The organism is Arthrobacter sp. K41 (assembly GCF_059089645.1).
Genome location: NZ_JBNHEW010000006.1, coordinates 1 through 163,762, shown reverse-complemented (window position 1 = coordinate 163,762; position 163,762 = coordinate 1). Strand labels below are relative to the sequence as shown.

Annotated in this window: 144 protein-coding genes, 4 pseudogenes and 3 riboswitches; of the genes and pseudogenes, 88 read left to right on the top strand and 60 right to left on the bottom strand. The window is 64.6% G+C overall.

The annotated features are described in order from the left end of the window. The 6 genes from AC5RTE_RS14980 to AC5RTE_RS14955 form a co-directional block, all read right to left on the bottom strand. Window positions 1–715: serine dehydratase beta chain (locus tag AC5RTE_RS14980; protein ID WP_494042168.1), on the bottom strand; the 715-nt coding region annotated here is incomplete at its 3' end. Window positions 716–754: 39 nt separating this feature from the next. Then, entirely contained in the window at window positions 755–2,068 is a 1,314-nt protein-coding gene (glyA, locus tag AC5RTE_RS14975; protein WP_494042167.1) for a serine hydroxymethyltransferase, read from the bottom strand. A gap of 11 nt (window positions 2,069–2,079) precedes the next feature. Beyond that, entirely contained in the window at window positions 2,080–2,463 is a 384-nt protein-coding gene (gene gcvH, locus AC5RTE_RS14970) for a glycine cleavage system protein GcvH (protein WP_494042166.1), read from the bottom strand. Between the two features lie 105 nt (window positions 2,464–2,568). Further along, on the bottom strand, window positions 2,569–3,717 hold the full coding sequence (gene gcvT, locus AC5RTE_RS14965; RefSeq protein ID WP_494042165.1) for a glycine cleavage system aminomethyltransferase GcvT: 1,149 nt from the start codon (window positions 3,715–3,717) through the stop codon (window positions 2,569–2,571). Window positions 3,718–3,727: 10 nt separating this feature from the next. Then, the gene (gene gcvP, locus AC5RTE_RS14960) at window positions 3,728–6,580 is read right to left on the bottom strand and encodes an aminomethyl-transferring glycine dehydrogenase (protein ID WP_494042164.1); all 2,853 of its coding nucleotides are present in this window, start codon (window positions 6,578–6,580) and stop codon (window positions 3,728–3,730) included. Between the two features lie 52 nt (window positions 6,581–6,632). After that, a riboswitch (glycine riboswitch) is annotated at window positions 6,633–6,739 on the bottom strand. Between the two features lies 1 nt (window position 6,740). Continuing rightward, a riboswitch (glycine riboswitch) is annotated at window positions 6,741–6,838 on the bottom strand. Window positions 6,839–7,009: 171 nt separating this feature from the next. Beyond that, on the bottom strand, window positions 7,010–7,573 hold the full coding sequence (locus AC5RTE_RS14955; RefSeq protein ID WP_494042163.1) for a DoxX family protein: 564 nt from the start codon (window positions 7,571–7,573) through the stop codon (window positions 7,010–7,012). A gap of 46 nt (window positions 7,574–7,619) precedes the next feature. On the opposite strand from AC5RTE_RS14955, the gene AC5RTE_RS14950 reads away from it, so the two are divergent. The 3 genes from AC5RTE_RS14950 (at window position 7,620) to AC5RTE_RS14940 (ending at window position 10,423) form a co-directional block, all read left to right on the top strand. Beyond that, window positions 7,620–7,775: a hypothetical protein gene (locus AC5RTE_RS14950; RefSeq protein WP_494042162.1), complete on the top strand. Its 156-nt coding sequence runs from the start codon at window positions 7,620–7,622 to the stop codon at window positions 7,773–7,775. 46 nt (window positions 7,776–7,821) lie between these two features. Continuing rightward, window positions 7,822–9,207, top strand: coding sequence for a dihydrolipoyl dehydrogenase family protein (locus tag AC5RTE_RS14945; RefSeq protein ID WP_494042161.1), 1,386 nt, complete (start codon window positions 7,822–7,824; stop codon window positions 9,205–9,207). A gap of 109 nt (window positions 9,208–9,316) precedes the next feature. Next, window positions 9,317–10,423, top strand: a complete 1,107-nt coding sequence (locus AC5RTE_RS14940; protein ID WP_494042160.1) for a spore photoproduct lyase family protein — start codon at window positions 9,317–9,319, stop codon at window positions 10,421–10,423. Between the two features lie 4 nt (window positions 10,424–10,427). Here AC5RTE_RS14940 and AC5RTE_RS14935 read toward each other — a convergent pair whose 3' ends face one another. Together AC5RTE_RS14935 and AC5RTE_RS14930 are read right to left on the bottom strand one after the other, a co-directional pair. After that, window positions 10,428–11,198 carry a GOLPH3/VPS74 family protein gene (locus tag AC5RTE_RS14935; RefSeq protein WP_494042159.1) on the bottom strand — a complete coding sequence of 257 codons (771 nt, stop codon included), beginning with the start codon at window positions 11,196–11,198 and terminating at the stop codon, window positions 10,428–10,430. 89 nt (window positions 11,199–11,287) lie between these two features. Next, on the bottom strand, window positions 11,288–12,931 hold the full coding sequence (locus tag AC5RTE_RS14930) for a serine hydrolase (RefSeq protein ID WP_494042158.1): 1,644 nt from the start codon (window positions 12,929–12,931) through the stop codon (window positions 11,288–11,290). A gap of 209 nt (window positions 12,932–13,140) precedes the next feature. Between AC5RTE_RS14930 and AC5RTE_RS14925 the strand changes: the two genes are divergently transcribed. From AC5RTE_RS14925 to AC5RTE_RS14910, 4 genes are all read left to right on the top strand, one after another. Continuing rightward, window positions 13,141–13,464, top strand: coding sequence for a hypothetical protein (locus tag AC5RTE_RS14925; RefSeq protein WP_494042157.1), 324 nt, complete (start codon window positions 13,141–13,143; stop codon window positions 13,462–13,464). A 342-nt stretch (window positions 13,465–13,806) separates the two neighbouring features. After that, window positions 13,807–14,133 carry a hypothetical protein gene (locus tag AC5RTE_RS14920; protein WP_494042156.1) on the top strand — a complete coding sequence of 109 codons (327 nt, stop codon included), beginning with the start codon at window positions 13,807–13,809 and terminating at the stop codon, window positions 14,131–14,133. Between the two features lie 124 nt (window positions 14,134–14,257). Continuing rightward, entirely contained in the window at window positions 14,258–14,731 is a 474-nt protein-coding gene (locus AC5RTE_RS14915; RefSeq protein ID WP_494042155.1) for a GNAT family N-acetyltransferase, read from the top strand. A 180-nt stretch (window positions 14,732–14,911) separates the two neighbouring features. After that, the gene (locus tag AC5RTE_RS14910) at window positions 14,912–16,462 is read left to right on the top strand and encodes a phospholipase D family protein (RefSeq protein ID WP_494042154.1); all 1,551 of its coding nucleotides are present in this window, start codon (window positions 14,912–14,914) and stop codon (window positions 16,460–16,462) included. Between the two features lie 43 nt (window positions 16,463–16,505). Here AC5RTE_RS14910 and AC5RTE_RS14905 read toward each other — a convergent pair whose 3' ends face one another. Continuing rightward, window positions 16,506–17,966: an HNH endonuclease signature motif containing protein gene (locus AC5RTE_RS14905; RefSeq protein ID WP_494042153.1), complete on the bottom strand. Its 1,461-nt coding sequence runs from the start codon at window positions 17,964–17,966 to the stop codon at window positions 16,506–16,508. 171 nt (window positions 17,967–18,137) lie between these two features. Between AC5RTE_RS14905 and AC5RTE_RS14900 the strand changes: the two genes are divergently transcribed. The 3 genes from AC5RTE_RS14900 (at window position 18,138) to fdhA (ending at window position 23,096) form a co-directional block, all read left to right on the top strand. Further along, window positions 18,138–18,698: a hypothetical protein gene (locus AC5RTE_RS14900; protein ID WP_494042152.1), complete on the top strand. Its 561-nt coding sequence runs from the start codon at window positions 18,138–18,140 to the stop codon at window positions 18,696–18,698. Next, a complete protein-coding gene (locus AC5RTE_RS14895; RefSeq protein ID WP_494042151.1) occupies window positions 18,695–21,595 on the top strand; it encodes an ATP-binding cassette domain-containing protein in 2,901 nt (966 codons plus the stop codon). The genes AC5RTE_RS14900 and AC5RTE_RS14895 overlap by 4 nt, the downstream gene beginning before the upstream one ends. Before the next feature lie 283 nt (window positions 21,596–21,878). Further along, window positions 21,879–23,096, top strand: coding sequence for a formaldehyde dehydrogenase, glutathione-independent (gene fdhA / locus AC5RTE_RS14890; protein ID WP_494042150.1), 1,218 nt, complete (start codon window positions 21,879–21,881; stop codon window positions 23,094–23,096). A gap of 766 nt (window positions 23,097–23,862) precedes the next feature. Here fdhA and metH read toward each other — a convergent pair. The 11 genes from metH to AC5RTE_RS14835 all read right to left on the bottom strand — a co-directional run bounded on the left by metH (window position 23,863) and on the right by AC5RTE_RS14835 (window position 41,396). Next, on the bottom strand, window positions 23,863–27,507 hold the full coding sequence (metH, locus tag AC5RTE_RS14885) for a methionine synthase (protein ID WP_494042149.1): 3,645 nt from the start codon (window positions 27,505–27,507) through the stop codon (window positions 23,863–23,865). Between the two features lie 243 nt (window positions 27,508–27,750). Beyond that, entirely contained in the window at window positions 27,751–30,879 is a 3,129-nt protein-coding gene (locus AC5RTE_RS14880; protein WP_494042148.1) for an HD domain-containing protein, read from the bottom strand. A 104-nt stretch (window positions 30,880–30,983) separates the two neighbouring features. Continuing rightward, on the bottom strand, window positions 30,984–33,002 hold the full coding sequence (locus tag AC5RTE_RS14875; protein WP_494042147.1) for an ABC transporter ATP-binding protein: 2,019 nt from the start codon (window positions 33,000–33,002) through the stop codon (window positions 30,984–30,986). Beyond that, on the bottom strand, window positions 32,999–34,732 hold the full coding sequence (locus AC5RTE_RS14870; RefSeq protein WP_494042177.1) for an ABC transporter ATP-binding protein: 1,734 nt from the start codon (window positions 34,730–34,732) through the stop codon (window positions 32,999–33,001). The genes AC5RTE_RS14875 and AC5RTE_RS14870 overlap by 4 nt, the downstream gene beginning before the upstream one ends. Before the next feature lie 196 nt (window positions 34,733–34,928). Next, on the bottom strand, window positions 34,929–35,375 hold the full coding sequence (locus tag AC5RTE_RS14865) for an HPP family protein (RefSeq protein ID WP_494042146.1): 447 nt from the start codon (window positions 35,373–35,375) through the stop codon (window positions 34,929–34,931). A 97-nt stretch (window positions 35,376–35,472) separates the two neighbouring features. Further along, the gene (locus AC5RTE_RS14860) at window positions 35,473–36,849 is read right to left on the bottom strand and encodes an NAD-dependent succinate-semialdehyde dehydrogenase (protein ID WP_494042145.1); all 1,377 of its coding nucleotides are present in this window, start codon (window positions 36,847–36,849) and stop codon (window positions 35,473–35,475) included. Window positions 36,850–36,905: 56 nt separating this feature from the next. Then, window positions 36,906–37,142 (bottom strand): hypothetical protein, encoded by a 237-nt coding sequence (locus AC5RTE_RS14855; RefSeq protein WP_494042144.1) that lies wholly within the window; start codon window positions 37,140–37,142, stop codon window positions 36,906–36,908. A gap of 41 nt (window positions 37,143–37,183) precedes the next feature. Continuing rightward, the gene (locus AC5RTE_RS14850) at window positions 37,184–38,278 is read right to left on the bottom strand and encodes a heme-dependent oxidative N-demethylase family protein (RefSeq protein ID WP_494042143.1); all 1,095 of its coding nucleotides are present in this window, start codon (window positions 38,276–38,278) and stop codon (window positions 37,184–37,186) included. Between the two features lie 9 nt (window positions 38,279–38,287). Further along, complete coding sequence (locus AC5RTE_RS14845; protein ID WP_494042142.1) at window positions 38,288–39,259, bottom strand: PDR/VanB family oxidoreductase; 972 nt, start codon at window positions 39,257–39,259, stop codon at window positions 38,288–38,290. Beyond that, window positions 39,256–39,861 carry a dimethylamine monooxygenase subunit DmmA family protein gene (locus AC5RTE_RS14840; RefSeq protein WP_494042141.1) on the bottom strand — a complete coding sequence of 202 codons (606 nt, stop codon included), beginning with the start codon at window positions 39,859–39,861 and terminating at the stop codon, window positions 39,256–39,258. Before AC5RTE_RS14840 ends, AC5RTE_RS14845 begins: the two co-directional genes overlap by 4 nt. A 23-nt stretch (window positions 39,862–39,884) precedes the next feature. Beyond that, a complete protein-coding gene (locus tag AC5RTE_RS14835) occupies window positions 39,885–41,396 on the bottom strand; it encodes an APC family permease (protein ID WP_494042140.1) in 1,512 nt (503 codons plus the stop codon). Between the two features lie 344 nt (window positions 41,397–41,740). On the opposite strand from AC5RTE_RS14835, the gene AC5RTE_RS14830 reads away from it, so the two are divergent. The 7 genes from AC5RTE_RS14830 to AC5RTE_RS14800 all read left to right on the top strand — a co-directional run bounded on the left by AC5RTE_RS14830 (window position 41,741) and on the right by AC5RTE_RS14800 (window position 49,881). Continuing rightward, on the top strand, window positions 41,741–42,502 hold the full coding sequence (locus AC5RTE_RS14830) for a FadR/GntR family transcriptional regulator (protein WP_494042139.1): 762 nt from the start codon (window positions 41,741–41,743) through the stop codon (window positions 42,500–42,502). After that, window positions 42,499–43,206, top strand: coding sequence for a cache domain-containing protein (locus tag AC5RTE_RS14825; RefSeq protein ID WP_494042138.1), 708 nt, complete (start codon window positions 42,499–42,501; stop codon window positions 43,204–43,206). The genes AC5RTE_RS14830 and AC5RTE_RS14825 overlap by 4 nt, the downstream gene beginning before the upstream one ends. A gap of 450 nt (window positions 43,207–43,656) precedes the next feature. Further along, window positions 43,657–44,508: a hypothetical protein gene (locus AC5RTE_RS14820; protein WP_494042137.1), complete on the top strand. Its 852-nt coding sequence runs from the start codon at window positions 43,657–43,659 to the stop codon at window positions 44,506–44,508. Between the two features lie 90 nt (window positions 44,509–44,598). Then, window positions 44,599–46,014, top strand: coding sequence for a hypothetical protein (locus tag AC5RTE_RS14815; protein WP_494042136.1), 1,416 nt, complete (start codon window positions 44,599–44,601; stop codon window positions 46,012–46,014). Window positions 46,015–46,196: 182 nt separating this feature from the next. After that, on the top strand, window positions 46,197–46,550 hold the full coding sequence (locus AC5RTE_RS14810; protein ID WP_494042135.1) for a SpoIIAA family protein: 354 nt from the start codon (window positions 46,197–46,199) through the stop codon (window positions 46,548–46,550). 172 nt (window positions 46,551–46,722) lie between these two features. Next, complete coding sequence (gene katG, locus AC5RTE_RS14805) at window positions 46,723–49,017, top strand: catalase/peroxidase HPI (protein ID WP_494042134.1); 2,295 nt, start codon at window positions 46,723–46,725, stop codon at window positions 49,015–49,017. A gap of 102 nt (window positions 49,018–49,119) precedes the next feature. Further along, window positions 49,120–49,881: a glycosyltransferase family 2 protein gene (locus AC5RTE_RS14800; RefSeq protein ID WP_494042133.1), complete on the top strand. Its 762-nt coding sequence runs from the start codon at window positions 49,120–49,122 to the stop codon at window positions 49,879–49,881. On the opposite strand, the gene idi is transcribed toward AC5RTE_RS14800, so the two are convergent. After that, entirely contained in the window at window positions 49,882–50,427 is a 546-nt protein-coding gene (gene idi / locus AC5RTE_RS14795; RefSeq protein WP_494042132.1) for an isopentenyl-diphosphate Delta-isomerase, read from the bottom strand. It lies immediately after the preceding gene. Window positions 50,428–50,462: 35 nt separating this feature from the next. Here idi and AC5RTE_RS14790 point away from each other — a divergent pair, with 35 nt between their 5' ends. From AC5RTE_RS14790 to AC5RTE_RS14765, 6 genes are read left to right on the top strand one after another with little or no spacing between them, the layout of a single operon-like run. Beyond that, window positions 50,463–51,533: a polyprenyl synthetase family protein gene (locus AC5RTE_RS14790; RefSeq protein WP_494042131.1), complete on the top strand. Its 1,071-nt coding sequence runs from the start codon at window positions 50,463–50,465 to the stop codon at window positions 51,531–51,533. Further along, window positions 51,530–52,444 (top strand): phytoene/squalene synthase family protein, encoded by a 915-nt coding sequence (locus AC5RTE_RS14785; RefSeq protein WP_494042130.1) that lies wholly within the window; start codon window positions 51,530–51,532, stop codon window positions 52,442–52,444. The genes AC5RTE_RS14790 and AC5RTE_RS14785 overlap by 4 nt, the downstream gene beginning before the upstream one ends. Further along, window positions 52,441–54,048 (top strand): phytoene desaturase family protein, encoded by a 1,608-nt coding sequence (crtI, locus tag AC5RTE_RS14780; RefSeq protein ID WP_494042129.1) that lies wholly within the window; start codon window positions 52,441–52,443, stop codon window positions 54,046–54,048. Before AC5RTE_RS14785 ends, crtI begins: the two co-directional genes overlap by 4 nt. Further along, window positions 54,048–54,392: a lycopene cyclase domain-containing protein gene (locus tag AC5RTE_RS14775; RefSeq protein WP_494042128.1), complete on the top strand. Its 345-nt coding sequence runs from the start codon at window positions 54,048–54,050 to the stop codon at window positions 54,390–54,392. The genes crtI and AC5RTE_RS14775 overlap by 1 nt, the downstream gene beginning before the upstream one ends. Next, the gene (locus tag AC5RTE_RS14770; RefSeq protein WP_494042127.1) at window positions 54,389–54,715 is read left to right on the top strand and encodes a lycopene cyclase domain-containing protein; all 327 of its coding nucleotides are present in this window, start codon (window positions 54,389–54,391) and stop codon (window positions 54,713–54,715) included. The genes AC5RTE_RS14775 and AC5RTE_RS14770 overlap by 4 nt, the downstream gene beginning before the upstream one ends. Beyond that, window positions 54,712–55,575 (top strand): prenyltransferase, encoded by an 864-nt coding sequence (locus AC5RTE_RS14765; RefSeq protein WP_494042126.1) that lies wholly within the window; start codon window positions 54,712–54,714, stop codon window positions 55,573–55,575. The genes AC5RTE_RS14770 and AC5RTE_RS14765 overlap by 4 nt, the downstream gene beginning before the upstream one ends. 60 nt (window positions 55,576–55,635) lie before the next feature. Here the strand turns inward: AC5RTE_RS14765 and rlmN are convergent, their stop codons facing one another. Further along, the gene (gene rlmN, locus AC5RTE_RS14760) at window positions 55,636–56,877 is read right to left on the bottom strand and encodes a dual-specificity RNA methyltransferase RlmN (RefSeq protein ID WP_494042125.1); all 1,242 of its coding nucleotides are present in this window, start codon (window positions 56,875–56,877) and stop codon (window positions 55,636–55,638) included. 110 nt (window positions 56,878–56,987) lie between these two features. Next, window positions 56,988–58,940 (bottom strand): glycosyltransferase, encoded by a 1,953-nt coding sequence (locus AC5RTE_RS14755; protein WP_494042124.1) that lies wholly within the window; start codon window positions 58,938–58,940, stop codon window positions 56,988–56,990. Window positions 58,941–59,132: 192 nt separating this feature from the next. Between AC5RTE_RS14755 and opgC the strand changes: the two genes are divergently transcribed. Continuing rightward, window positions 59,133–61,625, top strand: a complete 2,493-nt coding sequence (gene opgC / locus AC5RTE_RS14750) for an OpgC domain-containing protein (RefSeq protein ID WP_494042123.1) — start codon at window positions 59,133–59,135, stop codon at window positions 61,623–61,625. 90 nt (window positions 61,626–61,715) lie between these two features. Here opgC and AC5RTE_RS14745 read toward each other — a convergent pair whose 3' ends face one another. Together AC5RTE_RS14745 and AC5RTE_RS14740 are read right to left on the bottom strand one after the other, a co-directional pair. After that, on the bottom strand, window positions 61,716–62,564 hold the full coding sequence (locus AC5RTE_RS14745) for an aldo/keto reductase (protein WP_494042122.1): 849 nt from the start codon (window positions 62,562–62,564) through the stop codon (window positions 61,716–61,718). A 92-nt stretch (window positions 62,565–62,656) separates the two neighbouring features. Further along, window positions 62,657–63,541 (bottom strand): NAD-dependent epimerase/dehydratase family protein, encoded by an 885-nt coding sequence (locus AC5RTE_RS14740; RefSeq protein WP_494042121.1) that lies wholly within the window; start codon window positions 63,539–63,541, stop codon window positions 62,657–62,659. Between the two features lie 193 nt (window positions 63,542–63,734). On the opposite strand from AC5RTE_RS14740, the gene AC5RTE_RS14735 reads away from it, so the two are divergent. Both AC5RTE_RS14735 and AC5RTE_RS14730 read left to right on the top strand, forming a co-directional pair. Next, window positions 63,735–64,721 carry an aldo/keto reductase gene (locus AC5RTE_RS14735; RefSeq protein WP_494042120.1) on the top strand — a complete coding sequence of 329 codons (987 nt, stop codon included), beginning with the start codon at window positions 63,735–63,737 and terminating at the stop codon, window positions 64,719–64,721. Between the two features lie 113 nt (window positions 64,722–64,834). Beyond that, the gene (locus AC5RTE_RS14730; RefSeq protein WP_494042119.1) at window positions 64,835–65,011 is read left to right on the top strand and encodes a CsbD family protein; all 177 of its coding nucleotides are present in this window, start codon (window positions 64,835–64,837) and stop codon (window positions 65,009–65,011) included. Between the two features lie 590 nt (window positions 65,012–65,601). On the opposite strand, the gene AC5RTE_RS14725 is transcribed toward AC5RTE_RS14730, so the two are convergent. From AC5RTE_RS14725 to AC5RTE_RS14715, 3 genes and pseudogenes are all read right to left on the bottom strand, one after another. After that, window positions 65,602–65,787, bottom strand: coding sequence for a hypothetical protein (locus AC5RTE_RS14725; protein ID WP_494042118.1), 186 nt, complete (start codon window positions 65,785–65,787; stop codon window positions 65,602–65,604). A gap of 192 nt (window positions 65,788–65,979) precedes the next feature. Further along, a pseudogene (locus AC5RTE_RS14720) lies at window positions 65,980–66,061 on the bottom strand (YkvA family protein); the annotation flags it as partial. A 314-nt stretch (window positions 66,062–66,375) separates the two neighbouring features. After that, window positions 66,376–67,131 (bottom strand): ZIP family metal transporter, encoded by a 756-nt coding sequence (locus AC5RTE_RS14715; RefSeq protein WP_494042117.1) that lies wholly within the window; start codon window positions 67,129–67,131, stop codon window positions 66,376–66,378. Window positions 67,132–67,338: 207 nt separating this feature from the next. On the opposite strand from AC5RTE_RS14715, the gene AC5RTE_RS14710 reads away from it, so the two are divergent. After that, the gene (locus AC5RTE_RS14710) at window positions 67,339–67,809 is read left to right on the top strand and encodes a sensor histidine kinase (RefSeq protein ID WP_494042116.1); all 471 of its coding nucleotides are present in this window, start codon (window positions 67,339–67,341) and stop codon (window positions 67,807–67,809) included. A 62-nt stretch (window positions 67,810–67,871) separates the two neighbouring features. On the opposite strand, the gene AC5RTE_RS14705 is transcribed toward AC5RTE_RS14710, so the two are convergent. Next, on the bottom strand, window positions 67,872–68,483 hold the full coding sequence (locus AC5RTE_RS14705) for an NADPH-dependent FMN reductase (protein ID WP_494042115.1): 612 nt from the start codon (window positions 68,481–68,483) through the stop codon (window positions 67,872–67,874). 205 nt (window positions 68,484–68,688) lie between these two features. Here AC5RTE_RS14705 and AC5RTE_RS14700 point away from each other — a divergent pair, with 205 nt between their 5' ends. Next, complete coding sequence (locus AC5RTE_RS14700; RefSeq protein ID WP_494042114.1) at window positions 68,689–68,838, top strand: hypothetical protein; 150 nt, start codon at window positions 68,689–68,691, stop codon at window positions 68,836–68,838. Between the two features lie 266 nt (window positions 68,839–69,104). Then, complete coding sequence (locus AC5RTE_RS14695) at window positions 69,105–70,019, top strand: SRPBCC family protein (protein WP_494042113.1); 915 nt, start codon at window positions 69,105–69,107, stop codon at window positions 70,017–70,019. 211 nt (window positions 70,020–70,230) lie between these two features. Here AC5RTE_RS14695 and AC5RTE_RS14690 read toward each other — a convergent pair whose 3' ends face one another. Continuing rightward, the gene (locus tag AC5RTE_RS14690) at window positions 70,231–71,172 is read right to left on the bottom strand and encodes an SMP-30/gluconolactonase/LRE family protein (protein ID WP_494042112.1); all 942 of its coding nucleotides are present in this window, start codon (window positions 71,170–71,172) and stop codon (window positions 70,231–70,233) included. Window positions 71,173–71,372: 200 nt separating this feature from the next. On the opposite strand from AC5RTE_RS14690, the gene AC5RTE_RS14685 reads away from it, so the two are divergent. After that, window positions 71,373–71,711, top strand: coding sequence for a hypothetical protein (locus AC5RTE_RS14685; RefSeq protein WP_494042111.1), 339 nt, complete (start codon window positions 71,373–71,375; stop codon window positions 71,709–71,711). A gap of 33 nt (window positions 71,712–71,744) precedes the next feature. Here the strand turns inward: AC5RTE_RS14685 and AC5RTE_RS14680 are convergent, their stop codons facing one another. The 3 genes from AC5RTE_RS14680 to AC5RTE_RS14670 form a co-directional block, all read right to left on the bottom strand. Then, window positions 71,745–72,677: a threonine/serine dehydratase gene (locus tag AC5RTE_RS14680; RefSeq protein WP_494042110.1), complete on the bottom strand. Its 933-nt coding sequence runs from the start codon at window positions 72,675–72,677 to the stop codon at window positions 71,745–71,747. A 1-nt stretch (window position 72,678) separates the two neighbouring features. After that, a complete protein-coding gene (locus tag AC5RTE_RS14675; RefSeq protein ID WP_494042109.1) occupies window positions 72,679–72,939 on the bottom strand; it encodes a hypothetical protein in 261 nt (86 codons plus the stop codon). 99 nt (window positions 72,940–73,038) lie between these two features. Further along, window positions 73,039–73,953: a hypothetical protein gene (locus tag AC5RTE_RS14670; protein WP_494042108.1), complete on the bottom strand. Its 915-nt coding sequence runs from the start codon at window positions 73,951–73,953 to the stop codon at window positions 73,039–73,041. Window positions 73,954–74,186: 233 nt separating this feature from the next. Here AC5RTE_RS14670 and AC5RTE_RS14665 point away from each other — a divergent pair, with 233 nt between their 5' ends. The 4 genes from AC5RTE_RS14665 (at window position 74,187) to AC5RTE_RS14650 (ending at window position 76,974) form a co-directional block, all read left to right on the top strand. Then, on the top strand, window positions 74,187–75,452 hold the full coding sequence (locus tag AC5RTE_RS14665) for an N-acetylglucosamine-6-phosphate deacetylase (RefSeq protein ID WP_494042107.1): 1,266 nt from the start codon (window positions 74,187–74,189) through the stop codon (window positions 75,450–75,452). A 42-nt stretch (window positions 75,453–75,494) separates the two neighbouring features. Continuing rightward, entirely contained in the window at window positions 75,495–75,968 is a 474-nt protein-coding gene (locus AC5RTE_RS14660; protein ID WP_494042106.1) for a hypothetical protein, read from the top strand. Next, window positions 75,913–76,548 (top strand): hypothetical protein, encoded by a 636-nt coding sequence (locus AC5RTE_RS14655; RefSeq protein WP_494042105.1) that lies wholly within the window; start codon window positions 75,913–75,915, stop codon window positions 76,546–76,548. Before AC5RTE_RS14660 ends, AC5RTE_RS14655 begins: the two co-directional genes overlap by 56 nt. 105 nt (window positions 76,549–76,653) lie before the next feature. After that, window positions 76,654–76,974 carry a DUF4913 domain-containing protein gene (locus AC5RTE_RS14650; protein WP_494042176.1) on the top strand — a complete coding sequence of 107 codons (321 nt, stop codon included), beginning with the start codon at window positions 76,654–76,656 and terminating at the stop codon, window positions 76,972–76,974. A 139-nt stretch (window positions 76,975–77,113) separates the two neighbouring features. On the opposite strand, the gene AC5RTE_RS14645 is transcribed toward AC5RTE_RS14650, so the two are convergent. Further along, window positions 77,114–77,659 (bottom strand): hypothetical protein, encoded by a 546-nt coding sequence (locus AC5RTE_RS14645; protein WP_494042104.1) that lies wholly within the window; start codon window positions 77,657–77,659, stop codon window positions 77,114–77,116. A gap of 290 nt (window positions 77,660–77,949) precedes the next feature. Here AC5RTE_RS14645 and AC5RTE_RS14640 point away from each other — a divergent pair, with 290 nt between their 5' ends. From AC5RTE_RS14640 to AC5RTE_RS14620, 5 genes are all read left to right on the top strand, one after another. Next, window positions 77,950–78,927, top strand: a complete 978-nt coding sequence (locus tag AC5RTE_RS14640) for a hypothetical protein (RefSeq protein ID WP_494042103.1) — start codon at window positions 77,950–77,952, stop codon at window positions 78,925–78,927. A gap of 587 nt (window positions 78,928–79,514) precedes the next feature. Then, the gene (locus AC5RTE_RS14635) at window positions 79,515–79,733 is read left to right on the top strand and encodes a hypothetical protein (protein WP_494042102.1); all 219 of its coding nucleotides are present in this window, start codon (window positions 79,515–79,517) and stop codon (window positions 79,731–79,733) included. Further along, the gene (locus AC5RTE_RS14630; RefSeq protein WP_494042101.1) at window positions 79,730–80,392 is read left to right on the top strand and encodes a DUF3238 domain-containing protein; all 663 of its coding nucleotides are present in this window, start codon (window positions 79,730–79,732) and stop codon (window positions 80,390–80,392) included. The genes AC5RTE_RS14635 and AC5RTE_RS14630 overlap by 4 nt, the downstream gene beginning before the upstream one ends. 203 nt (window positions 80,393–80,595) lie before the next feature. Then, window positions 80,596–83,658 (top strand): hypothetical protein, encoded by a 3,063-nt coding sequence (locus tag AC5RTE_RS14625; protein WP_494042100.1) that lies wholly within the window; start codon window positions 80,596–80,598, stop codon window positions 83,656–83,658. Then, complete coding sequence (locus AC5RTE_RS14620; protein WP_494042099.1) at window positions 83,655–87,632, top strand: hypothetical protein; 3,978 nt, start codon at window positions 83,655–83,657, stop codon at window positions 87,630–87,632. Before AC5RTE_RS14625 ends, AC5RTE_RS14620 begins: the two co-directional genes overlap by 4 nt. A 462-nt stretch (window positions 87,633–88,094) precedes the next feature. On the opposite strand, the pseudogene AC5RTE_RS14615 reads toward AC5RTE_RS14620, so the two are convergent. Next, window positions 88,095–88,427, bottom strand: a pseudogene (locus AC5RTE_RS14615) (L-serine ammonia-lyase, iron-sulfur-dependent, subunit alpha). A 197-nt stretch (window positions 88,428–88,624) separates the two neighbouring features. Then, window positions 88,625–88,822 (bottom strand): annotated as a pseudogene (locus tag AC5RTE_RS14610) (L-serine ammonia-lyase, iron-sulfur-dependent, subunit alpha); the annotation flags it as partial. A gap of 566 nt (window positions 88,823–89,388) precedes the next feature. Between AC5RTE_RS14610 and AC5RTE_RS14605 the strand changes: the two are divergent. Together AC5RTE_RS14605 and AC5RTE_RS14600 are read left to right on the top strand one after the other, a co-directional pair. Beyond that, the gene (locus AC5RTE_RS14605; protein WP_494042098.1) at window positions 89,389–90,096 is read left to right on the top strand and encodes a hypothetical protein; all 708 of its coding nucleotides are present in this window, start codon (window positions 89,389–89,391) and stop codon (window positions 90,094–90,096) included. A gap of 36 nt (window positions 90,097–90,132) precedes the next feature. Further along, complete coding sequence (locus AC5RTE_RS14600; protein ID WP_494042097.1) at window positions 90,133–90,504, top strand: peptidoglycan-binding domain-containing protein; 372 nt, start codon at window positions 90,133–90,135, stop codon at window positions 90,502–90,504. Window positions 90,505–90,794: 290 nt separating this feature from the next. Here AC5RTE_RS14600 and AC5RTE_RS14595 read toward each other — a convergent pair whose 3' ends face one another. Together AC5RTE_RS14595 and AC5RTE_RS14590 are read right to left on the bottom strand one after the other, a co-directional pair. After that, window positions 90,795–92,321 carry a class I SAM-dependent methyltransferase gene (locus AC5RTE_RS14595; protein ID WP_494042175.1) on the bottom strand — a complete coding sequence of 509 codons (1,527 nt, stop codon included), beginning with the start codon at window positions 92,319–92,321 and terminating at the stop codon, window positions 90,795–90,797. Then, window positions 92,305–93,567, bottom strand: a complete 1,263-nt coding sequence (locus tag AC5RTE_RS14590; protein ID WP_494042096.1) for a radical SAM protein — start codon at window positions 93,565–93,567, stop codon at window positions 92,305–92,307. The genes AC5RTE_RS14595 and AC5RTE_RS14590 overlap by 17 nt, the downstream gene beginning before the upstream one ends. Window positions 93,568–93,581: 14 nt before the next feature. Here AC5RTE_RS14590 and AC5RTE_RS14585 point away from each other — a divergent pair, with 14 nt between their 5' ends. The 4 genes from AC5RTE_RS14585 to AC5RTE_RS14570 all read left to right on the top strand — a co-directional run bounded on the left by AC5RTE_RS14585 (window position 93,582) and on the right by AC5RTE_RS14570 (window position 98,694). Further along, window positions 93,582–94,139 (top strand): hypothetical protein, encoded by a 558-nt coding sequence (locus AC5RTE_RS14585; protein WP_494042095.1) that lies wholly within the window; start codon window positions 93,582–93,584, stop codon window positions 94,137–94,139. A 776-nt stretch (window positions 94,140–94,915) separates the two neighbouring features. Then, complete coding sequence (locus AC5RTE_RS14580; protein ID WP_494042094.1) at window positions 94,916–95,527, top strand: hypothetical protein; 612 nt, start codon at window positions 94,916–94,918, stop codon at window positions 95,525–95,527. 190 nt (window positions 95,528–95,717) lie between these two features. Continuing rightward, complete coding sequence (locus AC5RTE_RS14575; protein WP_494042093.1) at window positions 95,718–96,986, top strand: spherulation-specific family 4 protein; 1,269 nt, start codon at window positions 95,718–95,720, stop codon at window positions 96,984–96,986. 283 nt (window positions 96,987–97,269) lie between these two features. Further along, window positions 97,270–98,694 carry a spherulation-specific family 4 protein gene (locus AC5RTE_RS14570; protein WP_494042092.1) on the top strand — a complete coding sequence of 475 codons (1,425 nt, stop codon included), beginning with the start codon at window positions 97,270–97,272 and terminating at the stop codon, window positions 98,692–98,694. 167 nt (window positions 98,695–98,861) lie between these two features. Here the strand turns inward: AC5RTE_RS14570 and AC5RTE_RS14565 are convergent, their stop codons facing one another. The 4 genes and pseudogenes from AC5RTE_RS14565 to AC5RTE_RS14550 all read right to left on the bottom strand — a co-directional run bounded on the left by AC5RTE_RS14565 (window position 98,862) and on the right by AC5RTE_RS14550 (window position 100,708). Further along, window positions 98,862–99,215: a hypothetical protein gene (locus tag AC5RTE_RS14565; protein WP_494042091.1), complete on the bottom strand. Its 354-nt coding sequence runs from the start codon at window positions 99,213–99,215 to the stop codon at window positions 98,862–98,864. Between the two features lie 8 nt (window positions 99,216–99,223). Next, window positions 99,224–99,397 (bottom strand): annotated as a pseudogene (locus tag AC5RTE_RS14560) (ABC transporter ATP-binding protein); the annotation flags it as partial. A gap of 18 nt (window positions 99,398–99,415) precedes the next feature. Further along, entirely contained in the window at window positions 99,416–100,300 is an 885-nt protein-coding gene (locus AC5RTE_RS14555; protein ID WP_494042090.1) for a Rieske (2Fe-2S) protein, read from the bottom strand. Window positions 100,301–100,408: 108 nt separating this feature from the next. Beyond that, complete coding sequence (locus AC5RTE_RS14550) at window positions 100,409–100,708, bottom strand: putative quinol monooxygenase (protein ID WP_494042089.1); 300 nt, start codon at window positions 100,706–100,708, stop codon at window positions 100,409–100,411. A gap of 126 nt (window positions 100,709–100,834) precedes the next feature. Here AC5RTE_RS14550 and glgX point away from each other — a divergent pair, with 126 nt between their 5' ends. From glgX to bcp, 9 genes are all read left to right on the top strand, one after another. After that, window positions 100,835–103,048, top strand: a complete 2,214-nt coding sequence (gene glgX, locus AC5RTE_RS14545) for a glycogen debranching protein GlgX (RefSeq protein WP_494042088.1) — start codon at window positions 100,835–100,837, stop codon at window positions 103,046–103,048. Between the two features lie 600 nt (window positions 103,049–103,648). Beyond that, window positions 103,649–104,149 carry a hypothetical protein gene (locus tag AC5RTE_RS14540; protein ID WP_494042087.1) on the top strand — a complete coding sequence of 167 codons (501 nt, stop codon included), beginning with the start codon at window positions 103,649–103,651 and terminating at the stop codon, window positions 104,147–104,149. Between the two features lie 211 nt (window positions 104,150–104,360). Then, on the top strand, window positions 104,361–105,161 hold the full coding sequence (locus AC5RTE_RS14535; protein WP_494042086.1) for a hydroxypyruvate isomerase family protein: 801 nt from the start codon (window positions 104,361–104,363) through the stop codon (window positions 105,159–105,161). A gap of 120 nt (window positions 105,162–105,281) precedes the next feature. Next, window positions 105,282–106,160, top strand: coding sequence for a 2-hydroxy-3-oxopropionate reductase (locus tag AC5RTE_RS14530; RefSeq protein WP_494042085.1), 879 nt, complete (start codon window positions 105,282–105,284; stop codon window positions 106,158–106,160). Window positions 106,161–106,310: 150 nt separating this feature from the next. After that, window positions 106,311–108,101 carry a glyoxylate carboligase gene (gene gcl / locus AC5RTE_RS14525; protein WP_494042084.1) on the top strand — a complete coding sequence of 597 codons (1,791 nt, stop codon included), beginning with the start codon at window positions 106,311–106,313 and terminating at the stop codon, window positions 108,099–108,101. 13 nt (window positions 108,102–108,114) lie between these two features. Beyond that, complete coding sequence (locus tag AC5RTE_RS14520) at window positions 108,115–109,314, top strand: glycerate kinase (protein ID WP_494042083.1); 1,200 nt, start codon at window positions 108,115–108,117, stop codon at window positions 109,312–109,314. Continuing rightward, window positions 109,307–110,650 (top strand): allantoinase AllB, encoded by a 1,344-nt coding sequence (allB, locus tag AC5RTE_RS14515; protein ID WP_494042082.1) that lies wholly within the window; start codon window positions 109,307–109,309, stop codon window positions 110,648–110,650. Before AC5RTE_RS14520 ends, allB begins: the two co-directional genes overlap by 8 nt. 9 nt (window positions 110,651–110,659) lie before the next feature. Next, complete coding sequence (locus tag AC5RTE_RS14510; RefSeq protein WP_494042081.1) at window positions 110,660–111,370, top strand: winged helix-turn-helix domain-containing protein; 711 nt, start codon at window positions 110,660–110,662, stop codon at window positions 111,368–111,370. 80 nt (window positions 111,371–111,450) lie between these two features. Next, window positions 111,451–111,930, top strand: coding sequence for a thioredoxin-dependent thiol peroxidase (gene bcp, locus AC5RTE_RS14505; RefSeq protein ID WP_494042080.1), 480 nt, complete (start codon window positions 111,451–111,453; stop codon window positions 111,928–111,930). Here bcp and AC5RTE_RS14500 read toward each other — a convergent pair. Further along, entirely contained in the window at window positions 111,927–113,417 is a 1,491-nt protein-coding gene (locus tag AC5RTE_RS14500; RefSeq protein ID WP_494042079.1) for an MFS transporter, read from the bottom strand. The genes bcp and AC5RTE_RS14500 overlap by 4 nt on opposite strands. Window positions 113,418–113,568: 151 nt before the next feature. Here AC5RTE_RS14500 and AC5RTE_RS14495 point away from each other — a divergent pair, with 151 nt between their 5' ends. Then, window positions 113,569–114,063, top strand: a complete 495-nt coding sequence (locus AC5RTE_RS14495; RefSeq protein ID WP_494042078.1) for a GvpU-like protein — start codon at window positions 113,569–113,571, stop codon at window positions 114,061–114,063. A gap of 46 nt (window positions 114,064–114,109) precedes the next feature. Beyond that, window positions 114,110–114,691: a GNAT family N-acetyltransferase gene (locus AC5RTE_RS14490; protein WP_494042077.1), complete on the top strand. Its 582-nt coding sequence runs from the start codon at window positions 114,110–114,112 to the stop codon at window positions 114,689–114,691. A 69-nt stretch (window positions 114,692–114,760) separates the two neighbouring features. On the opposite strand, the gene AC5RTE_RS14485 is transcribed toward AC5RTE_RS14490, so the two are convergent. Further along, the gene (locus AC5RTE_RS14485; protein WP_494042076.1) at window positions 114,761–115,144 is read right to left on the bottom strand and encodes a hypothetical protein; all 384 of its coding nucleotides are present in this window, start codon (window positions 115,142–115,144) and stop codon (window positions 114,761–114,763) included. A 251-nt stretch (window positions 115,145–115,395) separates the two neighbouring features. On the opposite strand from AC5RTE_RS14485, the gene AC5RTE_RS14480 reads away from it, so the two are divergent. The 4 genes from AC5RTE_RS14480 to AC5RTE_RS14465 are packed head-to-tail and all read left to right on the top strand — an operon-like array spanning window position 115,396 to window position 119,209. Next, on the top strand, window positions 115,396–116,508 hold the full coding sequence (locus AC5RTE_RS14480; RefSeq protein WP_494042075.1) for a PP2C family protein-serine/threonine phosphatase: 1,113 nt from the start codon (window positions 115,396–115,398) through the stop codon (window positions 116,506–116,508). Then, the gene (locus tag AC5RTE_RS14475) at window positions 116,505–118,472 is read left to right on the top strand and encodes a glycosyltransferase family 2 protein (RefSeq protein ID WP_494042074.1); all 1,968 of its coding nucleotides are present in this window, start codon (window positions 116,505–116,507) and stop codon (window positions 118,470–118,472) included. Before AC5RTE_RS14480 ends, AC5RTE_RS14475 begins: the two co-directional genes overlap by 4 nt. Beyond that, a complete protein-coding gene (locus tag AC5RTE_RS14470) occupies window positions 118,462–118,794 on the top strand; it encodes an STAS domain-containing protein (protein ID WP_494042073.1) in 333 nt (110 codons plus the stop codon). Before AC5RTE_RS14475 ends, AC5RTE_RS14470 begins: the two co-directional genes overlap by 11 nt. Further along, window positions 118,787–119,209: an ATP-binding protein gene (locus AC5RTE_RS14465; protein ID WP_494042072.1), complete on the top strand. Its 423-nt coding sequence runs from the start codon at window positions 118,787–118,789 to the stop codon at window positions 119,207–119,209. The genes AC5RTE_RS14470 and AC5RTE_RS14465 overlap by 8 nt, the downstream gene beginning before the upstream one ends. Before the next feature lie 3 nt (window positions 119,210–119,212). Here AC5RTE_RS14465 and AC5RTE_RS14460 read toward each other — a convergent pair whose 3' ends face one another. Continuing rightward, the gene (locus AC5RTE_RS14460; protein ID WP_494042071.1) at window positions 119,213–120,487 is read right to left on the bottom strand and encodes a GAF domain-containing sensor histidine kinase; all 1,275 of its coding nucleotides are present in this window, start codon (window positions 120,485–120,487) and stop codon (window positions 119,213–119,215) included. Between the two features lie 252 nt (window positions 120,488–120,739). Between AC5RTE_RS14460 and uraD the strand changes: the two genes are divergently transcribed. The 10 genes from uraD to AC5RTE_RS14410 all read left to right on the top strand — a co-directional run bounded on the left by uraD (window position 120,740) and on the right by AC5RTE_RS14410 (window position 131,264). Then, window positions 120,740–121,237 (top strand): 2-oxo-4-hydroxy-4-carboxy-5-ureidoimidazoline decarboxylase, encoded by a 498-nt coding sequence (gene uraD / locus AC5RTE_RS14455; RefSeq protein ID WP_494042174.1) that lies wholly within the window; start codon window positions 120,740–120,742, stop codon window positions 121,235–121,237. After that, window positions 121,234–121,572, top strand: a complete 339-nt coding sequence (gene uraH / locus AC5RTE_RS14450) for a hydroxyisourate hydrolase (protein WP_494042070.1) — start codon at window positions 121,234–121,236, stop codon at window positions 121,570–121,572. Before uraD ends, uraH begins: the two co-directional genes overlap by 4 nt. A 94-nt stretch (window positions 121,573–121,666) precedes the next feature. Then, window positions 121,667–121,981 (top strand): hypothetical protein, encoded by a 315-nt coding sequence (locus AC5RTE_RS14445; RefSeq protein WP_494042069.1) that lies wholly within the window; start codon window positions 121,667–121,669, stop codon window positions 121,979–121,981. Window positions 121,982–122,039: 58 nt separating this feature from the next. After that, window positions 122,040–123,710 (top strand): amidophosphoribosyltransferase, encoded by a 1,671-nt coding sequence (purF, locus tag AC5RTE_RS14440; protein WP_494042068.1) that lies wholly within the window; start codon window positions 122,040–122,042, stop codon window positions 123,708–123,710. Beyond that, entirely contained in the window at window positions 123,707–124,867 is a 1,161-nt protein-coding gene (gene purM, locus AC5RTE_RS14435) for a phosphoribosylformylglycinamidine cyclo-ligase (protein WP_494042067.1), read from the top strand. Before purF ends, purM begins: the two co-directional genes overlap by 4 nt. A gap of 151 nt (window positions 124,868–125,018) precedes the next feature. Then, window positions 125,019–125,828 carry an ATP-binding cassette domain-containing protein gene (locus AC5RTE_RS14430; RefSeq protein ID WP_494042066.1) on the top strand — a complete coding sequence of 270 codons (810 nt, stop codon included), beginning with the start codon at window positions 125,019–125,021 and terminating at the stop codon, window positions 125,826–125,828. Next, a complete protein-coding gene (locus AC5RTE_RS14425) occupies window positions 125,825–126,628 on the top strand; it encodes an ABC transporter ATP-binding protein (protein ID WP_494042065.1) in 804 nt (267 codons plus the stop codon). Before AC5RTE_RS14430 ends, AC5RTE_RS14425 begins: the two co-directional genes overlap by 4 nt. Then, on the top strand, window positions 126,625–127,878 hold the full coding sequence (locus tag AC5RTE_RS14420) for an MFS transporter (protein ID WP_494042064.1): 1,254 nt from the start codon (window positions 126,625–126,627) through the stop codon (window positions 127,876–127,878). The genes AC5RTE_RS14425 and AC5RTE_RS14420 overlap by 4 nt, the downstream gene beginning before the upstream one ends. Window positions 127,879–127,956: 78 nt before the next feature. Continuing rightward, window positions 127,957–129,534: an ABC transporter substrate-binding protein gene (locus AC5RTE_RS14415; RefSeq protein WP_494042063.1), complete on the top strand. Its 1,578-nt coding sequence runs from the start codon at window positions 127,957–127,959 to the stop codon at window positions 129,532–129,534. Further along, complete coding sequence (locus AC5RTE_RS14410; RefSeq protein WP_494042062.1) at window positions 129,534–131,264, top strand: ABC transporter permease subunit; 1,731 nt, start codon at window positions 129,534–129,536, stop codon at window positions 131,262–131,264. The genes AC5RTE_RS14415 and AC5RTE_RS14410 overlap by 1 nt, the downstream gene beginning before the upstream one ends. Before the next feature lie 174 nt (window positions 131,265–131,438). Here AC5RTE_RS14410 and AC5RTE_RS14405 read toward each other — a convergent pair whose 3' ends face one another. Then, window positions 131,439–131,672: a DUF3073 domain-containing protein gene (locus tag AC5RTE_RS14405; protein ID WP_494042173.1), complete on the bottom strand. Its 234-nt coding sequence runs from the start codon at window positions 131,670–131,672 to the stop codon at window positions 131,439–131,441. Window positions 131,673–131,945: 273 nt separating this feature from the next. On the opposite strand from AC5RTE_RS14405, the gene AC5RTE_RS14400 reads away from it, so the two are divergent. Beyond that, window positions 131,946–132,671 carry a septum formation family protein gene (locus AC5RTE_RS14400; protein ID WP_494042061.1) on the top strand — a complete coding sequence of 242 codons (726 nt, stop codon included), beginning with the start codon at window positions 131,946–131,948 and terminating at the stop codon, window positions 132,669–132,671. A 68-nt stretch (window positions 132,672–132,739) separates the two neighbouring features. On the opposite strand, the gene clpB is transcribed toward AC5RTE_RS14400, so the two are convergent. Then, the gene (gene clpB / locus AC5RTE_RS14395) at window positions 132,740–135,397 is read right to left on the bottom strand and encodes an ATP-dependent chaperone ClpB (protein ID WP_494042060.1); all 2,658 of its coding nucleotides are present in this window, start codon (window positions 135,395–135,397) and stop codon (window positions 132,740–132,742) included. A 203-nt stretch (window positions 135,398–135,600) separates the two neighbouring features. Between clpB and AC5RTE_RS14390 the strand changes: the two genes are divergently transcribed. Next, entirely contained in the window at window positions 135,601–135,936 is a 336-nt protein-coding gene (locus AC5RTE_RS14390) for a hypothetical protein (RefSeq protein WP_494042059.1), read from the top strand. 60 nt (window positions 135,937–135,996) lie between these two features. On the opposite strand, the gene AC5RTE_RS14385 is transcribed toward AC5RTE_RS14390, so the two are convergent. The 5 genes from AC5RTE_RS14385 to AC5RTE_RS14365 all read right to left on the bottom strand — a co-directional run bounded on the left by AC5RTE_RS14385 (window position 135,997) and on the right by AC5RTE_RS14365 (window position 139,883). Further along, entirely contained in the window at window positions 135,997–136,695 is a 699-nt protein-coding gene (locus tag AC5RTE_RS14385) for a hypothetical protein (protein ID WP_494042058.1), read from the bottom strand. Window positions 136,696–136,785: 90 nt separating this feature from the next. Further along, window positions 136,786–137,850, bottom strand: a complete 1,065-nt coding sequence (locus tag AC5RTE_RS14380; RefSeq protein WP_494042057.1) for a sulfate/molybdate ABC transporter ATP-binding protein — start codon at window positions 137,848–137,850, stop codon at window positions 136,786–136,788. Then, window positions 137,847–138,695 (bottom strand): ABC transporter permease, encoded by an 849-nt coding sequence (locus AC5RTE_RS14375; RefSeq protein ID WP_494042056.1) that lies wholly within the window; start codon window positions 138,693–138,695, stop codon window positions 137,847–137,849. The genes AC5RTE_RS14380 and AC5RTE_RS14375 overlap by 4 nt, the downstream gene beginning before the upstream one ends. Before the next feature lie 10 nt (window positions 138,696–138,705). Then, complete coding sequence (gene modA, locus AC5RTE_RS14370) at window positions 138,706–139,461, bottom strand: molybdate ABC transporter substrate-binding protein (protein WP_494042172.1); 756 nt, start codon at window positions 139,459–139,461, stop codon at window positions 138,706–138,708. A gap of 14 nt (window positions 139,462–139,475) precedes the next feature. Continuing rightward, complete coding sequence (locus AC5RTE_RS14365; RefSeq protein ID WP_494042055.1) at window positions 139,476–139,883, bottom strand: TOBE domain-containing protein; 408 nt, start codon at window positions 139,881–139,883, stop codon at window positions 139,476–139,478. A gap of 116 nt (window positions 139,884–139,999) precedes the next feature. Between AC5RTE_RS14365 and AC5RTE_RS14360 the strand changes: the two genes are divergently transcribed. After that, window positions 140,000–140,869 (top strand): DUF4031 domain-containing protein, encoded by an 870-nt coding sequence (locus AC5RTE_RS14360; RefSeq protein WP_494042054.1) that lies wholly within the window; start codon window positions 140,000–140,002, stop codon window positions 140,867–140,869. Beyond that, window positions 140,866–141,675: a 2-phosphosulfolactate phosphatase gene (locus AC5RTE_RS14355; RefSeq protein ID WP_494042053.1), complete on the top strand. Its 810-nt coding sequence runs from the start codon at window positions 140,866–140,868 to the stop codon at window positions 141,673–141,675. Before AC5RTE_RS14360 ends, AC5RTE_RS14355 begins: the two co-directional genes overlap by 4 nt. Before the next feature lie 3 nt (window positions 141,676–141,678). On the opposite strand, the gene AC5RTE_RS14350 is transcribed toward AC5RTE_RS14355, so the two are convergent. Next, a complete protein-coding gene (locus AC5RTE_RS14350; protein WP_494042052.1) occupies window positions 141,679–142,080 on the bottom strand; it encodes a YccF domain-containing protein in 402 nt (133 codons plus the stop codon). A gap of 64 nt (window positions 142,081–142,144) precedes the next feature. Further along, entirely contained in the window at window positions 142,145–142,762 is a 618-nt protein-coding gene (locus AC5RTE_RS14345) for a phosphoribosylanthranilate isomerase (protein ID WP_494042051.1), read from the bottom strand. 96 nt (window positions 142,763–142,858) lie between these two features. Between AC5RTE_RS14345 and AC5RTE_RS14340 the strand changes: the two genes are divergently transcribed. From AC5RTE_RS14340 to AC5RTE_RS14310, 7 genes are all read left to right on the top strand, one after another. Beyond that, the gene (locus tag AC5RTE_RS14340) at window positions 142,859–143,449 is read left to right on the top strand and encodes a HutD/Ves family protein (RefSeq protein WP_494042050.1); all 591 of its coding nucleotides are present in this window, start codon (window positions 142,859–142,861) and stop codon (window positions 143,447–143,449) included. A gap of 71 nt (window positions 143,450–143,520) precedes the next feature. Further along, window positions 143,521–144,051 carry a ferritin gene (locus AC5RTE_RS14335; protein WP_494042049.1) on the top strand — a complete coding sequence of 177 codons (531 nt, stop codon included), beginning with the start codon at window positions 143,521–143,523 and terminating at the stop codon, window positions 144,049–144,051. Window positions 144,052–144,195: 144 nt separating this feature from the next. After that, window positions 144,196–144,261, top strand: a riboswitch (guanidine-III (ykkC-III) riboswitch). 9 nt (window positions 144,262–144,270) lie between these two features. Beyond that, window positions 144,271–144,594, top strand: a complete 324-nt coding sequence (locus AC5RTE_RS14330; protein WP_494042048.1) for a DMT family transporter — start codon at window positions 144,271–144,273, stop codon at window positions 144,592–144,594. Next, a complete protein-coding gene (locus tag AC5RTE_RS14325; RefSeq protein ID WP_494042171.1) occupies window positions 144,594–144,989 on the top strand; it encodes a DMT family transporter in 396 nt (131 codons plus the stop codon). The genes AC5RTE_RS14330 and AC5RTE_RS14325 overlap by 1 nt, the downstream gene beginning before the upstream one ends. Before the next feature lie 27 nt (window positions 144,990–145,016). Beyond that, window positions 145,017–145,643, top strand: a complete 627-nt coding sequence (locus tag AC5RTE_RS14320) for a nucleoside/nucleotide kinase family protein (RefSeq protein ID WP_494042047.1) — start codon at window positions 145,017–145,019, stop codon at window positions 145,641–145,643. 63 nt (window positions 145,644–145,706) lie between these two features. Further along, the gene (locus AC5RTE_RS14315) at window positions 145,707–146,702 is read left to right on the top strand and encodes an aldo/keto reductase (RefSeq protein ID WP_494042046.1); all 996 of its coding nucleotides are present in this window, start codon (window positions 145,707–145,709) and stop codon (window positions 146,700–146,702) included. A gap of 35 nt (window positions 146,703–146,737) precedes the next feature. After that, on the top strand, window positions 146,738–147,388 hold the full coding sequence (locus AC5RTE_RS14310; RefSeq protein ID WP_494042045.1) for an MBL fold metallo-hydrolase: 651 nt from the start codon (window positions 146,738–146,740) through the stop codon (window positions 147,386–147,388). Window positions 147,389–147,454: 66 nt separating this feature from the next. On the opposite strand, the gene AC5RTE_RS14305 is transcribed toward AC5RTE_RS14310, so the two are convergent. Then, window positions 147,455–149,356 (bottom strand): DEAD/DEAH box helicase, encoded by a 1,902-nt coding sequence (locus AC5RTE_RS14305; RefSeq protein ID WP_494042044.1) that lies wholly within the window; start codon window positions 149,354–149,356, stop codon window positions 147,455–147,457. A 310-nt stretch (window positions 149,357–149,666) separates the two neighbouring features. Here AC5RTE_RS14305 and AC5RTE_RS14300 point away from each other — a divergent pair, with 310 nt between their 5' ends. After that, a complete protein-coding gene (locus AC5RTE_RS14300) occupies window positions 149,667–150,428 on the top strand; it encodes a class I SAM-dependent methyltransferase (RefSeq protein WP_494042043.1) in 762 nt (253 codons plus the stop codon). 2 nt (window positions 150,429–150,430) lie between these two features. On the opposite strand, the gene AC5RTE_RS14295 is transcribed toward AC5RTE_RS14300, so the two are convergent. Together AC5RTE_RS14295 and AC5RTE_RS14290 are read right to left on the bottom strand one after the other, a co-directional pair. Continuing rightward, window positions 150,431–151,852, bottom strand: a complete 1,422-nt coding sequence (locus AC5RTE_RS14295; RefSeq protein WP_494042042.1) for an MFS transporter — start codon at window positions 151,850–151,852, stop codon at window positions 150,431–150,433. Between the two features lie 69 nt (window positions 151,853–151,921). Continuing rightward, a complete protein-coding gene (locus AC5RTE_RS14290) occupies window positions 151,922–153,259 on the bottom strand; it encodes an MFS transporter (protein WP_494042041.1) in 1,338 nt (445 codons plus the stop codon). A gap of 88 nt (window positions 153,260–153,347) precedes the next feature. On the opposite strand from AC5RTE_RS14290, the gene trmB reads away from it, so the two are divergent. Both trmB and AC5RTE_RS14280 read left to right on the top strand, forming a co-directional pair. Further along, window positions 153,348–154,271, top strand: coding sequence for a tRNA (guanosine(46)-N7)-methyltransferase TrmB (gene trmB / locus AC5RTE_RS14285; RefSeq protein WP_494042040.1), 924 nt, complete (start codon window positions 153,348–153,350; stop codon window positions 154,269–154,271). Window positions 154,272–154,447: 176 nt separating this feature from the next. Continuing rightward, window positions 154,448–155,266, top strand: coding sequence for a DUF1206 domain-containing protein (locus tag AC5RTE_RS14280; RefSeq protein WP_494042170.1), 819 nt, complete (start codon window positions 154,448–154,450; stop codon window positions 155,264–155,266). Window positions 155,267–155,338: 72 nt separating this feature from the next. Here the strand turns inward: AC5RTE_RS14280 and AC5RTE_RS14275 are convergent, their stop codons facing one another. Next, window positions 155,339–156,007, bottom strand: coding sequence for an anti-sigma factor family protein (locus tag AC5RTE_RS14275; protein WP_494042039.1), 669 nt, complete (start codon window positions 156,005–156,007; stop codon window positions 155,339–155,341). Then, entirely contained in the window at window positions 156,004–156,504 is a 501-nt protein-coding gene (locus tag AC5RTE_RS14270; protein WP_494042169.1) for a sigma-70 family RNA polymerase sigma factor, read from the bottom strand. The genes AC5RTE_RS14275 and AC5RTE_RS14270 overlap by 4 nt, the downstream gene beginning before the upstream one ends. A 169-nt stretch (window positions 156,505–156,673) precedes the next feature. Here AC5RTE_RS14270 and AC5RTE_RS14265 point away from each other — a divergent pair, with 169 nt between their 5' ends. Together AC5RTE_RS14265 and AC5RTE_RS14260 are read left to right on the top strand one after the other, a co-directional pair. Beyond that, the gene (locus AC5RTE_RS14265) at window positions 156,674–157,231 is read left to right on the top strand and encodes a COG4315 family predicted lipoprotein (protein ID WP_494042038.1); all 558 of its coding nucleotides are present in this window, start codon (window positions 156,674–156,676) and stop codon (window positions 157,229–157,231) included. A 292-nt stretch (window positions 157,232–157,523) separates the two neighbouring features. Further along, window positions 157,524–158,117 carry a DUF5655 domain-containing protein gene (locus tag AC5RTE_RS14260; protein ID WP_494042037.1) on the top strand — a complete coding sequence of 198 codons (594 nt, stop codon included), beginning with the start codon at window positions 157,524–157,526 and terminating at the stop codon, window positions 158,115–158,117. 14 nt (window positions 158,118–158,131) lie between these two features. Here the strand turns inward: AC5RTE_RS14260 and AC5RTE_RS14255 are convergent, their stop codons facing one another. Then, window positions 158,132–158,743: a DMP19 family protein gene (locus AC5RTE_RS14255; protein ID WP_494042036.1), complete on the bottom strand. Its 612-nt coding sequence runs from the start codon at window positions 158,741–158,743 to the stop codon at window positions 158,132–158,134. Between the two features lie 228 nt (window positions 158,744–158,971). Here AC5RTE_RS14255 and AC5RTE_RS14250 point away from each other — a divergent pair, with 228 nt between their 5' ends. Together AC5RTE_RS14250 and AC5RTE_RS14245 are read left to right on the top strand one after the other, a co-directional pair. Then, a complete protein-coding gene (locus AC5RTE_RS14250) occupies window positions 158,972–162,460 on the top strand; it encodes a DEAD/DEAH box helicase (RefSeq protein ID WP_494042035.1) in 3,489 nt (1,162 codons plus the stop codon). A 69-nt stretch (window positions 162,461–162,529) separates the two neighbouring features. After that, window positions 162,530–163,543, top strand: coding sequence for a family 43 glycosylhydrolase (locus AC5RTE_RS14245; protein ID WP_494042034.1), 1,014 nt, complete (start codon window positions 162,530–162,532; stop codon window positions 163,541–163,543). The last annotated feature ends 219 nt before the right edge of the window (window positions 163,544–163,762 follow it).

The following is a 163,762-nucleotide window of genomic DNA, read 5'->3' as shown; positions in this document are numbered from 1 at the left end:
ACCCCCCGGGCAGCACCCCCTCACGCTTCAAGGACGTCGCCACGCAGCCCTCCATCACCGAGTAAATATGCAGCAGACCCGCCCGGATCTCCTCCTCCGAACGGCTGTCCTCCTCGTTCACCCGCATCACATCACTGATACCCAGGCCGGTCTCCCGGCAATGCTCCAACAGCTCCGCAGCGGTCCGGAACGGCAACGGCAGCTCCTTCTTGGACTCCTCCAGCTCCTGCCGCGCCGCGTCCTCCTCACCCTCCCGGACAATGAACCCGCCGCCCACCGAAAAGAACGTCGCCGTATGCAGGACGTTGCCGCCGGCGTCGGACACGGTGAACGTCATCCCGTTGGTGTGCCGCGGCAGCACCGTCAACGGCCGCAGCACCATGTCCTTCACTCCATACGGCAGGGCCACCGCACCAGCCAACTGCAGCATCCCCGTCTCTGCAATGGCCGCCAGCCGCTCCTCCACCTCATCGGGCAGAATCAGCTCCGGATGGAACCCCTCCAACCCCAGCAGGATCGCCGTCATCGTCCCATGCCCATGGCCCGTCGCCGCGAGCGACCCATACAGGTCAACCCGCAACGACGCCACCTCCGCCAGCTTGCCGAGGCCCTTGAGCTCCTCCGCGAACACGGCGGCGGCCCGCATCGGCCCCACGGTATGCGAGCTGGAGGGGCCAATACCGATGGAGAAGAGATCAAAAACGCCAACAGCCATGTGCTTGGTTCCTAACTAAAAGACGCAGGTCGGTGTGGGTTAGGCGAGGTTGGTGATGCCTGGGTACAGCGGGTGGGCGGCGGCAAGGGCCTCCACACGTGCGCGCAACCCCGAAAGGTCCGTGCCGGCGTCGGCCGTCAAAGCCTCGGCGATGATGTCCGCAACCTCGCGGAAGGCAGCTTCGCCGAAGCCCCGGGTGGCAAGGGCGGGGGTGCCGATGCGGAGGCCGGAGGTGACCATGGGCGGGCGCGGGTCGAACGGGACGGCGTTGCGGTTGACGGTGATATCGATGGCCGCAAGGCGGTCCTCGGCCTGCTGGCCGTCAAGCTCGCAGTTGCGCAGGTCCACCAGGACCAGGTGCACATCAGTGCCGCCGGAAACCACGCTGATGCCCTTGGCGGTGACGTCCGGCTGGACCAGGCGCTCGGCCAGGATCCGGGCGCCGGTCAGGACGCGTTCCTGCCGTTCCTTGAACTCGTCGGACGCGGCGATCTTGAACGCTACGGCCTTGCCGGCGATGACGTGTTCCAGCGGACCGCCCTGCTGGCCCGGGAACACAGCCGAGTTGATCTTCTTGGCGATGTCGGCGTCGTTGCTCAGGATGATGCCGCCGCGTGGGCCTGCGAGGGTTTTGTGCGTGGTGGACGTGGTGACGTGCGCGTGCGGCACCGGTGAGGGGTGCAGTCCCGCGGCCACAAGCCCGGCGAAGTGGGCCATGTCCACCATCAGGTAGGCGCCTACGGAGTCGGCGATGCGGCGGAATTCGGCGAAGTCCAGCTGCCGGGCGTAGGCGGACCAGCCTGCCACGATCAGCGCGGGCCTGTGCTCCTGGGCCAGGCGCTCCACCTCGGCCATGTCAACGGTGTGGGTGTCCTCGCGGACGCCGTAGGGCACCACGTTGTAGAGCTTGCCGGAGAAGTTGATCTTCATGCCGTGCGTGAGGTGTCCGCCGTGGGCAAGGTTCAGGCCCATGATGGTGTCGCCCGGCTTGATCAGCGCGTGCATCACCGAGGCGTTGGCCTGCGCACCGGAGTGCGGCTGCACATTGGCGAACTCCGCGCCGAACAATGCCTTGATCCTGTCGATGGCGAGCTGTTCAATAACGTCCACGTGCTCGCAGCCGCCGTAGTAGCGCTTGCCTGGGTAGCCTTCGGCGTACTTATTGGTCAGCACCGAACCCTGCGCCTGCATGACGGCGACGGCGGTGTGGTTCTCCGACGCGATCATCTCCAGGCCGTCACACTGGCGGGTCAGTTCGTCGTCGATCTTCGCTGCGATCTCAGGATCCAGGGCGGACAAGTCCGCGTCCAGGGACGGGGAGACCACCTGCTCGAAAGCTGCCGTGGCCGTCATGCCCGCGCCGCTCACAGCTCGCCGCCGTTTGCTGCAGCGTACTCTTCAGCGGACAGCAGCGGACCCTCTTCGGTCACGGCTACCTTGAAGAGCCAGCCGGCGCCGTACGGATCGTTGTTGATCAGGGCGGGGTCGGAAACCACTTCGTCGTTGGTCTCCACCACCTCGCCGGTGACAGGCGCATAAAGGTCCGAGACGGACTTGGTGGATTCAACCTCGCCGCAGGTCTCCCCCGCGGTCACCGTGGAGCCCACCTCGGGCAGGTCCACGTAGACGATGTCGCCCAGCGCTTCGGCTGCGACGGCCGAAATACCAATGTTGGCAGGGCCGGATCCGTCAGCAGCAACCCACTCGTGCTCGGCGGAGTACTTCAGTTCAGCAACAACTTTTGCCATGTGTGTTTCCTTAGGTAGGTGTGTCAAGTGAGAGAGCGTCAGGCCAAAAGGCGCATCAAGTGAGTGGGCGTTGGGACAGAACGCGCATCAAGTGAGAGAGCGTCGCTACTGCTGGCGCTTGTAGAACGGGAGCGGCACTACCTCGAACGGCTCCGGCTTGCCGCGGAGGTCAATCTCCAGGGCGGTGCCGGGGTTGGAGTGTTCGACGTCGACGTAGGCCAGGGCGATGGGGTACCCCAGGGTGGGGCTTGGCTGGCCGGAGGTCACCTCGCCCACGACGTTGCCGTCCTTGAGGACCGGGTAGTGGCTGCGGCCGGCGCGGCGGCCCAAACCCTTGAGCCCCACGAGCTTGCGGCCGGACGTGGAACCGGCGCCCAGTGCCTTGAGTTCGGCCAGAACGGCCTTGCCGATGAAGTCTGATTCCTTGGCCAGCGAAACAACGGGGCCAAGGCCGGCGGCGTAGGGGTTGCCCTCGCGGGAGAGTTCGTTGCCGTACAGCGGCATGCCGGCTTCCAGGCGGAGCGAATCACGGCAGGCCAGGCCAGCGGGGATCAGGCCGTGCCCGGCGCCGACCTCCAGCAGGGCGTTCCACAGTCCGGGCGCGTCCTCGTTGGGGATATAGATTTCGAAGCCGTCCTCGCCGGTGTAGCCGGTGCGGGCCAGCAGCAGCTCCTGGACAGTACCGTTGACCGCGATGCCCACCTCAACGGCCGCGTAGTACTTCAGTTCAGTCACCAGCGGGTGCTGCTCAGCCGGAACCAGTGCCAGCAAAATGGCCGCCGCGTTCGGTCCCTGCACAGCGACCAGCGAGGTCTCCGCGCTGACGTCCTCGACGGTGACATCAAAGTTGGCAGCCCGCTCGGCCAGGGCAGCGGCCACTGCTTTGGCGTTGCCCGCGTTGGGAACCACGAGGTACTTCGCTGTTCCGTCCGCAGCCGCGGGAAGGCGGTACGTGATGAGGTCATCGATGATGCCGCCGTTTTCCTGGCAGATCAGCGTGTACTTGGCCTTGCCCACAGCCACGGCGGACAACTTGCCAACCAGGGCGTAGTCCAGGAAGGCTCCTGCGTCGGGGCCGGTGACCCAGACCTCGCCCATGTGGGAGAGATCGAACAGCCCGGCGGCATTGCGCACGGCGTGGTGTTCAGCCAGTTCGGAGCTGTACTTCAGGGGCATCTGCCAGCCGCCGAAATCGGTGAAGGAGGCCCCTGAAATCTTGTGCTGCTCGTACAGCGCGGTGTAATTCTCGGTCATCACAAATTCCTTAGTTCTCAAACTCTGAAAGTGGCGGGCAGGAGCAGACCAGGTTGCGGTCCCCTGCTGCGCCGTCGATGCGGCCCACCGGCGGGAAGTACTTGTCCTGCCGGAGCGAGGCCAGGGGGAATGCAGCCTGCTCACGCGGGTAGGTCCGGTTCCATTCGGAGGAGACGACGGCGGCTGCCGTGTGGGGTGCGTTGCGCAGCGGGGACTTCTCCACAGTGAAGTCACCGGCAGCCACCTGGTCGATTTCCCTGCGGATGGTGATCATGGCTTCAATGAACCGGTCGATCTCCGCGAGGTCCTCGGACTCGGTGGGCTCCACCATGAGGGTGCCTGCCACGGGGAAGGACAGCGTGGGGGCGTGGAAGCCGAAGTCGATGAGCCGTTTGGCCACGTCCTCGGCGGTGACGCCGGTCTTGGCCGTGAGCTCGCGCAGGTCCAGGATGCACTCGTGGGCCACCAGCCCGCTGGTACCCGTGTAGAGGACGGGGAAGTGCTCGTCCAGCCGGGCCGCCACGTAGTTGGCGGCGAGCAGCGCGGACTTGGTTGCCTCGGTGAGCCCCTGACCGCCCATCAGCTTCACGTAGGCCCAGGAGATCGGGAGCACGCCGGCGGAGCCGAAGCGCGAAGCGGAGATTGCGACGCCGTGTCCCTCCTCGTGCGCTGCCTTGTTCGCGTCACCCGGCATGAACGGCGCCAGGTGCGCCTTGGCAGCGACCGGGCCGACGCCGGGGCCGCCGCCGCCGTGCGGAATGCAGAAGGTCTTGTGCAGGTTCAGGTGGGAGACGTCGCCCCCGAACTTGCCCGGCTGTGCGAGGCCAACCAAAGCGTTCAGGTTTGCACCGTCAACGTACACCTGGCCGCCGGCGGCGTGGACGGCGTCGCAGACCTCGCGAACATCGGAATCGTATACGCCGTGGGTGGACGGGTAGGTGATCATGATGGCCGAGAGGACGTCCCTGTGGGCCTCAATCATGGCTTCCAGGTCGGCGTGGTCAATGGTGCCGTCGGCTGCGGTGGCCACCACAACCACCTTCATGCCGGCGAGGACGGCGGAAGCGGCGTTGGTGCCGTGGGCCGACGCCGGGATCAGGCAGACGTTGCGCTGGGCCTCGCCACGGGAGTGGTGGTAGCCGCGGATGGCCAGCAAGCCCGCGAGCTCACCCTGGGAGCCGGCGTTCGGCTGGATGGACACCTGGTCGTACCCGGTGATCTCCGCAAGATCCGCTTCAAGCCCGGAAATCAGCTCACGCCAGCCCTCGGTCTGGGAATCCGGAGCGAACGGGTGGATGGAGGCGAACTCCGGCCAGGAGATAGCTTCCATCTCGGCCGTGGCGTTCAGCTTCATGGTGCAGGAGCCCAGCGGGATCATGGTGCGGTCCAGCGCCAGGTCCCGGTCCGAAAGACGGCGGATGTAACGCAGCAGCTGTGTTTCAGAGCGGTGGGTGTTGAACACCGGGTGCTGCAGGTAGGTGGAGGTGCGCAGCACCGGTTCGGGCAGTTCGAACCCGGACGCCTCCACGACCGGACCGGCGCCAAAGGCGACAACAACCGCGGAGAGGACCTCCGGCGTCGTGGTTTCATCGACTGACACGCCAACTGTGTCCGCATCGATGAGGCGCAGGTTGATGCCGCGGGCTTCGGCGGCGGTGATCACCTTGGCGGCTTTGCCGGGCACGCGGACGGTGACGGTGTCGAAGAAGCTCTCGGACACCAGTTCGCGGCCGGCAATCTTCAGCGTGGTGGCCAGGGCGCGGGCGTTGTTGTGGACGGTTTCGGCGATGGCCTTCAGTCCGTCGGGGCCGTGGTAGACGGCGTAGAACGATGAAACGATAGCCAGAAGCGCCTGCGCGGTGCAGATGTTGGAGGTGGCCTTCTCGCGGCGGATGTGTTGCTCGCGGGTCTGGAGGGCCAGGCGGTAGGCGGGGACACCGGCGTCGTCCTTGGAAACGCCCACGATGCGGCCCGGAAGGGTGCGCTCCATGCCCTGGCGGACGGCCATGTAGGCGGCGTGCGGGCCGCCGAAGAACAGCGGGACGCCCAGGCGCTGGGTGGAGCCGACGGCGATGTCCGCGCCCTGCTCGCCCGGCGGGGTGATGAGGGTGAGGGCCAGGAGGTCGGCGGCGACGGTGACCAGCGCGCCGCGGTCTTTCGCCTCGGCGATGACGGCGGACTGGTCCCAGACGCGGCCGGAGACGCCGGGCTGCTGGAGGACCAGGCCGTTGATGTCGCCGTCGGGCAGGCCGTCCGCGAGATCGGCGATTTCCACTTCGAACCCGAGGGCCTCCGCGCGGCCCAGCACAATGGCGATGGTCTGCGGGAGGAGGTCGGCGTCCAGGACAGTCTTGCCGTCCTTGGCCGTCTTGGACTTGTTGGCCCTACGCATCAGGAGGACTGCTTCGGCCACGGCGGTGGCTTCGTCGAGGAGGGAGGCGTTGGCCACCGGGAGTGCGGTGAGGTCCTGGACCATGGTCTGGAAGTTCAGCAGCGCCTCGAGCCGGCCCTGGGAGATCTCGGGCTGGTACGGCGTGTAGGCGGTGTACCAGGCGGGTGCTTCGAGGATGTTGCGGCGGATCACCGGCGGGGTCACGGTGTCGTAGTAGCCCTGGCCGATCATCTGCACGGCCATCTTGTTCTTGCCCGCAAGCTTGCGGAGCTCGGCGAGGACCTGGACTTCGCTCAGGGCGCTTTCGAGGGTGAGCGGCGTGTCCTGGCGGATGGAATCGGGGACCGCACTGTCAACGAGGCCATCAACGCTGTCGTAGCCAACGGCCTTGAGCATGGTGTCGATGTCGGACTGGCGGCGCGCGCCGATATGGCGGTCTGCGAAGGTGGTAGGGGACGAATGAACCGTCATGAGAGGAACTCCATAATTCAGGTGGCGCCTAAGCTCCACGTTGATTCGGGTTCCTCCCCGCTCTGTATCGGACCTGAGAGTTTTGCGTTGCCCTGCGTTTTGCAGAGCGCCACTTGCACCGTCGGTGAGCCCGGTTGCCCGGACTGCTTTCCAGAGTTGCCTTGCCGCGGCGGTACGTGGGCCTGAGAGATTCCTGGGGAGGATTTGCTCCTACGGCGCCTGCAGAACGTACCGGCAGGACTCTCCCGCCGCAGATCATCAGCACATGCCACTGTTCGGTGACACGGCTCACACGTTACCGTGTTAGGGAGCGGGATGCAAAATTACCGTCCGATGGTTCGGGAATTCTGCCCCTTACCCGGCCGCCCATCGCAAGTGGACGACGGCGGGATGTGCCCGCCGTCGACAGTCGCGGCGCGCCGGCTTCCCTCAGCCTTCTTCCGGCGGGGTGGCTACAGCCGGCACCTGCGCGTCGGCTGCCAGGGCTTTGCGCCGGCGGTAAATCTGGATGCCCATGGCTGCGGGGATCACAGCCAGAGCGGTGGCGCGCATCCAGGGCCGGTCCAGCACGTGACCGGTTAGGGCGTCCAGGGAAAAGGGGCCGGAACCACCGATAGTGAACGCCACTGCCGCCAAACCCAGCACCGCCGGGTACTCCAGGCCGCCCTCAGTGGCAAAAAAGCCGTTCGGCGCGTGAACGCTTGCAGCCACACCCATCGTGGTTGCAGCGGCGGCGCCGGCGGCAGGGGTAGCCAGGCCCAGGGCCAAGGCAACACCTGCTCCAGCTTCACCTACACCGGCGAGGATTGCGCTGGGTTTTGCGGGACGGAAACCCATGGCGTGCATGCCCTTGCTGGTACCTTCGAGCCCTCCCCCGCCGAACCACCCAAAGAGTTTTTGGGATCCGTGAGCAATAAGAACACCTCCAAGCGCAACCCGGAAAAGGCTTTGCGCCGCGGCTGCTGCCTCAGGACTGGTTGTTACGTGGCTCATCAGACTCCTCCTTGGGTTGGCTGTGCCGGTGCTGTACCTTGCCATTTTGACGCAGAAAGCCACCACTGCACCCCTCCAATTTTCTGCGAAGAAGTTCCTGCTCCTTGGAGTGCGTTCTTCTGCCGAGCACGTGACCCGCCCAGAAGGCCAGGACAAGCAGATCGACGACGGCGAGCGCCAGGCCGATCTGCGTTCCCCCTGACGAAGTGCGTGCCGCATGGGGCAGGATGGGTGCCAAGGGAGGCGTTATGGATTTTGATGTCCTGGTAGTCGGAGCCGGACCGGCGGGCATGGCTGCCGCAACACGGGCAGCGGAGCTCGGTGCGCGTACCGCCGTTGTTGAGCGTGCCCGGCTGGGCGGCACTTGCGTGAACTCAGGTTGCGTGCCCACGCGGGTGCTGGCGAAGACTGCGCGGTTGTACAGGGAAGTGCGCACCGCCCGGGACTACGGAATTGTGGTCCACGAGCCTGCGGTGGACTGGCCGCAGCTGGTCCGGCGGGTGCGATCAACCGTGGACCGCGTACTTGACGCCAAAGCGTACAACGAGGCCATGCGGCAACTGGACATCACGTTCCTTCAAGGGGATGCAGCGTTCAGCGGGCCGCAGGAAATGTTGATCGGCGGGCGCCCGGTTACCGCTGCTTCGGTCATCCTGTGTGTGGGCGGAAGTGCCCGGAGGCTGCCCATCCCGGGCGCGGAGCACGCCGTGCTGCCTCACGAAGTCTTGGACCTTCCTGAACTTCCCAGCTCCGTCGCAATTATCGGCGGCGGCCACACCGGTGCGCAGCTGGCCACGATCTTCGATGCCCTTGGATCGCACGTTACCCTTTTGGACCTCGCACCGCGCATCCTCACCACCGAGGACGATGACGTCTCCATGGCGGTCACGGAAGGCTTCCGTTTCCGCGGTGTGCACGTGGATGTCGGCATCCGTGGCGTGGATGGCATTGAGAAATACGACGGCGGAGGCCTGGAAATCCGCTGGCAAGGCGGGGACGGCGCGCAGTCTGCTCAGGTGGGTGCAGTGATCATGGCTGCCGGCTGGCCGGCGAATATTGACGGTCTCGGCCTGGAGGCGGCAGGCGTCGCCGCTGGGAGGGGAGCTATCCCGGTGGACAACTACCTTCGCTCCAACGTCCCGCACATTTTTGTTGCCGGAGACGCAAACGGGACGTCCATGCTGGTGCAGGCCGCTGTCTTCGAGGGTGAGACTGCCGCAGAGAATGCCGTCCTGGGAGCGCACCGGACCACGCCGCACCACCTGCTGCCGGAGGGCGGGTTCACCGACCCGGACTACGCCGGAGTGGGCCTCACCGAGGCGAAGGCCCGGGAACGCGACGCGGAGTGCGCCGTCGTCGTCGTTCCCTATGCGTCGGTGGAACGTCCCATCATCGATGACCGGGAGCAGGGATTTCTGAAACTGGTCACGGACCGGCACCGGGAGCTGATACTCGGCGCACACGCGGTTGGCGAGAACGCAGTGGAGGTCATCCAGGCAGTTGCGTCCGCAATGGCCGCCGGCACAGACGTGGCCACCCTTGCACGCGTGAAGTTTGCCTACCCGACGTACAGCTCAATAATCGGTCGCGCGGCACGGCAGGTGGTGCGGGGAGCAACGAAAGAGTCCTGGTGAGCGGACTAAATTCGTCGTAGTTTTCCACGGACTCTTACCTCGCCTTTAGGGTATTCCGGGGAAAATACGTGGAACAACCGCACCATCATCATTGTTGTTAAAGGCAATGATGACTCTTCAGGAATCGGACCTGACCACACTTTCTCCCACCCGTTTATGGGTTCCCAAACACGTGCTGATCACGAGGGCCGCAGCAGACCTGCCCCACACAGCTGACATCCTTCGGCGCTGCGAGCGTGCCGGTGTTGACGATGTCCGGTTCCTGCCAGGGAACGCCTTGACAGGGCTGCGCGGTGCCAGTGAGCGCGAAACGTACGCGTCCGCGAAGAACACGCTTGCGGTGGTCGTGGCCCCGCCCAGCGTCCTCAAACCGCAGCCAATCCCGCCGAGCGCTGACTGGCGCATCGACCTCGCCAAGGGTTGCCCCGCCCACTGCCAGTACTGTTACCTGGCCGGATCCCTGCAGGGTCCTCCCGTGACCCGCGTGTACGCGAACATTGACGATGTGCTGGGCGGAATACGCACCCACGCCGGCAGAGGCTCTGTCACCCGCGGGACCTTGGACCGTGGCCACGAGGGTACGACGTTCGAGTTGTCCTGCTACACCGACCCCCTGGGCATCGAGAGCGTGACGGGGTCGCTCGCTGCCGCAATTTCCCGCGTCGGGGCGGGGGAATTCGGCGACGACGTGCAGTTGCGGTTTACGACGAAGTTCGACGACGTCGGTGAGTTGGTAACCCTCGATCATGGGCGCAGGACTCGGATCCGGTTTTCGGTTAACGCCGCAGACGTAGCGGGCCGGTTTGAAGGAGGCACTGCACGGATGCCCGCCCGGCTTGCCGCTCTCCGCGCTGTGGCAGCGGCGGGTTACCGGGTAGGCCTGACAATTGCCCCTGTTATGCCCGTACCTGGCTGGCGGGAGCAGTATGGCACGCTGCTGGACAGCGTCGCCGATGCTGTCGCCGGCATCAATGACCTCGATCTGACCGCCGAGATCATCACGCACCGCTTCACTCCGGCGAGCAAGGAAGTGCTGCTGGGCTGGTATCCGGGAACCAAGCTTGAGATGGACGAGGAATCGCGGAGCCAGAAGCGATCCAAGTTTGGCGGCGTCAAGTACGTGTACCCGAAGCAGACCATGACGGAGATGCGCGGGTGGTTCACAGAGGAGCTGGAGCGGCGGCTGCCGGCCGCCCGGCTCCTCTACTGGACATGACCCGTCACAACGTTGCTGCTTCTTCCTCGGCAAGCCTGATCAGGCGAAGTTCGTCCTCCACGGCGCGGGACGGCCAATAGTCCTTCGCCAGCTCGCTTGCCCGGATCCTGTCTGCCTCGGGGAAGAGCTTGCCGAGCAACCCGGACGCCTGAAGCAGGGCGATCAGCACGATGGTCCGGGCGTCGGGCCCCTTGGCAACGGGCTTGGCATTCGGCACTTTGGACCCTCCCTCTACCGACCCGGCGGACCCGGCCACGGCTGCCTCGGCACTCAGGGCCCCGGCCTCCGCTGCTGTGTCCGGCACCTCGAGGCTGGACGGCGGGCCGCTGAGCGCAGCCCGGATCTTCTCCAGGAGCGCCGCCTCCGGGGCATGGTCCTTCTCCGGGTACCGCGCGGCTCGGAACCTGCCCAGGTGCTTTTCACCGGCATGTTCCACGATGCCCAGTGATACCAGCCCCTCGTAGACACGCAGCACTTCGGAGCGGCTCTCCAGCACGCCCACCCACCACTTGGGAGTGTGGGGCCGGGACTTGCCGCGGATCAGTTCCAGCTCGTGCTCGAACTCGGTTGCCGGGGTGGCGCCGGTGGCCCTAACCCGCTTTCCCTGGAGCTCGATCGCGCCGAGCAGGTCCAGTTCAGCCAATATTGCCCCTGCCACCGTGGTCCTAAGCGCGAACAGCGGCACTTCAGGTCTGCCGTTTGAGTCGTTTGTGGCCAGAAGCAGGAACGCCTGGGGAAGGCTAAGTTCCACTGTTTTAGGAGTTTCAGCATCCATAGGATCATGGTGGCGCAGTTGGGCAGCCACCACAATGAGGACTTGAGCGGACGACGGCGGGACGTCCCGCCGTCGTCGGAATCCCTGGCCTACGCGGCCCGGGTGAAAGTCCCCAGTCCAGTCCTGTCGTAGAAGTCCAGGGTGACGCTTCGGGCGGGGCCGCCGTTTGCCACTGCGAAGATTGCACCGGCCAGGCCGTTGCCGTTCTCGCCGATGGATTCGAAGCTGAACGTGTCGCCGTCGAAGTGGGTGAGCGGGAAGGTTGTGGGGCTGCCGGCCGGTCCCATCCGCATGGCCAGCTTCCCGCCGTCGTCAAGGACCACCAGCGGGCCGTAGTAGGAATTGGTGTAAGTGCCTGTGTAGGCATTGTTCGCTTTGGCGGGAGCGGGGTTGGCCGGAACTTTGGCGTAGTCCACTTCAGGTTTGTCGGCTTCGTCCTGTTGCTTGAAGATACTTGCGGTGAAGGCCAGCCAGTCCACCGTAGGCGATCCGTGCTGGGCGGTATCGAGGAAACCGGCGGCGATTGCTTCAGGAATGCCCTGCGGGCGGCCGTTGGTCAGGGCCACGATGGCCAGTTGCTCGCCGGGCAGCATGGAGACGGCGGTGGCCGCGCCCAGATTGAAAGCCCCGGAGTGGCCCAGCTGGACGCGGGCCTGGTCGTCGTACGAGACGTTCCAGCCCAGCCCGTAAAAACGGGAGCGGGCGGCCGGAGCAGCCGCGGGGTTGGAGACGGCATGGGGAACACGGGTAGTTTGAAGGGCAGCGGGATCAATAATGGGCCTGCCCTCAAATTGGCCGTTGCCGACCTGCAGCCGGAGCCATTGCGCCAGGTCCCGCACCGACGAACTCGCCCCGCCGGCGGGAGCCTCGGCGTCGGCATCGCGGCGGTATCTCGCTGCCCATACCTTGTTTCCGAGCGGCACGTGAAGGATGGCCTTGTCTGTGGCCTTTTCATAGTCCGAGTGACGGTAACTGGTGGCGGACATGCCCAGCTTCCGAAACAGGATCTCGTCGGCCAGATCCTCCCAGGACATGTGCATCGCATCAGCTGCCGCCTGGCCAGCCTCGGTGAAGCCGAAGTTGCTGTAGTTGTAGCTGGACCGGAACGTATCAAGGGGCTCCTGGTTGAGGTGGCTGAGGATGTAGGCCCTGTCGAACCCGAGGTCCTCCAGCAGGTCACCCGCGCCCGTTCTCAACCCGCTGCGGTGGGACATCAGATCAGCAAAGGTGGCGTTCCGCGTGACGTAGTCATCCTTGAGCGAGAAGCCCTTGTTGTGCTGGATCACGGGGTCGGTCCAGTTGACAATCTTGCGCCCCACCGCCCCTGCCACCACTGTGGACGCCAGGGGCTTGGATACAGAAGCCAACTGGAACACCGTGTCAGGGCTGATCTTTCCGGGCTTTCCGACCTCCCGCACGCCGAAGCCTTTGGAGTACAACACCTCGTCCCGGTACACCACGGCTATTGCCATCCCCGGAAGCCCCGTGCTTTCCATGGCGACGTCGGCCTGTTCGTCGAGCTTGGCCAGCGCGTTGGTGATTGCCTTCAGGTCCAGCAGCGGTTCCACCTGTCCCGGCGGGGCCGGGAGAAGCGCCGGCGACGACGTTGACGCACGCCGTGCAGGTTGGGCGCTGCACGAGGACAAAAGGGGCATTGAGGCAACACTGGCTGCCCCAATTCCGGCCGCTTTGAGCAACGTACGCCGGTTTGGGGAAACGGCACCATTAGTCATATCGAGTCCTTGGTCCTAGGGCGGTAAGCACTTTTCAGTAGGCCCCAGCCTCCCCGACAGGCTTAATAGTGGACCCGGCACTGCGCCCGGGCAATGGATGCAGCGGAAGTTGGGTAGGCCTTAAGCGGCGTGGACAATTCAGGGCACGCGCAGGAATCAGCAGGCATAAGCTGATACCAACAGGTTCCTTCCAGCATCGGGAGGTCATCATGGACACCGAAACCGCCAGTGTAACCGGTCATGATGTCACCACAATCGTCTGCGTCTGCGGCAACACCGTCAGCCAGGACGGATTGATTCAGGCGAACTCGCAGGGCATTCCCGTTCATGCAGGGGGTGAAACCCCTGTCCCCGCAGGGCTGGAGCCCTGGCCGGCGGATGAGGATCTCTACACCCTGTGCCCCAGATGCGGCCGCGTGTACCGAGACGCCGTGATCGAAGAGACAGGGACCGCGCCGGTTGCGTTCCAAGTGGACGTTGCTGCCGGCCCGATGGCAGAAGCCATCCGCGTCCACTGGAACCTCAGCACCTGAACGCTGTCTGCGGTCGTCCTCTCTTGCTAGCGAGAGAGTGGTGGGCGTACGACGGCGGGACGCTCCTGCCGTCGGCATGTTTCCGTTCGAGGTGGGGCAAGTAGCCAGTGGCGGCATGTCAGGTACTCCACACTCGTGCGCCGGCTGCGGTCTCCTCGTAAGGTCAGGCCTAACCCGGTACCGGGTGGCTTCGGGGACCGCTGATTCTCCTTCCCCGGCAGCGCGAGGAGCATGGGAGGCGGCCAAGAATGTACAAGGTGGATTCAGCCCGCCGATGTGGCCGCCACGACGCGCACAACTCGGGCACAGAGCCGGCCCAGCAATCGTGGGGAGCTGGCTTTGGTGCAAAAGACTACTAAAGCTACGCGCACCTGGTTGGGACTGGCCTTGGTTTCCGCCGTCCTGCTGGGCGGCCTCATCCTCGCCCAGTTCGCCGCCACAACGAGAAGTTTGTATGCCGCTTGTCTGGCCGTTGGACAGGACTTTGACCGGAACTTTCGTCTTCGGCACCCACACGATGGCCTGCCGGTCTTTCCGCTGCACAACAGGTGCAACGCTGCCTATGACCTCGTCCCCGAATGGGTCAACCCTGCGTTGACTGTGCTGGCAGTGGTGGTGATCATCTCGCTGATTGGTCTGCTCTTCAGCCGTATAAAGGAACCGCTCTAGGTTCCGAGCAGTTGGACGCGGCGCAGGACCAGAAGGAGGCGAACGGCGGCAGGAGATGTGGCGTTGACCGCAGGGGGTGGCTGACGGCGTAGGCGTCACCTGGCCCCGCGGTAAGTTTGTGGCCATGATTTTCATTGACCGGGACGACCCCGCACGGGGCGACGTCCGCCAGCTCCTGAGCGAGCATCTGGCTGACATGTTCGCCACCTCGCCAGCCGAAAGCGTCCACGCCCTGGACCACTCCGCACTGACCGCGCCGTCGATCACGTTCTGGACCGCCCGTGAAGACGGCGATCTGCTGGGTTGCGGCGCGCTGAAGCTGCTGGACTCGCCGCCCGGTGCCGCGCAGCACGGCGAGATCAAGTCCATGCGCACTACAGCGACGGCGCGGGGACGGGGCGTTGCCACAAGCATGCTCAGGCACATCCTCGATGACGCCCGGAGCCGAAACTTCGAGCGGGTCTACCTGGAAACCGGCACCGAGGACTACTTTGCTCCCGCGCGGCGCCTGTATTCCCGCCACGGCTTCACCGAGTGCCCGCCCTTTGCCGGCTATGCCCTTGACCCCCACAGCGTTTTTATGGAACTGCGACTCTAGGCGGGGCCTCAGATCCGTTGCGCCGGCCCGCAGCGGCAATCGGTTCACTCGCCGTCGTAGGCTACTGAATAGGCGGGACGCCTAGTGACGGGCCTCGGGCCCCGGAAGGGACATCGAGTGGGCAGTGATCCTGGTACATGGTTCTTGAGTGGCGGTGAGAGGGGGAACTCAGCCACCCACGTGCACGCGGAAGATGCTGAATCGGCGGCCTGGTCGGAGGGCAACCTCGTGCGGCCCCTGGTTCACGGGGCCACCTACTTTGCCCGGCTGCATGAGGAGCTGACGGCTCTGAACGCGGGCGATCGCGTGTGGTTCACCGACTGGCGTGGCGACGGCGACGAGCGGCTAACGCCGGACGGCCCGACGATCGGTAACTTGCTGGCTCAGTTAGCACGGGCCGGAGTGGAAGTACGCGGCCTGATCTGGAGATCCCACGGAGAGCGCGTCTCGGCGCCGATGAGCTGGCGGTCAAACGAGCTCCTCAGCCGCCAAATCAACGACGCCGGCGGTGAGGTGCTGCTCGACCAGCGGGTGCGGCTCTTCGGCTGCCATCATCAGAAACTGTTCGTTATCCGCCGTCGCGACGACCCTTCCCGGGACGTCGCCTTCGTGGGCGGTATCGACCTCTCCCACGGCCGCAGGGACGATGCCGACCACGCGGGCGACCCCCAGGCGGTGGATATGGACTCCCGCTACGGCAAGCAGCCTCCGTGGCACGATGCTGCCCTTGAATTGCGCGGCCCGGTTGTGGCGGATGTGCTGGAGTTGTTCGCTGAACGGTGGAACGATCCTCATCCCCTGGACCGGCGAACACCGTACCGGATGCTGCTGCAACGCCTTGCTGACATGCCCCGACATCCCGAGCCCCTTCCGGAGACTGCACCGCCCCCGCCACCGGCCGGCCCTCACGCAGTGCAGCTGCTGCGCACCTACGGCGTAAAGCATCCGGCGTTCCCGTTCGCTCCCGGCGGTGAACGGAGCGTCGCCCGGGCCTACACAAAGGCTTTCGCCAAGGCCCGCTCACTGATTTACATCGAGGACCAGTACCTGTGGTCGGCAGAGGTCGCCGCGGGAATTGCAGCCGCCCTCGAGCAGAACCCCGGACTGAACGTGATCGCCGTGGTGCCCCGTTACCCGGACTCAGACGGTCCGCTTGGCGGTCCGCCCAAGAGGCTCGGGCAGTTGCGTGCCATCGAGACTATAAGCCGCGTCGCGCCCGAGAGGTTCGGCGTGTTCAATCTGGAGAACAAAGCCGGGACTCCGATCTATATCCATGCCAAAATCTGCATTATTGACGACACCTGGTTCACGTGTGGATCCGACAACTTCAACCGTCGATCCTGGACCACGGACAGCGAGCTGACCTGCGCGGTTATGGATACCTCCCCTGTCCAGGGGGAGGCGATCGGCGCGGGCGCTCGTTCTGAGGCTGCCCAACCGTTGGCCCAAAGGCTCCGGCGCCAACTGTGGGCCGAACACCTGGGCCTCGATGAGAACGACCCCCAGCTCGACGACCCTGCGGGCGCGCTGGGCCTGTGGAATGCTGCCGCTGAGGCTTTGGATCATTGGCACACAACGGGCCGCCGTTCGCCCCGCCCTTCCGGCCAAGTACGGCACCACGTCACTGAACCCGTGTCGCGCTTTCAGCGTCTCTGGGCCAATCCTGTCAACCGTTTCCTGGTGGATCCGGACGGCCGCCCCCGCAAGTTGCGTGGCACCACCCAGTTCTAGGCGAGGAGAATGCCCGAGGGCGGCTACGAGGCGGCCGAAAGCATCAAGCGGCGAGGCACGCCCCGATTGCCTGTTCCAAAGGGCTGTCAGTAGCGCGCAGAAAGTCACGCGGCAGGCCGTATCGCGGCAGGAGTGGTGGCAGGAGTGGCGGTTCCCGGTCCGGGTGTTCAGCCGGGTAGAACCGGCCTGTGGGTGAAATCCAGCCAGGCGGCTCATTTTTCGTGGCCGGCGTCGGCGCCCAGGTGGAGCGGTGTTTGAGGCGGTGGTGTTTTGGGCACGCCTGTCCAAGGTTGCTGACCCCGGTGGTGCCGCCGTGCTGCCACGCGGTGAGATGGTCAACGTCATTGTCCAGGCTGTGATTGCTGCAGCCCGGGAAGGTACATCTGCCGTCCCGCATCTTGAGCCACCGCTTGATCGCTTCCGGGAGCCGATAGTTGGTGTACACGATTTCCAGCGGCGCCCCGTCACGGGGATCGACCAAAACCCGGTAAAACGAGCCGGCACCGTCGGCAACAAGCCGGCGAGCCATCGACGGCGGGACCGGGCCAAGCCCGTCGACCTCAGCGGGTTCGTCAGTGACGCCCAGGAGGGAGAAGACCGGGACGGTAACGAGCACTTCAGCTTTAGGAGAGGGCACGTCCCCGGCTTTCTGAGTCGCGTTGCCCAGCAGCAGCCCGCCGCCGATGTCCGCGCGCAACTGTGCAAGGTTGCGTGTTTCGTGTGGGCCTTGAAGGCCGCGGGCAATGGCGGTGGTCCTGTTCCAGATGGCGCAGGCTGTGTCCCCCGGGAGGTAGAGCGAGATCCAGGCCATGCCGTCCCGGTCCGGGCTGTACTCCATCCGCCGGTCCAAGAGCTTTTCCGCATGGCGTTTTTCAAGGGACTCCGGGTGGTGGCGTTCACGCCACGCCCGGACCTTCCGCCGGAACCGGGCAGGCACCAACTCTCCCGGTGCGGCACCCCGGGCCGGTGCGTCCGGACCGAAGAAGTGCGCTTCCAAAGCAGCGGCTGCTGCGGGGGTGAGGCCGGTTGTTTCCTCCACCACGATGCGGGCGTGCTGCCAGTTGATGCTGCCGGTTTGCAGCGCCTTGAGTACCGACGGAAGCGACGTGGTCAGCGCGTGGGCTTCTCCCAGGAGGGCGGAAGCGGTGCGTCCGCCGATGGTCAGCACGCCGGCGACTTCCGCCACCAGGCTCATCTCCTGCGCCGACGTCTCATACGCGCTGGCCGGCGGGCCCTCAAGCACCGCTGTGGCCTCCGCGTAGGCGGCCACAAGCTTCACTTTCGCCGCGGCCGTCGCAGCCTCAACCCGTGCCAGTACCTCCAACCCCGCCAGGCACGCTTCGGACAACTCCTGGACCGGATCAGCATCGGGAAAACGTCCTTCCGCTGCAGCCAAAGGACAGGCAACAACACCGGCAAGCTCATCCACCAGCCCGGCCACCGACGCTACGGCAGCCGCCACCGCGGCCCTGCCTCCCGCATCGATAACCACACCTGCTTCCATACCCAAAGCATCGCAGGGGGGTCTGACAATTCGGGACCTACGACGGCAGGACCCTCCCGCCGTCGTACACCTCGATCTGAAGCTGCAAGCGACGGGCAACAGCGCGGTCCGCCAACGTCATACAACGAGACAGCCTCGGGATCAGGACAAGCAACGCCCTACCCTTGACTGGTGACTTTGACCAAGATCCGCACCGCCGCCGCGGGCTCCCTCGCCGCCGCTGGTCTCCTCTTTTCCCTTGCCGCCTGTTCCGCTCCGGCCACCCAGCCAGCGGCCTCTGAACCCGCCCCCACCACCTCAGCGAGCGCCAGGTCATCAGCCGCCAACGAGCCGTGCGACGGCGTGAAGCTCATCGTCGATTCGGGCGCCCTGGACCAGGCCGCTGCTGACAGCACCACGTGCGTGCCCGTCACCGAGCCGACAGTGGCGTCCGACCTGCTAGCCAAGGCGAACGTGAAAACGGAAGGCACCACCGAATACCCCAATGAGCTGGTGTGCCGCGTGAACGGTGTGCCCGCCGCAGACTTCGACATCAAGCACAAGGGCGGCACGTACCGGGAAGAATGCGGCAAGATGCCCGCAGCCTTCGCCTACTGGGCACTCTGGGTCAAGCCGGCCACCGGTGACTGGGCCTACGCCCAGGAAGGCCTCGCCACCTTGAAGGTGAGCCCGGGCGAGAGCCTGGAACTGCTGTTCACGGTCGACGGCGAACCGGCCGCCCCGGCAGCATGACCTTCCGATCCGCGCCGTTTCGGGCAGGGGCGGCTCTCGCCGTTATCTTCGTCGCGGCGCGGGTCATCTACCGGATCCTCTTTAACGGAACCGGCATCGGCAGCCCCGTCCTGCTCAACCTGCCGCAGGTGCCGCTGCCGGCCCCGTACGCCCATGTGGTCCTCCTCGGCCCGGTCACCGCACCCGGCCTGTGGGCGGCAGTCCTGTCCGCCCTGCCCATCGCCGGGATGATCCTCGCCTTCGGCATGCTCAACGCCTGCGTGGACGTGACCCGCGTCTTCATGCGCCTGGCACGCGGCGGGCCCGTGCAGGGCATCGCCCGGATGCTCGTGGTGGCCTGGGCGGCGCTCCCCGCGCTTTCCGACGCCGTAACCTCAGTGCGCCTGGCCTTCCGGTTGCGGGGTGAACGCTTCGGAGCCCGTGCCCTGGTGCCCGTACTCGAGCGCACCCTCGAGCACGCCGGCCGGGTTGCCGCAGCCCTCGAGCTGCGCGGCTTCGGGAGCCGGGCGTTACATAAGGCTGGGGACGACGACGGCGGCCCGCTTCTGGTGCGCACCGCCCAGTTCCGCATCGGTGACGCCCGGGTGGCCGTCGACGAATTCACACCGTCGAGCGGATCCATCAACGTCATCACCGGACCGACCGGTTCCGGCAAATCCACCATCCTCCGCGGCATGTCCGGCCTCCTCTCCCATGCTGACGGCGGCGAGATCTCCGGCACGGTACGTGTCGCCGGAACGGACCGTGCCGCCACTCCCCCGCGCGATACGGCCCGCCTGGTCGGCGTCGTCCTGCAGAATCCCCGCGCCGCCTTCGCCACCACCCGGGTCCGGGACGAGATCGCCCTGGCTCTCGAGCTGCGCGGCGTGCCGTCCGCGGCGGCTAAAGCCCGTGTGCTGGACGTGGCGGCGAGCATCGGGGTGTCGGCGCTGCTGGACCGGAATCTCGGCACTCTCTCGGCAGGCGAAGCGACGCTCGTGGCCATTGCCGCCGCGGTGGTCGAGCACCCGCCACTGCTCCTGGTGGACGAGCCCCTGGCCGACCTCGACACTTCAGCGCGCGGGCGCGTCATCGCCGTGCTTCGTGCGCTCGCCCGTGATGCAGGTGTCTGCGTCGTTGTGGCCGAGCACCGGGCGGAAGCGCTCGTACCTGTTGCCGATTCCTGGTGGACCATCGACGACGGCGCCCTGGTCCCGAGTGTTGCACCAGCCGCCTCCTCGCGGGCTGCCCAAGTCCTTCGGTCGCCAGTCGGGCCATCGCCGGACGAGCCCGTGCTGACGGCGACAAACCTCGCGGTACACCGGAAGGGCAAGCCGTTGGTGCGCGACGCGTCCCTCACCCTGCACCGCGGTGAAGTGGTGGCCCTGGTGGGGCCAAACGGTGCCGGAAAGTCATCCCTGCTTGTCGCTCTGGCCCTCGGTGAAGGCACCGGCGCAGTAACAACTGTCGACGGCGGCACGGACGACGGCGGCCGGGTTGCCCTGGTGCCGGACGCCTCGGATGACCTCTTCACCAGGGACACGGTCGCGGGAGAGCTCCGCGCAGCCGACCGGCGCCAGGCACGCGCTGAGCGCCAGGCTGAACGAAAAGGCGCGCATCGTCGTCGCCCTGGCAGCGACGAGGGATCTCCGATACCGGCGGCGTCACGCCTCGCCCGGTTGCGCGGAGACGTAACGATTCCGGTTGGGCACGAGCATCCCCGGGACCTCTCTGCCGGCGAGCGCAGGATCCTGGCCATCGCACTGCAGACCAGGGACGATCCGCAGGTGCTCCTGATCGATGAGCCCACCCGCGGCCTCGATCAGGAGGGGCGCAGAGCAGTAGCGGGTGCGCTGCGGGCCGCAGCGGACGCCGGTGCCGCAGTCCTGATCGCCACCCACGACCTCGACTTTGCACACGGTCTCGGCGCCCGGATCCTCCCGATGCGCGATGGCTTCGCGCCCTCACCGGTGCCGGCAAACGCTCCCGAACCGGTCCTTTCCACTTTCCAGCCTGCAGGCGGGGAACTGAAGACCAAGGCCATCGGGGAACATACAGGCTCCCAAACCCCACAAAGGCAGCGCCGTATCCAGATGCCAGGCGCCGTCGAACTCGCCGTTCTCGCAGCTGCAAACCTGCTGGCCCTCGCCGCCTTCTGCTGGCCCTTGCTCGCAACAGCCCTCCCCCAGGACGCCGCCGCGGCGCTCCCCTACGCGGCCCTGGCGATGGCACCGCTCGCCGTCGTCGCCATCATGGTGTCCCTCGACGGCTCGGTACGGTCCGCGCACATGGTTGCTTTGCTCGGTGTCCTGGCAGCAGTCGGTTCGGCGGTGCGCGTGGCGAGCACCGGCGTCGGGGGCGTGGAGGCGGTTTTTATCCTGCTGATCCTGGCCGGGCGGGCGTTCGGCCCCCGGTTCGGGCTGCTCCTCGGCGCCGCAACCATCGCCGTCTCCAGTGCCTTGTGGGGCGGCATCGGCCCCTGGACGCCGTTCCAGATCTTCGCCTGCGCATGGGTAGGCGCAGGGGCCGGCTTGCTCCCCCGCAGGGTGCGCGGAAAAGCGGAACTGTGGATGCTGTGCGGCTACGGCGCCGTGGCGTCCTACCTGTTCGGCTTGCTGACCAATCTGTGGTTCTGGCCTTTCGCGGTCGGTGCAGGGACCGGCATCTCCTACCAGCCCGGAGCCCCGCTCAGCACCAACCTGAGCAGCTTCCTGCTGTACTCGCTGGTGACGTCGACGGCGGGATGGGACACCCTGCGTACCGTCACCACCATCATTGGTATCGCCGTGATCGGCAGGGCTGTGTTGGCCGCGTTCCGGCGGGTGAAGCCGGTCTCCAGTCCGGGCGGAAACGCCGGCGGAGGCACTGCGCACACTGAGTCCGTGCAGGTCAGGGACCGGCAACAACTGAGGGCCTGAAAACCTGCCTTAATTAGCGGCCGGATGCCGCCAAGCCAACCATGCAGCAAATCTGCACGGTGGTTTACAAAATCTTGCGCTTTTATTGATGCTCTTGTGACCCTAGTCTCATTTGAGCTGTCCCGTGCCCGTGAAGGGTGCTTCGGTGGCCTGGACCTGGGGAGGTATCCCCATCGAAGCACCGTTCTCGGGTTATGGGGCAGCGCCTGCAATATTGCCGGACCGGTGCTAGGCCATCCGAGAGGAAGGCCTGGCACCAATACCCCTACCAACAGGAGTGCCCATGTCAGGAAACAGAGCTGTCGCCTACAAAGAACCCGGTGTTGTCGAAATCATCGACACCGACTACCCGACGTTGGAACTCAAGGACGGGCCCGGCGTTAATCCGGCCAATGTGGGCAGAAAAGTACCCCACGGCGCGATCCTGCGGACAGTGACCACCAACATCTGCGGCTCGGACCAGCACATGGTCCGGGGCCGGACCACGGCTCCCAAGGACCTGGTCCTTGGCCACGAGATCACCGGCGAAGTGGTGGAAGTCGGTCCGGACGTGGAGTTCATCAAGGTGGGAGACATCGTCTCTGTACCTTTCAACATCTCCTGCGGCCGTTGCCGGAACTGCAAGGAGCGCAAGACCGGCATCTGCCTGAACGTCAACCCGGATCGCCCAGGCAGCGCCTACGGTTACGTGGACATGGGCGGCTGGGTGGGCGGCCAGGCGGAATACGTTCTGGTTCCCTACGCTGACTGGAACCTGCTCAAGTTCCCGGACCGCGACCAGGCCCTGGAAAAGATCATGGACCTGACCATGCTTTCCGATATCTTCCCCACCGGCTTCCACGGCGCCGTCACCGCCGGTGTGGGCGTAGGATCCACCGTTTACATCGCCGGTGCCGGCCCGGTGGGCCTCGCAGCCGCCGTGGGCGCGCACCTGCTCGGTGCCGCCGTCGTGATTGTCGGCGACATGAACGAAGACCGGTTGGCGCAGGCCCGCTCCTTCGGCTGCGAAACGGTCAACGTCTCCAACGGCGATCCGAAGGACCAGATCGAGCAGATCCTGGGTGTCCCCGAGGTGGATTGCGGCGTGGACGCCGTAGGGTTCGAAGCCCGGGGGCACGGCAAGGACGCCTCACACGAAGCCCCGGCCACCGTGCTGAACTCCCTGATGGACATCACTGCGGCGGGCGGCGCCCTTGGTATTCCCGGCCTGTATGTCACGGGCGACCCCGGCGGAATCGACGACGCCGCCAAGCACGGCTCCCTGTCGCTGTCCCTGGGCACCGGATGGGCAAAGTCCCTGTCCTTTACCACCGGCCAGTGCCCTGTCATGTCGTACAACCGCCAGCTGATGATGGCCATCCTGCACGACAAGGTCCAGATCGCCAAGGCAGTAAACGCCACGGCAATCCCGCTTGAGGATGCACCGCGCGGCTACGCCGAATTCGACGCCGGCTCGGCCACCAAATTCGTGCTCAACCCGAACGGATACGTCAAGGCGTAGGACCCCACGTAAGTAGCAACCCGCCCTGGTGGCACGGGCCTTCCTGGCCCGTGCCACCAGGGCGCATCCACCCCCAGCATCACCATCAGCATCAGCAAAGGTAGTCACATGACCCATCGCAACGAGCAAGAATCAATTGTCCGCCTTAGCAGCAACGGGAAGGAGCATGGTGACATCCAGCTGGAAGCATCGAGTCCCGTGACCGTTCGGCTCCAGCTGGATGGGGGCTGCAATTGCCAACATGGTGCCCAGAAACGCCCCGGTTCGTATGTTGACACCGACTTCGGCGTCCGCTGACAGCGGCTGCACAGGCCTTTCTGCATGAGCCCCAAGGCCTGGTCCACCTTCAGATAGGCCAGCAACCTTCGCTGCACGGATGATCATGACAGGCATGCCCAGCTGCACTCCAACTGACAGTTCAACGCCCTCAAGCTTTACGGAAGATTCACTGTCAACAATTCTTCAGCGGGAATAGCCCGTCCGCTGGCCCGACGTCGTACAGCGAAAGGCCCCGCAGCATGGGGGACACCGCGGGGCCTTCCTGGTCGTTTCGCAATTTTGGGGGATATGCGAAACAACCGAGAAGCAAAACTACCGGCAGGTAACAAGTTCAGCAACTTGCATTTTTGCACGTCCGGCCTGCAGCTGTGCAGATATAAACCACCACTGCGGAGCTGGTTGGACATTACGTCAATGCCGCCCAGCGGAGCTGGCTGTGCCCGGGTGGCTCCCTCCCCCAGGCCAAACCCCGGCCAAAGACCGCAGCTCACACCTTGAAGTACTTCGCCTCCGGGTGGTGGAACACGAACGCGTCGGTGGACTGTTCGGGGTGCAGCATCAGCTCATCGCTCAAAACCACGCCCATCCGCTCGGGCTTCAGCAGCTCCGTCACCTTGCGGCGGTCCTCCATGTCCGGGCACGCGGGGTAGCCGAGCGAGAATCGCGCTCCGCGGTAGTCGAGCTTGAAGTACCCTGCCGTGTCCTTCGGCTCCTCGGCCCCGAAACCCAGCTCCTTGCGGATGCGGGCATGCCAGAACTCGGCAAGCGCCTCGGTTAGCTGCATGACCAGGCCGTTGAGCTCGTAATAGTCGCGGTACTGGTTGGCGGCGAACATCTTGGAGGTGAACTCTTCGATCTTCGAGCCGGCGGTGACCAGCTGCACCGGCAGCACGTCAATCTGCCCGGATTCGCGCGACTTCACGAAGTCCGCGAGGCACAGGTGCCGGTCGCGGCGCTGGCGCGGGAAGTCGAAACGCAGCCGGTCGGTACCGATCGGGCCGCCTGAACCACCATCCGGGGCGAGCAGACCCGCGGTGCCAAGGACGCCGTCGCGGTCCTCCCCGTGGTGCAGCACCACCACCTGTTCCCCTTCGGAGACCACCGGGAAGTAGCCGTAGGCGACGGATGCATCGAGCATTCCCTCGCCGAGGATGCGGTCCAGCCAGTACCGCAGGCGCGGCCGGCCCTCTCGTTCCACCAGCTCCTCGTAGGAGGCGCCGTCCTCGCCGCGGCCGGGCTTGAGCCCCCACTGCCCCATGAAGGTCGCGCGCTCATCGAGGAACGCCGAGTAGTCGTGGAGCGAGACGCCGCGCACGATGCGCGTGCCCCAGAACGGCGGCGCGGGCACAGGGTTGTCGGAGGCGACGTCAGACCGGCCGGGCATAGCCTCCGGCTCGGTCACCGTGAACTTGGCGCCTCCCTTGTGGATGCGCTTCTTCAGCGGCGGAAGGCCGACGTCGTCCGGCGACTCGCCGCGGGCGACGCGGACCAGCGGTTCCATGAGGGAAAGGCCCTCGAAAGCATCCTTGGCATACCGGACCACGCCGTCGAATTGCTCCGCCAGGTCCTGCTCCACATAGGCGCGGGTCAAGGCGGCGCCGCCGAGGATCACCGGCCACTTCTTCGCCAGGCCGCGCGACTGCAGCTCCGCGAGGTTTTCCTTCATCACCACGGTGGATTTCACCAGCAGCCCGGACATGCCGATCACGTCGGCGTTGTGCTCCTCCGCCGCCGCCATGATCTCGGCGATGCCCTGCTTGATGCCGATGTTGACCACTTTGTAGCCGTTGTTGGTGAGGATGATGTCCACCAGGTTCTTGCCGATGTCGTGCACGTCGCCGCGCACGGTGGCGATCACCATGGTGCCCTTGCCGGAGGAATCCGACTTCTCCATGTGCGGCTCGAGCAGGGCCACCGCATTCTTCATCACCTCGGCGGACTGCAGCACGAACGGCAGCTGCATCTCGCCGGAGCCGAAGCGCTCACCGACGACCTTCATGCCCTCGAGCAGGTGGTCGTTGATGATGCCGAGCGGGGTCATGCCCTCACTGCGGGCAAGGTCGAGGTCCGCTTCAAGGCCCTTGCCCTCGCCGTCAATGATGCGCCGTTCCAGGCGCGCGCCCGTAGGCAGCGCCGCGAGTTCGGCGGCGCGCTGGTCCTTGAGCGCAGCGGTGTCGACGCCGGCAAACATGTCCAGCATGATGGCCAGGGGGTCGTACGTGGTGTTGCCCTCGGCGTCGTATTCGCGGCGGTCCCAGACGAGGTCCAGGGCCACCTTGCGCTGTTCCTCCGGCAGTGAGGCGAGCGGCACGATCTTGGCGGCGTCGATGATCCCGCTGGTCAGGCCCGCCTGCACGGCCTCGTGCAGGAAAACGGAGTTCAGGACCACGCGCGCTGCGGGGTTCAGGCCGAAGGACACGTTGGAGACGCCGAGCGTGGTGTTGATGCCGGGGTACTTGGCAGTGATCTGGCGGATGGCCTCGATGGTTTCGATGCCGTCCCGGCGGGTTTCCTCCTGGCCGGTGGCGACGGGGAAGGTCAGGCAGTCGACGATAATGTCCTCGACGCGCATCCCCCATTCGCCCACCAGGGCGTCGACGAGGCGCGAGGCGATGGCCACCTTGCCCTCGGTGGTGCGGGCCTGGCCCTCTTCGTTGATGGTCAGGGCGATCACGGCGGTGCCGTGTTCCTTCACGAGCGGCATGATGCGCGCGAAGCGGCTGTCCGGGCCGTCACCGTCCTCATAGTTGACGGAGTTGACCACCGGGCGGCCGCCGATGTGTTCGAGCCCGGCCCGCAGTACGGCTGGTTCGGTGGAGTCCATGACCAGCGGGAGCGTGGAGGCCGACGCGAAGCGTGAGACGATCTCCTTCATGTCGGCCACGCCGTCGCGCCCCACGTAGTCAATGCAGACGTCCAGCAGGTGCGCGCCGACGCGGATCTGCTCGCGGGCGATGTCGACGCAGTCGTCCCAGCGCTCTTCGAGCATGGCCTGGCGGAATGCCTTGGAGCCGTTGGCGTTGGTGCGTTCACCGATGGCGAGGTAGGAGGCGTCCTGGTCGAAGTTCACGTGCTGGTAGAGGGAGGCCACGCCGGCTTCCCGCTCGGTGGGGACGCGGGCGGGGCTGTTATCGCTCTTGGCGACTGTTCCGCTGGTGCGGAAGGGCGCAAGACGTTCGACGACGGCGGCCATGTGCTCCGGCGTCGTACCGCAGCAGCCGCCCACCAGGCCCAGGCCGAATTCACGCACGAACTGTTCGTGCGCGGTGGCGAGTTCGGTGGGGGTGAGAGGGTAGTGCGCGCCGTTGGCGCCGAGGATGGGCAGGCCGGCGTTGGGCATGCAGGCGATGGCGACCGAGGACTGCTTGGAGAGGTGGCGCAGATGCTCGCTCATCTCGTCCGGGCCGGTGGCGCAGTTCAGGCCGATGGCGTCGACGCCGAGCGGTTCGAGCGCGGTGAGTGCGGCGCCGATTTCGGAGCCCATGAGCATGGTTCCGGTGGTTTCGACGGTGACCTCGACGAAGATGGGGAGCCGGATGCCGCGGGACACGATGGCCTGCTTGCAGCCGTTGACGGCGGCTTTGGTCTGCAGGAGGTCCTGGCTGGTTTCAATGAGGAAGGCGTCCGCTCCCCCGTCGATCAGGCCCTCGGCCTGCAGCGCGAAGGTCTGCTTGAGGTAGTCGTAGGTGGTGTGCCCGAGGCTGGGGAGCTTGGTGCCCGGTCCCATGGAGCCCAGGACCCAGCGCATCCGCCCGTCTGTTTTTTCTGCCGCTTCTGCGCGTTCGCGGGCAATCTCTGCGCCCTTGCGGGCGAGCTCTTCAATCCGGTCGTCGATGCCGTAGTCGGAGAGGTTAGACCAGTTGGCACCGAAGGTGTTGGTTTCGACCGCGTCGATGCCCACCGCGAAGTACGCGTCGTGGATGTCGGCGAGGACATCCGGACGCGTGTCATTGAGGATCTCGTTGCAGCCTTCCAGGCCCAGGAAGTCGTCCTCGAGCGACAGGTCTCGGCCCTGCAGCATGGTGCCCATGGCGCCGTCGGCAATTACGACGCGGTGGTTCACAGCATCCAGCAGCTCCTGCGAGCGGGCTGGGCGGGGGACGGACTCAATATCGAGCGCAAAACGAGGCATCTAAACAGGTTACGTGTGGCGGCTGGGTCGTTGCGCTGTGTGTCCGTGTACTACGACGGCGGGTTGGGTGGGCTTCCTAGTCGTTCGCATGTAGAAGTTGGGTGTGCAGTAACGGTGGCATCCACATGCACCGCAGAATATTAGTAGGTTTCGCGTCACCTTCTGCAAAGCGGCCGCCAAGGCGAATCCAGCAAGTGACGGCGGGAACTTCCGCCGTCACTCGCTAAAGTCTTGCCTCGGGGCCTACTCGGGCGACTGGCGCCTGTCCCACCGAAGAACATCCAGCGGATCGACGTCAACATGCGACAGCGCTTGGCGCACCGACTTCTCGTCCAAGACTTCAAACACTCCAGAACTCCGCAAGCTATCGATCACGGAATTTTGCCATTGAATGCTTCGTCCATCGATCGCGGGGACCTCGTACGCCATTCCACTCCGGGCAGAGGAACCACCTAGGAGATTCATCAACCAGCTGATGCACCATAAGCGGGCTGCTGCGGGAACAGCATCTGAAGCAGGCTCGACGGCCAGCATGGCGTGTCCAGGCAGAAGTAAGTGCCAGCCCTGGCACAAGACATACTTTTTGTCTTCAAAGCCAATAAGCTCCAAAGTCTCGGGCTTAGCTGGAAACATGGTGCGATAAATACGGTCGCTCACACGTCCGGACATTATTTCTCGCTCCATGCGAGACGCCATCGAAGATGGCAGGCTCGTGTTCTTTCCAGGTACTACCCAGATTGGGGATGCTCCCTTCTGGCGCCATGAGGCTTTCAGGGCCCGTCCATCCGCGTCGGTTTCCAGTCGAGAAACTTCCCATTCGGCGGCAAACATCTCGCTGATCAGGCCCTGTCGATTCAAACCGCAGACAAGAGGGGCTCCGGGCAGCACCTCGTCGCTTCCCATTGCTTCTATAAGATTTTTCAGGGACGGGGATGAGGCACCTCGCACCGACCTGAGGACACCCTCGAAGCTGCTAATAGTATTGCTCTCAATTGAGGCCAGTTCTTCGTGCGTTGAAAGATCTTCCAGGGAATAAGCTTTCCTCACGCCAGCCTCTTCGACAACTATGGCAGGGACCGTACGCAGCTTTCGATCGCGAATCACAGTCGACTCAGGTTCCACTCTCGCCAAGTCCTCCGCCAGATACGACGCCTCCTGTACGGCCCGGGTGAGGGAAGACGCACGGTTGACTTCGAGCTCTCGCATTTCAGTCTCAATGTGACCAACATAGGCTCCATAGATCCGATCTAGCATGAGTTCGTACTCGTCCGTCTTCTCGATGGCACTCCTAGCCACATTTGTCCGCGGCGCACCCTTCCCCGAAGCATTTGCCATGGCAGCAATTCCACCGTAAACGAAACCGGGCGGTTGCGTAGTGACTCTCACTCCGCTGATGCACACACCAAACGTTCCTTGGTTCAACGCTGCGAAGTCGCGCCTTCCATGCTCAACGCGCACGTATCCCCAGTCTTGTAGCCACTCATTCCAAGAGACGGCATAGGCGATATCTAGACCCTCAACGCTTGCCGTACGGACCTCTAAAGGAGCACCATAGACCGTTTTAAGAACCCCGTCGGAAGTGCTAACCAGGTCAGCGTCGGTTAAAGCATGCAATAAGGCGTCTTGAATAGAGCTGAAACCGACAGGGGTCTCATCTCCAGCATCGACGGTGAGGTAGACCTCGCAGCCTGGCAGCACTATCCATTGGCGGAGCACTGTCTCGACCTCGGACAACTCCGCACTAGGCCGCAACTTCATGGAAACGGATGTACCGTGCGCCCGGATCTGCTCAGGAACCTCCGTGTTCTGCTTGTCGAGCAGACGAACTAGATATTGTCCGTGAACGTCTCGGAGGCTCAGTTTCCGCGCTTCGGTTTCTGACTCATGAACAGTTACGACTGTTACATCGTCCGCGACCATGAAGGTCGAGAGTACTCCGATTCCGAACCTGCTAATAGATGCAAACTCTGGAAACTCCTTCTGAAACTCAGGCTCTTGGTAACGCGAAGAACCAACGCGCAAAAAGTTCTGTTCGATAATCGCCTGGGACATACCGACGCCATTGTCCGTAACAGTGAGAACCCGCTCAGCGGAATCCCACGAAATGTTAATTTTCGGCCTGTACCCGTCCTTCTTTCCAGACTCCAAGTGCCCCTGCAACCGCACCGCATCCAGGGAATTCTGAACCAACTCGCGGACGACGACACCAGTGTCGTTATAGAGGGTGTGACCGGTCAGCAAGTCCAATATTTTCGCGTGATCGATTTTGAAGACGAACTGTTCGGTAACAAAGCCCTTCGCTTCGATGTGCGACGAATCGATACGTCGCCACGGAAATAGAAACTCGGAGCCGCCAGTGGCTTGGTTCTCCTTGGACCATGCATATGTCTGTTGAAGCTGCTTGACCGCATACTGCAGGTACCCGGTCAGACCGAAGTAGCCTTCGGCCTCCTTAAACGTGGCATGCACCTCGATAGTGTCGGGCTGCTCGGCGACTTCGCTTCCTTCTGCGCTCTTAGCCACTGGTTTAGCACGGACCCTCCTGACTGCACCTTGCTTCGCCCACTCGACCTGGCTTTTCGGATTGCGGGGGTTGATTATCAGAGCAGCCATTGAGGGGACCCGGTCATTGGTCACGTGAAGGAGGTCGGATGTTCTCAGAAGGAGAGACGCATATTGTACGTTTGCTTCCTCAGCAGGGCTTGAACCATACGGTCGGCTCAGAGGGTACTTCCGAATATCATGCAAATCATCGGAATGATGACTTTCACAAACTAAACCGATGTCCTCGCGAAAGGTTTCCTCGAGTTCTCCAAGCAGTTTTCCCAGTCGATCTATTACCCTAGGGTCACCTCCCCACGACATGTCAGGATTGTCGCGGAGCCAAGCCCTTATACGCTCGGCATGATAATACCGTACAAATTCTTGATACATGAACTTTTCGGCTTCATCCGTGGTAAGTCGCTGTACTTGCGACCTATAGTCCTTTACGCTCGGGTCGTCGTTATCAACAATTCGACTTCGGAAGGTTTGATAAAAAGAAACGGAGTCTCTAGCATCGAATTCGTCGCGCGTTATAAGCAAACCGAAATCATGCAAGTAGGTAGAGAGTGTCGTTAATAACCAGTCTGCGGGAGTCATTAACTCCTTGGTTTCATTAGGAATCATCCATTCGTACATAGCCAACATGGCGTCAATGTGAGAGATGTCATGCTTGGTGTATTCCTCAAGCAAGCTGAAGCTGCCAAAGTGGCTCAACGCTTCAGAAATTTGACCACGAAAATGCCTTAAGCTGAGCCCAGCAAAGGCGGGGAGTTTCTGTGCTTCTTCCGCTTTCAGCTCAGCTTCAGAAATCAAGTCTAAGTCGGGCATGGTGCTCCTGTTGGTGGATATTTCCGTTTTCCGCATCTTCTCACGCTCGTTACATACAACTTGACTACCACACAAAGAGTCGCCAAAGTCGTGCGAAGGTTCCTTTATACCTCCGCCACAGGAGCCGCGAACTGCGCTTCATACAGCCGCGCGTAAGCCCCACCCGCAGCAAGCAGTGAAGCGTGCGTCCCCTGCTCCACGATCTGGCCGGCCTCCATCACTAGGATGAGGTCGGCATCGCGGATCGTGGACAGGCGGTGCGCGATCACAAAGGAGGTCCGGTCGGACCGCAGCGCACTCATCGCCTTCTGCACCAGCACCTCGGTCCGGGTGTCCACCGAAGACGTCGCCTCGTCCAGAATCAGCACCGAAGGCCGCGCTAGGAACGCCCGGGCAATCGTCAGCAGCTGCTTCTCCCCCGCGGACACGTTGGCGCCCTCGTCATCCAGAACGGTGTCGTACCCGTCAGGCAGCGACCGCACGAACCGGTCCACGTACGTCGCCCGGGCGGCCTCAAGAGTTTCGGATTCGGAAGCCGAAGGCCGCCCGTATGCGATGTTGTCCCTGATCGTCCCGCCGAACAGCCACGTATCCTGCAGCACCATCCCCAGCCGCGAGCGGAGCTCGCGCCTGGGCACCGAGGTGACGTCCACGCCGTCGAGCGATATCCGCCCGGCGTCCAGCTCGTAGAAGCGCATCATCAGGTTCACCAGCGTGGTCTTGCCGGCCCCCGTTGGCCCCACAATCGCCACCGTCTGCCCCGGCTCGGCCACCAAAGACAGGCCGGAGATCAGAGGCTTGTCCGGCGAGTACGAGAACGACACATCCTCGAACACCAGCCGCCCCCGTCCAAACACCGGACCGGCAGAAGGGGCAGGCTCAACTGACTCCTCGTCCTCGTCCAGCAACGAGAACACGCGCTCGGCCGACGCCACCCCGGACTGCAGCACATTGGCCATGGACCCCAGCTGCGCCAGCGGCATGGTGAACTGCCGCGAGTACTGGATGAACGCCTGCACGTCGCCCAGCTGCATGGCCCCGGACGCCACCTGCAGCCCGCCCACTACGGCGATCCCCACGTACACCAGGTTCCCGATGAACGTCATGGCCGGCATGATCAGTCCGGAAATGAACTGCGCGCCGAAACTGGCGTCATACAGCTCTGCGTTCTTCTGCCGGAAACGCTCCTCCACCTCGCGCTGCCGGCCGAACACCTTCACCAGCGCATGACCGGTGTACGTCTCCTCGATCTGCCCGTTCAGCTCCCCCGTGTTCTTCCACTGCGCCACGAACAGCTCCTGCGAGCGCTTGGCGATCAGCGCCGTGATCCCCAGCGTCAGTGGAATGGTCACCAGCGCGATCAGCGCCAGCGTGGGCGAGAGGATGAACATCATCACCAGCACGCCCAGCACCGTCAGCACGGACGTGACCGCCTGGCTGATGGTCTGCTGCAGGCTCTGGGAAATGTTGTCCACGTCGTTGGTCACCCGGCTGAGCAGCTCACCGCGCTGGATCGAGTCGAAGTACCGCAGCGGCAGCCGGTGGATCTTCGCCTCGATCTCCCCGCGCAGCCCGAACACCGTCCGCTGCACCACCCCGTTCAGCACATACGCCTGCACCCACATAAACGCCGAGGACAGCACATACAGCACCAGCGCCCACGTCAGCACGTTCCCCAGCGCGGCGAAGTCGATCCCCTGCCCGGGCGTCAGCGCCATGGGTGTCAGCATGTCCGCCTGCTGGTTCTCCCCCGCCGCCCGGAGCTGCGCAATCACCTGCTCCTTGCTGGTCCCGGCCGGCAGGTCCCGGGACACCACCCCGGCGAAGATCAGGTTGGTGCCCTCCCCCAGCAGCCGCGGCCCGATCACCGAGAGCGCCACCCCGGCCACCGCCGTCGCGAACACCAGCAGCAGCCACAACCGTTCCGGCCGCAGCCTGCCCAGCAGCCGCTTGGCCGACGGCCAGAAGTTCATCGCCTTCTCCGCCGGCACGTTCATCCCCGCGAACGGTCCGCCCCTCCCCGGTCCGCCGGCCGGGCGGGGAATGCGTACGACGTCGGCGCTTCCGGTTGTGGAGGCGGGTGCGGCTTTGGTGCCGGATGCGTGAGTGGGTTCCGGGTTCATACCGTCTCCTCCGCCGCCAGCTGGGAGGAGACAATCTCGCGGTACGTCTCCGAGGTTTCCAGCAGCTCACGGTGCGTTCCGCGCCCCACGATCCTGCCGTCGTCGAGCACCAGGATCTGGTCCGCGTCCACGATGCTGGAGACGCGCTGGGCGATGATCACCAGCGTGGCGCCGGCGGTGCTGCGCTTGAGGGCCTGGCGGAGCCGGGCGTCGGTGCCGGTGTCCAGCGAGGAGAACGAGTCATCGAAGATGTACAGCTCGGGCCGCTTCACCAGGGCCCGGGCGATGGCCAGCCGCTGCCGCTGCCCGCCGGAAACGTTGGTGCCGCCCTGGCTGATAGGCGCGTCCAGGCCCTCCTCCATCCGCTCCACGAAGTCCTGGGCCTGGGCGATGCGGAGCGCTTCCCAAAGCTCGTCTTCGGTGGCGTCCGGCTTGCCGTAGAGCAGGTTGCTGCGGACGGTGCCGCTGAACAGGTAGGGCCGCTGCGGGACCAGGCCGATGTGCCCCCAGAGCAGGTCCGGGTGCAGCTCGCGCACGTCCACGCCGTCCATCCGTACCGAGCCTTCTGTTGCGTCGAAGAGCCGGGGCATGAGGTTGACCAGGGTGGTCTTGCCGGCGCCGGTGCTGCCGATGATCGCCGTCGTCTGCCCCGCTTTGGCGGTGAAGCTGATGCCGGAGAGGACGGGCTGGTCGGCACCCGGGTAGGCGAATCCGACGTCGCGCATTTCCAGCTCGCCGCGGCGCACCTCACTGCTCACCGGGTTGGCAGGCGGCCGGACGCTGGACTTGGTGCGCAGCACCTCGCCGATTCGGTCGGCCGAGACGGCGGCGCGCGGGATCATCACGGCCATGAACGTGGCCATCATGACGGACATCAGGATCTGGATCAGGTAGCTCAGGAACGCGATGAGCGTGCCCACCTGCATGGAGCCGTCCTGGATGCGGAACGAGCCGAACCAGATGACGGCCACGCTGGAGACGTTCAGCACCAGCATCACCACGGGGAAGGCGAGCGCCATCAACCGGCCGGCGCGCAGGGCGGTGTCCGTGACGTCCTCGTTGGCGCGGGCGAAGCGTTCGGTCTCGATATCCTCACGGACGAAGGCGCGCACCACGCGAATGCCCGTAAGCTGCTCGCGGAGAACGCGGTTCACGGTGTCAATCCGTTTCTGCATCTTGCGGAACAGCGGCACCATCCGGACGGTGATCAGGCCGACGGCGACCAGCAGTACGGGGACGGCCACGGCGATCAGCCACGACAGCTGCACGTCCTGCTGCACGGCCATGATCACCCCGCCGATACTGAGCATGGGCGCGGTGACCAGCATGGTGGCGGACATCAGGATCAACTGCTGGACCTGCTGGACGTCGTTCGTGGACCTCGTGATCAGGCTTGGTGCGCCGAACCTGGTGACCTCCTGCTCGGAGAACTCCCCCACGCGTTTGAAAATGGCGCCGCGCAGGTCCCGGCCCACGCCCATCGCCGCCTTCGCCGCGAAGTACACGGCGATGACCGCGCACACGATCTGCAGCAGGGTGATTCCCAGCATGACCCCGCCCAGGCTGAGGATGTAGCCGATGTTCGCCTTGGCCACGCCTTCGTCGATGATGTCGGCATTCAGGGTGGGCAGGTACAGGGACGCGATGGACTGCGCCAGCTGGAAAACCACGACTGCGGCCAGCAGCTTCCGGTGCGGGCGGACGTATTCAACAAGCAGCTTCCAGAGCATGGGCGGCTCCTGGTCCTCGGCGCTGGCCCGAAGGCTCACGGGACGTGATGCGAAGGTTAGTTTACGTCCGGCGGCTGCGTAGATCAGGAGCGGCAGCAGGAGAAGTTGGGCAGGTTCTCGGACAGCGTAGCCGCTGGCCACTGGGGCCCGCTGGCTACGCTGTCCGCGGTCAGGCTCTGCGAGCCACTGTCCCTCATCAGAACCAATAAATTGGATACGTGGCTCCGCGGAGCCGGGACCCGACGATTCCAAACCCGACCAGGATGCAGGCCGCGATCCCGGAACACACCACAAAGGCGACCTGACCCGTCGTCGCCATGGTACCGATGACTGCGGTGGCAGCCGCCGGTGAATGCGGCATCCTCAGCCACAGGGTCGCTCCGATCGCCAGGCTGCCGGCAACAGCGGCGGCCCAGAACGAGTGGCTGACCAACCCCGTGCCCACACCAACCAAGGCGGAAACAACCTGTCCCCCGATCACGCTCCGGGGCTGGGAGAGTGGCAGATGGGGCGCTGCGGCCACGAGCGCCATGGACGCAGCCATCGGCGGGATGAGCAGGAGGTGGCCTGAGAGCTTGCCCAGCAGCACCAGGCAGGCGAGGGCGGCGACGCTGGTAAGGGTGGTAACAGCGAGCTTTGCCACCGAAGGCCGGTGGGGTGCTTGCGAGGACCAACGCATGCGGGGCTGAGGGGGATGGACCGGTGACCGGGCAGGACTGGTAACGGGCACGGTCATCCCTTTACTCGGCGACGAAGTACAGGCGCTTGTTGACGAATTCGCCCATGCCCAAGGGACCCATCTCGCGGCCAAAGCCTGACCGCTTCACGCCGCCGAAGGGAAGTTCTGCTGCCTCCGCGGCGATGATGTTCACGTGCGCCATCCCAACGTTCAAGCGGGACGCAATGTTCGCAGCACGTGCCTTATCGGTGGAGAAGACTGAGCCGCCCAGGCCGAAGTCGGAATCATTGGCGAGTTCGAGCGCCTCTTCATCGCTTGATACCTTGAACACGATCGCCACGGGCCCGAAAATCTCTTCCCGGAAGGAAGCCGATTCGCGGCTGATACCGGTCAGGACGGCGGGTGAGAAGTACGCACCTTCCCCCTCGGAGAGGACACCGCCCACTTCAAGAGTGGCGCCTTCGGCCACAGCCCGCTGCACCTGGGCGCTCACCTGCTCCGCAGCTGCCCTGCTGGAAAGAGGACCATAGGCACCCTCCGGCATGTTTAGGGGATCACCCGGTACGAGCCCGTCCGCCAGCTTCTTCAGCTGGGCCACAAACTCGTCATAAATATCTTCCATGACGATCATCCGCTTGTTGCCGTTGCACACCTGGCCCCCGTTGTAGACGCGGAAGTTCCAGGCGTCCGCAGCGACCGATGCGAGGTCATGGGAGTCGAGCACGATCATCGGGTCGGTTCCGCCGAGTTCGAGCACAGCCTTCTTCAGGTGCCTGCCGGCCTGCTCCCCGATGATGGAGCCGGCACGCTCGGAGCCCGTGAGGGATACGCCCTGCACCCGCGGATCGGCAATGATCGCAGCGATCTGGTCGTGTGTGGCAAAGATGTTGGTGTAGCCCCCGTCGGGAACACCGGCTTCTTCCATGATCTGCTGGATCGCCAGTGCCGAACGGGGGCAAATGTCTGCATGCTTGAGCAGGATGGTGTTGCCGAGGACCAGATTGGGCGCAGCGAAGCGGGCCACCTGGTAATACGGGAAGTTCCAGGGCATGACGCCGAGCAGTACTCCCACGGGGCAGTTCTCGATGAGCGCCTTGCCGGGAACAGTGCTGGGAATTTCCTGATCAACAGCGAGGCCGGGGCCGTGCACGCCGTAGTAGTCGAGGATCGAAGCGGCGAACTCGACCTCTTCGATGCCCTCTGACAGGGGTTTGCCCATCTCCTGGGCAATGATCCTGGCGAGCTCTTCCTTCCGCTCTTCGAACAACTCAGCGATGCGGCGGACAACGGCAGCCCGGTCCTGGATGCTTTTTTCGCGCCACTGGCCGTAGGCGTCGTCAGCACTGGCCACTGCCTGCTGTATCTGTTCGTCCGAAGCTGCTTCAAAGGTCTCTACGACCTCACCTGTTGCAGGGTTCTGCACCCGGTACCGGGACATATGTCTCCTTTTGTGTTGCTTCTCTGACGGTTTCTGGTGTCCAGGGTCTGATGTGGTTAGGGCTGATAGGTGGACCGGCTGCCCGCGGTGGGTGCTTTCTCCACGGTCAGGTGATGCCCGGTGTTGCTGCGATACATACGGCGCTCCAGCGTCGGCGAAAGTACCCACAGCGCCGAACCACTCGTGGTTTTGGCCACGACCGTCCCGTGATGCAGGAGTTGGCCGTTGCTGGAGAGTGAGACTTCGGTGCCAAGTTCAACTTGGGCCCACGCAGTACGTGTTGCAGGTTCCACTTTTAATCGGCTTTTCTTGTCGAGGTTTTTACCGGTGTCGGTCAGCGATCGCCGGGCTGTATTCCATCCGGGGCCCAGGGGTAGCCGGTGGCCAGGGGTGCGCCGTCGTCGTGGCGGGAAAGCCATTCGACCGCTGCACCGTGGTAGCGGTGGAAGCCTTTGTAATCCACGAGTTCGGAGTCCAGCGACGCGAGGGCCCGGTGGATGCGCTTGGCCCAGTCGGGAGCGAACTCCACCAGTTCGGCGAGGCTGACGAGGTAAGTACGGACGGGGAACACTATCGCGTTTGACCGGGGCAGACGGTGCAACGGCTGCAGTTCAATGCGCAGGTACACCTTCTCGCCGGCGTTTTCGCTGGTGACTGTGGTCCGGTCCGGCGCCCATTCCGGGAGCGTTTCCACTGACGTCTCGAGGCGCGGGTTGACGGTAAGCGACCAGTTGACCCTCCTTACAGGGTGGCCGGCCTTCATGCGCAGCAGGAACTTGAGGGCCCTGTCCAGGATGCCCATCTCGTGCAGCTTCGGTACCGGGCCGTGGAACTCAAAGAAGCTCATGCCGAGGTTGAACTTCAAGGAGTAGTCGGCACGCTGGGTGGTCATGCCCGCGCCGATGACGAGCGTGTTGTCCTTTTCCTCGAGGACGACGAATTCGCCCTGTGCTTGCCGGGTGGCGTACTCCATGGGGTCCATCGGCAAGGTGGCCGGGTCACCGAACGTGAACGAATCATCGATTCCGAGGAGCCGGTTCTGCCACCGCCACTCGTTTCCGTTCTTAGTGAGAGTGAAGTGTTCCGGGAAATCCCTGGCGTAAGACTCAAAGATGAGCTCGAGCAGATCCCACTGCGCTTCCAGCATGTGCGGCAGTGCAAGGTAGTGTACGTCCGGCATATCGCTGAGCATTTGGGCGCGGTGGGCGCACTCCGACACATAGTGTTCATCAATATCGAATGCGGCTCTGAGGGCACCGTTTCCGGCCGGAACGTGCGGTTCCAGGTTCATTGAATACATGTAATCGTCGTCCGGGAACGGGAACGGCAGCCGGCGAACACCCTCGGGTGAATTCCGGAACTGGTATTCGCCCTCCGGCGTGTAGGTTTCATCCGTCTTAAAGGCTGCTGGTTCAGATACGGCAGTCATGTCACTTTCCTAAGCGTTGATAACGAGTTTTGTGCAGGTGGCCCGCGAAACGCAGGGCATGATGAGCTTGCATGTTGCCCGGTCTGATTCGGACAACCAGTCGTCACGGTGATCAATGGTGCCCTCGAGTTCCAGGACCTCGGTCTCGCACTCCCCGCAGGCGCCTCCCCTGCAGAGGTAGGGCAGCTTGTGGCCTGCCTCCTCGACCGCTTCCAGCAGCGACTGCTCGGGAGAAACCTCAATCACGGCTCCCGAGCGTGCCAATGTCACGGAGAACGGGTCTCCCGTGGAACCGAGGTCCTCGAACCTCTCGAAGTGGATGTTCGCGTCCGACCAGCCAAGGGCATGGGCGGAACTGACGACGTCGTCGATCATCCGGGTGGGCCCGCAGACGTAAGCGTGCGTACCCAACGGCCGTCCTGCCAGGATGTCCATGGTGTTGAGCCTGGACTGGCCGTCGTGGCCGTAGAGCGTGACCCGATCGCCGTAGCGTTCCTTAAGTTCGTGGCCAAGCGCGGCGTGGTCCGGGCCGCGGACGGCCAGGTGGAGTTCGAAAGGGCTTCCCTTGAGGCTTAGTTCTTCGAGTTGGGCAAAAACGGGCGTTACGCCCACACCGCCCGCGATGAAGAGATGGTGCCGTGCGTGTTTCGAGACGGGGAAGAGATTCGCGGGAATACCTGCGAGGAGGACATCGCCTTCCCGCACGTTGGTGTGCATGGCCAGCGAGCCGCGCTTGCCGTCATCCACCCTGCGGACAGCTATCTGGTACTCGCTGGTGTCGTACGGCGAACTCATCAATGAGTACGCATTGCGCCTGGTGTCTCCGTCGGCCGGAATCAAGACGGTAAGGTGGCTGCCGCCCGAAAATGGAGGGAGCCAGGAGCCGTCGGCTGCGCCGAAGGTGTACCGGTTGATTTCCGGGGTCACCGCTTCGATCCGTTTAACCCGGAGCCGCAGGGCTCCATGCTGGGACTCGCTCACGTATCCAACTCCTCATTTTCCGGCATTTCGCCGGGTACTTCGCTGTCTGCTTTCACTCCCTGGAAGGCTGCGAGCCTCCCGGAGTAGTGATCGCGCACAATCAGATTTAGTTCACAGCCAGGGCATACAAAGACCCTGTGGGTGACATTTTCGGAATAGTGGCCACAGTGCGCGCACCACACGCGCCTCACAAAGGAGCCCGCATGCTCGCGCTGCACTTCGTCCCGGTTCATGCCGTACGAGGTAGCCACCTGCATCGACGTACCGATGAACCCCTCAGAGCCGGCCAGGTACAGCCGGGTGCCCATCTTTGCCATCGCGAGGGACGCATCGAGTCCGCGCACGGCTTCCGCGTTGCTGGAAAACACGGCCAGGTCCCGCACCTTGAACTGTTGGAGGTCAATCAAATAGTTCTGGCCGGTAAACGACTCTGTTGAATACAGAACGGTGGTGGCCGCCAACTGCTCGGGGGTCATCGCTCCAAGCAGGCGCACTAGGGGTTTTCCGCCGCTGCCCTGGGCGGCAGCGAGGTGGTTAAGGCCGCTCGCCATTGGCGCCAGCTCGTCGTAGACGGGTCGGCTCTTGATGCCGGTGATCAACATTGGATTTTGTTACCTTTCGTCCTTCACGCCGGCTGACGGGCAGAAAGCGCGGGAACTGCATCAGCTGCCGGGGCGTCACCCTTGAGGTGCGGTTTCTTCCATGCCATGTACACCAGGCCAACCACGACGACCGTGACGGCGGAAATCAGGACCACATGGTTGGCGAACCATCCGTCTTCCGGTGTCCGCGGCCAGGCCATGTTGACCATGCCGAGCACGCCCCACACGAGAGCTGCGATATTTACGGGAATGCCCCATACGCCCAGGCGGAAGGCGCCGTTCGGCTTCCAGCCCAGGATGCGTGCCCGGAGCGAGGCAAGGACAACCATCTGGAAGCCCATGTACATGCCCATGGCAGCAAAGGAGATGATCACTGTCAGCGCGTCGCTGGAGACCTTGGATCCAATGACGATGAGTGCCGGCACCAACCCTGCCAGGAGCAGTGCGTAAGGGGGCACATGGCGCGATTCGCTGAACGTGCTCAGGAGCTTGCTGGCCGGAAGGATTCCGTCACGGGCCATCGAGTAGGCAAGGCGGGAGGTTGCGGCCTGCAGGCTCAGCACGCAGGAAAGGAAGGAGATCAGGACGACTGCGAGAACTGCCTTGAAGCCGATGGGGCCGAACGCCGAAAGGAGAATGTTGCCGACCGGGTCCGTCTCGGTCCCTGAGATTACGGCGGCGAAATCGGGAACGGCGAGGATGAGGGACAGGCAGACGAACATGGCAGCGAAACCACCAATGTAGATAGTCATCCGCATGGCTTTGGGGATGGTGCGGCCCGGGTTGGGGACCTCCTCCGCCACATCGCCGCAAGCCTCAAAGCCGTAGTACTGGAAGATGCCTATGAGACCGGCAGCCGCAAAAGCAAAGAAGTAGTTACTGCCTTCTCCTGCACCGAATGTCTGGAACAGGACGCTGAGGTCGTGGTGCCTGGCGGTAGCAAGCAGCCAGATGCCAACGACCAGGGCACCCCCGAGCTCTGCCAGAAGACCGATCATGGCCACGGCGTTCAGCACCTTGGTGCCGCCGAGGTTCAGCACCGTAGCAAGGGCTATGACCACCAAGCCGCACAGGATCGTGGCGTCCACGCTGCTGTCCATGCCTGCCAGGGTGCTCAGGAACGGGCCTGCCCCATACGCCACACTGGCGATAGTTGTCAGGAGCGCCACCAGGTAAACCCAGCCGTTCATCCAACCCCATTTACGGCCCCAGAGCCGCCTGGACCACGGATAGACTCCGCCGGCCACAGGGTACGCCGCCACAACTTCACCGAAGACTGTTGCCACCAGGAGTTGTCCGACCCCGACGATGAGCAGGGACCAAAACATCTGCGGCCCGGCCACACTCAGGGATGCTGCGAACAGGGAATAGATCGCCACTACCGGAGACAAGTACGTGAATCCCAGCGAGACGTTTCCCCAAAACGTCATCTCCCGCTTGAATTGCCTCTCGTACGAGTAACCAAGGCTGGCGAGATGCTGAGCGTCATCATCCACCGCAGCTTCCCCAACAGATTCAGGTGCTTCTACACGCATTGGACTCCTTCTAATCGGTCACATCGCTGCCTGTGAGCGGGACCACGTCGTAAAAACCATAGTTTCATATCTTTATTCGCGCAACCCTCACCGTGGACGCCGTGAAAATCGCGATCTTCGGGGCTCTCACGGCCTAATCCGGCCCGATAAACTATGGTTTCCACGCTTTTAATCCGTCTGCAGTACACTTCATAACCAGCAGCGCCCGAAGGTGTCAGCGGGAAGAAGGAAGCATGCGGGACCTTTGAGCGGGGCCGGCTGATCGGCGCCGCATCGGCTGGGCGGGGAAGTCCGTCAGTGCCGGACTAGAGTTACTGCTGTCCCTATTCCCCATGGAGTCGTTCTTGGCATCTACCACCGCTTTCCAAGCCCAGGTGTACCGGGCATTGCCGGAAACAGAGCGCTCCGAAGCCATCGTCAACCGGATCTCCAAGGCAATTGCCCTTGGACTGCTGAAGGTCGGCGAGCGGCTTCCCCCCGAGACGGCACTGTCGGAAATGTTTGGCGTTGCGCCGTCTACCCTCCGGGAGGCATTGTCCGACCTTCGGGATCAGGGAATTGTTGCAACCCGGCGGGGCCGCAACGGCGGCACATTCGTTGTGAAGCAGCCCTTCACGTCCGCTGATGTCATAAAAAAGTGGTTCCAGGACACATCTATTGCCGAAATTCGGGACGCGGGCGACGAGCATGCTGCCATCGCCGCCGCAACTGTAAGGCTGGCCTGCGAACGGGCCGAACCCCACGAGATCAACAGACTTACAGACCTTGCGCGCGGCGTTGTCATGACTGACAAGCCTGAACTGCAGGCGCGCGCCGACAGCAGATTTCATATCGAATTGGCGGTCTTGGCGCAGTCCCCCAGGCTCACAAATGCAGAGATCAGGCTGCAGGCCGAGACAGTCCAAGCACTGTGGGCACCGGTATCCTTGACCCGCGATCCCGAACAGGTTGCCGCCGAGCACCTGGCCTTGGCACGTGCCATCGCAAACGACGCACCTGAGGACGCTCAACAACTGGTGCTGAAACACATCCGGCATGACGCACACCACTTGGTGGACGCGAAATTGTCCCTCGGATACCCGACGTATCAGCAGGAGCGCCCATGACAACCACTACCCCTGCGATCAAGGCCGCACAGGAGATAGCCGCCTGGACGGACACACTCGGCCTCGACGTCGACAAGTTCGCCTTTCAAACTGCCGCTTTGTGGACAAATCGCCAAAGCCCTTTCCCTTTCACCGTTACGCCCCGGGACGTTGGGCAGCTGGAGAACATGAGCAAGGATTTCCTTGCAACCCATAGTTTCGTTGTGGGAGCCGGGATCATCTTCTCGTCAGACGCCATCGAAAACCGGGACGGCGTTCTCGAGTGGTGGATCAGGCGGGGTGAAGGAATCGAGAAACTTGAATTCGACCTCACCCCTGGCGGGGAGCGCTTTTACGATTACCAGAACATGCCATTTTTCACTTCGGCAAGCCGCACAGGGGAACGGTCAATGTGGGGCCCCTACGTCGACTATCTGGGCGTGGACGAATACATCCTCACCTACACAGCGCCGATCCAGGTGGGTGGAGAATTCGCGGGAGTGGCGGGCTGCGACATCAGGATCCGCAAGCTCGAAGAGATATTCATGCCTGCGCTCCGGGCCATCCCGGGAGATGCTGCCCTCCTCAACGGAAGCAACCGCGTCGTCGTAGGAAACTCCGGCGCGCACCTGGTGGGCGAAAGAATCCGGCACATCCCGAAGGACAAACAATTGATCCCGATCGAGGTGGCGCACCTGGGCCTCACTCTGATGTGCAGCCGCTGACTCCTCCACAAGAGTGAGGATGTTGGGGGCTAACCCTGCTGACAAGTACGGATGGCGTCACGCCACGAGCTCAGCGGCATAGAAGCCGCCCTGCCCTGCGAGGTACACAGTGGTCCCCACTTTCCCGGCCTGGGATGAGGTGACGACGGGGCAAGCACAAGTACCGCTTCGCGTTCAGTCGCATCAGGCTATTTTCGTCATCGGAAAGGATATTTCCGGCCAACTCCCCCAACGAGTGTCAGCAAAATATGACAATTCCGTAAAAAGGTGCTTCGTACTTTACATTGGCGAGACAATAAGTAGACTTTCTTTGTGCCGTCGTCATATTCTGGGACGGTCGTCTGAAGCAGACATTACCGGGGGGTGGTGCACGTGACTGGAACCAGTTCTCTGTGGCGTACCCTTCGGCCGACCCTCTTGGCAGGGGCAGCCGCCCTTACGTGGCTCACAGTGTCGTCCACTGCTGCCAGCGCTGACACGCTTCCTGAGCCTTCGTCGCTGCTTGGCAGTGTCACATCCTCGGTGGCATCCGTTGGCGAAGTGCTGCCCGCCCTGTCGCCAAGCGTCGAAACGGGCCGTACGCCCGCATCCGTTCCGAACGGACTGCTGCAGCCCGCAGCGGCACCAGTGGCCGGCGCCGTCGACAGCCTCATTACTTCGGTACCCGTGGTCAACCATGTTGTGCCGGCAAATACTGTCTCTGCCGTTACGGCACCTGTAACGGCTGTCGCCGATAACGTGGCAGCCGGGGCCATTGGCGCGGTGGTATCACCGCTGACCGAAGCTGTTCCCGTTCCGGAACCTGTGGTTCAACCCATTACCGATCTGGTTGGCGGTATCTCACCCCTGCCTGGCGACCTCCCGGAGCTCCCGCAACTTCCGGCCGCACCGGATGCGGAACCGACTGCCGAAAATACTGGCATCAGTGACGGCACTGCGGTACCAGAATCGATCCCAAGCTCCGCTGGTCCTGTGACCGCCGAAGACCCGGAATACACCGCCGCTCCGGCGACGTCCGAACCTGCATACTTCGCGTCCTATCCCACTTCCGGCGTAAACCCGATAGCAGTGGTGGGCGTGCAGACGGTTCCCTCCGGCGGGTCGCCTTACCCTGCCCATGCTCCTGCTCCCCCTGCCTCAGGCGGCGGCAGCAGCACGGCATCGGGAACAGGTTCCGGTCCGGCAGCCTGGCTGGACGCCTTCATTCTTCAGCTCCCCCTGGCGGGCAACAGCCTGCTGGGCGAATACGCCAAGCACGCTCCTTCACCGGTGTTTTTCGACCCCGGTTCCTCTCCTGATTAGTTGAGTGCCCACTGCCGCACGTGTGGCAGAACACGGCTAACGGGTTGCTGATCCAGCGCCCGACCTCAACTACTTCAGGAGAAACGAATCATGAGTACCAACCTTCGCAGGGGGCTGATCGGCACCCTCTTTGCCGGCGGGCTGCTTGCCCTGAGCTGCACCGCAGCCAACGCTGCAGACGCCACCACCGCACCCGAAACCCCTCAGGCCGGCCTCGCAGTTGCCGCGGACGTGAACTTGGGCCTGGGCGGCATCACCGAAACTGGCGCCACCAACGGCAGCATTGCTGATGCAGCGGTAGCCGCCGACGTCGCCCTCAATCTCGGCAGCGTGACAAATACCGGAAACGCCGGCAGCCTCGTTGACGCAGCCGTTCTTGCCGACGTCAACCTCGGAAGTCTGACGGGAACCAATGGGACCCACACAGACGCTGGCGTACTCGCCGATGTCGACCTCAACCTCGGCGGCACCAACGGCACCGGCACTGCGCTCCCCGATGGCACAGTCCTCGCAGACGCAGCGGTCAATCTCGGCGATGTCACGGGCACAGGCAACACCGGCAGCCTCGACGCAGCCGTTCTTGCCGACGTTAACCTCGGTCTTGGAAACGTGACGGGCACCAATGGGACCCTCGCCGACGCTGCCGTACTCGCCGATGTCGACCTCAACCTCGGCGGCACCAACGGCACCGGCACTGCGCTCCCCGATGCCACCGCCGTCGCAGACGTAGACGCAGCGGTCAATTTAGGCGATGTCACGGGCACAGGCAACACCGGCAGCCTCGTTGACGCAGCCGTTCTTGCCGACGTTAACCTCGGCCTGGGCGGCACCAACGGCACCGGCACCACCATCCCCAACACCGACGTCCTGGCAGACATCGACCTCGACCTCGGACTCGGCGGCACCAACGGCACCGGCACCACCGTCCCCAACACCGACGTCCTCGCTGACATCAACCTCGACCTCGGACTCGGCGGCACCAACGGCACCACCGTCCCCAACACCGACGTCCTCGCTGACATCAACCTCGGCCTCGGCCTGGGCGGCAGCAACGGCACCGGCACCACTGTCCCGGGGAACACCGGAGACGTGAATGTGGACGTTGATCTGGGAGTTGGTATTGGTGGTTCCGGCAACGGGACAGAAGTTCCCGGCGGCGGAACTGGCGGCACCGGAACTGTGGACCCGGGCACGGGCGGCACGGGCACTGGCGTAGCTCCCGGAACGGGCACTGGCGGCACCGCAACAGTTGCCCCGGGAGCCGGCATCAGCGTCGTTACCCTGGTCTCCGGCACCACCAACTCTGAGGCTAAGACCAGCGCTGGTTCAATCAGCGCTGGAGGCCTCGCGGCCGGCAACGCCGTCAATGCTGCTTCAGCAGGCAATGCACAGACGCAGGGCTCCAGCGCCCTGGCCAACACGGGTGCCGACGCTTCACTGCTCCCGTTCGCCCTGGTCCTTCTGATTGCCGGCCTGCTGCTTCTTATGAAGCGCCGCTCAGCCTAGCCTGCAGCAGGAACAATAACCGACAGGCATCAGGACTGCCGGCATAAGTGCAAGCAGCCCTGCACAGGATAAAGGTCCGGTGGTGGACGCAAGTCCGCCACCGGACTTCCTGCTGGGAGCCCGGAGCCTGTCCTTGATCTTCATAACCCGTCACGATTTAGAACACCGCAAGGAACAACACTGTGCAACACCAGGAATGGTTTACGGCTTCGAAGGATAACGGCACGCTGCAGCTGCGATGGGCTCCACGGACTTTCGTCACCTACGAGATCGCCGTCCAAGCTGCCAATGCGCTTGCCGGACTTAGCAGCAACCAGCCCCTGCCGCTCCTCGTCGACATCACCGGCGTCACCGGCCTCGCCCCCGAAGCCCGGGCCGGGATGAATGCCTACAGCGGGTTCTCGACCGTTGCACTCGTTGGCGACCATCCCATGGGCACGGTAATCGCCGGTTTCGCCCGGCGGTCGACAACTCCGACACGGTTTTTCACTGACGAAACAGAGGCGCTCCGCTGGCTTTCGGGCCATACTCTTTAGCCTCCAGGCGCCTGCCGGCGTCGACGCGCCGGCTCGGAGCCGCAGAAGAAACAGGGCCCGTTTCTCTCATCGCGGACAGGGGTTCTCCCCGGCCTTCCTGTCCATGTTCAAATGGGAAGGTTGAACCGGCCGCCGAGTCCGCTCCCGGCCTCGGCCACATGGAAGGAAGCATATGACCGATCCCCAGGAACACCCCCCGGTTCCCACCCCTGGAAGCGCCCAAGGCCTGGACAGCAAGGTTGAGGGCGGATGCCCCGTTGCCCATGGCAGCGTGACCTCGCACGGCAGCGAGAGCGAGAACCCGGCGATCGACTCGCCCCAGCCCAAGGGGCACCGGCCGCGGACCGTCGCCGACTGGTGGCCCAACCAGCTGGATCTCTCGGTGCTCCACGCCAACAACCCCAAGGGCAACCCGCTTGACCCGGGCTTCAGCTACCGCGAGGAATTTCAGAAGCTCGACGTCGAGGCACTGAAGCGGGACATCACTGAAGTCCTGACCACCTCCCAGGACTGGTGGCCCGCGGACTTTGGCCACTACGGCGGCCTGATGATCCGCTTGAGCTGGCACGCCGCCGGCACCTACCGCGTCTATGACGGCCGCGGCGGCGCAGGCGACGGCAGCCAGCGGTTCGCGCCGCTGAACAGCTGGCCGGACAACGCCAACCTGGACAAGGCCCGGCGCCTGCTGTGGCCCGTGAAGCAGAAGTACGGCCAGCAGCTTTCCTGGGCAGACCTGCTGGTCCTCGCCGGCAACGTAGCCCTTGAGTCCATGGGCTTCAAGACGTTCGGCTTCGCCTTCGGCCGCGAAGACGTGTGGGAGCCCGAAGAGATCTTTTGGGGACCGGAGGACACCTGGCTGGGCGACGAACGCTACATCGGCGAGGGCCAGATGTCGGAGGAGGTCGGCTCCACGGAGATGGGCCTGATCTACGTCAACCCCGAGGGGCCGATGGGCAACCCGGATCCCAAACTGGCGGCAGCCTTCATCCGTGAGACCTTCAAGCGGATGGCGATGAACGACGAAGAGACCTTCGCGTTGATCGCGGGCGGCCACACCTTCGGCAAGACCCATGGTGCGGGCCCCGCGGATGCGCACGTGGGCCCCGAGCCGGAGGGCGCGGACCTTGAGGCGCAGGGCCTTGGCTGGCTCAGCACCTACGGCAGTGGCAAGGGCGGCGACACCATCACCTCCGGCCTCGAGGTCACCTGGACGGACAAGCCCACCGAGTGGAGCAACCGCTTCCTGGAGATCCTGTTCGAGTACGAGTGGGAGCTGGTCAAGAGCCCCGGCGGCGCCCACCAGTGGGTTGCCAAGGACGCCCCGGCCATCATCCCGGACGCGCACGACCCCAACAAGAAGCACCGTCCCACGATGCTGACCACGGACCTGTCACTGCGCGTCGACCCCGCCTACGAGGCAATCGGGCGGCGCTTCCTGGCGAACCCCGATGAGTTCCAGCTGGCCTTCGCGAAGGCCTGGTACAAGCTCCTGCACCGTGACATGGGACCGGTGGGCCCGCACATGCTGGGGCCATGGGTCCCGGAAGCGCAGCTCTGGCAGGATCCCGTTCCGGCTGTGGACCACGAGCTGATCAACGAGCAGGACATCGCCTCGCTCAAGGCATCGCTTTTGGACTCGGGACTGTCCGTCTCCCAGCTCGCGACCACCGCATGGGCCTCCGCGTCCACCTACCGCAAGACCGACAGGCGCGGCGGCGCAAACGGGGCACGGATCCGGCTGGAACCACAGCGCGGCTGGGAAATTAACGAACCTGAGCAGCTTTCGACGGCGTTGCAGGCAATTGAGCGCGTGCAGCAGCAGTTCAACTCAGCTCAGGCCAACGGCAAGAAGGTTTCTCTTGCCGACCTGATCGTCCTCGGCGGCTGCGCCGCTGTGGAGAAGGCCGCGGCCGACGCCGGGTTCCCCGTCACCGTGCCGTTCCGCCCGGGACGCACCGATGCCGCCCAGGAACAGACCGACGTCGACCAGTTCCAGTACCTGCAGCCGCGGGCAGACGGGTTCCGCAACTACGTGCGCCCCGGCGGGAAGCTCCCGCCGGAGACCCTCCTGCTGGACAAGGCGTACCTGCTGGACCTCTCCGCACCCGAAATGACGGCACTCGTCGGCGGCATGCGTGCGCTCGGAACCAACGTGGGCGGCTCGGCCCACGGCGTCCTCACCGACAAGCAGGGAGTACTGACGAACGACTTCTTCGTCAACCTGCTCTCCCCCGGCACCAAGTGGAAGGTGTCGGAGGCGGAGGAGAACGTCTACGAGATCACGGACGTGGCCACCGGCGAGCTGAAGTGGACTGCCACCCCGGTGGACCTGGTCTTCGGCTCCAACTCCCAGCTCCGGGCATTGGCCGAGGTCTACGCAAGCAATGACGGCCGCGAGAAGTTCGTCAACGACTTCGTGGCCGCCTGGGTGAAGGTCATGGAGGCTGACCGCTTCGACCTGCGCTAACCCCCGGGTTACCAACGAAGCGTCCGGTCCGGCTGCAACTGCGGCCGGTCCGGGCGCTCCCCGCAGGGGCATCGGCCGCATGCCCGCGGCTAGGATCAGGACATGCTGTCCCTGTCAGTGGTGATCCCGTGCAAAGACGACTCCATCTTCCTGTCGCGCTGCCTGCAAGCCCTGGAAGCCCAGACGGTGGCCCCGCTGGAAGTCATCGTTGTGGACAACAATTCCGCCGACGACAGCGCGAAAGTAGCCACCAGGTACGGTGCCCGGGTACTTCACGAAGCAGCGCCCGGCATCGCCGCCGCTGCTTCTGCCGGTTACGACGCCGCCCTTGGTGACGTGATTGTCCGCTGCGACGCAGACACCATTCCGCCGCCTGGCTGGCTGGAACGCATTGCTGCCCGCTTCACCCGTGAGCCAGAGCTGGCGGTCCTCACGGGGCCCGGCGACTTCTACGACGCCGGCCCCATCCGTTCCAGGCTCGCCGCACTCGCTTACATGCAGGCGTACTTCGTTCTCATGGGCTTCGCGATGGCCCATTGGCCGCCCTTCGGATCGAACTGCGCCTTCCGGCGCGAGGATTGGGAGGCTGTCCGCGGCCGGATCCACCGTGACGATGTGGGCGTGCACGACGACGTCGACCTCGGCTTTGCGCTCGGCCCCACCCAACCCACGGCCTACGACCGCCGGCTCCGGGTGGGCATTTCGGCGCGCTCCCTGGCCGGGGGCGCTGCCGGGCGCCGCCGCTTCCGGCGTGCGTTCCACACACTCGCCCTGCACTGGCGCGTGGCACCGCCGTGGGAACGTTGGAAGGTAACGCTCGGCGCCCGCCGCGAGCGCCGTCGTCGGACACCACTGCAGCGGTGATCACCGCGTAGTTGAGCTGAACCTCGCGGGATAGAGCAGCGGCAGTTGGAGGGTCAGCCACGGGCTAAAGGCCCACGGCGCCGCAGCGACAGCAGCGGTGACCTGCAGCGGATCGGCCCACTGCCACTCCATGACCTCGTCATCCCGAGGGTTCAGGGGGGACGCGGCTCGGGCCGTGTAGACGGGGCAGATTTCGTTTTCGACTACTCCTGAGGCGTCCACGGCCCTGTACCGGAAGTCCGGCAACCGGAGCTCCAGGGACTCCAGGCGAAGCCCCAGCTCATACCCGGCCCGCCGCGCCACTGCGTCTTCGGTAGTTTCCCCCGGGCCGGGGTGTCCGCAGAACGAGTTGGTCCAGACGCCGGGCCACGTGCGCTTGGACAGGGCGCGCCGGGTGATGAGGATGCGGCCGTCGTCGTCGAACACATGCGCCGAAAAGGCCAGGTGCAGTGGTGTGGAGGTGGAGTGCACTGTTTCCTTGGCCTGGGTTCCGACGGGTGTGCCGTCATCGGCAGCCAGGACAACCAGCTCCGGCGTGTGGTTCATTTCCCTCCAAAGGTCCTCGCGTGTTTACTTTACCTATGGACAAGGAGACCACGCTGTCTAGTTTCTTCGACAGCCGGCTGGTGGACGACGTCCTCACGTCCTTTTTCGCCCGGTCCAAGTCCCGCGCCGAAGCAATGCACCCGGACTACCTCGCCATGTGGGAGCACCTCGAAGCCTGCACGGTGGGCGGGAAGCGTTTCCGGCCCCGCCTGGTCATGACCGTCTACAGCCTGCTCGGTGGCCGCGATATGGCGACGGCGGCAACCGTCGCCGCGTCCTTCGAACTGTTGCACACCGCACTGATTGTGCATGACGACGTAGTGGACCGTGACTTCGCCCGCCGCGGGGTGCCCAACGTCTCAGGCACCTACCGCAACCTCGCCGCAGCAAGGGGAACCGGCCCATCCCGGGCAGAACATACGGGCCTGTCAGTCGGAGTAATTGCCGGTGACCTTGCCCTGTCCAACGCCTACCGGCTCCTGGGGGAAGTGGACGCGGACCCCGCCACCCGGCAGCAGCTGGCTGACCTTCTCGACGAGGCCATCTTCGCCTCCGCCGGCGGCGAATTGCTTGATGTGCTTGCTCCGTTGGACCCCAACCCCCAGCCCGTTGATGACGTGCTGGATATGGCGCGGCTGAAGACGGCCGTCTACTCGTTTGAGGCTCCGCTCCTGGCCGGAGCAGTCCTTGCCGGCGCTGAAGACGGACTGCTGGGCGCGCTGGGCGAGTTTGGCCGCTGCATCGGCACCGCGTATCAGGTGGCCGATGACCTGATTGGAGTCTTCGGGGACGAATCGCGGACCGGCAAAGTGGGGTGGAGCGACCTGCGGGAGGGAAAGCGCACCGCGGTGATCTCCTATGCGGCGGCGCAGCCCCAGTGGCCCCGGATCGCGGAGCTGCTGTCCGCCCCGGACCTCACCGCCCCGGGCGCGGCGGAGGTCCGAGGACTGCTGATCGACTCCGGTGCCCGTGACCGGACCATGCAGCTCGCCGCCGGTCTTACTGACCGGGCGGAACAGGCACTTGACCAACCGTGTGTGCCGCAGGCCATCCGGGACGGCCTGTCACCCATCACCGGGGCTGTCACTGAACGGATTGCCGCATGAGCCAGGACCGCGACGCGCTGGCAGAGTACACGAGTACTGCCATGAGGGCCTCCGCTGTGGTGTTGCGCTCCTACTCCACGTCCTTCGGGCTGGCTTCCCGCCTGTTCGGCGACAGCGTGCGCCGCCAGGTGGAGTCTGTGTATGCGCTGGTGCGGGTCGCAGATGAAATTGTCGACGGCGTCACCTCCGCCGCAGGCCTGGAACCTGCCGAGACCCGGCGGCAGCTCGATGAATTCGAGCGGGAAACTGAACGCGCCCTGGCCCTGGGGTACAGCGCCAACCTGGTGGTCCACGCCTTCGCAAACACCGCGCGCCGCACGGGCATCGGCACGGACCTCACCCGCCCCTTCTTTTCCTCCATGCGCGCCGACCTTGACCAGGTGGAGCACACACCGGAGTCTTTCGCCGAGTACGTTTACGGGTCCGCTGAAGTGGTGGGCCTGATGTGCCTGAAGTGCTTCCTGCACGGGCAAGCCGTGAGTGCCGGGGAAAGGGAGCGGCTGGAGCGCGGTGCCCGGCACCTTGGCGCCGCCTTTCAGAAAGTCAACTTCCTCCGGGACCTCGCCGAGGACTTCACGTCATTGGGCCGCAGCTACTTTCCCGGCGTCTCCCCCGCCAACTTTGACGAGGCGCACAAGAAGCAGCTCCTGGCTGACATCGACCGTGATCTGCAGGAATCCCGTGCCGTGCTGCGGGGACTGCCGCCGTCCAGCCGGCGTGCGGTGGCCCTTGCACAGGAACTCTTTGCAGAACTTGCCGAGCGGATCCGGGCGACGCCCGCGCCGGAGCTGATCCGCGCCCGGGTCAGCGTCCCGAATACCGTGAAGGCGCGGATCGCCGTCGCCGTCCTCACCGGCAGGCGTGGACTGGAACCGGCCTCCCCGGACACCAGCCGGGTAGGGGCACAGTGAAGGCAAGCACTCCCGCCGGAACTGCCGTCGTCGTCATCGGCGGCGGCATCAGCGGCCTGGCCACCGCCGCGCTGCTGGCCGCAGAGGGCTACCACGTCACCGTGCTCGAGAAGCAGGACGTTGTAGGCGGCCGCGCATATTCCTGGAGCGAGGACGGCTTCCGGTTCGACGCCGGTCCTTCCTGGTATCTCATGCCCGACGTGATCGACCACTACTTCCGGCTGCTGGGAACCTCTGCCGCTGAGCAGTTGGACCTGGTAAAACTGGATCCGGCATACCGGCTGGTCTCTGAAGGGTTCAGCGATCCCGTAGACGTGCCGGCCGGGCGGGGCCGGGTGGTGGAACTCTTCGAGCGGCTGGAACCCGGTGCCGGCGTCCGGCTGGAGCGGTACCTCGATTCCGCGGCCGATACCTACGCCATGGCAACCCGCCGGTTCCTCTACTCCACGTTCGAGTCCTATGCCTCCTTGCTGACGCCGGACGTGCTGGGCCGCCTGCCGCGCCTTGCCCGCCTGCTGCTGGAACCGCTGCACAGCTACGCCCGGCGCTACGTGTCGGATCCCCGTTTGCAACAGATCCTCGAGTATCCGGCAGTGTTCCTCGGAACTTCGCCGTTCACCGCGCCGAGCATGTACCACCTGATGAGCCATTTGGATCTCGACGACGGCGTGCTCTACCCCATGGGCGGGTTCGCCCAGCTTGTGGACGCTTTGGAGCGGCTGGCCAGGAGCACCGGTGTCACCATTGTGACGGGCGCTGAAGTGCTCGGGATCGACACCACTCCCACAACCTCCCGGAGACGCCCAGCGGCGGTGCGGGGCGTGCGCTACCAGGCCGGTGACGGGACCGAACAGACTCTGGCAGCGGACGTCGTCGTATCCGCTGCGGACCTGCACCACACCGAAACCGAGCTCCTCCCCCGGAACCTGCAGACCTACCCCGAGCGGTACTGGTCACGGTCCACCGCCGGGCCCAGCGCCCTCCTCCTTTACCTGGGCGTCCGCGGTGAACTGCCCCAACTGCAGCACCACACCCTGCTCTTCACCAAGGACTGGGAGGAGAACTTCCGGGCGATTTTCGGCAAGGACACCTTTGTCCCCGCGCCCGCGTCCCTGTACGTGTGCAAGCCCAGCGCCACCGATCCCGCCGTTGCCCCGGATGGACACGAGAACGTCTTCGTCCTGGTTCCCATCCCCGCAGACCCCGGCCTCGGCGGCAGCGGTGATGACCGGCTCGAACGCGTGGCGGACGCTGTGATCCAGCAGCTCAGCGACTGGGCCGGAATACCGGACCTCGCGCAGCGGATCGTGTTGCGGCGCAGCTACGGCCCCGAGGACTTCCGGCGCGACTACCACTCATGGAAGGGCACCTCGCTGGGACCGGCGCACACGCTGCAGCAAAGCGCTTTTTTCCGCGCCGGCAACGTAAGCCGCAAGGTCCAGGGGCTGTACTACGCGGGCGGTTCCACCATTCCGGGGATTGGCATTCCCATGTGCCTGATCAGCGCCGAACTGGTCATCAAGCGGCTGCGCCGTGACCTGAGCACAGGTCCCCTGCCGGTGCCGCTGCGCCCGGGCAGGGTGCGGGAGAACACGGACGCGTGATGCCTGCCGCCTACTTACTGTTCCTGCTCGTGTCGCTGGGCTGCATGGTGCTTCTTGACCAGCGCCTGCGGTTGTTCTTCTGGCGTGATGCCCGCCGGGCAGCTGCCGTGCTCATAGCCGGGCTGGTGTTCTTTTTGGCGTGGGACCTGGCGGGAATCGGGCTTGGTATTTTCTTCCGCGGACACAACGAGACGATCGGGATCGAACTCGGCCCGGAGCTGCCCCTGGAGGAACCCATCTTCCTGGTCTTCCTCACCTACCTCGTGATGAACCTCTTCCTGCTGTTCCAGCGGGGCCTCCAGGCCCGGTCGCGTCCAACCGAAAGGGTGAGGGAACGCTCATGACCTACTGGGCGCTGAACTCGGTGTTCCTTATCGTGGCTTTTGTTGTGGGCATTGCAGCGGTGACCGTGGGACTGCGGGGCCGGGGCCGCCGCATGGCACTCGGGGCAGCAGGCTGCACCACCGCCGTCGTGCTGGTCCTGACGGCCGTGTTCGACAACCTGATGATCGCCGCCGGGCTCTTCACCTACTCCCCCGACCATACTTCGGGTGTCTCCGTGGGCCTGGCACCGCTGGAAGACTTCGCCTACCCGGTGGCCGCGGTGCTTTTGTTGCCCTCTCTATGGATTCTCCTGGGCCAGGGCGCAGAGCGGCGGCGGGCATGAAGACCCTGCGCACGCTGCTGGTCTCCTCCCGCCCGCTGTCCTGGGTGAACACGGCCTTTCCATTCGGAGCGGCCTACCTGTTGACCTCTGGGCAGATCGACCTTGCTTGGGTGATCGGAACACTGTACTTCCTGATCCCCTACAACCTGGCGATGTACGGGATCAACGACGTCTTCGACTACGAATCGGACCTCCGGAACCCGCGCAAGGGAGGTGTGGAAGGCGCTGTGCTGGACCGGACCATGCACACCATCACCCTCCGCGCCGCGATTGCCACCAACCTGCCGTTCCTCGCGGCGCTCGTGCTGCTCGGCGGGCCGGCCTCGTGGCTGGTGCTGGCCGTCAGTATTTTTGCAGTGGTTGCATACAGTGCGCCCGGGCTGCGCTTCAAGGAGCGCCCGTTTTTTGATTCGGTCACGTCCAGCACGCACTTTGTGAGCCCAGCGGTTTACGGTCTGGTGCTGGCACAGGCAGAGTTCACAGGGGCGTTGTGGGCGCTGCTGGCTGCCTTTTTCCTTTGGGGCATGGCGAGCCAGGCGTTCGGTGCTGTGCAGGACATCGGCGCCGACCGCGCCGGCGGCATAGCGTCGATCGCCACCGTCACCGGCGCCCGCGCCACGGTTCGGTTCGCCATCGCCGCTTACCTGGCCGGCGGCGCACTGATGCTGTTCACCCCATGGCCGGGACCGCTGGCAGCGGTCCTGGTGCTGCCGTACGTGATCAGCATCCTGCCGTTCGCTTCCCTTGACGACGACAAAGCTGAACTTGCACACCGGGGCTGGGAGCGGTTCCTGTGGCTGAACTACGGGACCGGGTTTTTCGTCACGATGCTGCTGATCTGGTACGCGGCGGTCCGCTGACAGGTACTCCCGGGCCGTGAATCTGGTCCGGAAGTTTGGGCCGCGGCTGGGCCCGCGGTTCTAGTCGGCGGCGGCGAGCTGGCCGCAGGCGCCGTCGATCTCTTTGCCGCGGGTATCCCGGAGGGTGCAGGGCACGCCTGCGGCGCGGAGCCGCTCGATGAACTCCTGCGCCACCGGCTTGTCAGAAGCGGTCCAGATGGAGCCGGGGGTCGGGTTGAGCGGGATCGGGTTCACGTGCACCCAGCCGCGGCCGCGCTGGTTAAGCTTCTTGGCCAGCAGGTCCGCACGCCAGGGATGGTCGTTCATGTCCTTGATCAGCGCATACTCGATGCTGACCCGGCGGCCGGTCTTGCGGTAGTAGTTGTAGGCCGCGTCCAGCGCCTCGTCCACCTTCCAGCGGTTGTTCACCGGGATCAGCTCGTCACGGAGTTCGTCGTCCGGAGCGTGCAGGGACAGCGCAAAGGTGACAGGCAGGTCTTCGTCAGCGAGCTTGCGGATGGCCGGGACGAGGCCCACCGTGGAGACAGTGATGTTCCGGGCAGACATGCCCAGGCCCTCGGGTGAAGGGTCCACGAAGCGGTGGAGGGCAGCCATCACGCGCTTGTAGTTGGCCAGCGGTTCGCCCATGCCCATGAACACGATGTTGGTGACCCGCTCGCCGTCGTGCTCGTTCTCGCCCAGCTCGCCGGCGGCGATGGCGCGGTTGGCAGCGACTACCTGGTCAACAATCTCGGCGGTAGACATGTTGCGGGTCAGGCCGGCCTGGCCGGTGGCGCAGAAGGGGCAGTTCATTCCGCAGCCGGCCTGGGAGGAAACGCAGAGGGTGATGCGGCCGGGGTAGCGCATCAGCACGGACTCCACGAGCGCACCGTCAAACAGACGCCAGAGGAACTTGATGGTGTCCCCCTTATCGGTCCGCAGGCGGCGTACCTCAGTGAGCAGCGGCGGGAACATTTCGGCGACGAGTTCCTCACGTCCGGCCTTGGGCAGGTCACTCATGGCGTCCGGGTCCGTGGTCCAGTGCTGGAAGTAGTGCGTGGAAAGCTGCTTAGCCCGGAAGGCGGGCACGCCAAGCTCCTTCAGCTTCGCGGCGCGCTCGGCCAGGGTCAGGTCCGCCAGGTGCACCGGCGGCTGCTTCACGCGCGGGGAGGCGAACTGGAGGAGCGGCCGGCCCTCGGCAGTGCGTGCCTGCTCCCAGCCCTCGGCAGTGGGACGGACCTGCGGGCGGGTGCTGTCAGCAGCCTCGCCCTCCCCTGCGCGGGGGCGGACGGGAGTCTGGGAGGAAGGAGTGGGGGAAGTCATCCTATCAATGATCGCATGCTGGTTTTCATTTGGGGAATCGGGGCGCTATGATTCCGCTCTCGCTGGAGCGCGGGCCGGCTGCAGGCAACTCCGCGGGCACCGGGTGGGTCCTATCGTTCTGCCGGTGTGGCTGCTTCTTCCGGGACGTATCCGTCGTAGCGGACGGCCTTGAAGAGCACGCTGAAAACCACCAGGTCGTAGATGACCCAGGCGACGTTCACGAGCGTGCCCAGCGGTTCGTTCATGCCCAAGGCGAGGCGGACCAGGCCGATCACGCCGGCGCCGGCGAGCATTCCCATGGCGATGAGCTGTGGCCGGATGAGGTGCCAGTCGCGGCTGTTGCCTTCCTTCACCTTCGGCGTGACGGCGAACCCGAGAGGCCGGCCGAACCAGACGTTGCGGGCCGCGGTGGTGCAGGCCTTGATCCAGGTGGGGAACAGGGCCAGGGAGTACTGCTGTCCCCGCCATGTTTTCGCGCCGCGGCCTGCGTAGGCAAAGAGGATCTGGTTGGCCACCATGAAGGGGATGAACCTGATGAAGAAATCGGTGCTGAGGCTCGTGACCGGCAGGATGCCCAGGACCAGGTAAATAATTGGGGCCGCGATGTAGACGACGGCGGCGAACCCGGACAGGTAGCTCCACATGGTGGCGAAGTACATCAGCCGCTGGGCGCCGTTCATGCCTTTCTTGGTGAGGGGGTTTTCCCGGAGCAGCACCTGGATGGTGCCCTGGGCCCAGCGCAGCCGCTGGGTGAGCATGGTTTTCAGGTCCTCCGGTGCCAGGCCGAGGGCCAGGATCTCGTGGTGGTAAACGCTCTTCCAGCCGAGCGAGTGCAGGCGCATGGAGGTGGCCATGTCCTCGGTGACGGAGATGGTGGCCAGCGGCATGAGCGGCTGCGCCTCATCGCCGCGCTCCACGGAGATCGCTTCCAGAACCGCCTGCACTGATTCGAGCGCACCCAGCGGGGACCATTGCCGGGAGGACAGTTGCGCCACCGCATTGTCCACTTCCTCGGGGGACAGCTGCCCATGCCCGGCGTCCAGGTCCATAGCCCGGATCTCGGCGAGGTCTGCCTGCAGGGCGGAGAAGTCCGCGGCCACGAGCTCTGCAACGGCAGCGTCCACCGTGCGGCGCAGGTCATAGGTGATCTCGCTGTACGACCGCCCGGACTTGAGGTCCGCTGCCGCTTTTGTGGTTGCCCGTTCCACTTCGTCAAGCAGCCGGGCGACCGTGGGATTGGCGGCCTGGGTGGATTTGCGTGCATGACGGAGCGCTTTTCGGGAACCATTAAGGGCGCTGCGGATGTTCCGGTCGACCTCGGCGACGTACCCGGCAAGGCCCAGTTGCATGAGCGCCTCACGCCGCAGCAGCGCGTTTGAGCCGCAGAAAAACGCGGCATTCCACCCGTCTTTGCCCTGTTGTAGTGGCCCGTAGAACAGCGGCGCCTGGCTGCCCAGCGGATCGTCGTCGGGAACGTTGATGAACCACTGCGGGGTCTGGACCAGGGCGACCCTGCGATTGTTGAAGTATCCCAACGTTCGATCGAGGATCTCCGGTTTCGGAATCTGGTCGGCGTCCAGGATCATCATGAACTCGCCCTGGGTCATCATCAGGGCGTTGTTGAGGTTGCCGGCCTTGGCGTGGCGGGGGAGGCTGGAAGTCCAGTCAGCACTGCGGGTCAGGTACCCCACACCGTGCTGCGCAGCTGCTTCCCGCATTTCCGGCCGCGCACCATCATCCAGAATCCAGGTTTTGTGGGGATAGCGGATCCTTTGGGCAGCCAGTGCGGTGTCCATTACCATCTCGATTGGCTCGTTGTACGTGGTGATGAAGACATCCACCGTCAGTCCGGGAGGGGCTTCCGGCGGTGTTCTTTCCCTCAGCCGCCACATCGTCAACCCAAACAGGCACACGTCGATCAAACTGTACGTTTCGGCAAGCACCAACGGCACCGCAATCCACCACGCCGACCAGTTGAGGGACTCCAGCCACCGCCAGGCCACATAGTTGACTCCAAGGATTACCGTGAGCACCACCAGCAGGCGAAGCACGAAACGATGCACGCTATCCCTCCTGTATACGGCCGGGCGTGTACGCAACCGGGCAACGAGATCCGATGCGCTCCCCTCGACGTCATCAGGCGCCGGGAACCGGCGCGGTAGTCCACCAGCCTAGTCCAGGCCACCGGTTTGCAGACAGGGGCAACAGGGAAAGGGCAGGATAGTACCTACTGCCAGTGGACTCTGAGGGAGAACATGACTTTCAACCTGCGGCGGTTCCCGCCCCTGCCGATGCTCACAGCGCTCTTTGTCCTCCCGCTACTGACGGCGTTGCTTCTGACCACTGCTGCACCCGCCCGGGCTGCCAGCCCGTCGCCGACTCCGCCGCCCACACCCGGGGCATCAGGTGGGGGCCCTTACCTCGGTGCGCTGCTGGATTGGTCCACGGACTCACCGGCCGCCTACGAGGATCGGCTCGGGACCCCGGCTGCGCTTTACGGCCGGCCGGTGCAGTTGCCCATGAGCGAGCAGGAACAAGGGTTCCTGCGTTCATACTTTGGCCAAGTCGCCGCCCAAGGTGCCCAGGCGTTGCTCACAGTACGGCCCGACGTTCCATTGACGGACGTTGATGACCCCCTGGCCTCGGCACTGGCAGCGCAGGTTGCTGACGCGGCCCAGGGCTATGAAGGTACCGTGTTCATTCGTTTCGCCCCGCTAATGAATGCCACCTGGGTACCTTGGGGGCAGCAGCCCGAGGCCTACCGGGACGCCTTCCGCGTCCTCAGCGCGGCAATGGATGACGAACTCGGGGATCCGGTGATGGTCTGGTCCCCCACAGCGGCTGAGGACTACCCCTTCCGGGCTCCCTCCCCCACCTCGCCTGCGGGCGGGGCCCTTGGGGCACTGGATACTGACGGCAACGGGGAGTTCAACTTCAACGATGACGCCTACGCCCCCTACTATCCCGGTGACGACGTCGTTGACTGGGTAGGGCTGTCCGCCTACCACGACAAAACTGACGGGACACTGGAGCCCAATACTCTGCCTCAGCCCGGAGAGTTCGAGGCGCTGCTGGGCCCCGCCACCTCCGCCGGGGCCGCCGCGGAAAACTTTTACGGCGCCTATGCCTCCGCCCGGAACAAACCCTTGATGGTGGAGACAGCAGCTTTCTACAGCCCCGACGTCAGCGGCGGGCCCACCGAAACGGACATCAAAAACAATTGGTGGGACCAGGTGATGAAAGCACCTGGCAACGGATACGACCGGATAGAAGCGGTGGTGTGGAACGAAACGGCCGAGCAACGCCAGCAGGGAACAGTCGCAGTGGACTGGCGATCCACGCACACTCCCGACCTGGCCGGCGCTTTCGCCCAGCGCATCACAGCCACTGGTACGGTAACCGGGCCGGTCTTTGAGCAATCAACCCTGGACGGGGCGGCGGCGCCTGCCACGGGAACCGTCCTTAACGGATCCGCCGCGTGGGTAACAGCTGCCGCCGGCCTTGCCGGGGCCCTTGCCCTGTGCCTGCTGCCCCTCTGGGGTCCGGTGCGCCGATGGGCCTATGCGGTCGATTCCCCCCGCGACGCCAGGATCGACATGCTGCGCGGGGCAGCCATCATCTTCGTCGTCGTAAACCACGTAGGACTTACCTCATTCTTCCAACTGCTGACTCAGGAAACCATCGGAGTGGTCTCCGGAGCCGAACTGTTCGTACTCCTATCCGGAGCCGTCCTGGGCCTGGTCTACGGCCCCCGGGTCAAAGACAATTTAGGTGACGTGGTGGACCACACCAGCAAACGGGCGTGGAAACTTTACCTCACCGCACTGGCGGTCGTGCTGCTCGTCTTCGCCCTGAGCCGCCTGCCATTCCTGAACGCCACCGCCGTCACCACCTTCACCGACCAGGGCACCGGCGCAACGGGCGCCGGGGGCGTAGGGTCCACCTACAACCTGTACGCAGGGATGGAGTCGCTGTTCCAGTTTCCCGTCCCCGACTACCTCATACCGTCACTGCTGCTGCTGCAGTTGGGGCCCTGGCAATTCAACGTCATGGGCCTCTACGTGATCCTCCTGGCCATCAGCCCCCTGGTGCTCGTAGCACTCAGCCGGGGACGGGCCTGGCTGGTTCTCACCATTAGCCTGGGGCTCTACGCCGTGGGAACCATCACCCAGTTCCGGCTGCTGCCCTCACAGTTCGAGGATTCCTTCCCGCTGCTGGTCTGGCAGGTGCTGTTCGTCCTGGGCATGGTCGCCGGCTACTACCGCGGCCAGATCGTGGCCTGGTTCTCCCATCACCGGCAAAGAACGCTGCTTTGGGCATGCGTCCTCCTGACGGCCGCCCTGGCGATCTTCTCCTGGACCAGCACCTACTACTCAAACGCCTACGATGTCAGGCTGGCGCTGCTGCCCGAACAAACCTTCCGCACCATCTATGAGGGCTTCTTCGAACGCACCTACCTCGGCCCCGGCCGACTGCTCAACGTCCTGCTGATCATCATCACCGGGTACGCCCTGCTCAGCGCCTACTGGAAACCACTTGAGCGGGCCCTCGGCTGGTTCCTCATCCCCCTTGGCCAGGCAACGCTCTACGTCTTCATCCTCCACGTCTTCCTGATCCTCGCCGCAGCGAATATCCCGGCGCTCCGGCAAGATGACATCTGGCTCAACACCGCCGCCTACGTGGTGATCCTGGCCGTTCTCTGGGTCATGGTCCGGACCCGCTTCCTTTTCCGCGTAATTCCACGATAAGACCCACTTCCTGGCTATTGCACAGGTCGTTGCCCCAACGCTGTTGCAGACGGGACTACGGCGATAGCGGCTTGATTAGTTGTCCGCTGCCTACATTTGGCTGTGCGCGGCCACGGCTGGATCCGCGCCGACACGGGCGCCGGACTCCAGTCCCGTGATGCCCGCCAACTCGGTGGGGGTGAGCGTGAGACGCACGGCTTCCAGGTTTTCCCGCATACGTGTGGAATCCGCTGACTTCGGGATGACGATTGTGCCTTGTGCGAGGTGCCATCCCAGCAATATCTGTGCCGGGCTGACACCGTACTTGGCCGCAAGTGACTTGACTGCAGCTGCCGTGAGGTCTGCGCCCTGACCCAGGGGACTGTACGCCTCCACGGCGATGCCGAGGGAGCGGCTTGTCGCGGACAGTTCCTCCTGCTGGAAGGTGGGGTGGATTTCGATCTGATTGACGGCCGGAACAACATCGGACCCTGACAGGAGCGTGTCCAGGTGGTCGGCCAGGAAGTTGGAGACGCCGATTGCGCGGGCCTGGCCGTCGGCGTAGAGCTTTTCCATTTCTTTCCATGCCTCCAGGAAGAGTCCCTGAGACGGTACGGGCCAGTGGATCAGATAGAGGTCCACGTAGTCGACCCCCAGAGCCAGGGCACTGTTATGGAACGCCTCTTTTGCTTTGCCCTGCTCGCCGTTGCGCAGCTTGGTGGTTAGGAAGATCTCCTCCCGGGGGATCCCCGACGCGGTAATTGCTGCCCCAACGCCGGCCTCATTTCGATAGGCGGCAGCCGTGTCTATGTGGCGGTAACCAGCTTCCAGGGCATCCTCGACAATGCGCTGAGTCTCCTCCGGCGGAACCTGAAATACGCCGAATCCGAGCTGCGGGATCCGGACGCCGTTGTTGAGGGTTACGGTGGGGACCGTTGTTCTTTGTGTTGGAAACGTCATTGTTTTCTTCCGTTGGTTCGGTTGGATGCACTCGTATGAAATGCACTGGAGAGTTCGGCGGGAGTGCATGCTAGCACTCACTCCCGCTGAGGTCAGCGGTTGATCAACTGTCCTTCGGCGTCGAGGTAGTCACGCCAGGAACGCTTCGCCGTCCAACCGAGCATTCGTTGGGCTTTCGCGCTGGAGATGCCCGACGCATCGGAGCGGTCAAGGCCGCGCAATTCGATGCTGTCCCCGTAGTACTTGCTCAGGATCTCGGCGAAGTCGTGGCCGCCAACATTGTCAGGGGCAGCGATGTAGAAGACCTCGTGTCCGGGCAGGTCTGACTCCGTGGCCAACACGATGGCGTCGGCGAGGTCGTAGACGTCGATGTAGCTCCATAAGTTGGGGCTGAGGACCGACGCATCACGGATTTGCGGTCCGAGGTTTATCTGGTAGTTGCCCTCGAACTGGACCCAGCTGGGACGGATGGAGATGCACTGGACGTCCGAGCGGGCGATCGCCGCGTCCATGAGCTGCTCGCCGAAGTGCTTGGAGAGCGCGTAGGGGTCCTGCGGGTGGATCGGGTGCTCCTCGTCCACGGGGGCGTAGTCCGGGAGGAAATCCCGCTCGGGAAAAAAGAAGCCGGGGACAGTCTCACTGGAGATGTAAACAAAGCGCTTCACGCCAAATCGAATGGCGGCCTCGAGAACGTTGAAAGTCGCCATGAGATTGGTTTGGAATACAACGTGGGGCGGATGACCGGTGGGTTCGGGGATCGCAGCGATGTGTACCACGGCATCCACTCCACGGACGACGGCGTACGCTTCCCCTGCGTTGGTGAGGTCAGCCATCATGTACTTCGGAGTGCCTTCAGGCTTGCGCTCGAAGCCGGGACGGGTCAGATCGGTGGTTAATACTTCGTGCCCGGCGTCGATCATCGCCTGGGTAGCGGCCCGACCGACCTTTCCATGGGCACCAGTGATGAGGACCTTCATAATGTCTCCTAGATGGCGCCTAAATACATAGTTTATTGCCTGAACTATATGCGAGTAATGAATCAAGGTCAATGCCCGGCGCTTGATCCCGGCGGACTCCCCCTTACTAGGTTCTGTCGTTGACACCGCAGGGCGCCTCTCCCTAGGCTCCTGCCAGTGTGACCCCAGGATACGGAACCGAGAGGACAGTGCCATGGACCAGGACAACAGGCAGTTACGGGATCGGCTTGGGCGGTTAGGCTTCGGCGGCACCGGCGTGGGCAACCTGTACCGCTCCATTCCGGATGGGCAGGCTGCAGCAACGGTGGAGGCGGCATGGGACGCCGGCATCCGCTACTTCGACACCGCACCCCACTACGGGCTGGGCCTGTCCGAACGGCGGATAGGTGAAGTCCTTGGCAACAAGCCACGGGAAGAGTTTGTCCTCTCCACGAAAGTGGGCAGGGTCCTCGTCCCGTCACCTGCAACCAAGGACACAAAGGACCCTGACGGCTTCGACGTACCGGCCTGCATGCGGCGTGAATGGGATCCTTCGGAAGCAGGAGTGCGGCGCAGCATCGAAGATTCGCTGGAACGGCTGGGCCTTGAGTACATCGACATCGCCTACTTGCACGACCCCGACGTCTACAGCATGGAAGACGCCGTGAGCTCCGCGCTGCCCGCCCTCGAAAAGCTCCGGGCCGAGGGCCTGGTGCGGGCCATCGGCGTCGGCACCAACACCGCCGGTGCAGCACTGCAATGCGTCGAAGCGGCGGACCTTGACCTCCTCATGCTTGCCGGTCGGTTCACCATGCTGGAACAGCCCGGCTCAGACGGCCGCCCCGGCGAGGGACTGCTGGACCGCTGCCTGGAACTCGGCACCGGGATGGTGAGTGTCGGCGTCTACAACTCCGGCATCCTCGCCAAGCCGGAACTGCCCTCGGACGCGCACTACAACTACTCCCCGGCAAGCGAAGGGGTCTTGGAGCGGGCCCGGCAACTGGCCGGCGTCTGCAAGGAACACGGGGTCGAACTTCCTGCTGCCGCCATCCAGTTCCCGTTCCGGCACCCCGCCGTCGTCAACGTCACGGTTGGCGCCAGCAGGCCCGAACAGATCAGCGAAAGCGCCAAGCGTTTGTCCACCAATATTCCGGCTGAGCTGTGGCAGGACCTCCGGCAACGGGGGCTGGTCAATGTATGAGTCCAGCTCAGGGGTTTCTTTCGGAATCCAGGGATCCCGCAGGGAGCCAGCGTAGGATAAAACAGTAAGCCGTCAGCGTGATGCTGGCGGATTCCGACCGAAGGAGAAACACCATGGGTTTGGACGACAAGATCGGTAATGCAGCCGAGAAGCTGGGCGGCAAGGGCAAGGAAGCCGCTGGAGAAGCTACCGGCGATGAAAGCCTGAGGGCCGAAGGACAAGGCGATCAGGCCAAGGGGGACCTGAAGCAGGCCGGCGAGAAGATCAAGGACGCTTTCAAGAAAGACTGACTTCCCGCTGCAGGAAGGGCGCTGCTCCAACCGGAGCGGCGCCCTTTCCCTTTTCCTGCGGGTTTCCCGGGCCTCTCCCTACAGACAAGTGGACTCCTCGGTATTAACAAGTGGACTCCTCGGTATTAACGAGTACCGACTACTCGTGTACGTGCCGCCGGAGCAATTTAGTGTTTCTAGCAGCGGATCAATTACTTCCGCTGCCAAGGTCTCAGCCTCCGATTTCCCCGGCCACTTGCCAGGGATCAAGCTGGGGCCGGCGATGATGGTGTCCGTTCTGAGACCGCGGGCACCGCCCCCCAGCCATCGCCGGCCCCTCTCAATCGCCCGTCCGCCAGCCATCCGCGGGCAATGCCCGTCCTGGGCGTTGGCTGGCAGGGCAAGCACCGGCAGCACCTCGTTGTTAGAAGCCCCCACGCGAGTCTGGCTCAAGCGCGGGGGCTTCCGTTGTGCTTCCGCATCGGGGGGAACTTGGAAGCATCTAAAAATCTACCGGCTGGTAACCTTCCGGAAAGCCGGTTTGGGTCGACCGAATTGAATCTTGATTGAACCTTGAGCCGGGCCTGCAGGCGGCATCAGGCCGCCGGGCTTCAGTCCGTCTGCGGCTCTTCGGTTGCCTCGGGATCCTCTTCGGGTTCGAAGGTATTGGGCTCCGCATCGGCGCCAAGGCCCACGCCGTCCGCGCCCCCGGGAACACTGCCGTCCTTGCCCTTGCCGGGGGCCGCGCCCCCCTGCAGCTTGTCATCAGGCAGTGAATCGGGTGAGTTGATGGTCATTGCTCCTCCTTCTTTGGCCGGGCCTCCACGCTAACAGCACATGGCGCGAAAGGCGCGGACCAGGCCAAAGAATTTACGGCCGACGGCGGGCCGGCGCCGCCGCTTTCAGGATAATCTCCAGCCCGGGCCGGCTTCCCGGCCAGTGCCTTTCCAGCGCCCCGGGCCCGGCCCGCCGAAACACCGAGCGCAGCACCAATGCCACAATGACGACATCGTCCGCGTATCCGATCACGGGGATGAAGTCCGGCACCAGGTCAACGGGCGAGAGGAGGTAGGCGAGCAGCAGTGCCAGGAGCACCCGGACCCCGACGGCGACCGTCCGGTCAGCGGCCAGCCTCCTGATCAGCCGGAGCAGGTCCGGCAGCAGGCGCAGCGCATCCTTCATGGAGACGGTCTCGGGATGCCGGCGGGCGTACCACCACAGCAGGAGGAGCAGAACGGCGTACGCCAGCAAAAGGCCCGCCACGAGGCCGGCGACTGTTTCCCAGGACATCCGCACCTTTCTTGAAGCACCGACCATGGCCGGGTTCTTCAACGAGGGTACTCTGCCGAACGCTGTCGAGAAGGTGGTCCTGTCCCCGCTAAGCCCTAACCCCCGAGGTGATGAATGGTGAAGGCGGCAAGGAAGCCTACTGACGCCGTGAGCCCGGTTAGGTTGTGGTGTTCCTCGAAGGCCTCGGGGATCATCGTGTCCGCCAGCATTGCCAGGATGCCGCCGGCCGCGACTGCGGTAATGAGTGCCACTACTTCCCCGGGCGCGTTCTCCAGGGCGGCATAGCCCAGCAAAGAGGCCACCCCGCAGAGCAGCGCGATGCCGCCCCACATCCCGAACACGTAGCGGGCGCTCCTGCCGGCTTTCTTCATTCCGGCGGTTCCGGAAAGTCCCTCCGGAACGTTGGAGATGAATACCGCCGCCATCATCGCCGGACTGACCGCCCCGCCTGCCAGTATGCCAACGCCGAGGACCACCGATTCCGGCACGCCGTCAAGCAGCGCGCCCACGGCGATTGCCGTTCCGCTGCCGGGGTCTTCGGATTCCGACGGCTGCTGCCCGCCGGAGCGCTTTCGGTGCTTGGCCCCGGCCCTGGCCAGCATCATGTTGGCCCCGACGTACACCACGGCACCCGCCAGGAATCCAACCACGGTGGGCCACAGTCCGCCGCCCTGAACTGCCTCGTCAACGAGTTCGAATGCCAGGGCAGAAATGAGCACCCCTGATCCGAAGGACATGATCGAGGAAACCAGTTTGGCCGGCAAGTTCCAACGCCAGGAAAGCGCCGCGCCAATGACCAGCGCTGCTCCGGCGCCAGTCCCCCACAGCAGTGCCTGCGCCCACAACGGCATGTCCTCCAACTTTCCGGCCCCCAGCCGGGCCTTGAACCTTCGAACCGGCCAGGATCCGGAATCCCGCCGGGCTTGAAGCAGCCAGACTAATTCAGCGCCTTGCGGCACGGAGAATTGATGGGATTTTGAGGATAACCTTGCTGCCCGTTGACGCTGGAGGTCCACTCTGGAGGTATCGAACCAACAGCTTGCGGGGTGCAGGAAGTCATGGGAAACGAAACAGCTTTTGAAGACGTGAAGGTTGTGGCAGGCGTGCTGACAGATCAGCAGCCGCTCGACTTTTACACCCTGGGGCTGGCCGGCTGCATCCACCGGCTCACGGCGCCCCTCCGCCGGAACGGGATGGCGGTCGCCTGGGACACTCCGCACTGGGGCATCGAGATTCCGGCGGACTGCGCCCTTCTGCTCTACCAGTCGGCGCGCGAGGCGCTCAGTAACGCGTTCAAGTATTCGGAAGCGTCGCAGCTCAACCTGGGGCTCGCCGCCGTGGACCACGGCGTGCGCCTGGTAGTGGCCGACGACGGCAAAGGCTTCGACCGCAACCTCGCCACGTGCGGGCGCCACGGTTACGGCCTCAGGCTCATGACCGCGGCTGTCCACGAGGCCGGCGGCTCCGTGGACATCTGCTCCGCCCCGGGGCAGGGCACCACCGTGACAGTCACCCTGCCGCTTGACTAGGGACCCGGATGCCCGCCCTCCCCTTGACGGCAGGCATCCGTGATTCTGCAGTGCGAGGGTTTTTACCTGGACAGCTTGGCCGTATCAGGTTCACGGTCGCCGATGTGGCCGGGTGCGTTGGCGGTCAGGACACGTTCCACGAAGGCCTCGTACTCCTCCATGTAGTGGCGCAGGAACTTGGCTGTGCCCTCATCCTTGACCTCGCCGTCGTCGCCGAACACTTCGGGGTTGTAGTGGATGTACATTTCCGGAGCGTTCAGCTGCGGTGCGTCCAGGAAGCTGAGGACGCTGCGCATCGAGGACTGCATCACGGCAGTGCCGATACTGCCCGGGGATGCCCCGATGATTCCGGTGGGCTTGCGGGCAAAGGAGTTGCTCCCCCACGGGCGCGAGCCCCAGTCGATGGCGTTCTTCAAGGCACCGGGAATGGACCGGTTGTATTCAGGGGAGACAAACAGGATGCCGTCCGACGCCTCGATGGCCTCCTTCAGCGCACGGCCTTCGGGCGGGAAGTCCGCGTCGAAGTCGTAGTTGTAAAGCGGGAGATCCTTGATGGGGATTTCTGTGAACTCGAGGTTCTCCGGAGCGAGTTTTATCAACGCTTTGGCGAGGACCCTGTTGATGGAGCCGGCTGCCAGGCTCCCCACGAAGTAGCCGATTTTGTATTGTGCCATGAGTGTTCCTTCCGAAAGCCGGTAGATCCCGGCGGCAATATTCGTCCTGGAAAAGATGCCGCCTCCCAGGCGGTTTTGATGCCACTGCAGCATCAGTCCAGCACAGAAGGCCTGTCCCGGCCAGAGTAAGCGGCGGGTCCTTGACAGGCCGGGCCCTGGAGCGCTGAATGACTGTAGCGAAACCCCCGTGCGGTCAGGAGCAGCCATGAGCGAGAATCCAATGCAGGATGAACGGGTCCACACGGAAGCCCCCGCTGAGGGCGACCCGGATGCCGATGCCACAGAGATCAGGGTCCACTCCCAGGACCCGGCCGAGGGCGCGGATACTCCGGAAGCCGCCGGGTCCGGCAAGTAATCCGCATCAACAGCTATTGAAACGCTGGCCTTGGCGGACTCCGGCTACATCCCTCCCCGCGGCGCCCTCCGGACAGCCCTGAACAGCCCTTCCTGCCCTGACCTCGGGAAAGGCCCGACGGCGGCGCTGGACCGGCAGTCCGGCGCCTCGGGCCGCCGTCATTTTTTCTTGCTCTGGAAACCAGCCAGCCCATTAGGTATGTTGGTAAGCATGCTGATGATTTTTACCAAGCTCATCAGCTCCGGTAACAAAGCGAAGGAGACGTTATGAGCACGAAGGTCGAAAAACGCATTCTGGTGAACGTACCGGTAAGCACCGCTTACAACCAGTGGACCCAGTTCGAGGAGTTCCCGCACTTCATGGGCGGCGTCAAGAGCGTGACGCAGCTCAGCGACGACCGGCTGGAGTGGGTGGCCGAAATCGGCGGGATCCGCCGGCAGTGGGAAGCAAAGATTCTGGAGCAGATCCCGGACCGCAAGGTTGCGTGGGCAGCCACGGAAGGCGCCACGAACGCCGGTGCCATTGAATTCGAGGACATCGGCGGCGGCCAGACCTCCCTGCAGCTGACGCTCGAGTACGAGCCCGAAGGCATCATCGAGAAGGTGGGCGACAAGCTCAACGTCGTGGAGCGCCAGGCCGAGGCAGACCTGCAGCGGTTCAAGGAATTCATCGAGGCTGAGGGCTACGCCAGCGGAGCATGGCGCGGCAGCGTAAGCTCCGGCGCACCCGCAGGCACGCCTGGTGTGGAGGACGCAGCAGGATCCCGCGGCGATTCCGGCAAGGCGGGCATCTCCGGCAAGGTCGCGGCCGGCCTGGGCGTTGCTGCTGCAGCGGGCGCCGCGGCAGCCATGGCCGGGTCCAAGAAGGACACCACCGAGGGTGCCGACGTAACGGTGACCCCAGTGTCCCCCGCCGAGCCGGTAACCGTCACGCCAGTCCCCACGGATACGACCACTACCACGGGCACGACGGCGGCAGCTGGCTCCACCGGTTCAGTCGCCGACTTGGGTAATGACCGTATTGGCCACGCCTTCGACCAGACCAACGGCCTGGTGGACACCACGGGCGAGTCCGACGAAACCCTCGAGGGCGAGAACCTCAGCGCCGGCGAACGGCGTGCAGGCGACGGCCGGCCCGACGGTGGACTGCCGCCCATCGGCGGGAACCTCGGCCAGCACTAGACCGGGACCCACCCGGCACCGGAACTGACTGCGGCTGACCGCTGAGGCAGCGTCCGGCGTCGAAGTTTCCCGGACCCAACGAAAGCGCCGCCCACCTCCACTGGAGGCGGGCGGCGCTTCACTGTGCTTGATGCCTTTGTGTCGGTGCTTGCGTACTGCACCGACGGCGCGGCCGGAATCTCCATGCCCCCGGGGATGAAGCTGGGATCAGTCAGTCGCGTGCCGGAACCAGCACTACCTCGTAGACGGTTGGGGTGGGCTGCACGCCGAACTTCGCGTTGACAGCGGCAAGGGTGTTGCCGAACTTGGCAATCGTCGTCGGGACGTTGAACGCCGGGCTGGTGATGACGTCCCGGACGGTGCCGGACGAAAGGTCACCGGCAAGCTTGACGCGGACAATCTGGTTGAGCCTGTTCTGGACCGCCCACAGGTTGTTGCCCTTCACGAGGATGCCGTCTACGAACTCGACATCCAGGCCTTTGATCCTGTTGCTTTCGCCGCTCCACGGATCGACTGTGTAAAGGGCCTTGTTTTTTGTGTGGGCCACGATCAGCGCACGGTCATCCCTGCTGGACGCGATGCCGTTGAATCCAAAGTCCGCAGGTGCCAAGGCAGCTCCGGCCTCGCCCTTCACGGTCAGCGTCCTGGCGGCTTTGCCCACCTCGCCCCACCGGCTGACCTTGACCTGGTACAGCTCACCGTACTTTGAGTTGTTGAACCAGGCGCCGTCGTCGGTGAGAACCACATCGTTAATGAACGAGCCCGCCTTGGTGGTCAGCGTGAGCTCCGCCACCGTGGCCTTGGTTTCCGTGTTGTAGACATATGCCTTCCCGGTGCCCCCGCCTGCCACGAACAGCAGATCGTTCCGGACGTCCGCCTTCATCCCGACAGCCATCCGCCCATCCGGTACGTCAATAAACCGTTTGGCCTTCCCGTCACGAATATCGCCGCGGAAAATATCCCCGGTCATCAGCTCCCCGGCATAGAAAGTCTTCCCCTTGCCTGCGGCGATGCCTTCGGCGGACTTGGCACCGTCGAGAATAATGACTTCGTCCCGGGAGGGCGGCGAGGCCACCGCCGGCAGCGCAGCGGGTGAGAGCAGGGCCAGAAGAGCAATGATTCCGACGGCGGTTCGGCGTGGTACTCGGCGCATGATGCTTCCTTGGATTGGGCTGGTGCGCGGGGCCCAATCTGCGGCAGCTCCGCACGATGGTGCTGCCATTTTAGGCACTGGCCGAAGGGCCCGCCAGAGCCCGATGCCCCCTTCATAGTCGTTGGTGCGGGGATCACGGACCAGCACCGGCTTCCGGATTCTGCTTACAATCGAAGCCTCAATCAACTACTGAGGGACCCATGAAGAAACTCGCCACAGCCCTGATCGCCGCCGGACTCGTTGTCTCCGCCACGGCCTGCACCGCTTCGACCCAGCTCAGCACCGCGGAAACCTGCGAGCGCATCCAAAGCGTTGTTTCCAACCCGGCGAACAACGCCGGCAAGACGGGCATGAACCGCCTGGCCAACCAGATCCGCCCTATTCACGCGGTTGCATCCGCAGAGCTCAAGCCGGCTCTCCAGTCGATCATCGAATACACGGACGAGCAGGCCAAGGAAACCCCGGACCAGGCCAGGCTGACTGAACTCCAGGCCGGCTACGAGCAGGCCGGCAGCACCTACAGCCAGTTCTGCAGCTAAGCGCTAACCTCCGCCTGGACCCGGCTGCCCGTTCTAAAGGGTGGCCGGGTCTGTGTTTGCCCCGCAGAGAACCACTGCCACGCGCTCGCCCGGCTTCGGCACATAAGCGCCCGAGGTCAGGGCAGCGTATGCCGCGGCAGCGCCGTGTTCCACAATCACCCGGTACTCGTTCCACAGGAGCGCCCGGGTACTGACGATGTCGGCGTCGGACACCAGGACGCTTTCGACGCCGGTGCGGACCGCGACCGAGAAGCCGATGTCGCCGATGCGGCGGGCTCCCAGGGAGTCAGCAGCGATGCCGGAAACTGCTACGTCAACGGGCTCACCAGCGGCAAGGGCGCCATGGAGTGTTGGCGCGTTTTCGGGCTCGACCCCCACCACCTGCGCGTGGCCTTCCACTGCTGCGGCGACTCCGGCCATCAGCCCGCCCCCGCCCACCGCAACCAGCACCGTATCCACCCCGGTTATTTGCTTCAGCAGTTCCGTCCCTACGGTTCCGGCTCCGGCTGCGATTTCGGGTTGATCGTAAGCGTGGCAATAAACAGCACCGGTTTCCCGGGCGTGGGCCACAGCAGACTGGTAGGCCTCAGCGTATTCGGCGCCGCCCTGGATGACCGTGGCTCCGATTGCCCTAAGCTTCTGCACCTTCACAGCCGGCGCGGCAGCGGGGACAAACACCGTTGCCGGGACACCCAGCAGGGCTGCGGCGTAGGCGTTGGCCAGGCCGGCGTTTCCACCGGAGGCCACCACCACGCCGGCGTCCTGCTTCAGCTCTCCGCGTTCCTTGCTGGCGAGGATGCGGTTCAGCGCTCCCCGTGCCTTGAAGGTCCCGGTGTGCTGCATGAACTCGCATTTGAACCACACCTCGCCCTGGAAGGCGCCCGGGGCCGCCTGCAGGACCGGCGTCAGGCGGGTGAGGCCGGCGGTTCGGTGTGCCGCGTGCTCCACATCGGCCCGGGTGATCATGTCAGACTTCGTCGTCCCAGGTTCCCGGCTCCTGCAGTGCTTCCTCGGGCTTGTGCTCCTGGGGCGGCCCGCCACTGCCGGAGTACGACGCCGGCACGGTTCCGGCTGCATGCCCCTGCTGCTCCTCACGGATATTGCTCGCACCTGGCAGCTCCGGGTGCTGGCCGCTCTGCGGCGCCTCCGTCACGTGCTTGGCCTCGTCGGGATCACCAGGGCCGCGAAGGTCAGCCGTGTTCCCGGGCTCCTCATTTGAACTGGTCATGCTCCTGCCTTTCACCTGGCATACATGGGAAAAGGCGGGCGGGACCCTTGGGGTCCGCCCGCCTTTGCCTACTCTAACCCGACTCTTCCGCGCGATCCTTTAGCGCGACGAAGTCGGTGAAGCGGAGGACGTCTCGGCGCTTTCCGTTTCGGTCTCGGTGGCGGACGGTTCGGTCTCGGTTGCGGACGGTGATGCCGATCCGCTCGGTGAGGAGGTGCCCGCTGTACCGGACGTGCTGGTGGACGTCGGGCTGGAAGTTGCGCTGCCGCCGTCGGCCTTCTCCAGCACCTCATCGATGAGGTCCTCGAGCTCCTTCTGGTCCGGATCGCCCAAGTTTGCGCCGCTCTTGGTGGCAACAACCAGCAGCTTGCCCTGTGCGGCGGAGACCTGCATCAGCTTTTCCTGGTTCTCGCCGCTGCGGGTGCTGAGCGTTCCGAAAGTTTTCTCGGCGTCCGTCTTGGCCTGGAGCTCCTCGCTGGTGACCTCATAGGTCTGGCCCAGCGCGGTGACGGAGAACTTATCGCACTGGTCCATCTTGCCGCTGATTTCGTCCAGAACTTCGACGGCACCGGGCCCGTCGCTGCCCGACTGCGCGGAGATTGTACGGGGCTGGTCGCCCTCGGAGAGCGCGACGGCGATCTCGCCGCTTTCCACCGAGTCCAGCAGGCCCGCCGTGGCGATGTCCTTGCAGTCGACGGGGTCCACGGTTGCCGTGCTCAAAAGGAGGTTGGCGATGTTGCCGCCCTGGTCTACCTGCTCTTTGGAGTACAGCTTCAGCTCGTTGCCGTCTTCGTCCTTCATTCCCGAGATCAGCTCGCGGAGCTCATCCTCGGTGTAAACCTTGGCTTCCGCCGTCTGGCTGGCCGAGGCGCTCGCCGTCCCGGTAGCGCTGGGAGTGGCGGCTCCACCGCCGCCGCCCGTGCAGCCCGCCAGGGCGATCATTGCTGCAGTCATCAGTCCAAGCGCGGGTACTTTTCGCATCAGGTAGAACCCCTTAAGTGAAATAGGAAGCATGCTTAGTGTTTCCTACACTAAAGGGTTTTGGACGGAGATGGGAAATTTCCCATCCTTTGTTGCGGGTGGAACTGCAGCACCGCGCCCCCGGCTTGCGACGCAGGCTGCCGGGGTGACCGGGAGCGGTGGCACCGTCCGTCTGCAATAATCCGAAACAGCAGCTCTCCTTGCCTCATGGGATGCGGCGGTTTGCCATACCTGCAGGTGCGGACGGAATACGGAACACGGTGACCATGGGTGCAGAGATTGTCCTTCGGGGCCACATCGTGAGCGCGAGCATGGACGTCGAGGACGGCCTGGTGGCAGTGGACGGCGACCGGATCACCTATGCCGGGCCGGTGTCAGGCTTTCCCGGGGAGAAGGGCCCTGCCGGGCGCCCCGGTGATGACGGCGACGCTGCAGGGCGCCTGCTGCTCCCGGGGCTCGTGGACCTGCATTGCCATGGTGCCCACGGCTCTGACTTCTCGGACGGCTCGGTGGAAGGCGCGCGTGATGCGGCCCGCTACCTCCACAGCCGTGGCTCCACCACACTGCTGGCCAGCCTGGTCACGGCAGTGCCCGCAGAACTGCTGCGCAACCTACAGGCACTACGGACCGTGACCGAAGAGGGGCTGATCGCCGGGTCCCACCTTGAGGGGCCCTTCCTCTCTGCCGGGCAGTGTGGAGCGCACAACCCTGCGTTGCTGCTGGAACCCGACGCCGGGCTCTTGTCTGAACTGCTGGAGGTGGCGGGTCCCACATTGGCCTCCGTGACCCTGGCCCCAGAACTTCCCGGAGCCCTGGATTTAGCGGACCTTTTGGCCGCCCGCGGGGTCGTTCCGTCGCTGGGGCACGCCGCAGCGGATCACCAGTCAGCCGCCATGTTCCTGAAGCGGGCAGCCGCCGGACTTTCGAAAGCATCACCAGGGGCGGGCTTCAGTGGGAAGCGTCCATCCGTCACCCATCTCTTCAACGCCATGCCCGCGATGCACCACCGCTCCCCCGGGCCCGTCTCCGCCTGCCTCAGCGCGGCCCGCGCCGGGACGGCCGTCGTCGAACTGATCGCCGACGGCGTCCACCTGGCCCCCGAGACGGTCAAGACGGTCTTCGAACTCGTTGGCGCTGACAATATAGCCCTGGTCACCGACTCCATGGCGGCCACCGGCTTGCAGGACGGCCAGTACAAGCTGGGCACGGTGGCCGTAACGGTTGACGGCGGAGTGGCCCGGGTGGACGGCACCGGTGCAATCGCCGGCGGAACGGCCACGCTGCTGGACGTGGTCCGGACCGCGGTGGCCGCCGGCGTTTCTTTGCGTGACGCGGTGACGTCTGCGAGCGCTGTCCCCGCAGCCGTCCTGGGACTGTCACGACAGGTAGGTGACCTGCGCTCCGGGATGCCGGCGGACGTCGTCGTGGTCGGCAATGACCTGAATCTTGCCGGAGTCCTCCGACGCGGCGGGTGGGTGACTGATCTGCAACTGCAGCAGGGAAAGAGTTACTGGCCACCCGCTTGCGTCTGAGCCAAGACCGCCGGTACAGCACTCAAAATTGTCAGTGCCCCGATGGATGATGTGGGTATGGGAAACGGCGTGGGAACGGCGGCAGTGATGGAGGGCATTCGTGCCTCTATTACCTCCGTGGCAGCCTTGTTCCTGAAGGGCGCCCGCCTTGAGGCTGGAGGGCCGGTACCTGCCACCGGCGCCGAACAGGATGTGCTGCAGCGCCGGTACGAAATTCGCCTGGAACGGTTAGCGGCAGTAAATCGGCTGGAAGGGGAGCTCGCCGCGGTCAAGGCCCAGGACGCAGCTGAGGCCGTCGACGTTCAGCACGCCATTACCCCGCCGGACGCGCCTGTGCACGAGCGGAACTGCACCGAAATGTCCGCCATAGCGGAAATCGCTGGTGTCCTGACCGTCAAGCTCCGCGGCGGCCGGTGCGCTGGTCAGCCAGGCCCGGCAGCTCTCCTCCCTTCCGCTGGCCATGGACGCCCTGTCCAGCGGGACAATTGCCTGGCAGCATGCCAAAATCCTGGCTGACGAAACGAACTGCCTCGGCTCCGCCGGGGCCGCCGCCCTGGCCGCCCACTTCCTGGACCCCTTCGCCCCCAACTCCGCCCGCGGAGCCGCCGAGGGCGACCTGGTCCCCGCACGCTTCCGCACCAAAGTGAGGACGTGGCGCGAACGCCACCACCCCGAAACTCTTGAAAAACGCCACACCAAGTGTGCCGCCGACCGGCGGATGGAGTACAGTCCGGACCGCGACGGCATGGCGTGGCTCTTGCTGTATATGCCCGCCGAGACTGCAAACGCCATCTGGAACCGGGCGTTGGTCACCGCCCTAACGGTGGCCACGGTCGAAGCGGCCGAAGAACTCGCCGTCCACTCCCGCAGCGGACGCCTCCAAACACCCAGCGCCATCATGTTCGCCTCCGGCGCCCCGGCAGCCCTGCTGGAAACAGTGCCCTGGATGGGCGGCAAACACGACACCAAAATCCGGGCCTCCATCGCCGCCCACGACCCTTCCAAGCGTCCAGCAACGGTGGATACCGCTGCCGCTGAGATGGTGAATCCCTGGGTTACCGCCGCAGCATCCAGCCGGAGCGCAGCAGATGAGTGACCTGGGCGAATGGGACGATGACCCGGAGCTGCCTGTCGAACCATCAGGATCGCCGGACCCGGCAGAAGCTGAACCCGAACAGGAGCCGGAACTGGTGTACCGGACCTGGTCAGCTTCGTCCAGGAAAAGCTTTCCCCGGCCTACCGACGCAGCCTCAGCGGAACAGACCGAACGTGGTGCCCATCCTGGTGGAAACACGAAGAAGCCATCAGTCGCCTCGAAGCCCTCTGGCGGTCCTGGGAATTCCTCCGCCTCGACGCCTCAACCGGCATGAGCATCTGGTGGAGAGACCACGCCGACCACCACATGGGCGTCCTTCTCTCCGCCGACGGATCCTTCAAAGGTTGCAAACCCGTCGCCGGCGGCCACGCGGCGAACAAGCTAAAAGCTCTACCGTGCGATCCTCCCCCTGAAGGGCTTTTCTAAAGTACTCTGACCGGAATCTTGGCCCACTTTGACTTCGTAGGAAGGCCTTGGTCGTCAATTTCATGAGCGCAAGTACCCAGACGGCGAAGCTAAGCCAAACTCTACGACCTTGTGGTGAGCGCTCAATAGCAGGGCGAAACTATGAGACCTTGACTTCTTCTTCAGAACCACCGCGCTCCACCACGACATCCTTAATTTTTTCGGCTATATCCTTGGCCTTGTCTTTAGCCCCCGAGAGCACAGAGATGAGTACCTCTTTGAGGACAGCCATCAGGGTCTCAAAGACCGATTCTTGCGGCGTGTAGGTTACCTTCTTCTCGTCCGTGGACAGAATGGTGACTGAGTCATCTGGCAAGTTCGGATCTGTGTAAACCTTGGGTTGCCCATCTCCGCTCGCGTCGATAACGGTTCCTCCGGTGCGTCCAAGGTCTTCAATAATCTCAGCGACCAGTCTGACCAGATACGCAGCTCCCGCGATGATAATAAAGAACTCCACGACACCGATGCCGTGGTGTCCTGGTGGAAGTTTGGGGCGTTTTTCATAGGTTTCTTGTACCGAGATTGATGCCTCAATTCGGGGATCACGGGCAAGGGATTCAACGAATTCTTGAACTGCGTCCCGCTTAGCGGCGGTCGCAAAACTAAGAGGTCGGGTAATTTCGGTTACAGTCTCTTCGGTGGTCATGGTCTCTCCTTTGAGTTGACCCGGGGACGTCGCCCGGTTCTCGAAGAATGGGCGAAAGCCCGCCATAAAGCAAGACCTTCGCTACCCTGTTTCTGGCATGCGTCGAGTCCGGGTACTGAGCATGAGCCTGGTGCTCGTAGCCGGATACTCGTGCCACACACTAGACAAGTGTTTTCACGCTCTGCACAGTGATTTACTGCCGATTCAAGCCCGGATTGTCACGTCCTACCGCCACGGCAACTGCAGGCGTACCATGATTACCACCGCGTCGTCATAAGGCGGTAACGGATATGCTTTCTGTGCAGAAAAACAGGAGTGCGGCACTAACCGCAGCATTGGCCCTCGTCCTTGGGGCAGCGACAACCTCTTGCGAGGAGAAAGCGAAAGATCAGAGCACGGGTTCACCCGGCATCGCAGTACCGCCGGTCGCCGAGGAGCCGACCGATGCTCCTGAACCCGTGCAGCAGGCGGGACCCTGTCCCAGCGCAGCTTACGATCACTACAAATACGGGGCTCCCGGCACACCCTTTTATGCCCAGGATCAGGACTACAGCAGCATTTTTACTGGCTTTAACCTTTGCCGGTCCACAGCCAACGGAGACTACGTGTTGTATAACAACACCAACCAAGTCTGGGTTATGGCGCCCACCATTAGTTGGAGTTTCGCCGAGAATCCTCAACCAACCAGCGAAGCAACCTTCTTTCGAACCCTAATAGGGGGCGGACAACAGCAACTAACCTATGTGGTGCCGGGGGAGATAGTGACACCGTCCATTTCGGAATGGCCGGACCAGATCGCCTGGGCACCCGAGCCAACTCTCACCTCTGGCTGGATAAGTCAGAAGCTGGCGTTGGAAAACCTGGATATCAACGCAGAGTCAGGAAATCTTGATGAAGGTGTTCGTGAATTCGTACGAAAGCGGCAACTGAAGGCTTCCAGCCCCGTCGCTGGGGCAATCTATGGTTGCGTCAAGAGCGGACAAGAAGCCGCCTCGGACGCTGCAAAAATCACGCATGAAACCGATCTTGCTGATCGATTGAAGGCCGCACTTGGTGCCACCCAAGGGACGGCCAGTTGTGCACGATCCCTTAAGGAGTTGTACAAAGATCCTGAGCAGGGACAGAAAAATTGGCTGAAGTACGTTGAACACTCGTCGGGTGGAGCGAAACAAGGTATCAACGCAGCAGAGGCTTTTCAACCAATCTGGGCTGCATGTCATGCCGCCGTAATCCCGAAGCTTGGCCGGTTAAGCAAATTTTGCCCCTGAAAATTCCACACGTGTAGCCGTCCAAAAGACGTGCTCGAAAGAACGCCGATGGACGGCTCATACCACCGTTTCCAATGCAGAGGGCTATACCGTCCTGTCAGGATGACCTCCAGACGGGATGCCACAAGTCGTCTAGTTCGTCTACGAAGACCTGTTTACACACTATTTCCACTGACGCCTGACGTCAGGCTCGGGTGTGCCCTAGCCCCAAATCAAATGGATCAAGGGGGACAAGATAAACGATATCGCAACGTGTGCATGACAGCTGAAGCTGCAAACCACACGTGTAAGCAAGAGCTGGTCCCCGCCCTTAGCCACCTGACCGCTGGAGCAGAACATGGCGCCCGCCAGTAACGCCGCCGTAACGCTGGGTGTTTTCCAATATCAAGGAACCTAAGTAGTCGGCTGCTTTTCGTCTACGCGGAACACCTTTCACTGTGAAATGGCCAGACCATTTTGATACCCACCAATGAAAGAAAAATCCTATCCGTAGAAAGGAAAACGATGTCGACGTCGGTGCCGACGTACTTTGCGCTGGGGCAGCCAGACGCAGCCACAATTCACTGTATCCATGGGAGGCAGAAACGATGAGCGTAAGCGGCTTGTCCTCGAGCGTCGGTGACGGGGGCACCAATGTTCTAGACGATGTCTTCACGGTGCAGATGCTGCTCAATCACGTCGATGCTAGATTCGGTGGCTCGAATCCGTCTCTGCAGGTAGGTGGGCTTGTTGGCCTGAAGGCGATCGGGGCGATCAACCGCTTCCAGCAACTGCAACTTGGCTTCCAGCAGGAGCCGATAGGATGATCGATGCTCGCCTGCGTTTATTCATTCCGTCCCGTGCCGTGACCATCCCTCTACCGGTCGTCGGCGACGTAGGATTCGATGGGGACGATCGCGGCTTCAGCTACGGGGAAGGCACCGCCAGGGCAGATTTGTGGGTGGAGATAGATGATTCGCCCACTACGATAACGCCGATTCGCGTCAAGCGCAGAATGTTCGGCGAAAGCCGCTGGTACACGAAGGACAAGCTCGTCGACGTCTGGGGGAAGCCGTACTGGTGGAAGGAGATCCAGAAGAACCCGTTGCTAGGCACGGAGGCGCTTCCAAACGGCATTGCGACGGCGGTCGTCACGGACGATGCCCTCAACGTCACTGGTCGGCTCGAACCTGCAGACCCCTTTGGCTTGATCAAGAATATTCGCGTCTCATTTAGTGTCAACGGCATAAACCCGCTTGAGGCGTTAGCGCCCGCGATCGACTGTCAGCTTGACCTCGTGGTCTCGGCGACTGGGGTTCCCGCCTTCACCTACAGCCTGATGGGGACCCACGACGGCTTCCCCGCGTATGAGGTGTATCTGCAGCAGCGGCTTGTCTACTCATTCGATCCGGTGCATGAAGGAACCAGTCCGCTGAGCCTGGGCGATCCTACCAGCGTGCAGGTCGCCATCCCGTTGACGGTGTAGCGGATGGTTGAACTGGGAGGTCTGTCAGATCGACTCGTTGCATTGGCTGGGCAAGGCGAGGCGGCCATTGATGCTGCCTGGCCCCCAGCTGGGGCGCATAAGCCAACCCATTTCCGCGCCGAGGTGGGTGCCACGTTTGTTTAGGTCATCCTGCCTCCGGGGAGCACTGGGCTCAGATGGCGAGGTAGTTTGAGGAGGGTGTTGTGGCTGTTGAAACCATTACTCTGCGTGTGCTCCGAACCCAGGATCTGCTGGTCCTGGACATAACTCTGACCAATCTCGCCCTCGAGAACGACGGGGCCTTGCATGTTGTCGATCCGGCGACTCCTGGACGGGTCGTCTTCGATTTCCAGCCTCAGCACATCGCCGAACAGGCATTTCTGGAGTCGGAGACGCAGAACGCGCCCGTCACTCCAGTGCCGGTGCGGTCGATGGCGGCGTCGCCAAGCCGGCTGGCATTTGACGTCCCTCTGGACGGGCCTGGTATCCCCTTCACCGTCGCTGGACTGCTCGGCTGGGCAGCGTTGCGCCCTGTTTTGGCGCCTCACGCGCACCCACCCGGCACACCGACTAGCGCCGGGGCGGCCCGTCCTACCCCGCCAGCCGCAGACGTTACCGCTCTGGAACTGGCTTACCGTCTGGTCCTATCACCGGTTGGTGACCACAGATGGACGCACCGCAGCACACCGCACGCCGTAGACGGCGTGACCGAGCTCTGGCACACTCGGCTGTCCGGCGCGCACCCCGAGTTGCGCGCGATCTGGGGCCGCGACACCGACCCGTTCCTCACATCGCTCTCGGCCAGCGAGATTGCCGACCTTGTCACCCTGACCAGTGACTTTGGCAACGCGGCTAAGTCCTTCCGCGAACTGCGGCTCTCGCCTCTCTTGTGGGTGTTGATCAGTCGCCGGCTGAGCAGGTCGGGCCCGCTGGTGCCCCCGCCCGCCACGCTGACTGCCCAGCACGTTACACTTACCTCGCTCGGAGCACATCACCACGTGCTGGGGGCATTCGACTTCCCCCGAAACGACCAGAACCCGGAAGACTTGGAGCGGCTCGGGGTCATCGTCCCCAACGTGCAGGCCTACGAGCACATCACTGGCCTTGGGCGCGACCAGTTCGTCAAGGTCGTTCGGCGCGGCTTCCTCGATACCGGTCACCGCGCCTCGATCGTTAAGGTCACGGAGCGTCGGTTCGAGCCGGTGTCCCTGGGTACCGAACCCGGCCCCCATGGCAATGTTGGTGTCTTCGGTACCCGGACCGTCCTGCGGCAGTACTACCGGATCGTCGTCACCCAACCCTTCCTCGACTATCGTCTGTTGGCGCCCGGCTACTCCTCGGGCAGTCGCGAGATGCCGCTGCGCACGATCGAGCTGCGAACCCTCGAGACCCCCAAGATCGACCTAGGGATCTCTTTCGGCGGTGAGACCGCGCAGGAAGAGATCGACCGCGCACTTGGCTCGCCCCTGTGGATCAAGGCGTCCGGCCAACTGGTCCGGTTCGATTTCGACAGCATCGACGGCGAGGATCGACGGGTCAGCCTGACCAAGCCGATGCTCTTCATTCCCTACTCCACCGTCGGTAATGCCGACAGCATCATCAGCACGTTCAACAGCGCGCCGGCGCCCAACCGCACTGCAGAGGCGCACGCGCAACATCTAGCCCTCGCAGAGGCACTGCCCGGCCAGCCGGACGCCACCACCGCCCCGACCGAATACCTAACCTTCGACTTGGTCAAGGTACGGGATCGAGCGGCTCTCCCGCCCGACTATCTTCCCGGGTGGCTTCCCCAGTCGGTGGTGGCCGGGATTCACCTCCGCGCCGTCGAGGAGCTTACCGGGCGTCCGCAGACGGTGGAGGTGCGTCTGGCCCCCACCTTCCTGGAACACGGGTTGGCCCCGGCGGCGAACCCGGCGGGGCTTTTTGCAACCTACCCGGAGATTCCCTTCGCTGTGCACGCCGCCAGCGGCGGTGGTGTGGCCACTCCTGCCATCAAGCTCGATGCGCTGTCAGCGACGATGGGGGCGATGCCGGCCCTGATGGCGGGCCCGGTTCCCACTGCCTTGCTCAAGTCCTTGTTCGCCGGGATGAAGCTGTTCGGCACGGTCGACCTCGCGGACCTGCTCGCAGAGATAGGACCACCGATGCCGGAACGGCCTGGGGGAACGTCCGACGCGGACCTCGACGCCGCCCTGAGAGACGCCGATGCCAAAATCCCGACCCCGGTCATCCGGACCCGACCGGTGCCCGGACCCGACGGGCTTCCGGTGGCCAACGTCACCCGGCTTGTCTGGAAGCCCCAGCTGAAGGTATCGCCTCCCTTGAAGCCCGTTTTCGAGCTCAGCAAGGCGCAATTCCTGCTGGACGTGGCAACGGTTACCCGGCTTGACGGCACGCCGCCCAAGACGACGGTCACCGGGGAACTGCGTGGCTTCAGCCTGACGCTCGCTGGCGTGGTCCAGCTGTCCATGGGCACGATGAAATTCGTCTCGCTTCCCGGGCGCAAGCCTGATGTCACCGCCGAGGGCGTCGGGTTGGAGTTCGTGGGGGCGCTCAAGTTCATCGAGACCATCCGCACGCTCCTTCCGGCCGACGGGTTCAGCGACCCGCCCGCCATCTCCGTGGGACCGGAGGGGATCAAGGCCGGGTTCAGCCTGGGCATCCCGACCTGCGGCGTAGGAGTGTTTTCACTGCAAAACCTGTCACTGTCGGCGGTTCTCTCGCTGCCGTTCGTCGGCAAGCCGGCCGGGCTGCGGTTCGCGCTGTCCTCGCGCGAAAACCCCTTCCTCGTCACCGTGACCCTCTTCGGAGGTGGAGGGTTCTTCGCTCTCGGCGTCAGCGCCGCCGGGGTCGAGGAGATCGAGGCGAGCATCGAATTCGGGGGCAACATCTCGCTCAACCTTGGGGTTGCCAGCGGCGGTGTCTACGTCATGGCCGGCGTCTACTTCAAACTGTCCGAGACTAAGGGGAACGAACTCACCGGCTACTTCCGGTGCGGCGGCTTCCTCGAGGTCCTCGGCCTAATCAGCGTCTCATTGGAGTTCTATCTGGCCTTCACCTACCGGGACAAGGGAGCTGGCCGCAACGAGATCTGGGGCCAAGCGAGCCTCACTGTCTCGGTAAAGGTGTTGTGCTTCAGCACGAGCGTGAAGCTCTCGGTCGAGAAGCGGTTCGCTGGGCCCGCCGGTGACCCTACCCTCGAGCAGGTTCTGTCCCCCGACGATTGGCAGGACTACTGCCTCGCCTACGCACTGGAGGTGGCATGACCACGGAACAGAAGCTGCAGTGGATCACCGTTCCGGGTGGGGTGCTGCCCGACGGGCGACTCCGTGTCACCGCCAGCATGTCCCCCCGGCTGTGCACAGATGAGGGCACCGCCCTGGCGCTCTTTCCCGACCTGCTCATCTGGCCGACCAGCGTTGCGTCCATTACATGGCAGGTTGATGCCGACGGCCTCGACCTGCCAGCCGAGGTTGTCAGTCCGGGGCCCGATGCCGACCTGTGGGCGGCGCTCTTCGGTCCGGACACGCCAGTCAAAACGTGGCAGTTCCCCCACCTGGCCGACCGGCCTGTGGTCACTTTTGACGTGGTCAGGGTGCATGACCAGCTCAAGCGCCTCTACTCACGCACCGCCGCCGTGTCACCGGACAACCTGCCCAAACGCCAGACCCAGCACAGGGTCGAGCCCTTCGTGCCCGGACTCGACGAGCTCTTGTCGGAGGTCTTCCAGCCAGGCCAGAGCCGCTACGGCGAGATCGAGCGGCACATCGGCGTGTCCGCCGCCGCCGATCGAATACTCGCGGAAGCCCGCGCCGAAGCCGCCCACCGCTGGGCGGCGGGGATCCACGGCGGCCCGGCTATCCACCCACTGGCACCGGGCTCCGTCTTCGAGGTCGAGCGCGCCGCGCTCTTCCATTCCTCCCCTGAGACCGAGCCGCGCGAGATGCCCACAGACGGCGAGCACTACCGTGCCTCCGTCGATTTTCACCAGATGCTCGGCGCCCTCGAGGATTATCCCGAGCTGCGGCGCCGCCTCGGACTGGCCGTCGACCTCGCGGTTCCCGCCGAAGCCGTCCCCGGACCGACCGGATTCCTCACCGCGACGCCGACAATGCCACCACCCAACCCGGCCGACGCTGTGGTGCGAGAAAGCGTCGCCCACCATACCGCCTTCACGAGAGTGGGAGGGCGTTTCGTGGCCGCGCGCGAGATGCACGACGCTACCGTGCCCGAGGGCCTCGTGCCGCTGATGTCCATGGGCTTCACCATTACCCAGGTCGATGTCGATGGTGGCGCCCTGAAGACGATCGCGACCGCAACGACGGTGACCACCCCGCCACCCGCGGCGGAGGGCGCCGCCCTCAGCCAGCCCGAGGACGCGGGCCTGAGCACCCTGCGCACTGCCGGTCTGGCGCTGGTGCAGACCGGCCGGGCAGACCTGCTGCAGGCCGAGTTCAGCCACAGCGGCACCGTCAACAGCGTCATCGAGGGCGGCGCCGCGCAGCTCTACGCCGAGGATCTCGTCCGCGGCTACCGGCTCGACGTGTTCGACGAGCAGACCGGAGTGTGGCACTCCCTGCACGAACGCGTCCTCTCGGCCACCGCGCAGAAGTATGCGCCAGGGCTGGCACCGACTACCGGCGAGGGGCAGGTCCTGGTCAGCCTCGCCGAACGGCTCACCCCTCCCGGCCAGCAACCGGACCCGGACGGCGAGCTGTACGTCCATGAGGTGCTGGTGTCATGGGACGGCTGGAGCCTGTCCGCCCCACGCGCCGGGGCGCCGCTGTCACGGCACGCCGACGCTCCCGACCCGGACCGGCCCGAGACGCTGCCTGCGACCGTGCCCAATGACCCGCAGACAGCAATGGGTCTGAGCTTCACCTCAGTGGTTGTGCCCGGTTCGCTGCCACGCCTCCGGTTCGGCCGCTCCTACCGTGTGCGGCTGCGCGAGGTTGATCTAGTCGGAGGTGGTCCGACACTCCGGGAGGCCGACGCGCTGGGGGTCGGCGACCTCAAGGTGGCTCCCTACCTGCGGTTCGAACCGGTGTCAGCGCCCGTAGCGGTGCCTTACGCGGCATATCGTGAGGGCGCTTCGCTGCACCGCCTCGTGATCCGCAGCGACATCGGCACCGAGCCGGGCGACTACGCCAAGCAGTTCAACACCGAGTTCCCCGATCATCCGGGCTACACACCCGAGGACGTGCGGCATCTGGCGCCGCCGAAGGCGAGTTACGACCTGACCGAGAAGCACGGGATGTTCGACCTGGCCATGGGTTCAGACCGTACGCCCCCGAGCCCGGAACGGGTAGCGGGCATCCGCGGCGCCTATGAGATTGCAAGGCGGGAGAAGGGGAGCTTCAACGACCCTGAGGCCCCAGGTGCGAAAGTTGTAGGGATCCCCACCCCAGACGGGACCGGAGGAGGGTACGTCGTGCACGCTGTGGATCAGCTGGAGCTGCCCTACCTGCCCGATCCGCTTGCCGTCGGGGTGATTTTCCGGGGCCTGCCGGGGACACCCGAAGGCGAGCCCTTCCGACTGTCCTTCGATACCGCGGACGGCATCTGGTGGAAAGCACAGCCTCTGCGGCTCCGGCTCGTCGGTGGCGACGGGCCGCCCGAATGGGACGAGGAGACTCGGGTGCTGACTGTCAGCCTTCCGCAGGCGAGGACCGCACGGGTGCGGATGGCCTCCGAGTTGGCCGACCTGAGCCTGATGGGGATGGCACGGTGGTGCGAGGAGGAGCTGGGAGGGGCCGAGCTCGACCGGGTCATCACCGCGATGAAGGAGAATCGCTGCTGGCTCACGACGCCATGGCACGACCTCGAGCTGGTGCACGCCGTGCAGCACCCCTTGATGGTGCCCGAATGGGACGGCGTCCGGGTGAGCCGCCAGCAGGGAGCCACACACGCTGAGGTCGCGGGAACGGCCTACCTTCACGGAGCCTCCACCGTGAAGGTGGACCTGGACGCCTCCTGGACCGAACCGGTCGACGACGCGCGCGAGGACGGCCCACGCAGGTTGTCCGCTCGGATGACCGTGCTCAGCATGCCGATGGACGCCTCGGCGCTGGTACCAGAGGGGCTGCCCGCGGCCTATCGGCTCCGCGACGGCAAGGAACTGACCTTCGACACGCAACAGACAGGCGAGCGGGAGCAGAGGCTGATGAAGCCGCACCAGTTCGGCGACACAAGATACCGCCGGGTGAGTTATGCGCTGACCGCGACCACGCCCTTCCGAGAGGACTTCCCTGCTAGCTGGATCGACCAAAAGGAACGCCTGTCGGTAACCAGTGACGTGTACTCCGTAGATGTGCCCAACTCGGCACCCCCGAAGCTGCCCGACCTGCACTACGTCATGCCCACGATGGGATGGAGCGCCAGCGAAGAAGACGGCAGCCGGGTGATCCGACGGCAGGGCGGGGGCCTGCGGATCTGGATGGGCCGCGGCTGGTGGTCGTCAGGGGATGGGGAACTGCTGGGCGTGGTTATCGGCAGCGAAGTCATCTCACCCAAAGGGTCGGACTACCCATTTGTCTCCCTTATCGGGCAGGACCTCATTCGCGGGAGCGCACCTCTCCGCAACCTGCGACCAACGAGCTTCCGCGGGAATCCGATAATCGCCGAGAGACTGCCCCTCGTCGGTGCGCCGGCCGTAGGGACCGTCAGCGTGGTCGCCGTCGCGCCCCAGTACGACGAAGAAACCAAACGGTGGTTCGCGGACATCGACGTCGACACGGGCGAGGCATACGCGCCGTTCGTGCGTCTGTCGCTGGTGCGTTATCAACCGAACTCGCTGCCCCGGTGTGCGTTGTCGCCGATTGTGCTCGCCGACATCGTGCAACCGGTACCGGACCGGACTGCAACCGTAACGGCGGTGCTAAACAACCAGTCGATACGGACGGTCACAGTGGCCGGCCCAAGCTACACAGGAGTGCAAGGACGAGGAACAAACGCCCAGGACGACAGCGAGTTACCGGCGGTGACGGTGTCGGTCCAGCGGGCGGACCCCGCAGTCGCCGACGAGGTCCTGCGGTGGCAGCCGGTTGAGGGGACCAGCACAAAACTGGCGCGCTCAGTGACTGGGACCACTGCGACGTGGACAGGACAAGTCACCGTTCCGGCCAACGGCGGCCAGCAGCGGTTGATGATCATCGAGGAGGAGATGCTCTACGCGGATGCCCCTGACGGGACGGAGACGGTCACCTCACGCGTTGTATACGCCGCGACCGCACCGCTCTGACCTCACCTCACCGCTGAAGCCTCAAGAGTCGAGCAGGCCACCCATAGTGCTGGTCCGGTCAGCTGTAAAGCCCTAACTCCGATAATTGATCCTGTCAGCTTGGCCATGTCTAGATCACCGACGCTTCCTGCCTACAGGGGAGACGGTCCAAAGCTGGGTCAACTCTGGTTATCCACGGCTGGGAATGGGAGCCGTTGGAGTAGCTCCCTGACAGCAGTAGCGGTGGATAACCAATTAGAGTTGTCCTCGGTTGTGGGCCGCAGGAGCCTCAGGTGCACTCTGGTTCTGGAAGCCAGGGGGCATCATAAGACACATCACACCGTCGTCGTCGTCAGGTTGGGGTGTAGGTAAAACGCAACATCGAGTGGCGGATGCGGCCTGACCTTGGTCCTGTTCTGGCGGGCAGCTTTCCATGAGTATCGGCGGGGGAGTGATCAGCCGCTATAGGTCAGCATGCCTTCGTCAGCAAAGGGGCACATTAACAGCGAGTCCGCCGGTTGCGGTTTCTTTGTACTTCTCGCTCATGTCGAGTCCTGTTTGTCGCATGATTTCTATTATCTGGTCGAGGGTGACGTGGTGCTTGCCGTCGCCGCGCAACGCCATTCTTGCGGCTTTGATGGCCTTATTTGCAGCTATCGCGTTACGTTCGATGCAGGGTAACTGGACCAGATCGCCAATGGATCACAGGTGAGGGTTGTGTTCCATGGCGATTTCGGCGGCGTTTTCAATTTGTTCCGGCGTTCCTCCCAGGATCTCGGTAAGGCCTGCGGCCGCCATGGATGCCGCCGATCCCACCTCACCCTGGCAGCCAACCTCGGCTCCTGAAATGGACGGGCCGCGCCTTGTACAAGACGACGTTGGCTCCGGCTGTGGAGAAAGCGGACGACGGCGTATATTTTGTCTTCTTCGGACGCAGTGGCGATCTGCTCAACGTAGGTCGTTGTGTGGTGGAGGACTGCCGGAGTAATGCCTGCGGCTCCGTTGGTTGGGGCTGTGACAACACGACCTCCGGATGCATTTTCCTCATTGACTGCCATGACCATGAGCTTGACCCAGTCCGAGGCGAATAAATCATAGTTTGGGTCTCCCTGAGATAGGCGGCCGAACCAGGTCTTTGCGCGTCGGCGGACATTGAGACCGCCCGGAAGAATGCCCTCCCGGGTGACGCTTCGGCGGATGCAGTCCTCCATGACGCACGGATTTTGAGCAGTCCTGAACGGATTTCGTGTTCGGTTCTTATTGCCAGCTCGTTGTTCGCCCTGATGTCGCTGATACCCAAGCCAGTAGAGGCGCAGAAGTTGCGGAGTTCATGATTTGAGGTGTAAGGGAAAGGCACAGGTACCTGGTTGAAATCTGCGGCGCATTCGTCCTTACCCTGCAGGATGATGAAGTTACCACCGGTGCTTGGCCATTGAGCTGCACGAGAGGGCTTTCCAAGGGGTAACCAGACTTAGGCGCATCACCTGCCGCGCAGCTCAGCCACCCCGAACGATAGGCCGGGTCGAGGTTCGGGCTAACAACTAGCGTGGCGATATACGGATAGGAAGAAACGGTCGTGTTTATGTATGTCCCACCACATGTGAGGGCGCGCGCCCTGATACCGATCGGCAGCCGAAAAGCATGGTCCTTTCCCGTGATACGGCGATAACGCCACAGTAACGGACGGGGAGATAGCCTCAAGCCAGTTCTTGAAACTGACATATTGTTTTATGTGATATCGCAGGCTCTTGGACCCGAGACCTGCTAGGAGACTGGAATGGGAAAGACCTGTAAGCCGCCGGAGGAGATTCCCGGTATGCCAGAGGAAATCGAGAACGCCATGGGTGATGTTGTCGACGCTTTCGCAGAGAAGAAGATCTTTGAGCACTACTGCAGCAATCAGGGATTCAATCAGCTGACGTCCGTCTTCCCGAGACGCAACTTTGACGGGACTCAGATCTTTGAAGACGTGCGCGGCCTCAATACGATGCTCTTAATCGCATTTCTAAAAGAGAACAACCCGAACGTTAACGAAGCGTCGCTGGCAACTCAAGCAACCATGGCGGGAGGCGGGATCAAGAATCCGGACTTTTGGACGCACAGCCCGGCTCGGCCCGCTATGGAGTTTTACGAAATTAAACCCAATTCCGCCGCCAGTCGGCCCAAAGGAATAGCCAAAGTGGCTCAGCTTGAGATCATGTGTCACTTAAACAACCTTCCTTACACTGCCGGGAGAAACTACAACCCAGGCCCAGACAAAGAGGAAGTATTGTGGATCGAGAATAAGGGATTTATCGTCACAACAATCTCGCTCCGTTGGATGAGGGTCGCTCCAGGACTCATCGTATATGAAATCTGCAAAGAAAGCCGGTTGCGCAGCCCAGTACCTCAGAAAGTGGTTGATGCAGTTGAGCGGGCCGCAATGCTAGCCGTAATGATCATGCTGATGATTGCGGCGGGTGTAGGGTCGCTGGTCTTCTCGTAGTGAAAGGTAACCGCACGAATTGAAGAGGTGCCGCTCATGATACGTAATTCTGTTGGAGCGAACGGGTCCAACCAGGCCGGTGACGTGATGTACGTTCAATTGCTTCTGTGCGACTGGCGGGTCCGAAGAGAGCTGGGTGAGATTGCTATCGACGGCAAGTGTGGTGCGAAGACGATCCAGGCCGTTCGTGACTTTCAGGGCGTAGAGACAGCAGTTTCGGACGGCCTCGTTGAGGTAGGCAAGAGCACCATTTCTAAACTCCAGCAGAGGTACGTCGAGTCAATGGTAAGCGGCGATTTCACTACGCCTGTAGATATCGAGGGATTTCCATTCGCCATTGTTGGCGACGATGCGGTTGCGACCCTGATAGACACCTACCTTTCGACTTTGCGCGGCGGCTTAGATTAGCCAGGTAGGGCTGCGCCGCGCCGGTGCCGCTCACGGAAACCATTGTCACGCGGAGGTGGCCGGTGCCACATTCGTTTGCATCAGGCAATTCGGTAACCGGGACCACCGCGAACTGGACAGGGCTAATCAGACAGTCACCTCACGCGTTGTATACGCCGCTACCGCGCCGCTCTGACCTCACGTTGCGCTGAAGCCGGCCTTCGTCTTTAACTTTTTCTCGTGCCCTTCAGGTGGACCATAAGCTTTCAAGCCCCGGCGCCCCTCCCTCGGATCGAAGCAGAGCTACCCAATCAGTTGAACTGCTCGGCTAGGCGTATCAGCCACCACCTTGTGGAAGTTGGGGGTTCTCCACCGTCGCTGAGGATGTGGCAGTTGGGCCATAGTTGGAGTGGCTCGTGAATCTTCCAGCTCGATTGTTGTATTTCCTCCTCAGGGTAGAAGTAGAGAAGTACAAAGCTAGAGCACGCGGCGATGCGATTCTTCAGCTGCAAGCCACGACTTTTTGAGCCTTCGTTGAAGCGGGTTATAGATACGATCGTTAGGTCAATTACGTCGGTTGGCCAGTCGGCATCAAGAATATCGCCTACAACGAAGGAGTCCGCATAGTCTGGGAGTATTGCTTGGGCGCGGCTCACCTTCTCCGGCGCTGCATCGATACCGCTGGGGACCACGTTAGAACGGGTCATTCGAATCTTCTCGAGTAGAGCCCCATTGCCGCATCCGAGATCAAGGACTCGTACCGGCCCGCCCATATCAATTCTTGCAGCAGCATCGATCAGGGGCTTCTGCAAGCGAAGCATCGCCGAGTGGGAGGGGAATCCGTTATCGGTGTAGCGCCACCGTGGTTCACCGGAACGAACCTCGATAATCGGTAGTTCTAGCCCTCGCCTAAACGCACGTGACTCTCGCATGGGTCGTTTGGTGGGGGAACGGTAGGGGAACGACAAGCCAGTGGGGAGGGCGTGATCGGGCTGATCGCCAACCGCCGCAACAACGTAGCGGTCCGCGGTCGCGTCTGTCTTGGTAGTCATTGTGAGAAGCGGAGTCTTGACTAACGCTATGCCGTGCAAGGCGCTCCACTGAACGGACCAGCCGAGCACCTCTTGCAGCCAGTCGACCTCTCTGACGTAGTCAGAGGCTCTGCCCAGATCGGCCAGGCGGCCGCCGATAGTCAGCGTTGCCGGGCAGGAGAAGCTGCAAGGAAGGTGCATCACAGGACGAATGCCCGCCCAGCGCCAAAGGACATTACTCCGTTCATCCGAAGCGAGGGAGACAGTTCGATCCTCCACGTCCGCTCCAGCCGTTCTCAGCGCCATAGACCAAGTCGTATCGACATGACCGGCGTCCGTCCATACAGCCTGAAAGAAGTCACGGCAGCAAGAGGGGTAGCCAAGTAGCTGCCCCAAGTCCTCGTTGTCGCGTCGAGCGTAGGCATCTACGACTTCGGCCATACGACCTTCTGGCGCAATCGCAACGCGCCATAGCTGACTACCGGATCCGGCAGGCGGAACCGATGCCGCGTAAGGGTATTTTCCTCCCCACACCGAATCGAGCACCTCTACACGCAATCCGTGGCGGGCGACTGCTTGTTTGATGGAACTGATTCCGGTAACGCCAATGGTTTGGATGCATGCATCGCGAATGCCGGCAGATACAGATAACCACTCCAAATTGGACCAGGCCGTGGAGATGGCCATGATTCGAGGCTCCCATTCGTTGCGCACCACCTCGCTCACCCAGCTGAGTCGAGTGAAATCGTGAAGGGCGAAAGGAAGCCGTTCGACCAAGGGGACTTGCACTTCAGGCCTTCTTTGCATGTCTTTCACCCGGCCCCGCGGCTTGCTCTGGAGCGATGTTCTTTAGGTCGGCCCGGATACTCTGCAACTCGGACCGCCAGTCCCAGCCATCTGGCGAACGCCAAAATGCTGTCATTGATGAGAGAGACCTCGTTCTACCCTCCGCCCATGCAGATAGCAATTCCTCCTCAAGGTGTGCTCTCCGAGAGCTCAGCGAAAGAGGAGTCCTACCTCTGTCGATAAGATCTGCCTCGATCTTGGCATACAAACGCTTCCAAACGCCGCAAAGCTCCGAGCGGTTACGCCAGTCTCCGTCAACCGCAGTTCCCGGACATTGGCCCTTGCACATCATGAAGAATCGGCAATCTTTGCAGCCGTTGCTTTCTTGCGGTGTGTGGTAAAGCGCGATGTATCGCTCGAAGCCGGGGGTATCGGCCTTTGCGAAATCAATACCGTCCTTGTTCGTGCGTCCACAATTGCTTCTCTGTCCTCGACCTTCCACCCCCCGCACTGCCCTAGTCGTAAGCGGATCACAGGCGTTCCAAACGCAGGTTGTGGTTTCATCATCACCGAGCAGCATCCTTCGCATGTCCTCGAAGACGTCGAAGCGAATCGCGCAGTGCGGTTCAAGTGCGTAGAACGCCAGCAGTGCGTCAAGATTCTCTTGATCGGAAAGGGCATATTTCTGACGCGTGGCCTCGTCCTCTACCTCAAGCAAGTGGAGCCGCATCGAGCGAACACCAACGGTGGCCAAGTCATTACACCAGTCAATAAGTGTAGCGAGCCTTTCGCCTACGGCATTTGCTCGATGGAGTGTAACTATAAGACTTGGAGGGCGGCCAGCGTCGCACAGCCGCTGAATGGCTTCTTCAGTGGCGGCAGTTGCCTGTCTGGTCTTCGGGAGTGACCCGAGCCAGCGGGCGTCATTAAGTGGACCAGGCCCATCTATGGAAATCCCAACGGCAACTTGATATTTGTCGAACAGCAATAAGTGCTCTTCCTTGATGAGGCTTCCGTTAGTCTGGATGGAGTTTCGACCAAATTCATGAAAACCCCAAGCCCAAAGCTCCTCCAAGTCCTCCAGCGGCATGAGTAATGGTTCCCCACCAAAAAGAGTAAAAGGTCCTCCTTCGGCGAGGATGGCCTGCTTCATCAATTGCATGTCGTAGTGCTGCCTGGGGTTCCCCGCATCTCGCTGAGGGTTCTGATAGCAGTAATGACACTGCAAATTGCAGGCAACGCCTAGAGGCCGGAGTTCCGTTGTCACGATGGATCGCCCCCTTGTTTATGCGCTCGGGAAGGGTCGCTTTCCAGCACGGAAAGACGCCGTTCGATTTCGCCGAGTACGCGGTTCATTTCAAGGGTGACGGGGAGCATCTGCTCCCTAAAGATGCCACCTATTTGTCGGTCCAGCGCAAGATAGCGGTCCTCAACACGAGAAATCAGCTCCTCGAGGCGCGTCCAAGGGGATCGTTCACTGTCCTCGTGAGAAGTGTCGTCATGAGGGGTGTCGTCATGGTCGTGGTGCAAGTCGTAATGGTAATCGTGGTGGCCAGCGTCATCATGTCCCCCTTCGTCAGAGTGAACATCCGCGAAGGAGTCATGGTGCGTGTCGTCGTGGCCACTGTCTCCAAACGGCTCATCTCCGTGGGCATCAACATGTTCGTTGTCGATGAAACCAATATCATCGTGGCCGGCGTCGGAATGCGGATCGTCCCAGTGCAGGTCTTCGTGGTTGTCAGTATGGGGTGTGTCGATATGTGTGTCGTTATGGAAGTGATCCGTGTGGCCCCACGTGCCGTCAGCGCCACTGACGTCAAAGTGCAACGGTTGCCATGATGGTAAATCCGACCTATGGGGCCGACCTGGGCCAGGGGGCATGTGTTGGCCACCTCCTCCAACGCAATGGCAGGTGAGGGAGCCGGAGCGCTGGACGCCTCCCGCGCCGCTTCTCCCTTCTGGACGGCCAGATTGCCGGGTGACGAGCCTGCTGTCAAGGACCTGGGCTAGAGTTTAGGGGTTTCAAGCTATGTAAGATTTCTCTGCCTGATTCTCAGGGTCGGTAGCCGTCGGCAGCGTTCGTCTTGTGCTCGGAGTACTGTTGCGAGTTTGGGTCCGACGGAAGGGGGTTGCTGGGGCGCAGGCGTACGAAACACCTGACGGGTAATTCACGAATCACACCGAAAATCCACCGGCCTACGTGTTCCGATAACCGACGTTATGTAAGGTTAATCGCCTGAGGCAGGCTTATCCTATATACAGACCCATGTGTGGGGCTCTTGATGACCACTTTCGGGAAGTTTCCAAAGGTGGAACGAACGGTCGGGTGCCAGCAGGGCGGCTTTTGTCATGCTTTGGAGGACTTCGATTGCCCTAGCCGACCTGCTACAGCCCGCGCGAAACTGCAGGCGGAACAATTTCCAGTACTCCTCTCGCGTAGCGCCACGCCAGGCATCCGGCGTAGCTGGGTGCGCCTTGCGCTTTGTTCAGCGGCTAAGCTCCGGCAGCAGTAACGCAGCAGTAACGGCATTTGAAACAAGATGGGTTCAGTCGAGGCCACCGCAACATGATGGCCGCTAGCTAATTCCCTATTTGAACAGAACTTCGTTTTGTGGATGCAACAACTTATCCGTAACAGTAGCTTTACAGGAGGAAGCATGCCGCGCGTTATGGTACGACTTGATGATGTCGTCTGCTTTGATCCAGAAGAAGTCACCGGCAGTGGCGATGAATTCTATGTAGTAGGGGCAGTTTCGGACGGTGAACAATCCGAAGGCGTAGCAACGCTGCCAATTCAAATCGGCAAAAATGAAACTAAAGCCTTTGGCGTGGGTGGCGGAGTCGTGTTCGACAAAATGGTCGATAGCAATAGGGTATTGAAAATCGCCCTGACTGCTTTTGACGAAGATTCAGCCAAAGACTGGAGCAAACAGGGTCAAATAGTGGACCAAATTGCCAATGCTGTATCAGGCGGTCTTGCCACCATACCTAATCCCTACACCGCCGGTGCGGCCATTCTGGTGCCTTTTGTTGTTAAAATTGCCGGAGGCATTATTAGTCTTGACCAAGACGACAACCTTGGTTCATACACTCAGGATCTCCCGGTGTGGGCCTTACCTGTCGGCAGCAACCAGCGGGAATGGCAATTCAACGGCGACTGGGGAGGTGGCTTCCTTGGTTTCAGCAGGTGGAGCTACGCCCTGCGCTACACCGTCATCGTCGGATAATCACCGCTGGTTTTAGTAGCAGCCGGTCACTCCACAAGACTCTTTGCAGGCAGATAATTAGAACCTGTGGAGACCCTGGCCTCTCGGTTGCCTTCATGAGGACTGGCACCTTGATCAATGCCGTGCAACAGGAGCAGACACTCCCCGATTCCCGGACAAAAGATGTCCACCACATCGAAGGGTGACTAACGTGCTGAACCAGAAAATTGCTATTCCCACCTACTTCGATGCGGGTCCCGGTGGAGACGATGACTGGTCGGCTGCAGCCAGCGCAGGCCCGCTTCTTGCCCTCGCGATCATCAACCCTGCAAGCGGGCCAGGATACACCTCAAGCTACTTGCAGGGCGGGGCAAAACACGCCCAATACCAGCAACGCCTTGATCAACTGCACGCGGTTGGGACTGACGTTCTTGGCTATGTAACTACGAACTATCGTGACAGCGGGACGACTCCCGGGACGACTTCCGTTCAAGCGGAACATCGGTTCACAGTGGAAGCAGCGACGAATGTGGTCATGACCCGAAACTCATCCGGAGCAGTCAACCCGACAGGATGGACAACAGGCTTCGGACCCATTCGAGTTCGGTCTAAAGCGCTGCCAAGCGGACTCGCGCCGGATGCAGACTACTTCTGGATTGAAGTATCACCGACAACAGGAAGCTTCGCCACGTCACCAATGAACGCCACCGCCGGCCTCGCCGCCCCACTCAACTCCCCCGGCGACCCTGGTCCTGATAACACAAACCATGCCATGGGTTTGTCAAGGATTGCGGTGGACAACGTTATCTTCGAGATCGACACCTTCTATGCCCGTTGGCCGAATATCGACGGGATGTTCTTCGATGAAATGAACAACGCCGACGACGAATTAAACATTGCTTACTACAAGAAAATTTTCGACCACGTTCGCACTAAAGGCGGTAAAGCGCTGGTTGTACAGAATCCCGGCGCGACTTTCCCGGAGTCAATGATAGGTATTGCTGACACCTTCATGGCTTTCGAGTCTTCTAGCTCGAACTATCAGTCCTACGTCCCCCCCACTTGGCAGGTAAACTACCCTCCCACCAAATTTTGGCACGCCGTTCACTCTTGTCCTGATCCTCAGATGCCCAAAATAATTGAAACCAGTCGACAAAACAAAGCTGGCTACATATACGTCACGGACAGGGTCCACCCGGACCAAAATGTCTGGCTGCACATAGCTTCAAACTTCAGCGCTGAAGTCGCCAAAGTTGCAAGCGAGAACTCGCCACCGGCGGTGGAGATCGCCGTGCCCCACCTACAGGAACTGCGACCCGCCATGGCTGCCGACAAACTTCAATCCCTTGGCCTTCAGGCGGAATTCCGAGGGACGCAAGGACCCAACGCATGGGTGTGGAGGCAGTCGCCAAGGGCGGGCACAACGGTGGCTCGCGGGACGAAAGTTATTCTCCAGATCAGAAACGGTCCCATCCCCTAAATCTGCGTCCACGTATTCAGGAGCAGAAAGGCAACGCCTACCAAGCGCAGCGACAAGGGCAGCGACAAGGGCAGGTACGCCTAAGTGCCCCATCTAACCTAAGAGGTGCGCAATGAGCCTACTGGTCGAGAAGTTTTCAACTGCTGCACGTTCCGCCGCTAAATACCTGGGCCGTGCAGCCGCCCGGCGCATAACAAATTTTCCTATTTCCCTGCCACAGGCCCCAGTGGCCCTCCGGCCGTGGCCTTTGCGGCGACCGCGCACACTGCCACCGGGAGCACAATTGCAAAAACTGGCGGTGCCAGCCTTCTGGAGTCTGGACCAAGAGTTTCAGCCGTACTGGACGCAATTGAAAAATAGTGCCGGCGCACTAGCGATAACTGTCGTAGCGCAATATTGGCCAGACACCGCGAGAGGGAATCCTACCTTCAAGGCTGCAGCAAAGGCCCAAATAAACAGCCTTCCCGGTACAGTCCTGGGATATGTCAGCACCCGAAACGGCGGCCCCCACCTCTTAGCTCCCGACGAAATCCTCGGCGGACCAGCAAAACAGGACTGCGTTCAAGCCTGGTACGACCACTTTGGAACAGAGATCGACGGCGTGTACTTTGACGAGCTGGTGCTCCCCGATGACCCTGCATCCGTTGCCGCCGCTCAGACTCTGGTGGCTAAGTTCAAATCCGCGCACCCCACGGCAAAGGTCATGGTGCTTGCAGGGCAATGCGTCGATGACGCCGTTGTCGGCACAGACATCGACTTTGCGCTCCTCTGGGAAACAGATTATTCCGCCTATAAAGCAAATTTCACCGGCCTAATAGGCACCAGGAACACGCAGGTACCATCGTGGTGGAAAAACCCGTCCTATCGTCAAAGAATTCTTCACGTCGTCCATAACTGCGCCGAAGCAAACCGGCAGCACGCGCTGGGGCTTGCGAAGGAACGCAATGCCGGGCTGATGTTTGTAATGGATGAGCGCGGAAAAAATAGCTCAGGAGATCCAGTCTTATACGATCACCTTCCCCTATACTGGGACGCGGAAGTTCGCGAGGCAAACAGCTACTACGACTTCGGTTTAGACCCGGAAAGGGCTCTTCGCGCGGCACACCGATATGGCCGTTCCCAAGGATTTCTCACCGCGTGGCCAAACTTCGAACAGGCCTGGTACGGCGGAGAGCACAGACGGGGTACATGGTTGCTTAACCTGACCACTGACGCAGAACATCGCGACGTCCCCTTGTCCGATCTCACCGATCCATGCGCCGATCCTCAATACAATCCCGATGCGCTGCTGGATGAACACCCACACCTCTACGACGTTCCTGCCCTTTGGCGAGCATCGCATGCCTATGCTCAAGCTGTGGGCTACGAGACGGCAATTCCAACTTTCGAGCAGACAAGCCGTGGGAACGGCCCGGAGTACGGCATGGTCTTGTTCAAAAAAAACTTGCCCTGGCTGACAGCTACCAAGGTCCTACTAAACCAAACGTACGAGACCCCGACTTTCGCTGAACCAGGAGCCGTATTGCGCAACGTTGGGCGGGCAATCGGCTCCTCAGGAGGAGCCAAAGGCGCCGTTTGCACTTTCACCCCGGACAATTTGGCCCAACCGCGCGGCCGAGACAACTTCTTCAACTGCTACGTCTTTGGACCCGACGCCCCTGTTCTGTGGAGGGACGTCCCAACCGAGACCTATATCAGTCTGCTTTGAAACGCATGCCCTCCCGCGGAGGAGCGTGAACGTGGCAAATTACCATGCTGTCGTCTCTAGTGGAGCTGCGACTTCCTGTACCCAAGCAGATCCTTCTTGTTTTGTAGCAGCTGATTACGGAATAAGCCCAATCCACTGACCGGCGAGCAACTGTTTGGTATGCAGCATCATCCGGTGATGACCTGGATCAATTGCTGCAGGCCTGGCACGACCTGTTGGCCGGCGCTCTTTCCTGCTGCAGAACCAAGTGCGGTAGCTAAAGCTAAGGCCGCTTTTGCAAGCAAACTTTCCTTCACAGGTTCTGGCTTCTCGGCCTCCGCGCGTATCGCAGCTACCTGCTCTGCGAGCCCAGGGTCGGCTTGCACGCTCGCTTCAGTCTCAATTTCCGCCAGTTTCGCGAGTACAAGTTGGCGGTGATCGTCGTTGAGGGTCTGATTCACGGTGGCTGTATTGTGGTCACCCTGCTGGATGGCTCCTACATTGCCCTGCACGTGGTTGCCGTAATTTCGGTAGTCGTTCATGGTCCCATGTCGGTGACGACGTCGTAAAGCTTCGAGGCGGGCAGGATGCCCTCGTAGCTGACCCGGTAGACGGTGCCGCCGAACTGCTCCTGCACCTCCGAGACGGTCCCGTAGGCGCGGGCGGTGCCGTCCTTAAGCAGGATGACCCGGTCGCAGAGCCGCTCGACCTCCTCCATCTGGTGACAGTCTTCTGGATTCTCCTAGTCCGCGCCGGGGAGGTTCACTTCCACGAGCCCGCCGGTGACGCGGGTTGCGAAGCGCGGTTGCCGCGCTGTGGCTGGCCCCGCCTGCACCTCGCCCGAACGGAGCGAAAAGGTACTGCCGTGCCACGGGCACACGACGCAGGGATCGCCGTCGTTCTTACTGCCATCCTTGAGTTTGCCCTCGTGGAGCGGACCGGCCAGGTGGCTGCAGACGTCGGACAGCACGCTGACTGTACCCGCCTCGCGGAACACCACGAGCGGGAGTCCGGCCACAACGCGCTTGTGCAGCTTTCCTTCGGGCAGGTCTTCCAGGGGCGCGAGGGCCTGCCAGCCGCTCGGGAAGCGATGCAGAACGTCCTCAGTGTGGTTCGCGCCGGCAGCCTGCCGGTAGCTGAGGTGGCCGCCCAAAAAACCGCCGAAACCAACAATGCCGAGGCCCAGGTACGCGAGCACCTTGCCTGCACCCTGCTGCCCGTTTGCCCGCGCCACCAGCGACGCCCCGTAGAGGCTCGCGGCAGTGATGTTGGCGGCGGCGTGGACCAATCCCACCCGCTGCTGCTGGCTGTGCAGCTGGGACCAGTCCATAAAACCTGCCACCGCCGAAGGCAACGCGGAGGCGGTTCCGACGCCGATCAGTACGGTGGCGGCCCGCGTGTTGCCGGGGAGCGCATCCAGGACGGCGGCGGAAATCCAGGATCCCAGGGGAACCTGGACTGCCAGGGGATGAACCGGGTGGCCGATGGGCACCCCGTGCAGAATGTCACGGGCCCACTGCGGGCGGACCGTGCGCTTCACTAATTTCCGGACCTTCTTCGCCACGGGATCCAGCCAGTCGGCATCTTCCAGGCGGGTAACAAGTTCAAGTGCAGGCAGCGGTTTCATGTGTCTCCCTTACCCCGTTCGTCAGTGTGCACACACTGGTGTCCAGTCGATGCCGGTCAGCCTAGTTGCTGGCGGGCGGAAGAGACAGGGGCGCCCGCGGGAGACGGTTCAGCGAAGCGGGGATCCGAGCACTGTGAACTGGCTGCCGCCCATCTCCCCCGAGAGCAGCGGCATCGCCTCGCTGATCGCTGCCCGAACGCTGTCCAGCTGCAGCGAGGCCCGGTGCGCCTCCGGCGACTCCCACAGCTCGGACACAAATACCGTGTCCGGCACCTCATCATTGACGCCCACCTCGTACAGCAGGCAACCGGCTTCCTTCAGGCCCTCCATGGGCCGGAGCAGGATGGACACGACGGCGTCGCGCTGGCCGGGCCTGGTTCCAAGGCTTCCAACATTCGCAAAAGTCATGAAAACAGTGTGCAGCACGCGGGTGGCGTACCTGCGAAGGCGGGGCCCGCCGTCGTGCGCGCATCTCCCTTTCCAGAAAGAGGGACACCTCTGTGATTCGATGGAGTTCTTTGGAGGGAGGCGGGCATGGAAGTCTGGACGGGGAGCCCTTATCCGCTGGGTGCCACCTATGACGGCAGCGGCACGAATTTCGCGGTGTTCAGCGAAGCGGCGAGCGCGGTGCAGCTGTGCCTCTTCGACGAGGACGGCGCTGAGCAGAGGATCACCCTGGAAGCAGTGGATGCCTTCGTCTGGCACTGCTACCTCCCGCATGTCCTGCCCGGCCAGCTCTACGGATACCGGATGGAGGGCCCGTATGATCCAGCCCGTGGGCTCCGCTGCAACCCGCACAAACTGCTGCTGGATCCCTACGCCAAGGCAACCAGCGGTGACATTGCCTGGGGCCAGCCGATGTTTTCCTACAACTTTGGCGACCCTTCCTCGTTCAACACGGAAGACTCCGCTCCCAACACGATGAGATCCGTGGTGATCAGCCCGTTCTTCGACTGGCAGCACGACCGCCCGCCGCGGACCCCCTACAGCGACAGCCTGATCTATGAAGCCCACGTGAAGGGCCTGACGATGACCCATCCGGAGGTGCCGGAGCGGGAACGCGGCACCTATGCCGGCATCGCCCACCCCGCCGTCATCGAACACCTGCAGAAGCTCGGCGTGACGGCGATCGAGCTGATGCCCGTCCACCAGTTCGTCCAGGACAGCACGCTGAAGGACAAAGGCCTCAGCAATTACTGGGGCTACAACACCATCGGCTTCTTCGCGCCCCACGAGAGCTACAGCTCCAGCACCAAACCGGGGCAGCAGGTGCAGGAATTCAAGGCCATGGTCCGCTCCCTGCACGCCGCCGGCATCGAAGTGATTCTCGACGTCGTCTATAACCACACCGCGGAAGGGAACCACCTGGGGCCAACCCTTTCCTTCAAAGGCATCGACAACCAGGCCTACTACCGGCTGGTTGACCACGAGAAGCAGCACTACCTGGACTACACGGGCACCGGTAACACCATCAACGTGCGCCACCCGCACGCCCTGCAGCTGATGATGGATTCCTTGCGGTACTGGGTGCTCGAGATGCACGTGGACGGGTTCCGCTTTGACCTCGCCTCCGCGCTGGCGCGGGAGTTCTACGACGTGGACCGGCTGTCCAGCTTTTTCGACCTCGTCCAGCAGGATCCCGTGGTGTCGCAGGTGAAGCTCATCGCCGAGCCGTGGGACGTTGGCCCCGGCGGGTACCAGGTGGGGAACTTTCCGCCCCTCTGGACCGAATGGAACGGGAAGTACCGCGACGCCGTCCGCGACTTCTGGCGGGGCGCACCTGCCACGCTTGGCGAGTTTGCCTCCCGCCTGGCAGGCTCCTCGGACCTGTACGAAAGTTCAGGACGCCGGCCCGTGGCTTCCATCAACTTCGTCACGGCGCACGACGGATTCACCCTGCGGGACCTGGTGTCGTACAACTCCAAGCACAACGACGCCAACGGAGAAAACAACAACGACGGCGAGTCCCACAACCGCTCGTGGAACTGCGGCACAGAGGGACCCACCACTGACAGCGGCATCCTTGCCCTGCGGGCACGCCAGCAACGCAACTTCCTCGCCACGCTCCTCCTTTCCCAGGGCGTTCCCATGGTGTTGCACGGCGACGAACTGGGACGCAGCCAACTGGGGAACAACAACGTTTACTGCCAGGATTCGCCCCTGTCATGGATTAACTGGGAAGAAGCCGACCAACCCCTGGTGGAGTTCCTTGCCGCCGTCACCAGGTTGCGCCGGGAACACCCCACCTTCCGGCGCACCAGGTTCTTTGAAGGCAGGCCCGTCATGCGCGGTGCGGGCCAGCCGCTGCCTGACATCGTCTGGCTCGACAAGGATGCTTCGGCCATGGGACCCGGAGACTGGGACAACCCCCTCGCGCGGGCACTGGGGGTGTTCTACAACGGGGCCAGCGTTGGCAAGGACCACCGTGGCCGGGTTATCCACGACCACAACTTCCTGCTGTTCTGCAATTCCGGGGACGAGCCGGTGGTCTTCACACTGCCCAGCGCCGAGTATTCGCCCAGCTGGGAACAACTCATCGATACCGCAGGTGAGCACGCGGGCACCGGCCTCCTTCATGCCAGTGAAACGGTAGAACTGGTGGGGCAGTCGCTGCTGGTGCTTCGGTCCTACACCAGCCCGCCGGAAAAGCCCGACCACTCTGTCACCGCCTCGCTGGCCCTGCTCGCCCGCCCCGGTCCAGCCGTCCCGCCGACAGCGGTCCCGCCGGGGGCGAAGGAGCTGCCCTAAACCGTGCTAGTTTTGGCACCGCCGCGTCTGGCGGTGGCCAAACCTGAAGCGGAATGCTTCACATCAGTGCGTGCATCCCGTGTCGTCGTGGCCGGCCCAACGAAGCGGCGCCCAGGAATTCGACGGCGACGAACGGCTGGTCCCCCACCACCCACTCGTCGTGGCCGGGAGGGCGCATAGGTGTCGTTCGCGCGGATAGTGGACCTCGCGCGTCGGCCGTTTCAATTTCCAGCACGCCGGAGATGCAGTAGCCCCTTGCTCCCGGCGCACACGCGTTCACCAGCCTCTGCTGGCGTATCTCCAACCAGAGCCTGCGGCACCTGAAGTCAGTGGGGGGATTTGAGGCCAAAGAAGGGTAGTCCCGACCCTAGCGTCGGGCGGAATTGCGGGCGCAACATATTACTACCGGACCCCGAAAACGGGTCCGAAGCCGCGCCCCACACATTAGCCGGGCGTGCTGTTTGAAAAATGGGACGGGCAGCTGCGGCCGCCAGACTGAACAATCGCGACACGCTCAGCCGCGTGGTTTCATGCTGTCCAAAAACGAGGACTCGCACCCTCACAAAAAATGGTGAATCGCATCCTTACAGGAGCAAAAAAATGTCAATTACTCCCTCAAAGAGCCGTTCGATCCGGGCAAAGATCGCCCTGGTTCCGGCCCTCTCATTAGGTCTGCTCGGCGGGGCAATGGCTGGCCCTGCCCAAGCCCATGACGACTACAGGCATGGATACACCCATGGCTGTTGGGTCAAACCGCTGGATCCCAAGGATCTCCGGGGCAACAGGGTCGACTTCAAGATCAAAGTCGATTGCGACGGCGAGAAGTCTGTCCAGATACGCCAGCTTCGCTACGAAGACGAGGACGGCCCGCGGCGCAGTGACGACTTCCTCGGACACTCGCACTTCTATGTGAAGTTCGAAAAGCACGACGGTGAAAAGACCCTTCACAGTGTTGACCGCGTGCGCAACCTTGACCGCAGGGGCGCAGAAGAGGTCTACCATCTCGTGTCATTCCGTGTGAAGGACCACAAGGGCCACTGGTCCGACTGGTCGAAGTGGTCCGACTGGAAGAAGAGCGAGGTAGTTAAGGTACGCCGCTAAAACACGCAGATCTTCATATAGAAGGATTGGCGCACGGGAGCCAGGGGCACATGCCCCTGGCTCCTTCGTGTGTACACGCGCTCTTGACGCACCGGCACCTCCTTCCCTACACTTTTCATAAAGCAGAATCTAAATTCCACAAAGCGGAAACCGACAAGATGCCGGGAAGCACAGGAAGATAGATCAAAGCCCCTCCTCGGAAGGACCTACGATGACGTACACAGTGAACTGCTCCATCCTCCTCACGGAGCTGCCCCTGCTCGAACGCCCCGCAGCGGCGAAGGCAGCCGGCTTTGACGCTGTCGAGTTCTGGTGGCCCTTTGAAAGCTCCGTCCCCTCCGATTCGCAGGTCGCCGCATTCGAAAATGCCATCCAGGACGCAGGCGTTCAACTGACGGGCCTGAATTTCAACGCCGGCGATATGCCCGGCGGCGACCGCGGCCTGGTGTCCTGGAAGGGCCGCTGCTCGGAGTTCAAGGACAACATCGACGTCGTCGCGGGCATCGGCGGGCGCCTGGGTTGCAAGGCCTTCAACGCCCTCTACGGCAACCGGCAGGACGAGTTCACGCCCGAAGAACAGGACGAACTGGCGCTCAAAAACCTTGCCGCAGCTGCGGAAGGCGTCGCCCGGATCGGCGGCACCGTCCTCCTCGAACCCGTCAGCGGTGCGCCGAAGTACCCGCTCCTCACGGCTGTTGACGCACTCAAGGTCATCGCCCGCGTCAAGGCGGAGACCGGCGTCGGCAACATTAAACTCCTCGCCGACTTCTACCACCTGTCCGTCAACGGCGACGACGTCGAAGCGGTCATCGAGAACCATGCCAAGGACTTCGGCCACATCCAGATCGCCGATAACCCCGGCCGCGGCGCCCCCGGCACCGGCACCCTCCCGCTTGGCGAGTGGATCGCCCGCAGCCGCGAACTTGGCTACGACGGCTGCATCGGCCTCGAATACAAGCAACCGCAGGAAACGGCCTTCAGCTGGGCCATCCGCCAGCACGCCACGCAATAGTTCCCCGGCCCGCTCAACCAGGTAGCACCAACTGTCGTTCTGGCCCGTCAAAACGGCAGTTACTGCTACCTCGTTGGGCCCCGGCCGCCATTAATCACAGACTTCAGAAAGAGAACCATCATGAGCAACGTTGCTGTTATCGGACTCGGAATCATGGGCCTGCCCATGGCCATCAACCTGGTTAAGGCCGGCCACACCGTCACCGGCTATAACCGCAGCCAGGACAAGATCGACAAGCTTGTCTCCGAAGGCGGCAAGGGCGCCACGAGCATCGCGGACGCGGTCAAAACTGCCGACGTCGTGATCACCATGGTCCCGGACTCCCCCGATGTTGAGGGTGTAGTCAGCGGCAAGGACGGCGCCTTCGCGAACGCCAAACAGGGCACCTTGTGGATCGACGCTTCGAGCATCCGCCCGGACGTAGCCAAGCGCCTCGCCGACGACGCCCGCGAAGCAGGCATCCGCCCGCTGGACGCCCCGGTCTCCGGCGGCGAACAGGGCGCCATCGACGCCGCACTCTCCATCATGGTGGGCGGCGAAAAGGAAGACTTCGAGGCCGCCTCCGATGTCCTGAACGCCGTCGGCAAAACCATCGTCCACGTGGGCCCCTCCGGCTCCGGCCAAACCGTCAAGGCTGCAAACCAGCTGATCGTCGCCGTCAACATCGAGGTCCTCGCCGAAGCCATCGCCTTCCTCGAGGCCTACGGCGTGGACACGGACGCCGCGCTCAAGGTCCTGGGCGGGGGGCTCGCCGGCTCCAAGGTGCTGGACCAGAAGGGCCAGAAAATGCTGGACCGCAACTTCGACCCCGGCTTCCGCCTCGCCCTCCACCACAAGGACCTGGGCATCGTCACCTCCGCCGCCCGCGAAGCCAACGTCGCCGTCCCCCTCGGCGCCGTCGTCGCACAGCTCGTCGCCGCCACCGTCAACCAGGGCGACGGCGGCCTGGACCACTCCGGCCTCTTCAAGCAGGTCCTGAAGCTCAGCGGCCGCGAGTAACCCCCGGCTTAACCAACACAAATTTGGACGCCCTGACCACCAGGGCTTCCTTCAGCACACCCTCCCCACCCGCCCCCTAACCTCCCAAGCCCGGTCAGGGAACCCTGCGGGCCTGGGCCCACAGACTTTCAAGCTTTCAAGGAGTACACCATGAGCAAGATGCGTACCGTTGATGCAGCGGTGGCCATCCTGGAGAAGGAAGGCGCCATTGAGGCGTTCGGCCTGCCAGGCGCCGCGATCAATCCCTTTTATTCCGCAATGCGCGCCCACGGCGGCATCCGCCACACCCTGGCCCGCCACGTTGAGGGCGCCAGCCACATGGCGGATGGCTTCAGCCGCGCCAAGGACGGCAACATCGGCATCTGCATTGGCACCTCCGGCCCGGCCGGAACGGACATGATTACCGGCCTCTACGCCGCATGGGCCGACTCGATCCCCATGCTCTGCATCACCGGCCAGGCTCCGGTTGCCAAGCTGCACAAGGAAGACTTCCAGGCCGTGGACATCGAGTCCATCGCCAAGCCCGTCACCAAGATGGCCATGACCATCCTGGAACCCGGCCAGGTTCCCGGCGCCTTCCAGAAGGCCTTCCAGCTGATGCGTTCCGGCCGTCCCGGCCCCGTGCTGCTGGACCTGCCCATCGACGTGCAGATGGCCGAGATCGAGTTCGACATCGACACCTACGAGCCCCTCCCCATCGAAAAGCCCAAGGCCTCGCGCAAGCAGCTGGAAAAGGCCCTGGACATGCTCACCGCCGCGCAGCACCCGCTGATCGTAGCCGGCGGCGGCATCATCAACGCCGGCGCCTCCGCACAGCTGGTGGAGCTGGCCGAAATCCTGAACGTTCCGGTCATCCCCACCCTGATGGGCTGGGGCACCATCCCGGATGACCACATCCTGATGGCCGGCATGGTGGGCCTGCAGACCTCCCACCGCTACGGCAACGAAAACTACCTGCAAAGCGATTTCGTGATCGGCATCGGCAACCGCTGGGCCAACCGGCACACCGGCGGCCTGGAGACCTACACCGCCGGCCGGAAGTTCGTGCACATCGACATCGAGCCCACGCAGATCGGCCGGGTGTTCTCGCCTGACCTGGGCATCGCGTCCGACGCCGGTGCGGCGCTGGCGGGGCTGGTTGAGCTCGCCAAAGAGCGCAAAGCGGCAGGGTCCCTGCCGGACTACAGCGCCTGGGTTGCCGAGTGCCAGGAGCGGAAGGCGAGCCTGCACCGCAAGACCCACTTCGAGAACATTCCCATCAAGCCCCAGCGCGTGTACGAGGAAATGAACAAGTCCTTCGGCCGCGACACCATCTATGTGTCCACCATCGGCCTGTCGCAGATCGCCGGGGCACAGATGCTGCACGTGTTCGGACCGCGCAGGTGGATCAACGCCGGCCAGGCCGGTCCCCTGGGCTGGACCGCCCCGGCAGCCCTCGGCGTCGCACGTTCCAACCCGGACCAGACCGTGGTGGCCCTCTCCGGCGACTACGACTTCCAGTTCATGATCGAGGAACTGGCAGTGGGCGCGCAGTTCAACCTCCCGTACATCCACGTGGTGGTGAACAACTCCTACCTGGGCCTGATCCGCCAGTCCCAGCGCGGTTTCAAAATGGAGCAGAACGTGTCCCTGGCGTTCGAAAATGTCAACAGCGCGGACCTGTCCGAAAACGCACGTGGGTACGGGGTTGACCACCTCAAGGTGGCCGAAGGGCTCGGCTGCAAGGCCGTCCGCGTGGAGGACCCCAAGGACCTCGCCGCCGCCTTCGACAAGGCCAAGGCACTCATGGACGAATTCCGGGTTCCGGTAGTGGTGGAAGTGATCCTGGAAAAGGTCACCAACATCTCCATGGGTGTGGAAATCAACGCGGTAAACGAGTTCGAGGAACTGGCCGGCTCCGCTGCCGACGCCCCCACCGCCATCCTGGCCCTGCAGGCCTAGACAGGAAAGACCGATGCGCATCATCATTGCCCCGGATAAGTTCAAGGGTTCCCTGTCCGCACCTGAAGTTTGCAGTCACCTGGAAAAGGGACTGCAGCGCGGAGCGGGAGGCAACCTGGACGTGGTCCGGATTCCAGTGGCTGACGGCGGCGAGGGCACACTGGACGCCGCCGCCGGCTCCGGGTTTACCCGCCGCAGCGCCTTGGTGGCCGGACCGTCAGGAGAGCCCGTCACGGCCCACTTCGCTGTCCGGGGCAATGAGGCCGTCATTGAAATGGCGGCCGCCTCGGGCCTGGCCCTGCTCGCCGCCGGAGCACTTGTTGAGGGACGGCCAGGCCCTGCGGCTGCACGTACCGCCACCAGTCTGGGAACCGGCCAACTGATCCGCGCCGCACTGGACGCCGGCTGCAACCGCATCATCCTCGGGGTCGGCGGCAGCGCCAACACCGACGGCGGGGCCGGCGTCCTGCAGGGACTCGGCGCCACCTTCCTTGATGCAGAGGGCAACGAACTTCCGGGAGGCGGTGCCGCGCTGGCCCGCCTGGACCGGATCGACTTCAGCGGGTTTGACGCCAGGCTGAAGGACACACGCTTTGTGCTGGCGTCCGACGTCGACAATCCCCTGCTGGGCCCCCAGGGCGCCGCGGCGATTTTCGGCCCGCAGAAGGGCGCCGCACAACAGGACGTCGGCTTGCTCGACGCCGCCCTGGCCAGGTTTGTCGAAGTCCTGGCCAGGGAAATCGGTCACCGCGCCATCAAGGCAGCGGAAGCCCCGGGAGCCGGTGCAGCCGGCGGCGTTGGCTACGCGGCCATCGCCGCCCTGGCGGCAACACGGCGCCCGGGCATCGACGTCGTCCTCGAATTCACCGGGTTCGCGGACCGGCTGGCCGGCGCCGACCTGGTGATAACGGGCGAAGGCAGCCTGGACGATCAAAGCCTGCTGGGCAAAACGCCCATGGGTGTTGCCCGGGCAGCCGCCGGGCAGGGCGTTCCGGTGATCGCCGTGTGCGGACGGACCACCCTTGAACCGGGCCAGGCACGTGCCGCCGGATTCGAGGAGGTCTACGCTTTGACCGAACTCGAAAGCAATGTAAACAGGTGCATAGCAGAGGCAGCGCAGCTTCTGGAGCAGCTGGGCACCCAGATCAGCGGACGGCTGGCAGCCAGTGGGCTGTCCGGTTCCGCCAGTACCAAGGAGGACCTCCATGTCTGAAGAACGTTTTGACCTGGTCATCCGCGGCCAGCGCATCCTCACCACCGCCGGCCTGGCACCCCGCGAAGTGGGTGTCCGCGGCGGCAAGATTGTTGCCCTCGAGCCGCTCGGCAACGGCCTGGCCGGGACCGAGGTTATTGAACTGGCTGATGATGAAACCCTGATCCCGGGCCTGGTGGACACCCACGTCCATGTCAACGAGCCCGGCCGGACCGAGTGGGAGGGCTTCGCCTCGGCCACCCGGGCCGCCGCCGCCGGCGGTGTCACCACCATCATCGACATGCCGCTGAATTCCGTTCCGCCCACCACCACGGTGGAAAACCTGAAGCTCAAGCGCGAGGTGGCGGAGGACCAGGCTTTCGTCGACGTCGGATTCTGGGGCGGTGCGATCCCCGGCAACAAGGGGGACCTGCGCGCCCTGCACGATGAAGGTGTGTTCGGCTTCAAGTGTTTCCTCCTGCACTCGGGCGTGGACGAGTTCCCGCACCTGGACGCGGACGAGATGGAGGAGGACATGGCCGAGCTGAAGTCCTTCGACTCCCTCATGATCGTCCACGCCGAGGATTCGCACGCCATTGACCGCGCACCCCACCCCGGCGGCGACCACTACCAGACGTTCCTGGCCTCCCGCCCACGCGGCGCCGAGAACAAGGCCATCGCCGAGGTCATCGAGCGGGCCCGCTGGACCGGTGCGCGCGCGCACATCCTGCACCTCTCGTCGTCGGACGCGCTGCCCATGATCGCCTCGGCAAAGCGCGACGGCGTGAAGCTCACGGTGGAAACGTGCCCGCACTACCTGACGCTGATGGCGGAGGAGATCCCGGACGGCGCCACCGCCTACAAGTGCTGCCCGCCCATCCGCGAAGCCTCCAACCGGGAGTTGCTGTGGCAGGGGCTCCAGGACGGCACCATCGACTGCATCGTCTCGGACCATTCCCCCTCAACACTGGATTTGAAGGACCTGGAGAACGGTGACTTCGCCGTGGCGTGGGGCGGTGTCTCATCGCTGCAGCTGGGCCTGTCCCTGATCTGGACCGAAGCCCGGCACCGGGGCATTCCGCTGGAGCAGGTGGTGTCCTGGATGGGTGAGAAGCCGGCAGCGCTGGCACGGCTCTCCAACAAGGGCCAACTGGCGCTGGGCTACGACGCCGACTTCGCCGTCTTCGCCCCGGACGAGGCCTTCGTGGTGGACGTGTCGAAGCTCAAGCACAAGAACCCCATCACCCCGTATGACGGCAAAGCGCTCTCCGGCGTGGTCCGCAAGACCTTCCTGCGCGGCAAGGTCGTGGACGGTCAAGTCCCCACGGGCAAGCTGATCCGCCGCGGCGGAGTCTAAGGACGCGCCATGGCAGTGGAAGCTGTACGTCCGAGGACGGTGGCACGCCCGCGGCTGGCTGCCACGGGAGCGGCCGTACCAAGGACTGCTGCCTCACCTTCTGCGTCCTGCCCCCGTCCGGTGATTGCCCGTGGCCTTGCCGTATGGGTGGTTCCCGGGGACGGCACCAGCCCCGAACTCCTGGCCCGGGCAGCCGAACTGGTCCTTGCCCGGGCCCTCGAAACTGCTCCGGAGGCGGAAGTCCACTGGCCTGCCGCCGGAGCTCCCACCGGGTTCTCCGCTGACGCGGGAGGAGCCGCAGACGACTCCTCTCAACCTCCTCCCGCAGCGGAGGCCCTTTCCGGGGCACCAGATGAGGCCGACGGCGGCACCCGCCTGCCGCCGTCGGCCGGCCCCGTCAGCCGGGTTGCCGTTGACCTGGCCGCCGACAACGTGCTGCTGGACGGCCGCCCCGTCCCGCTTACGGGCGTGGAGTTCAAGGTGCTGCGGTACCTGGTGACCCACCTGTCCCGCACGGTGGCACGGGAGGAACTCCAGGACTTCCTGGATTCGTTTGAAACCCCGGGCGCCTCCGCGCGGTCCATCGACGTTTACGTAGGGCGGATCCGGCGGAAACTCGGGAACGCCCGGCACGCTGTGGCCACCGTCCGCGGCGGCGGTTACCGGTTTGTGCCCGGCCAGCTGGCAACTGTCCGCGGGCCGGCGGAATACTGCATATGACGCCGGAGTTGTATGACTGAGCGGGAAGCCGCTTCACTTGATGTTTTGCCAGTAATGACAAAGTCTTCCTAAGGAACGCCATGAGCCAGACCCTGACCACCAAGCTTCAGCCCGGATCCCAGGCCCCTGAATTCACCCTTCAGGACGCCCAGGGCCGTGAGACTGCCTTGGCCGACTACCGCGGCAAGAACGTCATAGTGTACTTCTACCCCAAGGCCGCCACCCCCGGCTGCACCACCGAGGCCTGCGACTTCCGCGACAGCCTGGCCTCCCTGCAGGGCAAGGGCTACGAGGTCATCGGCATCTCCCCCGACGCCCCCGAGGCCCTGGCCGGCTTCACCGGCGATTTCTCCCTGACCTTCCCGCTGCTGTCCGACCCGGACCACGCTGTCGCTCTGGCGTACGGCGCCTGGGGCGAAAAACTGGTGGACGGCGAAATTGTCGAGGGCATCGTCCGGTCCACCGTGGTGGTGGACCCCGAAGGCAAAGTCACGCTCGCCCAGTACCAGGTAAAGGCTGACGGCCACGTCGCAGCGCTCAGGGAAGCCCTGGGTATCTAGGACTTGGCGCTGGCCGTCTCCGCAGCCGCCGCCTCCGCGTACTCCGCTGACACCCGGCGGTAGACCGGCGTCAGGAAGGCCAGCACCGCGGCGGCGACCATGATGAGGCCCGCAACCAGGAACACCAAGGCAATGCCGCGGGAGGTGCCCTCCCCGAGCAGCGGGGCCAACTGGGCTGCGCCGTCGGCCGAGCGCGCGTACGGGATGATCCAGAACTGGGCGATCGGCGCAATGAGGAACGCGGTGACCGGCGCCGCCGCGGACTCAAACGCCATGGCGAATCCGAACACCCGTCCCTGCCGCTCCAGCGGCACCACCTGCTGGATGACCGTTTGCTCGGCCGCCTCCACGAAAGGCACCAGGGTCAGGTACAGCCAGATCCCCACGATGTACAGCCATGCCCACTCCCGCAGCGTGAACACCGCGCCCAGGACGCCCATCGCAATCACGGCAAGCAGCAGGGTGCGCAAAGGGTTGGAACCCAGGCCGAACTTGCCGATCAAGGCTCCGCCCAAAAGGAAGCCGCTGGAACCAACCGCCAAAAGGATCCCCCACAGCTCCACCGAAAACATTTCCAGGCCGTAGGGATCCATCAGGGCCATGTAGACCCCGCCGATGAAGTTGTTGAACGTTGAGAACAGGATCAGCGCGAACAGCCCGGAGATGGCCAGGACGGCGGCAAGGGCACCGCGGAAATCGAATCCGCCGTGGGCATCCGTTGCCGCCGGGCGCAGCTCCTCGGGCATGCGCAGCATGAGGAGATGCGCGAAGGCCAGGGCCGTGAGCACCACGGCGACGGCGATGGTCCAGCCCATTCCGAGCAGCCCAATGGACAGCCCGGAGAGCACCGAGGTGACAAGGAACATCAGTCCCTGCACCATGCCCACCAGCCCGTTGGCGTTGGCCCGCCGGTCCGGCTCGATGAGGATGGTGACGATGGTGGAGAGCGCGATGTTGCGCATGTTTTCCACCACCGCGCCGATCAGGATGACCATGGTGAACACCCAGAACCACGGCCGCGCCAGGTCAAGCAGCACGGCGGCGGGTGTCAGCAGGAACATCACTCCGGACAGCACGAACATCACCAGGGTGAACACGGCAGCAAACCGCATCACGGATAACTTGCGGTAGCGGTCCACGAAAGTGCCGAAGCTGATGCTCGAAAGGGCGATGAGCAGCATGTATGCGCCGCCCACCACCCCCGTGGCGATCACGTTGCGGGTTCCCAGGTACACCCAGAACGTCAGGGCGAACCACAGGTAACTGGTAGTGATGTTGGCGAGGGCAGTGTTCACCAAAATCCAGGTGAAGGTGCGGTTCCTCTCCGCGGGAGTGCGAAGGGAGGTGTCGACGGCGTCCGGGTCGGCCAGGTGCGGGGTTCCGCCGTCCTCACCCGGCCCCGCGTTAACGGCTACGTCCCTGCCAGGTCCTGTCCCGCCGTCGGAAGCCGCAGCCGCCCTGCCCCGGGCCGGTTCCTGCTCGGTCATGCGTCCCAGTGTAGTGACGGGAGACAGACGCCGACAGGGTAGGCACCCCCCTCCCTGCCGGCCTTCTTCCACCCGCCAACGCTTTGCCAGGCCAGGAAACTAAGCTCTTGTGGGAGGGTGACTTAACGGAGCCACGAAAGGGGACGGGTCCATGGCGGACGAGCCTGCTGAAGAGGTATTTTCCGCAGTGGCGGCGGAGCGCGACGCTGCATACGCAGCCAACCGCGAACGCTTCGAAGCCCAATCCTGGTACGAGATCGACCACCGTCTTGCGCTCCTGTTGGCTCCTGTCGCCAGGATGGGGAACGACGCAACGGTGGAGCTCACCGTTGTTGTGGACGGCGCCGTCATCTCCGGATCTGTCGTGTCCGCGCATGCCTGGGCACAGCGGCAGAATGACCAGATCCGCATCGGCAGCCCGGCCGTCGCCGCCGCCTTCGAGTCGCTGGAGCCGGCGACGGACCAACTGGAACGCCAGCCGGCGGAAGAAGGCGGGGCAAGCCCGCAGCCGAAGGACCAGGACCGGTACATCCACTTCCTTGGACCGGTGCTGCTTTCAGGGGGAGTCCACGTACGCATGGCGGCCACCAGAGTTGACCTGCGCAAAGTCTCGGCTTGGAGCATAGGGCGCATTCCGGGCGAGTAGGGACAGGACCGTTGCCCGCTGCGCAGGCCGGTGACAGGATGGCCGCATGGCGATCGAGGTCCGTCCGGCCACTGAGTTTGAGGACGTCAGGACGATGGTGGGGCCCAAGCGGCCGGACGCCAACGTCTGCTGGTGCCTGAGCTACCGCATTCCATCGAAACAGAACCAGGCACTGCACGGGGCGGAGCGCGGGGAGCTGGTGAAGGAGCTGGTGGCCCAGGATCCCCCGCCGGGAATCCTGGCGTACGACGGCGGTGAGGTAGTCGGGTGGGCAGCAGTCCACCCCCGCGCGGATACCAGCTTCGCCGGGAACCGGAAGATTCCGCACGTGGACGGGCTGGACGTCTGGTCTGTGTGGTGTTTGCGGGTGCGGCCAGGGCACCGCGGCAAAGGCATTTCGCATCACCTGCTCAACGGCGCCGTTGCGTTCGCTGGAAGCTATGGGGCACCGGCCATCGAGGGCTACCCGGTGGATAACCGCGGGCAAAAGGTAGACCTCACCATGGCGTACGTGGGCACGCGCAAGCTTTTCGAGGACGCCGGCTTCACCAAGGCTGCGGACACGGAGTCAGTACTCAACGGCTTCCCGCGGGTGCTGATGCGCCTGAACCTGCGGGATCAGGCGTAACCCCCCGGTTCCAGCGGCGCGCCGAAATCAGGGCGCCCAGCCCATAGCGCTAACCAGGGTTCCCGGCACCTAAACCGCCGCGGGACGCCCCAGGGCCGCACTCCTGAAAAGCGCCTCCAACCTGCAATGCGCCTCGGTCTCCAGGTTAAGGCGGTGCGTCAGCTTTTCCACCTGCACGGACATCTCCTCACCCACCCGCAACCGGTCCCCGGGCCAGCTCGACGCCGCCCTCGATTCGGCGAGTGCCTGCGCCAGTGCCTTGGCCGCGGCACGCACCTTCCGCGAGTGGAGGTAGACCCGCAGGAGCGCCCTGCCCTTGTTCAGGCCGGCCTGCACCAGTTCACGCGGACCCGCTTCCGCCTCCGGTCCAATCGCGGTCGCCCCGCCATCGGCAGGCGCCGCGCCCGCGGCGGCATACGCCGTCGTCTGGTCTTTGATGTTGCTGTGTCCCATGGCTGCCCCTCCTGCACCGGCCAGCTTCCGGACCGGTCTTCGTTGACCGTTGTCCCTGAAGCTGTTTCTTCTGCCTTCGAGTGTCCCGGGCCTTCCTCAACGTCCAGGCAAGCAGGTGCCAAGATTGGCGCAAGATCCGCTGGGAGCGGCCGCCGGGGAAGCCCGGATCCGGTGGCCGCTCCCAACACGGCCAGCACCACAAAAAGCCTTGCGACATGCCCCGTTGCCGTTAATACGGTAGAAGTAGAGCTATGGTCTCTCCCTCCGAAACCCGCCGTGCCGTTGTCATCGAGGATGACCCGGACATTCGCGGCCTGCTGGTCCGCGTCCTGGTCAAGCAGGGCTTCGACGTTACTGAGGCCGGAGCGGGTCTGCCCGGTGTGGAGGAAGTCCGCCGCCGCCAGCCGGACCTGGTGACCCTGGACCTGAACCTCCCGGACCTCGACGGACTGGAAGTCTGCAAGCGGCTCCGGGAATTCTCGGACGCCTTCATTGTGATGCTGACCGCGCGTGCGGACGAACTGGACAAGCTGACCGGACTGGACAACGGAGCTGATGAATACATCAGCAAGCCATTCAGCCCCCGGGAGCTGCAGTCCCGGATCAACGCCCTTTTCCGCCGCCGCCCCTCCGCAGCTGCCGATTCGGCCGCCCGGAGCGAGCTGGAACGCGCCACCGAAGTCCAGCTAAGCCTCCTCCCGCAGGAGGACATCCGCGTCGAAGGCTATGAAGTGGCCGGGATGTTCCGGCCTTCCCGCAGCGTGGGCGGGGACTTCTACGACTGGTACCAGACCCCGGACGGGCTCCACCTGACCTTCGCCGACGCCATGGGCAAAGGTATGGGCGCCGCCCTGATCGCGGCGACAGTCCGCGCCGTCATGCGCTCCACCGGCCACCGGCAGGACCTCGACGGCGCGTTCGCCTCCGCCAGCAAGGCGATAGCCACGGACCTGGATTCCTCCAACTCCTTTGTCACTTTGTTCCACGCGCGGCTTGACGCGGCCTCGGGAACGGTCAGCTATGTCGACGCCGGGCATGGGCTTGCGCTGCACGTCACCTCCGGCGGCGCCGCCCACCGCCTCGGGTCCGGCGGGCCGCCGGTCGGAGCCTGGGCAGGAACACAATGGCCCCAGTCCAGCCTGGAGCTCGCCCCGGGCGATTCATTGGTGGTGGCCAGCGACGGCGTGCTGGACGTCTTCGAGACCGTTGAGGACTTCACCGAGGCTGTCCGCAGCGCTGCGCAGGGACATGAGTCGGCCCAGGCGGCCAGCAGCGCCATCCTTGCCCTGGCCCCGGCCGAGACCGCTGAGGACGACGTCACCGTGGTTGTGGTCCGCCGGCTGCCCGAAGGAGCAGGCGCATGACCCGGTTCCTGACCCGGCTGGTGGTGGTGCTCACCGTCATCACGGGCGTCAACTACATCGCCTGGCGCTGGATGGCATCGCTGAACTGGGACGCCTGGTGGATCGCCGTGCCGCTGGTGGTCGCTGAAACCTACAGCCTCATCGACGTGATGCTGTTCGGCATGACGGTGTGGAAGCTGAAGATCCGGAAGGGCGCCCCGGCGCCGCCGGCCGATGCCACCGTGGACGTCTTCATCACCACCTACAACGAAGACCTGGACATGGTGATGACCACCGCGCTGGCCGCTCAGAAGATCCGGCACCCGCACAGCACGTGGATCCTGGACGACGGCGCCCGCCCCGAGCTGGAGGCCCTCGCCGCCCAGCATGGCCTGGGTTATGTCACCCGCAGCGAGGACTGGACCTCCAACCTGCCCCGGCACGCCAAGGCCGGCAACCTCAACAACGCCCTGATGCAGACCCACGGCGAGTTCCTCCTGATCCTGGACGCTGACCAGATCCCCGAGCCGGACATCCTCGAAAAGACCCTCGGCTACTTCAACAACCGCCGGGTGGCGCTGGTCCAGACACCGCAGTACTTCAGCAACGTCCCGGCCGATGATCCCCTCGGCAGCCAGGCGCCCCTCTTCTATGGCCCCATCCAGCAGGGCAAGGACGGGTGGAACGCCGCCTTCTTCTGCGGCTCCAACGCCATCCTCCGCCGCGAAGCCCTCATGCAGCTGGGCCTGGTGGGTTACGTCAAGGAAACCGAGAAGAGCATCCGACGTGCCCTGGCCGCCTCCCGCTCTGCCATCAAGCAGGCCCGGAAGTCTCCAGACATGACACCACTGGTGGCCCAGGTGCTGGACGAAGTGGAGGCGGCAACCCGCGAGGCGCAGCAGGAGCTCGACGCCGGCGGAGCCCTGAGCGAGATCACCTACCGGGTACGCCGCCGCGTGGACGCCGCCGTGCAGACCCTGGTGATGGCCGACGTCGAAGCCCTGCAGGCAGACCTTGAGGAGATCGCCGCCATGGAACTGGCCCACGTGGGCGAGTCAGGCGTCCCCGTCGTGGCCGACGATGCGGTGCAGCGCATGTCCGCCCGTGACTGGTCGCCCCTGGGCGCCCTGGAATCCGTGCAGGCCGTCCTGGATGCCCTCTCGGTGGAACGCAACGATGAGGCACAGCCGGTCATGCCGCTGGCCACGATCTCCGTCACCGAGGACATGGCCACCGCCATGCGCATGCACGCGATGGGCTGGGAGAGCGTCTACCACCACGAAATCCTCGCCTACGGGCTCGCTCCCGAGGACCTCAAGACCATGCTCACCCAGCGCCTCCGCTGGGCGCAGGGCACCATCCAGGTGCTGCTCCGCGAGAACCCGCTGGTGCAGAAGGGCCTCAAGCTGGGGCAGCGGCTGATGTACTTCGCCACCATGTGGACCTACCTCAGCGGCTACGCAGCGGTTATCTACTTCGCCGCCCCGATCATCTACCTGTTGCTCGGAGTCCTGCCGGTGACGAGTTTGAGCTGGGACTTCTTCATCCGGTTCATCCCGTTCATGGTGGTCAACCAGCTGCTGTTCGCCGTCGCCGGCCGCGGCATCCCCACCTGGCGCGGCCAACAGTACAGCCTTGCCCTGTTCCCCACCTGGATCAAGGCGTGCTCGACGGCGGCCCGGAACGTCTGGTTCGGACGCCCCCTTGGATTTGCCGTCACCCCCAAGGCCCGCCAGAACGGCGGACCCAGCTGGAGCCTGATCCGGCCACAGATTGTGGTGTCCGTCCTGCTGGCCGTGGCCGCCGTCGTCGGAATCATCCGCCTGGCTACCGGCCTGGCCGAGCCACTTGGCACCCTCGTGAACGTCGTGTGGGTCATTTTCGACCTGGTGGTCATGAGCATCCTGGTGCGTGCAGTGCTCTACAAGGGTTATGAACCGGCTCCAGATTTGGCATTAGCAGAGAGGAAACCCGATGGAGTTTAGCTATGAGGTCAAGGACTCGTATGCGGAGGTCAAGGCGGACGGACGGCTGAACATGGTCTCCGCGCCCAAGCTGCGCGAGTTCGTCACGGATGTAATCGCCGGCGGATCCAACCGGATCGTGGTGAACCTGGAAAAAACGGCGTTCATGGATTCGTCCGGCCTGGGCGCACTGATCGGCTGCCTCAAAGCGGCGCGGCAGGCGGGCGGGGACCTGCGGATCGCAGCTGTCCAGCCCCAGGTGAAGATGGTCCTGCAGCTGACCAGCATGGACAAAGTCCTCACCGCTTACGGATCCGCCGAAGAGGCGTTCAGCAATGACTGAAGTCCTGGCGTCCCGCAGCTTCCGCGGGCCGGCGTCCGAGGACGCCATCGAGTCGATCCACAACCACCTCGACAGCCTCTGGCTCGACGTCCCCTTTGTGCAGGACATGGACCAGATGACGTTTACGACGGCGGTCATCGAGTCGGCGTCGAACATCGTCCAGCATGCCGAGCCCGTGGCGCAGGAACCCGTGGAGCTGGGGGTGGACATCGAGGTGCGGCCCGCGCTGCTGCAGGCACGGGTGAGCGCCTACCACGCGAAGCCGCCCTTCGGCCCGATGGAGCCGGCAACCGTCGGTGAGGACGCCGAGTCCGGCCGCGGCCTGGCGCTGATCCAGGCCTTGGTCACGACGGTTACCTTCGAACGGCAGGACGGCACCAACGTCTGGGTCCTGTCCAGGACACCGCAGGGCTGATTTTTACAGCCGGCCCGACGTCCCGGCCGGGCCCGCAGCGGCTTCGGCCGGGATGAGCACCGAAACAGTGGCCCCGCCCCCGGGAGTGTCACTGATGGTGAGTTCTCCCCCGTGCGCCTGGGCGATCCGGTGGCACGTCGCCAGGCCCAGCCCTGTCCCGGGGCCATCGCCGGGCCGGTTGAGCCGGACCAGTGGCTCCACGGCCCTGGCCCGGTCGGCGGGGAGGATGCCTTTGCCGTTATCAGCAACCTGGACCGTCACGCCCCGGGGGCCGTTTGCAGCGCTGACCTCGATCCGCAGCGGACGTTCCGGCGAGCGGTAGTTCAGTGAGTTGGCCAGGAGGTTCTGCAGCAGGGTGCGAAGCTGCCCGCGGTCTGCGAAGAGCTTGGCGTCGTCGCAGGAGATTCCGCTGCCGGCGTCGAGGTCCACACCGAGGTCCTGCGCTGCCTCCGCCGTGACAGCCAGCAGGGACACGTGGTTACGGTTCAACCTGCCGTCGGCGCGCGAGTAGTCCAGCACGTCTTCCAGAGTTACCAGCATGCGGCGCCCGCCGTTGGCTATGAGTTCCAGGTACTCGGCGGAAGGGTGTCCTTGGGGTATGTTGGGGTCGTCCTCGGCCAGTTCCACATACCCCAGGATGGTGGTCAGGGGCGCTCGCAGGTCATGGCTGACCCGCCCGGCGAATTCGGCCAGCATCTCGTTGCTCCGGTGGAGATCTTCAAGGGCTGTGTTGAGCTGCAGCGTACGGTGCTGGAGTTCCAGAAGTTCAACGACCTGGCCGGCCAGGACCTCCACCAGGCGGATCTGCTCGGGCGTGGGCAGCTCCGGCTGCTCAGAAAACACACAGAGTGAGCCGAGCACCAGGCCGGAAGAGGTCTCCAACGGCACGGAGGCGTAGAAGCGGACGTCCGCTATTTCCCCGGTCACGAACGGGTTGGACCGGAACCGCGGGTCCACGGAAGCGTCACGCACCACCGTGGACTCGCCACTCAGAAAGACGCTCGAGCACATCGAGTCCTCGCGGGAGCATATTCCGGGATCTATACCGGCGGCGGCGACCTGCAGCTGTTGGTCCGCGGTAATGATGTTCACCACGCTGTAGGGCACGCCGCACAAACTCGCTGCCAGGCGTACCAGGTTGTTCAGCGCAGCACGCGTCCTCGGGTCCACCAGCGCCGGCAACCCACCAGGGTCGGCGGGGATCAATCCGTATTCCCGAAGGCCACGATCGCGTGCGGCGTCCTGATCGGTCAGCGTTTGCATAGCCGTCCCGTCCATATTCTTTTTGTTCCCCCAGCATCTTCCGCCCGGGCCCTGCAGCTTCCCCGTGATGATACCGGTTGGGGCCCGGCACTGTTGTAGTCTCTTGACACCGGCAGCAGCCTGATCTTCAATATTACGTATGCTGAAATAACAGTTCCATGATGCGGAAGCCCTGATCCGGGTTCACTGGTGATGGGCGCCGGGAAGTCCGGCATCCGCATAGCCGTCACCATGGATGCCAGCAATTGTTACGAGGTACCTGCCAGCATGAAGCTTGCCGAATTCAACACTGCTGACCCCGCCCGGGCAGCGGAGACGCTTAGACCCTGCATCGACGTTCAGCGCTGGGTGGACACTGTGGCTGCCGCCCGGCCCTTCCCTTCCAAGGACGCGCTCCTGGCGTTCGCCTCCGAGGCTGCCCACCCGTTCACTCCGGCCGAGGTTGAAGCAGCCATGGTGCACCACCCGCGGATCGGTGAACGTCCGACGGCGGCCACCACCGAGGCGTCCATGTCACGTTCCGAGCAGGCAGGGGTGGATCCGGCGGACAAGGCCCTGGCGGAGGCTCTGGCCCAGGGCAACAGGGACTACGAGGCCAAATTCGGCAGGGTCTTTTTGATCCGCGCAGCCGGGCGCACGGCTCCCGAAATCCTGCAGTCCCTGGACCAGCGGCTGGGGAACTCCCCCGCTGAGGAAGATTCCATTGTGGCCCAGCAGCTGCGCGAGATTGCCGTACTGCGGCTTGAAGGACTGATCACCGAATGAGCGTCTCCCACGTCACTACCCATGTCCTCGATACCGGCGCCGGCCGCCCGGCGGCCGGGGTCGCCGTCGTGCTTTACAAAAACAACGGCGGCAGCTGGCAGGAACTTGCAGCCTCCACCACGGATGCCGACGGCCGCGCGAAGGATCTGGGCCCGGAGCAGCTGGAACCCGGCAACTACCGGCTCAACTTCGCAACGGGCAGCTACTATGCCGGCCTCCAGACTGCCACGTTCTTCCCCGAGGTGGACCTTGTGTTCGAAGTCACCGGCTCGGAGCACTACCACGTTCCGCTCCTGCTCAGCCCCTTCGCGTACTCCACCTACCGCGGCAGCTGACACCCCTCCCCGTTGCCCTGTCACGTACGGTCCCCAAACCGGCGCCCTGGCAGCCGTAACTGATAGGGCAACGGCGGAAATGTAGGCTTGAGGCATGGCTTCTGAACAACCCCCCGCCGAGCGCCGCGAGATCACCGTCCGCCGGGCGCCCAAGTACGTCCCGTTCCTGATTCTGGGCGCACTGGTGGGTGTGGGGGCAGCAGCGGCGGTTGCTTACGGCCTGCCGGCGAGCGAGAGCTTTGACCCCGCCTCGGTCTTCGGATTTTTCCTGGTGCTCTTTGCCGGCGCCGGCGCAATACTGGGCGCCGTACTGGCGCTGATCCTGGACCGGCGAAGCCTAAAAAGGCAGCAGCGGGCTGTGGTGGAGTCCGTCCCCGATTCCGAACCGGACACCGACCCCCGGCCCTAGGCAAGTCACAAACGGGCGGCCGGAAAAGTCCTCCTCCAGGTCGTGAGATAATCGACCAGTGGCACGCGGCGATGGAAAACTTTCCCATGATCTTCTCCCTGGCGAAAAAGGCCCGCAGGACGCCTGTGGCGTTTTCGGAGTCTGGGCACCAGGTGAAGAAGTAGCAAAACTTACCTATTACGGGCTGTATGCACTGCAGCACCGCGGTCAGGAGTCCGCTGGCATAGCCACCAGCGACGGCAACCGGATCAACGTCTACAAGGACATGGGCCTCGTCTCCCAGGTCTTCGACGAGACCACCTTGAACACCCTTACCGGACACCTGGCGGTGGGCCACTGCCGCTACTCCACCACCGGAGCCAGCCACTGGGCCAACGCCCAGCCCACCCTCGGCGCCACCAGCACCGGAACGGTTGCCCTGGCGCACAACGGCAACCTCACCAACACCGCTGAGCTCAACGCGATGATCCAGGAACGCAACGGCGATCAGCTCACGGGCGAGATGAAGCAGGGCAACACCTCGGATACGGCCCTGGTGACGGCCCTCCTCGAGGGCGAGCCGGGCAAAACCCTCGAAGAGACAGCCATCGAACTGTTGCCCAAAATCAAGGGCGGCTTCTGCTTTGTCTTTATGGACGAAGGCACCCTTTACGCCGCCCGCGACACCTACGGCATCCGCCCGCTGGTCCTGGGCCGGCTGGAGCGCGGCTGGGTTGTCGCCTCCGAGCAGTCGGCACTCGCCACCGTCGGCGCCAGCTTCATCCGTGAGATCGAGCCGGGTGAGTTCATCGCCATCGACGAGCAGGGCGTGCGTTCCCAGCGTTTCGCCGAGCCGACGCCGGCGGGCTGCGTTTTCGAGTACGTTTACCTCGCCCGCCCGGATGCCGCCATCGCCGGCCGATCGGTGTACGAGTCCCGGGTGGAAATGGGCCGCCAGCTGGCCCGCGAAAACACGCAGGCCGCGGACATCGTTATCCCGGTTCCGGAGTCCGGTACGCCTGCAGCCGTGGGTTACGCCGAGGAATCCGGCATCCCGTTCGCCCACGGCTTCGTCAAGAACTCCTACGTAGGCCGCACCTTCATCCAGCCCTCGCAGACCCTGCGCCAGCTCGGCATCCGGCTCAAGCTCAACGCCCTCGAGTCCGTGATCCGCGGCAAGCGCGTGGTGGTGGTGGATGACTCGATCGTCCGCGGCAACACCCAGCGCGCCATCGTCCGGATGCTCCGCGAAGCCGGCGCCGCCGCTGTCCACGTCAAAATCTCCTCCCCGCCGGTCCAGTGGCCCTGCTTCTATGGCATCGACTTCGCCTCCCGCGCGGAGCTGATCGCCAACGGCGCCACAATCGAGGAAATCTCGCAGGCCATCGGCGCGGACTCGCTGGCCTACATCTCCGAGGACGGCATGATCGGCGCCACCCGGCAGCCGCGCGAGCGCCTCTGCACCGCCTGCTTCACCGGCAAGTACCCCATCGAGCTTCCGGGCGCGGACAAGCTCGGGAAGAACCTCCTCGAACGCACCGACCTCGGCGGCCCGAAGCCCTCGCCTTCCGCCCTCCCCGGTGCCACCGCGGCCCTTGCCGTGGACTCCGAAGAGGACCCGGCGGAGAAGTCCGGCGCCACCGGCTGCGATCCCGGACCGGACTCGGAGTTCGAGAACCTGCTGACCGAAGCCGACCTTGTGCCAGACGTACACGCCGCCGCCGGCACTGACAAGAAAGAGTCCGTATGACTTCCGCTGCCCCCGCCTCCGGCAACACCTCCGGGAACACTGCAGGCATCACTTACGCCTCCGCCGGTGTCGATGTCGAAGCCGGCGACCGCGCCGTCGAGCTGATGAAGGATGCCATCAAGGCCACCCACAACTCCTCGGTAATCGGCGGGGTAGGCGGGTTTGCCGGCCTCTACGATGTCTCCACGCTGCTCACCTACAAGAAGCCGCTGCTGGCCACCTCCACCGACGGCGTGGGTACCAAGGTTGCCATTGCCCAGGCCATGGACATCCACGACACCATCGGATTCGACCTGGTGGGCATGGTGGTGGACGACATCGTGGTGGTGGGTGCAGAGCCGTTGTACATGACGGACTACATAGCCTGCGGCAAGGTGGTGCCCGAGCGCATCGCCGATATTGTCCGCGGCATCGCAGCGGCCTGCTCCGTCGCCGGCACCGCACTGGTGGGCGGCGAAACGGCCGAACACCCTGGCTTGCTGGGCGAACACGAGTACGACGTCGCAGGCGCAGCCACCGGCGTTGTTGAGGCCGACCAGCTCCTGGGACCGGACCGTGTCCGCGCCGGGGACGTGGTGATCGGCATGGCTTCCTCCGGCCTCCACTCCAACGGCTACTCGCTTGTCCGCCGCGTAATCAACCACGCCGGCTGGGCATTGGACCGCCAGGTTTCCGAACTGGGCCGCACCCTGGGCGAGGAACTCCTCGAGCCCACCCGCGTCTACGCCGCGGACTGCCTGGACCTCGCCCGCACCTTCCCCGTCACCGGCGCATCAGCGGTGCACGGCTTCAGCCACGTGACCGGCGGAGGCCTGGCTGCCAACCTTGCCCGCGTACTCCCGAAGGGCCTCGTGGCCACGGTGGACCGCTCCACCTGGGAACTGCCCGCCATCTTCAAGCTGGTGTCCGAACTGGGCAACGTCCCGCTGGCGGACCTGGAACGCACGCTGAACCTGGGCGTAGGCATGGTGGCCATCGTCTCGGCTGACGCCGCTGACGCCGCAGTTGCCCGCCTCAACGACCGCGGCCTGCCTTCCTGGGTGATGGGCACCGTCACCAGGGACTCCGATTCCATCCTGAAGTCCGGCCCGGACTACGTTCAGGGCGCCAAGGGTGTGGATGGCGGGGCAGTCCGCCTGGTCAACGCCTACGCCTAGCATTTCCTCGACGCCGGTGGGTGCCTTCAGGGGTACCCACCGGCATTTTTGTGCCCGCTGCACCTCTTTGGCGCATTACGGTTTGCGTAATTGCGAATGATTATTGTTAGTATGAGACCTGCCCTGAGTCCTGTTACGAAATGATGCCCAGATGCCTGCACCCGCCCTCTCCGTGAAAAACCTCGCGCTGGCGCATGCAGGCCAGCCGCTGGTGCATCCCCTGACGTTCTCCGTCCACGCAGGTGAGTGCGTTGCCCTGTTGGGCGCCTCCGGATCGGGAAAGTCACTGACGGCCGCCGCCGTGACTGGAACCGTCCCGGAAGGGATCACCGTCAGCGGGGCAGTCACCTTCCCAGGGCGTCCGGCCGTAGCCGGCAAGGTGCAGGCAGCCCCGGGGAACGCGGCATTAATCCGCCAGGACCCGCAGACCTCCCTCAATCCGCTGGTCCCCGTGGGCAAACAGCTCCTCCTTCCGCTGCGCAGGGCCGGGCTCAGCCGGACGGACGCCCGGACGCAGGCTGGCCGGTTCCTGGCCCGGGCCGGAATCGAGCAGCCTTCAGCCATCCTGCCCCGCTACACCGGCGAGCTGTCCGGCGGGCAGCTGCAAAGAGTCTGCATCGCCCTGGCACTGGCCTGCGGTACCCGCGTCCTCGTGGCTGATGAGCCCACTACCGCCCTGGACGCCGTCACCCGGCTGAAAGTACTTGCGACCCTCGGCGCTTGGGGGGCCGAGGGCCGCACGCTTCTCTTTATTACCCATGACCTCGCGGCCGCCGCCGCGCTGTGCAGCCGCGCCATGGTCATGGAGGGCGGCCGGATCGTGGAAGACGCACCGATGGCGCAACTGCTCCGTACTCCGCGCCACGCCTACACCCGTCGGCTGGTGCAGGCAGCCGGTGCAACTTCGCCCTCGGCTTTTCCGGGAACCCCCGCGGCTGGAACAACAGCGGTGGCAGCATGACCGCCGCCCTGGCCGCAAATGGCATCTCCTTTGCCTACCCGCCCCGCGGCTTCCGCAGCAGGCGACCCGCGGAAAAGACGCTGGCCAACGTCAGCCTTGCCCTCTCCCCCGGCACCAGCACAGCGCTTGTGGGAAGCTCCGGCTCGGGCAAGTCCACCCTGGTGCGGATTCTCCTGGCCATGGCAAAGCCCTCCGCAGGCACCGTGACGCTCGGCGGACGGACCGTGGGGCCCGGAACCGCCAAAACACTTCGCTGGTACCGCCGGACAGTGCAGTACATTCCGCAGAATCCTGCAGGCAGCCTCGATCCCCGGATGACCGTTTCGCAGCTGTTGATGGAACCGTTGCGGCAGCTCCGGCTGGAAGGAAACCACCGGGAGATGATCGGCGATGCGCTGGAACGCGTCGAGGTGCCGGCTGCCCTGATGCACCGCCGCCCGGGGGAACTGTCCGGCGGGCAAAGCCAGAGGGTGGCCATCGCCCGCGCCCTGGTTGTCTCGCCCGCCTACCTCTTGGCCGACGAACCCGTCAGCGGCCTGGACCTCCCCCTCCGGGATACCGTGCTGACATTGTTGGCCGGACTGGTGCGGAATGACAACCTGGGACTGCTCCTGGTCACCCACGACCTGGAAACCGCCCGGCTGTGCGGCACCACGGCCGTGCTTGCAGGCGGCACCGTCGTGGAACAAGGGCCAACGGGGAAGGTGCTGGAAAACCCCGCCAGCCCGGCCGCCGTCGAGCTCGTGCAGGCCTCGGCTAACCTGCAGCTCCACTGCGCCGTCCCGGCGGGTGCCCTGTGACCGCCCTCAGCGCTGCAGAACAGACAGCAGCAGAACCCCGTCCTGCCCCTGGCCTCCTTCTCGCCAGCCAGCTCGTCTTCAACATCGGCTTCTATGCGGTGGTTCCGTTCCTGGCTCTGGTGATGACCCAGGACTTCGGAATGACCGCCACCGCGGTGGGCGTGGTCCTGGGCGCCCGCGTCTTCAGCCAGCAGGGACTCTTCCTGGCGGGCGGGATGATCACGGACCGTTGGGGTCCGCGCCGCGCCATGCTGGCGGGCTGCCTGGTCCGCATCTCCGGCTACCTGACCCTGGCTCTGGCCGGCAGCTTTCCGCTGTTCCTCCTGGGCGCCGTGCTCACGGGCGTGGGCGGCGCACTGTTCTCCCCGGCCCTGGAATCACTGGTTGGCAGGGCAGAAGAACGACGGCGGAACACCAGCGGGAAGGCACCTGGACTTTTTGCGCTCCTCGCCATCTGCGGAGAAATCGGGGCCGTGGCCGGCCCTCTGGTGGGAGCACTGCTGCTGGGGTTTTCCTTCAGCTGGGCCGCGGTGGCCGGGGCGGCGGTCTTTGCCGTCATGACCGGGGTGCTGTGGCACCACGTGCCGGCCCGGGCCGGGACACCTGCTCCAGCCCGCCTGCATTCCCCTGCCCTGCCCGCCGACGGCGTCCCCGCGATGCTGCGGGACAAGCGTTTCCTGGCCTTCGCCGCCCTTTACAGTGTGAACCTGCTGGCCTACAACCAGCTCTACTTCGGCCTTCCCATCGAGCTGACCAGAAGCGGCGCAGGACCTGAGGCCCTGGCCGTGCTGTTCGCCGTTGCCTCCGTCCTTACCGTGGCGCTGCAGTGGCCAATCTCCCGGCTGACCACCCGAATGGGCGCCGGGCGGGCATTGACAACCGGCTTCTTCCTCAAGGGCCTGGCCTTCGCCACCATGGCCCTGCTTGCCAGATTCCCTGCCACCGGCACCCTGCAGCTCCTGCCGCCCCTGCTGCTCGTGGTGGGGCTGTGCCTGGGGCACATGTGCATCGGACCCGTGGCCATGCCGCTGGTCCTCGACTTTGCCCGCGGCCGCCTGACCGGCATCTACTACGGACTTCTTGCGAGCATGGGCGGCTGCGCAGTGCTGCTGGGCAACTTCGTCCTGGGACCGCTCTACTCAGGTGCCTCCCGGCCGGGCCCTGACGCCGTCTGGCCCTGGGCGGTGATGGCGGCACTCATGGTGATTCCCGCCGTCGGACTTCCAAGGCTTCTGCCGGCCAGGCGCTGAACCGCCGCGCATATCAAGTAAACGCTCATTCCGGCAGTAAGCCGGCTCTCCCACCGACAATCGAAGCAGGTAACAAACGTGCCCAAAAAACGACTCCAAACAGGCGTAACTACCCTTTCAGCCCTCCTGATCGCTGCCGGCCTGAGCGGATGTTTCGCCGGCACCGAGCAGGCGGCCGAGGGCGGGGACGGTGCCGGCCGGATCAAGGTGGCCATGCTTCAGCCGCCCCGGTCCGGGTTGTCCCCGTTGAGCGACGACGCCTTCAAGCTGTCGCGCTGGAAGACCGCCGAAACCCTGGTGGTCCTGGATGATCTCGGCGAGGCCAAGCCGGCGCTGGCCACCGAGTGGCAGCAGATCGATGAGACCTCGTGGCGCTTCACTCTCCGGGAAGGTGTGCAGTTCCACGATGGGACAGCCATGACGTCGGCGGAGGTTGTTGCCTCCCTGACCGCTGCCGCGAAGGCCAGCCCTAAGCCAAGGATCCTCGACGGCGTCGAACTTGCGGCCGATGCTGACGGTCCCGGCGCTGTAGTGGTCAGGACGGCGACGCCCGATCCACTTCTGCCCCAGCGGCTGTCCAGTCCCCAGCTGGCCGTCCTCGCGTCCTCGGCTTACCAAGAGGGCGGCATGGTTGACCCGCGGAATGCAGGCACAGGGCCGTACCGGCTGGTGTCTGTGGACGGCACCTCGTCCGCACGGCTGGACCGCTTCGACGGGTATTGGGGTGAAAAAGCGGAGGCCGACGGCGTGGACGTCCAGTTCGTCCCGGACGGAACCGCCCGGGCAGCGGCTCTGCGGACCGGGGATGCGGACATTGTCGAAGCCATACCCGTGGGTCAGGTGGCACAGATCGATCCCGCCCTGGTGCACGAGGTGCCAATGCCGCGGACCAACACGCTCTACCTCAACACTGCCGCGGGTCCGTTCGCTGATCCGGCCGTCCGCGCCGCTGCCCGCGGGGCGATCGATGCCGGCACCGTTGTGGACAGGGTTTACGAAGGACGCGCGGACAAGGCAGCCGGGCTGCTCGGCCCGGCCCTTCCGTGGGCGGCGGACGAGCGGAATAACGAAGGGTACGCTGCAGCCCTTGCTGCCCGCGTTGCCGCAACCGCGGTGAAGGGGACGCCCATCCGGCTTGGAACCTTCACCGACCGGGCCGAGTTGCCGGAAGTTGCGGTCCAGCTGGAGCAGCAGTTGGAAGCCGCCGGTTTCACCGTAGAGCAGGATGTCCGCGAATACCAGCACATCGAGGCGGACGCCCTGGCCGGGAAATTCGATGCCTTCATCCTCTCCCGCGCAACTGTGCTGGATTCCGGTGATCCCGTGGCCTACCTCTACAGCGACTTCTCCTGCAGCGGATCCTTCAACATTTCCCAGTTTTGCGATCCGGCTGTGGACGCAGCCTTGGCCAGGGCCGCAGGCATTCCTGCCGGCCCGGAACGCCGTGCTGCCATCGCGGCCGCCGAAGGCCTCATCCTGGCCCGCGACGCCGCCATCCCGCTGCTGCACGAACGGGTCATCCAGGGCGAATCCGTAAGGGTGCGGGGCGTGGAGCGGGATCCGCGCGAACGGGCTCTGATCACGGGCAGGACAGCAGTCAGCAGCACGACGGAAAGCACGGGCGGCGGGTCCACCGGCACAGGCGCGGCCGGCTGATGCCCGCTCTGGTTTTCCTGAAGGTCACCGTCTCGCGGATCGTCGCCCTCCTCGGGCTGGTGGTGCTGATCGGGATGATGCCGTGGCTCTCGGGGCGTGGCGCCGAGTACACCATCCTCCGTGCCAGGTACGCGGACCGCGAGCCCACGCCGGAAGCATTGGCTGCCATCCGGGCGGAGCTCGGTTTGGAGCAGGGACCGGTGGCCATGCTTGGCTCCTGGGTCCAGGGGGTGCTTGCCGGTGACCTTGGCACGTCCTGGATCAGCAATACTCCGGTGGGACCCGGCGCCGCGGCTGCGTTGAGCGTGTCGGTGACGCTGATGGGTTTCGCCATCGCCATAGCAGCCGTTATTGCCCTGCTGATCTGCGCGCCGGCCGTAGTGGACGGCCTCCGGCAGCGGCGGAGGACAGCGTCCGGCGCGCTTTCCGCCGCACTCACCTCGCTGCCGGAATTCCTGCTTTCCGCCATGCTGCTGGTGGCAGGTGCCATCTGGCTGCAGTGGTTTCCGCCCTTCGGCTGGAAGGGCCCGGAGTACGCCGTCCTGCCCGCCCTGGCCCTCGGCATTCCTGCGGGCGGCCTGATGGGGCTGCTCCTGTCCGACGCCATCCGCGCCGGCTTCGGCGAGAAGTGGGTGGGCACCTGGCGGCTTGCAGGAACAGGACCCGGGCGGCTGACGCTGGCTGTGCTGCGGCGGGCGCTGCCATCGGTGCTGCCACAGATCGGGCTGGTCCTCATCGGGCTGACCGGCGGAGCGGTGGCGGTGGAAAAGGTCTACGCCATTCCGGGGCTCGGCCGCTTGCTCCTCGGTGCCGCCGGCGCCCAGGACATTCCCACCCTCCAGGCCGGCATGCTGGCACTGATGGGGCTGGCACTGCTGGTGGGAACGCTGACGACGGCGGCGCGGTACCTGCTGATTGGGCCCGCGGTCCGCTTCGGCACGCTGCCGCTTCCCGAGCCAGCGCGGTCAGGGCGGCGCCGCCGGCCGGCGGTGCCGGCAGTCGCAGCTGCCGCCTTGCTGCTCATTGTCGGGGCCGGGCTGCTGCGTGATCCCTTCACCTCCGCCCACGCCAGGCTCGCGGCACCCACCTGGGCGCTGCCCTTTGGTGCCGACGCCAGCGGCCGTGACCTCCTGGCCCGGGTGGGACACGGCGCCCTGGGGACGCTGGGGACTGCGCTGGTAGTGGTCCTGGTCTGCCTGGCGGTGGGAATCGCCGTCGGGCTGTTCCCCTTGGCCGCTGCGGGGCCGCTTGAGGTGGCCAACGCCGCGCCGCCCATCCTCGCCGGGCTGGTTGTTGCTGCCGTGCTGGGACCCTCGGCAGAGGGCGCTGCCCTGGCCGTGGCCGCCGTAAGCTGGGCTCCGCTGGCCGCACATACCGCCGCGCTTGCCCAGGAGGCACGGGCGCAATCCTACGTGCAGATCCTCCCTGTTCTGGGGGTGGGCAGGGCGCGCATCATGCTTCGCTACATCCTGCCGGCGGTGGTGCGGCAGCTCCTGCGCCACGCGATGCTCCGGCTGCCGGGGGTTGCCCTTGCCCTGGCGGCACTCGGGTTCCTGGGGCTGGGACCCCAACAGCCGTCACCAGACTGGGGCCTGATCCTGGCCGAGGGCATCGGCTACGTGGAACGGGCGCCGTGGGCGGTCCTGGCACCGGCTTCCGCGCTGGTCCTGGCGTCAGTTCTGGCTGTGAGCCTGGCCGGACAGCAAAAAGCCCGCCCCGGCACCGTATAAGGCGAAGGGGGCGGGCTTTATGTCTGCAGTTCAGCACCCTCAGTCTGCGAAGACCAGGGGGCTACAAAGAAGCGCAGCACTGATCCGAGCTGAAAGACCGGGACCCCGATACTGAATCCATGAGTGCGACGGTGTCACAGGGCTGTCCGGTTACGGCAACAGACCTCGGGACAACTAGCCGATACGACGGGTATCTACCTCGTCGTCATCTTCTTCCAAATCATCCGCGTACTTGTCCACGTAAGCCGAATAGTCCGGTTCAACCGGCTCGTTGGCGAAACGGCTGGGAGCGCGGACTTCTGAACTCTTGAGCTCACGCTGGAGAGCTGTGTAGTCAGTGTTCGGGGAGTAGTACTTGATGTCCCGAGCCTGTTTAGTAGCTTTTGCCTTTTGACGGCCGCGCCCCATGGCGTGACCCCCTTTTGTACTCGGACCGGAGGTGGTCACCTTGGCTATGGTGAGGCCCCGGAATGTTTGGTCAATTTGTCGTACACCTAGATTACATGCTTTCTACTGCTCCCGCTTGCCAGGCGCGCTCCCGCAGTGCCGATGCACATCACATGCAGTACCGCTCCTGCCCTGCCCAGGCCGGAATCAGGCTTTTTTCTTCGGTAGAGTCACATCAGCAACTACTGAGCCCGGCCGGAATTCCGGCGCCCGCGCGGAGAAAAACGCAGGAGGATGCACCCCGTGAACCACCAGGACGTCCCGCCCAAGCCCGCCTCTTCGCCCGCCGCCGGCCTGCCCACGGTACCCGCGGCCGAGTATGGAGTCCCGGCAGTCGAGCCCCCGTTACGCAGGCGGCAACAGCGGAATGAAGCCGGGGCGGGGGGCCGCAACCGGTCGGCCCTCCCGGAGGGGCCCGAAGCGGGCCGCGGGAGCATCAACCAGCGGACGCTGTGGAAGGCGTTGTTCGTTGTTGTTCTCCTGGCGGTCATCGGCTCGCTCGTTTGGCTTGCCCTGTGGTTGAACAGCAACGAAAACCAGGAGGCGTCCGGAGGCGCCGCTGCCGGTGTGCTGGAAACCGCCGCCACTCCCCCCGCCAGCCCGCTGCCCCTGCCCCGCGAGGCGGAACCTGCCGACTATGCCCTGGGCGACTGCTTTAAGGACTTCAGCCCGGAAGCGCTGAAAGCCACGGTTGTCCCCTGCGACACCGGCCATTCAGCCCAACTGGTCGCCTTGTTCCGCTACCCGGAAAGCGAGTCGTACCCGGGCCCCGAGGCGTTGAAGGCCAAAGCCCTGGAAGCGTGCCAGGCCGCAAGACTGGGACCTGCGGCCAACGAGTACACCCTGAACTTCGAGCGGAGCTTTCCCAGTTCCACCAGTTGGGAAAGCGGGGACCGCAGGGTGGACTGCTACGTCACCTCCCCCGGCGGCAACAACGTTAACGCGAGCGTGCTGCCCTAGCGCCTGGGGCACCAGGCGCCAGGGCAGCACGTCCTGGCCCGGCTACACGTCCACTGCTTCCGGTGGGCCTATTCCTTCCGGCGAACCACCAGTCCGGTTCCGGGGACCGCACCGCCGTTGGGCTTGGCCAGCGCTTCCAGCCCCTCGATGGTGAGTTCAACGGAATCGGTGGCCGTGTCCACCAGCACGGTGTCGCCGTCCGAGATTTCGCCGGACAGGATCGCCTTGGCCAGACGGTCGCCGATTTCCCGCTGGACCAGACGGCGCAGTGGCCGGGCGCCGTAGGCGGAGTCGAAGCCGGACATCGCCAGCCAGGCGCGGGCGCCGTCGGTGACGTCGAGGGTCAGCCGGCGCTCGTGCAGCCGCCGTCCCAGTTCGCCCACCTGGAGTTCAACGATGCGGGCAAGCTCCTCCACGGACAGCGGGTCGAACAGCACCACTTCGTCCAGCCGGTTCAGGAACTCCGGCTTGAAGGAGGCGTTGACGGTGGCCATCACGGCGTTCCGTTTGGCCTCGGCATCCAGCGAGGGATCAACCAGGAACTGGCTGCCCAGGTTGGAGGTCAGCACCAGGATCGCGTTGCGGAAGTCCACGGTGCGGCCCTGGCCATCGGTGAGGCGGCCGTCGTCGAGCACCTGCAGGAGGATGTCGAAGACCTCGGGGTGGGCCTTCTCCACTTCGTCCAGCAGCACTACCGAGTACGGACGGCGGCGGACGGCTTCGGTGAGCTGGCCGCCCTCCTCGTAGCCCACGTAGCCCGGAGGGGCACCCACGAGCCGCGCCACGGAATGCTTCTCGCCGTACTCGGACATGTCAATCCGCACCATGGCGCGTTCGTCGTCGAACAGGAAGTCCGCCAGTGCCTTCGCCAGCTCCGTCTTGCCAACGCCTGTGGGGCCAAGGAACAGGAACGAACCGGTGGGGCGGTTGGGATCACTGATGCCGGCGCGGGCGCGGCGGACGGCATCGGACACGGCGGTGACGGCCTTCTTCTGCCCGATCAGCCGCTTTCCGAGCTCCTCCTCCATGTGCAGCAGCTTCTGGCTTTCACCCTGCAGCATCCGGCCTGCGGGGATCCCCGTCCAGGCGGAGATGACCTCGGCTATGTCGTCTGCGGTCACCTGCTCGGCCACCATCTGGGCGGACTTGTCCGTGATGGCGGCTTCGGCCTCCGCGGCAGCGTTCAGCTCCCGCTCGAGCGCCGGAATTTCGCCGTAAAGGATCCGTGACGCCGCCTCGAGATCCCCTTCGCGGGCGGCCATGTCGTACGTGGAACGCAGCTCGTCCAGCTTCGCCTTGAGGTCGCCCACCCGGTTGAGCCCGGCCTTTTCGGCCTCCCAGCGGGCATTCAGCGCAGCCAGTTCCTCTTCCCTGTCCGCCTTGTCCGCCCGCAGCGCGGCAAGGCGCTCCATGGAAGCAGCGTCGGTTTCGCCTTCCAGGGCGAGTTCTTCCATCGTGAGCCGGTCGACGGCGCGGCGGAGCTGGTCGATCTCCTCGGGTGCCGAGTCGATCTCCATCCGCAGTCGGGACGCGGCCTCATCGACTAGGTCGATGGCCTTGTCCGGCAGCTGCCGCCCGGAGATGTAGCGGTTGGAGAGGGTCGCTGCTGCCACCAGGGCAGAGTCTGCGATGGCCACCTTGTGGTGCGCCTCGTAACGCTCCTTCAGGCCGCGGAGGATGCCGATGGTGTCCTCAACGCTGGGCTCACCCACATACACCTGCTGGAAGCGGCGCTCCAGGGCAGGGTCCTTTTCGATGTTCTCGCGGTATTCATCGAGGGTGGTGGCACCGATGAGCCGCAGTTCGCCGCGTGCCAGCATGGGCTTGAGCATGTTGCCCGCGTCCATGGATGAGTCTCCGGTGGCACCTGCACCCACTACCGTGTGGATTTCATCGATGAAGGTGACGATCTGGCCGTCGGAGTTCTTGATTTCCTCGAGGACGGCTTTGAGGCGCTCTTCGAACTCGCCGCGGTACTTGGCGCCGGCCACCATGGAGGCGAGGTCCAGTGCGATGAGGGTCTTCCCGCGCAGGCTTTCGGGCACGTCCCCGGCCACCATGCGCTGGGCGAGTCCTTCGACGACGGCGGTCTTGCCCACGCCGGGCTCACCGATGATGACGGGGTTGTTCTTGGTCCGGCGGCTGAGGACCTGGACGATCCGGCGGATTTCGTTATCGCGGCCGATCACCGGGTCCAGCTTGCCGGACCTGGCCATGGCGGTGAGGTCCGTGCCGAACTTTTCCAGCGACTGGAAGGTGTTCTCCGGGTCCGGGCTGGTGACTTTTCCGTCGCCGCGCACGCCCGGCAGGGCGGCGAGCAGCGCTTCGTGGGAGGCGCCGGCGTCACGCAGCAGCCGGCCTGCGGCGTCGCTTCCGGCCGACAGGCCCAGGAGGAGCACTTCAGTGGAAACAAAGGTGTCGCCCAGCCGGTCGGCTTCCTCCTTCGCGTTTTGGATGGCCTGCAGGGCGGGCCGGGACAGCTGCGCCTGCTGGCTGGACGCCCCGGACGTGGCCGGCAGCGCTTTGATGGCACTGCTGGCCTGGACGCTGACAGCGTCCGGGTCGGCGCCGGTTGCACGGAGAAGCGCCACCGCTACGCCTTCACGCTGGTCCATCAACGCTTTAAGCAAATGGGCAGGTTCCACCTGCGGGTTGCCGGCGGTGGAGGCATTCATGGCCGCAGCCGAAAGAGCCTCCTGGCTCTTGGTGGTGAATTTGACGTCCAAAGAGAGCTCCTTTCAAGGGCAATTGATCTAAGTTGAGTCTACTACGCTCAACTTTGGATGGGGTACTTTTTATTTCCAGTTTTCCCACAGCGAACCCGGACGCCTCACTTCCCGCCCCGTTTCCAAGCAGAGCCATCCACCCTAGGATCGGCTTGTGACCGGGGAGCACAGTGCCGGCCGGCGCACGGGAGACGGGACAGGCAATGAAGAAGTTTGTTGTTCTCTACATCGCAGCACAGTCGGCCCAGGCGCAGATGGCCGAAAGTTCGCCGGAGGCAGCCCGGGAGGGCATGAAAGCGTGGATGGCGTGGGCCGAGGGCGCCGGCGACGGCATTGTGGACCTGGGCACCCCGCTGGGAGCGGGGAAGGAAGTCACCTCAACCGGCACCTCAGATACCAGCACCGGCGTCGCAGGTTACGGAATCCTCCAGGCCGAGGACCTCGCCGGTGCCCAGGCTCTGTTGGACGGCCACCCGCACCTCATGATGCCCGGCGCCAGTATTCAGGTTTACGAGTCCCTGGACCTGCCGGGGATGTAGGCCGCCGCCGTGGGGAGCAGGCCGAGGACCGGCATCCGCTCAACGGCAACGGCAGCGGCGTCAGCCCGCAGGGTAACCGGCCGCCGGTTTGGTCTCGATGTAGTTGATGACCAGGAACTCTCCCGCCGGGACCAGTTCCACATACCAGCGCGTGGGCTTGTCCAGGTCCTCCCAGCTGCCTTGGCCGGCAACCACGGGGCGGTACACGGCATCGAACTTCAGGAACGTGCCGCTGTCTGTGGCGCTCGAGTCGATCTCCTGCAGCAGTTCGAACATTCCCCGCCCGCTGCTTTCCGGTTCAGCAGAGCGGACCGCTGCCAGGTTCTGCTGGTTCATTACCTTCACGGAGGTGAAGTACTGCTGCCAGGCCACGTCGCTGTGCGACGTGAAAAGGGTGTTCGAGTAGGCCTCCGCGTTCCTGGCCGCGAGCCGCTCGACACAGTTCCCGGGGACCGCGGTGCCTGGAGTCCAGGCGCTGACCAGCTCCGAACCGGCGTTGAGCCAGGCGCTGTAGGCGTTCAGGACACTGCCGATCGTCTCGCGCGGTGTGCCGATGGGGATCCGGACCGGCAGCAGGTCGTTCTGGCCAACGAAGGGGCACTCGGCCGGCAGCGCGGACACCGGCGTAGCCGGGGCGATGTCCGGCAGAGGGGCCGGCGACGGGAAGAGGCTGCAACCGCTTGTGCCAGCCAGCAACGCAAGGGCGGCAGCCGCCGTCGTAATTTTTCTGCCGAGGACATGCCCCGCTGGTACGTTCATTAGTTCTCCCCCAATACGCCGCGCCCGTCCGCGCGACGCTGACCAGCCTACCCTTCGGGCTCACCGCACCATTAGCCGGGGCAAGGGCGACTAGTTCGGGTAGATGGCCACGGACCCGGCCTTGATCACGAAGTACACCCGCATGCCTGGCGCCAGCGCGAGATCAGCGGCGGCGGCCGGCGTGATGTCCGCGTTCAGCTGCCCGCTTTCGCCCGCGCGGACGCGGACCCGGTCCCCGTGCGGCTCCAGGTCGGTGATGGTCACCGGAAAGGCGTTGCGCGGGCTGCCGTGCGCTTCAGACAGGAAAACCGAAACGGCCGACGGCGGGAAAACCGCCACGCCTGGCTGTCCGGCGGGCAGCGGGCCCGGAAGCTCGTGGTGCTGCCCGTAGAGGTTCAGCCCGCCGGACCGAAGCCCATGGTCCGTTATTTCGCCGGCCAGGAAATTGAGCCCTGCGAGCCCGGCGGCGAACCGGCTGCGGGGCCGCTGGAGAACCTCCCGGGTGGGGCCTTCTTCTGAGATTCTGCCCTTCTCCAAGATGACCACGCGGTCCGCCAGCATCAGGGCATCCAGGACGTCGTGGGTGATGATGATGGCCGGCCTGGCCGCCAGGACCCGCTTCAACAGGCGGCGCAGCAGCAACGCGGAATGGATGTCAAGGGCAGCCATGGGCTCATCCAGAAGAAGGAGCCCGGGATCTGCTGCCAGGGCGCGGGCCACGGCAACCCGCTGGGCCTGGCCGCCGGACAGCCCCGCCGGACGGCGGCCATGAAGATCCTGCGCTTCCACCTCGGCCAGCCAGCGCGCAGCTTCTGTCCGTGCCTGGCGCCTGGCCACCCCGGCGCTCCGTGGCCCGAAGGCCACGTTTTCCAAGGCGTCGAGATGCGGAAACAGCAGGGGTTCCTGGGCGAGCAGGGCGGTGCCGCGGCGGTGCGGCGGCGTCCATGTCCTCCTGCCCGGCGAGAGATCGAACAGTGTCTTCCCGTCAAGCTCGGCCCGCCCGCTGTCCGGCCGAAGCAGGCCTGCGATTGCGGACAGCAGGGTTGATTTACCCGCACCGTTCGGCCCCATCACTGCCACTGTTTCACGGGGGCCGACAGTGAGGGCCACGTCGAATCCCCGCTCCGCCACGGTTGCCTCAAAGATCAACGTCACGGGCCGTTCCCGCCCGGCGCGGCGGCCGTCGTCGTGCGATGCCTGGACGCCCGGAAGGGACTGTTGCCGGGCCGGCGGTACGCAAGTGCCACCACAACGACCGCCACAGCCACCAGTACCAGGGACAGTGCGGCGGCGGAATCCGGATCCGTTTCCCGCTGCAGGTAGATTTCCAGCGGCAGGGTCCGGGTCACCCCCTGGAGACTGCCTGCGAACGTCAAGGTGGCGCCGAATTCACCCAGGCTGCGGGCGAAGGCCAGCACCGCACCGGAGGCCAGGCCGGGCAGCACCAGCGGCAGCGTTACACGGCGGAACACCCGCCCGGGCGAGGCGCCGAGGGTGGCCGCCACGGCTTCATACCGTTCTCCTCCGGTCCGCAGGGCCCCTTCGAGGCTCACCACCAGGAAGGGCAAGGCCACGAAGGTCTGGGCCAGGACAACGGCCGTGGTGGAAAAAGCGATCTGGAGGCCGAAGACGTCCAGGGTCCTGCCAAGGAGGCCCTGGCGGCCGAACGTGTACAGGAGCGCGATGCCGCCCACCACGGGCGGCAGCACGAGTGGGAGAAGCACCAGCGAGCGCAACAGGCCCTGCAGCGGAAACCTGCCCCGGGCCAGGACCAGCGCCAGCGGCACACCCAGCGCGATGCACAGGACCGTGCTGGCGGCGGAGGTCCGCAGGCTCAGGCCCAGGGCTGACATGGCGGATTCGGAGGTGACCAACGGAAGGAAGTTGCCCCAGTTGACCCTTGCCACGAGGGCGGCCAGCGGCAGGACCACCACCAGCGCGGCCAGGACCGCGACGGCATGCACCCAGCGCGGTATGCCGCTGTAGGCCTGGCGGCTCACGGGCTGCTGCTCACTGTTGACCACTGCCGAAGCCGGCGGATGCCAGGACTTGTTGGCCTTCGGGGCTGGCCAGCAGCTCGAGGAAGGCCCGGGCGTCTGCGCTGTTCCGGCTGTTGGCCAGCACGGCGGCCGGGTAGCTGTTGACGGTGGTGGCGGCTTCCGGGAAGGGAACAGCATCCACCTTTCCTGCAGCGGACCGGACATCGGTGACGTAGACCAACCCCGCGTCGGCTTCCCCGGAGATGACTTTGCCCAGCACATCCGTCACGGAGTTTTCCTCACTGACCGGGTTGAGCTCGGCACCAGTCCGCTGTTCGATGGCGGCAACGGCGGCACCGCATGGCACCTGCCGTGCACACTGGACCAGCCGCGTACCCGGTTCCGCAAGATCCGTGAAGGAGCTGATGCCGGCCGGGTTTCCTGGCGGGACTGCGATGGCGAGCGTGTTGGTGGCGAAGACCCTGGGACCGCCGTCCACCAGCCCGGCCTCCTGCAGCTTTTCCATGTTCCTGGTGTCGGCGGAAGCGAAGACGTCAGCCCGTGCGCCCTGGCTGATCTGCGTGGCAAGGTCCGCGGAGCCGGCGAAGCTGAGGCTGACGGTTGTGCCGGGGCGCCTGGCTTCGAACGTCCGGGCCAGCTCCGTGAAGCTGGCCTTGAGGGAGGCGGCGGCAAAGATCGTCAGTAACCCGCCGCTGCCGGCGGCCTGGCCGCTGCCACCGCAGGCTGCCAGCGCAGCCGTCATCAGGACCGCGAGCAGCAGGGCCATTCCCTTCTGGCCCGTCACAGGCCCTTGCCCTGCGGCGTCTCGATGATGACCGTGGTGGCTTTGACCACGGCGGTGGCCACGGAACCGAGCTCCAACCCCAGATCGCGGACAGCTTCGCTGCTCATCAGCGATACCACCCGGAACGGCCCGCACTGCAACTCAACCTGGGCCATCACTTTGTCCGCTGTGATGCCGGTGACCAGCCCCACAAACCGGTTCCGCGCCGAACTGCCTGTGCGGTGCGGATCGTCCGGCAGTTGAGCCAACTTCTGCGCATGCCGGGCCAATTCCAGCCCGCCGACGGCGATCCGGCCGCCGTCGTCCTTCACGGGGGTAAGGGAGCCGTTGTCCAGCCAGCGGCGCACGGTATCGTCACTGACACCCAGGAAGCGGGCAGCCTCAGCAACGCGGATAATCGTCATAACGGCAGTTTAGGGCTCATTTGCGGAAACAGTCTTACAAAACTGCCGCAGCTTCGGAATTACCGGCCCGCTGCCGGCACCCGGTTCCCCCCGGCAGGTCCCACTAGACTTCCTGCATGGCCATCTACATCGACCCGCCCCTCTGGCCTGCCCACGGGACGCACTTCTCGCACCTGGTCTCGGACTCGTCGCTGGCGGAACTGCATCAATTCGCCGCCGCGGCCGGGATTCCGGAGCGCGCCTTCGACGCCGACCACTACGACGTTGCCGAGCGCCGCTTCGATGACCTGGTGGCCGCAGGAGCGGTTCCGGTGGAGGCCCGGGTCCTGGTCCGCAAACTGATTGCAAGCGGGCTGCGGATCCCTGCCCGGCAGCGGAACAAGTCACTCAAGGTTCCGCTGTTCAACCGCTGGGACGCCATCATGCCCGGCCACGACGCGCTCTTCCTCGACCTTCTGGACCGGTGGAGCGAGCCCCACCGCCGGTACCACGGCTGCACCCACCTGCTCTCAGTCCTGGAAGCCCTCGACCTGTTGGCCGATCCGGCCGACCCTCCCCGGACCGTGCTGCTGGCCGCCTGGTTCCACGACGCCGTCTACCGGGGTGCGGCCGGCCAGGACGAGGAGGAATCAGCACGCCTCGCGGAGGACCGGCTCCCTGCTGCCGGCCTTGACGAAGCGGACGTGGCTGAGGTGGCCCGGCTGGTGCGGCTGACGTCTCGCCACCGCCCGGAATACGGGGACGACGACGGCGCCCTCCTCTGCGACGCCGACCTTTCGGTTCTCGGGGGCGAACCTGACGAGTACGCCAGGTATGTTGCGGACGTCCGCCAGGATTATGCCCACATCGGTGACGCCGACTTCGCAGCCGGACGCGCGGCTGTCGTACGCCACCTGCTGGAACTTGACCCGCTGTTCCACAGCGGCCGGGCCCGGGAGCTTTGGCTGGACGCCGCGCACCGGAATTTAAGAGGTGAACTGGCGTGAACGCAGGTCCCTCAAACGCTGCCCGCACCTTTGCAGCGAGCGCAGCCCACCGGCAACTGCCCTACACCGTGCGGATGGAGTGGGGGCTGGACGGTGCCAGGACCGTAACGTCCGGGGCGGACCTCGCCGTGGTGGTGGACGTGTTGTCTTTCGGCACCTGCGTCAGCGTGGTCCTGGACCGGGGCGGCGTGGTTTTTCCTTTCCCCTGGAAGGACACGGGCGCTGAGGGCTTTGCCGCGCGCCACGGGGCCCAACTGGCCGGGCCCCGCAACGGGGGCGGGCTCAGCCTTTCCCCCGCCAGCCTCCGCGCTGCAGCGTCGCTGGACCGGGTGGTGCTGCCGTCCCCGAACGGTTCGGCGCTCTGCCACGGGCTGGCGCGCGAGGTCCCGCTGGTAGCAGCCGTGTCCCTGCGCAATGCCGCGGCAACAGCCGACTGGGTAGCTGCCAACCTCGCCGAGGAGGCGGTGGTCGCGGTGATTGCTGCCGGTGAGCGGTGGCCGGACGGCACGCTGCGCCCCGCAGTGGAGGACCAGATCGGGGCAGGCGCATTCATCGCCGGACTGGTAGCTGCGGGCAAGGGCGGCTACGAGGCGGAGGACGGCAGGCATGGCTACTCGCCGGAGGCCGTGGCGGCGATGGCGGTCTTCGAAGCCGCGGAGCAGAGGCTCCGCGGGATGCTGCACGGTTGTTCCAGCGGCCTCGAGCTGGCCGGTGCGGGCTACGCCGGGGACGTGGACATCGCCGCGGAACTGGACGGCAGCAGCGCGGTGGCCATCCTGGCGGACGGGGCCTTCAGCCCGCGCTGACTCTTACCGGTAGGCGGCTACGAATGGTGCGCTGGTAGGTACGATCTGCTTACCCAGCGGCATCAGGGATACCGGGATGAGCTTCAGGTTGGCAATGGCCAGCGGGATGCCGATGATAGTCACTGCCATGGCAAAGGAGGTGACCACGTGGCCGATGGCGATCCAGATGCCCGCCACCAAAAGCCAGATCACGTTGCCCAGCAGCGAAAAGACTCCTGAGCCGCCGGGCTTGTCCACCACCGTCCGGCCGAACGGCCACAGCGTGTATTCGGCAATCCTGAACGAGGCGATGCCCCACGGGATGGTGACGATCAGCAGGCAGCAAATAACCCCCGCCACGAAGTAGCCCAGCGCGAGCCAGAATCCCCCGAAAACCAGCCAGATGATGTTGAGCAGTGTCTTCATGCATCCATTGTGCCCTTGGGGTGCGACAGAAAGGGATGGGGGCCTTCCCTGACTGCCCCCTGAATCAGTGCCGGACCGGGGAGGCGCCCTTCACTGCCTGCACGAAGGCGCGCACCCTGGCGAGGTCTTTGACGCCCCGGGACGCCTCCACGCCGGACGACACGTCCACGCCCCAGGCATGGGCAGCCGTGGAGGCAGCACCCACGTTGGCCGGGTCCAGCCCGCCGGCGAGGAGCCAGTGCCGGCCCTGAAGCACAGGCAGGGCGGCCACTGAGGCGTAGTCCCAGGCCTCCCCCGAGCCAGGCACAGCGGCGTCGATCAGCAGAATGTCCTCTCCCCAGTCTTCGAATTCCTCTGCAGTGGCACCCACGGTGATTGCCCGGATCAGCTTCATGCCGGCGTCGTGGACTGTTGCGACGTCCTGCCGGGAGCGCGGGCCGTGCAGCTGGATCCACTCCAGGCCGGCAGCACGGGCGATTGCCACGGCATCAGCTACCGGCTCGTGGCGGAATACGCCGATGGGCGAGACGTCCGCGGGGACCTCCGCCAGCAACGAGGACACCTGGGAGGGCGAAACGACGCGCGGGCTGGCGGTGAGGACGAAACCGACCGCATCCGCCCCGGCGTTCACCGCTTCACGGACGGATTCGGGCGTACTGAGACCACACACTTTCACAAACATTCCCGGCTCCTTGAGGCTGTTTCGGTGTTATCCCCCCGGAGGAGAGTAGCAGGAGGCCGGGGCCCGGAGTGGACGCGGGCCAATTAGGCTGGGCAGATGGAGATCATCCGCTTTGCAGACCTCAAGCCCCAACCATGGCGCAACGGCGCCGGGGTGACGCGCCAGCTCGCCAGCCACCCCGCGGCGGCTTCAACGCAGGACGGATCCTGGGACTGGCGGGTCAGCATCGCGGACGTCAGCAAGGCCAGCGACTTCTCCCCGTTCCCCGGCATGGAACGGGTGCTGACGGTGATTGACGGCGAACTGCTGTTGCTCTCGGTGGACGGCGCCGAACACCCGCTCGAGAAGTTCCGGGCGTTCCGCTTCCCGGGCGGCGCGGCTACTTCCGCCAAGCTGCCCACGGGCGACATCCGGAACCTCAACGTCATCACAAGGACCGGCAGCTTCAAGGGTTTTACGTCCATCATTGAGCTCTCCAAGAAGCGCGCGAAACCCCTCTTTGCAGGACAACTGGGAATCCTGCTTCAGGGGCAGGCTACAGCCGGTGTGGAGACGGAGGAACCCGAGGCCTTGGCACAGTATGACGCCGTGGTGGGCTCCGACGTCGGCACCCCTGACGTCCTGGGCCGCGGCTTCCTGGCCGTTGTATCCATTGACCCGGTCGAGGAAGAGCCCGAAGGGGCATAGGACAGCCTGGCCTTGCATAGCAGAGCCTTTCCACACTGGTGGGCGCCCGCGGCCGTCCCTAGACTCGGGCTATGACCACTTCAACGTTCAATGCACTCCTGTCCACGCAGATCGGCAACGAATTCACGGCATCGCAGCAGTACATTGCCGTGGCCACCTGGTTCGCCAACCAGGACCTCCCGCAGCTGGCCAGGTACTTCTACCGCCAGTCCGTGGAGGAGCGGAACCACGCCATGATGATGGTGCAGTACATGCTGGACCGGGACATCACCTTCACCATCCCGGGCGTTCCGGCGGTCCGCAACGACTTCGCCTCCGTGACTGAGCCGTTGGCCCTGGCCCTGCAGCAGGAAAAGGAAGTCACCCGCAATATCGAGGACCTGTTCCGGGCTGCGCGCGGCGAGAACGACGCCCTTGGCGAGCAGTTCATGCTCTGGTTCTTGAAGGAGCAGGTGGAGGAAGTCGCTTCCATGACCACGCTGCTGAACATCGCTGAGCGCGCGGACAACCTGTTCGACATCGAAAACTTCATTGCCCGGGAAACCATCGGTGATGGCGGCCGGGACTCCGCGGCCCCCGAAGCTGCCGGCGGCGCCCTCTAGCCTTTGGTCCGCCCGCCCGGGCGGCCAGCGCCGCGTGCCGTTGTGGAACCCCGGAGCGGCACGTGGCGCTGCCTGCTTGGATGCAGCTGGTGAGGTTGGGCACCATCGTTGGGCGCCCGGCGCCCGGCGTTGCTACGCTGGAAAGGTAGGCCCTGCAGACGGGCCTCCGGACGACGGTTCAGTACCCGGCAAGCGACAAGACTGGCCAAAGGATCTGTCATGCCGTGGTTAATCCTCATTCTTTCCGGTGCCCTTGAAGCCGTGTGGGCGGCCGCCCTGCACCGCGCTTTTCAAGCGTCGGGCCGGCGCCGCATCGCCCCCGCTTTGTTGTTCCTGGCCTCCGTGGCAGCGAGCACCGGCGGCCTGGCCATCGCCATGCAAACCATCCCCACCGGCACCGCCTACGCCGTCTGGGTGGGAGTGGGCGTAGTGCTCACCTCCGCATATGCCATCATCACCAAAGTGGAACGCCCGACGGCGGCACGCCTGCTCCTGCTGTCCGGCATCGCTGTGTGCGTGGTGGGCCTGAAGGTGGTGGCGTGATGCTCCGGCGTTCGATTCCCTGGCTGGTACTGCTGGCCTCTGCCGTCCTCGAAGCGGTCTGGGCCACAGCCCTTGGCTTGTCGGACGGTTTCACAAAGCCGGCGCCAACCCTGGTTTTCGCGGTGACAGCAACCCTGAGCATGCTGGGTCTGGGCATGGCCATCCGCAGCATTCCCCTCGGGACCGCCTACGCCGTGTGGGTGGGGATCGGGGCAGCGCTGACTGTTGGCTGGGCGATGGCCACCGGCGCGGAACCCTTCAGCGTGCTCAAGGTGGTCTTCATTGCCGGGATCGTCGCCTGTGCGGCCGGGCTCAAGGCGCTGCCCGGCGGCACCGGCTCCCCTGGGTCCGGGTCCGAGGCCGCCGCCTCCGCTTCGGCTTCCACCAGTCCCTGATGTTCCTGGCGCCGTTAGGCTTTTGCCATGGACTCCCCAGAGATTACTGAGGCCCTGGCTGCCCTGCGCGAAAGACTGCACGGCGGCCGGCGGGTGCTGCTGGGCGTCGCGGGGGCGCCGGGTTCCGGAAAGTCCACCTTCGCTGCCTGGATCCAGCAGCAGTTCGACCCCGGGCAGGCAGCCGTGGTGCCCATGGATGGCTTCCACCTGGGGAACGCCATCATCGAGGGGACGCCGCTGCGGCAGCGCAAGGGAGCCATCGACACGTTCGACGCCGGCGGTTACCTGTCGCTGCTGCGCCGCCTGGTGCGCCGGGATGAGCCAGTCGTTTACGCCCCGGAGTTCCGGCGCACCCTGGATGAACCCGTGGCAGCCTCCATCGTGGTCCCGGCGGAAGTGCCGCTGGTGATCACTGAAGGCAACTACCTGCTGGTGGAGCAGGAGCCCTGGAAAGACATCAGGGCGCAGCTGGACGAGGTCTGGTTCGTGGACACGCCTCACGCGCTGCGGTTGAGCCGCCTGGTGGAACGGCACGTGTCCTTTGGCATGGAACCTGTCGCGGCGGAAGCCTGGGCAACGGGGCCTGACGAGGCCAACGCGGTGCTGATCCAGGCGACCCGCCCGGCAGCGGACCGGCTCATCCCCTGGCACTAACGGAATACAGCCACCCAGGACGGGGTTCTTGGCTTGGATAACTTCGATGATGGGAGCACGACCATGACTGGACCCACCGTTCACCTCGGCGATGGCCTTCGGGTCAGCCCGCTCGGCTTCGGCGGAATGGCGCTCACACCGGTCTATGGCGATGTTGATCCGGCCGACGCGCTCCGGACGCTGCACCACGCCGTCGACTCCGGCGTCAGCTTCGTTGACACGGCGAATATCTACGGCGGGGGCAGCAACGAAGAACTGATCGCGCAACTGCTGAAGAAGCGGCGGGACGAGGTCCAGCTCGCCACCAAGTTCGGCCTGGTGGGCTCGCCGGCGGACGGGTACACAGACATCCGCGGCGACGCCGCCCATATCCGGCAGGCCGTGGACCGCAGCCTGAAACGGCTGGGCACGGACGTCATCGACCTCTACTACATGCACCGCCGTGACCTCCGCGTTCCGATTGTGGAAACCGTGGAGGCCATGGCGGAGCTTGTGCAGCAGGGCAAGGTCAAGCACCTGGGGCTCTCGGAAGTGACGGCCCAGGAGCTTGAGGAAGCCTCCGCCGTCCACCCGATTGCTGCCGTCCAGAGCGAATGGTCCATCTGGAGCCGCGACGTGGAACGCAACGTTGTTCCTGCCGCCGCCGCCCTCGGGGTGGGTTTTGTGCCGTACTCGCCGCTGGGCCGGGGATTCCTCACCGGCACCGTTGACGCCTCGAACCTGGGGGACAATGACTTCCGACGCCGCATCCCCCGCTTCGCCCCGGACGCCGCCAGTGCGAACGAGGCTGTAGTGGACACCGTCCGGTCCGTGGCGGACGAGATTGATGCGACGCCCGCCCAGGTGGCCCTGGCATGGCTGCTCGCCCAAGGCAAACGGCTGGGACTTCCAGTGGTCCCCATCCCCGGCACCCGCAAAAGGCACCGGATCAACGAAAACCTGGGCGCACTGGCCCTGGTACTGACTTCCGCGCAACTGGATGCACTTGGCGAAGCATCGGACGCCGTCGTGGGGTCCCGCTCCGCCGATCCCAATTGGGTATCTCAAGGCCGCGAGTAGCCCGGCCACAAAAGGGCGTCCCTAGACTGAAGCCTATGGACTCACTTCTGTACGACCTGCCGGCCCTGACCATCCGCCGGATCCCAGTCAGCGAGATGGACAACAATGTGTACCTGCTGACGGCCAAAACCAGCGGCGAACAGGTGCTGATCGACGCCGCGGATGATCCTGCTGCCATCCAGCAGTTGCTGCAGGACTCCTCCGCGGACACGGCGGGTGAGCCCCGGCTCGCCCTGATTGCCACCACCCACCAGCACTGGGACCACGTGCGGGCGCTGAAGGAGCTGGTTGAGGCAACCGGTGCGCCCACTGCCGCTGGAGCGGACGACGCCGACGCGTTGCCTGTCGCGGTCGACCGGCGCCTCCAGCACGGGGACACGGTGGCCGTAGACGGCTTTGAGCTGACAGCAGTCCACCTGCGCGGACACACTCCGGGCTCAATAGCGTTGGTGTATGAGGACCCGGAAGGCCCCGCGCATATCTTCTCCGGCGACTCACTGTTCCCCGGCGGAGTGGGCAACACCCAGAAGGATCCGGACCGGTTCAACCAGCTGATCACCGATGTGGGCGGGCGTCTGTTCGGCGCCTACCCGGACTCCGCCGTCGTACACCCTGGCCATGGCAAACCCACAACCCTGGGCGCCGAGCGGCCGCACCTTGAGGAGTGGCGCGCCCGCGGCTGGTGACACAACCGCATTGAAGCAGTGGTTGAGCCCATCCAAATCTGACGGGCTCAACCACCGAAAATACTCTTAGCGGCCGCGGCGCTCGTTGGAGGCCGGAGCCGAAGCGCGGCGGGGACCGCTGCGCGCGGGACGGCCGGTACCGCCGCCGTTGCCGGCGGAGTAGGATCCGCCGGAGGTTCCCCCGGTGTTGGACGACCAGACAGCCTTGTTGCCACCGGCAGCAGCTGCACCGGCACCTGCGGAGCGCTGTCCGCCGGTCCGGGCACCTGCGCCGGCTGCGGCGCGCTGGCCGGTTGCCGGACGTCCGCTGCGCTGTCCGCCCGAGGTGGCCGGGCGGCCTGAGGAAGCCGGACGGCCGGTCCCGCCACGGGGAGCGTCGCTGCGGGTTACACGTGAATCAGTGCGTCCGTCCGAACCGCGGCCAGCCGATGCACGGCCACCTGCCGCGGGGACGTCGTTGCTGTGCGTGGACGCGATGCCGCGGCCACGTGCGTTGCGGCGGGCAGCCGCTGCGGCGATGGCGCGGTCCTCGTTCTGCTCGCTGACGCGGTCGAACGCTGCACGGGCTTCGGTGCGGCCTTCGAAAGCTGCCGCGCGGCGCTCGGCACGCGGTACGTCGGTACGGGTGGGCTCGGCGGAAACCCGGCCGCGTCCACCGCGGCCGCCACGTCCACCGGCGGTGGGTGCAGCCTGGCGTCGGGCGCGCTTACGCTCGGCGTTGGCACCGGTGGAGGTACCGCCGCCCTGCTGCGCGGCTTTCTTGGCCAGCAAGGCAGCACGGGTGCGCGGATCGATCTTGTCGGCCATTTCGCCCACCAGTTGAGCAACCAGCGGCGAGTTGGCGGTGACGCGCTCGAAGTTGACCTCGACGCCTGCGGCCTTCATGAGCTTCTTCACGTCGGTCTGCTGTTCGGGGAGGGTCAGCGTGACCACTGTGCCGTCGGAACCGGCACGGGCGGTGCGGCCTGAGCGGTGCAGGTACGCCTTGTGCTCGGTGGGCGGGTCTACGTGGATGACCAGTTCGACGTCGTCCACGTGTACGCCGCGAGCTGCGACGTCGGTGGCCACCAGGACGCGCACGTCGCCGGAGGAGAACTCGGCGAGGTTGCGGTCACGGGCGTTCTGCGAAAGGTTGCCGTGCAGGTCCACGGCGGGGATCCCGGCGTCGGTCAGGGTCTTGGCCAGCTTCCGGGCGTGGTGTTTGGTCCGCATGAACAGGACGCGGCGGCCGGCACCGGAGGCGAGCTCCACGATCAGCTGCTTCTTGACGGTCTGGTCGTTGACCACCAGGACGTGGTGCTCCATGGTGGTGACCGCTGCCTGCGGATCGTCCACGGAGTGGGTCAGCGGGTTGGACAGGTAGCGCTGGACGATCTTGTCCACGCCGTTGTCCAGGGTGGCGGAGAAGAGCAGGCGCTGGCCCTGGCCCGGGGTCATGTCCATGAGCTTCTTGACCACCGGCAGGAAGCCGAGGTCGGCCATGTGGTCGGCCTCGTCCAGGACGGTGATCTCCACAGCTTCGAGGGTGAGGATGCGCTGGCGGATCAGGTCCTCCAGGCGGCCTGGGCAGGCGATGACGATGTCGACGCCGGCACGGAGGGCCTTTTCCTGGCGGGCCTGGGAGATGCCGCCGTAGATGACGGTGGTGTTCAAGCCGGCAGCCTTGGCCAGCGGCTCGATGGTGGCATTGATCTGGGTGGCCAGCTCGCGGGTGGGGGCAAGGACCAGGCCCATGGGGCGGCCGGGCTTGCGGAAGTGCTTGGCCTCCCGCTCAGCGAGCCGTGCAACAAGCGGGATCGCGAATGCGATGGTCTTGCCGGAGCCGGTACGGCCGCGGCCCAGGACGTCGCGTCCGGCCAGGGTGTCAGGGAGGGTCTTCACCTGGATGGGGAACGGCTCGGTAATTCCCTGGGCGGTGAGGGTGTCGGCGAGGGCTTTGGGCGTGCCGAGGGCAGCAAAAGTAGTCAAAGTCAAAGGTCTTTCAGGCGGTATCCGTGCGGATATCGGCCCCCGACGCCGGTTGGCAACGGGGGTTCGCCGAAGAAAATTCAGGTGATCAACCAGCCTGCTGCCGCTTATGCAAAGCGGCGGCCGGGACCAAATGGAACGCGTTCATCGACGCAGGATGTGCCTCTCACATGAAAAAAGCCCAGTCCCTCAATGATGGGAGACAAGGGCATCACTGCACATCAAGTTCCACCAGTCTAGCATCCCGCGCCCACTCCCCTTCCCCGGACCACCCGTTGCCAACCCTGGCAGTGCGGGGCAGGGTGGAGGCATGACTGAACACGCCTCCCACCAGCATGAAGCGCACTCCCCCGAATCCCACCGGGCAATGCACGACGCCGGGCCAGGCCTTTCCGGGGACAGTGAAGGCCAGGGCATCAGGGACGCTGCCGCCCTGTGGGACGAGCGGTACCGGAGCAAGCCCCAGATCTGGAGCGGCAAGCCGAACCCGCAACTGGTCCGGGAGGCCGGCGAGCTTCGGCCGGGACACGCGCTGGACCTCGGCTGCGGCGAAGGCGCTGATGCGATCTGGCTGGCCCAGCACGGCTGGACTGTCACCGCCGTCGATGTTTCCGCCGTCGCCCTGGACCGGGCACACGGACACGAGAAAGCCGCCCTGGCGCGCGAAAGCGTGCACGCTGCCGAGGGCGCCATCGCCAGCCGCATCCATTGGCAGCAGGCCGACCTCGAGGAATGGCAGCCCGACGAATCGTACGACCTGGTGACCTCACAGTTCCTCCACTCCCAGGAGCTCGCCTGGCAGGGTCCCTTAAAAAATGCCGCAGCGGCGGTTAAACCAGGCGGCACCTTGCTGGTGGTGGGCCACCATCCGGACCGGCTTCCCCCGTGGGGCGGCGCCCACACAACGCATGGGATGTTCTACACCGCAGAGCAGGTGGTCAAGGAACTGGAGCTGGATGGCCCCGAGTGGCAGCTGGAAGTGCAGACCAGCCGCGAGCGTCCGGTGACCGGACCGGACGGGCAGCACGCCACCATCGCCGATGTAGTGGTTCGCGCCAGCCGCGTGCCCTGAGGTCAAGCTCCGCCCTGGCTCTTGTTGGTTACCCGTGGAGAAACCCCCGCCGCGGCTGCCGCTACCAACGCGGCAAGTGCGAAGACCCCCGCGAAGGACTCCGTCGTGGTCGTAAATGCTGCGAACACTATGCCTGTGGTCGCCAGCGCGAGCGCACCGCCCAGGGAGTCTGAGATGGACATCGCGGAGCTGTTGAAACCCTCGTTCTCCTTGCTGGAAAGCGCGAGTGTCATGACGCTTAGCCGCGGATAGAGCAGGCCCATACCGCCGCCGGCAAAGACCCACCCCGAGATGGCGAGAGCGGCCGGCCAGTGCAGGGCGGTGGTGGCCAGCGCGAGGACCACAGCACCAAGAACCATGAAAGCGCCGATGCGGACGGCGCGGCGATGGGGCAGCCGCGCCCCGAGCCGGCCCTGGACTGCCGACGCGCCTGCCCAAGCCAGCGCTCCACAGGTGAGGGTGAGGCCGGCCAAGGTGGGCGGGAAGCGGTACTGCTCAACCAGCAGGTACGGCAAATAGACCTCGGCGCCGAAGAAAGCAGCCGAAGCGAGCCCGCGGACCAGGATCACGCTTGGCAGGCCGCGGCGGGCAATGAGCGTCCCCTGCGGCACCAGCGGCCGCGCGGCCACCAGCGCAATAACGACGGCGGCGACCGCCAGGAGCGCCGGTGCTGCGGGCATGCCGGGGAGGCGGACATCCCGCGACAGATTGAGTCCCAGCACCGCCAGCGCCGCGAGGATTGCCCAGACAAGCCTGTTCAGGGCCCGTGGAGTGGATGGTTGCTGTGCTTCGGATCGTTCTTTGGCGTCCTGTTCCCTGGAGGACGGCACGTTCCGCAGCACCGGCGCAATCATCACGAGCGCCGGTAGGACCAGTAACACCACGCCCAGGAACACCCAGTGCCAGCTGAACACCTGCGCAACAATCCCGGCGGCAAACGGGCCCACCAGGGACGGAATCACCCAGGCCGCGGAGAAGGCAGCGAAAATTCCAGGGTGCAGCAGCGCGGGATAAATTCGGGCCACCAGGACGTACAGCGCCACGGTCAACGCGCCGCCGCCCAGGCCCTGCACCAACCGGCCGGCCACGAGCACCGGCATGGATTCCGCAGTGCCCGCGATCAGCAGGCCAACCACGAACAAAGCCACTGAGGTGTACAGGGGGACGGTGGGGCCACGGCGGTCGGACCAGTTTCCAGCAGCAACCATGCCGATAACGCCGGTTGCGAGCGGCCCCGCGAAGGCCAGGGCGTAGAGGCCGCCGCCGTTCAGTTCCCGGCTCACCACCGGCATGATGGTGGTCACTGCGAGCGACTCGAACGCGGCGAGGAACACAAGCGCGCAGGCACCGATGGTCACCCACAGGTACGGCCGCTGCAGAATGCCGGCGTGGGGGTCGCTGGCTGCAAGGGTTGTGTGGCGCACGCTTCTGCCCATCGGTTGTATTGGACGTGCTCCACAGCATAGCGGCGGGTGTCGGATTGCGGCCCTCTGCTACCTGGTCTGGTCCCCGACATATCGGTTTCGTCCAGCCCGGTAGCCGAAAACCGCCGCCAGCGATCCGACGGCCAGAAAGAGGATTCCGGCGGCGGTGAATGATCCCGTGGCATGGTGCAATTGGCCCACCATCAGGGTTCCAGTGGAGCCCAGGCCGTAGCCCACGCCCTGCATCATTCCAGACAGGTGCGCCGCCGTGTGTCCGTCCCTGGTGCGCAGCATGATCATGGTCAGCGCCACCGCGGTGAGGCTGCCTTGGCCAAGGCCCAAAAGTCCTGCCCATATCCAAATCAGCTCGAGCGGCCCGAAAATGCTCAATGCGAAACCGCTGCCGGTCATCAGCGCCACCACCGTGTTGATGCCTCGCTGGTCCGGGAACCTCGCAGCCAGCGCCAGCGCGAAGAGGGAACCAAGCATCTGCAGCACGATGCACATGGACACGACCAGCCCGGCTGTCGCTCCGTCCACGCCCCTTTCCCGCAGGATGGGCGAGAGCCAGGCGAACACGCTGAAGGACATCATGGCCTGGAGCACCATGAAAATCGTGACCTGCCAGGCGACCGCCGAACGCCAGACGTTCACCCCCTCTCTCACCGCCTGGTGGCGGACGGAGTGCTGCCGCACCGCCACTGGCAGGAACAGGACAAGGACGACGGCGGCGGTGAGCGCCCAAAACCACAGCGCCATGGTCCACTCCCCCGTCGCCTGGTACAGCGGGTAGGTGAAGCCAGCCCCCAGCGCGGCCGAGGCACAGATGGCAGTGGTGTACAGACCACCCATCAGGCCCAGCCGGTGGGGGAAGTCGCGTTTGACCACCCCGGGCAGGAGCACGTTGCACAGTGCGATGGCAGCGCCGCAGGCCGCTGTTCCTGCCAGCAGTGCCGGCAGGTGTCCTGGTCCCGGCGCCGCACCCGCGGCCGGCAAGGAGAGTTCGGCGGGGCGGAGCAACAGCCCTGCGGTGAGTACGGCCATGGCGCCAAGGAGGACCCGTTCCGGACCGAAGCGGCGGGCGAGGACCGGGGCCAGGGGCGCAAAGAGACCCAACAGCGTCACCGGGACAGTGGTCAGCACCACCACCGCCCATCCCGGAAGGGCAGCTTGTGAGGTGACCTCGGGAAGCACTGCGGAAAAACTCGAGAAGACGGTGCGCAGATTGAGGCCGATCAACACAAGGCACAGGGCCAGGTAGATGAGTTCCCTTCGGCTTCCTGCCCGGGTTGGTTCCGGTGCCGGCAGCTCATCAATTTCCGTGTCCACCAGGTTGCCGGGCTGGGGCTTTCCCGCCGGGCTGCCGGGCTGCTGCTTCTTCGCCGCAGCATCTGTCGCTTCCGTCACGTGCCCATTCTTGCAGGAGGACTGGCGGAGGAGTTCGAGGTGACACCCCCGGCCAATAGGCCACCGCCCCGCCGGTATTCTGGAAGGGATGAGCGAATCCCCAGAATCCCCGCAGCCGGAGCACGTCCCGAGGCCGGTGACCCCCGGCACGCAGGCGTCTTTCGGCACCTATGGTGGCCGGCCGGTCAGCTTTGTCCGCCGCGGAACCCGGCTGCAGGGCCGCCGGCAGGCCGCATGGGAAGAGCACGCCGAACGGTGGGCTGTTGACGTCCCCCGGCACGTCGCCAACACCTCAGTCCACCCTGACTACACTTTTGACGCCGAGGCGGAGTTCGGCCGCAAGGCACCCCTCATCGTGGAGATCGGCTCCGGCCTGGGTGATGCCATCTGCCATGCCGCAGAGCAGAATCCGGACTCCGATTTCCTGGCGGTGGAGGTTTACACCCCCGGCCTTGCCAACACCATCATCAAGATCAACAGCCGTGGGTTGAGCAATGTCCGGGTGGTGGAGGCCAACGCACCGGAGGTGCTGGCCAGCATGCTTCCCGAAGGATCCGTCAGTGAACTGTGGGTCTTCTTCCCGGACCCCTGGCACAAGTCCCGGCACCACAAGCGGCGCCTTATCCAGCCCGAGTTCGCGGACCTTGCCGCCCGTGCGCTGAAAAAGGGCGGACTTTGGCGGATTGCCACGGACTGGTCCAACTACGCCGTCCACGTCCGTGATGTCCTGGCCGGTTCAAAGGACTTCGAGAACCTGCACACCGGCGAGCGCCGCGGGCCGGAGAGCCCGCTGACCCAGGTATGGCAGTCCGGGGTCGAGTCAGTGGTGGGCGGAGCCCCGGTCCGTGAAGGCCGTGCCCCCGTCAGTACAGAACACACCGGCCCCAACGAGGGCGTGGACGAGACAGGTGGCTGGGCGCCGCGGTTCGAGGGCAGGATCCGGACGAGCTTCGAGGGCAAGGCCCACGAAGCCGGGCGGCTCATTTTCGATCTCTGCTACCGCCGCCGGTAACTCCGCAACCCCTCCATTCGTCCTGCCAGCCCCGGCGGCCGGCGGCCGTGCGATGCGTGGCCGTGCCGGACCACTGGTCCCGGCCACCCCGGCATGGCACGATTGCCCTTGTGCGGGTTGGCACGCTAAATCAGCGCATTAGCGCGTGCGTAGAGGGAACAGCCATCAAAAGAGAACTGCGACAAGCGGCTGATGCAGCGGAAAACGTCACCAACTCCCGGACCTTTGAGCTGCTGGCAAGGGCGGGATTTGCGGCGAGCGGCATCCTGCATCTGCTGGTGGGGGCCATCGCGATCCGGCTGTCCATGGGCGGTACAGGCAACGCTGATTTCAGCGGCGCAGTGGCAGAGCTTGCCGGCCAGCCGGCCGGGCCTTTCCTGTTATGGGCCAGCTTCGCCGCGTGCGCGGCCCTCGCGTTGTGGCAGACCAGCGATGCCGTCTTCGATTACAACCGGCTGCCCACAAAACAGAAGGTTGGGAAAAAGGCCAAGGCTGCTGCACAGGCACTGGTGTTCGCAGGTCTTGCCCTCACGCTGATGTCCTTTGCGAGGGGAACCGGTTCCGGCGGGGACAACCAGCAGGCAGCCAGCGATTTCACCGCTTCGATGATGAAAGCTCCGGGTGGCGTGGCGCTGCTGGTCGTGCTGGGCATCGGCATTGCCGTTACCGGCGTCGTTTACGGCATCCGGGGCCTGCGGAAGTCTTTCGAAAAGCATCTGGTGATGCCTGCCTCCTCCAGCACCAGAACGGCCGTCACCGTCCTGGGTGTCACGGGGTATGTGGCTAAGGGGGTCGTGCTGCTGCTGACCGGGCTGCTCATCGCCATAGCCACCCTTCAGGCGCATCCCGAGGAGTCCACCGGGTTGGACGGCGGGCTCCGGGCGCTCCGTGACCAGCCGTTTGGAATATACCTCCTGGCAGCGGTTGGGGCAGGGCTGGTCTGCTACGGCGCCTTCATGATCGTCCGGGCACGCCTGGGGAAAATGACCCGATAAATTGGCAGCTCCCCGCAGATGCCTCTGTCCTCGTAGGGGGCTTTGGCCCGCCGCGCAGGCACCCGGGCGCCTCTAAGGCACAGTAATTACTGCGACGGCATGCTGCATGCCGTCCCGCAGTTCCACGCTTGAAATGCTGGTCAGCTGGATGGGCGTGGCTCCCGTAACCCTGACCCTGCCGCTTGGCGTGGCCGTCCAGGCGCACGCCCGGTCCTCGCCGCCTGCGCGGTCACGTACCCACAGGGACAGCGTGCCGTCGGAGGGGAGGCTGCTGCCATTCACGGCCAGCTCGGTCCCCCACGTTTTGCGGGCCATATCAATGCTGAACTGAAGGCCGCCTCCTGACTGGACGGAATATGTGGCATCCGGCGGCGCGGGCCGGTTCAAAAGCGGACCCACCGCCAGCCCCACGGCGAGGCAGGCTGCGGCGACCGTCCCTGCCAGAGCTGCCCCCCGCCGTCGTGCCTTACGACGGCGGCGTGCCAGTTCGGAGAGGAGGTGCACCGGGGCACGGGTTGCAGGGGCGGGCGGCGCACCTGATCCGGCCGGGACGACGGTGAGCGCTACGGCCTGCGGGACAGGAAGGGCGTCCAGCAAGGCAGGCACTTTGTCGAGGCGGGCAAGCTCGTCCCGGCATTTCGCACATCCCTGCAGATGGGATTCAAAGCCCTGCACGTCCTCGGCGTCCAGTCCGCCCAGCAGGTAGGCGCCCAACAACTGGTGCTGGTCCGGGGCGTTCACCGTTCCACCCCCATCTCGTCCAGGATGGTCCGCAACGCCCGCACAGCATAGTAGGCGCGGGACTTTACCGTTCCGCTTGGGACGTTCAGCTGGACTGCTGCCTCATTCACGGTGAACCTGCGGTAGTGCAACGCCACCAGAACGTCGCGGTGTTCCGGGCTGAGCCGGAGCAGCGCTTCCTCGATCAGTACCCGGTTCAGCAGCTCATCCACGCGTTCCTCGGTTGCCGCCGAATCGGCGAGGCCGTCATCCAGTGTCTCCGCCGGGCGGCGCTGCGCCCGGCGGTAGTTGTCGATCATGATGTTCCTGGCCGTCCGGAAAAGATAACTGCGGAGGCTGCCGGTGACTTCCGGCGCGTGCTGCCATACCCGGAGCACCGTTTCCTGGACCACGTCTTCGGCAAGTTGCGGGTCCCGGGAGGCGCTCAGCACAAAGCGGCGGAGGGCCGGGCCGTGTTCACGATAGATGGCTTCCACAACGTCCTCGTCCAGCGGCATTCCCAGGACCTCCCGTCCCGCCAGCAGCACTGCCCGCTCACGCGCTGCTTCCGGCTGATACGACGTCCGCAACCGGAATGTGGTTCATTTGAACCATTCTTCACCCGGAGGCGTCGTACCCGTTAGCGTCCGGTGATCCGACGCCGGGCACCAGCCAAGGAGCAGACCCATGAAAAAGCATCTGGGGACAGGCCTCTTCGTCCTGGCCTTGACGGCGGCCCTGGCGGGCTGCGCCGGCGGAACCGGCACAACTCCTGCCGCCAGCAGTCCGGCTGTCACGGCAGGATCGCCCCTCGCCTCCGCAACCGCACCCGCCGCCTCGGTCTCCCCGCCGTCCGCAACGCCTTCTACAACGGCGAGTGCCGGCGTCGACCTCATGACCGCCTCTTCCAGCCTTGGCGAGATCGTGGTGGATGCCAAGGGGATGAGTCTCTACTTCTTCACCAAGGACGTGAAGGACTCCGGAACCAGTGCCTGCACCGCGGAATGCCTGGCCGCGTGGCCGCCGCTCCTCACCACCTCGGCCGAGCCCACGGTCGAGGGGGTAACCGGAACGGTAGGTACCATCACCACGCCGGAAGGTGCCCGGCAGGTGACCTTGAACGGGCTGCCGCTGTACTACTTCGCCAAGGACACCAAGGCCGGCGACATCCTCGGCCAGGGCGTCAACGGCGTCTGGTACCTGGCTGATCCGGCCGGCGAAATGATTAAGACGGCTGCCAAGTAGATGACGCATGGGGACGGGAAGCCGGGTGCCGGGCAAGGTTTATGAGGCGGGGACTTCCCCGGGCTTGCCCGGGGAAGTCCGCTGGCGTGCGGGGGCGTCCGCCGGCGTGCGGGGGCACCTTCCGCGGCCGGGCCGCCCGACGACGAGTGAAGGAAGGGGCGGCACGAGCTCTGGGGCCGGTGCGCCGACAACACGTTGTCATCGATCCGTCGGGCGGACCCCCTGAACCGCGGAGGAGGGCGGAAAAGTTACGGGTGTCCGGAATCTTTTTCCGCGGCGCTACGATCGATCCATGCCTGCCACCCCGGAATCCCATAAAAAGCCCAACACCTGGCAATCGATGGTGGACAACAATAAAGCCCTCCTTCTAAGGAAGACCGGCGAAGACACTGCGCTCTGGGTTGAGAAGGCACGCGCCGCCGGCATCCGGGACGACAGCGAGCTCCGCACCTGGATGCGCGACGGCTTCGGGGTGACGGGGTACGCGCAGTACGCGGTGTCCTGGGAGATGTTCGGCTACCCGGAATTTATGCTGCGGGACGCCGATGAGCTGATCGACGGGCAGTACGCCAACCACCCGCATCTGCGGCCCGTCGCGGATGCCATCCTGGCGTGGGCGTCCGGGACTGAGGGCGTGGAGATCCAGATGCGGAAAGGCTACGTGTCCCTCCACAGCCCGCGGCGGAAGTTCGCCCAGGTCACCCGCACAACCAACACCGCGGTGGACGTGACCCTGCGGCTCGATGCCGCTGCCGAAGGACGGATCGAAACCGTGAGGACACGGGCGGATGACCCTTTCACCCGCCGCGTACGCCTGACCTCAGCCGAGCAGGTGGACGACGAACTGCTGGAAATTCTCACGCTGGCTTTGGAGCAGAACGGCTGACCCCGGGGGCGTTATCACAGCCGCCAGTCAGATAGCTCCTGGGCGTCGGCCTGCGCCTGGCGCCCGCTCGAAGCCGGAATCCGGGCAGCGAGCTGCTCGATGTACGCGCCGACTTCCTCGTCGTCCAGCACCAGGAGTTCGGGCTGGCCGTGCAGCCAGGCGGCGTTCAGTGCGGTGATGTTTTCCCTCTCCAGCAGCTCCTCAAACTCACCGTCGAGTTCCTCCATCCGGAGGACGCCGTCGGGCGTTTCCCGCGAGTCCTCCTGGCCGCCGTCGAGGTAGCACTCTTCGTCTTCTTCGGACAGTCCGTCGAAGGCCTCAATGAACCGGTTGAAAAGGTCCAGGTGCGCGGTCGCTCCCATTCCCGCCATGCCTTCGCGGATCAGCTTGTCTGCTTCAGCCCTGTCGTCGGCGTTGGACACGTACTGCGCGAAGCCACCCTCCAGTACCTCGGTGAGATAAAAGTCCACGTAGTAGCTGCGGACGGCGACGCGATTCATCTCGTCAGCGGGGAGCAGGGCAGAGTGCATGGCATCCACAACACTGACATTGGCCTCCACGACGTCCTCATCGCTGGATCCAATGCTGCTGCTGGTCAAAACGACAGGCTGCTGGCTGGTAATCATGGCAATCCTCACTGCTGTACGCGGATGGTGCTCAAACGCTTTCCACGCTATGTGCGGCACGCACCAGCGGCGTTGAGGGCGAAGTGAACGTCCGGCGAAGTTTGCGGGCCCCCCTTCCCCAGCCTTCAAAAGGCGCGGCACGCCCTCCCCCGCGGGCGAACTAAGATGGATCAGATAACCAACCACCGGCCCCGGCCCCGCCGTGGCCTGTTGAAAGTAGCGCGCACCATGCCATCCCAACCGGACGAGAGTGCGGCACTGGCAATACAGACCCCTGCCATCAACGACCGCTCCCTGGCGGCCGGGCTGGCCTATGCCATGGGAAGCCGCGTCTCCGGCATTTCGTTCGACGCTGCCACCGGGCTCATGCTGGGCAAGGTCCGCGGCGGTGCGGACCTGCCGTATTCAACCACCGCAAAGCTGGTCCGCAAGGGTGGCGGCTGGAGCTGCACCGTGGGTGTGTGCAGCTGCCCGGTCCGGAAGGACTGCAAGCACGTGGCCGCGCTGCTCTTCGCGGCGGAGGACAACCCTGCCACCCGCCTGCAGCTGCTTTCGCCGGCCACCGCCACGCAGGTTTCGCGCGAACCGTCCAGTGCCGTTTCTGACTGGGAACAGGCCCTCAGCCCACTGATCTCCCGGCCCGGCGCCGGGCCCTCAAGCAACGGCGTTCCCTTGGCGCTGCAGTTCGAGATCGAAGAGCCCGCACCGCACTTTTCCTACACCGGCCGCCGGGATCCCCTGCGCAGCGTCCGCCAGCTCAAAGCCCGCCCGGTGATCATGGGTGCCAAGGGAAAGTGGATCCGCGGCGACGTCTCATGGAACACCCTGAGCTACCTGAACTTCCGCCGCGAATGCAACGAATCGCACGTGGAATGGATGCAGGAGTTCCTGGCCGCGCACTCCGCCTCCGCCGGCCGCATGCAGAACTCATCAGGCCTGTGGCTGGGCCTGAACACCTACTCCGGGAAAAACCTCTGGAGCCTGCTGGCCGACGCCAGGAAGATTGGCCTGGCGCTGGTCCACTCCCGCGGCACCGAACCGGTGCGGCTCGCGGAGTCCCCCGCCGCCGTCGGCCTGAACCTCAGCCGCTACGGGTCCCCCGCCGCTGAACCTTCAGCTGCCGGCGGGGGCACAGCCGGCTCTGCCGCTGCCGCTCAGGCGTCCGACGGCGGCCTGGAGCTCGCGCCCACCGTCACCGTTGAGGGGGTCGAGGTCGATCCGGCGTCAATAGGCACCATCGGTCGCCCCGCGCACGGAATTTTTGTCACGTCCGGAGAGGCAGCCTTGCCTGGAGTTCCGGACCCGGACGGTGTCATCACCCTGGCGCCGCTGGAAAGCGGGTTGAGCGAGGAGCTGCTGGCGTTCGTCACTGCCGGCAGCACGCTCCACATTCCCGCCAAAGACGAGTCGCGCTTCCTCACCGGTTTCTACCCGAAACTGAAGCAAACGGCCCGTGTCACTGCGCGGGACGAGTCCGTTGAGCTCCCCACCCTTGCCGTCCCCACGCTCTCCCTGCTGGCAAACTACGGCGCCGACCACAAAGTGCGGCTGCACTGGGAATGGCACTACAAGACGGGAAACCTGGTCACGGCCCAACCGCTGTGGCGACACCCCGGCGACCACGGCTACCGCGACGACACCGCCGAAGCCCGGATCCTCGAAGGAATCGGCCAGCCCTGGGACGTGGTCCCGGCGCTCGGAGAATCGGCTACCGGCGGCTGGGGCACCCCCCGGCTCGCGGCGTCCGTGGAGCTGAAGGGCCTGGACACGCTGGCGTTCACCGAGGAGGTACTGCCCCGGCTTCGCCAGGCCCCCGATGTGGATGTTGACACGGTGGGCGACATCGCGGACTACCGCGAGGCCGAGGAAGCGCCGGTGGTTTCCATTTCCACCAAAGCCACCGAACAGCGCGACTGGTTCGACCTCGGCATCCAGATCTCCCTCGAGGGCCAGCCGGTTTCCTTCGCCGCGGTGTTCTCCGCGCTCGCCGCGGGGCAGACCAAGATGCTGCTGCCCAGTGGCGCTTACTTCTCGCTGGATCTGCCCGAACTGCATCAGTTGCGGGCACTGATCGAGGAGGCCCGCTCCCTGCAGGACAACAAGGACGCGCCGCTGCAGATCAGCCGCTTCCAGGCCGGCCTGTGGGACGAGCTGGCCCAGCTGGGGATCGTGGACGAGCAGGCAGCGGCCTGGCGTTCAGCTGTTGGCGGTCTGCTCGAGGGCGGCGTGGACGGCCTGCCGCTCCCCGCCACCTTGAATGCAGAACTGCGTCCCTACCAGCTGGAGGGCTTCAACTGGCTCACCTTCCTCTACCGGCACAGCCTGGGCGGCATCCTCGCCGATGACATGGGACTCGGCAAGACCGTCCAGGCCCTCGCCCTGATGTGCGCGGCCAAGGAACTGGCTGCCGCGGCCGCAAAGGAACCTGCACCCGATGCTGCAGCCTCCGGCGCTTCAGGCCCCCCGTCCGACGCCGGGGCTCCCTTTTTGGTGGTGGCCCCCACCAGCGTCGTGGGCAACTGGGCCCTGGAGGCGGCGCGCTTTGCTCCTGGCCTGAAGGTTCAGGCCGTCAGTGAGACCTTCGTCAAGAGCAGCCAGCTGCCGGCGGACTCGCTTGCCGGAGTGGACATCGTCATCACGTCGTACGCCTTGTTCCGGATCGATTACGAGGCCTACGCTTCCCGGGAGTGGGCCGGCCTGGTCCTGGACGAGGCCCAGTTTGTGAAGAACCACCAGTCCAAGGCGTACCAGTGCGCCCGCAAGCTGCCGGCGGCTTTCAAGTTGGCCATCACGGGAACGCCGCTGGAGAACAACCTCATGGAATTCTGGGCGCTCACCTCCATCGTCGCGCCGGGACTGTTTTCAAGTCCCAAACACTTTGCCGAGTACTACCAGAAGCCTGTGGAGAAGAACGGTGACAAGGGGCAGCTGGACAAGCTCCGCCGTCGGGTCCGTCCGCTGATGATGCGCCGCACCAAGGACCAGGTCATCAAGGACCTGCCGCCGAAGCAGGAGCAGATCCTGGAAGTGGTGCTGAACCCCCGCCACCAAAAGGTATACCAGACGCACCTGCAGCGGGAACGGCAAAAGATTTTGGGGCTGATCGAGGACGTCAACAAGAACCGCTTCACCATCTTCCAGTCGCTCACCCTGCTGCGGCAGCTCAGCCTGGATGCCTCTCTCGTGGACCCGGCGATGGCGTCGGTCCGGTCCAGCAAGCTCGATGTGCTGTTCGAGCAGCTTGATGACCTGGTGGCGGAGGGCCACCGTGCCTTGATCTTCAGCCAGTTCACGGGGTTTCTTGGAAAGGTCCGGGAACGGCTTGACGAGGAAAAGATCGAGTACTGCTACCTCGACGGCGGTACCCGCAACCGCGCCGACGTGGTCAGTGAATTCAAAAACGGCGCTGCCCCCGTGTTCCTGATCTCGCTGAAAGCCGGCGGGTTCGGGCTGAACCTCACAGAGGCCGATTACGTGTTCCTGCTCGATCCCTGGTGGAACCCCGCGTCCGAGGCGCAGGCGGTGGACCGCACCCACCGCATTGGCCAGGAGCGGAATGTGATGGTCTACCGGCTTGTAGCCAAGGACACCATCGAAGAAAAGGTCATGGCGCTGAAGGCGCGGAAGTCACAGCTGTTCGCCGACGTGATGGAAGGCGACGCCCTGGCCGGCGGCGCCATCACAGCGGAGGACCTGGCGGGGCTGTTCCAGGAATAAGATTCCATATCCTGCAGGTGGAGCTGTCGCCTAAACTGTAGGCACAGGATATACAACGTTGGAGAAGACGTGCAACAGCAGCAGGCCGGAACCGGGATGCTTCCATCTTCGAACCTGCTGCCGCTCCGCCCGGACGCCTTCCGGGCTCCCTACCGGGATCCTGTATGGGACGGGCCCACCGATCCCGTCCTGGTTCCGGACCACCTCACCGGCGAGTGGGTGCTCTTCTATACCCAGCGCCGTGCCACGGCACCGGGCCTGTCGGGGGTGGAATGGGTACACGGCACAGCTATCGGCGTTGCACGGTCCTCCGACGGCGGACGGAACTGGAGCTACCAAGGCACCGTGGACGGACTGGTGCCCCCTCAAACGGAACTGCCGGCAACCCTGTGGGCGCCCGACGTCGTACGTGTCGGCGACGAGTGGGTCATGTATCTGACGGTGTTGGGCGGAGTCCGGACGGACTGGACCGGCAACGCGTCGATTGTCCAGTTCAGCAGCCGGGACCTTGTCGCATGGGAGTACCTCGGCGCCATCGGCCTGGAATCGCCGAGGGTTATCGACGCCGCCGTCGCACTGTGCGGGGACGGCCGCTACCGCCTCTGGTACAAGGATGAGGCCCGCGGCTCCAACACCTACAGCGCCGTGAGCGACAACCCCCGGGACCCCTCGTCATGGACTCCCGAAGGACTCACCATCCCCGGCCGTCCCCACGAAGGACCCAAGGTCTTCCGCCTTGAGGAAACCTACTGGATGATCGTGGACGAATGGCGGGGCCAGGCCATCTACCGCTCGGCCGATGCCGCAGGAAACTGGGCCCGGCAGGAGTACCTGGACGGGCTCATCCTGACGCGGCCCGAGCACGTGGACGGAAGGCCCGTCGTCGGACGCCACGCGGATGTGGTTCCCCTGGCAGCCGGCGAAGACGGGAAGGAACGCGCATTGGTGGCCTACTTCACGCACCCGCACTGGGGCGGCGAGGACATTGGCACGATGGCACCTGATTCCAGGACCCGCCTCAGCCACGTCAGGGCGGCGGTATTGGAAGTCCGCGGCGGCAACCTTATCTGCACCGAACACTGAACCGGCATGACAAGGGGCCAAACCCTGGAACTATAAGCCAGCTGCTGCCGGCACCGGTCCAGGGCCTGGCCCTCCGCCTGACTCGTGTGCCGGGCGCCTCCACCCGGACTTCTCAGCAGCTCCTAGGGCGTGTCTCCTAAAGCTGTCAGCCAGATGCTGATCGCTCGGAGGACTGCTCCACCCCGGTAGGTGAGGGCGAGTTTGTCGTAGCGGGTGGCC

Coding starts and splice junctions, on each gene's coding strand:
- AC5RTE_RS14940 (WP_494042160.1), top strand. CDS start 9,317: ATGACTCTTCAGGAATCGGACCTGACCACACTTTCTCCCACCCGTTTA.
- AC5RTE_RS14390 (WP_494042059.1), top strand. CDS start 135,601: ATGAAGAAGTTTGTTGTTCTCTACATCGCAGCACAGTCGGCCCAGGCG.
- AC5RTE_RS14550 (WP_494042089.1), bottom strand. CDS start 100,708: ATGACTTTTGCGAATGTTGGAAGCCTTGGAACCAGGCCCGGCCAGCGC.
- AC5RTE_RS14690 (WP_494042112.1), bottom strand. CDS start 71,172: ATGCGCCGAGTACCACGCCGAACCGCCGTCGGAATCATTGCTCTTCTG.
- AC5RTE_RS14840 (WP_494042141.1), bottom strand. CDS start 39,861: ATGTTGATCACCGGCATCAAGAGCCGACCCGTCTACGACGAGCTGGCG.
- AC5RTE_RS14330 (WP_494042048.1), top strand. CDS start 144,271: ATGCCGTGGTTAATCCTCATTCTTTCCGGTGCCCTTGAAGCCGTGTGG.
- AC5RTE_RS14915 (WP_494042155.1), top strand. CDS start 14,258: ATGATTTTCATTGACCGGGACGACCCCGCACGGGGCGACGTCCGCCAG.
- AC5RTE_RS14945 (WP_494042161.1), top strand. CDS start 7,822: ATGGATTTTGATGTCCTGGTAGTCGGAGCCGGACCGGCGGGCATGGCT.
- AC5RTE_RS14250 (WP_494042035.1), top strand. CDS start 158,972: ATGCCATCCCAACCGGACGAGAGTGCGGCACTGGCAATACAGACCCCT.
- AC5RTE_RS14675 (WP_494042109.1), bottom strand. CDS start 72,939: ATGACCAGTTCAAATGAGGAGCCCGGGAACACGGCTGACCTTCGCGGC.
- AC5RTE_RS14315 (WP_494042046.1), top strand. CDS start 145,707: ATGACTGGACCCACCGTTCACCTCGGCGATGGCCTTCGGGTCAGCCCG.
- AC5RTE_RS14775 (WP_494042128.1), top strand. CDS start 54,048: ATGCCTGCCGCCTACTTACTGTTCCTGCTCGTGTCGCTGGGCTGCATG.
- allB (WP_494042082.1), top strand. CDS start 109,307: ATGTCTGAAGAACGTTTTGACCTGGTCATCCGCGGCCAGCGCATCCTC.
- AC5RTE_RS14665 (WP_494042107.1), top strand. CDS start 74,187: ATGGGTGCAGAGATTGTCCTTCGGGGCCACATCGTGAGCGCGAGCATG.
- AC5RTE_RS14470 (WP_494042073.1), top strand. CDS start 118,462: ATGGAGTTTAGCTATGAGGTCAAGGACTCGTATGCGGAGGTCAAGGCG.
- AC5RTE_RS14825 (WP_494042138.1), top strand. CDS start 42,499: ATGACAACCACTACCCCTGCGATCAAGGCCGCACAGGAGATAGCCGCC.
- AC5RTE_RS14735 (WP_494042120.1), top strand. CDS start 63,735: ATGGACCAGGACAACAGGCAGTTACGGGATCGGCTTGGGCGGTTAGGC.
- AC5RTE_RS14790 (WP_494042131.1), top strand. CDS start 50,463: ATGGACAAGGAGACCACGCTGTCTAGTTTCTTCGACAGCCGGCTGGTG.
- AC5RTE_RS14530 (WP_494042085.1), top strand. CDS start 105,282: ATGAGCAACGTTGCTGTTATCGGACTCGGAATCATGGGCCTGCCCATG.
- AC5RTE_RS14730 (WP_494042119.1), top strand. CDS start 64,835: ATGGGTTTGGACGACAAGATCGGTAATGCAGCCGAGAAGCTGGGCGGC.
- AC5RTE_RS14695 (WP_494042113.1), top strand. CDS start 69,105: ATGAGCACGAAGGTCGAAAAACGCATTCTGGTGAACGTACCGGTAAGC.
- AC5RTE_RS14490 (WP_494042077.1), top strand. CDS start 114,110: ATGGCGATCGAGGTCCGTCCGGCCACTGAGTTTGAGGACGTCAGGACG.
- AC5RTE_RS14350 (WP_494042052.1), bottom strand. CDS start 142,080: ATGAAGACACTGCTCAACATCATCTGGCTGGTTTTCGGGGGATTCTGG.
- AC5RTE_RS14800 (WP_494042133.1), top strand. CDS start 49,120: ATGCTGTCCCTGTCAGTGGTGATCCCGTGCAAAGACGACTCCATCTTC.
- AC5RTE_RS14565 (WP_494042091.1), bottom strand. CDS start 99,215: ATGAACGACTACCGAAATTACGGCAACCACGTGCAGGGCAATGTAGGA.
- AC5RTE_RS14265 (WP_494042038.1), top strand. CDS start 156,674: ATGAAAAAGCATCTGGGGACAGGCCTCTTCGTCCTGGCCTTGACGGCG.
- AC5RTE_RS14495 (WP_494042078.1), top strand. CDS start 113,569: ATGGCGGACGAGCCTGCTGAAGAGGTATTTTCCGCAGTGGCGGCGGAG.
- AC5RTE_RS14640 (WP_494042103.1), top strand. CDS start 77,950: ATGCTTTCTGTGCAGAAAAACAGGAGTGCGGCACTAACCGCAGCATTG.
- AC5RTE_RS14425 (WP_494042065.1), top strand. CDS start 125,825: ATGACCGCCGCCCTGGCCGCAAATGGCATCTCCTTTGCCTACCCGCCC.
- AC5RTE_RS14320 (WP_494042047.1), top strand. CDS start 145,017: ATGGACTCCCCAGAGATTACTGAGGCCCTGGCTGCCCTGCGCGAAAGA.
- AC5RTE_RS14765 (WP_494042126.1), top strand. CDS start 54,712: ATGAAGACCCTGCGCACGCTGCTGGTCTCCTCCCGCCCGCTGTCCTGG.
- AC5RTE_RS14270 (WP_494042169.1), bottom strand. CDS start 156,504: ATGCCGCTGGACGAGGACGTTGTGGAAGCCATCTATCGTGAACACGGC.
- AC5RTE_RS14365 (WP_494042055.1), bottom strand. CDS start 139,883: ATGACGATTATCCGCGTTGCTGAGGCTGCCCGCTTCCTGGGTGTCAGT.
- AC5RTE_RS14500 (WP_494042079.1), bottom strand. CDS start 113,417: ATGACCGAGCAGGAACCGGCCCGGGGCAGGGCGGCTGCGGCTTCCGAC.
- AC5RTE_RS14895 (WP_494042151.1), top strand. CDS start 18,695: ATGACCTTCCGATCCGCGCCGTTTCGGGCAGGGGCGGCTCTCGCCGTT.
- AC5RTE_RS14645 (WP_494042104.1), bottom strand. CDS start 77,659: ATGACCACCGAAGAGACTGTAACCGAAATTACCCGACCTCTTAGTTTT.
- AC5RTE_RS14520 (WP_494042083.1), top strand. CDS start 108,115: ATGCGCATCATCATTGCCCCGGATAAGTTCAAGGGTTCCCTGTCCGCA.
- AC5RTE_RS14600 (WP_494042097.1), top strand. CDS start 90,133: ATGATACGTAATTCTGTTGGAGCGAACGGGTCCAACCAGGCCGGTGAC.
- AC5RTE_RS14605 (WP_494042098.1), top strand. CDS start 89,389: ATGGGAAAGACCTGTAAGCCGCCGGAGGAGATTCCCGGTATGCCAGAG.
- AC5RTE_RS14700 (WP_494042114.1), top strand. CDS start 68,689: ATGAGCGAGAATCCAATGCAGGATGAACGGGTCCACACGGAAGCCCCC.
- AC5RTE_RS14815 (WP_494042136.1), top strand. CDS start 44,599: ATGAGTACCAACCTTCGCAGGGGGCTGATCGGCACCCTCTTTGCCGGC.
- AC5RTE_RS14255 (WP_494042036.1), bottom strand. CDS start 158,743: ATGATTACCAGCCAGCAGCCTGTCGTTTTGACCAGCAGCAGCATTGGA.
- purM (WP_494042067.1), top strand. CDS start 123,707: ATGACTTCCGCTGCCCCCGCCTCCGGCAACACCTCCGGGAACACTGCA.
- gcvH (WP_494042166.1), bottom strand. CDS start 2,463: ATGGCAAAAGTTGTTGCTGAACTGAAGTACTCCGCCGAGCACGAGTGG.
- AC5RTE_RS14310 (WP_494042045.1), top strand. CDS start 146,738: ATGGACTCACTTCTGTACGACCTGCCGGCCCTGACCATCCGCCGGATC.
- AC5RTE_RS14905 (WP_494042153.1), bottom strand. CDS start 17,966: ATGGAAGCAGGTGTGGTTATCGATGCGGGAGGCAGGGCCGCGGTGGCG.
- AC5RTE_RS14660 (WP_494042106.1), top strand. CDS start 75,495: ATGGATGATGTGGGTATGGGAAACGGCGTGGGAACGGCGGCAGTGATG.
- fdhA (WP_494042150.1), top strand. CDS start 21,879: ATGTCAGGAAACAGAGCTGTCGCCTACAAAGAACCCGGTGTTGTCGAA.
- AC5RTE_RS14510 (WP_494042081.1), top strand. CDS start 110,660: ATGGCAGTGGAAGCTGTACGTCCGAGGACGGTGGCACGCCCGCGGCTG.
- gcvP (WP_494042164.1), bottom strand. CDS start 6,580: ATGACGGTTCATTCGTCCCCTACCACCTTCGCAGACCGCCATATCGGC.
- AC5RTE_RS14535 (WP_494042086.1), top strand. CDS start 104,361: ATGACGTACACAGTGAACTGCTCCATCCTCCTCACGGAGCTGCCCCTG.
- AC5RTE_RS14880 (WP_494042148.1), bottom strand. CDS start 30,879: ATGCCCGACTTAGACTTGATTTCTGAAGCTGAGCTGAAAGCGGAAGAA.
- AC5RTE_RS14260 (WP_494042037.1), top strand. CDS start 157,524: ATGCCTGCCACCCCGGAATCCCATAAAAAGCCCAACACCTGGCAATCG.
- AC5RTE_RS14785 (WP_494042130.1), top strand. CDS start 51,530: ATGAGCCAGGACCGCGACGCGCTGGCAGAGTACACGAGTACTGCCATG.
- AC5RTE_RS14835 (WP_494042140.1), bottom strand. CDS start 41,396: ATGCGTGTAGAAGCACCTGAATCTGTTGGGGAAGCTGCGGTGGATGAT.
- AC5RTE_RS14385 (WP_494042058.1), bottom strand. CDS start 136,695: ATGAACGTACCAGCGGGGCATGTCCTCGGCAGAAAAATTACGACGGCG.
- AC5RTE_RS14670 (WP_494042108.1), bottom strand. CDS start 73,953: ATGCTTCCTATTTCACTTAAGGGGTTCTACCTGATGCGAAAAGTACCC.
- AC5RTE_RS14300 (WP_494042043.1), top strand. CDS start 149,667: ATGACTGAACACGCCTCCCACCAGCATGAAGCGCACTCCCCCGAATCC.
- gcl (WP_494042084.1), top strand. CDS start 106,311: ATGAGCAAGATGCGTACCGTTGATGCAGCGGTGGCCATCCTGGAGAAG.
- AC5RTE_RS14540 (WP_494042087.1), top strand. CDS start 103,649: ATGTCAATTACTCCCTCAAAGAGCCGTTCGATCCGGGCAAAGATCGCC.
- metH (WP_494042149.1), bottom strand. CDS start 27,507: ATGCCTCGTTTTGCGCTCGATATTGAGTCCGTCCCCCGCCCAGCCCGC.
- AC5RTE_RS14430 (WP_494042066.1), top strand. CDS start 125,019: ATGCCTGCACCCGCCCTCTCCGTGAAAAACCTCGCGCTGGCGCATGCA.
- glyA (WP_494042167.1), bottom strand. CDS start 2,068: ATGACGGCCACGGCAGCTTTCGAGCAGGTGGTCTCCCCGTCCCTGGAC.
- AC5RTE_RS14685 (WP_494042111.1), top strand. CDS start 71,373: ATGAAGAAACTCGCCACAGCCCTGATCGCCGCCGGACTCGTTGTCTCC.
- AC5RTE_RS14555 (WP_494042090.1), bottom strand. CDS start 100,300: ATGAAACCGCTGCCTGCACTTGAACTTGTTACCCGCCTGGAAGATGCC.
- AC5RTE_RS14480 (WP_494042075.1), top strand. CDS start 115,396: ATGGTCTCTCCCTCCGAAACCCGCCGTGCCGTTGTCATCGAGGATGAC.
- AC5RTE_RS14325 (WP_494042171.1), top strand. CDS start 144,594: ATGCTCCGGCGTTCGATTCCCTGGCTGGTACTGCTGGCCTCTGCCGTC.
- uraH (WP_494042070.1), top strand. CDS start 121,234: ATGAGCGTCTCCCACGTCACTACCCATGTCCTCGATACCGGCGCCGGC.
- AC5RTE_RS14925 (WP_494042157.1), top strand. CDS start 13,141: ATGGACACCGAAACCGCCAGTGTAACCGGTCATGATGTCACCACAATC.
- AC5RTE_RS14770 (WP_494042127.1), top strand. CDS start 54,389: ATGACCTACTGGGCGCTGAACTCGGTGTTCCTTATCGTGGCTTTTGTT.
- gcvT (WP_494042165.1), bottom strand. CDS start 3,717: ATGACCGAGAATTACACCGCGCTGTACGAGCAGCACAAGATTTCAGGG.
- AC5RTE_RS14345 (WP_494042051.1), bottom strand. CDS start 142,762: ATGTTTGTGAAAGTGTGTGGTCTCAGTACGCCCGAATCCGTCCGTGAA.
- AC5RTE_RS14710 (WP_494042116.1), top strand. CDS start 67,339: ATGGGAAACGAAACAGCTTTTGAAGACGTGAAGGTTGTGGCAGGCGTG.
- AC5RTE_RS14715 (WP_494042117.1), bottom strand. CDS start 67,131: ATGCCGTTGTGGGCGCAGGCACTGCTGTGGGGGACTGGCGCCGGAGCA.
- AC5RTE_RS14705 (WP_494042115.1), bottom strand. CDS start 68,483: ATGGCACAATACAAAATCGGCTACTTCGTGGGGAGCCTGGCAGCCGGC.
- katG (WP_494042134.1), top strand. CDS start 46,723: ATGACCGATCCCCAGGAACACCCCCCGGTTCCCACCCCTGGAAGCGCC.
- AC5RTE_RS14580 (WP_494042094.1), top strand. CDS start 94,916: ATGCAACAACTTATCCGTAACAGTAGCTTTACAGGAGGAAGCATGCCG.
- AC5RTE_RS14405 (WP_494042173.1), bottom strand. CDS start 131,672: ATGGGGCGCGGCCGTCAAAAGGCAAAAGCTACTAAACAGGCTCGGGAC.
- AC5RTE_RS14445 (WP_494042069.1), top strand. CDS start 121,667: ATGGCTTCTGAACAACCCCCCGCCGAGCGCCGCGAGATCACCGTCCGC.
- AC5RTE_RS14850 (WP_494042143.1), bottom strand. CDS start 38,278: ATGACTGCCGTATCTGAACCAGCAGCCTTTAAGACGGATGAAACCTAC.
- AC5RTE_RS14335 (WP_494042049.1), top strand. CDS start 143,521: ATGACCACTTCAACGTTCAATGCACTCCTGTCCACGCAGATCGGCAAC.
- AC5RTE_RS14955 (WP_494042163.1), bottom strand. CDS start 7,573: ATGAGCCACGTAACAACCAGTCCTGAGGCAGCAGCCGCGGCGCAAAGC.
- trmB (WP_494042040.1), top strand. CDS start 153,348: ATGAGCGAATCCCCAGAATCCCCGCAGCCGGAGCACGTCCCGAGGCCG.
- AC5RTE_RS14595 (WP_494042175.1), bottom strand. CDS start 92,321: ATGCAAAGAAGGCCTGAAGTGCAAGTCCCCTTGGTCGAACGGCTTCCT.
- idi (WP_494042132.1), bottom strand. CDS start 50,427: ATGAACCACACGCCGGAGCTGGTTGTCCTGGCTGCCGATGACGGCACA.
- AC5RTE_RS14680 (WP_494042110.1), bottom strand. CDS start 72,677: ATGATCACCCGGGCCGATGTGGAGCACGCGGCACACCGAACCGCCGGC.
- AC5RTE_RS14740 (WP_494042121.1), bottom strand. CDS start 63,541: ATGAAGGTCCTCATCACTGGTGCCCATGGAAAGGTCGGTCGGGCCGCT.
- AC5RTE_RS14655 (WP_494042105.1), top strand. CDS start 75,913: ATGGACGCCCTGTCCAGCGGGACAATTGCCTGGCAGCATGCCAAAATC.
- AC5RTE_RS14875 (WP_494042147.1), bottom strand. CDS start 33,002: ATGAACCCGGAACCCACTCACGCATCCGGCACCAAAGCCGCACCCGCC.
- rlmN (WP_494042125.1), bottom strand. CDS start 56,877: ATGACTTCCCCCACTCCTTCCTCCCAGACTCCCGTCCGCCCCCGCGCA.
- AC5RTE_RS14870 (WP_494042177.1), bottom strand. CDS start 34,732: ATGCTCTGGAAGCTGCTTGTTGAATACGTCCGCCCGCACCGGAAGCTG.
- AC5RTE_RS14410 (WP_494042062.1), top strand. CDS start 129,534: ATGCCCGCTCTGGTTTTCCTGAAGGTCACCGTCTCGCGGATCGTCGCC.
- AC5RTE_RS14475 (WP_494042074.1), top strand. CDS start 116,505: ATGACCCGGTTCCTGACCCGGCTGGTGGTGGTGCTCACCGTCATCACG.
- AC5RTE_RS14465 (WP_494042072.1), top strand. CDS start 118,787: ATGACTGAAGTCCTGGCGTCCCGCAGCTTCCGCGGGCCGGCGTCCGAG.
- modA (WP_494042172.1), bottom strand. CDS start 139,461: ATGGCCCTGCTGCTCGCGGTCCTGATGACGGCTGCGCTGGCAGCCTGC.
- AC5RTE_RS14620 (WP_494042099.1), top strand. CDS start 83,655: ATGACCACGGAACAGAAGCTGCAGTGGATCACCGTTCCGGGTGGGGTG.
- opgC (WP_494042123.1), top strand. CDS start 59,133: ATGACTTTCAACCTGCGGCGGTTCCCGCCCCTGCCGATGCTCACAGCG.
- AC5RTE_RS14460 (WP_494042071.1), bottom strand. CDS start 120,487: ATGGACGGGACGGCTATGCAAACGCTGACCGATCAGGACGCCGCACGC.
- AC5RTE_RS14400 (WP_494042061.1), top strand. CDS start 131,946: ATGCACCCCGTGAACCACCAGGACGTCCCGCCCAAGCCCGCCTCTTCG.
- uraD (WP_494042174.1), top strand. CDS start 120,740: ATGAAGCTTGCCGAATTCAACACTGCTGACCCCGCCCGGGCAGCGGAG.
- glgX (WP_494042088.1), top strand. CDS start 100,835: ATGGAAGTCTGGACGGGGAGCCCTTATCCGCTGGGTGCCACCTATGAC.
- AC5RTE_RS14745 (WP_494042122.1), bottom strand. CDS start 62,564: ATGACGTTTCCAACACAAAGAACAACGGTCCCCACCGTAACCCTCAAC.
- AC5RTE_RS14635 (WP_494042102.1), top strand. CDS start 79,515: ATGAGCGTAAGCGGCTTGTCCTCGAGCGTCGGTGACGGGGGCACCAAT.
- AC5RTE_RS14725 (WP_494042118.1), bottom strand. CDS start 65,787: ATGACCATCAACTCACCCGATTCACTGCCTGATGACAAGCTGCAGGGG.
- AC5RTE_RS14340 (WP_494042050.1), top strand. CDS start 142,859: ATGGAGATCATCCGCTTTGCAGACCTCAAGCCCCAACCATGGCGCAAC.
- AC5RTE_RS14485 (WP_494042076.1), bottom strand. CDS start 115,144: ATGGGACACAGCAACATCAAAGACCAGACGACGGCGTATGCCGCCGCG.
- bcp (WP_494042080.1), top strand. CDS start 111,451: ATGAGCCAGACCCTGACCACCAAGCTTCAGCCCGGATCCCAGGCCCCT.
- AC5RTE_RS14860 (WP_494042145.1), bottom strand. CDS start 36,849: ATGTCCCGGTACCGGGTGCAGAACCCTGCAACAGGTGAGGTCGTAGAG.
- AC5RTE_RS14935 (WP_494042159.1), bottom strand. CDS start 11,198: ATGGATGCTGAAACTCCTAAAACAGTGGAACTTAGCCTTCCCCAGGCG.
- AC5RTE_RS14360 (WP_494042054.1), top strand. CDS start 140,000: ATGGCCATCTACATCGACCCGCCCCTCTGGCCTGCCCACGGGACGCAC.
- AC5RTE_RS14930 (WP_494042158.1), bottom strand. CDS start 12,931: ATGACTAATGGTGCCGTTTCCCCAAACCGGCGTACGTTGCTCAAAGCG.
- AC5RTE_RS14630 (WP_494042101.1), top strand. CDS start 79,730: ATGATCGATGCTCGCCTGCGTTTATTCATTCCGTCCCGTGCCGTGACC.